The sequence below is a fragment of the Agromyces sp. NPDC058064 genome (assembly GCF_042885275.1).
GTDB lineage: Bacteria > Actinomycetota > Actinomycetes > Actinomycetales > Microbacteriaceae > Agromyces.
On the sequence record NZ_JBHVSE010000001.1, the window covers coordinates 1,098,296 to 1,261,505 of the forward strand.

General features: G+C 72.8%; 151 protein-coding genes (1 of these 151 only partly in view). 76 read left to right on the forward strand and 75 right to left on the reverse strand.

The genetic code is table 11. The features are described from left to right. The 5 genes from ACFVSL_RS05080 to ACFVSL_RS05100 form a co-directional block, all read left to right on the forward strand. Positions 1-44, forward strand: the 3' portion of a protein-coding gene (locus ACFVSL_RS05080; protein ID WP_386939040.1) for an extracellular solute-binding protein. The gene continues 1,276 nt to the left of window position 1, outside the view; the window shows 44 of its 1,320 coding nt (coding positions 1,277-1,320); its start codon lies off the left edge, out of view; the stop codon is at positions 42-44. Between the two features lie 75 nt (positions 45-119). Then, entirely contained in the window at positions 120-1,295 is a 1,176-nt protein-coding gene (locus ACFVSL_RS05085; protein ID WP_386939042.1) for a carbohydrate ABC transporter permease, read from the forward strand. Then, positions 1,292-2,203, forward strand: a complete 912-nt coding sequence (locus ACFVSL_RS05090; protein ID WP_386939043.1) for a carbohydrate ABC transporter permease — start codon at positions 1,292-1,294, stop codon at positions 2,201-2,203. Before ACFVSL_RS05085 ends, ACFVSL_RS05090 begins: the two co-directional genes overlap by 4 nt. 26 nt (positions 2,204-2,229) lie before the next feature. Beyond that, the gene (locus tag ACFVSL_RS05095) at positions 2,230-3,687 is read left to right on the forward strand and encodes a GH1 family beta-glucosidase (protein ID WP_386939045.1); all 1,458 of its coding nucleotides are present in this window, start codon (positions 2,230-2,232) and stop codon (positions 3,685-3,687) included. 21 nt (positions 3,688-3,708) lie between these two features. Further along, on the forward strand, positions 3,709-4,734 hold the full coding sequence (locus tag ACFVSL_RS05100; RefSeq protein WP_386939047.1) for a LacI family DNA-binding transcriptional regulator: 1,026 nt from the start codon (positions 3,709-3,711) through the stop codon (positions 4,732-4,734). Here ACFVSL_RS05100 and ACFVSL_RS05105 read toward each other — a convergent pair whose 3' ends face one another. From ACFVSL_RS05105 to ACFVSL_RS05115, 3 genes are all read right to left on the reverse strand, one after another. Next, positions 4,735-5,688, reverse strand: a complete 954-nt coding sequence (locus ACFVSL_RS05105; RefSeq protein ID WP_386939048.1) for a DNA-methyltransferase — start codon at positions 5,686-5,688, stop codon at positions 4,735-4,737. A 144-nt stretch (positions 5,689-5,832) separates the two neighbouring features. Further along, positions 5,833-7,566, reverse strand: coding sequence for an amidohydrolase (locus tag ACFVSL_RS05110; protein WP_386939050.1), 1,734 nt, complete (start codon positions 7,564-7,566; stop codon positions 5,833-5,835). Positions 7,567-7,844: 278 nt separating this feature from the next. Continuing rightward, positions 7,845-9,287, reverse strand: coding sequence for an APC family permease (locus ACFVSL_RS05115; protein WP_386939052.1), 1,443 nt, complete (start codon positions 9,285-9,287; stop codon positions 7,845-7,847). Positions 9,288-9,399: 112 nt separating this feature from the next. Between ACFVSL_RS05115 and ACFVSL_RS05120 the strand changes: the two genes are divergently transcribed. Then, complete coding sequence (locus tag ACFVSL_RS05120; protein ID WP_386939054.1) at positions 9,400-10,005, forward strand: TetR/AcrR family transcriptional regulator; 606 nt, start codon at positions 9,400-9,402, stop codon at positions 10,003-10,005. 18 nt (positions 10,006-10,023) lie between these two features. Here the strand turns inward: ACFVSL_RS05120 and ACFVSL_RS05125 are convergent, their stop codons facing one another. Together ACFVSL_RS05125 and ACFVSL_RS05130 are read right to left on the reverse strand one after the other, a co-directional pair. Continuing rightward, positions 10,024-10,347: a hypothetical protein gene (locus ACFVSL_RS05125; RefSeq protein ID WP_386939055.1), complete on the reverse strand. Its 324-nt coding sequence runs from the start codon at positions 10,345-10,347 to the stop codon at positions 10,024-10,026. A 67-nt stretch (positions 10,348-10,414) separates the two neighbouring features. Continuing rightward, positions 10,415-11,464 (reverse strand): biotin/lipoate A/B protein ligase family protein, encoded by a 1,050-nt coding sequence (locus tag ACFVSL_RS05130; protein ID WP_386939057.1) that lies wholly within the window; start codon positions 11,462-11,464, stop codon positions 10,415-10,417. 140 nt (positions 11,465-11,604) lie between these two features. Between ACFVSL_RS05130 and ACFVSL_RS05135 the strand changes: the two genes are divergently transcribed. Continuing rightward, positions 11,605-12,249, forward strand: a complete 645-nt coding sequence (locus ACFVSL_RS05135) for a histidine phosphatase family protein (protein WP_386939059.1) — start codon at positions 11,605-11,607, stop codon at positions 12,247-12,249. A 142-nt stretch (positions 12,250-12,391) separates the two neighbouring features. Here ACFVSL_RS05135 and ACFVSL_RS05140 read toward each other — a convergent pair whose 3' ends face one another. Then, complete coding sequence (locus ACFVSL_RS05140; protein WP_386939060.1) at positions 12,392-14,122, reverse strand: beta-N-acetylhexosaminidase; 1,731 nt, start codon at positions 14,120-14,122, stop codon at positions 12,392-12,394. Between the two features lie 180 nt (positions 14,123-14,302). Between ACFVSL_RS05140 and ACFVSL_RS05145 the strand changes: the two genes are divergently transcribed. Further along, on the forward strand, positions 14,303-14,530 hold the full coding sequence (locus tag ACFVSL_RS05145; RefSeq protein WP_386939061.1) for a hypothetical protein: 228 nt from the start codon (positions 14,303-14,305) through the stop codon (positions 14,528-14,530). 48 nt (positions 14,531-14,578) lie between these two features. On the opposite strand, the gene ACFVSL_RS05150 is transcribed toward ACFVSL_RS05145, so the two are convergent. Continuing rightward, positions 14,579-15,424 carry an alpha/beta fold hydrolase gene (locus tag ACFVSL_RS05150; protein WP_386939063.1) on the reverse strand — a complete coding sequence of 282 codons (846 nt, stop codon included), beginning with the start codon at positions 15,422-15,424 and terminating at the stop codon, positions 14,579-14,581. Positions 15,425-15,556: 132 nt separating this feature from the next. On the opposite strand from ACFVSL_RS05150, the gene ACFVSL_RS05155 reads away from it, so the two are divergent. The 3 genes from ACFVSL_RS05155 (at position 15,557) to ACFVSL_RS05165 (ending at position 21,424) form a co-directional block, all read left to right on the forward strand. Further along, entirely contained in the window at positions 15,557-19,354 is a 3,798-nt protein-coding gene (locus ACFVSL_RS05155) for an NPCBM/NEW2 domain-containing protein (RefSeq protein ID WP_386939065.1), read from the forward strand. Between the two features lie 130 nt (positions 19,355-19,484). Beyond that, positions 19,485-19,967 (forward strand): MarR family winged helix-turn-helix transcriptional regulator, encoded by a 483-nt coding sequence (locus ACFVSL_RS05160; RefSeq protein WP_386939067.1) that lies wholly within the window; start codon positions 19,485-19,487, stop codon positions 19,965-19,967. Between the two features lie 5 nt (positions 19,968-19,972). After that, complete coding sequence (locus ACFVSL_RS05165; RefSeq protein ID WP_386939069.1) at positions 19,973-21,424, forward strand: MFS transporter; 1,452 nt, start codon at positions 19,973-19,975, stop codon at positions 21,422-21,424. On the opposite strand, the gene ACFVSL_RS05170 is transcribed toward ACFVSL_RS05165, so the two are convergent. Next, complete coding sequence (locus tag ACFVSL_RS05170) at positions 21,328-21,831, reverse strand: pyridoxamine 5'-phosphate oxidase family protein (RefSeq protein ID WP_386939070.1); 504 nt, start codon at positions 21,829-21,831, stop codon at positions 21,328-21,330. The genes ACFVSL_RS05165 and ACFVSL_RS05170 overlap by 97 nt on opposite strands. Positions 21,832-21,941: 110 nt before the next feature. On the opposite strand from ACFVSL_RS05170, the gene ACFVSL_RS05175 reads away from it, so the two are divergent. Together ACFVSL_RS05175 and ACFVSL_RS05180 are read left to right on the forward strand one after the other, a co-directional pair. Beyond that, a complete protein-coding gene (locus tag ACFVSL_RS05175; protein ID WP_386939071.1) occupies positions 21,942-22,541 on the forward strand; it encodes a TetR/AcrR family transcriptional regulator in 600 nt (199 codons plus the stop codon). A gap of 90 nt (positions 22,542-22,631) precedes the next feature. Next, complete coding sequence (locus ACFVSL_RS05180) at positions 22,632-23,606, forward strand: serine hydrolase domain-containing protein (RefSeq protein WP_386939072.1); 975 nt, start codon at positions 22,632-22,634, stop codon at positions 23,604-23,606. 24 nt (positions 23,607-23,630) lie between these two features. Here ACFVSL_RS05180 and ACFVSL_RS05185 read toward each other — a convergent pair whose 3' ends face one another. From ACFVSL_RS05185 to ACFVSL_RS05195, 3 genes are all read right to left on the reverse strand, one after another. Then, the gene (locus tag ACFVSL_RS05185; RefSeq protein ID WP_386939074.1) at positions 23,631-25,055 is read right to left on the reverse strand and encodes a GH1 family beta-glucosidase; all 1,425 of its coding nucleotides are present in this window, start codon (positions 25,053-25,055) and stop codon (positions 23,631-23,633) included. Between the two features lie 17 nt (positions 25,056-25,072). Continuing rightward, entirely contained in the window at positions 25,073-26,434 is a 1,362-nt protein-coding gene (gdhA, locus tag ACFVSL_RS05190) for an NADP-specific glutamate dehydrogenase (protein WP_386939076.1), read from the reverse strand. A gap of 107 nt (positions 26,435-26,541) precedes the next feature. Next, on the reverse strand, positions 26,542-27,117 hold the full coding sequence (locus ACFVSL_RS05195; RefSeq protein ID WP_386939078.1) for a hypothetical protein: 576 nt from the start codon (positions 27,115-27,117) through the stop codon (positions 26,542-26,544). A gap of 45 nt (positions 27,118-27,162) precedes the next feature. Between ACFVSL_RS05195 and ACFVSL_RS05200 the strand changes: the two genes are divergently transcribed. Next, positions 27,163-28,086 (forward strand): 2-hydroxyacid dehydrogenase, encoded by a 924-nt coding sequence (locus ACFVSL_RS05200; protein ID WP_386939080.1) that lies wholly within the window; start codon positions 27,163-27,165, stop codon positions 28,084-28,086. 21 nt (positions 28,087-28,107) lie between these two features. Here ACFVSL_RS05200 and ACFVSL_RS05205 read toward each other — a convergent pair whose 3' ends face one another. From ACFVSL_RS05205 to ACFVSL_RS05225, 5 genes are all read right to left on the reverse strand, one after another. Continuing rightward, positions 28,108-28,536, reverse strand: coding sequence for a hypothetical protein (locus ACFVSL_RS05205; RefSeq protein ID WP_386939082.1), 429 nt, complete (start codon positions 28,534-28,536; stop codon positions 28,108-28,110). 71 nt (positions 28,537-28,607) lie between these two features. Continuing rightward, entirely contained in the window at positions 28,608-30,200 is a 1,593-nt protein-coding gene (locus ACFVSL_RS05210; protein ID WP_386939084.1) for a serine hydrolase, read from the reverse strand. A gap of 127 nt (positions 30,201-30,327) precedes the next feature. Beyond that, positions 30,328-31,965, reverse strand: a complete 1,638-nt coding sequence (locus ACFVSL_RS05215; protein WP_386939086.1) for an alpha/beta hydrolase — start codon at positions 31,963-31,965, stop codon at positions 30,328-30,330. A gap of 117 nt (positions 31,966-32,082) precedes the next feature. Then, a complete protein-coding gene (locus ACFVSL_RS05220; protein ID WP_386939088.1) occupies positions 32,083-33,051 on the reverse strand; it encodes an aldo/keto reductase in 969 nt (322 codons plus the stop codon). 165 nt (positions 33,052-33,216) lie between these two features. Next, positions 33,217-33,993 (reverse strand): IclR family transcriptional regulator, encoded by a 777-nt coding sequence (locus ACFVSL_RS05225; RefSeq protein ID WP_386939089.1) that lies wholly within the window; start codon positions 33,991-33,993, stop codon positions 33,217-33,219. 224 nt (positions 33,994-34,217) lie between these two features. Here ACFVSL_RS05225 and ACFVSL_RS05230 point away from each other — a divergent pair, with 224 nt between their 5' ends. The 5 genes from ACFVSL_RS05230 (at position 34,218) to ACFVSL_RS05250 (ending at position 39,329) form a co-directional block, all read left to right on the forward strand. Then, on the forward strand, positions 34,218-34,808 hold the full coding sequence (locus ACFVSL_RS05230) for a DJ-1/PfpI family protein (protein ID WP_386939090.1): 591 nt from the start codon (positions 34,218-34,220) through the stop codon (positions 34,806-34,808). A gap of 115 nt (positions 34,809-34,923) precedes the next feature. After that, a complete protein-coding gene (locus ACFVSL_RS05235; protein WP_386939092.1) occupies positions 34,924-35,982 on the forward strand; it encodes an NYN domain-containing protein in 1,059 nt (352 codons plus the stop codon). A 41-nt stretch (positions 35,983-36,023) separates the two neighbouring features. Then, complete coding sequence (locus ACFVSL_RS05240; RefSeq protein ID WP_386939094.1) at positions 36,024-37,058, forward strand: NAD(P)-dependent alcohol dehydrogenase; 1,035 nt, start codon at positions 36,024-36,026, stop codon at positions 37,056-37,058. A 142-nt stretch (positions 37,059-37,200) separates the two neighbouring features. After that, entirely contained in the window at positions 37,201-37,920 is a 720-nt protein-coding gene (locus tag ACFVSL_RS05245; RefSeq protein WP_386939096.1) for a FadR/GntR family transcriptional regulator, read from the forward strand. 29 nt (positions 37,921-37,949) lie between these two features. Continuing rightward, on the forward strand, positions 37,950-39,329 hold the full coding sequence (locus tag ACFVSL_RS05250) for an alpha-hydroxy-acid oxidizing protein (RefSeq protein WP_386939099.1): 1,380 nt from the start codon (positions 37,950-37,952) through the stop codon (positions 39,327-39,329). A 20-nt stretch (positions 39,330-39,349) separates the two neighbouring features. On the opposite strand, the gene ACFVSL_RS05255 is transcribed toward ACFVSL_RS05250, so the two are convergent. From ACFVSL_RS05255 to ACFVSL_RS05265, 3 genes are all read right to left on the reverse strand, one after another. Continuing rightward, positions 39,350-39,874 (reverse strand): hypothetical protein, encoded by a 525-nt coding sequence (locus tag ACFVSL_RS05255; RefSeq protein WP_386939101.1) that lies wholly within the window; start codon positions 39,872-39,874, stop codon positions 39,350-39,352. An 87-nt stretch (positions 39,875-39,961) separates the two neighbouring features. Continuing rightward, entirely contained in the window at positions 39,962-40,309 is a 348-nt protein-coding gene (locus tag ACFVSL_RS05260; protein WP_386939102.1) for a hypothetical protein, read from the reverse strand. A gap of 86 nt (positions 40,310-40,395) precedes the next feature. Next, positions 40,396-40,968: a dihydrofolate reductase family protein gene (locus ACFVSL_RS05265; RefSeq protein WP_386939104.1), complete on the reverse strand. Its 573-nt coding sequence runs from the start codon at positions 40,966-40,968 to the stop codon at positions 40,396-40,398. A gap of 107 nt (positions 40,969-41,075) precedes the next feature. On the opposite strand from ACFVSL_RS05265, the gene ACFVSL_RS05270 reads away from it, so the two are divergent. Further along, complete coding sequence (locus ACFVSL_RS05270; protein WP_386939105.1) at positions 41,076-41,642, forward strand: TetR/AcrR family transcriptional regulator; 567 nt, start codon at positions 41,076-41,078, stop codon at positions 41,640-41,642. Between the two features lie 37 nt (positions 41,643-41,679). Beyond that, positions 41,680-43,494 (forward strand): SulP family inorganic anion transporter, encoded by a 1,815-nt coding sequence (locus ACFVSL_RS05275; RefSeq protein WP_386939106.1) that lies wholly within the window; start codon positions 41,680-41,682, stop codon positions 43,492-43,494. A gap of 432 nt (positions 43,495-43,926) precedes the next feature. Here the strand turns inward: ACFVSL_RS05275 and ACFVSL_RS05280 are convergent, their stop codons facing one another. The 3 genes from ACFVSL_RS05280 to ACFVSL_RS05290 are packed head-to-tail and all read right to left on the reverse strand — an operon-like array spanning position 43,927 to position 48,343. After that, positions 43,927-46,245, reverse strand: a complete 2,319-nt coding sequence (locus tag ACFVSL_RS05280) for a glycoside hydrolase family 3 C-terminal domain-containing protein (RefSeq protein ID WP_386939108.1) — start codon at positions 46,243-46,245, stop codon at positions 43,927-43,929. Then, positions 46,242-47,027, reverse strand: a complete 786-nt coding sequence (locus tag ACFVSL_RS05285) for a phosphatase PAP2 family protein (protein WP_386939110.1) — start codon at positions 47,025-47,027, stop codon at positions 46,242-46,244. The genes ACFVSL_RS05280 and ACFVSL_RS05285 overlap by 4 nt, the downstream gene beginning before the upstream one ends. Next, entirely contained in the window at positions 47,027-48,343 is a 1,317-nt protein-coding gene (locus tag ACFVSL_RS05290; protein WP_386939111.1) for an MFS transporter, read from the reverse strand. The genes ACFVSL_RS05285 and ACFVSL_RS05290 overlap by 1 nt, the downstream gene beginning before the upstream one ends. A 95-nt stretch (positions 48,344-48,438) precedes the next feature. Between ACFVSL_RS05290 and ACFVSL_RS05295 the strand changes: the two genes are divergently transcribed. From ACFVSL_RS05295 to ACFVSL_RS05315, 5 genes are all read left to right on the forward strand, one after another. After that, complete coding sequence (locus ACFVSL_RS05295; RefSeq protein WP_386939113.1) at positions 48,439-49,035, forward strand: TetR/AcrR family transcriptional regulator; 597 nt, start codon at positions 48,439-48,441, stop codon at positions 49,033-49,035. After that, complete coding sequence (locus tag ACFVSL_RS05300) at positions 49,032-50,237, forward strand: ROK family protein (protein WP_386939115.1); 1,206 nt, start codon at positions 49,032-49,034, stop codon at positions 50,235-50,237. The genes ACFVSL_RS05295 and ACFVSL_RS05300 overlap by 4 nt, the downstream gene beginning before the upstream one ends. A gap of 203 nt (positions 50,238-50,440) precedes the next feature. Beyond that, positions 50,441-51,751, forward strand: a complete 1,311-nt coding sequence (locus tag ACFVSL_RS05305; protein WP_386939116.1) for an MFS transporter — start codon at positions 50,441-50,443, stop codon at positions 51,749-51,751. 9 nt (positions 51,752-51,760) lie between these two features. Continuing rightward, positions 51,761-53,335, forward strand: coding sequence for a carboxylesterase/lipase family protein (locus ACFVSL_RS05310; RefSeq protein WP_386939118.1), 1,575 nt, complete (start codon positions 51,761-51,763; stop codon positions 53,333-53,335). Positions 53,336-53,499: 164 nt separating this feature from the next. Next, on the forward strand, positions 53,500-54,741 hold the full coding sequence (locus tag ACFVSL_RS05315; RefSeq protein WP_386939120.1) for an ROK family protein: 1,242 nt from the start codon (positions 53,500-53,502) through the stop codon (positions 54,739-54,741). On the opposite strand, the gene ACFVSL_RS05320 is transcribed toward ACFVSL_RS05315, so the two are convergent. Together ACFVSL_RS05320 and ACFVSL_RS05325 are read right to left on the reverse strand one after the other, a co-directional pair. Then, a complete protein-coding gene (locus ACFVSL_RS05320; protein WP_386939121.1) occupies positions 54,693-55,496 on the reverse strand; it encodes a polyprenol monophosphomannose synthase in 804 nt (267 codons plus the stop codon). The two genes, ACFVSL_RS05315 and ACFVSL_RS05320, sit on opposite strands and share 49 nt — an antisense overlap. A gap of 46 nt (positions 55,497-55,542) precedes the next feature. Next, positions 55,543-57,063 carry a peptide MFS transporter gene (locus ACFVSL_RS05325; RefSeq protein ID WP_386939122.1) on the reverse strand — a complete coding sequence of 507 codons (1,521 nt, stop codon included), beginning with the start codon at positions 57,061-57,063 and terminating at the stop codon, positions 55,543-55,545. A gap of 134 nt (positions 57,064-57,197) precedes the next feature. On the opposite strand from ACFVSL_RS05325, the gene ACFVSL_RS05330 reads away from it, so the two are divergent. Both ACFVSL_RS05330 and ACFVSL_RS05335 read left to right on the forward strand, forming a co-directional pair. Next, complete coding sequence (locus ACFVSL_RS05330; RefSeq protein WP_386939123.1) at positions 57,198-57,938, forward strand: DUF4097 domain-containing protein; 741 nt, start codon at positions 57,198-57,200, stop codon at positions 57,936-57,938. Positions 57,939-58,053: 115 nt separating this feature from the next. Next, the gene (locus tag ACFVSL_RS05335) at positions 58,054-58,842 is read left to right on the forward strand and encodes a hypothetical protein (protein WP_386939124.1); all 789 of its coding nucleotides are present in this window, start codon (positions 58,054-58,056) and stop codon (positions 58,840-58,842) included. A gap of 43 nt (positions 58,843-58,885) precedes the next feature. Here the strand turns inward: ACFVSL_RS05335 and ACFVSL_RS05340 are convergent, their stop codons facing one another. The 3 genes from ACFVSL_RS05340 to ACFVSL_RS05350 all read right to left on the reverse strand — a co-directional run bounded on the left by ACFVSL_RS05340 (position 58,886) and on the right by ACFVSL_RS05350 (position 62,828). Beyond that, a complete protein-coding gene (locus ACFVSL_RS05340; RefSeq protein ID WP_386939125.1) occupies positions 58,886-59,689 on the reverse strand; it encodes an LLM class F420-dependent oxidoreductase in 804 nt (267 codons plus the stop codon). Between the two features lie 74 nt (positions 59,690-59,763). Then, the gene (locus ACFVSL_RS05345) at positions 59,764-61,143 is read right to left on the reverse strand and encodes an APC family permease (RefSeq protein ID WP_386939127.1); all 1,380 of its coding nucleotides are present in this window, start codon (positions 61,141-61,143) and stop codon (positions 59,764-59,766) included. Between the two features lie 29 nt (positions 61,144-61,172). Further along, complete coding sequence (locus ACFVSL_RS05350) at positions 61,173-62,828, reverse strand: amidohydrolase (protein ID WP_386939128.1); 1,656 nt, start codon at positions 62,826-62,828, stop codon at positions 61,173-61,175. A 119-nt stretch (positions 62,829-62,947) separates the two neighbouring features. Here ACFVSL_RS05350 and ACFVSL_RS05355 point away from each other — a divergent pair, with 119 nt between their 5' ends. From ACFVSL_RS05355 to ACFVSL_RS05375, 5 genes are all read left to right on the forward strand, one after another. Next, positions 62,948-63,568, forward strand: coding sequence for a TetR/AcrR family transcriptional regulator C-terminal domain-containing protein (locus ACFVSL_RS05355; RefSeq protein WP_386939129.1), 621 nt, complete (start codon positions 62,948-62,950; stop codon positions 63,566-63,568). A gap of 71 nt (positions 63,569-63,639) precedes the next feature. Further along, entirely contained in the window at positions 63,640-64,077 is a 438-nt protein-coding gene (locus ACFVSL_RS05360; protein WP_022889580.1) for an Lrp/AsnC family transcriptional regulator, read from the forward strand. A 16-nt stretch (positions 64,078-64,093) separates the two neighbouring features. Further along, positions 64,094-64,468 carry a GntR family transcriptional regulator gene (locus ACFVSL_RS05365; protein WP_386939131.1) on the forward strand — a complete coding sequence of 125 codons (375 nt, stop codon included), beginning with the start codon at positions 64,094-64,096 and terminating at the stop codon, positions 64,466-64,468. A 212-nt stretch (positions 64,469-64,680) separates the two neighbouring features. Continuing rightward, complete coding sequence (locus tag ACFVSL_RS05370) at positions 64,681-65,286, forward strand: TetR/AcrR family transcriptional regulator (protein WP_386939133.1); 606 nt, start codon at positions 64,681-64,683, stop codon at positions 65,284-65,286. Continuing rightward, positions 65,283-65,762 carry an SRPBCC family protein gene (locus ACFVSL_RS05375; protein ID WP_386939134.1) on the forward strand — a complete coding sequence of 160 codons (480 nt, stop codon included), beginning with the start codon at positions 65,283-65,285 and terminating at the stop codon, positions 65,760-65,762. Before ACFVSL_RS05370 ends, ACFVSL_RS05375 begins: the two co-directional genes overlap by 4 nt. Before the next feature lie 2 nt (positions 65,763-65,764). Here the strand turns inward: ACFVSL_RS05375 and ACFVSL_RS05380 are convergent, their stop codons facing one another. Beyond that, positions 65,765-66,955, reverse strand: a complete 1,191-nt coding sequence (locus ACFVSL_RS05380) for a RimK family alpha-L-glutamate ligase (protein WP_386939135.1) — start codon at positions 66,953-66,955, stop codon at positions 65,765-65,767. 26 nt (positions 66,956-66,981) lie between these two features. Between ACFVSL_RS05380 and ACFVSL_RS05385 the strand changes: the two genes are divergently transcribed. From ACFVSL_RS05385 to ACFVSL_RS05395, 3 genes are all read left to right on the forward strand, one after another. Then, positions 66,982-67,488 (forward strand): ATP-dependent zinc protease, encoded by a 507-nt coding sequence (locus tag ACFVSL_RS05385; protein WP_386939137.1) that lies wholly within the window; start codon positions 66,982-66,984, stop codon positions 67,486-67,488. A 108-nt stretch (positions 67,489-67,596) separates the two neighbouring features. Beyond that, on the forward strand, positions 67,597-67,842 hold the full coding sequence (locus ACFVSL_RS05390) for a hypothetical protein (RefSeq protein ID WP_386939139.1): 246 nt from the start codon (positions 67,597-67,599) through the stop codon (positions 67,840-67,842). 4 nt (positions 67,843-67,846) lie between these two features. Then, positions 67,847-68,899, forward strand: a complete 1,053-nt coding sequence (locus tag ACFVSL_RS05395; protein WP_386939141.1) for a hypothetical protein — start codon at positions 67,847-67,849, stop codon at positions 68,897-68,899. Positions 68,900-68,992: 93 nt separating this feature from the next. Here ACFVSL_RS05395 and ACFVSL_RS05400 read toward each other — a convergent pair whose 3' ends face one another. Further along, complete coding sequence (locus ACFVSL_RS05400; RefSeq protein WP_386939142.1) at positions 68,993-72,670, reverse strand: proline dehydrogenase family protein; 3,678 nt, start codon at positions 72,668-72,670, stop codon at positions 68,993-68,995. 157 nt (positions 72,671-72,827) lie between these two features. On the opposite strand from ACFVSL_RS05400, the gene ACFVSL_RS05405 reads away from it, so the two are divergent. The 3 genes from ACFVSL_RS05405 to ACFVSL_RS05415 are packed head-to-tail and all read left to right on the forward strand — an operon-like array spanning position 72,828 to position 74,729. Beyond that, positions 72,828-73,763 (forward strand): LysR family transcriptional regulator, encoded by a 936-nt coding sequence (locus ACFVSL_RS05405; RefSeq protein WP_386939144.1) that lies wholly within the window; start codon positions 72,828-72,830, stop codon positions 73,761-73,763. A gap of 59 nt (positions 73,764-73,822) precedes the next feature. Continuing rightward, on the forward strand, positions 73,823-74,254 hold the full coding sequence (locus tag ACFVSL_RS05410) for an META domain-containing protein (protein ID WP_386939145.1): 432 nt from the start codon (positions 73,823-73,825) through the stop codon (positions 74,252-74,254). A 22-nt stretch (positions 74,255-74,276) separates the two neighbouring features. Next, the gene (locus ACFVSL_RS05415; RefSeq protein ID WP_386939147.1) at positions 74,277-74,729 is read left to right on the forward strand and encodes an META domain-containing protein; all 453 of its coding nucleotides are present in this window, start codon (positions 74,277-74,279) and stop codon (positions 74,727-74,729) included. A 49-nt stretch (positions 74,730-74,778) separates the two neighbouring features. Here the strand turns inward: ACFVSL_RS05415 and ACFVSL_RS05420 are convergent, their stop codons facing one another. Continuing rightward, complete coding sequence (locus ACFVSL_RS05420) at positions 74,779-75,585, reverse strand: alpha/beta fold hydrolase (RefSeq protein ID WP_386939149.1); 807 nt, start codon at positions 75,583-75,585, stop codon at positions 74,779-74,781. Then, complete coding sequence (locus tag ACFVSL_RS05425; protein WP_386939151.1) at positions 75,582-75,860, reverse strand: DUF1905 domain-containing protein; 279 nt, start codon at positions 75,858-75,860, stop codon at positions 75,582-75,584. The genes ACFVSL_RS05420 and ACFVSL_RS05425 overlap by 4 nt, the downstream gene beginning before the upstream one ends. 76 nt (positions 75,861-75,936) lie before the next feature. On the opposite strand from ACFVSL_RS05425, the gene ACFVSL_RS05430 reads away from it, so the two are divergent. Further along, positions 75,937-76,557, forward strand: coding sequence for a TetR/AcrR family transcriptional regulator (locus tag ACFVSL_RS05430; protein ID WP_386939153.1), 621 nt, complete (start codon positions 75,937-75,939; stop codon positions 76,555-76,557). Between the two features lie 15 nt (positions 76,558-76,572). Here the strand turns inward: ACFVSL_RS05430 and ACFVSL_RS05435 are convergent, their stop codons facing one another. Then, the gene (locus tag ACFVSL_RS05435; protein ID WP_386939154.1) at positions 76,573-77,571 is read right to left on the reverse strand and encodes a helix-turn-helix transcriptional regulator; all 999 of its coding nucleotides are present in this window, start codon (positions 77,569-77,571) and stop codon (positions 76,573-76,575) included. Positions 77,572-77,631: 60 nt separating this feature from the next. Here ACFVSL_RS05435 and ACFVSL_RS05440 point away from each other — a divergent pair, with 60 nt between their 5' ends. The 4 genes from ACFVSL_RS05440 to ACFVSL_RS05455 all read left to right on the forward strand — a co-directional run bounded on the left by ACFVSL_RS05440 (position 77,632) and on the right by ACFVSL_RS05455 (position 82,060). Beyond that, positions 77,632-78,648 carry an ATP-binding cassette domain-containing protein gene (locus ACFVSL_RS05440; protein ID WP_386939156.1) on the forward strand — a complete coding sequence of 339 codons (1,017 nt, stop codon included), beginning with the start codon at positions 77,632-77,634 and terminating at the stop codon, positions 78,646-78,648. 27 nt (positions 78,649-78,675) lie between these two features. Further along, entirely contained in the window at positions 78,676-79,470 is a 795-nt protein-coding gene (locus tag ACFVSL_RS05445; RefSeq protein WP_386939157.1) for an ABC transporter permease, read from the forward strand. A gap of 252 nt (positions 79,471-79,722) precedes the next feature. Next, a complete protein-coding gene (locus ACFVSL_RS05450; RefSeq protein ID WP_386939159.1) occupies positions 79,723-81,435 on the forward strand; it encodes a phytoene desaturase family protein in 1,713 nt (570 codons plus the stop codon). A gap of 43 nt (positions 81,436-81,478) precedes the next feature. Further along, entirely contained in the window at positions 81,479-82,060 is a 582-nt protein-coding gene (locus ACFVSL_RS05455; RefSeq protein WP_386939161.1) for a TetR/AcrR family transcriptional regulator, read from the forward strand. Positions 82,061-82,068: 8 nt separating this feature from the next. Here the strand turns inward: ACFVSL_RS05455 and ACFVSL_RS05460 are convergent, their stop codons facing one another. Together ACFVSL_RS05460 and ACFVSL_RS05465 are read right to left on the reverse strand one after the other, a co-directional pair. Further along, positions 82,069-82,431: a DoxX family protein gene (locus ACFVSL_RS05460; RefSeq protein ID WP_386939163.1), complete on the reverse strand. Its 363-nt coding sequence runs from the start codon at positions 82,429-82,431 to the stop codon at positions 82,069-82,071. A 90-nt stretch (positions 82,432-82,521) separates the two neighbouring features. Beyond that, positions 82,522-82,890 (reverse strand): hypothetical protein, encoded by a 369-nt coding sequence (locus ACFVSL_RS05465; RefSeq protein WP_386939165.1) that lies wholly within the window; start codon positions 82,888-82,890, stop codon positions 82,522-82,524. Positions 82,891-82,956: 66 nt separating this feature from the next. Between ACFVSL_RS05465 and ACFVSL_RS05470 the strand changes: the two genes are divergently transcribed. Together ACFVSL_RS05470 and ACFVSL_RS05475 are read left to right on the forward strand one after the other, a co-directional pair. Beyond that, positions 82,957-83,463 (forward strand): SRPBCC family protein, encoded by a 507-nt coding sequence (locus ACFVSL_RS05470; protein ID WP_386939167.1) that lies wholly within the window; start codon positions 82,957-82,959, stop codon positions 83,461-83,463. Positions 83,464-83,472: 9 nt separating this feature from the next. After that, a complete protein-coding gene (locus tag ACFVSL_RS05475; RefSeq protein ID WP_386939169.1) occupies positions 83,473-84,573 on the forward strand; it encodes an AI-2E family transporter in 1,101 nt (366 codons plus the stop codon). Between the two features lie 18 nt (positions 84,574-84,591). On the opposite strand, the gene ACFVSL_RS05480 is transcribed toward ACFVSL_RS05475, so the two are convergent. Beyond that, positions 84,592-85,155: a thioesterase family protein gene (locus tag ACFVSL_RS05480; protein WP_386939171.1), complete on the reverse strand. Its 564-nt coding sequence runs from the start codon at positions 85,153-85,155 to the stop codon at positions 84,592-84,594. 124 nt (positions 85,156-85,279) lie between these two features. Between ACFVSL_RS05480 and ACFVSL_RS05485 the strand changes: the two genes are divergently transcribed. Then, the gene (locus tag ACFVSL_RS05485) at positions 85,280-86,419 is read left to right on the forward strand and encodes a M24 family metallopeptidase (protein WP_386939173.1); all 1,140 of its coding nucleotides are present in this window, start codon (positions 85,280-85,282) and stop codon (positions 86,417-86,419) included. Positions 86,420-86,474: 55 nt separating this feature from the next. On the opposite strand, the gene ACFVSL_RS05490 is transcribed toward ACFVSL_RS05485, so the two are convergent. Genes ACFVSL_RS05490 through ACFVSL_RS05505 form a run of 4 tightly spaced genes read right to left on the reverse strand, consistent with a single transcriptional unit; the run spans position 86,475 to position 90,803 of the window. Beyond that, positions 86,475-87,608 (reverse strand): bifunctional 2-methylcitrate synthase/citrate synthase, encoded by a 1,134-nt coding sequence (locus tag ACFVSL_RS05490; RefSeq protein WP_386939175.1) that lies wholly within the window; start codon positions 87,606-87,608, stop codon positions 86,475-86,477. A gap of 49 nt (positions 87,609-87,657) precedes the next feature. Continuing rightward, the gene (gene prpB, locus ACFVSL_RS05495) at positions 87,658-88,572 is read right to left on the reverse strand and encodes a methylisocitrate lyase (protein ID WP_386939177.1); all 915 of its coding nucleotides are present in this window, start codon (positions 88,570-88,572) and stop codon (positions 87,658-87,660) included. Further along, the gene (locus ACFVSL_RS05500; RefSeq protein WP_386939330.1) at positions 88,572-90,107 is read right to left on the reverse strand and encodes an MmgE/PrpD family protein; all 1,536 of its coding nucleotides are present in this window, start codon (positions 90,105-90,107) and stop codon (positions 88,572-88,574) included. The genes prpB and ACFVSL_RS05500 overlap by 1 nt, the downstream gene beginning before the upstream one ends. Before the next feature lie 30 nt (positions 90,108-90,137). Next, positions 90,138-90,803 carry a GntR family transcriptional regulator gene (locus tag ACFVSL_RS05505; protein ID WP_386939179.1) on the reverse strand — a complete coding sequence of 222 codons (666 nt, stop codon included), beginning with the start codon at positions 90,801-90,803 and terminating at the stop codon, positions 90,138-90,140. Positions 90,804-90,982: 179 nt separating this feature from the next. Between ACFVSL_RS05505 and ACFVSL_RS05510 the strand changes: the two genes are divergently transcribed. Continuing rightward, entirely contained in the window at positions 90,983-92,332 is a 1,350-nt protein-coding gene (locus ACFVSL_RS05510) for an aminotransferase class V-fold PLP-dependent enzyme (protein WP_386939181.1), read from the forward strand. 55 nt (positions 92,333-92,387) lie between these two features. Beyond that, entirely contained in the window at positions 92,388-92,840 is a 453-nt protein-coding gene (sufU, locus tag ACFVSL_RS05515; protein ID WP_386939183.1) for a Fe-S cluster assembly sulfur transfer protein SufU, read from the forward strand. Between the two features lie 13 nt (positions 92,841-92,853). Here the strand turns inward: sufU and ACFVSL_RS05520 are convergent, their stop codons facing one another. Next, on the reverse strand, positions 92,854-93,960 hold the full coding sequence (locus tag ACFVSL_RS05520; RefSeq protein ID WP_386939185.1) for an enoyl-CoA hydratase/isomerase family protein: 1,107 nt from the start codon (positions 93,958-93,960) through the stop codon (positions 92,854-92,856). 48 nt (positions 93,961-94,008) lie between these two features. Between ACFVSL_RS05520 and ACFVSL_RS05525 the strand changes: the two genes are divergently transcribed. Then, a complete protein-coding gene (locus ACFVSL_RS05525; RefSeq protein WP_386939186.1) occupies positions 94,009-94,647 on the forward strand; it encodes a LysE family translocator in 639 nt (212 codons plus the stop codon). 118 nt (positions 94,648-94,765) lie between these two features. After that, the gene (locus ACFVSL_RS05530) at positions 94,766-95,224 is read left to right on the forward strand and encodes an ArsR/SmtB family transcription factor (RefSeq protein ID WP_386939187.1); all 459 of its coding nucleotides are present in this window, start codon (positions 94,766-94,768) and stop codon (positions 95,222-95,224) included. Positions 95,225-95,522: 298 nt separating this feature from the next. Here the strand turns inward: ACFVSL_RS05530 and ACFVSL_RS05535 are convergent, their stop codons facing one another. Continuing rightward, positions 95,523-96,068: a YbhB/YbcL family Raf kinase inhibitor-like protein gene (locus ACFVSL_RS05535; protein WP_386939189.1), complete on the reverse strand. Its 546-nt coding sequence runs from the start codon at positions 96,066-96,068 to the stop codon at positions 95,523-95,525. Between the two features lie 81 nt (positions 96,069-96,149). On the opposite strand from ACFVSL_RS05535, the gene ACFVSL_RS05540 reads away from it, so the two are divergent. Continuing rightward, positions 96,150-97,052, forward strand: coding sequence for a rhodanese-related sulfurtransferase (locus ACFVSL_RS05540; protein WP_386939191.1), 903 nt, complete (start codon positions 96,150-96,152; stop codon positions 97,050-97,052). Here the strand turns inward: ACFVSL_RS05540 and ACFVSL_RS05545 are convergent. Next, positions 97,041-97,622, reverse strand: coding sequence for a TetR/AcrR family transcriptional regulator (locus ACFVSL_RS05545; RefSeq protein ID WP_386939193.1), 582 nt, complete (start codon positions 97,620-97,622; stop codon positions 97,041-97,043). The genes ACFVSL_RS05540 and ACFVSL_RS05545 overlap by 12 nt on opposite strands. Positions 97,623-97,729: 107 nt before the next feature. Here ACFVSL_RS05545 and ACFVSL_RS05550 point away from each other — a divergent pair, with 107 nt between their 5' ends. After that, positions 97,730-98,983 (forward strand): FAD-dependent monooxygenase, encoded by a 1,254-nt coding sequence (locus tag ACFVSL_RS05550; RefSeq protein ID WP_386939195.1) that lies wholly within the window; start codon positions 97,730-97,732, stop codon positions 98,981-98,983. 1 nt (position 98,984) lies between these two features. Here ACFVSL_RS05550 and ACFVSL_RS05555 read toward each other — a convergent pair whose 3' ends face one another. Further along, on the reverse strand, positions 98,985-99,494 hold the full coding sequence (locus ACFVSL_RS05555) for a hypothetical protein (protein ID WP_386939198.1): 510 nt from the start codon (positions 99,492-99,494) through the stop codon (positions 98,985-98,987). Beyond that, positions 99,491-100,366 (reverse strand): LssY C-terminal domain-containing protein, encoded by an 876-nt coding sequence (locus ACFVSL_RS05560; RefSeq protein ID WP_386939200.1) that lies wholly within the window; start codon positions 100,364-100,366, stop codon positions 99,491-99,493. The genes ACFVSL_RS05555 and ACFVSL_RS05560 overlap by 4 nt, the downstream gene beginning before the upstream one ends. A gap of 144 nt (positions 100,367-100,510) precedes the next feature. On the opposite strand from ACFVSL_RS05560, the gene ACFVSL_RS05565 reads away from it, so the two are divergent. The 5 genes from ACFVSL_RS05565 to ACFVSL_RS05585 are packed head-to-tail and all read left to right on the forward strand — an operon-like array spanning position 100,511 to position 105,175. Further along, positions 100,511-101,500: a siderophore ABC transporter substrate-binding protein gene (locus ACFVSL_RS05565; RefSeq protein WP_386939202.1), complete on the forward strand. Its 990-nt coding sequence runs from the start codon at positions 100,511-100,513 to the stop codon at positions 101,498-101,500. A 7-nt stretch (positions 101,501-101,507) separates the two neighbouring features. Next, on the forward strand, positions 101,508-102,518 hold the full coding sequence (locus ACFVSL_RS05570) for an ABC transporter permease (protein ID WP_386939204.1): 1,011 nt from the start codon (positions 101,508-101,510) through the stop codon (positions 102,516-102,518). A 22-nt stretch (positions 102,519-102,540) separates the two neighbouring features. Continuing rightward, on the forward strand, positions 102,541-103,527 hold the full coding sequence (locus ACFVSL_RS05575) for an iron chelate uptake ABC transporter family permease subunit (RefSeq protein WP_386939206.1): 987 nt from the start codon (positions 102,541-102,543) through the stop codon (positions 103,525-103,527). A gap of 11 nt (positions 103,528-103,538) precedes the next feature. Then, positions 103,539-104,399: an ABC transporter ATP-binding protein gene (locus tag ACFVSL_RS05580; protein ID WP_386939332.1), complete on the forward strand. Its 861-nt coding sequence runs from the start codon at positions 103,539-103,541 to the stop codon at positions 104,397-104,399. After that, the gene (locus ACFVSL_RS05585) at positions 104,396-105,175 is read left to right on the forward strand and encodes a siderophore-interacting protein (RefSeq protein WP_386939207.1); all 780 of its coding nucleotides are present in this window, start codon (positions 104,396-104,398) and stop codon (positions 105,173-105,175) included. The genes ACFVSL_RS05580 and ACFVSL_RS05585 overlap by 4 nt, the downstream gene beginning before the upstream one ends. Before the next feature lie 42 nt (positions 105,176-105,217). Here ACFVSL_RS05585 and ACFVSL_RS05590 read toward each other — a convergent pair whose 3' ends face one another. Continuing rightward, complete coding sequence (locus tag ACFVSL_RS05590) at positions 105,218-105,343, reverse strand: hypothetical protein (RefSeq protein WP_386939209.1); 126 nt, start codon at positions 105,341-105,343, stop codon at positions 105,218-105,220. Positions 105,344-105,493: 150 nt separating this feature from the next. Between ACFVSL_RS05590 and ACFVSL_RS05595 the strand changes: the two genes are divergently transcribed. From ACFVSL_RS05595 to ACFVSL_RS05615, 5 genes are all read left to right on the forward strand, one after another. After that, the gene (locus tag ACFVSL_RS05595) at positions 105,494-106,723 is read left to right on the forward strand and encodes a cysteine desulfurase-like protein (protein WP_386939210.1); all 1,230 of its coding nucleotides are present in this window, start codon (positions 105,494-105,496) and stop codon (positions 106,721-106,723) included. 70 nt (positions 106,724-106,793) lie between these two features. Continuing rightward, positions 106,794-107,564 (forward strand): isocitrate lyase/phosphoenolpyruvate mutase family protein, encoded by a 771-nt coding sequence (locus ACFVSL_RS05600; RefSeq protein WP_386939212.1) that lies wholly within the window; start codon positions 106,794-106,796, stop codon positions 107,562-107,564. Between the two features lie 168 nt (positions 107,565-107,732). After that, positions 107,733-108,782 (forward strand): ATP-binding cassette domain-containing protein, encoded by a 1,050-nt coding sequence (locus ACFVSL_RS05605; protein ID WP_386939214.1) that lies wholly within the window; start codon positions 107,733-107,735, stop codon positions 108,780-108,782. Beyond that, a complete protein-coding gene (locus ACFVSL_RS05610; RefSeq protein ID WP_386939216.1) occupies positions 108,779-109,606 on the forward strand; it encodes an ABC transporter permease in 828 nt (275 codons plus the stop codon). Before ACFVSL_RS05605 ends, ACFVSL_RS05610 begins: the two co-directional genes overlap by 4 nt. Beyond that, positions 109,607-110,794, forward strand: coding sequence for a winged helix DNA-binding domain-containing protein (locus ACFVSL_RS05615; RefSeq protein ID WP_386939218.1), 1,188 nt, complete (start codon positions 109,607-109,609; stop codon positions 110,792-110,794). Positions 110,795-110,800: 6 nt separating this feature from the next. Here ACFVSL_RS05615 and ACFVSL_RS05620 read toward each other — a convergent pair whose 3' ends face one another. The 15 genes from ACFVSL_RS05620 to hemQ form a co-directional block, all read right to left on the reverse strand. After that, the gene (locus tag ACFVSL_RS05620; protein ID WP_386939219.1) at positions 110,801-111,403 is read right to left on the reverse strand and encodes a hypothetical protein; all 603 of its coding nucleotides are present in this window, start codon (positions 111,401-111,403) and stop codon (positions 110,801-110,803) included. Then, complete coding sequence (locus ACFVSL_RS05625) at positions 111,400-112,242, reverse strand: PP2C family protein-serine/threonine phosphatase (protein ID WP_386939221.1); 843 nt, start codon at positions 112,240-112,242, stop codon at positions 111,400-111,402. The genes ACFVSL_RS05620 and ACFVSL_RS05625 overlap by 4 nt, the downstream gene beginning before the upstream one ends. Continuing rightward, positions 112,242-113,687 (reverse strand): DUF5684 domain-containing protein, encoded by a 1,446-nt coding sequence (locus tag ACFVSL_RS05630; RefSeq protein ID WP_386939222.1) that lies wholly within the window; start codon positions 113,685-113,687, stop codon positions 112,242-112,244. The genes ACFVSL_RS05625 and ACFVSL_RS05630 overlap by 1 nt, the downstream gene beginning before the upstream one ends. After that, positions 113,684-116,209, reverse strand: a complete 2,526-nt coding sequence (locus ACFVSL_RS05635) for a transglutaminase domain-containing protein (protein ID WP_386939224.1) — start codon at positions 116,207-116,209, stop codon at positions 113,684-113,686. Before ACFVSL_RS05635 ends, ACFVSL_RS05630 begins: the two co-directional genes overlap by 4 nt. After that, positions 116,206-117,594, reverse strand: a complete 1,389-nt coding sequence (locus tag ACFVSL_RS05640; protein ID WP_386939226.1) for a DUF58 domain-containing protein — start codon at positions 117,592-117,594, stop codon at positions 116,206-116,208. The genes ACFVSL_RS05635 and ACFVSL_RS05640 overlap by 4 nt, the downstream gene beginning before the upstream one ends. Beyond that, entirely contained in the window at positions 117,591-118,556 is a 966-nt protein-coding gene (locus ACFVSL_RS05645; protein ID WP_386939227.1) for an AAA family ATPase, read from the reverse strand. Before ACFVSL_RS05645 ends, ACFVSL_RS05640 begins: the two co-directional genes overlap by 4 nt. A 53-nt stretch (positions 118,557-118,609) precedes the next feature. Beyond that, positions 118,610-124,591, reverse strand: coding sequence for an Ig-like domain-containing protein (locus ACFVSL_RS05650; RefSeq protein WP_386939229.1), 5,982 nt, complete (start codon positions 124,589-124,591; stop codon positions 118,610-118,612). Continuing rightward, entirely contained in the window at positions 124,591-125,730 is a 1,140-nt protein-coding gene (locus tag ACFVSL_RS05655; protein ID WP_386939231.1) for a serine/threonine-protein kinase, read from the reverse strand. The genes ACFVSL_RS05650 and ACFVSL_RS05655 overlap by 1 nt, the downstream gene beginning before the upstream one ends. A gap of 191 nt (positions 125,731-125,921) precedes the next feature. Then, on the reverse strand, positions 125,922-126,302 hold the full coding sequence (locus tag ACFVSL_RS05660) for a hypothetical protein (RefSeq protein WP_386939233.1): 381 nt from the start codon (positions 126,300-126,302) through the stop codon (positions 125,922-125,924). A gap of 40 nt (positions 126,303-126,342) precedes the next feature. Continuing rightward, positions 126,343-127,668, reverse strand: a complete 1,326-nt coding sequence (gene hemL / locus ACFVSL_RS05665; RefSeq protein ID WP_386939234.1) for a glutamate-1-semialdehyde 2,1-aminomutase — start codon at positions 127,666-127,668, stop codon at positions 126,343-126,345. Next, positions 127,665-128,663, reverse strand: coding sequence for a porphobilinogen synthase (gene hemB, locus ACFVSL_RS05670; protein ID WP_386939236.1), 999 nt, complete (start codon positions 128,661-128,663; stop codon positions 127,665-127,667). Before hemB ends, hemL begins: the two co-directional genes overlap by 4 nt. A 183-nt stretch (positions 128,664-128,846) precedes the next feature. Continuing rightward, complete coding sequence (locus ACFVSL_RS05675; RefSeq protein WP_386939334.1) at positions 128,847-129,647, reverse strand: uroporphyrinogen-III synthase; 801 nt, start codon at positions 129,645-129,647, stop codon at positions 128,847-128,849. A 14-nt stretch (positions 129,648-129,661) separates the two neighbouring features. Then, positions 129,662-130,612: a hydroxymethylbilane synthase gene (hemC, locus tag ACFVSL_RS05680; RefSeq protein ID WP_386939237.1), complete on the reverse strand. Its 951-nt coding sequence runs from the start codon at positions 130,610-130,612 to the stop codon at positions 129,662-129,664. Next, positions 130,609-131,859, reverse strand: coding sequence for a ferrochelatase (locus tag ACFVSL_RS05685; protein ID WP_386939239.1), 1,251 nt, complete (start codon positions 131,857-131,859; stop codon positions 130,609-130,611). Before ACFVSL_RS05685 ends, hemC begins: the two co-directional genes overlap by 4 nt. Further along, entirely contained in the window at positions 131,859-132,611 is a 753-nt protein-coding gene (hemQ, locus tag ACFVSL_RS05690; protein ID WP_386939241.1) for a hydrogen peroxide-dependent heme synthase, read from the reverse strand. The genes ACFVSL_RS05685 and hemQ overlap by 1 nt, the downstream gene beginning before the upstream one ends. Before the next feature lie 105 nt (positions 132,612-132,716). Here hemQ and ACFVSL_RS05695 point away from each other — a divergent pair, with 105 nt between their 5' ends. Beyond that, the gene (locus ACFVSL_RS05695; protein WP_386939243.1) at positions 132,717-133,160 is read left to right on the forward strand and encodes a pyrimidine dimer DNA glycosylase/endonuclease V; all 444 of its coding nucleotides are present in this window, start codon (positions 132,717-132,719) and stop codon (positions 133,158-133,160) included. Between the two features lie 9 nt (positions 133,161-133,169). Here ACFVSL_RS05695 and ACFVSL_RS05700 read toward each other — a convergent pair whose 3' ends face one another. After that, positions 133,170-133,736 (reverse strand): MarR family winged helix-turn-helix transcriptional regulator, encoded by a 567-nt coding sequence (locus tag ACFVSL_RS05700; RefSeq protein WP_386939245.1) that lies wholly within the window; start codon positions 133,734-133,736, stop codon positions 133,170-133,172. 99 nt (positions 133,737-133,835) lie between these two features. Here ACFVSL_RS05700 and idi point away from each other — a divergent pair, with 99 nt between their 5' ends. The 7 genes from idi to ACFVSL_RS05735 are packed head-to-tail and all read left to right on the forward strand — an operon-like array spanning position 133,836 to position 139,507. Beyond that, complete coding sequence (gene idi / locus ACFVSL_RS05705; RefSeq protein WP_386939247.1) at positions 133,836-134,396, forward strand: isopentenyl-diphosphate Delta-isomerase; 561 nt, start codon at positions 133,836-133,838, stop codon at positions 134,394-134,396. Continuing rightward, positions 134,393-135,454, forward strand: a complete 1,062-nt coding sequence (locus ACFVSL_RS05710; protein ID WP_386939248.1) for a polyprenyl synthetase family protein — start codon at positions 134,393-134,395, stop codon at positions 135,452-135,454. The genes idi and ACFVSL_RS05710 overlap by 4 nt, the downstream gene beginning before the upstream one ends. Then, the gene (locus ACFVSL_RS05715; protein WP_386939249.1) at positions 135,451-136,362 is read left to right on the forward strand and encodes a phytoene/squalene synthase family protein; all 912 of its coding nucleotides are present in this window, start codon (positions 135,451-135,453) and stop codon (positions 136,360-136,362) included. The genes ACFVSL_RS05710 and ACFVSL_RS05715 overlap by 4 nt, the downstream gene beginning before the upstream one ends. Further along, positions 136,359-137,924: a phytoene desaturase family protein gene (gene crtI / locus ACFVSL_RS05720; protein ID WP_386939251.1), complete on the forward strand. Its 1,566-nt coding sequence runs from the start codon at positions 136,359-136,361 to the stop codon at positions 137,922-137,924. Before ACFVSL_RS05715 ends, crtI begins: the two co-directional genes overlap by 4 nt. Further along, on the forward strand, positions 137,921-138,325 hold the full coding sequence (locus tag ACFVSL_RS05725) for a lycopene cyclase domain-containing protein (protein WP_386939253.1): 405 nt from the start codon (positions 137,921-137,923) through the stop codon (positions 138,323-138,325). Before crtI ends, ACFVSL_RS05725 begins: the two co-directional genes overlap by 4 nt. Then, a complete protein-coding gene (locus ACFVSL_RS05730; protein ID WP_386939254.1) occupies positions 138,322-138,633 on the forward strand; it encodes a lycopene cyclase domain-containing protein in 312 nt (103 codons plus the stop codon). The genes ACFVSL_RS05725 and ACFVSL_RS05730 overlap by 4 nt, the downstream gene beginning before the upstream one ends. Further along, positions 138,623-139,507: a prenyltransferase gene (locus ACFVSL_RS05735; protein WP_386939255.1), complete on the forward strand. Its 885-nt coding sequence runs from the start codon at positions 138,623-138,625 to the stop codon at positions 139,505-139,507. The genes ACFVSL_RS05730 and ACFVSL_RS05735 overlap by 11 nt, the downstream gene beginning before the upstream one ends. An 8-nt stretch (positions 139,508-139,515) precedes the next feature. Here the strand turns inward: ACFVSL_RS05735 and ACFVSL_RS05740 are convergent, their stop codons facing one another. The 6 genes from ACFVSL_RS05740 to hemE form a co-directional block, all read right to left on the reverse strand. Continuing rightward, on the reverse strand, positions 139,516-140,274 hold the full coding sequence (locus tag ACFVSL_RS05740; RefSeq protein ID WP_386939257.1) for a GntR family transcriptional regulator: 759 nt from the start codon (positions 140,272-140,274) through the stop codon (positions 139,516-139,518). Positions 140,275-140,300: 26 nt separating this feature from the next. Continuing rightward, complete coding sequence (locus ACFVSL_RS05745; RefSeq protein WP_386939259.1) at positions 140,301-140,609, reverse strand: DUF3618 domain-containing protein; 309 nt, start codon at positions 140,607-140,609, stop codon at positions 140,301-140,303. Beyond that, positions 140,593-141,000, reverse strand: a complete 408-nt coding sequence (locus ACFVSL_RS05750) for a phage holin family protein (RefSeq protein WP_386939260.1) — start codon at positions 140,998-141,000, stop codon at positions 140,593-140,595. The genes ACFVSL_RS05745 and ACFVSL_RS05750 overlap by 17 nt, the downstream gene beginning before the upstream one ends. Positions 141,001-141,039: 39 nt before the next feature. Further along, complete coding sequence (locus ACFVSL_RS05755) at positions 141,040-141,489, reverse strand: hypothetical protein (protein WP_386939262.1); 450 nt, start codon at positions 141,487-141,489, stop codon at positions 141,040-141,042. Between the two features lie 103 nt (positions 141,490-141,592). After that, a complete protein-coding gene (gene hemG, locus ACFVSL_RS05760; RefSeq protein WP_386939264.1) occupies positions 141,593-143,080 on the reverse strand; it encodes a protoporphyrinogen oxidase in 1,488 nt (495 codons plus the stop codon). Beyond that, the gene (gene hemE / locus ACFVSL_RS05765) at positions 143,077-144,231 is read right to left on the reverse strand and encodes a uroporphyrinogen decarboxylase (RefSeq protein WP_386939265.1); all 1,155 of its coding nucleotides are present in this window, start codon (positions 144,229-144,231) and stop codon (positions 143,077-143,079) included. The genes hemG and hemE overlap by 4 nt, the downstream gene beginning before the upstream one ends. A 326-nt stretch (positions 144,232-144,557) precedes the next feature. On the opposite strand from hemE, the gene ACFVSL_RS05770 reads away from it, so the two are divergent. Together ACFVSL_RS05770 and ACFVSL_RS05775 are read left to right on the forward strand one after the other, a co-directional pair. Further along, positions 144,558-145,265 carry a hypothetical protein gene (locus ACFVSL_RS05770; protein WP_386939267.1) on the forward strand — a complete coding sequence of 236 codons (708 nt, stop codon included), beginning with the start codon at positions 144,558-144,560 and terminating at the stop codon, positions 145,263-145,265. A 102-nt stretch (positions 145,266-145,367) separates the two neighbouring features. Then, positions 145,368-146,720 carry a glutamyl-tRNA reductase gene (locus ACFVSL_RS05775; RefSeq protein WP_386939269.1) on the forward strand — a complete coding sequence of 451 codons (1,353 nt, stop codon included), beginning with the start codon at positions 145,368-145,370 and terminating at the stop codon, positions 146,718-146,720. A 49-nt stretch (positions 146,721-146,769) separates the two neighbouring features. Here the strand turns inward: ACFVSL_RS05775 and ACFVSL_RS05780 are convergent, their stop codons facing one another. Next, complete coding sequence (locus ACFVSL_RS05780) at positions 146,770-147,636, reverse strand: hypothetical protein (protein ID WP_386939271.1); 867 nt, start codon at positions 147,634-147,636, stop codon at positions 146,770-146,772. Further along, complete coding sequence (locus ACFVSL_RS05785) at positions 147,633-148,484, reverse strand: phytanoyl-CoA dioxygenase family protein (RefSeq protein ID WP_386939272.1); 852 nt, start codon at positions 148,482-148,484, stop codon at positions 147,633-147,635. Before ACFVSL_RS05785 ends, ACFVSL_RS05780 begins: the two co-directional genes overlap by 4 nt. A 66-nt stretch (positions 148,485-148,550) precedes the next feature. On the opposite strand from ACFVSL_RS05785, the gene ACFVSL_RS05790 reads away from it, so the two are divergent. Continuing rightward, entirely contained in the window at positions 148,551-149,363 is an 813-nt protein-coding gene (locus ACFVSL_RS05790; RefSeq protein ID WP_386939274.1) for a helix-turn-helix domain-containing protein, read from the forward strand. Between the two features lie 96 nt (positions 149,364-149,459). Here the strand turns inward: ACFVSL_RS05790 and ACFVSL_RS05795 are convergent, their stop codons facing one another. The 5 genes from ACFVSL_RS05795 to ACFVSL_RS05815 all read right to left on the reverse strand — a co-directional run bounded on the left by ACFVSL_RS05795 (position 149,460) and on the right by ACFVSL_RS05815 (position 159,065). Then, positions 149,460-153,839: an endo-alpha-N-acetylgalactosaminidase family protein gene (locus ACFVSL_RS05795; RefSeq protein WP_386939275.1), complete on the reverse strand. Its 4,380-nt coding sequence runs from the start codon at positions 153,837-153,839 to the stop codon at positions 149,460-149,462. A 61-nt stretch (positions 153,840-153,900) separates the two neighbouring features. Next, entirely contained in the window at positions 153,901-155,760 is a 1,860-nt protein-coding gene (locus tag ACFVSL_RS05800; protein WP_386939276.1) for a glycoside hydrolase family 35 protein, read from the reverse strand. Further along, positions 155,757-156,671: a carbohydrate ABC transporter permease gene (locus ACFVSL_RS05805; protein ID WP_386939277.1), complete on the reverse strand. Its 915-nt coding sequence runs from the start codon at positions 156,669-156,671 to the stop codon at positions 155,757-155,759. The genes ACFVSL_RS05800 and ACFVSL_RS05805 overlap by 4 nt, the downstream gene beginning before the upstream one ends. Beyond that, the gene (locus ACFVSL_RS05810) at positions 156,668-157,657 is read right to left on the reverse strand and encodes a carbohydrate ABC transporter permease (protein WP_386939279.1); all 990 of its coding nucleotides are present in this window, start codon (positions 157,655-157,657) and stop codon (positions 156,668-156,670) included. The genes ACFVSL_RS05805 and ACFVSL_RS05810 overlap by 4 nt, the downstream gene beginning before the upstream one ends. Before the next feature lie 121 nt (positions 157,658-157,778). After that, positions 157,779-159,065, reverse strand: coding sequence for an ABC transporter substrate-binding protein (locus ACFVSL_RS05815; protein ID WP_386939281.1), 1,287 nt, complete (start codon positions 159,063-159,065; stop codon positions 157,779-157,781). A 207-nt stretch (positions 159,066-159,272) separates the two neighbouring features. On the opposite strand from ACFVSL_RS05815, the gene ACFVSL_RS05820 reads away from it, so the two are divergent. Both ACFVSL_RS05820 and ACFVSL_RS05825 read left to right on the forward strand, forming a co-directional pair. Further along, complete coding sequence (locus ACFVSL_RS05820; protein WP_386939282.1) at positions 159,273-160,310, forward strand: LacI family DNA-binding transcriptional regulator; 1,038 nt, start codon at positions 159,273-159,275, stop codon at positions 160,308-160,310. Between the two features lie 63 nt (positions 160,311-160,373). Next, positions 160,374-161,057, forward strand: a complete 684-nt coding sequence (locus ACFVSL_RS05825; protein WP_386939284.1) for a GNAT family N-acetyltransferase — start codon at positions 160,374-160,376, stop codon at positions 161,055-161,057. Between the two features lie 64 nt (positions 161,058-161,121). Here the strand turns inward: ACFVSL_RS05825 and ACFVSL_RS05830 are convergent, their stop codons facing one another. After that, positions 161,122-163,056 (reverse strand): thioredoxin domain-containing protein, encoded by a 1,935-nt coding sequence (locus tag ACFVSL_RS05830; protein ID WP_386939285.1) that lies wholly within the window; start codon positions 163,054-163,056, stop codon positions 161,122-161,124. Positions 163,057-163,210: the final 154 nt, after the last annotated feature.

A 163,210-nucleotide genomic window follows, 5' to 3' on the forward strand; every position in this document is an offset into this window, starting at 1 on the left:
GGCAGCACGCGCTCGACCTCCTCGACGAGCTCGTCGAGCAGTAGTCGACCGAATCCGGTGATCGCGGGCCCTTCGGAGCGATCAGCTCCGAAGGGCCCGTCTCACGAGAGGAACCCCGAATGACTTCGACCATCACGCCGCCGGCGGAGGCGGCCTCGACCGAGCCCGCGGGCCGCCGCCCGAACAAGGCCGGCCGCAGCACGGGCCGCACCGCGGCACGCGGCGACCTCACCCCCCGCCAGCGCCTGAACCGCTGGGACGTGAAGTACTCCCCCTACCTCTACGTCGCGCCCTTCTTCGTGCTGTTCGGGCTCATCGGCCTGTTCCCGCTCGTCTACACCTTCGTCGTCTCGCTCAACGACTGGAACCTGCTCACGGGCCCCGGCGAGTGGGTCGGCCTCCAGAACTTCACCGATGAGCTCCAGTCGCCCCTCTTCTGGAACTCGCTGTTCAACACCTTCAGCATCTTCCTGCTCTCGGCGGTGCCGCAGCTCATCGCCGCCATCGTGATCGCGGCGGTGCTCGACCAGAACATCCGCGCCAAGACCTTCTGGCGTCTCTCCGTGATCCTCCCGTACGTCGTGACGCCGGTCGCGGTGACCCTCATCTTCAGCAACATCTTCGGTGAGAAGTACGGCCTCATCAACAACCTGCTCACGACCTTCGGCGCCGACCCCGTGATGTGGAAGACCGAGACCCTGCCGAGCCACCTCGCGATCGCGACGATGGTCAACTGGCGGTGGACCGGCTACAACGCGCTCATCCTCCTCGCGGCGATGCAGGCAGTGCCCCGCGACGTGCACGAGGCGGCCGCGATCGACGGCGCCGGCGCCGTGCGGCGCTTCTTCTCGGTGACCATCCCGAGCATCCGCCCGACCATCATCTTCGTCATCATCACGGCGACGATCGGCGGCCTGCAGATCTTCACCGAGCCCAAGCTCTTCAACGCGACGAGCTCGATCCCCGGCGGGCCGCAACGGCAGTACCAGACGACCGTGCTCTACCTCTGGGACCTCGCCTTCAACCGGCAGGACTTCGGCAAGGCCGCCGCGGTCGCCTGGATGCTGTTCATCATCGTGGTCGCCATCGGCCTCATCAACTTCTGGCTCTCGCGGCGCATCGCGGGCGTCGAGGCGCGCACCTCGAAGCGCCGCACCCGCCGCAGGCTCGACGCCCATGCGGCGAGCCGGCTCGCAGCCGGCACGCCCGCCGAGGCGCCGGCCACGAGCCCGCCCGACGCCGACGCCGAGGCGCGCACCGAGGCATCCGCACCCACACCGGAGGAACGCGCATGACCGCCACCAAGGCCATCGTCACGAGCGGAGCCGGAAACCGCGCAGCCGGGCGCGACCGCGCCGGTGCGCGCGGACGCCGCGGCGGCCACGGCATCGAGCGCCGCCCCGGCTGGCTCACCTACACCCTGCTCGGCGTGTTCTTCGTCGCCGGCGCGTACCCCCTCTACTGGTCGTTCGTCATCGGCTCGAGCGACAACTCGGCGCTCGCGAGCACCTGGCCGCCGCTGCTGCCGGGCGGGCAGTTCTGGCAGAACGTCGGCGAGGTGTTCGACACCGTGCCGTTCTGGCTCGCGCTCGGCAACTCGATCATCGTCGCGACCGTCATCACCGCGTCGGTCGTCATCTTCTCGACGCTCGCGGGCTACGCCTTCGCGAAGCTCCGCTTCCGCGGCCGCGAGGGGCTCATGGTCTTCGTGATCGCGACGCTCGCGGTGCCGACCCAGCTCGGCATCATCCCGCTGTTCATGCTCATGAAGCAGTTCGGCTGGACGGGCACGCTCGGCGCGGTGATCGTGCCGACCCTCGTCACCGCCTTCGGCGTCTTCTTCATGCGCCAGTACCTCGTCGACGTCATCCCCGACGAGCTCATCGAGGCGGCACGCGTCGACGGCGCGTCGATGATCAGCACCTTCTGGCACGTCGGGGTGCCGGCCGCGCGTCCCGCGATGGCCATCCTCGGCCTCTTCACCTTCATGACCGCGTGGACGGACTACCTGTGGCCGCTGCTCGTGGCACCGCAGAACCCGACCCTCCAGGTCGCGCTCAGCCAGCTGCAGTCGGCCCGCTACGTCGACTACTCGGTGGTGCTCGCGGGCGCCGTGCTCGCCACGCTTCCGCTGCTGATTCTGTTCGTCATCGCCGGAAAGCAGCTGATCTCGGGAATCATGGCAGGAGCAGTGAAGGGATGACCGTCGAACTTCGAGAGGAACGCCAGATGACCGCCACGACGGATGCCACGGGCCGCCGCTTCCCCGACGGGTTCCTGTTCGGCGCGGCCACGGCCGCGTACCAGATCGAGGGCGCCGCCTTCGAGGACGGCCGCCGGGCCTCCATCTGGGATGCCTTCACCCGGGTCCCGGGTGCGGTGCACGGCGCCGACAACGGCGACGTCGCCTGCGACCACTACCACCGGATGCCGCAGGACGTCGCCCTGATGCGCGAGCTCGGGCTCCAGACCTACCGCTTCTCGACCTCGTGGGCGCGGGTGCGCCCCGACGGCGGCGCGGTGAACCCCGCAGGCGTCGACTTCTACTCGCGCCTCGTCGACGAACTGCTCGGCGCCGGCATCAAGCCGTGGCTGACGCTCTACCACTGGGACCTGCCGCAGGCGCTCGAGGAGCTCGGCGGCTGGACCGCCCGCGAGACGAGCGACCGCTTCACCGAGTACGCGCTCTCGCTGCACGACGCGCTCGGCGACCGGGTCACCACCTGGACGACGCTCAACGAGCCGTGGTGCGCGTCGTTCCTCTCGTACACGGGCGGCGAGCACGCGCCGGGCCACCAGAGCGTCGCCGAGGGCCTGCTCGCCTCGCACCACCTGCTGCTCGGCCACGGCCAGGTCGTGCGCGAGCTGCGGGCGCGCGACGCCTCGCTCGACCTCGGGCTCACCCTGAACCACACCGTCGCCGACCCGGCCGACCCGCAGGACCCCGCCGACGTCGACGCCGCACGGCGCCTCGACGGGCAGTTCAACCGCTGGTTCCTCGACCCGGTCTTCCGGGGCTCGTACCCGGCCGACGTCGTCGAGGACATCAGGGCCGTCGACGCCGCCGCGGTCGAGCGCTTCGAGGCGGCCGTGCACGACGGCGACCTCGACGTCATCTCGACGCCGATCGACACGCTCGGCGTGAACTACTACCACGGCGACCTCGTCTCGGCGGAGCCGCCCGCGACGCCGCCGGTCTCGGGCGCGCCCGCCAACGCGCGCCCGACGCGCAGCCCCTACCCCGCACCCGTCGGCCTCCACTCGGTCGAGCGCGGGCTGCCGCGCACGGCGCAGAACTGGGAGGTGCAGCCCGAGGGGCTCACCCGGCTGCTGCAGCGCATCTGGGACGACTACGCGGAGTCGGCCGGGGTCGTGCTCGCCGTCACCGAGAACGGTGCCGCCTACGGCGACGCCGTCACGGTCGACGAGGGCACCGGAGGCATCCGCATCGACGACGCCGACCGCGCCGAGTTCCTGCGCCTGCACCTCGCCGCGACGCTCGACGCCGCGGACGCCGGGGTCGACGTGCGGGGGTTCTTCTACTGGTCGCTGCTCGACAACTTCGAGTGGGCGTGGGGCTACGACAAGCGCTTCGGCATCGTGCACGTCGACTACGACACCCAGGTGCGCACGGTGAAGCTCAGCGGACGCGAGTACGCGCGGATCATTCGCGAACGCGCGCTCTGAACGCAGACCTAGACTGACGACATGGCGAAGGATGCCGCGGGGTCGCCCCCGACCCTCGAGATGGTGGCCCGCGTGGCCGGGGTGTCGCGCGCGACGGTGAGTCGCGTGGTCAACGGCTCGCCGAAGGTCAGCCCCGACATCGTCGAGGCCGTGAACGCCGCGGTCGCCGAGCTGCGCTACGTGCCGAACCGCGCGGCGCGCTCGCTCGCGCGCCGCTCGTCGAACGCGATCGCGCTCGTGGTGCCCGAAGACGTGACGTGGTTCTTCAGCGACCCCTATTTCGCGACGATCGTGAAGGGCATCACGAGCCGGGTCGACGACAGCGAGTTCGTGCTGAACCTGCTGGTCGCCTCGACCGACCCGCACCAGAAGACCCTGCGGTACCTGAACTCGGGCGTGGTCGACGGCGCGATCGTCATCTCGCACCACGTGGGCGACGCGATCCTCGCCGACACCCGCCCGGCCGTCCCGCTCGTCTTCGGCGGCCGGCCCGCGCTCGACGCCGGACAGGACGACTACTTCGTCGACGTCGACAACCGCGCCGCGGCCGCGGCGGGCACCCGGTACCTCATCGAGCGGGGCCACCGTCGCATCGGCTCGATCACGGGGCCGGTCGACATGCCGGCCGGCATCGACCGCCTCGACGGCTACCTCGACGCCGTGCGCGGCGCCGGGCTCTCCGACGAGCTGTTCGAGACGGCCGACTTCACGGCGGCCGGGGCGACGCTCGCCGCACGCCGACTGCTCGACCGCGTCGGCGACGACGGGCTCGACGCGCTGTTCGTCGCGAGCGACCTGATGGCGACCGGCGTCATCGGCGAGCTGCGCGAGCGAGGCCTGCGGGTGCCCGACGACGTCGCCGTGGTCGGCTTCGACGACAGCCCGGCCGCGCTCTCCGGGCCGGTGCCGCTCACGACCGTCGCGCAGCCCTCAGAGGCGGCGGGCGCGGCGATGGCCGACGTGCTGCTGCGGCTGATCACGGGCGAGGCCGAGGTGCCGCACGCGACGATCCTGCCGACCGAGCTCGTCGTGCGCGAGTCGGCGTAGCTAGGCGCCGGCAGCCCCCGCAGGCCCAGCGGACCCCGACGGCCCCGCGGGCCCCGACGAGAACTCGACGCCCGCGACCTCGGCGAAGCGCGCCTGCATGACCGCGATCGCGTCGGGGTGCTCGTCGACCAGCACGAAGCGGCGCCCGAGCGTCGCGGCGACGGCGCCGGTCGTGCCGGATCCGGCGAAGAAGTCGAGCACCCAGTCGCCCTCGCGGGTCGAGGCCTGCACGATGCGCCGCAGGATGCCCTCGGGCTTCTGCGTCGGGTAGCCGGTCTTCTCCTTGCCGGTCGGCGAGACGATCGTGTGCCACCACACGTCGGTGGGCAGCTTGCCGAGCTCGGCCTTCTCGGGCGTCACGAGCCCCGGGGCCATGTACGGCTCGCGGTCGACCGCGGTCGAGTCGAACCAGTACGCGTCGGGGTTCTTCACGTACACGAGGATCGTGTCGTGCTTCGTCGGCCAGCGGCGCTTCGACTTCGCACCGTAGTCGTACGCCCAGATCAGCTCGTTGAGGAAGCACTCGCGCCCGAACAGCGCGTCGAGCAGCACCTTGGCGTAGTGCGCCTCGCGGTAGTCGAGGTGCAGGTAGAGGGTGCCGTCGTCGGCGAGCAGGCGCCACGCCTCGACGAGACGCGGCTCGAGGAACGCCCAGTAGTCGTCGAACCGGTCGTCGTACCGCAGCAGGTCGCCGCGGATGCGCTCGTACTGCCTCCCGGCGAAGCCGGTGATGGTGTTCGCGGTGCTCGTGTCGCCGGTGCTCGCCGCCTCGGGCGCGGTCGCCGAGTCGGCCTTCGCGCCCTGCCGCACGTGCCGGGTGGCCTGCCGCGCCTGCGCGCGCCCCGTGTTGAACGGCGGGTCGAGGTAGATGAGCGTGAAGCCGCCCTCGGGCAGCGTGGGCAGGACGGCGAGGTTGTCCGCATGGATGATGCGGTTCGGTTCGTCGGGGGCCACGCGCTCCAGTCTGCCCCACTCCGGTGGTCGAGTAGCGAGCGACGACGGAGCACGCGTATCGAGACCTCGTTCCCCGGTCTCGATACGCTCCTTCGTCGCTACTCGACCACCGGGGGTGCGTCGATCTCGACCACCGGGGCTCCGTCAGTGCCCGTGCTCGTGCGCGTGGGCGTCGGCGACCTCGCGGCCTGCGGCCGGGTCGGATGCCGCGGCCGAACCCACGACCTCGGAGACCGCGCCGCGCGAGTGCACGACGCGCCCGCCGACCATCGTGACCTCGGCGTGCTCACCGAGCAGACCCGCGGGGTCGTGCTCGTGGGCGTAGAGATCGCCCGACCAGACGACGAGGTCGGCGTCCATGCCGGGCGCCAGTCGGCCGCGCGAGCCCTCGAGGTGCCAGGCGCGCGCGCCGTGCACCGTGTAGGCCTCGAGCGAGCGGTCGAGTCCGACGCGCTCCCCCGCCGTCCACGCGTCGGTGCCGTCGAGCGCCGACCGGGTCGCGGCCGAGAAGACGCCGACGAGCGGGTCCATCTCGCCAACCTGCCAGTCGCTCGAGAAGGCGACAGTCGCGCCCGAGTCGAGCAGGCTCCGGAACCGCCAGGCCCGGCTCCAGCGCTCCTCGCCGACGTTCTCCATCCACGTGCCGGCGACGAGGTCGGGCGAGCAGTGCCGAGGCTGCATCGCCGCCGTCACCCCGAGCTCGGCGAAGCGCGGCAGGTCGTCGGGGTGCAGGCACTCGACGTGCACGACGCCGTGGCGACGGTCGACCGTGCCGTTCGCCCCCTGCGCGTGCTCGATCGCATCGAGCGCGAGGCGGATGCCCGCGTCGCCCGTCGCGTGCGTGTGCGTCTGGAGGCCGAGCCGGTCGAGCTCCGTGACCACGTCGACGAGCTCGCGCCCGCCGTTGCCCGCATAGCTCGGGCGGCCGCGCCGCCCGGGCCGGTTCGCGTAGTCGTCGAGCATGAGCGCGGTGTGCGGCTCGATCACGTCGTCGGAGTAGAGCTTGATGGGCCCGAGCCGCAGCAGCCCCGCGGCATCCGCATGCTCGGCGGCGTTCGCGATCGTGTCGCGCAGGGTGCGCCGGAACTCGCCGTCCGCCCCGACCGGGTGGAAGAGCGCGGCGATCACCCGCGAGCTCAGCACGCCCTCGGCGAGCGCGCGCTCGAAGAGCGGCAGCTCGGCGAGCGGCACCTGCGGCTCGACCACGGTCGTGATGCCGAGGGCGGTCGCCATCCGCATGCTCGCCTGCAGCTTGCGGTAGCGGCGTTCGGGCGAGTACATCGGGATGTCCCGCTGCAGCGCCGCGAGCCCCGCCACCGTCATCGCGCTCGTGTAGAAGTCGGTGACCCATCCGGTCGCCGCGCCGTCGGCGTCGCGCTCGGCGCGACCCCAGGCGATCTCGCCGCCCTCCGAGATGCCGAGCACGTCGAGGGCACGGCGGTCGAGCCAGACCGAGTGCTGGTCGTAGGTCGTCACGAAGATCGGCCGCCCATGCGGGTCGAGGCCGGCGAGGTCGCGCGCGTTCGGTCGGCGGTTCTCGACGATCGCGTAGACGGCGTTCTCGGCGCAGATCCACGGGAGCTCGGGGCGTGCGGCGGCGAAGTCGGCGATGCGCCGGCGCACCTCGTCGAGGGTGTGGGCGCCCTCGAGCGAGACCGCGTCCTCGTCGAACCCGAGCAGCAGGTGGTTGTGGCTGTCGATCACCCCGGGGGTCACGAGCCGCCCGTTCGCCTCGATCGTGCGGCGCGCCGCCGGGGCATCCACTGCGTCGCCGACGTAGGCGATGCGGTCGCCCGAGACGCCGATCGACTCGGCCCACGGCTGCGCCGGGTCGAAGGTGCGCACGCGGGCGCCGGTGATGAGGAGGTCAAGGGTCATGGTTCTGGCTTTCCGGTGGGGCGGTCGTGCGGTGGAGTCGCGGTGGGGCGGTCGAGCAGCGGCATGTCCTGCAGCGGGCGGTGCGGCGGCGTCCGGCGGCAGACCCGTGGGGTTCCTTCGACGGACCGTGTGGTCATGTGGTCATGTGGTCGCTCACCGCGTGGTCGTGTGGTCGTGTGGTCGTGTGGTCGCGTTCCATGGGCCGAGGCTCCGATCGCGCCGAGCTCGCGCGACCGGGGTGGGGCCGGTCGCGCGAGTCGGGTGCGGCGACGGGTGCGTCAGGCGAGGTCGTCGTCCTCGTCGGCGTCGGGCAGGTGCACGGCACCGGGATGCGTGCGCAGGTAGAGGGCGTAGTAGGCGAACCCGGCGGCGATGATGCCCGCCGCGATCCCGAGGCTCAGCCACTGCGCCGGGTCGAGGATGCCGATGACGAAGATCGTCGCGATCGCGGCGAGGGCGACGAACGGCGCGAGCGGCCAGAACGGCATGCGGAAGTACGCCGAGGTCGAGGCGCCCGCCGCGGTCTCGCGGTTCGTCTGGCGCCGCACGACGAGGGCGGCGAGCGCGATGAAGCCGTAGCTGAAGGCGAGCGTCGAGCCCGTGGCGTTGAGCAGTACGTCGAACGGCACGAAGCAGGCGGCGAGCGCGAGCGCCCCCATGACCACCGTCGCGACGACCGGCATCTTCGTCGACGGCGAGACCGTGGCCAGCGGCCGCGCGAGCCGGGCCGGCATCGCCTGGTCGCGTGCGGCGGCGAAGAGCAGGCGCCCCGACTGCAGCGCGATCGCGATGATGGCGTTCACGATCGCGAGCGCGATCGCGACGAGCACGACGATCGTGACGGCGTCGCCGGCGCGCTCGGCGAGGAAGGTCTCGACCGGCAGCGACGCACCGAAGAGGCCCTCGAGCGAGTCGGCCCCGAGCAGGATCGCGGTGAGCGGGATGAGCTCGGCGAGCACCGTGATGAGGGCGCTCCAGAGCACCGCACGGGCGATCGTGCGGCGGGCGTTGCGGGTCTCCTCGGCGAAGTAGATCGCGCCGCCGTAGCCGTTGTACGAGAAGATGCCCTGCGTGATCGCGAGCACGAGGCCCGCGATGCCGAGCGGGGCGAGGCCGCCGCTCGCAGGGTCGAGCACCTGCGGGTCGAACAGCGCCGTCACCGGTCGTTCGACGTGGATGAGCCCGAGCACGGCGAGGAGCACGAGCGCGGCCATCTCGACGAAGAGGAAGGCGCCCGTGACCCACGCGTTCGTCCGGATGTTGAAGCACGCGGTCACGGTCGCGAGCACGATGACGATGAGCGCCGTCCACAGCGGGTCGAGCCCCGCGATGGCGACGCCGAGGTAATCGGCGACGCCGAGCGCGAATATCGCCACGATGAGCGGCAGCGTGACGAGGTTGATGAAGAACACGGCGGCGCCCGAGGCCGGGCCGAGCACGCGGCTCACGAGCGAGTAGTCGCCGCCCGCGATGGGATGCCGCGAGCCGAGCTCGGCGTAGCAGAGGGCGACGAGCAGGCTGATGAGGCCGGCCAGGGCGAAGCCCCAGAAGACGCCGGTGCCGTACGTCGCGAGCGCGGCGCCGCCGAGGATGAAGACGCTCGACGCGGGCGAGATGCCCGAGAGCGTGATGAGCACGTTGCCGCCCACGCCGAGCGAGCGCGAAAGCTGCCCGCCGTGCGTCGTCGTCGCGGCGGTGTCGAGGGAGGGAGGGGTGGACATGTCGGTCTCTCTTCGTCGGGGGATCCGAGTGGTGCGTCGTGGGGACGAATAATTTGACTCAAGTGTCAAAGAACGCACCGAGCATGACAGGGCGATCGGTTAGTGTCAAGGCATGGCCCGACCCCGCGACCAGCGCGCGCGACGCGAATCGCTCATCGAGGCGACGTATGCCGCCGGGCGCATGCACGGCCTCCGTTCACTGTCGCTGACCGACGTCGCGGCGCAGGCCGGGCTCACCCGGGGCGCGATCCTCTACTACTACGAAGACCTCGACGCGTTGCTCGTCGAGGCGCACTCGGCCGGCGTCGAGCGCTTCTGCGACCAGCGCGACGCCACGGTCGCGACCCTCGACGACCCGCGCGAGCAGCTCGCCGCAGCGATCGAGGGCGGTCTCCCGAGCGGCCCCGACGACGCGCTCATGAGCCTGCTCTACGAGTTCGACGTGCTCAGCGGCAACTCCGAGCTCCACGACGAGCTCGTGCAGAAGCTCTACCTGCGCCAGCTCGAGACGTACCGCCGCATCCTCGCCGCGGGCCGGGCCGCCGGGCTCTTCACGCCGCGGCTCGACGACGAGCAGCTCGCGATGACGTTCGTCGCCCTCGAAGACGCCTACGGCCTGCACATCGTCGGCGGCAACGCGCTCATGACGGTCGCGACGGCGTCGGCGGCGATGCGTGCAGTGGCAGCCGAGCTCGGTTGCCCGACCTCGGTCGCGTAGGCGTCAGACCTCGAGTCGTCAGACGTCGAGCCGGATCGAGCCCTTGAACCGCTCGGCGCGCGCGGCGGGCGCCCCCGTGTCGTCCTGCTCGTCGGCGAAGGCGATGCCCTTGTCGCCGTCGGGCGTCGGCGCCGGCGTCGGAAGCCGCTTCTGCCGGTCGAGCTCGACCTGGGCCTCGTACTTGCGCGGCGCGAAGACCTCGTCGCCGATCATCATGACGGCGCTGCCGCTCGGGCGGCCCTTCTTCGTCTTGTCGGAGAGGTCGATCCAACCGCGCTTGACCGCGACGCCGAGCACGACGACGGCGAGCAGCGCGCACAGGAGCCAGATCCACCAATCCACCCGGCGAGTCTAGCGGGGCGACCCTGAGACTTCCTCGCGGGGGTCGCCGCGCTGTGGACAGCGAGGTTCAGGGCACCCGGTAGAGCCACTCGCGGGTGGCGAACTTCGTCTCGACGAGCGCCTCGGCCTCGGCGAGCTCGTCGGCGGACACGGTGCCGGCCGTCGCGCCGGTGAGCGAGGCGAAGGTCTGCTTCAGGCTCTCGATGATCGCCGCTCGGCTGAGCCCGGTCTGCGAGCGCAGCGGGTCGACCCGCTTCGCCGCCGAGGCGATGCCCTTGTCGCTGATCTTCTCGCGGCCGATGCGCAGCACCTCGAGCATCTTCTCGTTGTCGAGGTCGTACGCCATGGTGACGTGGTGCAGCACCCCGCCCGAGCCGAGCCGCTTCTGGGCCGCACCGCCGATCTTGCCGAGCGGGCTCGCGATGTCGTTGAGCGGCTGGTAGGTCGCCTCGATGCCGAGCGCGCGAAGGCCCTGGAGCACCCAGTCGTCGAGGAACGCGTAGGAATCGGCGAAGCTCATGCCCTGCACGAGCTCGGCGGGCACGTAGAGCGAGTAGGTGACGACGTTGCCGCGCTCCATCATCATGGCGCCGCCGCCCGAGATGCGCCGCACGACCTCGAAGCCGTACTTCTCGGCGCCCTCGGGGTCGACCTCGTTCTTCACCGACTGGAATGAGCCGATGACGACCGCCGACTCGTCCCACTCCCAGAAGCGCAGGGTGGGCTTGCGACGCCCCTCCCCCACGCGCGAGGCGAGCACCTCGTCGAGCGCGAGGTGCGTGCGCGGCGGCACGGCGTCGTCGTGCACGATCTCCCACTCGTAGTCGGCCCAGCTCGTCGCCTCGGTGAGGGCGCGCCGCACGGCGACCGCGACCGCCTCGGCCGAGAAGCCGAGCATCACGGCGTCGCCGCGGAGGCCGGCGGTGATCGCCGCCGCGATCTGCTTCGCATCGGATGCCGCGGGGAGCCCCTCGAGCGCCGCGTTGATGTCGTCGAGGGCCTCGTCGGGCTCGAGGAAGAAGTCGCCCGCGACGCGGACGTTCCAGAGCGCACCGCCCTCGACGTCGAAGTCGACGATCACGAGCTTGCCGCCGGGCACCTTGTATTCACCGTGCATGCGGTACAGCCTACGGATCACGCGGTGGACGCGGGGCGGGTCGCAGGATCATCGGCGATCGGCACCGACGGTTCACGGCGTTTCCTCCGATTCATCCTGCGACTCGTTCCCGTTCGTCGACCCCCGCGTACGCTGGCGGCATGACGACGTTCTTCCTGGCACGCCACGGCGAGACCGTCTGGCACGCCGAGCACCGCTACGCGGGCAACTCCGACGTGGCGCTCACGAGGCACGGCCTCGGCCAGGCCGCGGCGCTCGGCGCCTGGGCGGTCGGCGCGCAGCTCGACGCGATCGTGGCCTCGCCGCTCAGCCGCGCCCAGCGGTCGGCGGCGCCCTCCGCCGAGACGACCGGGCTGCCGGTGCGCAGCGAGCCGCGGCTCGTCGAGATCGACTTCGGCGACGCGGAGGGGCTCACGCCCGACGAGATCGCCGAGCGCTACCCCGAGGCGTGGGCGGCGTTCTGCGAGGCGCCCGCGAGCTCGCCGTTCCCCGGCGGCGAGAGCGGCCGGGCGGGCATCGCCCGGGCCATCCCGGTGTTCGACGAGCTCGTGCGCGAGTTCCCCGACGGCCGGGTGCTCGTGGTGGCCCACGCGACGCTCATCCGCCTGCTCTTCTGCGAGCTGGCCGGCATGGACCCCGACGGCTACCGCGACCTGTTGCCGGTGCTCGGCAACTGCAACGTCACCACCATCGTCTACCCGTGGGCGAGCGAGTCGCGAGCGGCGCACCACCCGCGCATCCGCCTGCTCGGCTACGACGTGCCGCCGTGGCACGCGGGCGTCTAGCCGCCGCCATCACCGCCCGACCGGGCCGGGCTTGCCCGACCGGAACCGGGCGCGCGCGACCGGGCCCACGCCAGGAACGCGACGAGGCGCCCCCGGCAGTGCCGGGGGCGCCTCGTCGACCGTGACTCCTGACTACTCCTGACTACTCCTGCCAGGGCACGTCGGGCGCCTTGTAGTAGCCGATGCCCATCTCGTCCCAGCGGTCGGCGTGGGCCACGATGCGACGCTCGAAGTCGTCGAACGAGCGCACCTCGGGCGCCGACCAGCCGACCTCGGCGATCGCGGGCATGCGCGGGAAGCTCACGAAGTCGGCGTACTGCGAGACCGGGATGAACTGGTCGAGCGAGGTCGGCAGCTTCGTCGAGCCGTAATACGCCCGGTCGGCCCAGAGTGCCGCCTCGACGCCCTCGATCTGCTCCTCGGTCGCGAGCGAGACGCTGCCGTCGGTGCTCGAGGTCACCGAGATCGGGTCCCAGTCGTACGAGCGCTCGAGGTCGACGAGCCCGGCCCAGCTGAGCCCGTAAGGCACGGTCGAGTCGTACTTCATGTCGAGGTACGAGCGGTCGGCGGGCGACGCGACGACGGTCGCACCCTGCGCGAGCGCGTTGCGGAGCTCACGCACGTCGGGGCGTTCGTTCGGGGTGCCGATCGACGCCTGGTCGCCCGCGTCGGCCCACCACTGCATGATCGCGCCCTCGGGAAGCGGCGAGGCGCCGATCTGGTGCCAGCCCATGATGCGCTTGCCCTGCTCGGTGAGGATCTCGGAGGAGGTCTCGACGTACCAGTCCATCTGCTCCTGCGTGGTCGACGGCACCTCGTCGCCGCCGATGTGCACGATGTCGGAGGAGCTCGGCTGCGCGGCCTCGGTGAACACGTCCTGCAGGTAGGCCCGCACCTCGGCGCGCTTCTCGGGCGTGAGGCAGATGGTCGGCAGGCCGACGTCGAAGCCCGAGTACGGGGCTGTGGCCTTGCCGTCGCAGTTGATCTCGGGGATCGAGGCCTTCGCCGCCATCGCGTGGCTCGGCCCGTCGATCTCGGGAACGACCTCGATGAAGTGCTCGGCGGCGTAGTCGACGATCTCGCGGAAGTCGGCCTTCGTGTAGAACCAGGGCCCGCCCGTGCCGGGCTTCCAGCCGCTCTGGGTCGACGCGCCGACCTGCGTGAGCTCGGGGCGCGCGTCGACCGTCAGGCGCCAGCCCTGGTCGTCGGTCAGGTGCATGTGGAGTGCGTTGTACTTGTAGAGCGCCATCTGGTCGATGAACCGCTTGACGTCCTCGACGGGGTAGAAGCGGCGGCCGACGTCGAGCATCGCGCCGCGGTAGTCGTAGCGCGGTGCATCGCTGACCGCGACGGCGGGGATCGCCCACGCGACGTCGGACGCCTGGGCCGACTCGACCTGTGCCGGCAGGAGCTGACGCAGCGTGGTCACGCCGCGGAAGAGCCCCTCGGCGCTGTGCGCCTCGATCGACACGTGCGTGCCCGCCGCCTCGAGGCGATAGCCCTCGTCGCCGAGGGCGGCGTCGCCGCGGGTCGACAGCTCGATGGTCGCGCCCTGGGATGCCCCCGCCGCGCGCTGCCCGACGGGCACGGCGTAGCCCGTGGCATCCCGGAGCAGCTCGGCGAGGCCCTCGCCGACCTCGGCAGCGCCGTCATCGCGGGGGTGGACCTTGATGACGCTGCCCGGTCCGAGGTCGACGGGGGTGCCGTCGCCTTCGATCAGCTCGGTCGGCGCGGGGATGAGTGCGACCCCGGCGGGCTCGTCACCGGCGCCGGTGACGTCGGCGGCATTGGCGGGAATCGGTGCGGCGATGAGCGCGAGCGCTCCTACGGCGACGGTTGCGGCGAGCGCGGTGGCGCGGGGCCGTCTGGACATCGGTGTCCTCCTCGAGCATCGGCGGTCAGGTGGTCCCGGGTTTTCCTCGAAGCTAACGAGCGATGAGCGAGTATGTCAATACTCGGCCCGAGTCGATCAGATACGCGCACTGAGAGTGATCATTCGCTCAGCTCCACCGATGCTGCTCAGCCTGATCGGGCCTCGCCGTAGACTGCGCGCATGGACGAGGACGACCGGAAGCCGAACCCGAACGCACCGGCGGCTCCCCCGGCTGCCGCCCCGAAGGACCCGCCGTACCAGGCCGTCGCGCCGAACCTCGACCGGCTCTCGCGCGATTCGCTGAAGCCGGGCACGGTCAGCCGCCGGCGCATCGGGCGCGCGGCGATCGGCCTCGTCGTCGTGCTGGCCGCCGTCGCGGCGATCATCGTCTGGACGCTCGTCGCCTGATCCCCGACCACCCGATGCCACCCCGCGTGGCCGGGCGTCGAACCCGGCTCAGTCGACCGCGAACCGCTCGTCGAGCCAGCGCACGAGGTCGGCCCGCACCTCGTCGCGGTTGGTCTCGTTGAACGGCTCGTGCCGGGCGCCCTCGTAGACGATGAGCTCGACGTCGCGCAGGCCCGACCGGCGCACGTAGGCCTCGGCCAGGCGACGCACGCTGCGTTCCCCGCCGACGGCGCACTCGGTGCCGCTCATGATGAGCAGGGGCAACTCGGGCGGCAGGTCGCGCGCCGGCCGGCCCATCATCCGGAGCGTGTCGGGCAGGCCGAAGAGCTTCGGCAGCGGCACCTCGGTCGTGTACGGGTCGGCCATGAACGCCGCGGCGACCTCGGGGTCGCGGCTCAGCCACTCCATCGGCGTCGGCCCGGTGTGGCCGAAGCGCTTGTTGCTCGGCGAGTGCAGGTCGAACGGCGTGCGGTACGCGGTGCCCGTCAGCACGAACCCGTCGTAGCGCTCGGGATGCCGGTTCATGATGATCTGCCCGAGGAACGAGCCCCACGACTGGCCGAGGTAGACGAGCGGCACGTCGGGGCCCTCCTCGGCGCGGATGACCTCGGTGAACCGCTCGACGGCGTCGACCGCCGCTCGCAGCCCGCCCGGCCCGAGCCGGCCCATCCGGGTGAGGTCGCCGCCGTGCTGTTCGAAGCCCGTGCGGCCGTGGCCGCGGTGGTCGTCGGCCCAGACCGAGTACCCCGCGGCGTTCAGCGCCTCGACGAGTTCGCCGTATCGCCCGATGTGCTCGCCGACGCCGTGGGCGAGCTGGATCACCGCACTCGGCTCGGCGACGCGCCACGACTCGTAGTGGACTCGGACCCCGTGCGCGTCGGTGAAGGTCGGCATGTGGTCATTGTGGCAGGCCGTTCGTCCTGAACTGCGACGGCCTCTTGACGGCAGTGATTTCAGGGTGATCTTATTTGAACGTTTAGCACGTCAAAACGTCATAAACCATCACTTCCGAGAATGCGAGCAACGATGCAGCTACCTGGAACACGCGCCGCGGGCCGACCGCGGCGCACCACCGCCCTCGGCCTCGCGGCGCTCGTCGCGATGACGGGCTTCAGCGCCGTCGCCTTCACGGTCGGCCAGACCGAGCCGGCCGCCGCCGCCTCGTCGGAGCCCACGCCGATCACGCCGAAGAAGGTCAACCCCGAGGTGCCCGTCGATGACGCGGGCACGACGCTCGGGGCCGTGACCGACGTCACGGAGGCCGGCGCGAGCGTCACGCTCGAGGCCGAGCACGGCGCCATCCGCGCCACGTTCCTCGACGAGCGCACGCTGCGCCTCGAGGCCACCCCGACCGGCGAGTTCACCGACCCGGCGAACACCCCGCAGAACGACCCGGCGCGCACGGCGAACATCGTCGTCGGCGCCGACGACTTCGACGAGGCATCCGTCGACGTCGTCGAGGGCGACACCATCACCATCGCGACCGAGCAGGTCTCGCTCGGGATCGACCGCGCGACCGGCGCGGCGACGCTGAAGCGCGCCGACGGCTCGCTCGTCTGGGCCGAGTCCGAGCCCCTGACCTTCGGCACGGGCTCGGCGACCCAGCACCTGGCTGCGGTCGACGGCGAGCAGTTCCTCGGCGGCGGCATGCAGAACGGCCGGTCGATCCACACGGGTGCGACGATCAACGTCGCCCGCAGCTACGACTGGGACGACGACGGCTACCCGAACGCGGTGCCGTACTACATGTCGTCCAACGGCTACGGCGTGCTCCGCAACACCTTCGCCGCGGGCAGCTACGACTTCGCCGGCGGCACGACGACCCACGCCGAGCAGCGCTTCGACGCCTACTACTTCGTCGGCGACTACACCGACGCGCTCGACGGCTACACGAAGCTCACCGGCCGGCCGGCGATGCCCCCGGTGTACGCCCTCGAGTACGGCGACGCCGACTGCTACAACCGTTCGAGCCCGACCTACTCCGGCTCGAAGGACCCGGCGAAGCTCACGACGCCGCAGGCGCTCGAGATCGCGAAGGACTTCGTCGAGCACGACATGCCCGCCGGCTGGATGCTGGTGAACGACGGCTACGGCTGCGAGTACCAGCAGCTGCCAGAGACCGTCGACGCGATCGAGGCGGAGACGGCGCTCAAGACCGGCCTCTGGACGCAGCGCTCGCTGACCGAGCAGGAGTACGAGGTCGGCGAGGCCGGCGTCCGGCTCCGCAAGCTCGACGTCGCCTGGGTCGGCGCCGGCTACCGGCTCGCGCTCACCGGCTGCGAGGCCGCCCACGGCGGCATCGAGCAGTACTCCGACGCGCGCGGCACCTCGCTCATGGTCGAGGGCTGGGCGGGCTCGCAGCGCTGCGGCATGCAGTGGACCGGCGACCACTCGGGCAACCTCGACGCGGTGCGCTGGCAGGTCTCCGCACTCACCGGCGCGGGCAACTCGGGCCTGCCCTTCACGACGGGCGACGTCGACGGCATCTTCGGCGGCTCCGCCGAGAGCTACGTGCGCGACCTGCAGTGGAAGGCCTTCGCCCCCGCGCTCTACTCGATGAGCGGCTGGGCCTCGGTCGACAAGCGCCCGTGGCTCTACGGCGAGCAGGCGACCGCGATCAACCGCTCGTACCTGCAGCTGCGCCAGCAGCTCATGCCGTACATCTACTCGCTCGCGGCCGAGTCGCACGCGAGCGGCCTGCCGATGATGCGCTCGCTCGCGCTCGAGTACCCGAAGGACGCGGGTTCGTACAGCGTCGAGGCGAACAACGAGTTCCTGCTCGGCAGCGACTACCTCGTCGCTCCCGTCTTCACGAAGACGACCGTGCGCAACGGCATCTACCTGCCCGAGGGCGAGCAGTGGGTCGACTACTGGACGGGCAAGCTCTACGAGGGAGGCCAGGTGCTGAACGGGCACCCGGCTCCGCTCGACGAGCTGCCGATCTTCGTGCGCGCCGGCGCGCTCGTGCCGCAGGGCATCGTCGCCCGCAACGCCTCGCTCGTGCCCGAGGACTCGCCCATCACCCTGTCGGTCTACCCGCAGGGCGAGAGCGAGTTCGCGCTCTACGAGGACGACGAGGTGACGCGCGGCTACGCCGACGGCGAGTCGAGCACCCAGCGCTTCGCGGTCGACGCCCCCAAGGCCGGCAAGAAGGGCACCGTGCGCATCGAGATCGGCGAGCGCGAGGGCGACTACGACGGCAAGGCCGAGTCGCGGCCCTACCGCGTCGAGGCGCACACCGGTTCGGAGCCCAAGACGGTCAAGCTCGGCAGCGTCACGCTGCCGCGCGTCGACGACGTCGCCGAGCTCGACGAGGCGCCCGGGTGGGCGTTCCTCCCCGAGCAGGCGGGCGGGGTCGTCGTGATCTCGACCGGCGCGATCGACTCGAACGACTCGGCGCGGCTGACCCTCACCGACACGAGCGGCGTCGGCGGCCAGGACGCCGACCTCGCCGCGGCATCCGTCGCCGTCGACCTCGTCGACCGCGTCTTCCAGGGCGACGAGACCACCGTCTCGGCGACCTTCACCAACACCGGCACCAAGGCGAAGGACGACGTCGTGCTGACGCCCGTCGCGCCCGAGGGCTGGACGCTGGTCTCGTCGGACGGCGCGGAGGCGGGCACGGTGAAGAAGGGCGGCACCGCGAGCGCCGAGTTCGTCTTCGAGGTCACGGATGCCGCGGCCGCCGACCTGCAGACGGTCGCCGTCGAGGCGTCGTACACCTCGAAGGGCCGGCAGCACACGGTGACGGGCGCGAACCAGCTCTACGTCGCGTACGGCTCGCTCGCCGGCGCCTACAACGCCGACGCGATCAGCGAGATCGCGACCGCCAAGGCCGCGAACTTCGACGGCGGCGGCGCGAGCTTCTCGGCCGAGGCGCTCGCCCGCGCGGGCGTCACGCCGGGCTCGACGGTCACCGTCGGTACGGGCGACGCCGCGATCGAGTACACGTGGCCCGCACCCGCGGGCGCCGCCGACTCGGTCTCGCCGGCCGGGCAGACGATCGCGCTCTCGGGCAAGGGCACCCACCTCGCGGTGCTCGCGTCGGCGGCGACGGGCGGCGGGGTGAATCCCGAGCTCGAGCTGCACTACGCCGACGGCAGCGTCGCGAAGCAGAGCGTGTACTTCCCGAACTGGCTGCTGCAGGCCTCGGGCCTGCAGGGGTCGTCGGTCGCGATCACTTCGCTCGGGCGCAACAGCGCGACGAACCCGAACGTGTACGAGTACCCGACGGGCAAGTACCAGGTGTACTCGAACGTGCTGCGGCTGAACCCGGCGAAGGAGCTCGCCTACGTCGTGCTGCCGACCGAGTCGCGGATGAAGATCTTCGACTGGAAGGTCGTCGACCAGCCGCTGCCGACGCCGCCGTCGGGCACGGTCTTCGCCTCCGAGCTGCAGTGGCTGAACGCCACGAACGGCTGGGGCGTGATCGGCAAGGACGTCGCGAACAAGGACGCGGCGAACTCGCCCGACGTGCCGCTCGCGATCAACTACGTCGACCCGGCGACCGGGGCGAACCCGACGTACGAGAAGGGTCTCGGGGTGCACGCGCTCTCGAAGATCACGTACTACGTCGGCGGGGCGTGCTCGGCCTTCACGGCCGACGTGGGCCTCGAGGCGAACTTCGCCGGCAACGTCATCTTCAAGGTCGACGCCGACGGCGAGAACCGCTACCAGTCGCGCACGTTCACGCCCGGGTTCGCGCCCGAGTCGGTGAACGTCGACCTGAGCGGCGTGCAGTACGTCGACCTGGTCGTCGAGGCGCCCGGCAGCATCAACGGCGCCCACGGCGTGTGGGGCGACGCGAAGTTCACCTGCGACTGAGGCATCCCCGCCTCCGAGGGGCCCGCGCGATCATCGCGCGGGCCCTTCGTCGTGCGCGGCGCCGATGCCGGCGCCCGCCGACCGTCGGCCGCGAAATACTTAGCCACACTAATTTGTTAGACTAAGCATCATGACGGATGCCACGAACACTGCCGCGATCGCGCGACCCAACCCCGCGGCATCCCCTCGACGCCTCACACTGGCCGAGCAGTCGACCGAGCTCCGCATCGCGGTGATGCGCCTCTCGCGGCGCCTGCGCCAGCAGCGCAGCGACACCGAGATCAGCGCCTCGCAGTTCTCGACGCTCGGGTGGATCCACAGCGAGGGGCCGCTCACGATCGGCCGCCTCGCCGAGCTCGAGCGGGTGACCGCACCGAGCATGAACCGCACGGTCAACTGCCTCGTCGACGCCGGCTACGTCACGCGCCGCAGCGACGACGACGACCGGCGCAAGGTGCTCGTCGAGGTGACCGAAGCGGGCGACGTCGTCGTCCGCGAGACCCGCAAGCGCCGTGACGCGTGGATCGCGAAGCGGTACGCCGCGCTCGACCCCGCCGACCGCGAGGTCCTCGCGCGCGCCACCACGATCCTCGGGAGGCTCCTCGACCAGTGAGTGCCATGTTCCGCTCCCTCAGCCACGTCAACTACCGCATCTGGTTCATCGGCGCCCTCGTCTCGAACGTCGGCGCCTGGATGCAGGCCACCGCCCAGAACTGGGTCGTGCTCACCGAGCTCAGCGACAACGACGCGTTCGCCGTGGGCATCACGATGGCCCTGCAGTTCGCCCCGCAGCTCCTGCTCGTGCCCGTCACGGGCCTCATCGCCGACCGCTTCGACCGGCGCAAGATCCTCATGTGCACCCAGACTGCGCTGATGCTGCTCGCGCTCGGCCTCGGCGTCCTGCTCATCGGCGGCCACGCCGAGCTCTGGCAGCTCTACGTCTTCGCGGGCCTGCTCGGCATCGTGAACGCCATCGACAACCCCGCGCGCCAGACCTTCGTCACCGACCTCGTCTCGAGCACCGACATGTCGAACGCGGTCGCCCTCAACTCGGCCTCGTTCAACACGGCCCGCCTCATCGGCCCGGCCGTCGCGGGCGTGCTCATCGTGCTCGTCGGCTCGGGCTGGGTCTTCATCATCAACGCGCTCACGTTCGTCGCGGTGCTCGGCGCCCTCGCGATGCTCAAGGGCAAGAAGCTGAAGCGGATGCCCCGGGCCAGCCGTGAGCGCGGCGCGTTCGTCGCGGGGTTCCGCTACGTGTGGAGCCGGCCCGACCTCGTCGTCGTCTTCGTCATCGTGTTCCTCACCGGGGCGTTCGGCATGAACTTCCCGATCTTCTCGTCGACGATGGCCGTCGAGTTCGGGCGGGGCGCCGGCGAGTACGGCCTGCTCAACTCGATCCTCGCGATCGGCTCGCTCGCGGGCGCCCTGCTGGCCGCCCGGCGCGAGCGCGCCCGCATGCGCGTCGTCATCATCGCCGCCGCGGGCTTCGGCGTCGCCGCGGCGATCTCGGCCGTGATGCCGACGTTCGTGCTCTTCGCCGCCTCGACGGTGCTCATCGGCTTCGCCGCGGTCACCATGCTCACGACGGCCAACGGCTACGTGCAGACGACGACCGACCCCGCGCTGCGCGGGCGGGTGCTCGCCCTGTACTTCGCGATCCTGTCGGGCGGCACGCCGATCGGTGCGCCGATCGTCGGCGCCGTCGCGAACAGCTGGGGTCCGCGCTGGGGGCTCGGCGTCGCCGCGATCGCGGCCGGCGTCGCAGCGCTCATCGGCGTGGTCTGGCTCGTCATGTCGCGCGGCATGCGGCTCGCGAGGCATCCCGAGCGTCGCTGGGCGCCCGCCGTGCGCTTCGACGCACCGCCGACCGCGGCGATCGCCGTCGTGCCGACCTCGGCCATCGCGGTGCCGACCGAGGCGCTGCAGGTGCCGACCGAGGCGACGCCGATCGCCTCGCCCGACCCGCGAGCTCAGGCGACGCCGACGGGGCTGCCGACCGTGGCCGCGGCTCGGCCGCGAGCGAACTCGGTGTCGCGCATCCCGAGGGTCGACACCCCGACGCCGTAGGTCACGAAGTCGCTCGTCGGCAGCACTCCGACCCCGATGAGGGCGCCGCGTTCGCCGTCGCTCAGCTCGAGCCCGTGCACGAGTGCGTCGTGGACGGCGGCGGGGAGCGCCGAGGCCGGCACGATCTCCGCACGACCCGCGAAGGTGACGGTCGCCGCCGGAACCTTGATCCACGGGACGAACGGAATGCGCTTCGGGATCGGCACGGTCACCGAGACGCCCGGGTTCGCGGCGAGGTGCCGCGCCTTCCACTCGCGTTCGTTCGTGGTGAACCAGAGCCGCCCGTCGTCGACGACGTGCATGACGCCCGCCGTGCGGGCTTCGCCCCTCGCTGAGACCATGCCGAGGACCATGAAGTTCGTCGCGCCGATCGCCTTCCAGGCGTCGGCCGTCGTGAGGTCGACCATCGTCAACTCCTTTACATTGTCAAGTCGTGCGTTTCACCCCGAAAGCTACGCACATTGCTTTACAATGTCAAGTACCCGCGGCGACCGACGTCCGGGCGTCAGGAGGGCACATGAGCACCGTCGCCACCGGCACCTCCCCCGGCAGAGCCGCGCTGCTCAGCGCGATGGAGGAACTCGCCCGCGAACACGGGGTCAACAACGTCGGCCTCCGCGAGGTCGCCCGCCGCGCCGGCCTCTCGCACGCGGCTCCGACCCATTACTTCGGCAGTCGCGAGGGCATGATCCGCGCGCTGGCGCTCGAAGGGCTGGCCCTGCTCGACACCGAGCTCTGCACCGCGCAGGAGCAGGCGGCGCACCTCCCCGGACGCGAGCGGCTCGTCGCCGACTCGCTCGAGTTCGTCGCCTTCGCCCAGCGTCACCCCGCCCATTACGACGCGATGTTCCGCACCCCGCGCCCCGCGCAGGGCGACGAGACCCTCGACGGAGCCCGCATCGCCGCCCTCGACGGACTGCGGGCGCTCGTCGCCGACGTGCGCGCCGCCGGCGAGATCACCGGCGACGTCGAGACCACCTTCCTCCAGCTCTGCGCGCTGAGCCACGGACTCGCCTCGCTCGCCGTCGACGGACTGCTGCACGGCATCGAAGGCCCGGCCTCCGCCGAGGACGTGGTCGAACGGACCATCAGGGCCCAGGTCGAGCAGCTGCCGTGACCCCGGCGGATCCTCTGCGAGGATGAGCAGCGGGCTCGGACGCCGACGTCTCGGACCGCGCCCGACGACTCGCCGCCCGAGAGGACTCCCATGCCGACGTTCGACGCCGCCTTCGACTGGACCCGCGCGCACGTCGCGTCGGGGGTGCTGCCCACTGCGGTGCTCGGCATCGCCGATGCGCAGGGCGTGGTGGCGCTCGAGGCGTTCGGCGACGCATCCGTCGACGATCACTACCCGCTCTTCTCGGTGACGAAGCCCATCACCGGCCTCGCCGCACTCAGCCTCGTCGAGGAGGGCCGGCTCACGCCGACGACGCCGCTCGCCCGGGCGCTGCCCGAGTTCGCCGCGCTTCGTCCCGACGAGGTGCAACTGCGCCACCTCGTGAGCCACACCTCCGGCATCCCCGAGCCCGCGATGGACGTGCCCGACCTCCGCGCGGCCCTGCTCGCCGGCGGCCGCGACTTCGCTGCGGGCACCGCCGCGCGCTACTCGACCATCGCCTTCGAGGGCGTCGCCGCACTCATCGCCCACGCGACGGGCGAGCCCTGGGAGCGGCGCTTCCACGAGATCGCACGCCGGGCGGATGCCACGGGCCTGACCTTCGACCGTGCCTCGTCGAAGCACGTACCGGTCGATGCGGCGCAGTGCGGGCTCGACTGGGACGTCTACGCCGAGCAGCGCAACCCCGGCGGCGGGGCCTTCGGCAGGGCCGGCGACCTGCTCGCGCTCGGCTCGGCACTGCTGCGCGACGACGGCGCCGTCGTGTCGCCCCTCACGATCGAGGCGATGCGCCGGTCGCTCACCGTCGACATGCCGCGGCTCGGCTCGTACACCGTCGAGCGCGGCCGCGACTTCGGCTTCGCATGGAACCTGCCGAACGCGGATCCCGGACTGCTCGCCCGCGACACGTACGGGCACGCGGGCTGGGCCGGCACCGAGTTCTGGATCACGCCGTCGCTCGGCGTGTGCTTCGTGCTGTTGACGAACCGCGCGGGGCTCGACCGCTTCGCGTACGACGACGCCGAGCTGCACAACCTCGTCGCGGCCGCGGCCTCGCGCGGCTGAGGCTGCCCCACCGCAGCGCCACGCTCAGCGCCGCGACGCGAGCAGCCCCGCGAGCCAGCGGCCGCTGTCCTTCACGAGCCGCTCCTGCGTCTCGTAGTCGACGCGCACGATGCCGAACCGCTTCGAGTAGCCGTAGCCCCACTCGAAGTTGTCGAGCAGCGACCAGACGAGGTAGCCGCGCAGGTCGACCCCGCGGTCCATCGCACGGCGGGCGGCGGCGAAGTGCCGCCGAAGGTAGTCGACGCGATCGACGTCGTGCACGCGAGCGCCGTCGGGCGTCGGCGTCACGACGTCGGGGAAGGCCGCCCCGTTCTCGGTGATCATGAGCGGCTGCCCCGGGAACTGCTCGCCGAGCGAGACGAGCAGCTCCTCGAGCCCGTCGGGGGCGATGTTCCAGCCCATGTCGGTGTAGGGACCCGCCTGCGGCAGGAACTCGACGTGCTCGCTGCCGGGCCACGGCGTGCCGCCGACGTCCTTGTGGCCGTCGTTGCGGCTGCGCTCGCTCACGCCGTCCCACATCGCGACGGTCACGGTCGAGTAGTAGTTGACGCCGAGCACGTCGATCGGCTGGTGCACGAGGGCGAGATCGCCGTCGCGCACGAACGACCAGTCGGTGACGGCCGCCGTGTCGGCGATGAGGTCGTCGTCGTAGCGCCCGAGCAGCATGGGGCTCGTGAAGGCGCGGTTGGCGAGCGCGTCGATGCGCCGGGTCGCCTCGGCGTCGCCGCCGCGGATGACGTGGAAGTTCAGCGTCGCCGAGACCTCGGGGGCGTTCGTCGCATGCCGCCGGATCTCGGGCACCGCGAGCCCGTGCGCGAGGTTGAGGTGGTGCACCGCGGCGAGCGCGGCGGCTCCGTCGGTGCGACCCGGGGCGTGGGCGCCCGAGCCGTAGCCGAGGTACGCCGAGCACCACGGCTCGTTGAGCGTCGTCCACGTGTGCACGCGGTCGCCGAGCGCATCGACGGCATGGCCCGCGTAGTCGGCGAACCGCAGGGCGGTGTCGCGGTTCGCCCAGCCGCCGGCGTCCTCGAGCTCCTGCGGCAGGTCCCAGTGGTAGAGCGTCGCGATGGGCCGGATGCCTCGGGCGAGCAGCCCATCGACGAGGCGCGAGTAGAAGTCGACCCCGGCGGGGTTCGGCCGGTCGCCCGCACCCGGCAGCAGCCGCGACCAGGAGAGCGAGAAGCGGTACGCCTCGAGCCCGAGCGACGCCATGAGATCGAGGTCGGATTCGAGCCGGTGGTAGTGGTCGCAGGCCACGTCGCCGGTGTCGCCGTTCCAGGTGCGGCCGGGCGTGCGGCTGAACGTGTCCCAGATGGACGGCGTACGGCCGCCTTCGTCGGCCGCACCCTCGATCTGGTAGGCGGCGGTCGCCGAACCGATCACGAACTCACGGGGGAAGGCGGGGGCCTGGACCGCCTCGACGGCCTCGCGGATCTCGGCACCGGTCACGATGTGCTCCTCGTCGTTCAGATGACGCCGAGCGCGAGCATCGCGTCGGCCGCGCGCACGAAGCCCGCGATGTTGGCCCCGACGACGTAGTCGCCCGGTGCGCCGTACTCGTCGGCGGTCGTCGCGCAGCGCTCGTGGATCGACTCCATGATCTCGGCGAGCCGCTGCTCGGTGTGCTCGAAGCTCCACGAGTCGCGCGAGGCGTTCTGCTGCATCTCGAGCGCGCTCGTCGCGACGCCGCCGGCGTTCGCCGCCTTGCCCGGGCCGAACAGCACGCCGGCGTCGCGCAGCACGGTGATCGCCTCGGGGGTGGTCGGCATGTTCGCGCCTTCGGCGACGGCGATGACTCCGGCGGCGACGAGCGCCCGGGCGTGCGTCTCGCCGAGCTCGTTCTGCGTCGCGCACGGCAGTGCCACCTGCACGGGCCCGCGGTCGGCGAGATCCCACACGGTGGCGCCGGCGACGAACTCGGCACGGCCGCCGCGCTCGGCGACGTACTGCTCGATGCGGTCGCGGCGCACCTCCTTCACCTCGCGGAGCAGCGCCACGTCGATGCCGTCGGGGTCGTAGACCGCGCCCGAGGAGTCGGATGCGCCGATCACGACGCCGCCGAGCTCGTGCACCTTCTCGATCGCGTAGATCGCGACGTTGCCCGACCCCGAGACGAGCACGCGCGCGCCGTCGAACGAGCGCCCGCGGGTCTCGAGCATGTGCTGGGTGAAGTACACGGCGCCGTAGCCGGTCGCCTCGGTGCGCACGAGCGAGCCGCCCCACGTGAGGCCCTTGCCGGTGAGCACGCCCGACTCGTACTGGTTCGTGATGCGCTTGTACTGGCCGAAGAGGTAGCCGATCTCGCGCGCACCGACGCCGATGTCGCCCGCCGGGACATCCGTGTACTCGCCGAGGTGCCGGTACGCCTCGGTCATGAACGACTGGCAGAAGCGCATGACCTCGGCGTCGCTCTTGCCCTTGGGGTCGAAGTCGCTGCCGCCCTTGCCTCCGCCGATCGGCATGCCGGTGAGCGAGTTCTTGAAGATCTGCTCGAAGCCGAGGAACTTCACGGTGCCGAGCAGCACGCTCGGGTGGAACCGCAGCCCGCCCTTGTACGGGCCGAGCGCCGAGTTGAACTGCACGCGGAAGCCGCGGTTGATCTGCACGCGGCCGGCGTCGTCGACCCACGGCACCCGGAAGATGATCTGGCGCTCGGGCTCGCAGATGCGCTCGAGGATCGACGCCTGCACGTAGTGCGGGTTGCGTTCGAGCACCCGGTCGAGCGACCCGAAGACCTCGCGCACCGCCTGGTGGAACTCGAACTCACCCGGGTTGCGAGCGAGGATCTGGGCGTAGACGTCGTCGATGGCAGTGCGAGATGCGGTCACGCGCGCTCCTTGATGGTTCGAACGGATGCCACGTGGTGCAGTCGCGCGCGGCGTCCCTCCAACATACCCAGTCCTGAGGAAGCCTCCGACAGTGTGACGGCCGCGGCTCAGTGGCCGTGGGCGAGCTGCTGCAGCGCGACGACCCCGAGCGCGAGCGCGAGCAGGAACCCGATCGCGACGAGCTGCTTCCACCAGGCGACGCGGGTGCGGCGCACGGCGACGAAGCCGATGAGCCCGAGCGTGGCGACGTAGACGATCGAGGCCGCGCGCAGCGCACCCTCCAGCTCGAGTCGCCCGAGCGCCGCGAGGCCGAGGAGCAGGAACGGCACCGCCGCCGACGCGAGCGCCGACCCCGAGGTGCGGAGCATCCGCCCGGCCTCGGCTCGGTCGGGGAACGCGGCGTGCACGGCCAGGTGCGCGATGACGTCGGCGACGAAGCCGGCCGCCGTGATCGCGACGATGCCGACGAGGAGGGTGACGGCCGCACGCGCCGGCTGCACGTGCTCGACGTTCGCGAGCTGCACGAGCACGATCGCGAGGCCGGTGAACGTGGCGTAGACCCGCTCCTTCAGCGCCTCGACGCGCTCGTCGTCGGGCCGGTCGTGGCGGCTCCGACGCCCGTGACCGCGTTCGCCACCGCCCTCACCGGGGTGATCGCCGGGGCGATCGGCCGCGTCATCCATGCGCGCAACGGTAGCAGCGGCGGCGACGTCTGCGAGGATCGGAGCATGGCTGCCCCGCTTCTCGTCTCCGTTCCCGGTGCCACCCTCCGCGATGCCCTCGGCACGCCGCCCGAGGGGGTCGAGGTCGTCACCTGGGCGCTCGACTCGCCGCCCCCGGCCGCCCACCTCGACATCGTCGTGCCGCCGTACATGGGGGCCGCCGACCGGCTCGGAGCCCTCGCCGACGTCACCACCCGGCTCGTGCAGTCGCAGTCGATCGGCTACGACGACATCCCCGCCGCCCTGCCCCCGGGCCACGTCTTCGCGAACGCCGCGAGCGTGCACGAGACCTCGACGGCCGAGCTGACCCTCGCCCTCGTGCTGGCCTCCCAGCGCGGCATCCCCGACTTCGTGCGCGCCGCGGGCGAGGGTCACTGGGCGCCCGCCCGGCACGCGAGCCTCGCCGACCGGCGGGTGCTCATCGTCGGCTACGGCGGCGTCGGCCGCGCGATCGAAGACCGTCTCGTGCCCTTCGAGGTCGAGATCACGCGCGTCGCCGGGCATGCCCGCGACGACGAGCGCGGGCGCATCCACGGCGTCGACGAGCTGCCGGCGCTGCTGCCCGAGGCCGAGATCGTCATCGTGGGGGTGCCGCTCAGCGACGCGACGACGGGGCTCGTCGACGCCGGGTTCCTCGCCGCCCTCCCCGACGGCGCCCTCGTGGTGAACATCGCCCGCGGCAAGGTGGCCGACACCGAGGCGATCCTCGCCGAGGCGCGCTCGGGCCGTCTGCGCTTCGCGCTGGACGTCACCGACCCCGAGCCGCTGCCCGACGGCCACCCGCTCTTCGCGCTGCCGAACGTGCTCGTCTCGCCGCACGTCGGCGGCGCGTCGACCGCGATGATCCCGCGGATGGCCCGCCTGCTCCGCGAGCAGATCGAGCGGATGCTCCGGGGCGACGAACCCGTCAACGTCGTGCTGCGCAGCTGAGCCCGGGTCTCGCCGCGGGCCTCAGCTCGCCTGTCGGGTGTGCTCGGCCTCCCTGCCCGCGGCTCGCCGATCCACCGGCTCGCGCAGCGTCAGCAGGAACGCCGTCCCGCCCAGCAGCTCGACCGCCATCGACATGAGCATCCCGGGGCCGACGATGCCCGCGATGAGCAGGTACAGCCCGACGAGCAGGAACCCGTAGAGGCCCACAGCGGACCCGATCGCGATCGCGTTGCGCGCCCTCGAGGGCGGCTCGCGGCGCGCGAGGAACAGCATGACGCCCCACCCGAGCAGCATCCCGCCGATGCGCAGCCCGTTCGCGAGCCCGGCGCCGTCGTCGGCGGGCAATCCCGAGAAGGCCATCAGCTCCGTCGGGAGGAACACCCACGAGACGGTCACGGCCCAGAAGAAGACCGCGAAGAACGTCGCGACCCACACGAAGCGCACGTGCATGGCGAACCCCCAGTCACTGAGAATTGCTCACATGTTAGCGCGACCGGCCGCCCGGCGGCGCGATCGACGGCTCAGCGCGTCCAGGTGCCGAGGCCGTTGCCGTCGAAGAACTGCAGCGTCATCGTCGACGCACCCGCCTCCCCGAGCACGAACGCGGCCGAGGAGCGCGAGCCGTCGGGCGCGTTCTCGCCGTCGGGAGTGAACGCGAAGACGTCGCCCTCCCACGGTTCGAGCGGCACCTCGTAGCCGCCGTCGGGGCCGAGGCGCACGACGAGCGCGTCGCCGTCGACCGCGACCTCCGCCGGGCCGAAGTAGTCGTTCGACCAGGTGCCCGCGAACGACTCGAGCGGCGCCGACGGGGACGCGGGCGACGCCGGCGGGGTCTCCTCGACGAGGTCGCCGGCCGGCTCCCGATAGTGGGCGAGGGCCGCGCCGTACGCCTCCACCCAGTCGCGCGTCGACTCGCCGTACTGCACCAGGTCGAGGAACTCGCTCACGATCGCCTCCGCGGCACCGACCGGCGCCCCGTTCGTGAGCGCGACGACGCCGAGCCCGAGCGAGGGCACCAGCTGGAAGTTCGTGCCTGCCCCGAGCACGAAGGCGCCCGAGTGCGAGGCGGTCGCGCGGCCGCTCGTCTGGGTGCCGACGTTGAACCCGAAGCCGTACGACCCCGACCGCATTCCGGGGGTGTTCGAGGGCGAGGACGTGACCTGCGGGCGCATCGCGGCGGCGAGGTCGGCGGTGTCGACGAGCGTCTCGCCGTCGACGACGCCGTCGGCGAGCACGAACGCCATCCACTTCGCCACGTCGACCGCATTCGAGCTCACACCGCCCGCCGGCGACTGCGCGTCGGGGTCGCGCTCGTAGAGCGGCTGGAACTCGCCGTCGACGAGCGCGTGCAGCGCGGCGCGGTCGTCGCGTGCGACGAAGTCGTCGTGGCGGGAGCTCGTGGCGGTCATGCCGAGCGGTTCGTAGAGCTCGCGCTCCGAGAGCGTCTCCCAGTCGACGCCGGCGGCGTTCGCGACGGCCTCGGCGCCCGTCGTCATGCCGAAGTTCGCGTACCCGTAGCTCACCCGGAACGGATTCAACGGCTGGTAGCGGAGGTGGTCGATCACGTACTCCCGGTCATAGCCGAGGTCCTCGAGGTCGTCTCCCGCGGCGAGCGGCAGTCCCGAGCGATGGGCGTAGAGGTCGCCGACGGTGAGGTGCTCGGTCACCCACGGGTCGGCGAGCGCGAAGCCGGGCAGGAGCGGCGCGACCGGGGTGTCCCACCCGACGACGCCCTGGGTCACCTGCGTCGCGACGACGGTCGACCCGATCGGCTTCGACATCGACGCCACCTGGAACACCGTCTCCGCGTCGACGGGGTCGTCCTCGCCGACCTTCCTGACGCCGAAGCCCTCGGCGAACACCGTCTCGCCGTCGAGCACGACCGCGACGGCGGCCCCGGGCACGCCGGTCTCGTCGAGCACCCGCTCGACGAGGTCGGGCAGCGACTCGAGCGCGGGGTCGAGGGCGCCCTCGGCGAGCTCGACCGCGTCGGCGGGCGGCGCGTCGCCGAGCTCGATCCGCGGTGCGTACGGCTCGGCCGCCGCCGTGCACCCGGCGAGCGCCACGGCCATGATCACGACCGCCGGCACGGCGGCACCTCCGGCAACGCGCATGTCGTTCCTCCCCATCGCACCGGGCTCCCCGAGCCCCGCTCCCCCAAGCACCGACGAGCGCAGCCTAACCGGCGGGCGGTGCGGGCGCACGGACCACGACGCGATCGAGCCGGAGCGCGCGGCGCCGCTACTCGCTCACGCTGCCGACGGGCTGCACGGCCGCGTACCCCTCGAGCACCCCCTGGATCCGCGCGAGCGCCGCCGCGTCGAGCTCGCCGTCGCCAGTGACCGCCTGCCACCCGTCGAGCACGACGTCGCCGTAGTTGTGCCCGTGGCTCGCGGGCACGCTCTCACCCATGAACATGTCGATGACCACCTGCAGCGCCGTCACGGCAGGGATCCAGCGCATCGAGTCGCTGACCTCGTCGGCGCGCTCGCCCGGCTTCAGCCAGTCGGGCTCCTCCCAGATCAGCTCGAGGCCGAGCCAGGTCACCGGGTCGTTCGCGTGCTGCAGGTACGCGACACGGGGCGCCTGCCAGTCGGGCCCGAGCGCGTGGAAGTCCCCGGGGACCGAGAGCCAGCGGACCTCCCTGCCGCCGTCGACGACGGGCTGCCACTGCGGGCTGCCCTCGTCTCGACCTTCCGTGAGGGTGCGCCACATGGTCGAGCCGTTGGGGCTGCCGACGAGGAGGGCGCCCTCGGTACGGGCGCGCAGCTCGTCGAGTCCGTCGAACGCCTCCTGCGTGCCGTGCGCGCCGAGGCTCAGCCCGTAGACCACGAGCTGCGGGCGGGTCGCGTCGGGCAGGGTCTCCCACTTCGCGCGAACGGCGTCGAACAGGGCGACGGACGACGCGACCGGCGCATCGGGGTCGAACACGAACGACACCCAGCTCGGCGTGTAGGCGTACTGCATCGAGACGATCGCGGTGTCGCCCCCGTGCAGGTACTCGACGGCGTCGACGGCCTGCGGCTCGAGCCACCCCGAACCGGTCGTCGTCGCGACCACGAGCACGTCGCGATCGAACGCCCCCGTGCGCTCCAGCTCGCGGACGGCCATCGCCGCGCGTTCCTCGACCGTCGGCGCATTCGCCTGCCCGACGTAGACCCGCACCGGTTCGAGCGCGGGGCGCCCGGTGAGCTCCTCGATGTCGGCCGCGGTCGGGCCGCCGCCGAGGAAGGCGGTGCCGTGCCGGCCGACCACGTCCCATTCGACCTCGGAGTCGGGACCCGACGATCGGAATGCGCTCATCGGCTCGGTGACCCACGGCGCCGCGGGGCCGTTGTTGGCGAGGTAGAGCCGATCGAGGCCGAACATCACGACCGAGACCACGGCGACGGTCGCGCCGACGACGATCGCCGTCGTGGCCGTCGCACCCCACCCGCGGCCGAGCCGCGTCGAGAGCCGCGCGCCGAGTCGGCGCACCGCCCGCGCGAGGGCGATGCCGATGAGCACGACGGGCACGAAGCCGACGAGGAAGACCAGCCCGTCGAAGCCGTCGATCTCGGGCAGCTCGACGGTGCGGCGCACCTCGTTCTGCCAGCCGACCGAGGCGAGGCCGAGCACGATCGCGAGCAGCACGGCGACGCCGGCCCAGGCCCACCAGCCGATACGGCGCTGCGCGGGGGTGGGGCGCCAGGGCACGAACCGGCGCACGAGCCACCACAGGCCGACCCCGACGCCGTAGCCGATGAGGAACGCGAGCGCGGTGATCATCCCCTGGAACAGCGCCGGGCGCGGCAGCAGCGACGGGGTCATCGACAGCGCTGCGGCGAGCAGCCCGACGATGGCCCCTCCCGGGTCGAGCCGCCACCAGTGAGCCTTCACGCCCGCCCCTCCCCGGGTCGCCCGAGGTGGCGACGTCACCGCATCATGGCACGGCGCGCGCGCCGGACGGCGGCGACGCGGCCCGGAGCGGGCCGTGTCGCCGCCGTGCCGGAGGGATCAGGCCGAGGCGGCGGCGAGGGCGGCGAGCTCCTCGCCGCTCAGCTCGAGCGCGAGGGAGGCGAGCAGGTCGCCGAGCTGCTCGACATTGCGGGCGCTCGCGATGGGCGCGACGACGGTCGGCTGCTGACGGAGCCAGGCGAGCGACACCGAGGCGACGGATGCCCCGTGGGTCGCCGCGACCACGTCGAGCGCGCCGAGCACCCGCGCACCGCGCTCCCCGAGGTAGGGCGCGGCTCCGCCCGCGCGCACGCTCGCACCGTCGGCGGTGACATCCGCCTCTGAGCGGTACTTGCCGGCGAGGAACCCCTTCGCGAGCGAGAAGTACGGGAAGACCGCGAGCCCCTCGCGCTCGGCGCGCTCGCGCAGCCCGTTCGTCTCGAAGTCGCGCTCGACGAGGTTGTAGTGCGGCTGCAGCGCCACCGCACGGTGGAAGCCGTTCGCCTCGGTCACGCGGAACCACTCGTCGATGCGCTCGGGCGAGTAGTTCGAGATGCCGATGGCGCGCACCTTGCCGGCGTCGACGAGCGCCGAGAGCGCGCCGACCGTCTCCTCGAGCGGCACCTCGGCGTCGTCGAAGTGGGCGTAGTAGAGGTCGATCACGTCGGTGCCGAGGCGCTGGAGCGAGGCGTCCGCCGCCGCGCGGACGTTGGCGGCGGCGAGCCCCTGGTACTCGGGGTGCGTGCTCACCTTCGTCGCGATGACGACGTCGTCGCGCGAGCCGCGCGACGCGATCCACTCGCCGATCAGCCGCTCGCTGTCGCCGCCCGTGTTGCCGGGCACCCAGTGCGAGTAGCCGTCGGCGGTGTCGAGGAAGTCGCCGCCGCCGGCGGTGAACGCGTCGAGCACGGCGAAGGTCGCGTCGCGGTCGGCGGTCCAGCCGAAGACGTTCGTGCCGAGCGAGAGCGGGGCGATCTCGAGGTCGGACGCCCCGATGCGGGCGCGTGCGGCGGTTGCGGTCTCGGTCATCGGGGCTCCAGTCGGGTCGGCAGTCAGGGTCGGCGCCGGTGAGGCGTCCCCCGGCAGTGACCACAACGACGTGTCGAGGCCGGTATTCCCGTGTTTCATCGCGTGACGACGCAACGCAGGAGGGCCTGGTGCGGGAGACGCCGGCGACGCCGCGGCCGGGCCGCCTCAGCCGGCGAGGCGCGCCGACACCTGCCACGCGCCCCGGCGCACTGCGCGCTCGAGCTGCGCCGAGCGCGCCGCGAAGTCCTTGGCCTGCACCGACACCGACACGGCGCCGACGGTGCGTCCGGCGGCGGAGCGCACGGGGGCCGCGATGCAGGCGAGCTTCGGCAGGTACTCCTCGACCTCGACGGCGAGCTGCTGCGCACGGACCTCGTCGAGCTGCTCGTTCAGCACCGCGGCATCCGTGATGCTCGAGGCCGTGAGCCGCCCGGGCGAGTGCCGCTCGAGGAACCGCGCGACCCCGGCGTCGTCGCGCGAGGCGAGCATGAGCTTGCCGAACGCCGTCGTGTGCGAGGCCTCCGAGAACCCGACGTGCAGCTGGCCGATGCGCGGGTGCTCCGGCGAGTCCTCGATGTGCGCGACCGCGATGTCGTCGCCGCGGAACACCGTGAGGTAGGCGGGCGCGCCGACCGCGAGGTGCATCGCACGCAGCGCCTGCCGCACGGGATCGGTCGCGACGAGCTGGTACTGCAGGGCGCGACCGAGCTGGTCGACCGTGCGGCCGAGGATGTACCGGTGCTCGCCCGACTGCCTCGCGAGGTAGTCCTGCCGATGCAGCGTCGCGAGCAGGCGGTACGTGGTCGACTGCCCGAGCCCGAGGCGCTGCGCGATCTCGGCGGCGGTGAGGCCGGTCGGCGCTGCGCCGACGAGCTCGAGGATGCGCAGGACGCGCTCGGCCGACTGGATGCCCGCGCCGCCGTGGCGCTCCACTGCGCTCATGCCCCGATGCTACGCCGCACCGCACGGCGCGATCGCCGTCGCCGCCGTCGATCGTCCTGCGTTTCGCACATAGTGCGAACGACGATCGACATGGATGCCCCGCGGCCGCAGAGTAGGCCGCGTCGCCGCCGACCGCGGCGGCGAGCCCGGGTCGCCGACCCGCGGCATCCGTCCCGCGCAGTGCGCACGGTCGCGAAAGCGACCCGGTATCCGGAGGCACCACCATGACCAAGATCCTCATCATCACCGGCGACGCGGCCGAGACCCTGGAGGTGCTCTACCCGTACGAGCGCCTGAAGGAGGAGGGCTTCGAGGTGCACATCGGCGCCCCCGAGGCGCGCAAGCTGCAGTTCGTCGTGCACGACTTCGTCGACGGCTTCGACACCTACACCGAGAAGCTCGGACACACCTGGCCCGCGGACATCGCCCTCGCCGACGTCGACCCGGCCGACTACGCCGCGATCGTGATCCCCGGCGGCCGCGCGCCCGAGTACCTGCGCAACAACGAGGACGCGAAGCGCATCGTGCGGCACTTCTTCGCCGCGGACGCCCCCGTCGCCGCCACGTGCCACGGCCCGCTGCTCCTCGCGGCCGCCGGGGTGCTCGGCGGTCGCACCTCGTCGATCTACCCCGAGCTCGCGATCGACGTCGAACTCGTCGGCGGCGTCTTCGAGAACGGCGGCGGCGTGGTCGACGGCAACCTCGTCACCTCGCGCGCCTGGCCCGACAACGGCACGTGGATGAAGGCCTTCCTCGGCGTGCTCGCCGAGGCCGGGGTGCGCGCCGACGGCGAGCTCGTCCCGGCCTCCGCCTGATCCGGCGTCGGCTCCGCCGTCGTGCGGCGGGGCCGACGAGCCGGGGCCGCCCGTTCCGGGGCGCGTTCAGCTCGGCGGCGTAGCATCGGAGGAACACCCTCGATGGAAGGTCTCCATGCCCGTCTCGGCTGAACCCCGCGTGGCCCTGTACTTCGACTTCGACAACATCGTCATCTCGCGATACGACCAACTGCACGGCGACTTCGCCTACCGCAAGGACACCTCGCGCTCGAAGGCGCCGTCCGCCGGCACGAAGACCGCCGAGAAGCTGCGGGAGGCGACGGTCGACATCGACGCCGTGCTCGACTTCGCGGCGACGTTCGGCACGATCGCGATCGCCCGCGCCTACGCCGACTGGTCGACGCCGGTGAACGCGAGCTACCGCGGCCAGCTCATCGACCGGGCGGTCGACCTCGTGCAGCTGTTCCCGCTCTCCGCGACGAAGAACGGCGCCGACATCCGGCTCGCGGTCGACGCGGTGGAGGACATGTTCCGCATCGACGACCTCTCGCACATCGTGATCGTCGCGGGCGACTCCGACTACGTCGCGCTCGCGCAGAAGGCGAAGCGCCTCGGCCGCTACGTCGTGGGCATCGGCGTGGCGGGCGGCACGAGCCGGGCGCTGACGGCGGCGGTCGACGAGTTCGCCGACTACGACGCGCTGCTCGCGACCGACGCCGAGGTCGACGACGATGCCGACGAGGCGGCCGCCGCCCCCGCCGAGCCCGCCCCCAACCGTCGCCGCAGGGCGTCGACGAAGACCGTGGAGGCCGCGAGCGAGGACGCGCCCGAGGCATCCGGCGGCCGTTCGCGAGGCCGGGCGAAGAGCGAGCCGAAGGCCGCGGAACCCGACGAGCCGGTCGAGCGCCCCTCGGCGCGGGTGCTGCAGTTCATGGCGCCGACCGACCCGGTGCCCGCCGAGGACGGCAGCGGCAGCCCGCGCAACCCCGGACGACTGCTGCAGAAGGCGATCGAGCTGCTGCACGCGAAGAACGACGAGGAGTGGCAGTCGTCGAGCGCGGTGAAGAACCAGATGCTGCGCATGGACCCGTCGTTCCAGGAGCGGCGGCTCGGCTTCGCGTCGTTCACCGAGTTCCTGAAGTCGCGCGGCGGCGTCGTGGAGCTCGACGAGACCGGCCGGGGGCGGGTGCGCATCCGGCCGAAGAAGGACTGAGTCCGGCGATCGCCGGGCCGCCATCACGAAAGGGGATCGAGATGAAGGCTCTGCAGTACCGAACGATCGGCCGGCCGCCCGAGGTGGTCGAGATCGACACGCCCGAGCCGGGCCCGGGCGAGGTGCGCATCAAGGTGACCGCGGCGGGCGCGTGCCACTCGGACAGCTTCATCATGGGGCTGAACGAGGAGCAGTACGTCTACGGCCTCCCGTTGACGCTCGGGCACGAGGGTGCAGGCGTCGTCGACAAGCTCGGCGACGGCGTCACGGGCGTCGAGCTCGGCGAGGCCGTGGCGGTCTACGGGCCGTGGGGCTGCGGGCGCTGCGCCCAGTGCGCGCAGGGCAAGGAGAACTACTGCGAACGGGCGGCCGAGCTGGAGATCCGTCCGCCGGGGCTCGGCGCGCCGGGCGCGATGGCCGAATACCTCGTGGTGCCCGACGCCCGGTTCCTGCTGCCGCTCGGCGACCTCGACCCCGTCGAGCACGTCGCGCTCACCGACGCGGGGCTCACGCCGTACCACGCGATCAAGATGTCGCTGCCGAAGCTCGTGCCGGGTTCGACCGCCGTGGTGATCGGCGCTGGCGGGCTCGGCCACGTCGCGATCCAGATCCTCCGCGCGCTCACGCCCGCGACCGTGATCGCCCTCGACGTCAGCCAGGACAAGCTGCGGCTCGCGACCGAGGTGGGCGCGCACCACGTGTTCCCCTCCGACGCCGAGTCGGCGACCCGGGTGAAGGAGCTCACCGGCGGCCGGGGCGCGGCGGCGGTGTTCGACTTCGTCGCGATCCAGCCGACGCTCGACGCCGGGCACGCGATGCTCGCGGTCGAGGGCGACCAGGTGCTCGTCGGGGTGGGTGCGGGCGCGCTGCCCGTCGGCATGTTGACGACCCCGTACGACGCGACGGTGCGCTCGCCCTACTGGGGCTCGCGCGCCGAGCTGTTCGAGGTCTTCGACCTCGCCCGTTCGGGGCTCGTGAAGATCGAGACCGAGCGCTTCACGCTCGACGAGGCGCCCGAGGCGTACCGGCGCCTGCACGACGGCACCCTGCGCGGGCGCGCGGTCGTCGTGCCCTGACTCGCGACGCGCACTGCTCCATCGGATGCCCCGGGGTCGCCCCGGGGCATCCGTCATGTGGTCTGACCACACGTGCTACCCTGTGGTCTGACCACACACCGCGATCGCGGTGTGCCCCGGCGGACGGCGAAGGAGCGAGCGCATGAGCGAGACGCGTGCATGGCGCACCGTGCTCGAGCACATCGAGACGCAGCTGCTCGACGGTGCCCTCCGCCCCGGCGACCGGCTCCCCGGCGAGCGCGCGCTCTCGGCCGAGCTCGGCGTCGGCCGGTCGAGCGTGCGCGAGGCCCTGCGGGTGCTCGAGGTGCTCGGCCTCATCCGCACCCAGGCCGGCTCGGGCCCGAGCGCGGGCGCGGTCATCATCGCGACCCCCGGCGGGGGCATGAGCGCGCTCATGCGGCTCCAGGTCGCGGCGAGCGGGTTCCCGGTCGCCGACATCGTGCGCACCCGGCTCATCCTCGAGAGCGCGGTCGCCGGCGAGCTCGCCGAGCGGCTCGGGCGCGGGGCATCCGACCCGATCGAGCTCGGCGCAGCCGATCGCCTGCTCGACGCGATGGACTCCCCCGCACTCACCGCCGCCGAGTTCCTCGCGCTCGACGCCGAGTTCCACCTCGCGCTGGCCGAGGCCTCGGGCAACCAGGTGATCACCGCGACGATGGCGGGGCTCCGCAGCGGCATCGAGGGGTACGCCCTCGAGGGCCTCGCGCACCTCGACGACTGGCACGCGACCTCGCAGCGCCTGCGCGGCGAGCATCGCGGCATCGTCGAGGCGATCAGGGCGGCGGATGCCCCGTCGGCACGCGCTCGCACCCACGACCACATCTCGGGCTACTACGCCGAGACCTCGATCCACCACCACTGACCCCCACCAGCACGAAAGGCAGCACCACGATGGTCAAGCGCCAGTTCCCGAACCCGAAGGAGCTCGCCGAGCTCATGCGCTTCAAGAAGCCGACGCTCGACGCGAAGCGGCGCCGGCTCGACGCCGCGCTGACGATCGCCGACCTCCGCACGATCGCAAAGCGCCGCACGCCGAAGGCGCCGTTCGACTACACCGACGGCGCCGCCGAGGGCGAGCTGTCGCTGGCCCGCGCCCGCCAGGCCTTCGAGGACATCGAGTTCCACCCCGGCATCCTCCGCAACGTGCCCGAGGTCGACACGAGCCGCGAGGTGCTCGGCGGTCCGACCGCGCTGCCCTTCGGCATCGCGCCGACCGGCTTCACGCGCATGATGCAGACCGAGGGCGAGATCGCCGGCGCCGGCGCCGCGGGCGCCGCAGGCATCCCCTTCACCCTGTCGACCATGGGCACCACCTCGATCGAGGACGTGAAGGCCGCGAACCCGAACGGCCGCAACTGGTTCCAGCTCTACGTCATGCGCGACCGCGAGCGCTCGTACGAGCTCGTGCACCGTGCGGCGGCGGCCGGGTTCGACACCCTCTTCTTCACGGTCGACACGCCCGTCGCGGGCGCGCGCCTGCGCGACACCCGCAACGGCTTCTCGATCCCGCCGCAGCTCACCCCCGGCACCGTCATCAACGCGCTCCCCCGACCCGCCTGGTGGGTCGACTTCCTGACGACGCCGAAGCTCGAGTTCGCGTCGCTGCAGTCGACCGGCGGCACCGTCGGCGAGCTCATCGACGGCATGTTCGACCCCACCATCGGGTGGAACGACCTCGACACGATCCGCGCCATGTGGCCGGGCAAGATCGTCGTGAAGGGCGTGCAGACGCTCGCCGACGCGAAGGAGCTCGCGACCCGCGGCGTCGACGGCATCGTGCTGTCGAACCACGGCGGCCGACAGCTCGACCGGGCGCCGATCCCCTTCCACCTGCTGCCCGAGGTGGCGCGCGAGGTCGGCGGCGACCTCGAGGTGCACCTCGACACCGGCATCATGTCGGGTGCCGACATCGTGGCCTCGGTGGCGCTCGGCGCCCGCTTCACCCTCATCGGCCGCGCCTACCTCTACGGCCTCATGGCCGGCGGGCGCGAAGGCGTCGACAAGACCATCGAGATCCTGTCGAAGCAGGTCGTGCGCACGATGAAGCTGCTCGAGGTGCAGACCCTCGACGAGCTCGGCCCGCAGCACGTGACCCAGCTCGCCCGGCTCACGCCGATCGCGCGCCCGGTGCAGGATGCCGCGGCGCAGGCCTCGTCGGCGGCGCCGAAGACGGTGCGTTCGCCGCGCGCGAGCAAGCCGGCCGCGACGGCCGCGACGAAGCCGGCCGCCGCGAAGCCGGCCTCGAAGCCGCGCAGCTCAGCGAAGAGCTGAGTCCGGGGCGCGGCCGCGGGTCATCCGGTCGTGGGTCCGGGGCCTCCCGATCGACGCCCGACCCCCGTGCCGCGCCCGGCCCCGCCCGCCGCGGCGTCATCCGCCGCGTTCCGGTCGTTCGGCACGACGATCGCCTGGCCGATCGTGAGCGCTGCGACCTTCTTCGCCATCTTCCGCGCCTGCTCGGCCTGCTTGCGCCGGCGCTTCAGCAGTTCGGCGCGCGCCTTCGACCGCGCCGCGGCATCCCCGCCGACGACGCGCTTCCGGTCGCGTCGGCTCGCCGCCCCTGCTCTCGGCCCGAACCGGCTCGCCGCTCGATCGAGTCGCGCGGCGGCGCGCTCGGCGCGCCTCGCCGCGAGCACGGGCGAGTCGCGACGCCCGGCTCGTGCCAGCGTCATCTCGGCCTCCGCGAAGCGCACCGCCGACTCGAGGCGCGAACGCGCCCGCGACCCCTTCGGTGATCGCTTCGCCATGCGCCGCACCTCCGCCTCGGCCGCGCGGGCGGCGTCGATCGCCTGCTTCGCCTCCTTGCGCTCACGCCTCATGCTGCCGCTCCCTCCGTACTCGACGACCCCTCCGGTCTACGTCACGCGAGTGCGCGCGACAAGGGGTTGCGGGAGCGGCGATCGGGCTCACTCCTCGTCGATCAGCGCGAGCAGTCGCTTCGCCGCGTCGCGGATGTCGTCGTGATCGAACTGCCCGGCCCGGCTCTCGAGCGAGATCACGCCGCAGCGGTGGACCTTGCGGAAGTCGCCGTAGGGAAACGAGTACGCCTGCTTCGTCTCCTCGTCGGCCTCGTCGTCGATGCCGAGGTGCCAGTGCCTGAACTCGGTCCAGCCCTTCTTCTCGACGAACGCGTTCTCCTCGTCGGTCGACGGAGCGTGCTCGCTCCAGTCGTCGCGCTCATCGCGCTCGACCTTGCCGTCGCGCACGAGCGAGCGCGCGTGGCGGAGCGCCGTCTCGTTCAGCCTGATCGCCATGTCGTTCCTCCTTCGCTCCCGACCCTGTCTACGTCGCAGTTCGCGACATCGACAAGGGGGTTGCGGGCGGGGAGCCGAGCGCGCGGCTACCGCGTGCGCTCGTACTCCGAGAACACGACGCCGTTGCCGAAGACCTGCGTGGCGACCTCGGTGAAGCCGGCCGGCGCATACGGGCGCGGGCCGAACAGCGGGATGCCGCCGCCGAAGAGGATGGGGTACCGCTTCAGCACGAGACGGTCGATCTCGTCGGCGAGCTGCGCCGCGAGCGCGCCGCCGCCGCACAGCCAGATGCCCGAGCCGTGCTCGGCCTTCAGCTCGCGCACGAGCTCGACCGGGTCGCGCCGCACCGTCTCGACGCCGGACCCCGTCGCCTCGTGCTCGCGGCTGAAGACGAGCTGCCGCAGGTGGCGGTAGGGGCTGTCGACGCCGAACGGCAGGCCGACGGCGTAGGTGTTCCAGCCCATCAGCACGGTGTCGAAGGTGCGCCGATCCTGCGCGAGCCCGATCGCCTCGGCCGCGTCGGTCGGGACGGTGTCGGCGAAGCGTTCGTTGATCGCCGCCATGTGCTCCCCTTCGACCGGGAACGCGTCGAACTCGCCGTTCGGGCCCGCGATGAACCCGTCGAGGGTGACGGCGACGTAGTAGCTGAGTTCTCGCATCAGTTCTCCATTCACAACATCTGTCGTGATCGCAGACTACAACAGATGTTGTTGTTAGATCCACTCAACCGCTACATCTGTCGTGATCCCGGGCTAGACTCCAGGGCATGGCCCGCAACGACGAACGTCGACGCCTCCTCGCCGACGCCGCGATCACCGTGCTCGCCGACGAGGGAGCGCGCGGCCTCACCCACCGCGCCGTCGATCGTCAGGCCGGGGTGCCGGTGGGCACCGCCTCGAACTACTTCGCGAGCCGCGACGCCCTCATCGCCGGGCTCATGGCACGCATCGGCGAGCGGATCAGCCCCACCGCTGAAGACCTGGACACCCGGGCGGCGCAGCCCGCCGGCCCGGCGCTCTTCGCCGACTACCTCCGCGACATCGTCCGGCGGCTCAGCGACGAGCGCGAGGTCACGATCGCGCTGTTCGAACTGCGGCTCGAGAGCACGCGCCGCCCCGAGGTCGCCGCAGTGCTGCGCGAGTGGCAGCAGGCGGGCTTCGCGGGCGACGTCGCCTTCAACCGCCAGGCCGGCCTGCCGGGCGGCCCCCGCGAGATCGCCCTCTTCCACTACGCGATCGACGGCCTCCTGCTCGACCGGCTCACCTCGCCGATCGACCCCGAGACCTCGACCGACGAGGTGATCGACGCACTGGTCGACGGGCTGCTGCGCTGAACCCCGCGCGCCTACGATGAGGCGGGGGGAGGTTCGCATGTCGAAGGCCACGGAGGCGACCGGATCGGACGAGCCCGCCGCCGAGCCTGCGGGGCCCGAATCTCCCGTCGGCCAGGAGTCGTCCTCGGCCCGCAGCACGCCCGGCCCCGCTCCTGCCGCGCTGCGCCGCTATCTCCGGCGCTTCGGAACACGCCGCACCGCCCTCGCCGACGCCCGTGCCGGCATCGTGCTCGGCGTCGAGAGCATCCCCGACGGACTCGCGGCGGGTGTACTGGCCGGCGTGAATCCCGTCTTCGGGCTCTACGGGTATCTCTTCGGCACGCTCGGCGGGGCGCTGTCGACCGGCTCGGTGTTCATGTCGGTGCAGGCGACGGGAGCGATGTCGGTCATGATCGCCGATGTGCCGACGGTGACCGGCGCCGCCGACCAGGGCGCCGCCGTCGCCACGCTCGCCGTGCTCGCCGGCGTCGTCATGCTCGGTCTCGGGCTCGCCCGCCTCGGCTCGCTCGTTCGCTTCATCCCGACCGCCGTGCTCGTGGGCTTCATCAACGCGGTCGCGGTGAACATCGTGCTCGGGCAGCTCGCGAACCTCACCGGGTACGCGGGCGAGGGCGAGAACCGCATCGCCCGCACCATCGACACCTTCCTCCATGCGTCATCCATGCACCTGCCGAGCCTCGTGATCGGCGCGATCACGGTCGCGCTCATCCTCCTGCTCGAGCGCACTCCCCTCGGAGCGCTCTCCATGGTCGTCGCCGTCGTCGCCGGATCGGCACTGGCCCTGGTGCCGTGGTTCGGCGAGGCCCCGGTCGTCGGCGACCTCACCGCGGTTCCGGGTTCGCTGCCGTCGCCGGTACTGCCTGATCTGACACTCGCCCTCGAGCTCGCGGTGCCGGCCGTCTCACTCGCCCTCGTCGGACTCGTGCAGGGAGCCGCCATCTCGAGTGCGATCCCGAACCCCGACGGCCGCTACCCCGATGCCTCGGCCGACTTCAGGGGGCAGGGCATCGCGAACCTGGCGAGCGGGGTGTTCCAGGGCATGCCGGTCGGCGGCTCGATGTCGGCGACGTCGATCGTCCGCGCAGCCGGCGCCCGGAGCGCCCTCGCCAACCTGATCGCCGGTGTCGTCATGATCCTCGGCATCCTGACGCTCGGCGGACTCATCGCCGAGGTGGCGATGCCCGCCCTCGCGGGTCTGCTCATCCTCGTCGGCGTGCGCACCTTCAAGCCGCGCGATCTCGTCATGGTGTGGCGGACCGGTCCCATCCAGGCGAGCGTCGTCGCCGTCACCTTCGTGCTGACCCTCATCGTGCCGCTGCAGTACGCGGTGCTCGTGGGGGTCGGCCTCGCGGTGGTGCTGCACGTGGCGAGGCAGTCGAATCGTGTCGTGATCAAGCGCTGGGAGTACGACGGCGCGAGCCCGCACCCCGTCGAGACGACTCCGCCGAGGGTGTTGACGCCCGGCGAGATCGTCGTGCTCGTGCCCTACGGCAGCCTGTTCTTCGCGGCCGCGCCGGTGTTCGCCGGGCAGCTGCCCGAGATCCCCGACCGCTGCGAGGGCGCCGTGGTGGTGCTGCGCATGCGCGGCACCGACGAACTCGGTTCGACCTTCATCCGCGTCGTCACCGACTACGCCGAGCGCCTGCGGCGCGCGGGCGGCGCGCTCATCCTCGTGGGCCTCGGCGAGCGGGTGCTGAACCAGCTCGACGCGACGCGTGCGGCCGACGCGATCGGGCGCGACCGGCTGTTCGCCGCCACACCGCGAATCGGGGACTCGATCGACGCCGGGCTCGCTGCGGCGCGCGCGCTCACTGAGCGCGGCGCGCGGGCCGAGCCCGACGACGCGCGGTAGCGCACGAACCAGACGAGCATCAGCGCGGAGCTCACGAGGTAGAACGCGTGCAGGAACCAGATCGGCCCGAACGGCATGCTCAGCACATAGACGGTGTACAGCGCGTTGCCGAGATTCGTGATGACGAGGTTGCCGACGCTGTACGACGACAGGTCCTTCGAGCGCACGGCCTTCACCAGCATGGGCAGGTAGCTCATGGCGAAGAGGCCGGTGGAGATCGCGCCGGCGACGACGGCGACGTTCATGCGCTGAACGCTACGAGCACGACGGATGCCCCGCACCGGGGCCGCCCCGCGCGCTCGCACGCCGCGCGGAGCCGCCCGGCTCGGTGGCGCCCCCGATCCCTCCGGTTCCCGGGCTTCTGCAGGAGATTCGTCCTCATCCCCCGCTGTGAGCGGGTGTCAGGGCAACTCTCCTGCAGAAGCCGATGAGTCAGGCCTGAGAGGCCTGCGCCGTGCCCGCGTTCGCCGCGGCGATGAGCTGCTCGATCTGCTCGTACGACACCGGGATGCCCGGGAACCCGACGAGCCGCCCGATCGGGAACGACGCCATCATCTTGGCCATCCCCTCGTCGGTGAACACGTCGGTGTCGGCCATGCCGCCCGCCAGCGAGGCGAGCGCCGCCGCGGCCGCCGGGCCGGCGATCGGGTCAGCCATGACGTCGGCGATCGACGACTCCATCGAGAGCGGCAGGCGCACATCGTCGCCGTCGATCGCGACGCCGCCGGTGAGGCGGATGTCCCGGCTGGACGCCCCGACCTCGACCGCGAGCTCGCCGCCCTCGACGACCCAGCGGTCGACGCGCACGTCCCAGTACGCGAGGTCCTCGCGGCGCACCCGCACCTCGACCTCGCGGGACTCGCCCGCGGCGAGCCCCACCGAGGCGAATCCGGCGAGCGAGCGCGGGGCGCGCTGCACGGCCGACCCGGCGAGGCCGGTGTAGACCTGCACGACCTCGCGGCCGTCGCGCGCGCCCGTGTTCTCGACGGTCACGCGCACGGTGAGACCCGCAGCATCCTGCTCGACCGAGAGCCCCGAGTACCCGAACGTCGTGTACGAGAGGCCGTGGCCGAAGGGGTAGCGCACGGCCGCATCGCGGGCGTCGTACCAGCGGTAGCCGACGAAGAGGCCCTCGCCGTAGCGCACGTGCCCGAACTCGCCCGGGAAGTCGAGGAACGCGGGGGTGTCCTCGAGGCGCAGCGGAATGGTCTCGGCAAGCCGGCCCGAGGGGTTCACGACGCCGTAGAGCACGTCGGCGATGCCGCTGCCGCCGGCCTGGCCGCCGAGCCAGCCCTCGAGGATCGCGGGCACGTCGCCCGCGAACGGCAGCTCGACGACACCGCCGTTCGCGAGCACGACGACCGTGTTCGGGTTGGCGGCTCGCACGGCCTCGACGAGCGCGAGCTGGCTCGCGGGCAGCTGCAGGTGCTCGCGGTCGAAGCCCTCCGACTCGGCGGCGGCCGGCAGGCCGAGGAACAGCACGGCGACGTCCTTCGTCGCGGCGAGCGCGACGGCGTCGGCGGCGAGCGCGGCGTCGGCCGCGGCATCCCCGTCGATCGTGAAGCCCGCCGCGTACGCGACGTTCGCCTCGCCCGCGGCCTCGGTGATCGCGCCGAGCGCGGTGTCGAGACGGGTCGGGTTGATGAGCGACGAGCCCGCCCCCTGGTAGCGAGGGGTCTCGGCGAAGGCGCCGATCACGGCGACCGACTTCGACGCGTCGAGCGGCAGCAGCCCGCCCTCGTTGCGCAGCAGCACGGCGCCGCGGGCGGCGGCCTCGCGGGCGAGGGCGTGGTGCGCGTCGACGTCGTACGCGGCGTCGGCGTCGGCACCCGCGACGGCCTTCTGCGCGAGCTCGACGGCGCGCGTCGCCGCGAGGTCGAGCGCCGACTCGGCGAGGCGGCCGTCGCGCACGGCGGCGACGAGCTGGGCGTCGGTGCGGCCGTCGGAGGCGGGCATCTCGAGGTCGAGGCCTGCGGGCAGACCCGCGACGCGGTCGTTCACGGCGCCCCAGTCGCTGACGACGAGGCCCTCGAAGCCCCACTCGTCGCGCAGCACGCTCGTGAGCAGCCAGGGGTCCTCGCTCGCGTAGACGCCGTTGATGCGGTTGTACGAGCACATGACCGTCCACGGCTGGGCGTCCTCGACCACGCGCTGGAAGCCGCGCAGGTAGATCTCGCGCAGCGGCCGCGGGTCGACGTCGCTCGACGCGCGCATGCGGTCGTGCTCCTGGTTGTTGGCGGCGAAGTGCTTGAGCGACGCGCCGACGCCCTGCGACTGCAGTCCGGTGACGAGGGCCGAGCCGAGCACGCCCGAGACGAGCGGGTCCTCCGAGAGGTACTCGAAGTTGCGGCCGCAGAGCGGCGAGCGCTTGATGTTGATGCCCGGGCCGAGCAGCACGCCGACGCCCTCGGCGCGCGCCTCCTCGCCGAGGGCGCGTCCGACGCGCTCGAGCAGCTCGGGGTCGAAGGTCGAGCCGAGCGCCACCGCGGGCGGGAAGCACGTCGCCGGCACGCTGTCGCCGATGCCGAGGTGGTCGGCGCTGCCGCGCTGGAGACGCACGCCGTGCGGCCCGTCGGTGAGCACGATCGAAGGCACGCCGGCCCGCTCGACGGCCTTCGTCGTCCAGAAGCTCGCGCCGCTCGTGAGCGACGCCTTCTCCTCCAGGGTGAGCTCGGCGACGATCTCGGCGGCGTCGCGCGCGGCGAAGCCCGCGGCGTCGTCGACTGTGGTCGGTTCGAGGGTGTCGGTCATGATGCTCCTTCGTTCGCCGGCGCGACGGTGCTGCGCCGGAAGAGTGGTCTGCCGTAGTCCTTCGCGAGCAGGTTCGCGAAGAGCCACCAGATGATGAGGGTCGCGCTCGCACCCCCGACGACGCCGACGACGGCGTCGGAGAACCAGTGCGCGTTGATGAGCGTGCGCTGCCAGATCATGCCGACCGCGATGAGCGCGCCCGCGATCCACCACCAGCGGCGCTTCGCCGCCGGCAGGATCGCCGCCACCGCGACGAGCAGGATGCCCGCGCTCACGGCGTGCCCCGAGGGGAAGGAACCGTGGTCGACCGAGAAGAGCGGGCCGTACAGGCCGGCGGCGAGGTCGTCGGCCGGGCGCGGCCGGTCGACGAGGTTCTTCACGAGCTGGGAGACGAGCAGGGTGCCGCCGAACTCCGCGGCGAGGAGGAACAGCGCCGAGCGCCAGCGACGGATCACGAACAGCCAGATCGGGATGAGGAGGATCGTGAGCACCGCACCCGGGATCTCGCCGAGGTACTGGAAGAACATCGGCAGCGCCCACGCCTCGCCCCCGGTGCCCGGTGCGAGGCCGACGAGCACGCGCCAGGCGTCGTCGAACGGCTGGGTGAACGGCGCATCGACGTTCTGCACGACGGCGAACGCGAAGGCGACGAAGAGGGCGAGCCCCGCGAGGCCGACGACGAGCAGCGCGCGCGGCCGCTTCGGCCGAGCGGATGCCTCGCCGGCATCGGCCCCGTGCGGCGCCCGCGTCGACGCCGAGGTCGTGCCCGTGGCATCCGCCATCACTTCACCGCCTTGATCGGCCAGACCGCGAAGGCGCCGAGCACCGAGAGGACGATGCCCACCGGGAACAGCCCGGCGTAGCCGAACGTCAGCACGATCGCGCCGGCGACGGCCGGAGCCAGGGTCTGCGGCAGGGTCGCCGCGATGTTCACGACGCCGAGGTCCTTCGCGAACGACTTCGCCGAGGGCAGCACCTCGCTCATGAGGGCGGTGTCGACGGCCTGGAACATGCCGAAGCCGAGACCCGCGATGAAGGTCATGATCATCCACGCGGTGAGGTCGGGCCAGACCCACGGCACGACGAGCGCGAGCCCGGTGACGAGCGAGGAGGCGAAGACGAACGGCTTGCGACGCCCGAACCGGTCGGAGAGCGGACCGGAGGCGACCGTCGCGACGAGGATGCCGGCGAGGCTGACGAGGCCGAGCACCGGGATGACCTCGCCCGGGTTCTCGATGCCGAAGTAGTCGGTGAGCAGGAAGAACTGGTACCCGGTCACCGCGAAGTAGCCGGTGTAGAGCAGCAGTCGGCCGGTGAACGCCCAGAAGAAGTCGGGGTGCCTGACCGGGTTCACCCAGAAGGTGCGCAGGAAGTCGGCGAGCTTGAACGGCTCGGGCTCGAGGTCGTTCGAGGGGTGGTCGGGGTTGAACACGATGAAGAGCGTCAGGATGACGAGCGAGAACACCGCGAACGTCACGTAGCCCGCGGCGATCGAGCCGAGGAACAGCGAGCCGACGATCTGGCCGCCGAGTGCGCCGACCATCAGGCCGATGCCGGAGAGCGCGGCGAAGGTGCCGCGACGGTTGAGCGGCACGCGGTCGGGCATGATCGCGCTGAGCGGGCCCTGCGCGAAGTTGTAGGTGATCTGCACGAGGGTCCAGGCGATCACGACGCCGACGAGGGAGTCCGCGAACGCGAGGCCGACGAGCGCGAGGCCGCCCGCGAGCGAGCCGATGAAGATCCACGGCGCGCGGCGGCCGAAGCGCGAGCGGGTCCGGTCGGAGATCTGGCCGGCGATCGGCTGCGCGAGCATCGAGAAGAACGAGCCGATGGTGGTCACGATCAGGAGGTTCGTGACCTTGTCGGCCTCGCCGAACTGCGACGTGATCTGGGCCGGCAGCAGGATGCCCGGCACGGCGCCCCAGATCATGAAGATGCCGAGGTTCGCCGGGATGATCCAGCCGAGGAGTCGCCGGACGCCGGTGATCGGGGCGGGCGGGTCTTCGTTGCCCGCGGCGTCCTCGAAGAAGGCGAGCGCGTCGTCGGGCTCGTCGAGGCGCTGGTCGGTGGCGGGTTCTGGGGTGGACGCCGTTGTCATCTGGGGGAATCCTTCTCGAGCGGCCTCGCCGATGAGACCGAGTTCGAAAACCATACGTCACTCGGTTTTAGTTGGCAAGCGACTAGCATGCAGGTATGGCACGACGGGGTTCGTACGCGAAGGGCATCGCCAAGCGGGAGGAGATCCTCACCGCGGCGCTCGAGGTGATCGCGCGCAACGGCTACGGTCGCGCCTCGGTGCGCGAGCTCGCCGACGCCGTCGGCCTCAGCCAGGCGGGCCTGCTGCACTACTTCTCCTCGAAGGAGGAGCTGTTCGCCGAGATCCTCCGCAAGCGCGACGAGGTCGACCGCGAGACGATCGCCGCGGCCGACGCCGACCACGAGCTGAGCATGCTCGACGGCTTCGTGCAGGTGATCCGCCACAACGTCGACGTGCCCGGGCTCGTGCAGCTCTACGCGCGCCTCTCGACCGAGGCGACCGAGCCCGGGCACGCCGCCCGCCCGTTCTTCGACGAGCGCTTCAAGGCGTTCCGCGAGCTGGCCGCCGAGGGCATCCGCGAGAGCCAGCGCGAGGGCGGGCTCCCCGCCGACCTCGACCCCGACCGGGTGGCGACGATGCTGCTGGCCCTCGCCGACGGCCTGCAGACCCAGTGGCTCATGGACCCGTCGATCGACATGGCGGCCCACATCGAGGACTTCATCGGCATCCTCAGCCGGCCGACCACGACATGAGCTCGCTCGCGAGCGCCGACGTCCGCCGGCACAACCTCGCGCTCGTCGCGACCCGGCTCGCCGAGGCCGGCCCGGCCTCCCGCAGCGACCTGGCGGATGCCACGGGGCTCGCCCGCGGCTCGGTGACGGCGCTCGTGCGTCAGCTCGAGGGCGACGGGCTCGTGCGCGAGACCGAGCTCGTCGCGGCGGTCGGGAAGGGCCGTCCGCGAACCCTGCTCGAGCTCTCGGGCGACCACCTGGCGATCGTCACCCTGCTCATCGACGCCGACCACGCGAGCGCCGTCGCCTCGACCCTCGGCGGGCTGCGCCTCGCCCGCGTCGACCGCCGGCACGGCCGGCCGATGGGCGCGCCCGAGCGGGTGCTCGACGTCGCCGTCGAGGCCTTCGACGCGCTGCTCGAGACCCTCGGCGACCGCGTGATCGCCGAGGCCACGGTCGTGGTCTGGGCACCGGTCGGCGGCGAACCCCCCGTCGTCATCGCCGACACCGACCTCGGCTGGGGCACCGTCGACCTCATCGCGATGCTGCGCGATCGCTCCCCCCGCCTCGCGGGGCTCGGCGACGCCGGGCACCTGCACCTCGTCGCCGACACCGCCGTCGCCGCGATCGCCGAGCACGCCGCGGCGGGGCGCCCTCCCGAGCTCGTCTACCTCAAGAGCGACTCGGGCATCGGCGGTGCGATCGTCGTCGACGGCGCACCGCTCGACGGACTCCACCACCTCGCGGGTGCGCTCGGGCACCTCCCGGTCGTGCCCGAGGGCGCGCCCTGCGAGTGCGGCCAGCGCGGATGCCTCGTCACCGTCGCCGGCCCCGACGTGCTGCTCGAACGCGCCGGACTCTCGGAGCTCGCACGCGAGGCGGGCCTGACGGCGGCGCTCGACGAGTTCGTGCGGCGCATCGCCGACGGCGAGCCGCGCGCGACGACGGCATGGGGGGCGGGCGCGGCCGAACTGGCCCGCACCCTCCAGATCGTCTCGCTCACCGTCGATCCGTCGCTCATCGTGGTGGGCGGCTACCTCGCCGACCTCGCCGACGACCTCGGCGCACGACTCGCGGCGATCCAGCCCGGCATCGGGGGCACCTTCCTCGAGGCCCCGCGGATCATCGCCAGCCGCCTGGGCCGCGACGCCGCGCTGGTCGGCGCCGAGCGGGCCGCCGTCGCACGGCTGCTCGCCGATCCGGCGGCCATCGCCCGCGGCTGAGCGCACCGCCCCGCGGCTGAGCGCCGGCCGCCCGCGGCCGCACCGCCGCGCCGGGCGCCGCCGGCGCACCGCCGCACCGCCGGCTGCATTTAGTTCATGACTTGAACTTTACGACTCCTCGCGTCACACTTATCCCGAATGCCACTCGGTATTGACTGACGCACCGCACCCGACCCGGCCGTCTCGACGAAGAGGAGCCCAGATTGTCCGTCCAGCCCCCCAGCGACCCCGCCATCGACGTCGCGCCGACCGGCGTGATCTCCGCGACCGAACCCGTGCCGGGCGAACCGCCCGCGAGCCCTCCCCCGACGAAGCGCACCCTGCCCGGCATCCTGCTTGTCGCCTTCGCCCTCTTCGCCAGCTACGCGGGCCTCATCGCGATCCTCCTGCCGATGCAGGTCGCCGTGATCGACGAGGAGAACAAGATCGCGAACCTCGGCATCATCATGACGATCTCGTTCGTGTTCACCCTCTTCGCACAGCCGATCGTCGGCGCGATCAGCGACCGCACCCGCTCGCGCTTCGGCCGTCGCGCGCCGTGGATGGTCGGCGGCGCCCTCATCGGCGGCGTGCTCCTGATCGGCATGGGCTTCCTCGACTCGATCCTCTGGCTCGCGATCTTCTGGGTGCTCATCCAGGTGTCGCTCAACGCCCTGCAGGGCCCGTTGTCGGCCATCACGCCCGACCGGTTCCCGCGCGACAAGCGCGGCGTCGCGAGCGCGATGTTCGGGCTCGGCATGCAGATCGGCGCGACGCTCGGCATCATGCTCGCCGGGCAGTTCGGCACCAACTTCGGCATCGGCTACGCGGTGTTCGGCGTCATCGTCATCGTGGTCACCGTCGCCTACGTGATCGTCGACCGCGACTGGTCCTCGAAGGAGGCGGCGGTCGCCCCGTGGAGCTGGAAGGCGTTCTTCGCGGGCTTCTGGGTGAACCCGAAGCGCCACCCCGACTTCGCGTGGGCGTTCACCGCGCGGTTCCTCTTCATGCTCGGCTACTTCGTCGTCTCGGCGTACGGGCTCTACATCCTCACCGACTACATCGGCATGTCGCTCGCCGAGGCGGCCGGCGCCCAGGCGCTGCTCGCAGCGGCGGGCCTCGTGCCGACCCTCGTCGCCGTCGCGGTCTCGGGCTGGTGGAGCGACAGGATCGGCCGCCGCAAGGTGTTCATCTACGCCTCGTCGGCGATCATGGTCGCGAGCCTCGCGTTCCCGTTGATCATGCCGAACATGACCGGCATGCTGATCATGAACGTGATCATCGGCTTCGGGTTCGGCTTCTACATGTCGGTCGACACGGCCCTCATGACCGAGGTGCTGCCCGGCGGCGGCAAGGACGCCGGAAAGGACCTCGGCATCCTGAACATCGCCACCAACATCCCCCAGGCCATGAGCGCGGCCGTCGCCGGCATCATCATCAGCAGCCTCGGCGGCTACCCGATGCTGTTCGTCTTCGCCATGATCTTCGTCGTCATCGCGGCGATCGCCGTGGCACCGATCAAGAGCGTGCGTTAGGAGCACCACATGTCGCACACCCCCCTCCCGCAGCCCTCGGCGGGCATCGAGCCGGATGCCTCGGCGCCGACCCCGTTCGTCGAGGTCGACACGCTCGCCGGCCGCGTCCGCGGCCAGTGGCGCCCGACCGTCCGCCCGGCCGGCGACGCCACGGGCGGAGCCGGCGCCGAGCGGTCGGCCGCCTTCCTCGGCATCCCGTTCGCCGAGGCGCCGACCGGCGAGCGCCGCTTCGCGGCGCCCGTGCCGAAGGCCCCGTGGGAGGGGGTGCGCGACGCCCTCGAGTTCGCGCCGACCGCGCAGCGCGGCGACCCCGGCGTCACGCTCATCCCCGAGCCGAGCGTGCCCGGCGACTCGACCCTCAACGTGAACGTGTTCACGCCCTCACCGACGCGACCCGCCGACGGTGCGACCGGGCTCCCGGTGCTCGTGTGGATCCACGGCGGCGGCTACTTCGCCGGCTCGCCCGCGAGCCCCTGGTACGACGGCCGCAACTTCAACCGCGACGGCGTCGTGACCGTGACCATCTCGTACCGGCTCGGCTTCGACGGCTTCGGCTGGATCGACGGCGCCCCCTCGAACCGCGGCGTCCGCGACTGGCTGCTCGCCCTCGAGTGGGTGCAGCAGAACATCGCCGCCTTCGGCGGCGACCCGTCGCGCGTGACGATCGCGGGGCAGTCGGCCGGTGGCGGCGCGGTGCTCACGCTGCTCGGCATGGAGGCGGCGCAGCACCTCTTCCACGGCGTCTACGCGATCTCGGGGGCGACGGCCGACGTCACCCCCGAGCGCGCCGAGGCGCTCGGCCGCACGGTCGCCGGGCAGCTCGGCGTCGAACCCGACCTCACGGGATTCCGCTCGGTCGACGAGGAGCGCCTGCTCGAGGTGCAGAAGGCGGCGACCGCGCTCGAGGGCCCCGACGCGATGAACGACCTGCTCGAGCTCGGGCTGCAGCTCGGCCCGACGATCGACGGCGAGCTGCTCGTCCGCTCGACCGCCGACTCGCTCGCCGCGGGCGTCGGTGCCGACAAGCCGCTCGTGCTCGGCGCGACCGACGACGAGTTCGCCATGGCCCTGCTCGACGCGCCGAAGCTGCTGCGCTTCGTGCCGAAGTCGATGCTGCTGAAGAAGTCGGGGCTCGCGAAGCCCGTCGCGCGCGAGTACCTCGCCGCCAACCGCGAGGTCGCGAAGCTCGGCAACGCCCGGCTGCTCGGCCGCCTCGTCACCGATCGCATGTTCAAGGCGCCGATGCTGCGCGCCGTGGCGGCACGGGCGGCGGCCGGCTCGGCCGGCACCTGGCTCTACCGCTTCTCGTGGCCGTCCGGCACCTTCGGCTTCGCCGAGCACTGCCTCGACGTGCCGTTCTTCTTCGACTGCCTCGACGGCCCCGCCATGGTGCCGCTCGCCGGCCCGAACCCGCCGCAGGCGCTCGCCGACGAGCTGCACGCCGCCGCGGTCGCGTTCATCGTGAACGGCGACCCCGGCGGGGCCTGGCCGCGCTGGTCGGATGCCTCGCGCGCCACCCGCGTGTACGACACCCCGTCGACCGTGGTCGACGACGGCTACGCGAGCGTGCGCCCACTGCTCTGACCCGACACCGCTCGCGCTGCTGCTTCTGCAGGAGAATGGGCCCTCTCCCCCGCTCACAGCGGAGGATGGGGCCCATTCTCCTGCGCGAGCCGGTATGCCGGGGTTCGGAATCACCCCCGAACGGGGTACGTGACCGCGCGGCGCGGGCCGAGCATGCTTGCGACATGACCGCGGCCGGCGAACCACCCGTACCCACCACCACCGGACCGCTCGACGAGGTCCACCGGGCGCAGTCGGCCCGGCTGCTCGACCACCTCGTCGTGCACGGGCCGGCCACCCGCTCCGAGCTCGCCTCGGCGACGGGGCTGGGGCGCGGCACCATCGCGGGGCTCACCTCGCGCCTGCTCGACGCCGGCGTGCTGCGCCCCGGCGACACCGCGGCCTCCGGCGACGGCCGCGCTGCGCCGCTCGCCCTCGCGGCGGCCGACCGGGTGCTCGTCACCGCGATGCTCGCTCCCGACGAGGCGATCGCCACCGTCGCCGCGCTCGGCGGCCACGAGCTCGCCCGGTTCGTCGAACCGCTGGTCGATGACGACCGCGGCCCCGCCGACCCGCTCGAGGCCCTCGCGATCGTCCTGACCCGCGCCGTCGCGAGGGCGCAGCGCGGGGCCCAGCGCGTCGCCGACCTCACCGTGCTCGTCGACGGCGCCGTCGTCGGGCGACCCGCCGTGGTCATCACCGACGCCCGCATCGGCAGCGAACCCGTCGACGTGCTCGCGGCCCTGCGGAGCCTCGCTCCCGCCGTCGCCGAACTCGAGCCCGGGCTGTCACTGCCGATCACGCTGCAGCCGGCGGCGATGGCCGCAGCCCTCGCCGAGCACGCCGAGCTCCCCGGCATCGACGAGATGCTCTACATCGCCGGCGACGACGCGGTGACGGCCGCGGCGATCTCGGGCGGGCGACCGCTGACGGGAGCCCACGGCCTCGCCAGCACCTTCGCGCACCTCCCGGTCGTGCCGGGCGGTGCGCGCTGCACCTGCGGCCAGCAGGGCTGCCTCGCCACGGTCGCGGCCCCCGAGCTCGTGCTCGAGCGCGCGGGCCTCACCGACTTCGCCGCCGCGCAGGGCCGCGCCGCGGCCCTCGTCGAGCTCGTCGAACGGGTGGCGGCCGCCGAGGACCGGGCTCGCTGGTCGTGGCTCGACGCCGCCCACTGGATCGGCCGGGCGCTCCAGCTCGTCGTGCCCACCCTCGACCCGTCCGCCGTCATCGTCGGCGGCTACTGGGGCGTCCTCCTCGGCGACGTCGACGCGGCGTTCCGCGCGAACCGGCCGACGATCGGCGGAGGTGCGCTCGAGGCGATCCCGACGCTCGCGCCCGCCCGTCTCGGTCCGGGGGCGGTGTTCGCCGGCGCGCGGCGTCAGGCGCGCGAGCGCCTCGTCGCCGAACCGTCGCTGCTCGCCGGCTGAGCGCCCCGCCCCGCGCGGCCGGTGCGCCGGAAGCGGCTCGCGATGCCCCACCCGGTGACGCGCAGCATCGCCTCGACGACGATGCCGAGGCTCATCTTCGAGCGGCCGCGCTCGCGCTCGACGAAGGTGACCGGCACCTCGGTGATCGTGAGCCCCGCGTCGCGGGCGTGCCACAGCATGTCGACCTGGAACCCGTAGCCGCGGGTGTGCACGTCCTCGAGCCCGATCCGCCGGAGGCCGGCGGCCCGGAACGCGCGGTACCCCGCGGTCGCGTCGCGCGTCGGGAGCCGCAGCACCCACCGGGCGTACGCGCTGCCGCCGCGCGACAGCAGCTGCCGACGCCTCGGCCAGTTCTCGATCGATCCGCCCGCGACCCAGCGCGAGCCGATCACGAGGTCGACGGGCTCGCCCGCAGGGTCGACCCCGGCGAGCGCGGCGAGCATCGAGGGGAGCTGCTCGGGCAGGTGCGAGCCGTCGGCGTCCATCTGCACGATCGGGTCGTACCCGTGGCCGAGCGCCCAGTCGAACGCCGCCAGGTACGCCGCACCCAGCCCCTCCTTCCCCGCGCGGTGCAGCACGTTCACGGCGCCGTCGGCCGCCGCGAGCTCGTCGGCGAGCACCCCGGTGCCGTCGGGCGAGGCGTCGTCGACGACGAGCACCGAGGCATCCGGAACCGCCGTGCGCACCCGGCCCACGATGGTGGCGAGGTTCTCACGTTCGTTGTACGTGGGGATCACCACGAGCGGTCGGGACATCCCTCGAATCGTAACCGCTCACGCAGGTCGCGGCGTGCGCAGCGGGTCAGCGCACTCCGGACATGAGCTTCAGCACGCCGCGGCTGCCGACGGCGAGCGCGAGGCCGAGCACGATCGCGATGCCGCCGAGCACCCCGAAGTAGACGACCTCGTTCTGGCTCGAGTAGAACTCGGCGAGCCGGCCCGAGATCGCGGTGCCGAGCGCCACCGAGAGGAAGAAGAGCGCGACCATCTGGGTGTGGAACACCTTGGGCGCGAGCTTCGTCGTGACCGACAGGCCGACCGGCGAGAGCAGCAGCTCGGCGACGGTGAACACGAACAGGATGCCGATGATCGCGAGCAGCGGCGTCGAGTTCGCCGCACCGCCCGCGAACGGGATGAACAGCAGGAACGCGACGCCCATGATCGCAGTGCCGAGCGCGAACTTGATCGGCGTCGACGGCTGCCGGTCGCCGAGCTTCGTCCAGATGGCGGCGAAGACGCCCGACAGGATGATGATGAAGATCGGGTTGATCGACTGCACCCACGAGACCGGCATCTCCCAGCCGAAGAGGTCGCGGTTGAGCTGTTCGTCCGAGTAGATCGTGAGCACCGTGAACTGCTGCTGGTACAGCGACCAGAAGGCGACGCTGGCGATGAAGAGCGGGATGAACCCGAGCACGCGGCGACGTTCGACGACCTCGATGCGACGGCTCACGAGGATCACCGCGAAGTAGGCGATCGCCGCGGCGATCGTGCCCATGATCACCCAGGTCACGAGGTTCGTCGCGGTGATCGCGCCGGTGAGCACGAGCACGGCGACGGCGACGACCGCGGCCGCCGCGATCGCGATCACGAGGCCGATGCGATCGCGGGGAAGCGGGTTCGGCACGGTCGACGCGACGGCCGGCAGCCGCTTGCGCCCGAAGGAGTACTGGACGAGCCCGATCGCCATTCCGACGGCCGCGAGCCCGAAGCCCCAGTGGAACCCGAGCGTCGAGGCGAGGAGCCCGGTGAGGATCGGCCCGAGGAAGGCGCCGAGGTTGATGCCGAGGTAGAAGATCGAGAAGCCGGCGTCTCGGCGCGGGTCGTGCTCGGAGTAGAGGGTGCCGACGACGCTCGTCGCGTTCGCCTTGAGGCCGCCCGAGCCGAAGGCGACGAGCACGAGCCCGACCCCGACGCCGACGAACCCGGGAAGCAGGGCGAGCGCGATGTGCCCGGCCATGATGACGATCGCACTGGAGAAGAGCACCCGCTCGCTGCCGAGCAGCCGATCGGCGAGCCACGCCCCGAGGATCGTCGAGAGGTAGACCCCGCCGCCGTACGCCCCGACGATGCCGGCCGCGGCGGTCTGGTCCATGCCGAGTCCGCCGTCGGCGGCCGAGTAGTAGAGGTAGATCAGCAGGATGCCCTGCATGCCGTAGAAGCTGAAACGCTCCCACATCTCCACCCCGAAGATGTTCGCGAGTGATCGGGGCTGTCCGAAGAAGCCCCGGTCGCCCCGGGTGTCGCGCTCGACCGGCGTGCTGCCGTCCGCGGGCTCAGGCGGCCCGGACTCCCCCGGGGCAGGTTCGGTCACGCTGCCCATGCGCACACCCTACTCCCCCGCCATCCCCCGGCCGGATCGGGGGGTGAGCCCCCGTTCGCACGACGGCACGGCTGGCTAGCATCGATCTCGGGCACGGAAGTGCCCGATCGCAAGGGGGAAACACCATGACTCGGATGACGCGCACGGGCCGGACGATCGCGATCGTCGCGGTCGCCGCGGCGCCCGCGACGGCGATGAGCGGATGCGCCTGGCTCGCCCCGCTCGAACGGTTCAGCGACGACGCCACCCTCGACGGCCCGGTGCGGTCGATCGAGATCGACCACCCCGAGGGCCGCGTGACGATCGAGGGCGTCGAGGGCGCCACGACGATCGAGGTGTCGCGCACCGTGTCGTACCGCGGCGACCGCGAGATCGGCGAGACCGCCGAGGTGCGCGGCGACGTGCTCGTGCTCGGCGGCTGCGGCAACAACTGCTCGGTCGACTACACGGTCGAGGTGCCCGTCGGTCTCGACGTCGCCGGCGCGACGTCGAACGGGGCGATCACCCTCACCGGGGTGAACGAGGTCGAGGTCGAGACGAGCAACGGGCGGATCGAGCTCGAGGACGTCACCGGCGGGGTCGAGGCGAAGACGAGCAACGGACGCATCGAGGGCCGCGGGCTGGCCGGCGACGGCGTGCGCGCGTCGACCTCGAACGGCGCGATCGAGCTCCGGCTGGAGACGCCGCAGGAGGTCGAGGCCCACACCTCGAACGGCGCCATCGACCTCGCCGTCCCGACCGATGGAGTGAGCTACCGGGTCGAGACCGACACCTCGAACGGCTCGGTCGACGTCGACATCGACGACATCGCCGACGGGGAGTTCCTGCTCGACCTCTCGACGTCGAACGGGTCGATCACCGTCACCGGCCGCTGAGCGGCTCGGGCGCCGGGCGGCTCAGGCGCTGAGCCCTCGGCTCGCCCTTGCCCCGGCGTCCGGTCTGCGGCATCCTGAGCTGACCCGGCCGAGGCCGGCCCGGCCGGGAGGGCGAGTGGACGGCACAGAGCACGAGGATCGACGGCGACGTCTGCAGCGCATCGTCTACGGGGCGGATGCCGCGCCCGACGAGCGTGCGGCGGCCGAGGCGGAGCTGCAGGAACTGACGGATGCCGCGGCGAGCGCGAGCGGCGTGAGCGCCGTGACTGCGGCAGTGCCACCGGGCGATGCCGCACCCCACGACCCCGGCCCCGCGAGTCAGCCCGGTGACGCCGACGGCCCGGATCGCCGAGCCGCCGCGACGACGGCGGTGCGCTGGGCGATCGGCGCCGGCGTCGCGGCGCTCGTGATCGGCATCGTGGTCGGCATCGGCGTCTCGGCGCTCACCGCTGCCCCGGAAGTCCCGGCATCGGCTGGAGCGCTCGGCGACGACGCACAGGCGGACTCGGCCATCGATCCGTCCGCGCTCACCGGACCGGGAACCCCCGTGGAGCTCACACCCGTCTACGAGGTGTTCGCTCGCGAGCAGCGGCCGTCCGACGCACTGCCCGACGACATGCTCATGGGAAGCGACCTCGATCCGACGAGCGCGCGGCTGCTCCTCATCCGATCCGACGGCGCGCAACTCTACGCCGCCAAGACGGACACGGGCATCGACATGTGCATCGTCGTCGTCGTGCCGGACATCGGCGGAGGCAGCGCCTGCACCGACGGCGGGATCCTGCCGCCGCCGGGCATCATCGTCAGCTTCGGCTTCGGCGAGCAGGGCTCTGAGGTCACCGCCAGCCTGCATCCCGACGGCACCGCCGGGCTCAGCGCGGCCGCGGAACCGGCCGCCGGGTGACCCGAGCGGGGCGACGGTGTCCGAAAGCGCCCCCTGCCCGAGTTCAGCCGTTGCGCGCGTCGCGCCAGGCGAGCCAGCGCTTCACCGGCTCGAGGTCGTAGTCGGGCCCGTCGACCCCGATCGTGAAGAGCCGCACCCCCGCGTCGTGGAGGGCATCGGCGTGCTCGACGTCGAGGCCGCGCCGGTCGAGCTCGTTCGAGACCGTGATCTCCGAGACATCCCGCCCGACCTCGTCGCCCCAGCGACGCAGCACGTCGAGCTTGTGCGCGAGCTCGTCGGGCGCGACGAACGAGTGCCAGATGTCGGCGTGCTTCGCGACGAGGCGCAGCGTCTTCTGCTCGCCCTTGCCGCCGATCATCACGGGGATGGGGCGGGTCGGCGCCGGATTGAGCTTCGCCCAGCGCGCCTCGATGCGCGGCAGCGCCGCGGCGAGGTCGTTGAGGCGCGAGCCGCGGGTGCCGAACTCGTAGCCGTACTCGTCGTAGTCGCGCTCGAACCAGCCAGCGCCCGTGCCGAACACGAAGCGGCCCACGCCCGTGCCCTTGGCCGAGATGTGGTCGAGCGTGCGGGCCATGTCGGCCTGCAGGTCGGCGTTGCGGTACGAGTTGCAGTTCACGAGCGTGCCGAACTCGATGCGCTCGGTCTGCTCGGCCCACGCGCCGAGCATCGTCCACGCCTCGAAGTGCAGGCCGTCGCGGTCGCCGTGGAGCGGGAAGAAGTGGTCCCAGTTGAAGACGAGGTCGGCGCCGAGGTCCTCGAGCCGCAGCACCGCGTCGCGGATCGACTCGTAGCGGGCGTGCTCGGGCTGCAGCTGCACGCCGAGGCGTACGCGATCGTCGTAGGGCATGCGCACAGCCTAGATCCCCGGCCGGGTACGTCGAGACGCCCGCCTCGACCTCGAGGCGGGCGTCTCGACGGGGCTCACTCCTTCAGATCGAGCATCGGCACGGGCCGACGGAATCCCTTCGTCGCGATCGCGAGGATGATCACGCCGAATGCGAGCCACGAGAGGCCGATGATGAAGGTGCGGCCCGAGAGGCTCGTCCAGAGCCACACCGTCAGCGCGAATCCGATGAGCGGCAGCACGAGGTTGTTCAGCACGGCGATGCCCGAGCGCTCGCGGCCGTCGATGAAGTAGTGCTTGATCACCGAGAGGTTCACGACCGAGAAGGCGATGAGGGCGCCGAAGCTGATCATCTCGCTGAGCAGCAGCAGGTCGAACACGAGCGCGAGCATCGAGATCGCCGAGACGACGAGCACCGCGATGACCGGGGTGCCGAAGCGCTTGCTCAGCCGCCCGAAGACCGCGCGCGGCAGCACGCCGTCGCGGCCCATCGCGAAGAGGATGCGGGCGACCGAGGCCTGCGAGGTGAGGGCCGAGCCGGTCGCCCCGGCGACGTAGCCCGCGATGAACAGCGTCGAGAGCCATTCGCCCCCGGCGGCGGCGACCACGTCGAGGCCGGCCGAGTCGACGTCGGTGAAGGCGTTCGACGGGAACACGAGCTGCGCGGCGTACGAGATCACGATGAAGATCGCGCCCGCGCCGATGGTCGTGATCATGATCGCGCGGGGCACCGAGCGCTTCGCGTCCTTCGCCTCCTCGGCGAGGGTCGACACCGAGTCGAAGCCGAGGAACGACAGGCAGAGGATCGCGGCGCCGGCGAACAGCGCCCCGAAGCCCTCGACGGTGCCGTCGCCCGTGAAGGGCAGCAGCGGGTCGACGCCGTTGCCGGCCGCCGTCGAGAAGGCGAGCGCGAGGAACACGACGATGAAGATCGTCTGCACCGCGATGATGACGAGGTTCGTGCGGTTCACCGAGACGATGCCGACCACGTTGAGCACGGTGACGAGGGCGATCGCGCCGACGACGAAGACCCAGGCGGGGATGCCGGGGAACGAGGCCGAGAGGTAGATGCCGAGCACGAGGTAGTTGATCATCGGCAGGAACAGGTAGTCGAGCAGCAGTGCCCAGCCCGAGAGGAAGCCGACGGCGCCGCCGAAGCTGCGTTGCGTGTAGACGTAGGCCGAGCCCGCGTACGGGTAGGCGACCGACATGCGCGCGTAGGAGCGGGCGGTGAACACCATCGCGATGAGGGTGATCAGGTAGGCGACGGGCACGCGCCCGCCGGTGAGCTGCGTGACGATGCCGTAGGTCGTGAACACGGTGAGCGGCACCATGTAGACGAGGCCGAAGAGCACCAGCGAGGGGGTGCCGAGCACCCGCTTGAAGCGGCCCTGGGTCACCTGCGCGGTGGCCTGGGTCGGCGAGATCAGCGGTTCGGGGGCCGGGGACTGGGACATGGACGGGGGATCCTTTCGTGGGTGCGCGGCTACGTTGCGGCGCGGTATCGGGGGCTTCCTGCGAGGTAGGTGGCGATGACGGGAACACCGGCGAGCTCGCCGGCGGGGACGTCGCGCGGGTCGCGCGCGAGGTGGACGAGGTCGGCGCTCGCACCGGGTTCGATGCGGCCCCAGGGAGTGGATGCCTCGTCGGCGAACGCCTGGTGGGCGACGGCGGTCGAATAGGCGTCGAGCGCGCGGTCGACGGGAAGGATCTCCTCGGGCGTCCAGCCGCCCTCGGGCACGCCGTCGCTCGTGCGCCGCGACACGGCGATCGCGAGGCCGTCGAGCGGGGCTCCCGAGCTGACGGGCCAGTCGGAGCCGAAGGAGAGCACGGCGCCCGACTCGTCGATCGTGCGCAGCCGGTACTGCCGGTCGGCGCGCTCCTGGCCGAGGCGAGGCACCGTGAGCACGGTCATCAGGGGGTCGAGCTGCGCCCAGAGCGGCTGCATGCAGGCGACCGCGCCGAGCTCGGCGAACCTGGCGAGGTCCGACTCGTCGACGAGCTGGGCGTGTGCGATCACCGGGCGGCGGTCGCGCGGCCCGTTGGCGTCGATCGCACGCTCGATCGCGTCGAGGGCCTGGCGCACGGCGGCGTCGCCGATCGCGTGGATGTGCACCTGGAACCCCGCGGCGTCGACGGCGAGCACCGCGTCCTGGAGCGAGTCGCCCTCCCAGACCGTCATGCCGAGCTTGCGTTCGCCGTGGTCGTGCAGCCCTGAGCAGTAGGGCTCGAGGAGCGCGCCCGTCTCGGACTCGATCACCCCGTCGGCGAAGAACTTCACGGTGTTCGCCGTGAGCATCGGCGAGCCGAGGGCCGCGACGCGGTCCCGCGACTCGCGCATCCGCGGCAGCTGCTCGGCGAAGCGGCGGGGGTCGGCGTAGAGCGCGAGATTGAATCGCACCGGCAGGATGTCGCGTTCCGCCGCCTCGAGGTAGCTGTCGACGTCGCCGGGCTCGACCCAGGCGTCCTGCACCCAGGTGACGCCGCGCTCGAGGTAGTACTCGCCGGCACGTCGCAGGGCGCGCATGCGCTCCTCGGCGGGCCGCACTCCGGCGGCATCGAGCACGAGGTCGACGGCGCCCCACTCGCGCAGGGTGCCGAGCGGGGTGCCGTCGGTCCGGCGCATGATCTCGCCGAGCACGGGGTCGGGGGTCTCGGCGTCGATGCCGGCGAGCTCGAGCGCCCGCGAGTTCACCCACACGGTGTGGTAGTCGTAGGCGCGCAGCACGACCGGGCGGTCGGCGACGGCCGCGTCGAGCCAGCGCGCGTCGAAGAGCCCCTCTGCGACGAGGCTCGGGTCGTAGGAGGCGCCGATGATCCACTCGAGGTCGGGGTTCGCGGCGGCGTACTCCGCGACCGCGGCGACGATCTCGTCGACGGTGGTGCAGTCGCGCACCACCGGCCCCTCGGCCTCCAGGCCGCCGAACAGCGGGTGGGCATGCCCGTCGCCGAACGAGGGCATGAGGAAGCCGCCGTCGAGGTCGACCGCCTCCACCTCGGTGGACTCGAGCGCCGCGTCGGCCGCGGCATCCGCCTCATCGTCGAAGGCGACGACCGCACCGTCGCGCACGAAGAGCGTGCGCGCCTCGGGCGCCCCCGCGCCGCGCCAGATGGTTCCGCCGGAGAAGTGGATCGTGGTCATGCACCGTTGCCTTCGTGAGCCGGGAGCGTCGTACGAACAGTGTTCATACGAACACTGTTCGTATCAGTGCTGAGAGGTTACACTCTGCGAAGGGCAGACGGAAGAGTCGAGGTGGATCGATGTCGACGGTGAATCGCGAGCAGCTCGTCGAGGCCGCCCTCGCACTCGTCGACGAGCACGGCAGCGACGCGCTCACCATGCGCAGCCTCGCGAAGCGCGTGAACCGGCAGGTGTCCTCGCTCTACAACCACGTCGGCAGCCGCGACGAGCTCATCGAGCTCGTGCGCGCCCGCATCGTCGAGGGCATCGACACCTCGCCCTTCGACGGGCAGCCGTGGGACGTCGGGCTCGAGGGCTGGGCGCGCTCGTACCTCACCGTCTTCGCGGCCCACCCGAACCTCATCCGCGTGCTCGCGACGACGCCGATCCGCGACGTGTCGACGTTCGTGATCTACGACACGGTCATCGGCGCGCTGATCGACGGCGGCTGGCCCCTGCAGGACGCGGTCGCCGTGATGCGCACGGTCGAGGCGCACGTGCTCGGCTCGGCGCTCGACATCGTGGCCCCGAGCGACATGCTCGACCAGGGCTCCGTGCCCGCCGAGCTCGAGCGGGCCCATGCCGCGCTCGACCCCCGCTACGGGGAGTCCACGAGCGCCATCGCGGCGTTCGAGCTGGGCATCGCCGCGCTCCTCGACGGCCTCCGCGCCCGGCGCGCGGCACTCGCCACCATCGACTGAACGGCGCACCTCCCGCACGAATCCCGCGCGAACGGGTGTCATGGCGCAAAGAACCCGCGTACACTCCCACCATGGACAACCTCGATCGCGCCATCCTCGACCTGCTCCGGCAGAATTCCCGGGCCGGGTACGGCGACATCGGGTCGTCGGTCGGCCTCAGCGCCTCGGCGGTCAAGCGCCGCGTCGACCGGCTCGTCGCCGACGGCGTGATCCGCTCGTTCACCATCCAGGTCGACCCCACCGTCGACGGCATGTCGACCGAGGCCTACGTCGAGCTCTTCTGCCGGGGCACCGTCGCGCCCGACGAGCTCAAGCGCATCCTCCAGGACGTGCCCGAGGTGGTCTACGCGGGCACGGTCACGGGCAGCGCCGACGCGATCGTGCAGATCCGCGCGCGCGACATCGCCTCGCTCGAAGACGCCCTCGAGCGGGTGCGGATCGCCCCGAACGTCGACCACACGCGCAGTGCGATCGTGCTCTCGCGCCTGGTGAACCGCAACCGCGACTGACGCCGCGACGACCGACATGGACGCCTCGAACCTCAGCCTCTCGATCGACCTCGCCGCGGCCGCAGCCCCCTACGAGCAGCTGCAGCGCGCCGTCGTCGCCGCGGTGGCGAACGGTCAGCTCGCACCGGGCTCGAAGCTCCCGACCGTGCGCGGCCTCGCCGAGCAGCTCGGGCTCGCGGTGAACACGGTCGCGAAGGCGTACAAGGCGCTCGAGGCCGACGGGGTCATCGAGGGGCGCGGGCGCAACGGCACCTTCGTTGCCGAGCACGGCGACCCGGGCGAGCGACGGCTGCAGCAGGCGGCCGCCGACTACGCCGCCCTCGCGCGCAGGCTCGGGGTCGAGGCATCCGATGCGAAGGCCATCGTGTCGGCCGCGCTCGACGCCGGCTGACCCGGCCCACCCACCCTCGCCTGCGCCGCGCGCACGGATCCGCGACACCTCCACTCCGACGCGTGCGCCGCCGATCGGACGAGTGGGCATGCAAGCCGTTCGTCCTGTTGGAGCTTGACACTAGTGCCACACTCTAGTGAACTTTTCTCATGTTCACTGAGGCGAGCGTTCCGATCTCGCGATCCGATCGCGCCGCGCTGACGCGGCGGCGCATGATCGATGCCGCCTTCGAGCTGTTCGCCGACCGCGGCTTCCAGCCGACGACCTTCTCCGCCGTCGCCGAGCTGGCGGAGGTCTCGGAGGCGTTCGTCTACTTCACGTTCCACAACAAGGCCGGACTCCTCGGCGCCGTCCTCGACGCGCGACGGGGATCCCCCGGTGAACCGCACGACGTCGAGCGGCGCGACTGGTACGGCGCCGCCCTCGCCGAACCAGACCCCGGCAAGGCGATCGAGCTCCTGGTGACCGGAGGAAGCGGCATCCTCGAACGCCTTGCCCCGCTCGCCGAGGCACTCGCCGCGGCAGTGCGCAGCGACCCGGGTGTCGCCGAGCTCCACCGCGGCAACATGGCCCGCAAGCGCGCGGCCGTCGAGGCGGTGTTCCGGCCGTTCGCCGAACGCAGCGCGCTGGTACTCCCGGCCGAGCGCGCGGCCGACGTGTTCGAGGTGATCCAGAGCCTCGAGACGTTCAACGGCCTCGTCCGCGACCGCGGGTGGACGCCGGAGGAATTCAGCGCCTGGAGCATCCGGACCCTCACCGGCACGCTCCTCCGGGCGAGCCACCGACCCGACGAGACCACGAAGGGAATGGGATCATGATCCACAACGAGACGAGCCGCGACATCGACCGCTCCGCTCACGAGGTGTTCGACTTCATCGCCGTCAACGTCTTCGAGAACCATCCGAAGTGGGAGCGCGAGGTCCTCGAGGTGCGACGCACGACGCCGGGGCCGGTGCGCGTCGGCAGCCGCGGCGTGATGGTCCGACAGGACGGTCGACGGCGCAGCGAGATCGAGTACGAGTGCACGGAGTTCGCGCCTGACGAGGCCGTAGCGTTCCGCCAGCTCGACGGCCCGTTCGACTTCGCGATCCGCGAGACGATCGAGCCGATCGATGCCCGTTCCTCCCGGCTGCACATCGACGTGCGCATGCAGCCGCACGGAATGCTCCGGCTGTTCGAGCCGCTCATGCGGCGCGACCGCCGCGGCGAGCGCATCGCCGACGACCTCGTCGTCGCCGTCGAAGCAGTCCCCCGACGCGCCGACGCCGAAACCGTCGCCGACGGCGGCGACTGAGCTCAGCTCTCCGGGATCGGCTGCTTCGGGAGCTTGCGCACCTTCGCGCGACGGCGGCGGCGCTCGGGGATCATCGAGCGCATCTCCTCGAGCTTGCCGAAGCAGAGCAGGCGGTCGTCGGCCTCGAGCACCACGCCCTTGCGCGGGTTGGGGATGACGGTGGTGCCGCGGTGCAGCGTCAGCACCGTGATGTCGCGCTCCCAGAGACCCGATTCGCCGAGCGTCTTGCCCACCAGGTCGGCGTTGCCGTGCACGAGCAGCTCGGCGACGCCATACCCGGTCGAGACTGTGAGCCGCTGGCGCACGTCGATCTCGGGGAACGCCACCTGGTTCGCCATGTAGTCGATGATCGCGCCCGCGACGTCGAGGTTCGTCGCCGTCTCGATGCCCTGGAGGCCCGGCGAGGAGTTGACCTCCATCACGAGAGGCCCGTCGTTGCCCTCGAGCATGTCGACGCCCGCGACCTTGAGGCCCATGATCTGCGCCGAGCGCACCGCCGCGAGCTCGTACTCGGGCGAGAGCTCGACCGCCTCGACGCTGCCGCCGCGGTGCACGTTCGAGCGGAACTCGTCGCCGTTCGCGACGCGGCGCATCGCGGCGACGACGCGGTCGCCGACGACGAGGGCGCGGATGTCACGACCGCGGCTCTCGGCGATGAACTTCTGGATGAGCACGTTCTGCTTCGTCGAGTGCAGCGTCTCGATGATCGCCTCGGCCACCTTGACCTGCGGCGCGAGGATGACGCCGATGCCCTGCGTGCCCTCGAGCAGCTTGATGACGACGGGGGCGCCGCCGACCTGCTCGATCGCGGGCCGCACGTCGGCGCGGTTGCGCACGAAGGCGGTGGGCGGCAGCGCGATGTTGTGGCGAGAGAGGATCTGGTTCGCGCGCAGCTTGTCGCGGGCGTTCGAGATGCCGTTCGCCGTGTTCGGCGTGTAGACGTCCATCTGCTCGAACTGCCGCACCACGGCGGTGCCGAAGTACGTGATCGAGTTGCCGATGCGCGGCAGGATCGCGTCGTAGTCGGAGAGCGGACGGCCGCGGAACTGGAGGTCGGGCTCGGGCCCCGAGAGGTCGATCGCGAAGCGCAGGGTGTTGAGCACCTTCACCTGGTGACCGCGCTGCTGCGCGGCGGCGCGCAGTCGCTGGGTCGAGTACGCCTGCGGCGCGCGCGAGAGGATCGCGAGTTTCATCGGGTGAGCCCTGCCAAGATGGTCGAGTGAACGAGGAATCCCATTCAAGCACCATCGCCGGGTGGCGCGAATGGGTGAGCCTGCCGAATGCCGGAGTGCCCTGGATCAAGGCGAAGCTCGACACGGGCGCCCGCTCGTCGTCGCTGCACGCGTTCGACGTCGAAGAGCTTCCGGGCGAGGCCGACGACGCGGAGGCCTCGGCGGGGCCGTCGCTCGGCCGCGTCCGCTTCGGCATCCGCCCCTGGCAGGAGAGCGAGGACGACGCGGTCGTCGTCGAGCTGCCCGTGCACGACCGGCGGCAGGTGCGCAGCTCCTCCGGCCACTCGGAAGAGCGCATCGTGGTGCTCCTCGACCTCGTGCTGCGCGAGCGCACCGTCACCGCCGAGGTGACCCTCACGAACCGCGACGAGATGGGCTTCCGCATGCTCATCGGGCGCGAGGCGCTGCGCCAGGGCTTCGTCGTCGACTCGGCCCGCTCGTTCGTCGGAGGGCGGGCACCCAGGGGCATCCGCCGCCGCAACCGCGGGCGGTGAGCCGTCGTGAACGAAGGTGCCCGCAGCGCTGCGTTGCGGCGCGAGATGATGCTCCGGATGAACCAGGGGTGGACTGCGCTGGAGGGTTCGCCTCCGTTCGAGCTGAGGATGGAGCACGACGTCTCGCCGCCCGCCTGGCGTCTGCTCGTCGAGCTCATCAACCCGTTGTACTGGCTCGGCGGCGCACCCACCTTTCCGATCGTCCGGCGAACGCTGCACGTCAGCGTCGACGAGCAGGGCGTGCTGCACTACCGCACGACGGGGAGGGTGCCCGCGCACTGGCCGCGCGGCGACTGGGAGATCGAGGACGGCCCCGCACTCGCAGCTGCTCCCGACCCGTCACGGACGGACTGACCGCATGACGGCGACGACGGTCGCGGAGCCGGCCGAGACTCCGGCCGTGCGGGCGGCGCTGTGGCGACGACTCGTCGGCAGCCCGCTCATCTGGGCCGCGGTGTGCCTCGCCCTGACCGTGCCGTGGTTCCTGGCTGGGCAGGGCATGGAGTTCGTGCCGTACCTGCTGATGCTCGTCGGCGGTTGGCTGTGCGGCTTCGCGTTCGTGAATGCGACGCTCAGCATGACCCCTGCGCGCACGGGCGCCGTCGTGCACGTGCTCGGTGCGGTGATCGCGGCGGCGTTCGTCTGGTTCGCCGTCGACGTGGCCCCCGCGCTGCTCGAGGCAGCGCCCGAGTGGGTCGCCGCCGGATTCGTCATCCTGCAATTCGCGGCGATCCCGGCCTCGGCATGGATCTGGCTCGGGCTCATCTCGCGCGCCACCGCCGCCATCGGCGCCCGCGACGCCCGGCGCGCGGCCGGCAGGCCGGCCCGCGTCACGCCCGAGTGGGAGCGCGCCACTCACGGCCGCGGCTCGGCGGTGCGATTCGCCGCGGTGCCGCTGCGCATGAGCACGCTCACCGGCATCATCATCGCGATCACCCTCGTCGGCGGCATCCTGTGCACCGTCGCGCTCATCGCGGTCGACGACGTCGTCATGAACCTCGGCCCCCGATTCGCGATCGTCTTCGTCGGCGTGTTCATCGCGCTGCCCGCCTACCTGCTGTTCCGGCGGCGGATGCGCGCGCGCACCGTCGACTCCGTCGTCGAGTTCGGCGACGACGAGCTGCGGCTCGTGATCGGCGCCGACGCCGCCGTTCAGCGCCTCCCCTACCGGGACCTCGAGCTCCTGGTCTGGCGCGCCCGCAGCGACTACGCCCGCCTCGAGGTGCGTGGCAGCGGCCTCGACGTGTCGCTCGTCGCCGGTGTCGCGGCGCCCCGAGACGGGTTCACCGCCGAGCTGCCGCCGCTCTCGCGACGCGTGATCGGGCGCCTGCAGGACCTCGGCCTCACCCTCGAGCGACGGCGCCGCGGCGAGGTGCTCGTCTTCCGCCCGGGCGGCGCTCACCGCCCCTGACAGGATGAGCGGGCCGGCACCCCGTGATGCGGGGCTGCCGACCGGCTCATCCTGCTCACGCGCAGGGTGCGGCCCGAAGCGGGCTCGGGTCGATCAGATCACCCCGTCCGAGAGCGTCGTCGGGTTGCCGAAGCGGTGGTTCGTGATCGAGATCGCCTGCTCGTGCAGGAACGGCAGCAGCTCGACCCGGCCGGAGGCCGTCACGGGGTGCGACCAGACGGCCACGTCGGGGGTGCCGCCGAGCGCCGAGGCCAGCGCCGAGGCATCCCCGCCGACGAGGCGGACCCGGCTCGCGCCGAGTGCCGCCGCCGCGTCCTTCGCCACGCGGCCGAGCCAGGCGGCATCGCCCTCGCGCACGATCCGGATGTCGCGCGCGCCGAGCAGCGTGCGCACGCCCTTCGGCAGCTCGACGGCCGACGAGACGGTGAACGCCGACTTGGCGAGCAGGCCTGCCGCGATGACGCGCAGGGCTTCGGCGAGCGAGGCGCGCTCGCCGATGCGCACCGCCACCGGCAGCGAGCGGTAGCGGAAGAGGTTGCGCTCGACGCCGACGCCCGAGACGTCCTTCACGGTGCCGTACTCCTCGGCCCACGCGACCTCGTCGGAGAGCGCCGAGCGGCGCAGCACCTCGAACGAGTCGTAGTCGAGGGCCGACTGCGAGGCCTCGATGAGCTCCGAGACGCGGCGCTCGAGTCCGCGCAGGTGCAGCGAGCTCGACGAGTGCCCGCTAGCGGGCACCCAGTCGCCGAGGCCGAACAGGTAGTTCGGACCGCCCGCCTTGGCGCCGGCGCCGACGGCCGAGCGCTTCCAGCCGCCGAACGGCTGCCGCTCGACGATCGCGCCCGTGATGCCGCGGTTGACGTAGAGGTTGCCGGCCTCGACCCTGTCGAGCCAGGTCGCGAGCTCGCCCGAGTCGAGCGAGTGGAGGCCCGCGGTGAGCCCGTAGTCGACGGCGTTCTGGATGCGGATCGCCTCGTCGAGGTCCTTCGCGTGCATGATGCCGAGCACCGGCCCGAAGAACTCGGTGAGGTGGAAGTACGAGCCGGGTGCGACGCCGGCGCGCACGCCGGGCGACCACAGCTTGCCGCTGTCGTCGAGCTGCTTCGGCTCGACGAGCCACTGCTCGCCGATGCCGAGCTGGGTGAGCGCGTGCAGCAGCTTGCCGTTCGCGGGCTCGATGATCGGGCCCATCTGGCTCTGCGCGTCGGCCGGGTAGCCGACGCGGAGCGAGGTGGCGGCGTCGACGAGCTGGCGGTGGAAGCGCTCGGACTTCGCCACCGAGCCGACGAGGATCACGAGCGAGGCGGCCGAGCACTTCTGGCCGGCGTGGCCGAAGGCGCTCTTCACGACGTCGGAGGCCGCGAGGTCGAGGTCCGCCGAGGGCGTGACGATGATCGCGTTCTTGCCGCTCGTCTCGGCGAGCAGCGGCAGGTCCTCGCGGAACGAGCGGAACAGCTGCGCCGTCTCGTACGCGCCCGTGAGGATGACCCGGTCGACGGCGGGGTGCGAGACGAGCTGCTTGCCGAGCTCGCGTTCGCCGATGTCGACGAGGGCGAGCAGGTCCTTGGGGATGCCGGCCTCCCACAGCGCCTCGACCATGACGGCGCCGGAGCGCTGCGCGAGCTTGGCGGGCTTGATGACGACGCCCGAGCCCGCGGCGAGCGCGGCGAGCACGCCGCCGGCGGGGATCGCGACGGGGAAGTTCCACGGCGGGGTCACGACGGTGAGCTTGGACGGCACGAAGGTCGCGCCCTGCACGTGGTCGAGCTCGCGGGCGCGCTCGGCGTAGTAGTGGGCGAAGTCGATCGCCTCGCTGATCTCGGGGTCGGCCTCGGCGATGGTCTTGCCGGTCTCGGCGGCCATGACCTCGATCAGGCGATCGCGGTTCGCCGCGAGGGCGAGGCCCGCGCGGTGCAGCACCGCGGCGCGCTCGGCGCCGGGCAGCTCGCCCCAGGCCTTGCCGCGGGCGGCGACGGTCGCGATGATCCGCTCGAGCTCGGCCTCGTCGTCGACGCGGGCGGCGGCGATTGTCGCGAGGCCGAGCGTGGTGTCGGGCACGCGGGCGAGGATGCGGCGGCCCCATTCGCGGTTCGGCGCGAGCGCCGGGTCGGTGTCGGGCTCGTTCGCGAAGCCGGGCGTCACGCCGGGCCCGCTCGGGACGGCGGCGGCCGGTGCGGCTCCGGCAGGAACCGCCGCGTCGTCGGCCGTCGCGAATCCGGATGCCACGGCGTCGGTCAGCTGGGTGCCGCCCGAGCCGCGCGTGATGCCGAGCACGACGCTCGTGAGCGAGGCGTCGTCGTCGTGCTCGGTGCCGGGCGCAGGGGCCTCGGGGCCGGCAATGGCGGCGGCGAGGGCGTCGCCGTCCCACTCGGTGCGGCGGTTCTGCGTGCGATTCGGGGCGGGCGCCGAGACCTCCGCCTCGAGCGCGGCGAGCGAACGCTCGTAGCGGGCGCGCTCGCGCTCGAAGAGGCCCTCGTTCGCGGCGAGCTCGAACACCGCCGACATGAAGTTGTCGTCGCTCGCGTTCTCTTCGAGGCGACGGATCAGGTAGGCGATCGCGACGTCGAACTCGGAGGGGTTCACGACGGGCGTGTAGAGCAGGAGGTTGCCGACGTCGCCGCGCACCGCCTCGGCCTGGCCCGTGGCCATGCCGAGCAGCATCTCGAACTCGACCCGGCTCTCGACCCCGCGCTCGCGCGCCGTGAGCCAGGCGTGGGCGACGTCGAAGAGGTTGTGGCCGGCGACGCCGAGCTTCACGGCGTGCGTGCGCTCGGGCGTCATCGACCAGTCGAGCACGCGCTTGTAGTTCGTGTCGGAGTCCTGCTTGGTGCCGTACGTCGCGACGGGCCAGCCGTGCACCGCGGCGTCGACGTGCTCCATGGCGAGGTTCGCGCCCTTGACGACGCGCACCTTGATCGGGGCGCCGCCGCCGGCGCGACGCGCGGTCGCCCAGGTCGTCAGCTCCTGCATGGCGCCGAGGGCGTCGGGGAGGTAGGTCTGCAGCACGATGCCCGCCTCGAGGCCGCGCAGCTGCGGCTGGTCGAGGAGGGTCGTGAACACCGCGATCGTGAGGTCGAGATCGCGGTACTCCTCCATGTCGAGGTTGATGAACTTCGACCTGCCGCGCGCCTCGCTCGCCGCAGCGAGCTCGTAGAGGGGCGTGAGCTTCGCGACGACCTTCGCGACCGCCTCGTCGAACGACCACATCGAGAGCTGGCTGACGACCGACGACACCTTGATCGAGACGTAGTCGACGTCGTCGCGGGCGAGGAACTCGAAGGTGCCGGTGAGCCGGCGGTCGGCCTCCTGCTCGCCGAGCACGGCCTCGCCGAGGAGGTTCAGGTTCAGGCGGTTGCCCGACTCGCGCAGCTTCGCGATCGCGGGGCCGAGCTTGTCGGGGGTCGCGTCGAGCACGAGGTGGCCGACCATGGCGCGCAGCACCCGGCGGGCGATCGGGATGACCGCCCACGGCAGCACGGGCGCGACGACGCCGCCGAGGCGGATCGCGGCCTTCAGGTACCAGGGCAGGAACTTCGGGGTGAGCTTCGCGACCTGCTCGAGGTTGCGGCCGGCGACGCCCAGGTCTTCGGGGCGCATGACGCCGTCGACGAAGCCGACGGTGAAGGCGAGTCCGTTCGGGTCCTTCAGCACGCCCGCGAGGCGCTGGGCGGCGGGCTCGACGGGGTGCTTCGCGCTCTCTTCGAGCCAGCGGCGCACGAGGGCGACGACGTGATCGGTATCCGGCCGGGCATCCGTGGCGGCGTTCGACATGGTCACGAGGGTAGTGTCCTTTTCTTCGGGCGCGCCGGGGGTACGCGCGCCTGTCGGATCAAGTGTGCGCCCGGGACATCCATTCGGTACAGCGAATGATTCTGATGAATACTGTTCGGAGGAACCGAAAGATCGATCGGATGCCACGGAGGCCCCCTTGCTCGATGTCCGCCGACTCCGGCTGCTCGTCGAACTGAGCCAGCGCGGCACGCTGACGGCGGTCGCCGACGCCCTCTCGTACAGCCCGTCCTCGGTGTCGCAGCAGCTCAGCCTGCTCGAGCGCGAGGCCGGCGTGCCGCTGCTCGTGCAGGTCGGGCGGCGGGTGCAGCTCACCCCGCAGGCGCTCGTGCTCGTCGAGCACGCCCGGGCGATCCTCGACCGGCTCGAGGAGGCCGAGTCCGAGGTCGCACGCTCGCTCACCGCCGTCGGCGGAACCGTGCGCATCGCGGTGTTCCAGTCGGCGGCGCACGCGGTCGTGCCCCAGGCGCTCACGCTGCTGCGCGCCGAGCACCCGGCCCTGCGCGTCGAGATCACCGAGCGCGAGCCCGACGTCGGCCTGTTCGAGGTGGCGGCGCGCGACTTCGACCTCGTCGTGGCCGAGCAGTACCCCGGCCACACCCGGGCGCATCGCGCCGAGCTCGACCGCGTGCACCTCGCCGCCGATGCCATCCGCCTCGCGCTGCCGCCGCATCCGGCGGGCCGATCGGCCGGCCTCGCCGCGGCGGCCGGGCTCGAGACGGCTGCGAACCTGCCGTGGGTGCTCGAGCCCGAGGGCACCGCCTCGCGCGAGTGGGCCGAGCAGCTCTGCCGCGAGGCGGGGTTCGAGCCCGACGTGCGCTTCGAGACGGCCGACCTCATGGCCCACATCCGGCTGATCCGCTCGGGCAACGCGGTCGGGCTGCTGCCCGACCTCGTGTGGGCGGGCGAGGCGCCGAGCGTGCGGCTCGTCGACCTGCCGGGGCATCCCGAGCGCGAGGTCTTCACCTCGACGCGGCACGCGGCGGCCGCCCGCCCCGCCGTCGTCGCCTCCCGCGACGCCCTCGCCCGCGCCGCACGGGCGACCGCGACGCCGTCGTCCGCAGCGGCCCCCTGAACGGTCGCCCCGACTTCGGGGCATGGCGGTTCGCGCCGCATCGCAGTAGTGTCGCGAGCATGACGACTCGGGGGAAGGTCGTACGGGGCACCGGTGCCGTCGCGAGTGCAGCGGTGCTGCTGCTCGCGCTGACGGGCTGCCTCGGCGAAGCAGGTTCGGTGCAGGGCGGTTCGATCGATCCGACCGGCACCTGGGGCGATGCCGACGACGCCGAGGCGCCGTCGCTCACACTGGAGGACGGCGGCAGCTTCAGCGGCACCGACGGCTGCAACCAGCTGACGGGCACCTGGACGGTCGACGAGTCCGACCACGTCCAGTTCGACGACGCGGCGTCGACGATGAAGGCCTGCGAGGGCGTCGACACCTGGCTCTCGGGGCTCGACCAGGCCACGATCGCCGACGACACGATGACGGTGTACGGCTCGGACGGCGCCGAGATCGGCACGCTCCATTCGAGCTCCGGCGAGGAGCAGACCGGCGAGGACGAGTGAGCCACGAAGCGACGGGCGGCGCATGAGCGGCTCGGGGCCGGGCCGGCGAGCCGCCAGCACGGCGTGCGCCGTCTCGCTCGCGGCCGCGACGCTCCTGCTGTTCGGCGCGTGCGCGAGCGCCGGCACCTCGAACACTCCCCCGGCGAGCGTCCCCGCGACGGCACCCTCGTCGCTGCCGGTCTCCGCGGGCGCGGTGGGCGCCTGGGGCGACACGGACGACGCCACCGCCCCGTCGCTCTCGCTCGCCGCCGACGGAACTCTCGCCGGTAGCGACGGCTGCAACCGCCTCACGGGCCGCTGGGAGGACGAGGGCGGCGGCCGGATCGAGTTCGACGACGTCGCCTCGACGCGCATGGCGTGCGAGGGCGTCGACACCTGGCTCTCGGCGCTCGACGACGCGACGATCGACGGCGACACGATGACCGTGCTCGGCGACGACGACGTCGTGATCGGCACGCTCGAGCGCACGGGCTGAGCGTTCTGCGGCCGAGCGGCTCAGCCAGTGCGGTTCGACCCCGAGCCGTTCAGCTCCCCGGTGCGTCGCCGCGGGCGTCGAGCATGACGGCGAGCCGGGCGGCCATCGCCACAGGGTCCCAGCTGTGCCAGGCCCCGGCCAGTTCCTCGCTGACGCCGTGCGGGGCCGATGCCGCGATCGACTCTGCCCCAGCTGCCATGCCGGGGAAGGTCTCGGTGCCCACGACCGCGAGCACCGGCACGTCGAGCGCGCCGACGGTCGCGGCCGGCCCGCTCGATTCGACCGCGGCGAGTGCCCGCCCGTCGGGGATCCAGCTGTGCACGAGCCCGGGGTAGTCGGGCGACCGCTTGAGCTCCTCGAGCCACTCGGGCGGCATGCCGACCATGTAGGCCGCGACGGCCCCCTCGAGCTCGCCGGCCTCGAGCAGTCGCTCGACCTCGGCCCACCACGCGGGAGCACCGTCGGCGAACTGGCCGAGGGGCGCCTCCCACAGCACGAGGCCCGCGAGGCGGTCGACTCGCGATGCCGCGAGCATGGCGATCGCGCACCCCGAGGAGTGCCCGACGAGCACGACCGGACCGGCTGCCGACTCGGCGAGCGCCGCGATCGCGTCGAGCTCGCGCTCGAGGGAGATCGGCCCGGCCGCTGCCGAGTCGCCCCGGCCCACGCGGTCGTACACGAGCGCCTGGAAGCCGCGCCCGGCGAGCAGCCGGGCCGTCTCCGACGTCACCGGGTCGCCGGCACGGGTCGGCCCGGCGCCCTGGATGAAGAGCCCGGCAGGTGCGCCGGCCTCGCCGTGGCGATCGAACACGACGCGGTCGCCCGCGGCGGTCTGCACCGCCTCGACGGCGCTCATGCCTCGGCCCGCTCGAGTCGCACGTGCACCCGGTCGCCGGCGGCCTTGCCGATCGCCTTGCGGGTCGCCGCCTTCACGGGCCCGAGGTGGATGCCCGTGCCGGAGGGCATGAGCGTGATCGCGACGGGATGCCCGTCGATCGTGCCGATCACCCGCACCGGGTTGCCGGTGCCGAAGGCGGCGCGCGAGCCGGGGACCTCGAAGACGGTCCACGAGGCCGCTTCGGGCGCGACCCGGAGCTCGGCGTCGAATTCGAGTGCTGGTCTGCGTGACATGGTCGCCTCGTTTCTGGACTGATGAGTCTCTTTTGAATATAGACTGATCAGTATGATGTTGCAAGGAGGTCTTCAGATGCGCCCGAGTTCACTGCAGAAGCGCGAGGCCGCCCTCCTCGCGGCCGAGCGGCAGTTCCTGTCGACGGGGTACGAGTCGGTGACGATGGACTCCATCGCGAAGGAGTGCGGCGTCGCCAAGCAGACCCTCTACAGCCACTTCGGCAGCAAGCGCGCACTCTTCCTCGAGCTCGTCACCGCGAAGACCGTCGCCGCGCGGCGCGCCGTGCCGACGCCGCCGGCGTTCGACCCCGCCGCCGACGCCCGCGCGACCCTCCGGGCGCTCCTCATCGCCCAGCTCACCGCGGTGATGGCTCCCGACGTGCTGAGCCTGCGCCGCCTGGTGATCGGCGAGCTCCAGCGCTCCCCCGAGCTCGCGGCCGCCCTCTACGAGCAGGGGCCGCGCCGCGCGATCACCAAGCTCGCCGCCCTCATCGCCGAGCTCGGCGAGGCCGGCGCACTGCGCGTCGACGACGCCGAGCGGGCGGCCGCGCAGCTCAACTGGCTGGTGATGGGCGAGCCGGTCAACCGGGCGATGCTGCTCGGCGATGCGGCGATCCCGACCGCGCCCCAGATCGAGGCCCAGGTCGACTCGGCCCTCGACGTGTTCTTCGCCGCCTTCGGCATACACGGCGGCTGACGAGCGCCGTCCGGCTCAGGCGGACGCCGATGCCTTCGCCGCAGCCGCGAACCGCTCCGCCTGCACGGCGAGGAACTCCCCCAGCTCGGGTGAGCCGTCGACGCGATAGCCGACCCCCGCGGGCAGCCACATGAGCGCCATGCCGAGCGCCTCGACCGTCTCGGCCTCGATCGGCCAGGCGCAGTGCGCGGCGTCGACCGCCTCGACCTCGCGACCGTACCAGCCGAGGTGCTCGACGAGCTCGGCCTGCGGCAGTTCGACGACGATGCGGGCGCGGATGCTCCGGCGCCGATGCCGCACTGCTCGCTCGACCCGCTCGCGCGCGGCCTCCTCGCTCACCTCCTCGGGCTCGAACCGCACGCGGGTCGAGAACACCTCGCTGATGCGGTCGAGCCGGAACGTGCGCCAGTCGAGGCGTTCGCGGTCCCACGCGAGCAGGTACCAGCGGCGGGCGACGGGCACGAGCCGGTACGGCTCGACGATGCGCGCCGAGGGCGCGCCCGCGGCATCCGTGTACCTGAATCGCAGCCGCTCGCTGTCGCGGCAGGCGAGCGCGAGGACGCCGAGCAGCTCGGTGTCGACCTCGGGCGTGGGCCGGCCCGACCGGTTCCACGCGCCGCCGGCGCCCACCGCCGTGTGCGACTGCAGCGCCTCGATGCGGCGACGCAGCGCGGGCGGGAGCACCTGCTCGATCTTCGCGAGCGCCGAGAGGGTCGTGTGCTCCGCGCCGCGGAGGCCGGCGGTCGCCTGCGACCGCAGCCCGAGCGCGATCGCGACGCCCTCGTCGTCGCTCAGCAGCAGCGGCGGCAGGCCGGTGCCGGCCTCGAGCCGGTAGCCGCCGGCGGTGCCGCGCAGCGACTCGATGCCGTAGCCGAGCTCGCGCAGACGCTCGACGTCGCGGCGCAGCGTGCGGTCGCTCACGCCGAGCCGCCCCGTGAGCTCGCGCGCCGACCAGTGCCGGTGGCTCTGCAGCAGTGAGAGGAGTTCGAGGGTTCTCGAGGTGGTCGCGCCCATGTTCCGATTCTCTCGTGAAACCGGACAGGAAGTGACCGGATGACTCGAGAAGCTGGGGTCATGACGAACCAGATGATCACCGCACAGGGCCTCACGAAGACGTTCCGCTCGAAGGGGCAGACCGTCGAGGCCGTCCGTTCGCTCGACCTCGCCGTCGGCGAGGGCGAGCTCGTCGCGTTCCTCGGCCCGAACGGCGCCGGCAAGTCGACGACCCTCCGCATGCTCACCACGCTGCTGCCCGCGACCAGCGGCGACGCGGTCGTGGCCGGATGCGACGTCCGCCGCGACCCGGCGGGCGTGCGCCGCCGCATCGGCTACGTCGGGCAGGGCAGCTCGGGCGGGCACACGCAGCGCGTGCGCGACGAGCTGCACGCCCAGGGCGCGTTCTACGGGCTCGGCCGGCGCGAGACGCGGGCGCGCGCCGCCGAGCTCATCGAGTCGCTCGAGCTCGGCCAGGTCGCGAACCGCACCGTGCAGTCGCTCTCGGGCGGGCAGAAGCGCCGCCTCGACATCGCGCTCGGGCTCATCCACCGTCCCGAGCTGCTCTTCCTCGACGAGCCGTCGACGGGCCTCGACCCGCACAGCCGGGCGAACCTGTGGCAGCACATCGTCGAGCTGCGCCGCGCGACGGGCACGACCATCTTCCTCACGACGCACTACCTCGACGAGGCCGACCGCCTCGCCGAGCGCGTCATGGTGATGGACCACGGATCGGTCATCGCCGACGACACCGCCTGGGCGCTCAAGGAGTCGCTCGGCGGCGACCGGGTCACCCTCGCGTTCGATCGCGCATCGGATGCCGCGACCGCCGCCGCCCGCTTCGGCGGCGACCTCGACGGGAGCGACGGCGACGCCCGCGTCGTGACCGTCACGGCACCCGGCGGCGACCGGGCGCTGCCCCGCTACATCCGCGAACTCGCCGATCTCGGCATCGACGTCGCCGCGGCCACGCATCGGCAGCCGACCCTCGACGACGTGTTCCTCGCGCTCACCGGCCGCAGCCTCCGCGAGGAGGCCGCACACGCCGAGCCCGGCGACTCCGCGACGGCCGACACCGCCTCGCCCGTCGCCGCCTGACCCGCTCCCTCTGAAAGGACTGTTCTCATGACCACCACCGCACCCACCGCCACCGCGGGCATCCGCCCGACCGGCTTCCTCCGCGACACCGGCGCGGTCTTCGTCCGGGAGTCGAAGCCGCTCGTGCGCGACCCGTTCAGCGTGATGTTCTCGCTCGTGCAGCCGCTCGTCTTCCTCGGCCTGTTCGGACCGCTGCTCATCGGGGCGGCGGGCGGCGACGTCGCCGGCACCCTCCAGTGGTTCGTGCCCGGCATCCTCGTGATGGTCGCCCTCTTCGGCACCGCCTCGACCGGCGCCAACCTGCTCTTCGAGATGCAGACGGGGTCGCACGAGCGCACGCTCGTCGCGCCGCTCTCGCGCAGCGCGCTGCTCGTCGGTCGCGCCCTCAAGGAGGTCGTGCCCCTCGTGGTGCAGGGCACGGTCGTCGTGCTCGTCGCGGTGCCGTTCGGCTTCGCGGTGGATGTCCCGGGGCTCGTCGTCGGCCTCGTGATCCTCGCCGTCTTCGGCATCGGCTTCGGCGCCCTGAGCTACACGCTCGCGCTCTCGTGCCGCAACCGCGACTGGATGTTCTGGATGGTGCACCAGACCCTGCTGTTCCCGCTGATGATCCTGTCGGGCATGCTCCTGCCCCTCGAGGACGGCCCCGGCTGGATGAAGGTCGCGGCCGCGGTGAACCCGCTGAGCTACCTCGTCGGCGCCGAGCGGGCCCTGCTCGCGGGCGACTTCGGCGACCCGGCCGTCGTCGGCGGCGCGATCGCCGCGATCGTGACGTGCGCGATCGGCGTGCTCGTCGGCGTGCGGGCGATGCGCCGGGCGAGCTGAGCCGGGCCCGGCCGAGCCTCACCGAGTGGCGCGGGGCGACCGCGCCACTCACGATGCCGGTCGCATGGGCCCGACGGGATCCGCCGAGTCGCCTCTGCCGGTTCCGCCTCACCGATGAGGCGGGACCGGCATACCCGAAAGGCGACTCCCTGATCGCTCCCGCGCCGGCCGCAGGGCACGCGCGGCGGGCGAGGACTGCTCGCCCGGGTCGCCGACAGTGAGTCGCCACCGGCCACCGCCTACGCTCGACTCATGCCCAGCACCGAGCACGCGGCAGCGCCCGCGCCCTCCGCCCACGACGTCGTGATCCTCGGCGGCGGCCACAACGGCCTCACCGCGGCCGCCTACCTCGCCCGGGCCGGGCTCGACGTGCTCCTCCTCGAGCGCGACGACCACCTCGGCGGCGCAGCCGTCTCGGCCGCGGCCTTCGACGGGGTCGACGCCCGACTGAGCCGCTACTCGTACCTCGTGAGCCTGCTGCCGCGGCGCATCATCGACGAGCTCAGCCTCGACGTCGAGCTCGTGCGCCGCCGCTTCTCCTCGTACACGCCCGATCCGACCGAGCCCGAGCGGGGGCTGCTCGTCGACAACGAGGCCGACGCCGAGGCATCCGCCGCCGCCTTCGCCCGCGTCGGCGCCGCCGACGACGCGGCCGCCTGGGAGGCGTTCTACGGCCAGACCGCGCATCTCGCCGAGCGGCTCTTCCCGACCCTCACCGAACCGCTGCCGACCCGGGCAGAGGTGCGAGCGCTCATCGGCGACGACGAGGCGTGGAACGCGTTCGTCGAACGCCCCCTCGGCGAGTCGATCGACGCGCGGTTCGCGAGCGACCTCGTGCGCGGCGTCGTCGCGACCGACGGGCTCATCGGCACCTTCACCGCGCTCGACGACCCCGCACTCGACGCGAACCGCTGCTTCCTCTACCACGTCATCGGCGGCGGCACCGGCGACTGGGACGTTCCCGTCGGCGGCATGGGCGCCGTGAGCGGCGAGCTCGCCCGCTCGGCGCGCGAGGCCGGCGCGACGCTCGTCACGGGAGCCGAGGTGCTGGGCGTCGACCCGGCCGGCCGCGTGCGATACCGGCTCGCGGGCGCGGAGCGCCTCGCCACCGCGGGCACCCTGCTCGCGAACGTCGCCCCCGCCGTGCTCGAGCGCCTCATCGAGGAGGGCGTACCGGGAGCACCGGCCGACGGCACCGGCGGCGCCGGCCTGGCCCCGCGCGACCAGGCTCCGTTCTCCGACGACGGACCGGTCGCGGTGCCGCCCGTCGTCCGCGAGCGCCTGCGCGTGCTGCACGCCCCCGAGGGCGCGCAGGTCAAGGTGAACCTGCTGCTCACCCGGCTCCCCCGCCTCCGCGACGCCGAGGTGGCGCCCGAGCAGGCGTTCGCGGGCACGTTCCACATCAACGAGCTCGCCACGCAGCTCGACGCGGCGTACGCGACGGCGGCACGCGGCGGCATCCCCTCGCCCCTGCCCTGCGAGATCTACTGCCACACGCTGAGCGACCCGTCGATCCTGTCGCCCGAGCTCGCGGCCTCGGGCGCGCACACGCTCACCGTCTTCGGCCTGCACGTGCCGCACCGCCTGCTCGAGCGCCACGGCAACGACGAGCTGCGCGCCCTGCTGCAGCAGGCGGTGCTCGACTCGCTCGATTCGGTGCTCGCCGAGCCCATCTCGTCGGTCATCATGACGGATGCCTCGGGCCGCCCCTGCATCGAGACGAAGACGACGCTCGACCTCGAGGCGGCGCTGCGCATGCCGGGCGGCAACATCTTCCACGGCCCGCTCTCGTGGCCGTGGGCCGAGCCCGGCGCGCCGCTCACGACCCCCGCCGAGCGCTGGGGCGTCGCCACGCGGCATCCCGCGATCCTGCTGTGCGGATCGGGGGCGGTGCGCGGCGGCGCCGTGAGCGGCATCGGCGGGCACAACGCGGCGATGGCCGTGCTGGAGCGCCTCGCGGGCTGAACCGTCGCGCGGCGCCGACCATACCTTCGGGTACGGTTGCTCCATGGCGACGACACGGGAACGCTGGCTCGACGAGGGGCTGGCCGTCCTCGCCGCCGAGGGCGCGCCGGCCCTGCGCATCGACCGCCTGGCCGCGCGGCTCGGCGTGACGAAGGGCTCGTTCCACCACCATTTCGACGGCGCCGGCGGGTACAAGCAGACGCTGCTCGCCTACTACGAGCAGCGCACGATCGCGGCGATCGACGGCGGGATCGCGGCGCGGGGCGCCGGCGGGACGCGGGCCACCCTCGAGTGGCTCAGCGAGCTCGCGCTCACGACGGGGCCGTCGATCCGCCCGACCGAGCTCGACGCCGCCGTGCGCGCCTGGGCCCGCACCGACGACGACGCCCGGGCGACGCAGGCCCGCATCGACGCGCGTGTCATCGGCGCACTCCAGGCGGTCTGGCGGCCGGCGACCTCATCGGATGCGGCCGCGCGCACCGCGGCGCTCGTGCCCTACCTGGTCTCGGTGGGCGCGGCGGCCACGGTGCCGCCGATCGGCACCGACGAGCTCCGTGCCGTCTACGAGCTGCTGCTCGAGATCGCCCCGCTCGCGGGCGGGCCGAGCGCCGACGACGCACGCTGAGTTCTCGATCAGAGCACGAAGCAGAACAGGCCGGTCGCGACGCAGATCACCAGCATGCCGGTCGCGTTGACGAAGAGGTTGCGCCCGAAGTCGCGCGCCCGCACGTGCATGCCGATCGCGACGAGGAAGTAGGCGACGAGCGCGGCGCAGGTGAGGGCGGCGAGGTACGGGATCCAGATGCCGAGGACGAGCCCCGCGGCAGCCGCGAACTTGATCGGCGGCATGACCCACCACCACCGCCGTGGGAAGCCGACGTCCTCGAAGCACTTCGCGATGAACGCGACGGGCTTGAGGCACAGCAGGGCGTCGCCGAAGCAGATGACGGCCAGAAGGACGACGGGCCAGACGGGGTCGGGAAACATGAAACCCATGGTCCGTACCATACCGTATGGTACGGAATCATGCCATGGGATGTCCGGCGAGGCACCACCCGCCCCGGACGGTGCCGTCGCCGCGGGGCCTCAGAAGATGAAGACCTGCCCGAGGATCATGATCGCGATGACGAAGAGCGCGATGATCGCACCGACGATCACCAGCGACTTCACCGAGAGCTTCGCGACGACGTAGCCGACCAGGAACGGCAGCGCGACGAGGAAGAGCGTCACGACCCACCAGAACGACTGGTAGGCGCTGTTGCCGACCTCTTCGAGGCGCCCCGAGAACAGCTGCTGCGTGTTCGGGTGCGTCGCGAAGGCGAACGACGCCGAGAGCGGCACCGCGATGACCGCGAGCACGATCAGTCCGGCGAGCCAACCCCACAGCCCGGACTTGCCCTCGGTGATGTCCATTGCTTCTTCGTGCGCCACGCGCTGCGACCCCTTGGAACTCATGACCCGACTCTAGTGCTTCGCACCCGCCCGGATTAGCCTGAAAGTCACGACGAGTGGGGGGCGATGATGACCGCGAAACCGACCGGACACTACGTGCTGAAGGCCGACGGCCTGTACCTGCAGTTCGACCGCCTGTTCCACGCCCCGATCGAGGACGTGTGGTTCAGCCTGACGAACCCCAACGCCATGAAGGGGTGGATCGGCACGTACACGGGCAGCCCGTCGACGGGCGGCGTCCGCTTCCAGATGAGCGAAGAGGGCGCCGAGTGGATGAACGTCACCATCCTCGAGTGCCGTGCGCCGCACAGCTTCACCGCCGACTCCGGCTCGGGCCCGACCGGGGTGCGCGTGTTCTGCCACCTCGTCGAGGGCGGCCGCATGACGACGCTCACGCTCGGGCAGCGCGTGAAGGACGCGGCCGACGCCGCGAGCATCGGCCCCGGCTGGGACTTCTACCTCGACCGGCTCGCGGCCTCTCGCTCAGGAGCGGCCCTCCCCGTCTGGGAGACGTACTACCCCGAGTTCTCGCCCCACTACCGCGACCTCACGGTGCCGAGCGCAGCCCGCCCCTAAACTGACGCCGTGAACACGGCAGAACGGCTACGTCGGCGCAACACCTCCCCGACCGAGGAGCGCGGCAGCCTCTTCGTGAACCACCCGCTGCGCTGGGGGTTCATCGTCACCCTCGGGGTGCTGCTCGCGCTCGGGCTCGCCGTCGCGGTGGTCAACCTCAACAGCGTCGTGCTGTCGGTGTTCATCGCCGCGTTCGTCGCGCTCGGTCTCGACCCGCTCATCCGCTGGTTCGAGCGCCGCGGCATGCGCAGGGGCGTCGCGATCGTCACCGTGATCCTGCTCTTCCTCGGCGTCATCGTCGGCATCGTCTGGCTCGTCGTGCCGCCCGTCATCGGGCAGGCCGTGTCCTTCACCAAGGCGCTCCCCGCCGAGATCAAGGACCTCTACTCCTCGGGGTGGTTCGACAAGGTCAACGAGGCCACGAACGGCTTCCTCGAGTCGGCCGTCTCGTGGGTCAGCGGCATCATCGCCGACCCCGACACCTGGGCCGCGATCGGCGGCGGCGCGCTGAAGTTCGGCGCCGCGCTGCTCGACGGCATCTCGACGAGCGTGTTCGTCGTGGTGCTCTCGATCTACTTCATCGCGACGCTCGACTCGACCAAGCGCGCCTGCTACACCCTCGTCGCGGCGAGCCACCGCACGCAGGTCGAGGGCTACGCCGAGCGCATCATGCAGTCGATCGGCCGCTACCTCAGCGGCATGGTCGTGCTCGCCTTCATGAACTCGGTGTTCTCGACCCTCCTGCTCATCGCCGTCGGCGTGCCCTACGCCCTCTTCATCGGTGCGATGGCGTTCTTCATCACCCTGATCCCGCTCATCGGTACCGTCATCACGACGGTGATCATGACGATCATCGCCCTGCTCGTCTCGCCCGTCGCCGGCATCGTGGTGCTCATCGCGATGCTCGTCTACATGCAGGTCGAGGCGTACATCTTCACCCCGAAGGTCATGGGCAAGGCGGTGCAGGTCCCCGGCACGATCGTGCTCATCTCGGCCCTCGCCGGCGGCACGCTGCTCGGCCTCCTCGGCGCGCTCGTCGCGATCCCGATCTCCGCAGGCATCCTGCTCATCATCCGCGAGGTCGTGGTCCCGAAGCAGGCGCACAGCTAGCGGCGACGCCGCGCGTCGCTAGTCGCTCCACACCGACGGAGCCGCGGCGCGCATCGGCGGCAGCGCGACGTCGTCGCCCCAGCGCTCGATCCACTCGGGGATCCCGTGGAACCCCTCGACGCCGAACGCCTCGACGAGCTCGGGCATCGGCACGGTGCCGCCCGACCGCCGCAGGAAGCGCGCCCGGATGTACCCGGTCGCGTAGATCTCAGGGATCCCTGACGCATCCGGCCGGACGAAGCGCTGCTCCATGTAGACGGCCTTGTCGTCGTGGCCGATGATGCGCGACTCGATCGTGAAGCGGTTCCAGGGGTTGAGCGACTTGCGGAAGGTGATCGTCTCGCTCGCGACCACCGGGTACCAGCCGCGGTCCCGCATGAGCTGCCAGACGCCGTTGCGCACGAGCATCTCGAACCGCGCGACATCCATGATCGAGAGGTAGACCCCGTTGTTCATGTGGTTGAGGATGTCGAGGTCGGTCGGCAGGGTGATGAAGTTCGTGCGGGCGACATCGCCGTGCCCGAGCCGCGAACGGAAGCGGGCGAGCACGAAATGCAGCATCGTGCGGAAGAACATGTGCATGGTCGATGACTGTATGCCTGATCCGTGGTCGATACCCCATCATCATCGGGTTGCGACAACGAGAGACGGATGCCTCGCGCCGATGTTGTGGCCAACGGGCAGGGCCCCTCGTAGACTCCGAGCCATGTCGAACGCCGCCTCCGCCGCCACGACCACCGACCGCCTCCGCCGACTCGCCGAGACCGCGCTCGACGCCGGCGTCGACGTCGTGCTCGTCGCCCCCGGGCCAGATCTCGCCTACCTCCTCGGTCACTCGGTGCCCTCGCACGAGCGGCTCACCCTGCTGGCCGTGCCGGCCGTCGCGCCCGGCGACGCGGTCATGATCCTGCCGGCACTCGAACGCGGGGGCTGGGAGGGCAGCGCGGCCGAGGCGGCAGGGGTGCGCTTCGTGACGTGGCTCGACGGCGAGGACCCGTACGCGGCGCTCCTCGGCGAGCTCGGCGCCGGGGCGGCCGAACCCGCCGACGCCGCCGTCGACGACCACCTGCCGTACCTGCACGCGTTCCGCCTGCAGGCCGCCCGGCCCGAGCTGCGGATGCGGCCCGCCGGCGAGCTCATCGCCGAGCTGCGCATGCGCAAGCAGCCGTTCGAGGTCGACGAGCTCGCATCGGTCGGCGCCGCGATCGACCGGGTGCACCTGCGCATCGGCGAGTGGCTGCGCGCCGGCCGCACCGAGAACGAGGTCGCCGCCGACATCGCCGCCGCCCTCGTCGAGGAGGGGCACCGCACGGCGGACTTCGTCATCGTCGCCTCGGGGCCGAACGGGGCCTCGCCGCACCACGAAGCCTCCGACCGCGTCATCGAGGCCGGCGACCCGGTCGTCGTCGACATCGGCGGGCCCAACCCGGCCGGGTACAACTCCGACAGCACCCGCACCTACCTCGTCGCGGGCGGCGAGCCCGACCCCGAGTTCGTGAAGGTGCACGAGCTCGTGCGCACCGCGCAGCGCGCCGCCGTCGCCGCCGTTCGGCCGGGCGCCTCCGCCGAGTCGATCGACCGCGCCGCGCGCGAGGTGCTCGAGCTGGCCGGCTACGGCGAGTACTTCATCACGCGCACGGGCCACGGCATCGGGCTCGAGGTGCACGAGCACCCGTACATCGTCGCGGGCAACACCCGCCCGCTCGAACCGGGCATGGCGTTCTCGATCGAGCCCGGCGTCTACCTGCCGGGTCGGTTCGGCGTGCGGATCGAGGACATCGTCGTCGTCGGCGACGATGGCGCGGTGCTCATGAACACCTCGCCGGCGGAGCTGATCGTCGTCTGACGAGAGCTTCGCCGAGACGGTCGCGCGACGCGTGCCACGCCCCGCGCGCCGTGCCTCAGCCCTTCGCGGGCACGTGCCGCTCGTCGACCCCGTTGTAGACCGACAGCGGGCGGATGAGCGCGTTCGACGCCGCCTGCTCCAGGATGTGCGCCGTCCATCCGGTGACCCGCGAGGCGACGAACAGCGGCGTGAACGTGAGCGTGTCGAATCCCATCAGGTGGTAGGTCGGGCCCGCCGGGTAGTCGAGGTTCGGCTTGATGCCCTTGCGCTCGCCCATGGCCTGCTCGAGCGCGACGTACAGCTCGAGGAGGTCGGGGCGGTCGTAGAACTCCACCATGCGCTCCATCGCGTCGCGCATCGTCGGCACCCGCGAGTCGCCGTTCTTGTACACGCGGTGCCCGAAGCCCATGATCTTGCGCTTCGAGGCGAGCGCGTCGTCGAGCCAGGCGACGGCCCGCTCGGCCCCGCCCTCGCCGGCGCCGATCTCGTCGAACGCGTGCATGACGGCCTCGTTCGCCCCGCCGTGCAGCGGGCCCTTGAGCGCGCCGATGGCCCCCGTCACCGCCGAGTAGAGGTCGGAGAGCGTCGAGGTGATGACCCGCGCCGTGAAGGTCGAGGCGTTGAACGAGTGCTCGGCGTAGAGGATCATCGACACGTCGAACGCGTTGACGACGGGCAGCTCGGGCACCTCGCCGAAGGTCTGCCACAGGAAGTTGGCCGAGTAGCCGAGGTCGTCGCGCGGCTCGACGAAGTCGAGCTCGTGCCGGCGCCGCTGGTCGTACGAGACGATCGAGGGCAGCTTCGCGAAGAGCCGGATCGCCTTGTCGAGGTCGGCCTCGGGCGAGGAGTCGGAGGTCGTGGGGTCGCTCGCGCCGATGACGCTCACGGCCGTGCGCACGACGTCCATCGGGTGGGCCGTGAGCGGCAGCTCGTCGATGATGCGCTTGACCTCGTGGTCGAGTCCGCGCAGCGACCGCTCACGATCCTCGAACGCGCCGAGCTGCTCGTCGTTCGGCAGCTCGCCGTACCAGAGCAGGTACGCGACCTCTTCGAACGTGCACGAGGCGGCGAGCTCCTGCACGGGGTACCCGCGGTAGAGCAGCGAGTTCGTATCGGGGTTGACCTTCGACACGGCGGTGTAGTCGACCGGCACGCCGGCCAGCCCCTTGTAGATCTCCTGCTCGGCCATTGATGCTCCCTTGCGTTGGCGTGAAGTGGGGTCTCGATCGCGCGTCGCGCTACTCGACCACCGGAGTGTCTGCGACGGTGAAGTTGAAGATCGAGGTGTCGAAGTGGTTGTAGCCCTCGTAGTCGACGAGGTCGTAGAGCTCCGAGCGGTGCTGCATCTCGCCGAGCTGCGCGGTCAGCGAACCGGATGCCTCGAGCTCGTCGAGCCCGCGCATCGCCGAACCCATCGCGAGCCGCAGCAGCGACACCGGCCAGATGACGATGTTCATGCCGACGTCGGCGAGCTGCTGCACCGTGAAGAGCTCGCTCTTGCCGAACTCGGTCATGTTGGCGAGCAGCGGCACGTCGACCGCGGCGCGGATCGCGGCGAACTCCTCGAGCGAGCGCATCGCCTCGGGGAAGATCGCGTCGGCCCCGGCGTCGACGAGGGCCTTCGCCCGGTCGATCGCGGCCTGCAGTCCGTCGACCGCGGCGATGTCGGTGCGCGCCATGACGAGGAAGTTCTCGTCGCGGCGCGCGTCGACGGCGGCGCGGATGCGGCGCAGGGCCGTCTCGTCGTCGACGACCTGCTTGCCGTCGAGGTGACCGCAGCGCTTCGGGTTGATCTGGTCCTCGATGTGGAGGCCCGCGAGGCCGGCGTCCTCCATCTCCTGCACCGTGCGCGCCACGTTCATCGGCTCGCCGAAACCGGTGTCGGCGTCGATGATGGCCGGCAGTTCGGTCATGCGGGCGATCTGCCTGCCGCGGCCCGCGACCTCGGCGAGGGTGGTGAGACCGATGTCGGGCAGACCGAGGTCGGCGCTGAGCACCGCGCCCGAGATGTAGACGCCCTCGAAGCCGCGTTCGCCGATGAGCTTCGCCGACAGCGGGTTGAACGCGCCGGGGAACCGCATGATCTCGCCCGTCGCGAGCCGCTCGCGGAACAGGCGCCGCTTCTCGTGCGCCGGGGTGGATGAGTACAGCATCAGAACAGCCCCTCGGGGATCTCCACGCCCGTGAGCGCGCCGGGGGCGACGGTGAAGGTGAGCCCGCCCAGCTCGTCGGGCGAGAGCTCGGGCAGGCGCTGCGCGAGGTCGAGGAACCGCTCGATCTCGTCGGGGGCCACGGCCCACTCGGCGAGCGTGCGGAACTTGTGCACGTACTGCTCGCGGGCGAACGGCCGCGCTCCGAGCGGGTGGGCGTCGGCCACGGCGATCTCGTCGACGATCTCGCCGCCGTCGGCGAGCTTGATGACGACCCGGCCGCCGAACGCCTTCTCGGCGATGTCGAGCGAGTGGTAGCGGCGCGTCCACTCGGCGTCCTCGACGGTCGAGACCTTCTTCCACAGCTCGACCGTGTCGGCGCGGTGCGCGCGCTCGGGCGAGTACGAGGTCTCGTGGTCCCATGCGCCGTCCTGCAGTGCGACGGTGAAGATGTACGGGATCGAGTGGTCGAGCGTCTCGCGCGAGGCGTCGGGGTCGTACTTCTGCGGGTCGTTCGCGCCCGAGCCGATCACGTAGTGCGTGTGGTGCGAGGTGTGCAGCGTGATCGACTCGATGTGCTCGGCGTCGAGGATGAGCGGGTACTCGTCGTGCAGCTTGCGGGCGAGGTCGATCCAGGCCTGGGCCTGGTACTCGGCCGAGTGCTCCTTCGTGTACGAGTCGAGGATGGCCCGCTTCGACTCGCCCTGGTCGGGCAGCGGCACGTCGTACGAGGCATCCGGACCGTCGAGGAGCCACGCGATCACGCCGTCCTCGCCCTCGTAGATGGGCACCGGGCTCGTCTCGCCGCGCATCGCGCGGTCGACGGCCTCGATCGCCATCTTTCCGGCGAAGGCGGGGGCGTGCGCCTTCCACGTCGAGATCTCGCCCTTGCGCGACTGGCGGGTCGCGGTGGTCGTGTGCAGCGCCTGGCCGATGGCCTGGAAGATCGTCTCCTGGTCGAGGCCGAGCAGGGTGCCGATGCCCGCGGCGGCAGACGGGCCGAGGTGCGCGACGTGGTCGATCTTGTGCTTGTGCAGCGAGATCGCCTTCACGAGGTCGATCTGGATCTCGTACCCCGTCGCGAGGCCGCGCACGACGTCGCGCCCGGTGAGGCCGCGGCCCTGCGCGAGGTGCTGGGCAACCGCGACGATCGGCGGGATGTTGTCGCCGGGGTGCGAGTACTCGGCGGCGAGGAAGGTGTCGTGGTAGTCGAGCTCGCGCACCGCGACCCCGTTCGCCCACGCGGCCCACTCGGGGCTCGTGCGGCGCGCCGCGTCGGCGCCGAACACCGTCGCGCCGTCGCCGCCGATCGAGACGGGGTGCGAGAGCGCCTGGCTGCGCGCCGAGACGACGGGGCGGCGGGCCACGGCGGCCGCCGCGACCGCGGCGTTGTCGATGACGCGGTTCACCACCATGTCGACGACGTCGTCGTCGAGCTCGACCGGGTCGGTCGCGACGCCCGCGAGCTTCCAGGCGAGCTGGCCCTCGCGGGCGAGGTTCTCGTCGCTGCGGTGGGTGCGAACGTGGTGGAGGTGCATGGGGCGGACCTTTCTGAAGTGTTCCATCGGTCAGGCTACGCGGTGGCCGTCGGGGTGACGAGCCTCGATCGAGGCGAGCGCGTGGCGGAGGCTCAGGTGCAGGTGCACGTGGGTGGCATGGGCAGCGAGGGCGGCATCGCCCGCGACGATCGCATCGACGATGAGCAGGTGCTCGGATGCCGCGGCGCGGAGCCGCTCGGGATGGTGGCGGGCGAGCCGGCGGACCCGGGCCGAGTGCAGGCGGACACTGCGGAGCGCCGCCCCGAGCATCGGGTTGGCGGCGGCCGACTCGATCTCGTCGTCGAGCGCGTCGACGGCGTCGTAGTAGGCGCGGATCCCCTCGTCGCCGGCGTCGAGCAACTCGGGCGCGCCGACGATCCGCTCGCGGAGCACGGTGAAGCGCGCGGGATCGCGCCGGGCCGCGGCGAGGCGGGCGGCCTGGCCCTCGAGGGCCTCGCGCAGCTCGTAGAGCGAGACGATGCTCGCGGCATCGAGCGCCGAGACCTGCAGCACGCGTGCGGAGGCGGCGGTGGCGAGGCCGTCGGCCTCGAGGCGTGCGAGCGCCTCGCGAACCGGGGTCCGGGAGACGCCGAGCCGGTTCGCCTGTTCGACCTCGGCGAGCGCGGCACCCGGCTGGAGGGTGCCGTCGAGGATCTCCTCGCGCAACGCGCGGTACGCCCGTTCACTCGCTCGCATCGCCCCTCCCTCCGCATCCATGTATACACTCCTGCGGATTCCCGCGCAATCGATCGTCGATTGACCGCCCGATGTATACATTTGTCGGCCAGTCGCCCGGAGGCCCTCGCCGGCCGGCCGCGGCTGTGCATCTCCCGTGACCGGCCTTCGGCGCCGCCCGCCGTGGGACGATGGAAGGGATGAGCACCAGCGATCTCGACACCATCGGGCAGCGCACGGTCACCGACCTCCGCCGCGACTTCCCCGCCTTCGCCGACGGCGCCGCCTACGGCGCCCCGACCGACGGCGGCGCGCCGGTCGCCTATCTCGACTCGGCGGCGACCGCGCAGCGCCCCGCGCGCGTGCTCGACGCCGAACGCGACTACCTCGAGCAGCACCTCGCCCCCGTGCACCGGGGCGCGAGCGCCGCCGTCGGCCTGTCGACGACCCTCTTCGAGGACGCCCGCGCCACGGTCGCCCGCTTCGTCGGCGCCGGCGAACGGGAGATCGTCTGGGCCGAGAACGCCACCGATGCGCTCAACATCGTCGCGCTCGGCATGGCGGATGCCTCGGCCGGACTCGGCGGGCCCGAGGCATCCCGGTTCGCCCTCGAGGCCGGCGACGAGATCGTCGTGACCGAGGCCGAGCACCACGCCAACCTGATCCCGTGGCAGCGCCTCGCCGCGCGCACCGGCGCGCGCCTGCGCGCCGTGCGCGTCGACGAGCGCGGCCTCTGGTCGGTCGACGCCCTCGCCGCGGAGCTCTCGGAGCGCACGCGGGTCGTCGCGATCGCCGAGGTGTCGAACGTGACGGGCTACCTCGCCCCCGTCGCCGACGTCGTCGCGCTCGTGCGCGAGCGCTCACCCCGCGCGTTCGTCGTGCTCGACGCCTGTCAGTCGGTGCCGCACCTGCCGAGCGACCTCGGGGCGCTCGGGGTCGACTTCGCCGCCCTCTCGGGGCACAAGATGCTCGGCCCGAACGGCATCGGCGTGCTCTACGGCCGCGCCGAACTGCTCGACGCCCTGCCTCCCGCCCGCACCGGAGGGTCGACGATCACGCGCGTGACGATCGACTCGGCCGAGTTCCTGCCGGCGCCGCACCGCTTCGAGGCCGGCACCCAGCCCGTGTCGCAGGTCGTCGCCCTCGCCGAGGCGGTGCGCTACCTCGAGTCGATCGGCATGGCCGCGGTCGCGGCGCACGAGCGCACGCTCGCCGAGCGCGTCGCGGTGCAGCTCGCCGAGGTGCCCGGAGTGCGCCTCATCGGCCCGCCCCCGGGCTCGCCGCGCGCCGGGCTCGTCTCGGTCGCCGTCGACGGGGTGCACGCGCACGACGTGGGGCAGTTCCTCGACGACGCCGGCGTGATCGTGCGGGTCGGCCACCACTGCGCGCAGCCGCTGCACCGCGCGCTCGGCATCACCGCGACGACCCGCGCGAGCGCGCACGTCTACACCTCGGCCGACGAGATGGACCGCTTCGTCGCGACCCTCGGCGACGTGCGGCGGTTCTTCGGCGTCGCCGGCGCCGACCAGACGGCGGCGGTGATCGCGTGAGCGGGCTCCTGCGCTGCCACCGCGGCGCACCCGGCCGGACGGCGGCGGTGATCGCGTGAGCGGGCTCGAAGGGCTGTACCAGCAGATCATCCTCGACCAGGCGAAGCGCCGCAACGGCGACGGGCCGCTCGAGGGCGCCGATGCCGAGCACCACGAATTCAATCCGACGTGCGGCGACGAGATCACCGTGCGCGTGAAGCTCGACGAGGGCGGCGAGCGCCTCGCCGAGCTCGCCTGGCAGGGCGACGGCTGCAGCATCTCGATGGCGTCGGCCTCGACCCTCGCCGAGCGCGCGACCGGTCGCCCCGTCGACGAGGTGCACGGGCTCATCGAGGGGTTCCGTGCGATGCTGCGCTCGCAGGGCGCCGGCGAGCCCGATGAGGAGCTGCTCGGTGACGCGATCGCGTTCCACGGCGTCTCGAAGTACGTCATGCGCGTGAAGTGCGCGATGCTCTCGTGGGTCGCGCTCGAGGCCGCGCTCGCGAAGGCGGCCCCGACGGGCGAGTAGCGGGCCTCGCCGGCTAGCCGAAGACCGGCTCGAAGCGCGCCTCGTCGAGCACGCGGGCGGCGAGCCCCGGCGGCACGTCGTCGAGCTCGGGCGGGTTCCAGCGGGGTGCACGGTCCTTGTCGATCACCTGCGCACGGATGCCCTCGCGGAGGTCGTGCTGCTCGATGAACCACGTCACCGCTCGGAACTCCTGCTCGAGTGCGGCTTCGAGGTTCGGGAGGGTGCGCGCCCGCCGCACCGACTCGAGGGTCACCGCGAGCGCGGTGGGCGAGAGCGCCTCGAGCTCGTCGGCGGCCGCGGCGGCGTAGGCCGTCGCACCCGGATCGAGGGGGTTCGTCGAGAACGCGCTCGACGAGGCATCCTGACGGCCGTCGGCGAAGGCGCGCAGTCTCGCGATGATCTCGGAGACGGTGGGGGCCGAGTAGCAGGCGTCGACCCAGTCGCGCGCGAGCGCGAGTGTCGAGGGGCCAGGGGTCTCGTCGAAGAGCATGACGATCTCGGCCGGGCTGCCGGGGTCGGCGCGCTCGGCGAGCGCCTGCAGCACGTGCGGGATGCGCTCGGACGGGACGAAGGCGTCGGCGAAGCCGGCGTGCAGGGCGTCGGCCGCGTCCATGGTGCGCGAGTTGAGGGCGAGGTGCACGCCGAGCTCGCCGGGCGCCTTCGCGAGCAGCCAGGAGCCGCCGACGTCGGGCGTGAAGCCGATGCGGGTCTCGGGCATCGCGATGCGCGAGCGCTCGGTGACGATGCGCACCGAGGCGTGGCCGGCGATCCCGATGCCGCCGCCCATGGTGATGCCGTCCATGATCGCGACCACGGGCTTCGGGTAGCGGGCGATCGCCGCGTCGAGCCGGTACTCGGCGCGGAAGAACTCGCGGGCTTCGGCGTGGTCGTCGTTCACGGCATAACGGTGCAGCTCGCGCACGTCGCCGCCGGCGCAGAACCCCCGCTCCCCCGCGCCGTCGAGCACGACGAGCGAGACCTCGGAGTCGTGCCGCCAGACCTCGAACACCTCGGCGAGGGCGCGGATCATCTCGTACGAGAGCGCGTTGAGGGCCTGCGGTCGGTCGAGCGTGACGTGGCCGACCCCGTCGGCGACGCTCGCGGAGATGTGCTCGCTCACGCCTGCCACCGTATCGCCCCGACCGCTCGACCGGGTTACGATGCCCGAATGGTCCCCGTCGAGAACCTCTGGACGTTCGTCCTCGCCTCGGTCGCGCTCATCCTCATCCCCGGCCCGAGCGTGCTCTTCGTCGTCGGTCGCTCGCTCGCGCTCGGGCGCCTGGGCGGGCTGCTCAGCGTGCTCGGCAACGCCCTCGGCATGGTGCCCCTCGTCACGGCCGTCGCCCTCGGCGTCGGGGCGCTCGTCGCGCAGTCGGTCGTGCTCTTCACGGTCATCAAGTTCGCGGGCGCCGCGTACCTCGTCTACCTCGGCGTCCAGGCGATCCGGCACCGCAAGGAGGCCTCGCGTGCCGCGAGCGACGACGCGCCGCCCCGCTCGCACTGGCGGCAGCTCGCCGAGGGCTTCGTCGTCGGGGTGACGAACCCGAAGACGATCGCCTTCTTCGTCGCCGTGCTGCCGCAGTTCGTGTCGTTTGAGGCGGGCGCGATCCCGCTGCAGCTCTTCGAGCTCGGGGTCGTGTTCATCGTGCTGGCGCTCGTCTTCGACTCGATCTGGGCGCTCGCCGCGAGCGCCGCCCGCGACTGGTTCGCCCGCACGCCGCGACGCATCGAGCACCTCTCGGCCGCCGGCGGCGTCATGATGATCGGCCTCGGCGGAGTGCTCGCGCTGAGCGGCAACAAGCACTGAGCCGACGTCGCCGGGCCCGCTTCGTCCTGTCCTCCCCATGAGGACGCCCGCTCATGACTGTCTCCCTGGGGGCCGTCCCGCCCGCGGCCGGGCGTCGGATCCGACGTAGCCTGCGGCGATGCATCCCTTCGAGGTCCTCGCCGAGCCCGTGCGTCGCCGCATCGTCGAGGTGCTCGCCGTCGGCTCGCACCCGGTCGGGATGCTGAACGACCTCATCTCGATGGAGTTCCGGGTGTCACGGTCCGCGGTGTCTCATCACCTCCGCATCCTGCGCGACCACGGGGTCGTGCGCGTGCTCCCGGCGTACACGGAGCGCCTCTACCTGCTCGAAGAGGACTTCATGCAACGACTCGATTCGGCCGTGGCCGAGCTGTTCGACCTCTGGGATCACCGCTACGGGTTCGGCACGAATCGCGCACCGGTTCCGCCCGAGCAGCCGTCGCGCGTGCCCCGGGCGTCACCGACGGCACGCACTGCACCGATGTCGGCGCCGGCGCCGGCGCGCCGCCTCCATCGCGCCGGGCGAAAGGGACGCCGTGGCTTCGAGCCCGGGAGCTGGCTCGACGACGGTGAGTAGAGCGCCGAACGGCCGGCCGCCCTCGCCGAGGGTTTCGCGTTTCGCCTATGCCAGTAGCGCCTCACTCACGGATGGCACTACCGCAGCGTCCACGCGGTGTCCCTTCCAGCGCGGTGTCCCCTCCCGGTCAACGGCGTGACGGCCCGCCGCCACTCGGACGCGCGTCTCCGCTCGTTTCGATGAGGCGGAACTGGCAGAGCTCGAACGCGAAAGCCCCCAGCATCGGCGTCACGAGTCGCACCGCCCGGCGCGGGGCGCACGGCCACGCGCGAGCGGCCGACGGCGCGGGGCCGCGCGACTACGCGTCGGCCGGGTTCACGGCCGTGCCCACGAGCACCGCGCGCCCGATGCCGTGGAAGAAGCACTGGATCGCGAGGTTCGCCGGCGTCGCCTCGGGGTCGATCGACAGGCGCGGCACGTCGAGCGCGTGCACGACGAACATGTAGCGGTGCACCCCCGTGCCGGGCGGCGGCGCCGAACCGGCGTAGCGGCGTTCGCCGTCCTCGTTCGGCAGCACGAGGGCTCCGGCGGGGAGCTTCAGCGCGCCCGGTTCGCCGGCATCGGCATCGAGGCTCGTGACGGCGGCCGGCAGGTTCGCGACGGCCCAGTGCCACCAGCCCGAACCGGTCGGCGCGTCGGGGTCGAGGCACGTCAGCGCGAAGCTCTGCGTCTCGGGCGGGAACCCCGACCAGGACAACTGCGGCGAACGGTCGCCAGCGCCCTGGCCCGCGGCGCGCAACGGCAGCGGCAGCTCGGCGCCGTCGACGAAGTCGACGCTCTCGAGCGTGAACTCGGCCATCGGCTTCAACGCCTGCAGCGCGGCGTACGGGTCGTGATCGAACATCGGCGTTCCTCTCGACGGATGCCACCAGCCTAGGCCGGGCGCACACGGCGAGCGCGGAGCATCCGCTCGTAGACTCTCGTGGTGCCGATCGCCAAGATCCTCCTCTACTACGCCTTCACGCCGCTCGCCGACCCCGACGCGGTGCGGCTCTGGCAGCGCGACCTCGCCGGCTCGCTCGGGCTGCGCGGGCGCATCCTCATCTCGAAGGACGGCCTGAACGGCACCCTCGGCGGCGAACTCCGCGCGCTCAAGCGATACGTGCGCGCGACCCGCGACTACCCCGCGTTCAAGCACATCGACTTCAAGTGGAGCGAGGGCACCGGCCTCGACGAGTCGGGCGCGAGCCTCGACTTCCCGAAGCTCAGCGTCAAGGTGCGCGACGAGATCGTCTCGTTCGGCGCGCCCGAGGAGCTCGCGGTCGACGGCGCGGGCGTCGTCGGCGGCGGCACGAAGCTCAGCCCAGAAGCGCTGCACGAGCTCGTCGCCGAGCGCGGCGACGAGGTCGCCTTCTTCGACGGGCGCAACGCGCTCGAGGCCGCGATCGGCCGCTTCGCCGGCGCCGTCGTGCCCGACGTCGAGACCACCCGCGACTTCGTCGCCGAACTGGATTCGGGGAAGTACGACGAGCTCAAGGGTCGCCCGGTCGTGACCTACTGCACCGGCGGCATCCGCTGCGAGGTGCTCTCGAGCCTCATGGTGAGCCGCGGCTTCGGCGAGGTGTACCAGCTCGAGGGCGGCATCGTGCGCTACGGCGAGCGCTTCGGCGACGACGGGCTCTGGAACGGCTCGCTCTACGTCTTCGACGGCCGCGGCTCGATCGACTTCAGCGACCACGCCGCCGTCATCGGCGAGTGCGCGCGCTGCGGCGGCGCGACCAACCGCACCGCCAACTGCACGGATGCCTCGTGCGACACCGAGTTCGTGCTGTGCGAGTCGTGCGGCTCGGCGCGGTGCCCCGCGCACGCGACGGCGTCAGCGGGCTGACGCGCCCCCGCCGGCGATCACCGTGACCGCGCGGGCGAGCTCGTCGCCGCTCGGCAGCCCGTCGGGGTGCATGAGCCAGAGGATGCCGAGGCTCTGCACGAGCACGAAGTCGAGCTTGGCGACCGAGTCGACCTCCGCGACGGAGAGCTCGGGGCGCGCGGCGCGGAGCTGCTCGGCGATGCCGCGGTAGCCCTCGCCCGCGGCCTGCGCCAGGTGCCGGCTCGCCTCGGGGTCGCGCAGCACCCGCACCGTGTTCTCGAGGCTGGCGAGCAGCGCCTCCCGGTTGGCGGCGAAGACGTCGGGCATGCGGTTCCAGAGCGCGGCGAACCCGTCGACGAGCGGCAGCTCCGCGGTCTCGCCCACGACGGCCTCCATGCCGTCGCCGATGCCGTCGCCGAGCGATTCCATGAGGGCCGCGGTGATGAGCTCCTCCTTCGACCCGAAGTGATAGCCGATCGCGGCGAGGCTCACGCCGGCCTCGGTCGCGATGTCACGAGCGGTCGCCTTGGCGACGCCGCGCTCGAGGATCACCTTCCGCGCCCCCGCGAGGAGGTCTTCACGATTGCCCATGCCGCCATCGTACCCAACGATTCAGACATTTGTATTAGACAATCGTCTGAATCGGGTGTAGAACATTCGTGTCAGACAAATGTCTCAATCGATGAAGGAGCACGACGATGACCACCACCTCCGCACCCCGCGTCCTGATCTCCGGCGCCGGCATCGCCGGCCTCGCCCTCGCCCTCCAGCTCGTGCGCGCAGGCATCCGCTCGACCGTCGTCGAGCGGGCCGAGTCGCCTCGGCCCGGCGGCCAGGCCGTCGACCTGCGCGGCGCGAGCCGCGAGGTCGCCGAGCGGATGGGCCTCATGCCGGGCATCGACGCGCGGCGCGTGCACGAGCTCGGGCTCGCCTACGTCGACGGTCGCGGCCGCGTGTTCGGCCGCATGTCGATGGAGGACTTCGACGGCGAGGGCGCCGTCGCCGAGATCGAGATCGCACGCGGCGACCTGGCCGCGGTGCTCCGCGAGGTGCTCGACGAGGCGGCCGCCACCGCTCCCGGGCTCCTCGAGCTGCGGTACGGCGACCGCCTCACCGCGGTCGAGCAGCACGCCGACCGCGTCGAGGTGCGCTTCGAGCACGCCGCGCCCGAGGCGTTCGACCTCGTCGTCGGCGCCGACGGCGTGCACTCGGCGACCCGGCGACTCGCCTTCGGCCCCGAGGAGCGGTTCGCGCACCCTCTCGGCGGCTACGCCGCCTTCTTCACCCTGCCGACGCCCACCGACCTCGAGTCGGGCTGGCTCACCATGCGATTCGTGCCCGGCGCGACCTTCGGCATCCGACCCGATCTCGATCCGTCGACGTCGAAGGCGCTCCTCACGCTGCGCACCGACCGCGATCCCGCGCTGCGCGGCGACCGCGCCGCGCAGGAGGCCCTCATCCGCAGGGCCCTCGACGGCGCCGGATGGCACGCCGAGACGATCCTCGCCGCGATGCCCGAGGCATCCGACTTCTACTTCGACGAGCTCGTGCGCATCGACCTCGACAGCCCGGTGAAGGGCCGGGTCGCGCTCCTCGGCGACGCGGCGTCGTGCGGCTCGCCGATGACGGGGATGGGCACCGCGACGGCGCTCATCGGCGCCTACCTGCTGGCCGGGCGGATCGCCGCCGACCCTGCCGGGCTGCCGGCCGCGCTCGAGCGCTACGCCGCCGACATCGCCCCCTTCGTCGAGCGGGGCAAGCAGATCCCCGGCGGCGGCATCGAGCGCATGGTGCCGGCGAGCCGCCTCGGTGCGCTCGTCTCGCGGGCGATGACCGGGGTGATGCTGTCGAAGCCGTTCCGACCGCTCGTGCGGCGGATGTTCGCCGCGGGCAGCCCCGAGCCGGCACTGCCCGCGCCGGCGGAGGTGCGGGTGCAGCGGGTCGAGGCGTGACTCAGCGGCGACGCCGGGCGTAGGCCCGCGCGTTGCGGCTCGACAGCGCGAGCAGCACGAGGATGTCGAGGGCGAGCGTCACGAGCGTGGTGCGCAACGTGATCTCGGCATCGCCGCCGAAGTAGTCGACGGCCGACCAGGTGATGCTGATCGTCGCGAAGACCATGACCGTGATGCGCGCCCAGTTGCTGCCGCGGTAGACGAGCACCGCGAAGACGAGCTCGACCGCGAGCACGATGCCGCCGCCGACGAGGATGACGGCGAGGCCGGCGTGCGACAGGGTCTGCGCGTCGACGTCGCCGTCGAGCTCGATGCCGAAGTCGCCCTCGAGCACCTGCCGCCACTGCACGGCGAGCGCGATCAGCCACACGACGCCGGCGATGACGCGCAGCACGACGAGCACGGCGCCGAACACGGTCGCGGCGGGTCGCCGCATCGAGGGTCGCGCGGGCTCGATCGGCCGGGCGAGGTCGCCGGGCGACTCGTAGGCCGGGCGCTTGCCGCTGCTCATGCGCCCCCCTCCTCTCGGGCCGGCTCGATCGCGGCGAGCGGGACCTCGCCGACGTCGAGCACCGGCAGGCCGCCGTCGGTGCTGATCGAGTCGCCGCCGCCGTTGCGCGAGTGGTAGCCGGTCGAGAAGTCGTCGAGCACGTCGAGCCGGGCGGCGGGGTTCGCGCCCAGCACGGTCGCGACGATGTGGTCGCGCTCGACGTCGATGTCGGCGTCGATCTTGTGCGTGACCTGGAGGGTGAACAGGGAGAAGCCGACGGCGCGGTCGAAGGTGCCGGCGGCGAGCCAGTCGACGCGCCGGCCGCCGGGCAGGAGCCAGTCGTCGGGGGTGCGCCAGAAGCGCACGTGGTGGCGTTTCGCGGGGTTGTCGTCCACCTCCTGCTGGTAGGCGAAGTCCTGCTGCCTGCCGAAGAGGAACAGCGGGCTGACCGGGGCCTCGTCGTAGCTGCGCCGGGTGATGGTCGAGGTGACGATGCGCCAGCTCGAGGCGGGCGTCACGTCGTCGGCCCTCGTCCATCCGGCGGCGCGCATGGCGGCGTGCACGTGCTCCTCCTCGCCGTCGAGTGCGAGGTTGACGGGGTCGCCGAGCAGGCCGTCGCTCGTGCGCGCGCGGCCGATGAAGTAGTCGGGCACGTAGATCGTCGTGAGGATGCGGTGCAGGCGCGGCAGCACGAGGTAGGCGAGCACGAGCCAGAACGCGACGAAGAACAGCAGCCCGAACCATCCCCAGTCGAAGCTCTGCTCGAGGATGAGCCAGGCGAGCCACACGGCCGCGATGCCCGCGTAGACGAAGAAGAACCCGTCGAGGAGGGCGTTCGCCGAGAACCGGCGCGGCCTGCGACCCGCCGCTGCCCCTTCGGACGTCTCCCCCATGCCGGAATGCTACCCGGGGACGGCCGAGGAAGACTCAGTTGGCCCTTCCGTCGATCTTAAGGTTAGCCTTACCTTGCTTAGGGTTACCTAAGTCGCCGCACGGCCGCGGCACCTCCTCCCCTCCACGGAAAGCGAGTGTTCACCATGCCCAGACGCCGTTCGGCGCTGACCGCCACCGCCGGTCTCCTCACGATCGCCGCCCTCGGACTCGCCGGCTGCGCGAGCGCCGCCGAGGCCGAACCCGAGGCCGCCGCGAGCGGCACCGTCACGATCGTCGACAACCACGGCGAGGTCGAGGTGCCGGTGAACCCCGAGCGAGTCGTCGCCCTCGACAACCACGTCTTCGAGACGCTCTCCGCATGGGACGTGCCGCTCGCGGCCGCCCCGAAGCAGATCATGGGCACCGACATCTGGCCCGAGTACACGGGCGACGACGCGGTGCTCGACGTGGGCGCCCACTTCGAGCCGAACCTCGAGTCGATCGTCGCGGCGCAGCCCGAGCTCATCATCGGCGGCTACCGCTTCGCCGAGTCGTACGACCAGATCGTGAAGCAGAACCCCGACGCCGCCGTCATCGAGATCGCCCCGCGCGAGGGCGAGGACCCGAACGCCGAGCTCACCCGCGAGATCGAGATCCTCGGCCAGATCTTCGACCGCGAGGACGAGGCCGCCGAGCTCATCGCCGCCTTCGACGAGGCGACCGCCGCGGCCGAGAGCGCCTACGACGGCACCTCGACCGTGGCGACCCTGCTCACCTCGGGCGGCGAGATCTCGTACATCGCCCCGGTGACCGGACGCAGCCTCGGCGTGCTCTACCCGACCGCGGGCCTCGCCCCGGCGATCGAGCAGGCCGCGGCGGACACCTCGCACGGCGACGACATCAGCGTCGAGGCGATCGCCGCGGCGAACCCCGACTGGATCATCGTGATGGACCGCGAGGGCGCCATGACCGACGCCGAGGGCTACGTGCCCGCGAAGGAGCTCATCGAGGGCTCCGAGGCGCTCGCGAACGTCACCGCCGTGAAGGAGGGGCAGATCGTCTACGTCGACCCCGCCTTCTACCTCACCGAGGACCTGCAGTCGTACACGGCGCTGTACGAGCAGCTCGCGACGGCCTTCGGCGCCGCCGCGTAGCCCTCGCGTGTCGCAGCAGTCCGTGGCATCCGCCACCGAACCCGAGGCGCGCACCCGACCGGGTGCGCGCCTCGGGCGCGCGCGCCGCGCCGCGCTCCCCCTGGCGATCCTCGCCACCCTCGGGCTCCTGGCCCTCTCCCTCTTCGTGGGCGTCTACGACGTCGTCGGCGGCGCGGACGGCGCCGAGATGTTCGCGATCACCCGCGTGCCCCGCACCATCGCGTTGATGCTCTCGGGCTGCGCGATCGCCGTCAGCGGCCTCGTCATGCAGATGCTCACCCAGAACCGCTTCGTGGATGCCACGACCGCGGGCACGACCGAATGGGCGGCACTGGGCCTCCTGCTCACGGTACTGCTCGTCCCGGGCGCCGGCCTCGAGGCGCAGATGATCGCCGCGAGCCTCGCCGCCTTCGCCGGCACCCTCGCCTTCCTCGCGATCCTCCGCCGGGTCGCCATCCGCACGACCCTCGTGGTGCCGCTCATCGGCATCATGCTCGGCGCGGTCGTGAGCGCGTTCACCACCTACCTCGCGGCGTCGACGAACTCGCTGCAGATGCTCGGCACCTGGTTCATGGGCAGCTTCACGAGCGTCGTGCGCGGCCGCTACGAGGTGCTCTGGGTGGTCGCCATCGTGACGTTCGTGATCTTCCTCGTCGCCGACCGCCTCACCGTCGCGGGGCTCGGCAAGGACGTCGCGACGACCGTCGGCGTGCGCTACGAGGCCGTGCTCGTCGTCGGCACCTCGCTCGTCGCGGTCGCGACCGGCGTCACCACGGTCGTCGTGGGCTTCCTGCCCTTCCTCGGGCTCGTCGTGCCGAACGTCGTGTCGATGATCCGCGGCGACGACCTGCGCGGCAACCTGCCGTGGGTCTGCGTCGGCGGCGTCGCCCTCGTCACCGTGTGCGACCTCATCGGCCGCACGATCCGCATGCCGTTCGAGATCCCCGTGTCGATGGTGCTCGGCGTCGTCGGCAGCGCCGTCTTCATCGCGCTGCTCCTGCGGAGGCCGCGTGGCTGAGCTCCTGAGCAGAACGGCGCGGATGCCACGCACCGAGGCCCGCACGAGGCATCCCCGCCATCTCGGGGCGATCATCGCAGGCGCCGCGGCGGTCGTCTTCGCCGTCGGCATCCTCGTCTGGGACAACCCGGTGCCGTACGGGCTGCCGGGATTCTGGCTCATCGTCGAGTCGCGGGCCGTCGCCGTCGCGACGATCGCGCTCGTCGCGGTCTGTCAGGCGATGGCGACGGTGCTGTTCCACACGGCGACCGGCAACCGCATCCTGACCCCGTCGATCCTCGGCTTCGACGCGCTCTACACGCTCATGCAGACCGCGCTCGTCTTCGCCTTCGGCATGGCCGCGACGCAGGTCGAGGGCCCCGCGAAGATCGTCGTGCAGAGCCTCGCGATGATGCTCTTCGCGACGCTGCTCTACGGCTGGCTCTTCTCGGGGCGGCGGCAGAACCTGCACGTGCTCCTCCTCGTCGGCGTCGTGCTCGGCGTCGGCTTCGGCTCGGTCTCGACGTTCCTGCAGCGCCTGCTCACGCCGAGCGAGTTCGACGTGCTCGCCTCGCGGCTGCACGGCTCGATCGGCAACGCGAACCCCGAGGTGCTGCCGTGGGCGGCCCTCGTCGTCGCGGCGATCGCGGCCCTGGTGTGGCGGCGGCGCCGCCGGCTCGACGTGCTCGCGCTCGGGCGCGATGCGGCGGTCAACCTCGGCATCGCGTACCGCCGCGAGGTCGTCGGGCTCCTGGTCGTCGTAGCGGCGCTCATCGCGATCTCGACGACGATGATCGGGCCGATGACCTTCTTCGGGTTCCTCGTGGCGACGCTGACCTACCAGTTCGTGCGCTCCGACCGGCACGGCGTGGTGCTGCCGCTGGCCGTGCTCATCGGGCTCGCCGCCCTCACCGGCGCCTACTTCGTGCTGCAGCACGTGTTCTACGCCGCCGGGCTCGTCACCGTCGTCATCGAGTTCGTCGGCGGCATCGCCTTCCTCGTCGTCATCCTGCGAAAGGGGCTCAGATGAGCACCGGGCCCATGATCACCCTCGACGCCGTCGCGAAGGGCTATGGGGGCACCCGCGCCCTCGGCCCGATCGACCTCGAGATCGCGCGCGGCGGCATCACCGCGCTCGTCGGCCCCAACGGCGCCGGCAAGTCGACGATGCTCACGATCATCGGGCGGCTGCTCGGCGCCGACGCGGGCGCCGTGCGCATCGGCGGGCTCGACGTCGCGACGGCGAAGCCGCGCGAGCTCGCGAAGGTCGTCTCGATCCTGAAGCAGGAGAACCACTTCGTCGCCAGGCTCACGGTGCGCCAGCTCGTCGCGTTCGGGCGCTTCCCCCACTCGCAGGGGCGGCTCGCGGCATCCGACCACGCGGCGGTCGACGAGGCGATCGCGTTCCTCGACCTCGCGCATCTCGAGCACCGATTCCTCGACGAGCTCTCGGGCGGGCAGCGCCAGCGCGCCTTCGTCGCGATGGTGCTCGCGCAGGACACCGAGGCGGTGCTGCTCGACGAACCGCTCTCGAACCTCGACATGCGCCACGCGGCCTCGATGATGCAGCAGCTGCGCGATGCGGCCGACGTGCTCGGCAAGACGATCGTGCTCGTCGTGCACGACGTCAACTTCGCCTCGGCGTACGCCGACCGCATCATCGCCCTCGCCGACGGGCGGATCGTCGCCTCGGGCATGCCCGACGAGATCATGCGCGGCGAGGTCCTGTCGCGCGTCTTCGACACCCCCGTCGACGTCGTGGAGCACTCGGGGCAGCGCCTCGCGGTGTACTACCGGCCCGCTCCGATGTCGGCCGATCCGATCCGAACCGATCTCGGCAGACCCGAACCGACCACCCCCGAACCGGCCAGACCGGTCCCGACCAGAAGTGAGACCCGATGACCGCCTTCGCCCTCGCCCGTCGCTCGAACGAGCTCGTCTTCCGCCCCGCCAGGCTCGCCTCGCGCCGCTTCCTCACCGCCGACTACGTGCGCGTGCGGCTCGAGGGCGAAGCCCTCGTCGGCTTCGACTCGCCGGGCTCCGACGACCACATCCGCGTGTTCTTCCCCGCCCGGGGCACCGAGGCCGCCGCGCTCTCCGTGGACGAGCTGCGAGCCGCACCGAGTCGCGAGTACACGCCGCTCGCCTGGGACGCCGCCGCCGGCACCCTCGAACTCGAGTTCCTCGTGCACGGCGACGAGGGCGTCGCGGGGCGCTGGGCGGCCGACGCCCCGATCGGCGCCTCCGTCGGCGTCGGCGGCCCGCGGGGGTCGCTCGTCATCGAAGGCGTGCCCGAGGGCTGGCTGCTCGCGGGCGACGAGACGTCGCTGCCCGCGATCCGCCGTCTCGCGGGCCGGATGCCACGTGGCGCGCGGGGGCTCGTCATCATCGAGGCGAGCGGGGCCGGCGACGACTACGCCCTCGAGACACCCGAGAGCGTGCGCGTCGAGTGGCTGCGACGCGCCGACGGCAGCCCGTCGGCCGCCCTCATCGACCGGCTCGACGCGCTCACGGCCGAGGACCGACCGTCGGGCGACGTCTTCGCCTTCGTCGCGGCCGAGCAGGCCGTCGTGAAGCCGGGGCGGGCGCTGCTCGAGCGCTGGGGCCTCGACGCCGAACGCGCGATCGTCAAGGGATACTGGCGCCGGGGCGACGCCGAGTACCACGCGCCTCACTGACCGAGGCGCACCCGACGCAGCCTCCCGAACCGGCGCCCGCGCCTACTCCACGATGCCGACCGTGACGGCCGCCCGCGTCGAGGTGGGCTCGACCGGCTCATCGGGGCCTGCGAACGCGAGTGCCGCGTATCCTGCGACGATCACGATCGCCACGATGACGCGATCCATGGCGCCTCCTTCCGCTCGCCTCCGAGCGTGCCGGATGGGGGTGGCCGTGGCATCCGGTGCCGACCCTCAGATTCGCCCGCCCCGCCCCTCAGAGGCGGGGCGGAATCGAATCGCGCGCGGTTCGTGCGAACCCCGCTCTAGGCTCGGCACATGGACTACGACGTCGCTCGCATCCGCTCCGCCTTCCCCTCCCTCGAGAGCGGGTGGGCCCAGTTCGACGGCCCCGGCGGCACCCAGACGCCGCGCGCAGTGGGCGAGGCGGTCGCATCCGTGCTCACCGGCCCGCTCTCGAACCGCGGCACCCTCGGTGAATCCGAGCAGCGCGCCGAGGAGGCCGTCCAGGGGTTCCGTCTCGCGATGGCCGACCTCGTGGGCGGCGACCCTCGGGGCATCGTGCACGGCCGCAGTGCGACGCAGCTCGCCTACGACGTCTCCCGCCTGCTCTCACGGGGGTGGGCCCACGGCGACGAGGTCGTCGTCACGCGCCTCGACCACGACTCGAACGTGCGCCCCTGGGTGCAGGCGGCCGAACGCGTGGGCGCCGCGGTGCGCTGGGTCGACTTCGATCCGGCGACCGGTGAGCTCGCGACCGAGGCGGTCGAGGCCGCCCTCTCCGATCGCACCCGCCTCGTCGCCGTGACCGCGGCCTCGAACCTCATCGGCACGATGCCCGACGTCGCCGCGATCGCCGCGTCGGTGCACGCCGTCGGTGCCCTCCTCTACGTCGACGGCGTGCACTTCACCGCGCACGAACTGCCCGACGTGGGCGCCCTCGGCGCCGACTTCTTCACCTGCTCGCCGTACAAGTTCCTCGGCCCGCACTGCGGGGTGCTCGCGGCCGACCCCGGCCTGCTCGAGACGCTCATGCCCGACAAGCTGCTGCCCGCGACGAACGCCGTGCCCGAGCGCTTCGAGTACGGCACGCTTCCCTACGAACTGCTCGCCGGCGTGACCGCGGCCGTCGACGTGCTCGCCGGGCTCGCGGAGTCGCCGGGCGAGCACGCCGGCGAATCGGATGCCCAGGCCACGCGCCGCGCACGGCTCACCGCCTCGTACGCCGCCCTCCACGAGCACGAGGAGCGCCTGCGCGCCCGCATCGAGGCCGGGCTCGCCGAACTGCCCGGCGCGACCCTCTGGTCGCGGGCGACTCGCCGCACGCCGACGCTGCTCGTGACGTTCGCCGGCCACGAGGCCTCCGAGGTCACGCGGCGACTCGCGGAACGCAAGGTGCTCGCACCCAGCGGCAACTTCTACGCGCTCGAGGCGTCGCGCCGTCTCGGGCTCGGCGACCTCGGCGGCCTGCGGGTGGGGCTCGCGCCCTACACCGACGCCGAGGACGTCGATCGGCTGCTCGACGGGTTGGCGGCGGCGCTCGGCTGACGCCCGCGGGTTCCGGACGTGAGCGCGCCCCGCCCTTCGCGGTGACGTCGCGGCGTCATACGCTGAGGGCATGACCCTCGCCGAGACCGCCGCCGAACTCCGCCGCCTGCACTCCGCCCCCGAGCTCCTCCAAGTCGTCAACGTGTGGGACGTGGTGAGCGCCCGAGCCGTCGCCGCCCTGCCCGAGACCCGCGCCATCGCGACGGCCGGGCACTCGATCGCCGCCTCGTTCGGCTTCCCCGACGGCGAGATCCCCGTCGACCTCATGCTCGACATGGCCGGTCGCATCGCCCGCGCGGTCGAGGTGCCGGTGAGCGCCGACCTCGACGACGGCTACGGCGCCCCGGGCGAGACCGTCCGCCGCGCGATCGGCGAGGGCATCGTCGGCGCGAACATCGAAGACCGCCTGCAGCCGCTCGCCGAGTCGGTCGCGGCGGTCGAGGCGGCCGTCGCCGCCGCCGTGGCCGAGGGCGTGCCGTTCGCCCTGAACGCCCGCACCGACGCCTGGCTCCGGGGCCACGACCGGCCCCGAGAGGTGTGGATCGCCGACGTGATCGAGCGCGGCCGCGCGTTCCTCGACGCCGGCGCGACGAGCGTGTTCGTGCCGGGCGTGTTCGGCGAGCCCGAGATCGAGGAGATCGTCGCCGGCATCGGCGAACAGAAGCTGTCGCTCATCGGGCTGCCGGGCATCCCCGCACCGGCCCGTCTCGAGGCGCTCGGCGTCGCCCGGCTCTCGTACGGGCCGACGACGCAGCGGGTCGCGCTCGGCGCCCTGCAGGATCTCGCGTCGAGCCTGTACGCCGGCGGCGTGCTGCCCGACGGCATCCGCCCGCTGAACTGAGCGGCTGCGGATTCCCCGCGCTGATCTGCGAATCCCCCACGAGACGGATGCCTCGCGCCCCCCGATCTCGCTAGGGTGAGCATGTCCGGGGCCTCGGCCGCGTACACGGGTCGTGCGGGGGCGCGGCCCACCTGCGGCTCACGACGGCCCCCGACGTGAGGAGCGCGCATGGCCGACGGCATCCCCATCGAGATCACGGGGCTCAGCAAGCACTTCGGCGCGGTCACCGCCGTCGACGACCTCAGCTTCACGGTCGAGCCGGGGAGGGTCACCGGGTTCCTCGGGCCGAACGGCGCGGGCAAGACGACGACGCTGCGGGTGCTGCTCGGGCTCGTCCGCGCGTCGAGCGGCACGGCGACCTTCGGCGGCACGCCGTATCGCGCACTGCCGCGCCCGCTCGAGACGGTCGGTGCGGCGCTCGACGCGAACTTCCACCCGGGGCGCACCGCGCGCAACCACCTGCGGGTGTACGCCACCGCCGCCGGCATCCCCTCGTCACGGGTGCCGGTGGTGCTCGAGCAGGTCGGCCTCGCCGAGTTCGCCGACCGGCGCGTCGGCGGCTACTCGCTCGGGATGCGCCAGCGCCTCGCCCTCGCGTACACGCTGCTCGGCGACCCGGGCGTCTTCGTGCTCGACGAGCCGATCAACGGCCTCGACCCCGAGGGCATCCGCTGGATCCGCGTGTTCCTGCAGACGCTCGCCCGCGAGGGCCGCACGGTGCTCGTCTCCTCGCACCTCCTCAGCGAGGTGCAGCAGTCCGTCGACGAGGTCGTCATCATCTCGCGCGGGCGACTCGTGAAGCGCGGCACGCTCGCGAGCCTCGAGCTCGACGCCGCCCCGCGCACGATCGTCGACTCGCCCGACCGGCAGGCGCTCGCGACGGCCCTCGACTCGGCCGGCCTCGAGTACGACGCGGGCCGCAGCGGGTTCATCGTCGATGAGCCCGACCCCGGGCGGGTGGGCCATGCGGCCTTCCTCGGCGGCGTCGAGCTCAGCGCGCTGCACCGGCTGAAGTCGGGGCTCGAAGAGTCGTTCCTCTCGCTCGTCGGCGACTCCCCCGAGGAGGAGGCGCTCGCGGACCAGGCGACGGGCGGGGCGGCGACCGACGCGACCGACGAGGCGCCCGCCGCGGACGAGGCGGCACCACCGCCCGACGAGCCTCCCGCCGGCGAGCCTCCCGCCGGGGAGTCCACCACGGGCGAGGAGGGCGCACGATGAGCTTCTTCCGCGCGCTCGGCGCCGAGTTCCAGAAACTCCTGACCACCCGCATGTGGTGGCTGCTCGCGATCCTCCTGGCCGCGTACGTCGCGTTCATGGCGGGCGGCCTCGGCGCCCTGTTCAGCTGGCTCGGCGCGAACCCCGAGGCCGCGGCGGAGTCCGGCGGCGCCCCGCTGCCCGCCGACGTCGAGCTCGCCCCGCTGCTCTACAGCTTCGCCTCGAGCATCGGCTACGTGTTCCCGCTGCTCCTCGGCGCGCTCGCGGTGACGAGCGAGTTCCGGCACAAGACCCTCACGCCGACCTTCCTCGCCGAGCCGCACCGCACCGTCGTGCTGTCGGCCAAGCTCGTCTCGCAGCTCGTCGCGGGCGCCGTGCTCGGCGTGATCGGCTACGCGGTGTCGGTCGGCTCGGCGGCGGCGGCCCTCGCGGGCTTCGGCCTCGAGACCGCGCTCGACTCGAGCGACACCTGGGCGCTCATCGGCCGGGGCGTGCTCGCGATGGCGCTCTGGGGCGGCATCGGCGTGGGGCTCGGCGTGCTCGTGACGAACCAGGTCGCCGCGGTCGTGATCGTCATCGCGTTCACCCAGTTCCTCGAGCCGATCCTGCGCTTCGCCGCGTCGCTCAACGACGTCACCGCGACCGTCGGCCGGTACCTGCCGGGCGCGGCGAGCGACGCGCTCGTGGGCGCCTCGTTCTACACGGTCGCCGCGTTCGGCGCCGCCGAGACGCTCGAGTGGTGGCAGGGCGGGCTCGTGCTGCTCGGGATCGCGCTCGTGACGACGGCGATCGGCGCGGCCACGACCTGGCGGAGGGACGTCTCGTAGGTGGACGCCGCAGAGCTCCGATCGCGCCGGCTGTTCGCGCAGGGGCTGCGCGGCCCGGTTCCGGGCGACGCGGCTCCGAACGCCCCGGATGCCGCGTGGGCGGTGCCGCCCGTCGCACCCGACGGCGTCGTGGCCCGAGCACTCGCGGTGCAGGCGCAGGAGTACCTGCCCGCCCAGTGGGGCCTCGCGCAGCGGCTGCCCGCGCCCGCCCGACCCGATGCCGCGACCGTCGCCGCCCGCATCGACGACGGCGCGATCCTCCGCACGCACGTGCTGCGGCCCACCTGGCACTTCGTGGTGCCCGCCGACGCCCGGTGGCTGCTCGAGCTCTCGGCCCCGCGCGTGCGGCAGCAGATGGCGGGGACGATCCGCAAGGCCGGATGGGACGGCGCGGCAGGGCGCCGCGCCGTCGACGTCGTCGCGCGCGAGCTCGCGGCGGGCCATCGCACCCGCGACCGGCTCGGCGCGGCGCTCGTCGACGCCGGCCTCCCGAAGGAGGGGCTGATGTTCGTGCTGCTCCTCGCCGAGCTCGAACTCGTCGCGATCTCGGGAGCGAGCGTCGGCAGGCAGCGCAGCTACGCGGCGTTCGACGAGCGGGTGCCCGCCGCCCCGCCGCGCCCGAGGGAGGAGGCGCTCGCCGAGCTCGTCGAGCGCGCGCTGCTCACGCGCGGCCCGGCGACGACGCGCGACCTCGCGACCTGGTCGGGGTTCACGCTGCGCGACGTCCGTGCCGCGCTCGTCGAGGCATCCGCGCGCACCGACGGCCGCGTCGAGCAGCTCGACGACCCCGACGAGGCCGAGCTCTGGCACGACGCGGCCGTCGGGGCCGCCTGGTCGTCGCGCGGCGACGAGCGCACGGCGGTCGACGACGACCCGGCGCGCGTCGACCTGCTGCAGGGCTACGACGAGTACGTGATGGGCTACGCGATGCCGCGCGCCTACCTGCAGCCGCCGGGCATCGCCGCGCCGATCATCCCCGAGTTCCCGCTGCACGCGATGCTCGTCGGCGGCACCATGGTCGGGCGCTGGGCCCCGGTCGTGCAGGGCTCGCGGGTCACGCTGCGGGTGGTGCCGTGGCGCGCGTTCTCGCGCGCCGAACGCCGCTCGCTCGACGAACGGCTCGCCGAGGTCGACGCGTTCCTCGGCCTCCCCTCGGAGGTCGTCGTCGAGCCCGTCGCCCCGATCTGAGCGGGGTCAGCCGAACAGGTCGCCGAGCACCGTCACGGCGAGCGCGACGAGCCCGACGACGCTGAGCAGGCACGCTCCGGCGAAGACGGCGATGGAGGCGACGGCCGTGCGCCGCGAACGACGCGCGACCGAGGGCAGGGTCGCGGTCGTGTCGCGGGTCGGCGGCGGCCCCGCGGCGAACCTCGGCGGTCGCGGCGGCGGGGATGCCTCGGGCGCGCGCGCCTCGTAGCGGTCGAGCACTCCGGGGCCGGCGCCGGGCTCGGCGGTCCGCAGCACCTCCTCGGAGACCGGTGCGGGCGCGGGCCGGCGACGATCGCGTCGGGTCGGCGCGTGCATGACGGGCGCGCCCCGGTGGGTGAGCCGGGGCTTCGACGAGTCGCCCCGGTCGACGACCACCGTCGCCTCGTCGGAGCCGGAGGTGCGCGGGACGACCACTGTCGCATCGGCCGAGTCCGCGGCCGCGGACTCGGCGCCGGCGTCGCCGCGGACGACCGTGCGCTCGACGACGACCGTCTCGTCGTCGACGCGGGAGACGACCACGGTCGCCTCGTCGTGGAGGTCGTCGTACTCGAGGTCGTCGAGCATCGAACCCGCGTGCTCGTCGCTCATGAACGCCTCCGCACCGGGATCGTCGTCTCGTCGTCGACCTCGGGCGAGCCGACGCCCTCGGGTGCCATGCGGGGAACGCCGGTCGTGGCATCCGCGTGCTCGTCGAGGCCGCCGGAGAGGACGTCGACGACGACGACCGTGATGTTGTCGTGCCCGCCCGCCTGACGGGCGCGCTGCACGAGCGCCGCCGCGGCGGACTCGGGCCGACCGCTCATCGTGAGCGTCGCCCGGATTCCCTCGTCGCTCACCTCGGAGGTCAGTCCGTCGCTGCAGATCAGCAGGCGTTCGCCGTTCACGACGGGCAGCAGCCAGCTGTCGGCCGTGCTGTCGGGCGCGCCGATCGCCCGCGTGATGACGTTGCGACGCTCGAACGTCGCGAGATCCTCGGCGCGCAGTGCACCGCCGTCGACGAGCTCCTGGCCGAGCGAGTGGTCGACCGTGAGCTGCTCGAGCTCGGTGCCGTGGTGCCGGTAGACGCGCGAGTCGCCGACGTTGAAGACGAGCCAGGCCGGTTCGCCCTCGTCGTCGACGAGCGCCACCCCGGCGACCGTGCTGCCCGCACCCCGATCGGTGCCGGCCGCCACGGCGGCGACCCGCGCGCTCGCGCCGGCGAGGGACTCGCGCACGCCGACGACGGTCGCCATCGGCCGTCCCACGACGTGCTCGCGGAACGCGTCGACGACGGCCGCGCTGGCCCGGTCGCCCGCCTCGTACCCGCCCATGCCGTCGGCGACGAGGTAGACCGGCCACTCGGCGAGCGCGGCGTCCTCGTTGGTGCGGCGGACGAGCCCGACGTCGCTTGCAGCGGCGGCGGCGAGCCTCACGCGGTGTTCGGGCATCAGCGCGGGGCCTCCTGCTGCCCGTCCCGTTCGAGCGCGACGGCGAGGGTGCCGAGCACGAGGCGGCCCGCCACCGGCGTGGGCACGCCCGGGTCGATCAGCCGGTCGACGCCGCCCGCGTCGGGCACCATGACGCCGTTCGTCGAGTCGAGGTCGGTGACGCTCCACTGCTCGCCGTCGAGGCGCAGCACCGCGTGCGTCTTCGAGAGCGTGCGGCTGAGGTCGGGCACGACGAGGCGCTGCTCGCCGGTGAGCGCGGCGCGCGGGTTGCGGCCGAGCACGACGACGGGGGCGTCGAGCTCGAGCGACGTGCCGTCCTCGAGGGCGAGCCGCCAGCGCACGAGCGGTCGGCGGGCGACCACGACGGTGCGGTCGAACGGGTCGTCGTCGCCCTCGCCGGTGACGATGGTCGGGGCGTCGGCCGGTTCGAACGGGTCGAACATCGTGGCGGCGGGCGCCGCCGGGGCAGCCGGCGCTGCGGGCGGCTGGGCGGCGAGCGGCGCAGCGAGGGCGGCGTAGGCCGCCGCCGCGCCGCTCGGCTGCGGCGGGACCGCGTCGGCAGCCGGCGCCGGGCTCGCGACGGGCGGTGCGGCTGCGGGCTCGGGTGCGGGGGCCTGCGGGATCGGCGGGAGCGGCTCGATCCGCCCGGGGACGCGGGGTGCCACGACGCCGTGCTCGGCGACCGGGGCCACCGGGGGCTGGGAGCTCGGCGGGGCGAAGAGGGAGGAGACGGAGTCGTCGGTGCCGACCTGCGGCACGATCGGGGCGGCGGTCGCACGTGCGGCCTCGGACGCGGGCGCATCGTTGAGCGGCGACGCCCACGCCTGCGCGGCCGCCGACATGTGCGCGGGGGCCGCGGGCGGAGCCGCCGCGACGATCGGCGCAGCGGCCGCGGTCGCCGTGGCCGGCGCGACCGGGGCAGCGGGGACGAACGGTGCGACGAGCGGCGCCGGCTGGGGAGCAGGCGCGAGCTGCGGCGCCGCGGCGAGCGGCCCCCCGGGCACCCCGGGCGCGATGGGCGGGATCTCCCCCGCGCCGGCGCCCCGCAGCGGCATGCGGCCGAGCTCGGGGTCGGGCGAGGGCCCCGTCGCGAGCACGGTCGCCCAGACGGGAGGAAGCAGCACGCCGAGCACCGTGGTGCCGACGCCCCGCCAGCTCTGGGTGCTGATCCGGTGCAGCGCGAACACCTTGAACACGAGGCCCACGACCTGCGCGAGCGGCACGTACATCAGCAGGGCGAGCCAGGGCTGCTGGCGGCCGATCTTGAAGAGCTGCATCTCGTTGTACACGGGCACCCACGCCGACCAGGCGGGCTGCCCGAAGCGCGCGAACACCTTCGCGAGCATCGCCGCGTACCAGACGTACAGGCCGATGCCGATCAGAAGCGAGAACCCGACCGCCATGAACGTGGCGGCGACGAGCTGCTGGGAGTCGACTGGGGTCATCGTGCTGGCTCCTCGAGTGATGCGCGAGCGGGGCGGAGGGGGCGGGTCAGGGAGGCGAACGAGAGCTTCGCCGCGAGTCGCGCGCGGGCACGCGCACGGGCGCGGAGCTCGGCGCGCTCGGCGTCGACGATCGCCCACGCCGCCTCGGCGTCGGCGTCGGACGGCGGGTCACCGGCGAACACGGCGCCGTCGACCCTCGCTGCGAGCTCGACGGCGGCGCGCCGACCGGTCGCCCGCGCGGCGGCCGCGCGGTCCGTGGTCGCCGCGATCGGCAGCCCGTGGTCCGCGTACAGGTCGACGAGTTCGTCCCATGCTCCGACGATACGCACTTCGGGCACCGGCTCGTGCCGACGTCGGCGCGACCGGGCGCCCTTCGCCGCGACGAGCACGATGAACGGCAGCAGGAGCAGGAGGACCGCGGCGCCGCCCAGCCCGACCCACCTGAGGATCGAGAGCAGCGAGGCGAGGCCGAGGTCGGTCTCCTCGGGCGACGCCGCCGCGGTCTCGCTCGACTCGCTCTGGGCGGCGGGCGGGTCGACCGTCGCGGTGTCGGTGCGATCGGGGGTGGTCGGGTGCTCGGGGAGCTGCTCGCCCTCCTTGATCAGGCTCGGGGCGACCTCGTGCTGCGGGGTCGCGTCGACGGGCGTCCAGGCGCCCCCCTCGGCGGCCACCTCGGCCCAGACCGCCAGCGCCCCGCCGGCGCACACCTCGGTGCACGCGGCCGCGCCCGGCACCTCCTCGGCGCCCGCCAGCCGGAACCCGAGCACGACGCGCGACTCGTAGCCGAGTGCCCGCGCGAGCAGCGCGATCGCGGTCGCGAACTGCTCGTCGTCGCCGACGGCCGCGACGAGCGCCGCATCGGAGGCGTCGGGACCGGCCAGCCGCTGCTGGTCGACGAGCTGGGTGAAGAGCGCCTCGATCCTCGCGGCGGAGTGCCCCGAGTAGCTCGGCAGGAACGTGTACCCGGCGTCGAGCCGGGAGATCCACTCGGCGGCGTCGGGGCCGTCGACGGCGGCGTGGCTGAGGTACCCGCGGCCGCGCAGGCGATCCACGAGCTCGGTGAAGCCCGCGGCGGTCGCGGGCTGCTCCTGCATCTCGACCCACTCGGCGAGCGCGGGGTACTCGTCGAGGTCGATCAGCGGGGTCGAGTCGGGCTCGCCGAGCGGGGCGGGCGCATCGGGAGCCGAGACGAGCGAGTACGCATCGCCCGGCAGCAGGCCGTGCCCGCCGCCCGAGGCCGGCGCCGAGGCATCCGGCACCGCGGCGATGTCGATGGAGGTCGCCCCGTCGGCGGCGCGGTGGAAGCCGTCGGCGAGCGCGGCCCGCCGCGGGCCCTCGAACTCGGGGGCGGCGCGCAGCCCGAGCGGGGCGGGGACCCAGACGCCGGCGTAGCCGTCGTCGACCGTGAGCCCGAAGGCGACGTCGCCCGGCATCCGCGTGTCGGCGCGCGGCAGCCGGCTGAATCGCGCCGCCGCGTCGTCGCGGGCGGCCGCGACGTGGAAGGTCTCGCCGTCGTAGCTGTCGAGCGTCGCGAGGCGGAGGCGCTCGACGCCGCCCGTGTCGCCCTCGATCACCAGCCAGGGCTCCTCGATCCGGTCGGCGCCGAACGCCGCCCGGTAGCTCGCGAGCGGGGTCGCGGTCTGCCTGAGCACGACGGCGGGTTCGATCCGGTCGCGCAGGGCCGAGCGGTCGGTCAGCTGCGCGGCGGCCGGGGTGACGACGGCTCCGACGACGAGCGCGACCGCGACGAGCACGGCGGCGAGCGCGCGTCGCCGCACCGCAGGCCACCCCGAGAGGCCCGCGCGCTGCACCGTGCCGGCGGTCGCCCGTCGCAGCGCGACCGCACGGATGGACCGCGAGCGCAGCAGCAGCCACACGAGCGCCGCGGCGAGCCCGCCGATGCCGACCGCGAGCTCGCGCGGTGCGGGCACGACGACGGGGCCGACGACGAGCGGCTCGCTCAGCGAGCTCGAGCCGAACGCGAGGCCGAAGCCCGACATGGCGAAGCCGACGACGACCGCGAGCGGCGACCTGCGCCGGTCGGGCATCACGAGGAGCCCGGCGACCAGCGGGCCGACGAGCATGACGAGGAGGAACGGCACGAGGACCGCCTGGTACTCCCCCAGGGGGAGCGAGAGGGTCAGCAGCTGCTTCCAGCCGACGATCACGCCGACGAAGCCGTCGCGGATGCCGCGCAACCACGTCGGGGCGTCGCCGACCGCGCCCGGAACGGCGACGGGCACCACGAGCAGGGCGTACACGACGGCGGTCGCGCCGACGGCGAACAGCGCCGCGAGCGGGCCGTGCAGGCGCAGCGACCGCGTCACGATCGCGAGCCCGAGGCCGGCGACGGTGCCGACGGCCGCGACCAGGAGCATGCGCGGGGCGGCGTACACGGGCCACGCCGCGACCGTCGCGAGCACCGCCGCGACGACGACGTAGCCGATGCCGAGCGCCGTGCGCAGCGGGTCGACGCCCGGGGCGGGCGCCTCGGCGCGGCGGCGGGCCGCCGGTGCGCTCATCGCAGGGCCCCTCTCGCGAGGAGCTGGCCGAGGTCGCCGAGCTCGCCGAGGGTGAGCACGGTGAGCTCCTTCGAACGGCGGGCGGCGGGCTCGGCGCCCGGCTCGCAGCGCACCGCGACGACCGCGATGCCGGGCGGCAGCGTGACGGCCGCACGACGGAGCCGCTGCAACGGAACCTGCGACCCGGTCACGAGGTAGGCGATCGAGAGGTCGCCGAAGGACTGCGCCACGAGGGCGGCCACCGACTCGAGCCGGATCACCCCGGCGCCCGCGCCGGCCGCCGAGGCGCCGGAGAGGCCCGACATCCCGTCGAGGAGCACCCGCGACGTCACCGTCGGCAGCGACCGCATCGACTGGACCGCACCGCGATCGGCGGTGTCGAGCTCGGCGCTCACGCCGACCAGCACGTCGCGTCCTTCGCGCACGCCCTGCACGCCGAGCGAGGCGGCGGCGCTCACCGCCTGCTCGAACTCGTCGTCGCTCGAGTAGCCGTCGAGGTCGAGGTCGAGGAGGACGGCGATGCGCGCGTGGCGCGACTCCTCGTACTGGCGCACCATCAGGCGGCCGGTGCGGGCGGTCGACTTCCAGTGCACGTGCCGCTGCGAGTCGCCCACGACGTACTCGCGCACCGCGTGGAACGAGAGGTCGGCGTCGACGAGCTGGTTCGAGGGCGCGCCCTCGAGGTCGCGGATCAGCCCCGCGCTCGACGGCGGCAGCGCCACCGTGACCGGGTGCACGTGCACCCGCTGCACCTCGGGCCAGCTCATCTCGCGACGCAGCACCCGCAGCGGGTCGCCGCGCGAGACCGTCATCGGCCCGACGTCGATGATGCCGCGGCGCTGCGCGGCGATGAGCAGCTCCTCGCGGTGGTGCCCGCCGCCGCGGAGCAGCGGGACGTGGGCCTCGACGAGTCCGTCGCCCACGGGGATGTCGACGACCCCGGGCAGCGCGGGCCGGGCGCCGTCGTTCACGAGGTCGAGGGTGCCCCTGATCTCGGACCCGGCGATCACCCGGTCGCGGTCGAGCTCGAGCCGCACGCGGTAGTCGTGGGCGCCGAGCAGGAAGGGCACGCACACGAGCAGGAGGGCGCCCGCCATGGCGGCGACGACCCACCCCTCGAACCAGCCGAACGCCGCCGCGGCGACGACGCCCGCGACCGCGAGGCCGATGAGGAGCATCCCCGCCGGAGAGACCGTCTCCCGCACCCAGGCGACCGCGCGCGCGGACGCGCCGCCCACGGCTCGCGCGCCCCGGCGCAGCCGGGCCGCACCCTCGGCCACCGGGCCGCGGCGCGTGCGAGCGAGCCGCGTGACCGTGGCGCCACGGGTCGAGGTGACCGTGTCGGTGGTCGCGGGCTTGCGGAGGAGATCGGTCGGCTGGGTCACGCCACCCCGTTCTCCCGGGGAGCGGGCACGTCGAGGAGGATCTGGTTGACGATCGCGACCGCCGTGACCCCGTCGAACTCGGCCTCGGGCTCGAGCACGAGGCGGTGGGCGAGCGCCGCGACGGCCAGCTCGCGCACGTCGTCGGGGGTCGCGTAGGTGCGCCCGGCAGCTGCGGCCCAGGTCATCGCGAGGCGCGACAGCGCGATCGCGCCGCGGACGCTCACGCCCAGGCGCACCTCGGTCGCCCTGCGGGTCGCGTCGACGAGCCGCATCACGTAGTCGGAGACGAGCGGGTTCACGTAGACGCCGCGCGACAGCTCGGTCATCGCCACGATCGTGTCGGTGCCGACGATGCCCTCGAGCGTCGGCTTCGGGGCGCCGACGGCCTGCAGGATGCGCATGGTCGAGGCCTCGTCGGGGTAGCCGATGGAGGTCTTCACGGTGAAGCGGTCGAGCTGCGCCTCGGGCAGGCGGTACGTGCCGCCCTGCTCGATGGGGTTCTGGGTCGCGATCACGAGGAACGGGTTGCCGACCGGGCGGGTGACGCCGTCGGTGGTGACGTTGCCCTCCTCCATGACCTCGAGCAGCGCCGACTGCGTCTTCGGGCTCGCCCGGTTGATCTCGTCGGCGAGCACGATGTTCGCGAAGACCGGCCCCGCGTGGAACTCGAACCGCCCGGCCTTCTGGTCGAAGACCGTGATGCCGGTGACGTCGCCCGGCAGCAGGTCGGGCGTGAACTGGATGCGCGAGCTCGTGCCGTGGATCGTCTGCGCGATGGCCCGGGCGAGCGCGGTCTTGCCCGTGCCGGGGGCGTCCTCGAGCAGGACGTGCCCGCCCGAGATCGCCGTCGCGAGCACGAGCTCGACGACGTGCCGCTTGCCGAGCACGGCCTGCTCGATGTTGTCGGCGATGAGCGAGAACGTCTCGGCGAACCAGGCGGACTGCTCCGGGGCGATCGTCACTGGGGTTCCTCTCGAAGGGGGGCTGGATGTCTCGGGCTGGGGTGCGGGCCGGGTCAGGGGCCGTTCCCGGGCGCGCAGGGCGGCCCGGTCCGGGTGATCGGCGTGAGCTTCGCGTACGCGCCGGTGAAGGAGACGGTGAACGAGACGTTCCCGGCGGTGTCGGGCGCGGTCACGTCGGAGAGCACGACGGAGCCGCTCGCGGCCGGCGAGACCACGACCCCGCGCTCGTCCTCGGGCTTCTTGGGCACGACGACGCAGCTGTCGGCGAAGTCGACGTCGACGATCGTGGGCGCACCGGTCGGGGTGATCGGGATGCCCTGCGAGCAGTACCACCCCTCCTCGTCGCTGCACTGGCGCGCCAGGATCGTCGACGGCGCCGACGACGAGGTGAAGCCCGAGGCGAACGCATCGGCCGCGACCGCGGTGCCGTCGAACACGTACTCGACGTGGAAGTTCGGCGAGGCGGTGAGCGACGGGCCCGCGGTCACCCGGTAGGAGAACGAGTTGCCGCCGCCGCTCGGCGCCGGGCCGACGGTGTACGTCGTCGAGCTCGCCTGCGGTTCGTCGAGCCAGGTCGACACCCGCACCTGGGCGACCCCCGAGGTCGCGACCCCGAAGCCGTTCGACGTGCACGCCATCACGTTGTAGCGGACCTGCTCGAGGCCGCTGATCGTCGGGCCCGTGCTCACGGTCGCGCCGCCGGCGTCGTACGCGAGGGCGCCCGAGCCGTCGGTCCAGCACTCGGGCGATCCCTCACGCGGGCGCCAGGCGAAGTAGACGGTCTCGGCGGCGCGTGCGCTGTGGTTCGCGCTCGGGGTGACGCCGGTCACGATGAGCGAGCTGTTCGACGTGGCGGTCGCCCCGATGTTGTTCGGGTCGAAGTACGGTGCGCCCGCGACGGTCACGGGCGTCGTCGCCGAGCCGCCCTCGTTGCCGCCGCGCCCCGTCGGCGGTTCGAAGATGCTGATCGGCACGAGCGTGATCGTCTGCGGTCCGGGCGTGAGGACGAGGTCGGTGCGGGTCTCCTGGCCCTGGCGGTCGATCACCTGGCCCGTCTCGACCACCCGGAAGGCGCGCGCGTCGGACTTCGCGGTGACGACGAGCTCGACGACGCCCGCCGAGGGCGAGGTGGTGCCCTGCCGGAAGACGGGGGTGAGCTTGACGCCCCCGATGCTCGGCGACTCGTACGACCACGTCGTCGCGCTGCTCGTCGGCGAGGAGCTGCCGACGCTGTTCACCACGCGGGCGGCGTAGTCGTGGCGTTCGCCGGGCACGAGCCCGCCGACGGTGCACCACCAGACGCCGGGCGCCCCCGGCGAGCACTCTGCCGGAACGGTGCGCCCGCCCTCGAGGATCTCGACGCCGGTCACGGCGGGGTGGGCCCGCAGGGCCTCGCCGAGCGAGACCTCGAGGGTCACGCTCGTCGCGGTGAAGTCGGCGGTCGAGATCGACGCGGGCGGCTGCGGGAGCCCGAGGAGGTCGACCGTCAGGCGACCCTCGCCCGGGCGGCCCTGCGCGTCGACCACGACGTACGGCACGACGCATTCGCCACCGAAGGCGTTCTGCCCGCTCGGCCAGGTGACGATGATCGAACGGTCGTCGGCGGCGCGCATCGTGGCGACCTGGCAGCTGTTCGCGCCCGCGCCGAGGCCCTCGAGCTTCAGCCCCGCCCCGGTCTTGCCGGCGAAGGGGTCGTACTCGCCCGGCACTCCGATGACGGTGACGGTGCACGAGGTGCCGCTGCCGACCGAGCACTGCTGGGTGAACACGGCGCCGCGCGGCGAATCGGCCGGAGCCTGCCCCACGACGAGGGTGATGGCCGAGGAGACCCCGCCGAACGCGCTCAGGCTGACCGTCGCGGTCTCGCGCGTGCCCGGGCGGGCGTCGGCGTGCGCCTCGAAGCTCACGCTGCCGCCCGACTGCACGACCGTGAACGCGGTGCCCGAGTACGCGACCGAGTAGTCGAGCTTCGAACGGTCGCCCTCGCGCCCGCCCTCCCAGGTGGTCATCTCGTCGTAGAGCGCGACCTTCTCTGTCGCCCCGGGGGCCACCGTGCGGCTCACCGCGGAGAGGATCGCCTGCGGGTCCTTCGGGATGATCGCGACGGGCACCCCGATCCACGACCAGGTCTTCTGTCCGTCGAGCCGCACGGGGATGAGGCAGCGGTCGCTCCACGGGGCATCCGCGCCGGCGGAGTACCGCGCACGGCCGCCCGAGACGGGCGTGCAGCTCGCCGCAGCGCGCTGCACCGTGTAGGCGCCGTCGGCGCCGACCTCGACGCGGTCGCCCTTCGGCAGGTCGAGGAGCTCGCGCACCTCGAACTCGAGCTGCGCCTCCTCCTTCACCTCGATCGGCTCGGCGTCGGCGCGCAGCTGCACCCGGAGGTCGTCGGCCGCGGGGACGACGAGGAACCCGAACGCCTCGGCCTCGCGGCCCGCGCGGTCCTCGCCGTGCAGCCGGAAGGGCACGAGCGCCCCGCCGTCGGGCAGCGGGCCAGTGATGCGGTGGCCCTCGACCCGGTAGTCGCCCGACTCGTCGCCCCAGAGCTCGAGATCGAGGTCGCCGAGCTCGCCCGAGGCCCACACCACGTGACCCGCGACCACGTCGATGCCGTCGGTCGGGAGGTCGGCCCGCGAGCGCGCCGTCACCACGGTGTCGGTCACGAGCGGCGCGTCGGTCGCCTCGCCCTCGATGACGTTCACGACGACGAGGCCCTCGGCGGTGCTCGAGCTGCGCAGCGACTTCACGGTGTAGCGGTACGAGTTCGCCCCGACCACGTCGCCGGGATGCAGCACCACGCGACCGTCGCCGAAGGAGGTCGCGTCGTCGACGAGCGCCTCGAGACGGCGGTACTCGGCGCTGCCCTCGGGGGCGTTCGGCACGAGCCTCACGAGCTCGAGCTCGCCCTGCGCGGGGTCGAGGTCGTTGCCGGCGGGCTCGACCGTCACCGGAGAGTCGGCGGACTGCTGCACGCGGACGTAGTCGCTGAACGTCACCGGCGCCGCGTCGGTGACGGCGGCCGCCAGCACCCCCACGCGGACCTGCGCCGTGCCCGCGGCGCCGGAGGCGTCGCGCACGGTGTACTCGAACGCCGGCTGCGCGTCGCCCGTGGCGCTCTCGGGGGCGGTGTAGACGATCGCATCGCCCTCGGCCGAGATGGTCGCGATGCCGAGTCCGGCCTTCGGCTGCGTGACGGAGGCGAGCACGGTCCGGTCGCCGTCGGGGTCCATGCCGGTCGCGGCCACGGGGATGCGCACGCTCTGCCCGCTCAGGACCCGGGCGACCAGCGGGTGCGGCTCGGGTGCGCGGTTCGCGCCCTCGGGCAGCACGGTGACGGTCACGGTCGAGTGGTCGAGCCGCTCGGGCGCCTGCTCGAGACCGACGGCGTAGCCGAGCTCGTAGGTGCCGGGCACGGCCGGTGCGAGGTAGCGCACCTCGTCGCCCGCGGCGAACGCGAGCTCGCCCTCGGCGCCCGAGGAGGTCACCTCGGGGTGCACCACGAGCCGTTCGGCCCGCGGGCTCACGTCGTTGGCCGTCACCGGGATCGAGATGAGCTCGCCCGCGCGCATGGTGACGGTGTCGGGCATCGCGATGGGGCTGAGGCCGGCCGAGGGCGCGACGAGGAAGACGTTGAGGTCGCCGACCGCGGTCGCCCCGGCCCCGTCGGCGATCGTCACCTTCGCGCGGCCGACGAGACCCGGCCGGCCGTCGCGCGTCGTTCCGGTCGCCCGCACCTGCGACTGCGCGACCACGCCGACGCCGAGCTCGGGCGCCATCGCCACCGCGTCGGTGACGACGAGCACGCGTCCGCTCGTGTTCTGCGCGGCGCCGAGCACGTCGACCATGGCGTCCTCGCCGACGCGCACGAAGGCCGTCATCGGGGCGAGGGCGAGCGGCGCGCCCGGAGCGGCGACGGTGACCCGGATCGTCGCCGTCTGCTCGGCACGCGTGACGACGTCCTGCACGGTGAAGGTCGCGAGGTAGGCGCCGGGCTCGGCGGCCGAGAGCTCGACCTCGCCCGCGGCCGCGTTCGGCGCGACGGAGAGGCCGCCGCTCGCGGCGGCCGCCGTCGGCACCGCGTCGAGCAGTCGCACCGATCCGGATCCGCCGCTGACGTGCTCGACGATCTCGACGATCGCCGTCTCGCCCGCGCCCGCGGTGACGGCGACCGGGGTCACGGCGAGCGAGGCGCTCGAGGTCACCCTGAGGTCGAGCGTCGCCTCGGCCTCGGCGCCGTGCACGTCGGCGACGGTGACGCGCACCTGCACCTTCTCGGCGGACGCGTTCGGGTCGGTGTGCCTGACGGCGACCCGGCCGTCGGCCATCGGCACGACGGTGACCGGCGCAGCCGGGTCGACCGGCTGCGCGTCGGCGAGCACGAAGGCGTCGCCCTCGGGGTCGACCCAGCCGGGGAGCACGGGAACGAGCGCGGTGCCGCCGGGCATGAGCTGCGGTTCGGGCCAGCGCTGCGCGCAGTCGGCAACGCCGCACCAGACGGGCGGGCCGTTGACCTCGTCGGGCACGACGGTGAGCGTGACGGTGACCGGCTGCGAGGTCGCGGCGCCGTCGGTGACGGCGTAGCTGAACGTCGTCGAGCCCGAGGCGGCCCGCACCCGGACCGCGGGGGTCTGGTCGTTGGAGGTGAGCGCCAGCTCGCCGAAGCCGGCGTCGGCGAGGCCGCCCGCGATCGACGCCGGGTCGACCGTGAGCACGTCCTTCGCGTTCGGGTCGTGGTCGTTCAGCAGCACGGGCAGCTCGACCTGCTGCCCCGCGCGCACGCCGAAGCTGTCGGCGACGGCCACGGGCGGCTCCTGGCGGGCGAGGTCCTCGACCTCCCGGGTGCCGACGCGGTCCTCGACCTCGTCGTCGAGCTCCCACTGCTCGATCGGCACCATGCGGCCGTCGGGCACCGTCCAGACGAGCCCCGAGGAGGTCTCGTTGAGCACCGCGCGGTCGCCGCTGCCGCGCAGCACGGGGGTGATCGCCTGCGGCCCCTCGGCCTCGCGCTGCCCGTCGGGCGTCTCGAGCGGAACTGTCTCGCCCGTGCCGCTCGACCAGGCGGTGCCCCCGTCGACGCCGAGCCAGGCGGCCACGAGCTCGCCGCCCGCGACGATCGGCGCGGCCGGGGTGCCGCTCGCGTCGACGACGCGTTCGGCGTCGCCGCCGTCGAGACGCAGCTCCACGAGCCCGGCGGAGTCGGCGATGCGCACCGACGCCGCAGCCCCCGCCCCCTGCTGGAGGCGCGCGTCGGCCGCGACGTCGACCGGCACGGAGGCGTCACGACCCGCGACCCACGCCCGGGCGTCGGCGGCGTCGAGCATGACCCAGCGTTCGCCGACGACGGTGAGCTCGAGCCGGGCGTCGGGCGCCGGCGGATCGGCGATCGCCTCCGCCCGCCCGACGAACTCCCCGGTCGCGACGTCGAAGGTCCGCACCGCCTCCTCGCGTGCCGAGTACAGGGCCATCAGCCCGTCGGGCGAGATCCCGACGGCGGCGGCCGCGTAGGTCTTCTCCTCGCCGTCCTCCGTGCGCTCCTCGGCGTACGGGTCGACGGGGAACGCGTCGTCGCCGTCGATGCGCCCCGCGTGCACCGTCCCGGTGTCGGTGCGGTAGGCGATCCAGTCGCCCGCGGTCGCGACGTCGCGGGTGCCGACGGGGGTCGGCATCGAACCGCCGCCGTCCTCGGCGACGAGGTCGACCGGATCGGCGGGATCGATGCGCCACCGCTGGCGGAAGCCCTGGCTGTAGAGCGAGACCTCGGAGCCCGACTGCACGACCCCGCTCGGGTCCTCGACGTCGCGCACGAGGTCGATCTCGGCGAGGTCGGTGTTGACCCGCGCGTACTGCCCGCTGTCACGCGTCACCCAGACGGCGGTCTCGAGCCGCGGCACCTCCTGCGCCTCGTAGCCGTTGGCCGTGACCGCGAGGGTGACGACCGTCGCGACGGCGGCGAGGCCCGCGACCGAGGCGATGATCGCCCCGCGCCGCCCCCCGCGGCGCCGGCCGCCCGCCCGTTCGGCGCGTCGCGCCGCCATCAGACGACTCCCGAGACCACGAGCCCGACCGCACCGGCGGCGAGCACCGCGACCGCCGAGCCGACGCCGATCAGCACGGGCTTCAGCCAGCCGCCGCGCGACCGGGCGGGTGCGAGCCCGCCGTCGTCGACGACGGGGCCCGACGGCCTCGCCGCGGCGACCGCCGCCGCACGGCCCGCCCGGCGCGAGTCGGCGTTGACGGTGGTCACGACCGGGCCCCTCGCCGAGGCGTCCGCGAAGCCGAGCGGCGCCGCAGCCGCCCACTCGGGCGACGCGACCTCGAGCCCGGTGGGCGCGATGCCGAGCTCGAACTGCGCCCAGCGCAGCGCCTCGCCGAACTCGGTCATCGAGGTGTAGCGACGGGAGGGATCGCGCTGCATCGCGGTCGAGAGCACGGTGTCGATGCGCGCGGGCACGCCGCGCGGGGCGAGCGGCGTGTACTTCGCGCCGAGCACGCGACGCGAGAGCTGATCGACGCTGTTCCGGCTGCGCTCGGCGAGCTCGAACGGGCTGTGGCCGGCGAGCAGCGTGTAGAGCGTCGCGCCGAGCCCCCACACCTCGGTGGCGACCGTGCCGGTCGTGCGTTCGCCGAGCACCTCCGGCGCACTCCACGGGATCGACATCGCGAAGGTGTCGCCCGCGCCGCCCTCGCCGATCGTGCCGGCGATGCCGAAGTCGGCGAGCACGGGCGCGCCGAGCGAGTTGACCAGCAGGTTCGAGGGCTTGATGTCACGGTGCAGCAGGCCCGAGCGGTGCGCCGTCTCGAGCGCGCCGGCCATGCGCACCCCGATGTCGAGCACCTCGCCGACCGGCACCGGCCCGCGCTTCGCGCGTGCGCCGAGCGACTCGGGGCAGTACTCCATGACGAGGTAGGGGCGCCCGTCGGCCGAGATCGAGGCCTGGTGGATCGTCACGATCGACGGGTGCGCGCTGAGGCGCGCCATCGCGTCGGCCTCCGCGGTGAACGCCCGTCGCGCCTCGGCGTCGACCACGTCGACCATCAGCACCTTCACGGCGGTGACCCGTCGCGGCAGATCCTGCTCGTAGAGGAACACGTCGGCGAAGCCGCCCGTGCCGAGCGGACGCACGTAGCTGTAGCCGGAGAGCACGGGCGGTGGGGAGGGCAGACGCTTCGCCACGAGCGGGGGCCTCCTGCCGGCTGGTCGGGTCACCGGCGCGCCGGGAGCTGTTCGGGTCGCGGATGCCTCGCCTGCGCCGTCGGGGGACGCAGGGCCCCCGGCGGCGGCGCGGCCGTGCCGCGACATCCGGGGGACATCCTAAACGAGGCGGATGTCGCCGCCGAATCCGCTGTGGAACACTCCGCCGCGCGCTACTCGCCCGCGGGGTCGGACGACTCGTCGAGCGGCGTCAGCCGCAGCCGGTCGATCAGCTCGGCGGCGTGGTTGGTGCTGAGGATGATGCGGGCGAACTCGCCGCCCGCGAGCTCGAGCACGACCGCCTGCCGCTTGCCCTTGACGATGACGAAGTCGCTGCCGCCGTGGTACTTCCAGACGCCGACGGCCACGACGAGCGGCACCTCGGTGCCGCGACGGCGGATGCCTCGGATCCAGATCCACGGGTCGTCGGTGATCGTCGCCGATCGGATGTCGTCGCGCTGCACCACGAGGTCGGCGCCGCGGAGCGCGAGCGACTTCTCGGCCGCGGTGAGGTGGACCTCGACCCGGTCGCTGTGCACTCGGAGCTTCGCCATGCCCTCAATACTGCCCCATCCGCCGCCCGGCCACCCGCCTTCAGGCGGGGGTCGCTGCGGCGGCGGCCTTCGCCGCGGCGGGCAGCGCGTCGACGATGCGCGCGATCGCGGCGTCGTCGTGCGCGGCCGTGACGAACCAGGCCTCGAACACCGACGGCGGCAGCGAGACGCCCCGGTCGAGCATCGCGTGGAAGAACGGCGCGTAGCGCCACGACTCCTGCCGCAGCACCGTCGCGTAGTCGCGCACCTCGGTACCCGCGAGCGCCTCGCCGAAGACGAAGCTGAACAGGTTGCCGGCGTGCTGCACCCGGTGGGCGACGCCCTCGGCGGCGAGCGCCTCCGACGTCGCCGCGCTGATCGTCGCGGCGGCGGCGTCGAGCCGCTCGTAGACCGCGGCATCCGCGGCGCGCAGGGTCGCGATGCCCGCGGCGACCGCGACCGGGTTCCCCGAGAGGGTGCCGGCCTGGTACACGGGCCCGAGCGGCGCGAGCCGCTGCATGATCTCGGCGCGGCCGCCGAGCGCGGCGACGGGCATGCCGCCGCCGATCACCTTGCCGAAGGTCATGAGGTCGGGGGTGTAGGCGGAGGCCTCGGCGCGGGCTTCGAGCCCCCACCAGCCCGCCTCCGACACGCGGAAGCCCGTGAGCACCTCGTCGCTGATGACGAGCGCGCCGTTGGCGTGGGCGAGCTCGACGAGCGCGCGGTTGAAGCCGGGCGCGGGCGGCACGACGCCCATGTTCGCGGCCGACGCCTCGACGATCACGGCCGCGATGCGGTCGCCGTGCTCGGCGAAGACGGCGCCGAGCGCGTCGAGGTCGTTGTAGGGCACGACGAGCGTGAGCGCGGCGATGTCGGCTGGCACGCCGGCCGAGCCGGGAAGGGCGAAGGTCGCGAGGCCGGAGCCGGCCTCGGCGAGCAGGCCGTCGGAGTGCCCGTGGTAGTGCCCGGCGAACTTCACGAGCAGGTCGCGACCGGTGAAGCCGCGCGCGAGCCGGATCGCGCTCATCGTCGCCTCGGTGCCCGTCGACACGAGCCGCAGCTGCTCGACGGGGGCGACGCGCCCCTCGACGAGCTCGGCCAGCTCGGTCTCGGCGGGCGTCGACGAGCCGAAGGAGAGACCCCTGGCCGCGGCATCCTGCACCGCCTCGACGACCCGCGGGTCGGCGTGCCCCAGGATCGCGGGCCCCCACCCGGCGACGAGGTCGACGTACTCGCGACCCTCGGCGTCGGTCAGGTAGGCGCCCTTCGCCGAGACGTAGAAGCGCGGCGTGCCCCCGACCGAGCGGAACGCGCGCACCGGCGAGTTCACCCCGCCCGAGATCGCGGCCTGCGCGCGGGCGAAGAGTTCGGCGTTCGTGGCGTTCATGCGGCTTCTCCGTTGCGGATCCATTCGGCCAGCTCGACGGCCCAGTAGGTGAGCACGACGTCGGCGCCGGCCCGCTTGATCGAGCGCACCGACTCGATGACGGCGCGCTTGCGGTCGATCCAGCCGTGCGCGGCGGCCGCCTCGACCATCGCGTACTCGCCTGAGACCTGGTAGGCCCAGACGGGCACCTCGCTCGCGGCGGCGACGTCGGCGAGCACGTCGAGGTAGCCGCCCGCGGGCTTCACCATGACGACGTCGGCACCCTCGTCGATGTCGATCATCGCCTCGCGGAGGCCCTCGCGACGGTTGCCGGGGTCGAGCTGGTAGCTGCGACGGTCGCCCTCGAGGGTCGACTCGACGGCGTCGCGGAACGGCCCGTAGAACGCGCTCGCGTACTTGGCCGAGTAGGCCAGGAGCGCGACGTCCTGGTGGCCGGCGTCGTCGAGCGCATCGCGCACGGCGGCGACCTGGCCGTCCATCATGCCGCTGAGACCGAGCAGCTCGGAGCCGGCGCGCGCCTGGGCGAGCGCCATCGCGGTGTACCGCTCGAGCGTCGCGTCGTTGTCGACGCGGCCGCGCTCGTCGAGCACGCCGCAGTGCCCGTGGTCGGTGAACTCGTCGAGGCAGAGGTCGGTCTGCACCACGAGACGGCCGGCGGATGCCTCGGTCGCGACCCGGGTCGCGACGTTCAGGATGCCGTCGGGGTCGGTCGCGCCCGAACCGCGGGCGTCGCGCACCGCGGGCACGCCGAAGAGCATCACGCCGCCGACGCCGGCCGCGGCGGCCTCCTCGATCGCCTGCGGGAGGCTCTCGAGCGAGTGCTGCACGACGCCGGGCATCGAGGCGATCGGCAGGGGCGCGACGGCGCCCTCGCGCACGAAGATCGGCAGCACGAGATCGGCGGGGTCGAGGCGGGTCTCGGAGACGAGGCGGCGCAGGGCCGGGGTCTCGCGAAGTCGGCGCGGGCGGACGCGGGGCGCAGGCGTGGAACTCACCGAACCAGCCTACGCGCGCGAGGCTGTGCGCCGCCTCCGCCGCTGCTTCTGCAGGAGAAGTGCACTGGCAGGGCGGGATTCGGGCCGCTCAGCGCAATTCTCCTGCACGCGCAGCGGGCAGCGGTGAGCGGCGGCGGGCAGCGGGCAGCGGGCGGCGGGCAGCGGGCAGCGGCAGCGAAGCGGCTACGCGAGCGCGGTCGCCGCGTCGACGACCGCGTCGATGAGCGACTCGGCCGAGCGCTCGCGCGCCACGACGTCGACGCGGAGGCCCACGGCGCCGGCGTCCTTCTTGGTCTGCGGGCCGATCGCGGCGACGAGCGTCGACTCGGGCAGGGGCCCGAGCTGGTTCTGCACCTGCTCGGCGACGCTGCCCGAGGTGACGAGCACGGCGTTGACGAGGCCCGCACGCACGTCGGCGGCGACCTTCTCGGCGACCGGCACGCCCACCGTGCGGTAGGCGACGACGGCCTCGACGTGATGGCCCATGCGCTCGAGGCCGATCGAGAGCACCTGCTTCGCGATCGCCGAGCGCAGCGCGAGCACGCGCAGGCCGGCCGCGCCGTCGGTCGCGGCCTCCCACTCCTCGAGCATGCCGCGCGCCGAGTTGTCCTCGGCCGGGACGATGTCGGCGTGGTACCCCGCGGCGACGAGCGCGGCAGCGGTGGTCTCGCCGACCGCTGCGACCTTCGTCGTCTCGGGGATGACGGCGCCGTACGAGGAGAGCACGTCGACCGTCGTCGCGCTCGTGACGGTGAGCCAGTCGAATCCGCCCGCGGCGAGCTTCGCGAGGGCGGCCTCGAGCGCCGGCTGGTCGTCGGCGGGGGCGAAGTTGATGAGGGGCGCGATGATCGGGGATGCTCCGCGCGAACGCAGCGCAGCGGCGACGCCGTCCCCCCAGGGCCCGCCACGGGGCACGAGCACGCGCCAGCCCGCGAGCGGCTTGGCGGCACCGGCCGATGCGGGCAGCCTGATGGCGCCCGTCATCGGTTCGAATTCAGTCACGGCTGCTCCTCAGGGGGAACGAGGTCTGCGGCGCCGTTGCCGAGGAGTTCGTCGACGGCGCGGTCTGCGACGTCGCGTGCCGCATCCGCCAGATCGGCGGCCGAGCGGCTTTCGGGGGTGGCCGCGTGCGAGCTGGTGAGTCGCCGCGTCCCGTCGGCACTGTACACGCTCGCCGTCAGGAACAGAAGTTCGTCCTCGAGGAAGGCGGTCGCACCGACCGGCGCGGCGCAGCCGGCCTCGAGCCCGGCGAGCACGAGGCGCTCGGCGAGCACGGTCGCCCGCGTGACGGGGTGGTCGATGGATTCGAGCGCCCGTTCGAGGTCGCGGTCGCCGCGCTCGCGCCGCACCTCGATCGCGAGGGCGCCCTGGCCCGGTGCGGTCGGCCAGTCGCTGAGCGAGAGGTGGTCGGTCGCGGCATCCAGCCGCCCGAGCCGGCCGAGGCCCGCGGCGGCGAGCAGCACCGCGTCGAGCTCGCCCGACTCGACCTTGCCGAGGCGCGTGTCGATGTTGCCGCGGAGGTCGACCGCGACGACGTCGGGGCGAGCGGCGCCGAGCTGCGCGATGCGCCGCGGCGAGCCGGTGCCGACGCGGGCGCCCTCGGGCAACGTCGCGAGGGTGAGCCCGTCGCGGGCGCAGAGCACGTCGCGGGCGTCGACCCGCTTCGGCACGGCGCCGAGGCGGAGGCCGGCGTGCTCGGCGGTCGGCAGGTCCTTCAGGGAGTGCACGACGAGGTCGCACTCCCCCGCGAGCAGCGCCTCGCGGAGCGCCGCGGCGAAGACGCCGGTGCCGCCGATCGAGGCGAGCGAGGCGCGCGAGGTGTCGCCCTGCGTCGTGATCGGCACGAGCTCGATCTCGGCCCCGGCGGCCTTCGCGATCCGCTCGGAGATCTGGCGCGTCTGCGCCATCGCGAGTGCGCTGCCGCGGGTGCCGACCCGGATGACGGTCACGGTGCGATCCCCGCGAGGGCCGGGCGGAAGCCGAGGCGCACGTTCTCGCAGCAGCCCGGGCGGCAGACGTCGTACCAGGGGCCGAGTTCGGTGACGGCGGGCCGTTCGGCGACCGGGGTGCCCTCGACGCGTTCGAGCACGAGGTCGACGAGGCCGGCGACGTACGCGGGGTGGGTGCCGGGGGTCGGCACGCGCACGGCGGCGAGCCCGTGCTCGCCGGCGGTCTCGAGCGCCTCGTTGTCGAGGTCCCAGAGCACCTCCATGTGGTCGCTCACGAAGCCGAGCGGCACGATCACGACGGCCGATCGGCCCGCGGCCGGGAGCTCGGCGATCGCGTCGTTGATGTCGGGCTCGAGCCACGGCATCGAAGGAGGGCCGGAGCGCGACTGGTAGACGAGCTGCCACGCCACGTCGTCGGCGCCGGCCTCGCGCATGACGACCTCGGCGACGGCGAGGTGCTGGGCCGCGTACGCGCCGCCCTCGCCGAAGCCCCGTTCGGCCGGGCCCGACTTCGCGGCGTCGGTCGAGGGGATCGAGTGGGTCGCGAACAGGACCTCGATGGCGGAGCGCTCGAGGCCGGGGTTCTGCTCCAGGAGGCGCGCGATGCCGTCGCGCACCCCTTCGACGAAGGGCTGCACGAAGCCGGGGTGGTCGAAGAACTGGCGAACCTTGTCGATCTGGATCACGTCGCCGAGCCCGGTGTCGGCGAGCGCGTCGGCGAAGTCCTCGCGGTACTGGCGGCAGCTCGAGTACGAGCTGTAGGCGCTCGTCGCGATGGCGATGAGCTTCGTGTGGCCCGCGGCCTTCGCCTCGGCGAGCGCGTCGTTGAGGTAGGGGTCCCAGTTGCGGTTGCCCCAGAGCACGGGCAGGTCGACGCCGCGGCTCGCGAGCTCGGCCTCGAGGGCCGCCTTCAGCTCGCGGTTGTGCTCGTTGATCGGGCTGACGCCGCCGAAGTGGCGGTAGTGGTGCGCGACCTCCTCGAGGCGCTCGTCGGGGATGCCGCGCCCGCTCGTCACGTTGCGGAGGAACGGGATGACGTCGTCCTGGCCCTCGGGGCCGCCGAATCCGGCGAGCAGGATCGCGTCGTAGGCGACCGACTCGGTGACGTGCTCGGCACCCTGCTGGGCCGCCGGGGTCGCCCCCGGGACGATCGCGCCCTGCGCGCACGGGGCGGAGGCCGCGGGGCCGGGCTTGCGGCCGCGAGCGGCGCCCTCCGCTCCGGTGGATCCGAGGTTGGTCGCGACCATTACTGCAGGACCTCCACGAGTTCGGCGGTCGTGATGCGACGACCGGTGTAGAACGGCACCTCTTCGCGCACGTGCATGCGTGCGTCGGTGGCACGGAGCTCGCGCATCATGTCGACGAGCTCGGTGAGCTCGTCGGACTCGATCGGCAGCAGCCACTCGTAGTCGCCGAGGGCGAAGGCGCTGACGGTGTTCGCGATGGCGCCGCGGAACGAGGCGCCCTTGCGGCCGTGCTCGGCGAGCATGCGGCTGCGCTCGGCGGGGTCGAGCAGGTACCAGTCGTAGCTGCGCACGAAGGGGTAGACGGTCATCCACGCCTTGGGCTCGAGCCCGCGGAGGAACCCGGGCACGTGCGCCTTGTTGAACTCGGCGTCGCGGTGCACGCCCATGGCGTTCCACGTCGGGAGCAGCGCCTTGAGCAGGCGGGCGCGGCGCAGCTCGCGCAGGGCCCACTGCAGGCCCTCGGCGGTCGGGCCGTGCAGCCACAGCATGACGTCGGCGTCGGCGCGCAGGCCGGAGACGTCGTAGATGCCGCGGAGGGTCACGCCCTCGTTCTCGACGAGCGAGATCACGCCATCGAGCTCCTCGACGACCCGGCGGACGTCGTGCCCGTCGAAGTCGTCGGGACGGGCGGGGTCGCGACGGAGCACCGCGAAGACCGTGTAGCCCTCGGGCGACTGCTGGCCGTCGGCCCCTGCAGCATCGGAATTGTTCTGGAACGCGTCGGCTGCCGCTTCGGCAGCGGGGGAAGACATGCCTCCAGTCTCCCCCTTTCTCTTCGAACGGCCAAAAGCGGGTGGATGCCTCGCGGCCGCGCCGCCCGCCCGGGCCGCCCGCCGGCTCGGCATAGGCTGCCTGCCATGCGGATCTGGTCGGTGCATCCCCGTTACCTCGACCGGCAGGGCCTCACCGCCTGCTGGCGCGAGACGCTGCTCGCGCAGGCGGTGCTCGAGGGGGCGACCCGCGGCTACACGAACCACCCGCAGCTCGAGCGGTTCCGCGAGGCGGCCGACCCGCTCGGGGCGATCGGCGACTACCTCGCGGCCGTCGCCGCCGAGGCGGGCGAACGCGGCTACCGCTTCGACGCGGCCAAGGTGCACCGGCGCAGCGCCCCGCCCGTCGCGATCGAGGTCTCGACCGGGCAGCTGGCACTCGAGTGGCGGCACCTGATGGCGAAGCTCGAGGCGCGAAGCCCCGAGCTCGCAGTGCGCTGGGCCGAGGTCGGCGCTCCCGAGGCCCACCCGCTCTTCGCGGTGGTCGACGGGCCCGTCGCGTCGTGGGAGCGGGCGCGCCCCGAGGAGTGAGCGCCGGTCTCAGCCGTCGTGCGGGTGCTCGAGGTCGAGCTCGGTCGCGCTGAGCGCGTCGAGGAACCGGATGACGACCTCGCGCTCCTCGGGCTCGAGCGCGGCGGCCGCCGCGAACCGCCGGGCGTGCAGGCGTCCGACGGACTCGCGGGCGACCGCCCGGGTCTCGTCGGTAACGGTGATGGCGAGCGCCCTGCGATCGGTCGGGTGGGGCGACCGGGTGATGTGGTCGCCGCGCTCGAGCCGGTCGAGGAGCTTCGTCGTCGAGGCGCTGGAGATGCCGAGGTACTCGCTGAGGGCGCCCGGGGTCGCGATCTCGCCCTGGTTGCGCGCGGCGATGAGGAAGCGCAGGGCCCGCATGTCGGTCTCGTTGAGCTTCATGTAGCGGCTCGAGACCTCGCTCATGCGCCGCGCGGCGTCGTGCCAGCCGCGCAGGCTCTGCATGACCCGCACGATCTGGTCGACCTCGGCGTCGTCGAGACCGGTGCGATCGACGAGTTCGCCCGCGCCGTCGAAGATGCGCGGGTCGTGCATGCCCGCCCGCACGTCGTGCCGCGGCTCCCCCTCTGCTGCCATGAGTTGATTCTAGCCAACTCGGCATTATTCTCGCTAAGCTGTTTACTAGCCAAGGCAGTAAAAGATCGCGGGGCCGCGATCCCGACGGATGGAGCGAGCATGGGAGCCGACGACATCGAAGAGGTCGTGCTGCTCGACGCGCACGATCGGCCCATCGGACGGGCGCCGAAGTCGAGCGTGCACGGCGCCGACACCGCCAGGCACCTCGCCTTCTCGTGCCACGTCTTCAACGACCGCGGCGAGCTGCTGGTCACGCGACGAGCCCTCGCGAAGCAGGCCTGGCCCGGCGTCTGGACGAACTCGTTCTGCGGCCACCCCGCGCCCGCCGAGACGCTCGTGCACGCGATCCGGCGCCGCGGCGAGTTCGAGCTCGGACTCGAGCTCGAGCGCATCGAGCCCGTGCTCCCGACGTTCCACTACCGCGCGACCGACGCCTCGGGCGTCGTCGAGAACGAGCTGTGCCCGGTCTACACCGCGACCACGACGTCGACGCCCGAGCCGCACCCCGGCGAGGTGATGGACCACCGCTGGGTCGAGCTCGAGCGACTCGCCCTCGCAATCGAGCACGCGCCGTGGGCGTTCAGCCCGTGGTTCGTCCTCCAGGCGCGACTGCTGCCGTTCCTCGGCGCCCACGCCGCACCCGAGGCGATCGCCTCATGATCGGCGCGACGCTCGACCGGCCGCTCGCCGACCGCGCCGCGGTCGACGAGTACCTCGACGGCTGGTTCGCGGAGCGCGTCGATCGCGCGACGAGCCACGGCCGCGACTACGTCCTCCTCTGGCAGGCGGCCCGGGACGGCGCGGCCGGCGGCAAGCGCATCCGGCCGGCGCTCGTGCTCGAGACCCACGGAGCCTTCGCGAGCCCGAACTCCGCCGAGGCGGTGCGGCTCGCCGCCGCCTTCGAGCTGCTGCACACCGCGTTCCTCATGCACGACGACGTCATCGACCACGACCTCGTGCGCCGCGGCGCCCCCAACGTCGCCGGCCGCTTCGCGATCGAGGGCCTCGCCCGGGGCCTCTCGAGCGCCCGGGCGAACGAACTCGGCGAGGCGTCGGCGATCCTCGCGGGCGACCTGCTGCTGAGCGGCGCGCACCGGATCGTCGCGGGCCTCGACGCCACGGTCGGCGTGCGCGAGCTGCTGCTCGCCATCCTCGACGAATGCGTCTTCCTCGCCGCCGCGGGCGAGCACGCCGACGTGCGCCAGTCGGGCGGCGCCCCCGGCGAGGGCGACATCCTCGCGATGATCGAGCACAAGACGGCCTCGTACTCGTTCAGCGCCCCGCTGCAGGCGGGCGCCGTGCTCGGCGGGGCGCCCGCCGAGACGGTGCTCGAGCTCGGCGAGATCGGCCGTCACCTCGGCGTCGCGTTCCAGCTGCGCGACGACGTGCTCGGCGTGTTCGGCGCGGCCGACGTCACCGGCAAGTCGGTGGTGGGCGACCTGCGCGAGGGCAAGGAGACGCTGCTGATCGCCTACGCGCGCGAGCACGCGTCGTGGCAGCAGGTCGCGGCCGACTTCGGCTGCGCCGAGCTCGACGAGTCGGGCGCACGACGCCTGCGCGAGGCGATCGAGTCGAGCGGCGCGCGCGAGCGCGTCGAGCGGCTCATCGACGAGCGATGCGACGACGCGGTCGCCGCCGTCGAGCGCGCGGGGCTGCCGCCCCGGCTGACCGCCTCGCTCACGGCGACGGCCCGGCACTGCGTGGAGCGTGCGCGATGAACGCCGGCGCGCCGACGGGCCTCGCGCTCTACGACCGCACCGCGCGGCAGAGCGCCGCGCAGGTGATCTCCCGCTACTCGACCTCCTTCGGCCTCGCGAGCCGGCTGTGCTCCCCCGCGATCCGCACGCACCTCGCCGACCTCTACGCCCTCGTGCGCATCGCCGACGAGATCGTCGACGGCCCCGCCGCCGAGGCCGGGCTCGACGCGACCGAGCGGCGCGAGCTGCTCGACGCGCTCGAGGTGGAGACCGAGCTGGCGATGGCCAGGGGCTACAGCTCGAACCTCGTCGTCCACGCGTTCGCCCAGTCGGCGCGCGCCACGGGCTTCGGCGCGGAGCTGACCCGCCCGTTCTTCGCCTCGATGCGCCGCGACCTGGATCCGGTGGCGTTCGACGAGACCGAGCTGCGCGAGTACGTCTACGGCTCGGCCGAGGTCGTCGGGCTGATGTGCCTGCGCGCGTTCAGCGACGGGCTTCCCGCCGACGACGAGCGCGATGCGCGCTGGCAGCGGGGCGCGCGCCACCTCGGCGCCGCCTTCCAGAAGATCAACTTCCTGCGCGACCTCGCCGACGACGTCGGGTCGCTCGACCGCCGCTACTTCCCCGGCGTCGACCCCCGCGACTTCGGCGAGTCCGACAAGCACCGCCTCCTCGACGACATCGATCGCGACCTCGCGATCGCCGGCGAGGTCGTCGGCGAGCTCCCCGGCGGATGCCGCCGGGCCGTCGCCGCGGCCCACGCGCTGTTCTCCGCCCTCGCCGTGCGCCTGCGGCGCACGCCGGCGGACGAGCTGCTCACGGTCCGGGTGAGCGTGCCCGCGGGCCGCAAGCTGCTGCTGCTCGCCCGTGCCGCGGCCTCGCGGCCGCATCCCGTCGCGACCACCGCGCCGGTGGGGGTCCCGGCATGACGCGCATCGCCGTGATCGGCGCGGGCATCGCCGGCCTCGCGACCGCGGCGCTCCTCGCCCGCGACGGGCACGAGGTCACGGTGTACGAGCAGGGCGGCACCATCGGCGGTCGCGCCGGCCGCTGGGACGCCTCGGGCTTCCGCTTCGACACCGGGCCCTCGTGGTACCTCATGCCCGAGGTGTTCGAGCACTTCTACCGGATGATGGGCACGACGACCGCCGCCGAGCTCGAGCTCGTGCGCCTCGACCCCGGGTACCGGGTCTTCTTCGAGGGGCGGCCGGGTCACCTCGACCTCGGCTCGGACCGCGCCCGCTCGGTCGCGGCCTTCGAGTCGATCGAGCCGGGGGCGGGGCAGGCGCTCGAGCGCCACCTCGACTCGGCCGGCGAGACCGCGCGCCTCGCGGTCGACCACTTCCTGTACACCGACTTCTCCTCGGCGGGCGCGCTCGTGTCTGCGCCGGTGCTCCGTCGGCTCGGCCGGCTCGCTCGGCTGCTGCTGCAGCCGCTCGACCGCTTCGTCGCGGCCCGCTTCCGCGACGAGCGGCTCCGCCGGGTGCTCGGCTACCCGGCCGTGTTCCTCGGCACCTCGCCGCAGGCCGCGCCGAGCATGTACCACCTGATGAGCCACTTCGACCTCGACGACGGCGTGCGGTACCCGCTCGGCGGGTTCCGCGAGCTCATCGACGGCATCGGCCGGCTCGCCCGTCGGGCGGGGGCGCGCATCGTCACGAAGGCTCGGGTGACCGGCATCGTCGTCGAGTCGGGTGCCGCACGGGGCATCCGGTACCTCGACGCCTCGGGTGCCGAGCGCACGGCCGAGGCCGACCTCGTCGTCTCGGCCGCCGACCTCCATCACACCGAGCAGGCCCTGCTGCCGCCCGAGCTGCGCAGCCGCTCCGACGCCTCGTGGCGCCGCGCCGATCCGGGGCCGGGCGCGGTGCTCGTGATGCTCGGCGTGCGCGGCCGCCTCCCCCGCCTGACGCATCACAACCTGCTGTTCACCGAAGACTGGGAGGGCAACTTCGCGAGCATCTTCGGCCGTTCGCCGTCCGTGCCCGACCCGGCGTCGCTCTACGTCTGCATGCCGAGCGCGAGCGACCCCTCCGTCGCGCCCGCCGGCGACGAGAACCTGTTCGTGCTCGTGCCCGTGCCCGCCGACCCGGGTCTCGGCCGAGGGGGTGTCGACGGGGCCGGCGACCCCGCCGTCGAGCGGGTCGCCGACGCCGCGATCGCGCAGATCGCCGCCTGGACGGGCGAGACCGGCCTGGCCGAGCGCGTGGTCGTGCGGCGCACCGTCGGCCCTGCCGACTTCGTCGACGACTTCAACTCGTGGCGCGGCTCGGTGCTCGGGCCCGCCCACGTCCTGCGGCAGAGCGCCTTCTTCCGCGGCCGCACCGCGTCGCCGACGGTCGAGGGCCTGTACTTCGCCGGCGCGACGACGGTGCCCGGCATCGGGCTGCCGATGTGCCTCATCAGCGCGGAGCTCGTGCTCAAGGCGATCCGCGGCGAGCGCGGCACCGGGCCGCTGCCCGAGCCGACGGTGCGGAGCGTGCCGGCATGAGCCTCGTGTACCTCGCGATCCTCGTGGGCGGCCTCGCCTGCATGGTGCTGCTCGACCTGCGCTTCCGGCTCGTGTTCGCCGCACCGGGTCGGGGCGGCCGCGCGGCGATCGTGCTCGGCCTGGGGCTCGCGTTCTTCCTCGCCTGGGATCTCGCGGGCATCGGCCTCGGCATCTTCCACCGGGGCGAGAACCCGGTGAGCACGGGGGTGCTGCTGGCCCCCGAGCTTCCGCTCGAGGAGCTCGTCTTCCTCGCCTTCCTCTGCTACCTGACGCTCGTGCTCTACACGGGAACGCTGCGCGTGCTCGCCGCGCGCGAGGCGCGGCGAGCATCCGGGGCGCCGGGTGCACCGGGTGCGCCGGGTGCACCGACGACGGCACGCGCAACGGACGCGCGACGATGACCTACGCCCTGCTCTCGCTCGTCTTCCTCCTCGTCGCGGGCGCGGTCGCCGCCGTCGGATGGCGGCGCGCGCCGCGCGGCCACCTCCGTGCGGTGCTCGTCACCGCTGCGGCCCTCGTGGTGCTGACCGCGGTGTTCGACACCGTCATGATCGCGACCGGGCTGTTCGGCTACAGCGATGCGCACATCTGGGGCGTGCGCATCGGCCTCGCGCCGATCGAGGACTTCGCCTACCCGATCGCGGGCGTGCTCCTGCTGAGTGGCCTCTGGAACCTCCTCGTCCCCCGGGAGCCCGACCGTGCGCACTGACATCCGCCGCGGCGTCGTCGCCGAGCTCGTCACCGCCTCGCGCCCGCTGAGCTGGGTGAACACGGCCTTCCCGTTCGCGACGGCGTACCTGCTGACGACGCGCGAGGTCGACGTCGCACTCGTCGTCGGCACGATCTTCTTCCTCGTGCCGTACAACCTCGCGATGTACGGCATCAACGACGTGTTCGACTACGCCTCCGACGCCGCGAACCCGCGCAAGGGCGGGGTCGAGGGCGCGCTGCTCGAGCCCGGCCGGCACCGCCTCACGATCGTCGCCGCCGTCGCGCTGTGCGCGCCGTTCGTCATCGCACTCGTGCTCCTCGGCGGTCCCGCCTCCTGGGCGGTGCTCGCCGTGAGCCTCTTCGCCGTCGCCGCGTACTCGGTGCCCGGGCTCCGCTTCAAGGAGGTGCCGTTCCTCGACTCGCTGACCTCGAGCGTGCACTTCGTGAGCCCGGCCGTCTACGGGCTCGTGCTCGCCGGTGCGACGTTCACGCCGCAACTGCTCGCGCTGCTCGCGGCGTTCCTCGCGTGGGGCATCGCGAGCCACGCCTTCGGCGCCGTGCAGGACATCGTGCCCGACCGCGAGGGCGGCATCGCCTCCATCGCGACCGTGCTCGGCGCCCGCCGCACGGTGCGCTTCGCGATCGCGGCGTGGACGATCGCCGGCCTGCTCATGCTCGCGACCGCGTGGCCCGGGCCGCTCGCGGCCCTCCTGGTCACGCCCTACCTCGCCGCCGCGGCACCGTTCGCCTCGGTGAGCGACGCCGAGTCGGGCCGTGCGAACGCGGGATGGCGGCACTTCCTCGCGATCAACTACGTCGTCGGCTTCCTCGTGACGATGCTGCTCATCTGGTACGCGGCGATCACCGCGTAGCGCCCTGCTCAGCTCTCGAGCAGCAGCTCGGTCGAGTGCGCGAGGTGCTCGCGCATGGCCTCGGCGCCGCGCTGCTGCACCGCCTCGAGCAGCTCGCGGTGCTCGGCGATGAGCCCCTCGAGCGTGTAGTGCGGCCGCACGTGCAGCAGGAACAGCAGCAGTTCGCTGCCGAGCGCATCGTGCGCCTCGATGATGCGCGGGCTCGACGAGGCCGCGACGATCGCGCGGTGGAGGTCGGCGTGCAGCCGCTCGACCTCGAGCCAGTCGATGCCGTCGTCGGCCTCGATGCCGTCGTCGGCGTCGATGCCGTCGTCGGCCTCGGTGCCGTCGTCGGCCTCGGTGCCCGAGACGGCCGGCGCCGAGACGGCGGTGGGCCGGGCCCCCGGCGCCGCCGCCGCGATCTCACCGAGGCGGTCGAGCACCGCGGCGGCCGGCGCGAGCACCTCCTCGGGCCACGCGGCCCCGAAGCGTTCGCCGGCGATCCGCACCGCCTCGCCCTCGAGCGCGGCCCGCAGCTGCTGCAGCGCGACGATCTCGTCGGGGTCGAAGCTCACGACCCGCACCCCGCGGTACGCCTCGGCCACGGCGAGCCGCTCGGCGACGAGCCGCTGGAACGCCGCGCGCACCGTGTGCCGCGACACCCCGAAGCGCTCGGCGGCCGCCTCCTCGCGCAGCGGCGAGCCGAGGGCGACCGCTCCGCTCAGGATCTCGGCGCGCAGCGCCTCGGCCACCCGTTCGACGACGGTGTCTGCGGTGTGCGGTGGCACCGACGCATCCTCTCGTCTCGTGCCGCTCAGTCGCCGAGCTTCGATCGCACGATGAGCCAGACGAGACCGCCGACCGCTGCGGCGACGCCGGCCGCGGCCGCGATCGCGACCCCGGGCTGCTCGTCGTAGAACGCCTTCAGCGACGCCTTCGCGCGGTCGACCCGGATGCCCACCTGCTTGGGCACGTTGAGCTTGTCCTCCAGGGCGTCGAGCGTGCCGGCGAACTCGGCGCGGGCGCGCGTCGAGGCGGCGCGGGCCTCGACCCGCGTGAGGTTGCGCGCGCGCTGCGCGCTCTCGCGCTTCGAGGGCCGCGGGGCGTCAGTAGCGGCGGTCATAGTCACCCGTTCCCTTCAGTGCGTCGAGGTCGGCCTTCAGGCTCTCGACCGATTCGAGGGGCTCGGAGCCCCGCTTGAAGTTCACGATGCCGATCCACACCAGCACGGCGATGATGATCAGCAGCACGCCCGAGACGACGAGCGCGGCCGCCCACGCCGGCATGACCAGCGCGAGCGCGAAGATCGCGGCGGCGAGCAGGGTGAAGATCAGGAACGGCAGCACGACCAGGGCGACGACGAAGAAGCCCGAGCCGATGCCGAAGTGCTTCACCTTGTAGGTGATCTCGGCCTTGATCTGGTCGATCTCGGCCCGCACGAGGTTCGAGATCGTGTCGGGCAGTTCGCCGATCAGCGTGAAGAGCGAGCGGTCGTCGTTCGTCGGTGCGGCCATCGCGCGGTCACCTCGGTTCTCTGGGTCGGATGCCGCGGGCTAGGCGCCGCGCGACGAGTTGCCCCGCTTCGGGGCGGCCTTGGTCGACTTGGCCGGCTTCGCGGCGCCCGCGGCCGTCGCGGCGGCCGAGTCGATCGCCTCGCTCAGCGTGTCGGCCACGTCGTCGACCGCCGACTTCGTCGCGTTCGCGCCCTTCGAGACGCCCTGCCTGGCCTTCGCGGCGACGTCGGAGACGTCCTGGCGGGTGGCGCCCGAACCTCGGGTCGCGTTGCCGATGAACGACTTCACGCCGTCGAGCACGCTGTCGGAGAGGTCGCCCACCTTGTCGGCGGCGAACCCCTTCACGGTGTCGACGCCCTGCTGCACGGCCGGGGTGTTCCAGACGCCCTCGGCGGCGCGCTTGATCTGCTCGTAGCGTTCGCGACCGGCCCGCGTGCCGAGCACGTACCCGACTCCGAGTCCGACGACGAAGAGGACCTTGCCCTTCATGTGCACCCCCGACTTTCCGCACTGCGGCGCATGCAGCGACCTCTCCAGCGTAGACCCCGCGACGAGCCGCGCAAGGGGGTTGCGACGAAATATTCCGTTTCGGCTATGCAGTGCCGTCGGGTGCGACCCTGCGGTGCCTGACGCGCGCCGCGGCCGCCTTCGCGTGCGGGACGACCGAGGCGAGCCCCGTGCCCGAGACCCACGAACCGGTCACCTCGATGCCGGGTTCGGCCGCGATCGTCTCCTCCAGGGAGCGCACGCGATCGAGCTGGCCGATCGCGGCGTGCGAGACGGCGTCGCGCCAGACGGTGCGGCCCGAGGCACGGAGCATCCCGCGGTCGAGGGGCACGCCGAGCACCGCGCTCGCGTCGGCGAGCGCGAGCTCCGCGACGTCCTCGTCGCCTCGCCCCTCGAGGGGGTTCGGCTGTCCGGCGCGGCCGTAGGAGAGGCGCACGACCTGACGCCCGCCGGCGGCCTCGGCGAGCCACGGCCACTTCGCGGTCGAGTGCGTGAGCGCCTTCGCGACGACCCCGGGCGCGTCGGCGGCGACGAGCACCCCGGTGCCGCGGGGCGCGGCGTCGAGCGCGGGCGCGTCGAGCACGAGCGTCACGAGCTCGATGGACGCGCCCTGCGGCCAGTCCGCCGTCGACTCCCAGCCCTCGACGGCGGCCTCGAGCAGGCCGAGCGAGGTGCGCCCCGCCGCGGCGAGCACGACGTCGGGCGCGGTGATCTCGAGCGGCGCGGCCGCGTCGGCGTCGTCGGCAGCGGATGCCACGGGCTCGCCCGTGACCGTCCACCCGTCGCCGGCGCGGGCGAGGCCGGTGACCTCGACCCCCGTCAGCACCGTGACGCCGAAGCGCTCGAGCTCACGGGCGAGCGCGTCGACGAGGGTGTGCATGCCGCCGCGGAGCCCCCGGACCGCCCCGCCGGCCTTGCGCTGCTCGACCAGTTGGCCGACGCCGCCCGAGAGCGAGCCGGTGCGGGTCATCGCCTCGTTGAGCCCGGGCGCGACGACGTCGAGGTCGAGCAGCTCGGGGTCGGCGGAGTACACCCCCGACGAGATCGGGGTCACGAGCCGGTCGAGCACGGCCTGGCCCATGCGCGAGCGCACGAGCTCGCCGAGGCTGTGCGCCCGGCCGATGCGGAGGATCGGCTTGATCCGGTCGAGGTAGGCGCGCGTCGCGCCGCTCCAGCCGATGATGCGGCGCACGTCGTCGCCGAGCGGGTTGGCGGGAATGCCGAGCACCCCGGTCTTCGGCAGCGGCGCGGCGTCGAGGCCGTCGCCCGTGCCCCACACCAGCCAGGCGCCCGCGCGGTTCGGATCGGCGATCTCGTCGTCGAGGCCGAGGGAGCCGAGGAGCTCGGCGACGCCGTCGCCGCGCGTCGCGAACGACTCGGCACCGGAGTCGAGGGTGAGCCCGTCGAGCTCGATGCGGCCGACGCAGCCGCCGAGCTCGTCGCGACGCTCGACGAGGGTCACGGCGAGGCCGATCTTCGCGCACTCGAGCGCGGCGACCATGCCCGCGACGCCCCCGCCGACCACGACGACGTCGGCCGTCAGCCGCTCCGCCGTCGGCCGTCCGTCGTTCACGCGGCGCCCGCCTCGTGCACGAGCTCGACGACGCGGGTGAGCACGGCCGGGTCGGTCTCGGGCGGCACGCCGTGGCCGAGGTTGAAGACGTGGGCCGGTGCGGCCCCGGCCTGCCGCAGCACCTCGCGCACGGCGGCCTCGAGCACGGGCCAGGGCGCCGCGAGCAGCGCGGGGTCGAGGTTACCCTGCAGCGGCACGCCGGCACCGATTCGTGCGGCGGCGACGTCGAGCGGCACGCGGTAGTCGACGCCGACGACGTCGACCCCGACCTCCTTCATGGCGCCGAGCAGCTCGCCGGTGCCGACGCCGAAGTGCACGACCGGCACCGGGCGGGCGGGCTGCGCCAGCCCCGCGACATCCGTGGTCGCGTACTCGAGGTCGTGCACGAAGCTGAGCGCGCGTGCCGAGGCGGGCGCGACATGGGTCTCGTAGTCGGCGAGCGAGAGCGCACCGGCCCACGAGTCGAAGAGCTGGGCGGCCGAGGCGCCGGCGACGATCTGCGTGCGCAGGAAGCGGCCGGTGAGCTCGGCCGTCCACTCCATGAGCGCCCGCCACGCACCGGGGTCGGCGTGCATGAGGGTGCGCGCGGCGAGATGGTCCTTCGAGGGGCCGCCCTCGGTGAGATACGCCGCGAGGGTGAAGGGGGCGCCCGCGAAGCCGATGAGCGGGGTCGCGGTGCCCGAGCCGTTGTCGGTCGTCGCGAGCTCGGCGATCGTCTGCGCGACCGCCTCGGCGATGGGGCCGGATGCCTCGTCGAGGCGCGCGGGGTCGATCGCCGTCAGCTCGGCGACGGCGGCGGCGTCCGCGTAGCCCTTGCCGAACACCGGGCCGCGACCCGGCTGGATCTCGACGTCGACGCCGACGAGCTTCAGCGGAACGACGATGTCGCTGAAGAAGATGCCGGCGTCGACCTTGTGACGGCGCACCGGCTGCAGCGTGATCTCGCTCGCCATCGCGGGGTCGAGGCAGGCGTCGAGCATGCGCGTGCCGACGCGCAGCTCGCGGTACTCGGGCAGTGACCGGCCGGCCTGCCGCATGAACCAGACGGGCGTCGTGTCGGCGCGCTCCCCGCGATAGGCGCGCACGAGGCGCGAGTCGCTGGTGAGGCCGGCGGAGAGCGGGTGCTGCGGGGAGAGGATCACGCCCGACATTGTCTCGCATCGCGCTGGGAGGAGGCCTCGACGGCGGCCGGACCGGGTCGGGAGCGGCCTGCGCCTCGCCACGCCGAATTGAAGAACCCTTACCTTCGCGCGCGCGTTCGCGCTAAAGTCGGTCCCGTCGTGCCGTCCCCCCGGGCGCGACGACGTGGCGACGTCGACGTCGCCGCGCCTCCGCCACCCACGGAGAGAAGCGACGTGTCCCGAATCGTCACCGTTCCCCTTGCGCCCATGCCCGCCTGCCTCTGCGGATGCGGGTGCCTCCCGCCCGGCGCCGCCCGGCCCACGAGCGGCCCCGACGCCTCGAGCGGCGCGCGCCGATGAACAGCGCCGAGCGACGCCTGCCCCCCACCGTCCTCGTCGCCGTGCTCACCGTGCTCGTCGTCGGCGCGCTCGTCGCCGGGGCGCCGCAGGTCGAGCAGCTCGTGCCGCGACTGCCCGAGGTCTCGGGCCGCACGGGAACGATCGGCTTCCTCGGCGCCGTCGCCGTGCTGGTGATCGTGGCGACCGCCGTCCGCCTCGTCGTGCTCGCACGATGCCGTGCCCGGCGCCGCGCGCTCGAGCGGAGCTTCGACGGCCGCGTCGAGTGCGGCCTGCGCCACCGCGAGCTCGACGCGATGCTCGCCGAGCTGCTGGGCCGCCGCCCCTCGCTCTCGCAGCGCTTCTCGATCGTCGCCGACGACCACGGCCTCTCGTTCTGGAGCGGCGGCCGCCGTCCGCGCCGTACGGCGCAGTTCGCGTGGCACGAGGTCCGCAACATCCGGGCCGACGAGCTGATCGCCGGCAGCCGGCCGGTGCCGATCGTCGTCGTGCGGGTGCGCCGCGACGGCGCGAGCATCGCCCTGCCGATCATCCTCGCGACCGAGCGTCCCGGCGCCTTCGCCGTCACCGACGCCCCGTTCTACGCGGTCGTCCGCTCGTGGAAGGCCCTGCACCGGGCCGCCCTCGAGCGGGAGGGACTCGAGCTGCCGCCGCTCACGGCGCCCATCCCCGTGATCACGCGGGAGATGCTGGCGGCGGCGCGCTAGTTCCGCCCCGACACGGGTGCGCGCGCTCGGCCGCACCCGGCTCATCCGCGCGGCATGACCGCATGAGTCATCCTCGCCTTCGACGGCGGGTAGAATCTTCGAGTGCTCATCTGCCTGACCGCGAGCCACAAGAACGCCGGGTTCGACACACTCGAGCGTCTGTCGGCGCACGCGGAGTCCGCCGCGCCGCGCATCCTCGACCGTCATGACACGCTCCAGGGCGCGATCGTCGTCGCCACCTGCAACCGCTTCGAGGCCTACCTCGACCTCGACACCCCCGAGGGCGACTCACCCGTCCCCGCGGTCCACGAGGCCATCCGCGCCGTGAGCGACGTCGCGGGCGTGGAGCCCGACGAACTGCGTGCGACCTTCGGGTTCGTGCACGGCAACGCGGTCGCGGGCCACCTCTTCTCGGTGGCCTCGGGCCTCGAGTCGGTCGTCGTCGGCGAGGGCGAGATCGCCGGCCAGGTGCGCCGCTCGCTCGAGCGGGCCCGCGCCGAGGGCACCACGACCCCCGAGCTCGAGCGGCTGTTCCAGCGCGCCTCGCAGACCTCCCGCCGCGTGAAGAACCAGACCGGGGTCGGCGGCGCGGGCCGCTCGCTCGTGCGCCTCGCCCTCGAGCTCGCGTCGAGCCGCGTCAGCGACTGGTCGGCGGCGCGCGTGCTGCTCGTCGGCACCGGCCAGTACGCGGGGGCGACGCTCGCCGCGCTCCGCGACCGCGGCGCGAACGACGTCCGCGTCTACTCCCCGTCCGGCCGTGCCGCGAAGTTCGCCGGCAGTCACGGCATCACCGCGGTGTCCCACGCGGGCTACGCGGTCGCCGCGGCGGCGGCCGACGTCATCATCACCTGCACGACCGCCGACCACCACGTCGTCGACGGGGTGCTGCTCGAAGGCGGCCGTGCGACGCTCGCCGCCTCGCACACGCAGCCCGATGCCTCGTCGTCGGCCGTGCTCGCCGAGTTCCGCGCCTGGTGCCCGGTGCCCGAGGCCGCGCACGATGCGCGTCAGCTCGTCATCGACCTCGGCATGCCGCGCAACGTCGCGACCGACGTCGTCGAGGTCGACGGCGTCGAGCTCCTCGACCTCGAGACGATCCGCCGCCACGCCCCGCTCGAAGAGCTCGGCGCGACCGACGACGCCCGCGTCATCGTCGACCGCGCGGCCCGCAACTTCGGCGCGGTCGGCGAAGAGCTCGACCTCGCTCCCTCGGTCGTCGCGCTCCGCTCGCACGTGCAGGGCGTGCTCGACGCCGAGATCGCCCGCGCGCGTTCGCGCAGCACCGGCGACGCCGCGACCGACGAGCGCGTCGAGGCGGCGCTCCGGCACATGGCCGGCGTGCTGCTGCACACCCCGATGGTGCGCTCGCGCGAGTACGCCAGGGCGGGCGACCAGCGCGCCTGGATCGACGGCCTCGAGGCCGTCTTCGGCGTGCGGGCCGACGAGCTGCGCTGACCGGCGCACTCGCCGTCACCGGCGTCACCGCCGCCGCGGCCGCCGTTCGTCAGAAACTCCGGCGGATCTCCTGCATCATCCAGCGGTTCGAGACCACCGGGTCGACGACGGCCCGTCCGTCGCGCCGCGCCGGCGCGTACGGCACCGGCCCGAACTCCGCGAGCAGGCTGGGCCGCCGCCCCTCGTTCCTGATCCGGGTGACGATCCGCTCCCACCACGCGAAGTGGCGCTCGACGATCGCCCCGTCGGCCGTCTCGGGCGAGGTCACCTGCGGCCCCTGCGGGTGACCGATGCGCGCGTGGATGTGGTCCGCCCGCTCGATCGCCAGCTCGACGGCGGCCGCCTGGTCGTCGAGCATCGACTCGGCGACCACGATCCAGTGCGAGACGTCGAACGTGACGCGGAGCTCGGGGTGCTCGGCGAGGAGGGCGAGCGAGTGGTGCGCCGAGTGCAGCATCCGTCCGCGATGCAGTTCGACGAGGATGCCGTTGCCGAGGCGCCGTCGCCAGTCGACGACCCGGCCGGCGAGCTCGTGATGCACGTCGAGCCCCCAGTGGTCGCGTCCGAGGTGGAGCGTGACGTGATCGACGGCGAGCCCCGATCGCCCGATCTCGACGAGCTGCGCCTCGATCTCGTCGGCGTGCGCGTGCGGGTCGCCGGCCGGGCTCGTGACGAGCAATGCGAGGGCGCCGCCGGCCGTCGCCGCGGCATCCGCCAGCTCGGCCTGCTCCCGGCGGCCGTCCGGCCACCAGAGCTCGACCCCGTCGTAGCCGTTCGCCGCGGCGGCGGTCGGGAGCTCCCGCGGCTCGAGCCCGCTCCCCCAGTCCGACATGAGCACGAGCGGCGGCGGGGGCGTCTCGTCGCGCGCTCCCGACTGCACCGGCGCGGCGCCCGGGCCGGGGCCCGGCCCGGTCACAGCCCGTCGTCCAGGTGCCAGTGGTTCTGCCAGCGCCAGTCGATCGGCTCCGACATCCGCTGGTACCGGATGTCGGTCGACAGGCGCATGCGCCCCTCGGTGTCGACGTTGTCGAGGCCGGCGTGCACGATGTGGGCGGAATGCACCATGACGTCGCCGGCGGCGTAGCCGGCCACGAGCCAGCGGGCGTCGTGCTCGTCGGCGAGCGCGGGCAGGTCGGCGGTGATCGATGCGGCCGGGTGACGGAGCTCGCCCGCCGCCTCCTGCGCCATGACCCGCCGGTGGCTGCCCTCCAGGTAGGCGAGCCCGCCGCGCTCGAGGGGGATGTCGCCGAGCGGGATCCACATCGAGAGCACCCGGTCGCTGCCCTCACGGAGGTACACGAGGTCGTAGTGGGCCTGCGTGGCGGTGCCGATGCCGCGCTCCCCCGGCTTCGTGTGGCGGATGATCTTGCGCCGGTGCAGGTGCACGTCGTCGCCGAGGAGCCACGCGAACCACTCCGCGATCCGCGGCGAGCGGCAGAGCGCCTCGTACTGGGCGCCGGGCACGATCTCGTCGAAGAGGATGCGCCGGTACGAGGCGCGGTCGACGTCGTCCGGGGCGGCGATGCCGTCGACCGGGTCGGTCCCCTCGGCGATGAGCCCGGCCCGGTCGAGCGCCTCGAAGTAGTAGCGGCGGAACTCGAGGACCTCCTCGGGATCGAGGTGCGCCGTGAGGTAGAGGTAGCCGTCGCGCCGCAGGCGGGCCCAGAGCGCCTCGCGGTCGCCACGCTCCCCCATCGGCACGGGCTCGAGTACACCGAGGCGCGATGGAGTTTCTTCGAGCACGTACCCGTTCGACGTCAGCATGAACCCATCATCAGATCAGGCGACTCCGAGCGGAATAGACTCCTCGTGACACAGACTTGGACTTTCATGACCGATTGGGCGATCTACTCGCAGTCGCACCCGCTGTTGGCGGAGCACGGTCTGGCCTGCCTCGGCGCCGGGCGCCACACGGGCCCGTCGCCCGGGTTCGGCGGCGGCCGCCGCCGGCTCGGCGATTACGCCATCGTGTTCGTCTCGAGCGGCTCGGGCGTCTACCGCGACCCCTTCGTCGGGCCGATCGAGGTCGAGGCCCCCGCGACGATCCAGGTGTTCCCGCAGCGCCCGCACGACTACGCCTCGCCGAACGGCTGGACCGAGCACTGGGTGCTCTACTCCGGCGCGACGGTCGCCGCGTTCGAGGGCATGGGCGTGCTCGACCGGCGCCGGCCCGTGCAGCTGGGTGCGCGCCTGCCCGACGACCTGCTCGGCCGGTTCAGGGCGCTCCACGATGCGCTCGGCCGCCCCGGCTGGCGAGCGGCCGTGGACGCGTCGATGCTCACCCAGGAGCTCCTCGCCGACTCCGTCGCGGGGCGCGCGGCGTCGACGGCGGGCGAGGCGACGGTCGCAGCCGTGCAGGCCGATGCTGCGCTGCAGCTGGATGTCGCGGCCAGGGCCTCGCTCGTGGGCGTCAGCGTGAGCACGCTCCGCGACCACGTCAGGGAGGTCACCGGTGGCACCCCCAACGAGCTCGTCATCGGCACGCGGATCGACCGGGCGTGCGGGCTGCTCGCGTCGACGACGCTGTCGGTGCAGGCCGTGGCCGCCAGCGTCGGCTACGACGACCCCGCCTACTTCTCGCGCCTCTTCACGCAGCGCGTCGGGGTCGGCCCTGCGGAGTTCCGCAAGCGGCACCGCCGATAGCCGGCCCCGAGACGCACGAACGCCCCCGCGGTGAGGATCGCGGGGGCGTTCGTGCCGTGATGCCGGGCGACCCGAATCAGCCCGGCACCACGGGTCTCACTCGACGCCGAAGAACTCCAGCTCGGCGATCGAGGCCCACGGCTGCCCGTTGTGCGAGCTCGTGGCGACGACCTTGACGAAGCCGGCCGTGGCCGGAGCGTCGAACATCACGGGCTGCGGCGCCGTGCCGGTGCCGAGCTCGCCCGTCGCGACGGGCGAACCCCAGTCGGTGCCGTCGGCGCTCACGTACACCTCGTAGCCCTTGATGCGCCCGTTGGGCTCGGAGCCCGGACGCTGCTGGATCGAGATGCCGCGCAGCTCCTGGGAGCCGCCGAGGTCGATCGACACGTGATGCGGGTAGGCCGGCGAGTCGTTCAGCCACTCGCTGTGCCAGCAGCTGGCCGAGTCGCCGTCGATCACGTTCGCGGCGTGGCCGTCCTCGCCCTCGATCTCCTGCGAGTCGAAGTCGACGACCGTCATCGCGTCCTTCGGCAGGGGCGTGGGCGCAGCCGCACGGGTGCCCCAGACGTTGAGCTCGTTCGCGCCGGCGAAGGCCGCCCCGTTGATCGCGTTGAGGCCGACGAGCTTGACGAACCGCGCGTCCTTCGCCTCGAACGACAGGTGCTGCACCTCGGCGGTCGAGGCGAACTCGCCGGTCTTCACCGGGGTGCCCCAGTTCGTGCCGTCGGCGCTGAGGTACAGCTCGTAGGCCTTGATCGAGCCGTTGCCGCGCCGCACCTGGTAGTCGAACCCGTCGACGGCGTAGCTGTCGCCGAGGTCGAGCGCGATCCAGTGCGGGTAGGGCGTGTCGGGGTTCACCTGCGACCACGCGGAGTGCCACATGGTGGCCGCGTTGCCGTCGATGGCGGCGCGGGCGCTGCCGTCGCCGGTGCCCGGCTCGGCGTCGCTCACGCCCGCGATCGCGAGTCGCGACTGCGGGATCAGCCCCGGCGGGAGGGTCGGCACCGAGACGGATGCCTCGACGGTGCGCTCTCCGCCCGCGACCGTGTAGCCGGTCGCGGCCGAGATCTCGTAGCTGCCCTGCTCGATGTCGGCAGGCGCCGACACCCGCCACGTCGTCTTCACGGTGGCGCCGGGGGCGACGGAGGCGAACTCCGCTGCGCCGACCGCGGCGACCTTCCACCCCTCGGGCGCCGCGAGCGTGGTCGCGACCTGCGTCGCCGCCTCGGACTCGTGGTTCGTGAAGCTCGTGGTGAAGGTGTTCGCCTCTCCCGGGACGAGCCCGCTCACCGGCGCCGCGAGGGTGAGACGGGCGCAGGCGCCCGTGGTCTCGCTCTCGCCGAGGTCGACGATCCGCAGGTCGTCGAGGATGAGGTCCGACCCGGTGCCGCCGACCGCATTGCGCCGGAGGCCGATGAACGGGTCGCCGCACGCGGGCGCGTCGAACTCGTGCACGAACTCGGTCGTCTCGTGGACGGCGCCGAACTCGGTCGAGGTGAGGTCGACGGCCTTCGATGCGCCGCCGGCGATCTGGTCGACGCCGGTGACGAAGGAGTAGGCCCCCGCGACGCCGCTCTGGTAGTCGAACGAGACCCGGTAGCGGTGCCCGGCCTCGAACGGCGCGGTGTACTCGCTGGTGCGGTACACGAGCCCGCGATTCTCCTCGTGCGCCATCAGCGAGTAGTCGCCGCCGAGCACCATGTCGAACGCGCGCCCGTTCCAGCCCTGCTGGGTGAAGGGCTCGTTGCGCTTCGCGATGTGCGTGCGCGGGTCGGTCGAGCCGCCGGCGTCGCCCTTGAAGAACGGCCCCCAGCCCTGGTCGACCTGCTCGAAGTCCTCGTCGACGAGAACGCGTTCGCCATCGCCGGCGTCGCCCGTGGCCGGGTCGTCGGTCGCGACGACGCGCACGTTGTCGATGCGCACCGGGGCGTCGCCCTCGGCCGCGGCGATCGTGAGCGTCGGCCGCGTCTCCTCGGTCACCGTGACATAGGTCCGCAGGCGCTGCATGGTCGTGTCGCGCCACTCGTCGGCCGCCATGAGGTTCACGGCGCCCGAGCTGTCGACGCTCGTCGCGGCGTCGTCGCCGGCGTCGCCGCGCACGTCGACCGAGAGGGTCGTCGCACGGGTCTGTCCGGCCGCGATGCCGAGGTCGGCCGACACCGCGTAGGTGCCGGGCTCGAGCTCGCCGAGTCGCTGGCTGATCGACGACTCGCCCGCGCCGAGCACCGCGGCACGGCGTCCGCGGTCGTCGCGCTCGATGCCGGCAGACCCGACGGGGTTCCACGCGTCGAGGTCCTGCCCGTTGAAGCCGGGGTCCACGACCTGCGTACCCTGGCCGAACGAGACCTTCTTCGGCAGCGTCGACGCGCCAGTGGCCTTCTTGCCCGCGACGAGCACATACGGCTGCCCCGCCTCGGCGTCGATCGTCACGGCGCCGTCGACGACCGCGAGGTCGGCGACCTTGGTGCGGCCGGCGTCGCCGAGCGCGAACAGCTGCAGCGACGAGGCATCCGCGAAGTCGCCGGTGAGCTGCCAGGTGCTCTGCCCGCCCGCCGGGCTGTAGTGGTAGAGCTTGTCGGCGTCCTTGCCCGGCTTCGACGACCACGGCAGCAGGTAGGTGCCGCCGCGAAGCACCTCGGCGCCGTCGACCGTGATCGACCGGTCCGCGGCGCTCGTGCCGGTCACGCTGACGCCGTCCTCGAGGTCGATGCGGTCCGCCGTCCAGCGCGTGATCTCGTGGTGCTGGAGGAACTTGGCGGGCACGTTCGCCGTCCACACGTTGCCGAGGAACGCGTCGAAGTCGTTCTGCCCGGTCCAGCCCTCGAACTCGACGATGTGGCTCGTGCCGAGCAGGGGGTGCGGGTTCCAGACGTCGGCCTCGGTGTTGTTCACGAAGCGGAGGATCTGCGAGTTGACGCCCTTGTTGGACGAGCCGCCGTAGTTCTCGTCGTTCGCCCAGTGCGACCACGTGTTGTTCTCGGCGAGCTTGTCGGCCCACTCCGAGCCGACGCGGAACCCGTGCTTCACGAGCGAGTCCTGCAGCGACTGCGCGAGCCATCCGTGTTCGTAGTACACGTCGATGTACGCGAAGTCGAGGTTGTCGTCGGTCGCCTCGGCGAGCTCGCCGATGCGCTTGTCGAGCTCGCCCGAGGCGCGGTCGTAGCGCTGGTCGATGTAGTACGACTGGTCGAGCCAGTTCCAGCCCTTGGCGTTCTCGTTCGCGATCTCGTCGCTGAACGAGTTCGCCTCGGGGTAGATCTCGGTGGCGTTCATGTGCACGCCGAAGCTGGCGTTCCACTTCGCGCCGACCTTGACGGCGGCGTTGAGCTCGGCGAGTCCGCCGGCACGCTCGTTGAAGTTGTCGCCGTAGTCGGTGTTCGCCGAGTCGTGCCCCTCGCTCGTGTAGCCCTTGAGCATGGCGACCTGGCCGAGTCCGTCGGTGTTCAGCGCGATGCGCTTCACGTCGTCGAGCGTGCGCAGGAACGGGTGGGTCGCCTGCGAGGCGAAGTTGAAGGGGATGTGGGTGATGACGTTCTCGGGCGTCTGCTCGCCCTTGTGGGGGGCGATGCGGATGTCGCGCATCGCGATCGCACCGTCCTGCCAGTCGACCACGTCGTCGCCGTTGGCGTCGGGCGTGATGGCGACCTTGACCCAGGGCAGCTCCTCGGTGCCGTCCTGGCCCTGCGCGCGATAGAGCCACGGCCCGCTCGCGATGCCGACCTCGACCCCGCCGTCCGCGGCGACGGCCTGGCGCCAGAAGTTGCCCGAGTCCTTCGAGCTCGGGCCCGACGAGCTGTCGTACAGCGCGTTCGTCGCGAAGGCCGCGGCCAGCTCGCCGGTGTTGGCGATGATCGTGTTCGATCCCTTGGGCGCCGCGTCGACGGGCGTCGACGCGGTGACGGGCAGGAACACGTCGCCCGACGCACCGCGATCGACCGAGAGGTTCGCTGCGGCGACCGCGGCGCCGGCCTCGGCCGACGAGACCGTGACGAGCCGGTGGTCGGGGATCTGGAGGGTCTTCACGACGCCGTCGGGATCGACGATCTTCGTCACCTCGATCGTGACGACGTTGCCCTTGACCGAGAGTCGCGCCTCGATCGAGACGCCGGCGAGCGCCGTGGGAGTGAGCACGTAGTCGACCGCGCTGCGGCCGTCGGCCTGCGAGACGACCTCGACCGGCTGCGCCGTGCCGTTGATGGTCACCGCGGCGATCGTGACGTCGTTGCCGTGCATGACGGCCCCCGAGTCGCGGTCGGTGTACGCGACCACCTGGGGGAACGCGGCGTCGGCGGTGACGGCGAGGTCGCTCGTCCGCAGCCCGAACGACGCGCCGGGCGCCGGGGCGGTGAACCCGTCCGGCGCCGCGGTCTCCGCCGCGACGGCGGGCGTCGCCATGAGCGGAACGAGCATTCCGCTCGCGACCGCGCACGCGAGTCCGAGGCGCCAGAGGCGGCCCGGTGGGCGTGATGAAGGCATCTTCGTCTCCATTCCCGCGTCGAGTCGACGCGTCCATATCGACCCGCGCCGACGGCGCAGTTCAGTCGAAGGTCTCGATGTACTCCTGTTCGGGTCCGAGCTCTGCCTGCGGGCGCAGCTCGACGGTGCCGCCGAGGTGCTCGAGCTCGAGCACGGTGATGGTGTTCTCGCCCGCGCGCAGCAGCGGCGCGGGCACGTAGTAGGTCAGCTGCGGGCCGATCTGCCAGTAGCGGCCGAGCAGGAACCCGTTCACCCAGACGAAGCCCTTGCCCGAGCCGGGCAACGCGAGGAAGGCGTCGGCCGGCTCCTCCACCTCGAGCACGGCGGTGGCCAGCCCGTCCCGATGATCCACCGGTTCAGGAGAAGGCCCGCTCGTCAGGACGGAATCGGCGGAATCGTCCTGATTCGCGGCCCATTTCCTGAAACCGAGCTCGTGCTCGCCCCACTCGTCGAGCGGCAGCGCCCGCGTCGACCAGCGCTGCACGAGCCGGCGGTCGAGCTGCACGCCGCCGAGGATGCCCTTGCCCTCGCCGAGCAGCGGGCCGTAGTTGATGCGGCCCTGGTTCTCGACGAGGAGCTCGAGCACGACGGCCCGGCCCTCCCCCGCGATCCGCACCCCGGCGGCCGCCTGGTCGGCGTCGAGCACGGCGACGCGCACGCCGTCGACGAAGACGACGGCGCGGTCGCGGAGACCGCGCACGGTCAGCAGGGCTCCGCCGCGCGGCACGATCGGCTCGGCACGGTAGAGCGCGAGCCCGGCGTCGAGGCCGAGCTCCTCGAAGCTCGGCGGCATCGCGCTGCGGACCTCATGTCCCGCGCGGCGCACGGTCTCGAGGAGGCCGGCGATCGGCCGCAGCGGCAGGGTCGCGGCCGGCAGCACGGCCGGGGTCGGGGATGCCTCGCCCGGCGCCCGCCCCGTGGCATCCACCAGCACCTCGCGGATGAGCCGGAACTTCTCGGTGATCGCGCCGTTCTCGGCGACGGGAGCGTGCGAGTCGTAGCTCGTCTGCGTCGGCTGCAGGCGCGCCCCGTCGTGGTTCGCGCCCGACCAGAGGCCGAAGTTCGTGCCGCCGTGCGCCATGTAGAGGCTCAGCGAGCCGCCCTCGGCGAGGATGTCGGCGACGACGCCCGCAGCGCCCGCCGGGGTGCGCACGTGGTGCGGGTCGCCCCAGTGGTCGAACCAGCCGTTCCAGAGCTCGGCGCAGACGAACGGCTCTCCGTCGCGACGCTCGCGCAGCATCGACGCCGCCTGTGCGGCACGCGAGCCGAACGTCGCGGTCGCCAGCACGCCGGGCACGCTGCCGCCGTCCTGCATGAGCTCGGTCGGGCCGTCGGCCGTGTAGATCAGCTCGGTGATGCCGCCCGCGACGAGGCGGTCGTGCAGCCAGGCGAGGTAGTCGGCGTCGTCGGCGTAGCTGCCGTACTCGTTCTCGAGCTGCACGGCGACGATCGGCCCGCCGTGCGACGCCTGCAGCGGCGCGAGACGCGGCAGCAGTTCGCCGAACCAGGCGTCGACCGCGTCGAGATAGGCCGGATGGCTCGACCGCAACCGCATGCCGGGCGCGCCCGAGAGCCAGGCGGGGAACCCGCCGTTGTCCCACTCGGCGCAGATGTACGGGCCGGGGCGCACGATCACGTCGAGGCCGAGCTCTCCCGCGAGCGCGACGAAGCCCTCGAGGTCGCGCCAGCCGCTCCAGTCGGGCTCGCCGCGGCGGCGCTCGTGGAAGTTCCAGGCGACGTAGGTGTCGACGGTGTTGAGGCCGAGCGCGACGAGGCGCTCGAGGCGGTCGCGCCACTGCGCCGGGTGCACGCGGAAGTAGTGCATCGAGCCCGAGAGGATGCGGTGGGGGCGGCCGTCGCGGACGAACTCGCCGTCGACGATCGAGAGCGCGCTCGTGCCGACGGTGGTGCCCGCGCTCACTTCACCGCTCCCGCGGTCAGGCCGGCCCGCCAGAAGCGCTGCAGGCCGAGGAACGCGATGATGAGCGGCACGACCGAGAGCAGCGCCGCGACCACGACGGTGCCGGCCGGCACCTGCCCGTTGCTGCCCGCCCAGCCGACGAGGCCGACCGTGACCGGCTGCAGCGAGCTGTCGTTCAGCACCATCAGCGGCAGCAGGAAGTTGTTCCAGACCTCGACGAACTGGAACAGGAAGATCGTGACGAGGGCGGGCGACATGATGCGCACGCCGATCGAGAAGAAGATGCGGAACTCCCCCGCGCCGTCGATGCGACCGGCCTCGATGAGCTCGTCGGGCACCGACTGCGCGGCGAACACCCGCGCGAGGTACACGCCGAACGGGCTCACCACGCTCGGCAGCAGCACCGCGAGCGGGTTGTTGAGCAGGCCCACCTGGTTGAAGAGCAGGAAGAGCGGGAGGGTGAACATCACCTTGGGGATGAGCACGGCGGCGAGGATGACCCCGAAGACGACGCCGCGGCCGCGGAACTCGTACTTCGCCAGCGCGTAGCCGGCCATCGCCGAGAGCAGCGTGCCGACGACGGCCGAGACGCCCGCGTAGAAGACGCTGTTGAGCATCCACTGCCCGAAGATGCCGTCGGACTCGGCGAACACGAGCGCGATGTTGTCGAAGAGTCCGAACCCGTCGAACCAGAGGCCGGGCTCCGAGAACTGGTGCCCCGCGGGCTTCGTCGACGCGACGACGAGCCACCAGATGGGCATGATGAAGTAGAACGCCGAGAGGCCGAGCAGGGCGAAGACGCCGAGGCGGCTCGCGAGGCTCGCTTCGCGGTTCGAGCGGCGGGGGCGCGAGGCATCCGGCCGGTCGTTGCGCGGGGTGCGCGTCGCCGAGGCGAGCGTGGGGGCGGTCATCGTTCGCCTCGATTCGTGAGCTTGAAGAAGGTGAACGAGAGCACGCCGACGAGGAGGGCCAGCACGACCGACTGCGCGGCGGCGTAGGGGTAGTTCTGCGCGGTGACCTGCGCCTGCGCCGCCATGAGCGGCGTGAAGGTGTTGCTGATCGCACCGCCGGAGATGGTCTGCAGCACCTTCGGCTCGTTGTAGAGCTGGGCCGAGCCGATGATCGAGAAGACGGTGGTGAGCACGAGTGCGGGGCGGACCATCGGGATCTTGATGCTCCACGCGATCCGGGCGGGGCCAGCGCCGTCGAGTCGGGCGGCCTCGATCGTCTCGGCGGGGATCGTCTGCAGCGAGGAGTAGATGATGAGCATGTTGTAGCCCGTCCACCCCCAGGTCACGATGTTCGCGACCGCCCACAGCACGATCTCGGGGGCGAAGAAGGGGATGCCGGTGCCGACGGCCCGCTCGAGGAAGGTGTTGATCGGGCTCGTCACGGGCGAGTAGAGGAACGACCACATGACCGCGGCGATGACGCCCGGCACGGCGTAGGGCAGGAACGCGGCGAGGCGGAAGAACCCCTTGCCGCGCGCCGACTTCGAGTCGAGCAGCAGCGCGAGGAGCAGCGCGAGGCCGAGCATGACGGGCACCTGCACGAGCCCGAAGAGCGCGACGCGGCCGAGCGAGGCGAGGAACTCGGTGTCGCCGAGGAGGCGCTCGTAGTTCGCGAGCGGGGCGAACTCGAGGGTCGGGGCCTCGAGGCCGAGGCCCGAGCGCTGCAGGGTGAAGAGGCTCTGCACGAACGCGAACACGATCGGCACGAGGTACATCGCGATGAACAGCACGCCGAAGGGCAGCAGGAACAGCAGCGGGGTGCGCCAGCGGCCGCCCGAGCGGGCGCGAGCGGTGCCGCCCGGTGCCGGGGCACCGGCGGCAGCGCGGCCGATGCCGCGGCGCCCGGTGTCGGCGGCGGTGACCGCCCGAGTCGATGAGGTGTCCATGTCGTCCTGCGTCAGTGCGATGGGTGGGTCGGCCGTGTTCCGGCCGAGGTGGTTCGAGTGGGATGTCCCGGGGTGGGGCCGGGGCGGCGGCGTGCGCCGCCCCGGTCCGCGGGTGCCGGGGCTACTCCGAGACGGAGAGGCCCTGCGCCTCGAGGGCGTCGAGGGTCTGCTGCTGGGTGTTCGCCAGCGCGTCGGCGAAGGTGCCCTGGCCCGACCAGGCCTTGCCGAGCCCGTCGTCGAGGAAGCCGACGGTCTCGGGCATGTTCGGACCCCAGGTCCAACCGGTGGTCACGTTCGGCGAGGCCTCGGCGAAGACGTCGAAGATGACCTGGTCGCCGAAGTAGGGGTCGGGCTCGGTGAGCGCCGGCAGGTCGAGCAGCTCGGTTGCGGCGGGGTAGAGCGCGGCCGCCTCGATGAGGCCCGTGTAGATGTCGGGGTCGGTGCTCATGGCGTGCGCGAACGCCCACGCGGCCTCGGGGTTCTCGCAGCCCTTGAGCACGGCCGTGGCCGAGCCGCCGACGTTGCCGACCTTGTCGTCGCCGGCCTCCCACTGCGGCATGGGCGCGACGGCCCACTTGCCGGCGCCGTCGGGGGCGCTGCCCTTCAGGATGCCCGCGATCCAGACCGCACCGACGTGCGTCGCGATCGATCCGTCGCCGAGGCCGGTGTACCAGGACTGGTCCCACATGGGGGCCTGGCTGATGAGGCCGGCGTCGGTGAGGCCCTGCCAGTAGTCGGCGACCTTCTGCCCCTCGGGCGAGTCGATCGACACGTTCCAGCTGTCGCCGTCGACCGAGAACCACGGGGCCTCGGCCTGCCAGTCGAAGCCGGCGTAGTCGTAGTTGAGGTAGCTCGCCGAGAGCGACTTGCCTGCGGCCTTGAGCTTCTCGCCCGCGGCCTGGTACTCGGCCCAGGTGGTCGGCACGGCGATGCCGAGCGAGTCGAAGACCTCCTTGTTGTAGAACAGCGCCATCGGGCCCTGGTCGACCGGGGCGCCGTAGACGGCGTCGCCGATCGACACGGCCGACCAGGTCGCGGGCGTGAACTCGCCCTCGTTCTCGTTCGCGAACTCGGAGACGTCCTCGAGGGCGCCCTGCGCAGCGAAGCTCGTGAGGGTCTCGTAGCCGACCTGCGCGAGGCACGGCGCGTTGCCGGCCGTCACCGCGTTGAGCATCTTGTCGTACCCGCCCTTGGCGCCGGGCGCGACCTCTTCGTACTTGACGACCACATCGTCCTGCGAGGCGTTGAACGCGTCGACGGCGTCGGCGTAGCCCGGGGCCCAGCCCCAGAACGTGACCTCGCTGGGGCCCGACGCGGCGGGCTCGGCGGCTCCGGAGCATCCGGCGAGCGCCAGGCCGAGGCCCAACGCGCCGGTGATGCCTACCGTGCGCATGACTGTCTTCTTCACTGCTGCCTCTCCTTTGAATGAGCTCGGAATGCGTCGTGCAACGATCCAGGCCGCCACGGTCTCGGGGGACGGTTCCGCGGGGGCGTGTTCCGATGGTGCCACATGTTGTTACCGATAACAAGCCTGAATTCGATGGTCAGGGTTACTGCTTTATCTTCGCCGATCGCGATAGCATGTTTCCGCTACCACCGTTGGAGGGCCACCCAGATGACCAACACCAGGCGGCTCGACGCGAGCGGCCGCACGCGTTCGCCGAGCATGGCCGACGTCGCGAACCACGCCGGCGTCTCGGCGCAGACCGTCTCCCGCGTGCTCAGCGGCCACCCCAACGTGCAGGCCGCGACCCGCGAACGCGTGCTGAGCTCGGTCGACGCGCTCGGCTACCGCATGAACAGCGCCGCGCGTGCCTTGTCGTCGGGCCGCACGCGCACGATCGGCGTCGTGGTGCTGCCCACGGTCGACTACTCCGGCTCCGCCGTCACGCACGGCGTCGAGACCGCCGCCCGTCGCGCGGGCTACGCCGTCAACATCTCGACGGCGAGCTCGCTCGACCCCGCCGCCATCGCCTCCGCGATGAGCCGGCTCGACGAGCAGTCGGTCGAGGGCATCGTGCTCGTCGTGCCCGTCCCGACCGGCACCGACGCCGTCGAGGCGATCGCCCGGCGCATCCCGACCGTCACGATCGACGGCTCCCGCACGCTCTCGAGCGAAGTCGTCGCGATCGACCAGTTCGAGGTCGGCCGCCTCGCGACCGAGCACCTGCTCGAGCTCGGCCACCCCACGGTCTGGCACGTCGCCGGCCCCGACGAGTGGCTCGACTCGACCGGTCGCTCGGCGGGCTGGCGCGCCGCGCTCGAGGCGGCGGGCCGAGAGGTCCCGCCGCTGCTCCACGGCGACTGGTCGCCCGAGTCGGGCTACCAGGCCGGCCTGCTGCTCGGCCGCATCCCCGAGGCGTCCGCCGTGTTCGTCGCGAGCGACGAGATGGCCTTCGGTGCGATCCGCGCGCTCCACGAGCTCGGTCGGCGCGTGCCCGAGGACGTCTCGGTCGTCGGCGTCGACGACATCGCCCTGGCGGCGTACTGCAGCCCGGCCCTCACGACGGTCGCGCAGCCGTTCGGCGTGATCGCGGCCCTCGCGGTCGAGCACCTGCTGCGGCGCATCGACGACCCCAGCGCGCCGCCCACGTCGACCGACGTCGACGCCGCGCTCGTCATCCGGGCGAGCACTGCGCCGTTCGCCGGCTGACCCCGACCCGATCCGCCCGGGCTCGGCCGAGCGCCCTGCGCCGCCAGCCGCTAGCGTCGGAGCATGACCGACGAACTCGCCTCCGACGCCGACGCGGTCGACGTCCGGCGGGCGCCCGCCATGGCGCTCCCCTTCGACGCCGACTCGCTCACCGCCCCGCTCCGCACCGAGCGGATGACGCTGCGCCCGATCGAGCCCGACGACAGCGACGACATCTGGGAGTACCAGCGCCTGCCCGAGGTGCTGCGCTACATCCCGTGGCCGCCGCGCAGTCGCGAGGAGGCGCACGTCCACACGCTGAAGCGAGCCGGGATGCGACGGCTCGCCGAGAACGGCGACGCATTCCACTTCGCCATGGTGCTGCGGGGCGAGCGATCGACGGCCCCCGTCGTCGGCGACCGCCACCGTGATCGCGTCGTCGGCGACGTCATGCTCCGCATCTCGAGCACGCAGCACGCGCAGCTCGAGCTCGGCTGGGTGCTCCACCCGGCCTTCCAGGGCCGCGGGCTCGCCGTGGAGGCGACGCGCGAGGCGGTGCGGTTCGCGTTCGAGGTGATCGCGCCGCATCGGCTGGAGGCGCACGTCGACGTGCGCAACGTCGCGTCGGCCGCGCTCTGCCGTCGGCTCGGGATGCGTCTCGAGGGCGCCCTCGTCGAGGACGTCTGGTACGACGGCTGGCAGGACAGCGAGATCTACGGCCTGCTCCGCCGCGAATGGGAGGCGGAGCGCGCGCCGACGCCCGCCTGAGTTGTCCACAGGCTTCTCCACACCTGTTCGAACTCGCATTCGAATGTAACCGGACATGGCGAGGTCACGGCACGAGCCCCTCGAGCGCCGCCCGGTCGGTGACCGGCAACGCGCACACGAACTCGCGGCAGCGGTACGCCGCCGTGCGCCCGTCGATCAGCCGGCGGCCCGCGAAGAGGTCGAAGCCCGCGTCGGCGAACGCCGCCGCCTCGCGTTCGGTGACGATCACGACGAGGGATGCCTCCGCAGCACGCGCCGCACGGAGGAGCTCGTCGTCGCCGCGCGGCCGGCCCGACCCGTCGCGCTCGGGCACCACGACGACCAGCTGCACCACCGGTGCCGCGAGCCGCGTCATGAGCTCGAGTGCCGCGCCGAACGCGATCGGCCGCTCGAGCGCGGCGCCCGCGAGCTGGCGCATCGCCCGCTCGGCCGCCTCGCGATAGCGATCGCCGGCGCCGAGCAGCCAGAGCCGCCAGGCCGCCGTCGCGCACGCGGTGATCCCCGAGGGCGCCACCCCCTCCGCAGGATCGGTGGGCAGGGCGAGCCCCCGCTCTGCGAGCACCGGGTCGGCTCCGCCGGGCACCGCGAACACGGCCGATGGCTCGGCCGCCGTGACGTCGTCGTCGGCCGTCGCGTCCGGCGCGGCATCGAGCGCCGCGTCGATGAGCGTCCGCGCGACCGTCGCGTGATCGACGTCACCGGTCGCGAGCGCCAGGCCGATGAGCCCGCCGGCCAGCATCCCGACGTCCTCGAGGGCCGCGCGCGCCGACGAGACGACGCCGTCACGGGAGGCCCTCCGCACGACGCCGTCGGGCGAGACGTGCTCGGCGAGCAGGTAGCCGGCGGAGCGGCGGGCCGCGACGAGCGCGTCGGGTACGCCGAGCACCGGGGCCGCCCGGGCCAGGGCGCCGATCGCGAGTCCGTTCCACCCGGTCAGCACCTTCTCGTCGAGCGGCGGCGGCTCGAGGGTCCGTCGCCGCTCGGCGTCGGCCGTGGCGTAGCCGCCTTCGGTGCGGACGCCGTCGACCAGGCTCTCGGAGTCCTGCGCCGAGGCGAAGCCGCCGTCGGGCAGCTGCAGCGTCGTGGTGAGGTAGTCGACGATCCCCCGGCCGACCGCGGCGACGGCATCGCCGTCGTCCTCATCGGCGTCGCCGGCCTCGGCGCCCCGCGCGAGCTCGACCGAGACGTCGAGCAGCAGGGCGTTGTCGGTGAGCATCCGTTCGTAATGCGGTTCGCTCCAGTCGCTGCGGGTCGCATACCGGAAGAAGCCGCCGTCGATGCCGTCGCGAAGCGGCGAGCCCGCCATCGCGAGCAGTGTGCGGCGGGCGAGCTCACGTCCCTCGCCGGCGTTCTGGGCCAGGAAGCCGAGCACCGGAGCGATCGGGAACTTCGGCGCGCCGCCGAAGCCCCCGTGCACGCGGTCCTCGTCGGCGGCGAGCTCGGCCACCGCAGCGCCGAGCTCCTGCTCCCCCGGCAGCGCGCCGCCCGTCGGCGCGAGCGAGGCTGCGGCCAGGGCGGTCGCGACCGCTGCGGCGGTCTCCTCGAGCTGGCCTCGGCGGTCGCGCCACGCCTCGCCGACGGCACCCAGCACCTGCCGGAACGACGGCATTCCGCGCTGCGGCAGCGGTGGGAAGTAGGTGCCGGCGTAGAACGCACGGCCGTCGGGCGTCGCGAAGACCGTCAGCGGCCACCCGAGCTCCCGCGTGAACGCCGAGGCCGCGGCGAGGTAGCTCGCGTCGACGTCGGGATGCTCCTCGCGATCGACCTTGACCGCGACGAAGTGCGCGTTGAGCTCGTGCGCCGTCAGCGCATCGCCGAAGCTCTCCCTGGCCATCACATGGCACCAGTGGCAGGTGGCGTAGCCGATCGAGATGAGCAGCGGCACGTCCCGCCGGCGAGCCTCCGCGAAGGCGTCGTCTCCCCACGGGAACCAGTCGACAGGGTTCCCCGCATGAGCCCGCAGGTAGGGGCTCACGGCGTCGGCGAGTCGAGCACCCATGCCTTCAGGGTACGTGGTCACGCAGAAAAGCCGCCCAGCTGGCCCATGAAGGGTGCTGTGCGGCTTGGGTTGGTGTGTGGTTGTTAAAGTCGAAGAGCCGCCCACGTGGTGGGCGGCTCTTCGTAATGTTTGTCCGGCGGTGTCCTACTCTCCC

Bases quoted from the DNA above. Each gene is read 5' to 3' on its own strand.
- ACFVSL_RS05085 (WP_386939042.1), top strand. From the start codon at position 120: ATGACTTCGACCATCACGCCGCCGGCGGAGGCGGCCTCGACCGAGCCC.
- ACFVSL_RS05090 (WP_386939043.1), top strand. From the start codon at position 1,292: ATGACCGCCACCAAGGCCATCGTCACGAGCGGAGCCGGAAACCGCGCA.
- ACFVSL_RS05095 (WP_386939045.1), top strand. From the start codon at position 2,230: ATGACCGCCACGACGGATGCCACGGGCCGCCGCTTCCCCGACGGGTTC.
- ACFVSL_RS05100 (WP_386939047.1), top strand. From the start codon at position 3,709: ATGGCGAAGGATGCCGCGGGGTCGCCCCCGACCCTCGAGATGGTGGCC.
- ACFVSL_RS05110 (WP_386939050.1), bottom strand. From the start codon at position 7,566: ATGACCCTTGACCTCCTCATCACCGGCGCCCGCGTGCGCACCTTCGAC.
- ACFVSL_RS05115 (WP_386939052.1), bottom strand. From the start codon at position 9,287: ATGTCCACCCCTCCCTCCCTCGACACCGCCGCGACGACGACGCACGGC.
- ACFVSL_RS05120 (WP_386939054.1), top strand. From the start codon at position 9,400: ATGGCCCGACCCCGCGACCAGCGCGCGCGACGCGAATCGCTCATCGAG.
- ACFVSL_RS05130 (WP_386939057.1), bottom strand. From the start codon at position 11,464: ATGCACGGTGAATACAAGGTGCCCGGCGGCAAGCTCGTGATCGTCGAC.
- ACFVSL_RS05135 (WP_386939059.1), top strand. From the start codon at position 11,605: ATGACGACGTTCTTCCTGGCACGCCACGGCGAGACCGTCTGGCACGCC.
- ACFVSL_RS05140 (WP_386939060.1), bottom strand. From the start codon at position 14,122: ATGTCCAGACGGCCCCGCGCCACCGCGCTCGCCGCAACCGTCGCCGTA.
- ACFVSL_RS05145 (WP_386939061.1), top strand. From the start codon at position 14,303: ATGGACGAGGACGACCGGAAGCCGAACCCGAACGCACCGGCGGCTCCC.
- ACFVSL_RS05150 (WP_386939063.1), bottom strand. From the start codon at position 15,424: ATGCCGACCTTCACCGACGCGCACGGGGTCCGAGTCCACTACGAGTCG.
- ACFVSL_RS05155 (WP_386939065.1), top strand. From the start codon at position 15,557: ATGCAGCTACCTGGAACACGCGCCGCGGGCCGACCGCGGCGCACCACC.
- ACFVSL_RS05160 (WP_386939067.1), top strand. From the start codon at position 19,485: ATGACGGATGCCACGAACACTGCCGCGATCGCGCGACCCAACCCCGCG.
- ACFVSL_RS05165 (WP_386939069.1), top strand. From the start codon at position 19,973: ATGTTCCGCTCCCTCAGCCACGTCAACTACCGCATCTGGTTCATCGGC.
- ACFVSL_RS05170 (WP_386939070.1), bottom strand. From the start codon at position 21,831: ATGGTCGACCTCACGACGGCCGACGCCTGGAAGGCGATCGGCGCGACG.
- ACFVSL_RS05175 (WP_386939071.1), top strand. From the start codon at position 21,942: ATGAGCACCGTCGCCACCGGCACCTCCCCCGGCAGAGCCGCGCTGCTC.
- ACFVSL_RS05180 (WP_386939072.1), top strand. From the start codon at position 22,632: ATGCCGACGTTCGACGCCGCCTTCGACTGGACCCGCGCGCACGTCGCG.
- ACFVSL_RS05195 (WP_386939078.1), bottom strand. From the start codon at position 27,117: ATGGATGACGCGGCCGATCGCCCCGGCGATCACCCCGGTGAGGGCGGT.
- ACFVSL_RS05200 (WP_386939080.1), top strand. From the start codon at position 27,163: ATGGCTGCCCCGCTTCTCGTCTCCGTTCCCGGTGCCACCCTCCGCGAT.
- ACFVSL_RS05205 (WP_386939082.1), bottom strand. From the start codon at position 28,536: ATGCACGTGCGCTTCGTGTGGGTCGCGACGTTCTTCGCGGTCTTCTTC.
- ACFVSL_RS05210 (WP_386939084.1), bottom strand. From the start codon at position 30,200: ATGCGCGTTGCCGGAGGTGCCGCCGTGCCGGCGGTCGTGATCATGGCC.
- ACFVSL_RS05220 (WP_386939088.1), bottom strand. From the start codon at position 33,051: ATGACCGAGACCGCAACCGCCGCACGCGCCCGCATCGGGGCGTCCGAC.
- ACFVSL_RS05225 (WP_386939089.1), bottom strand. From the start codon at position 33,993: ATGAGCGCAGTGGAGCGCCACGGCGGCGCGGGCATCCAGTCGGCCGAG.
- ACFVSL_RS05230 (WP_386939090.1), top strand. From the start codon at position 34,218: ATGACCAAGATCCTCATCATCACCGGCGACGCGGCCGAGACCCTGGAG.
- ACFVSL_RS05235 (WP_386939092.1), top strand. From the start codon at position 34,924: ATGCCCGTCTCGGCTGAACCCCGCGTGGCCCTGTACTTCGACTTCGAC.
- ACFVSL_RS05240 (WP_386939094.1), top strand. From the start codon at position 36,024: ATGAAGGCTCTGCAGTACCGAACGATCGGCCGGCCGCCCGAGGTGGTC.
- ACFVSL_RS05245 (WP_386939096.1), top strand. From the start codon at position 37,201: ATGAGCGAGACGCGTGCATGGCGCACCGTGCTCGAGCACATCGAGACG.
- ACFVSL_RS05250 (WP_386939099.1), top strand. From the start codon at position 37,950: ATGGTCAAGCGCCAGTTCCCGAACCCGAAGGAGCTCGCCGAGCTCATG.
- ACFVSL_RS05255 (WP_386939101.1), bottom strand. From the start codon at position 39,874: ATGAGGCGTGAGCGCAAGGAGGCGAAGCAGGCGATCGACGCCGCCCGC.
- ACFVSL_RS05260 (WP_386939102.1), bottom strand. From the start codon at position 40,309: ATGGCGATCAGGCTGAACGAGACGGCGCTCCGCCACGCGCGCTCGCTC.
- ACFVSL_RS05265 (WP_386939104.1), bottom strand. From the start codon at position 40,968: ATGCGAGAACTCAGCTACTACGTCGCCGTCACCCTCGACGGGTTCATC.
- ACFVSL_RS05270 (WP_386939105.1), top strand. From the start codon at position 41,076: ATGGCCCGCAACGACGAACGTCGACGCCTCCTCGCCGACGCCGCGATC.
- ACFVSL_RS05275 (WP_386939106.1), top strand. From the start codon at position 41,680: ATGTCGAAGGCCACGGAGGCGACCGGATCGGACGAGCCCGCCGCCGAG.
- ACFVSL_RS05280 (WP_386939108.1), bottom strand. From the start codon at position 46,245: ATGACCGACACCCTCGAACCGACCACAGTCGACGACGCCGCGGGCTTC.
- ACFVSL_RS05285 (WP_386939110.1), bottom strand. From the start codon at position 47,027: ATGGCGGATGCCACGGGCACGACCTCGGCGTCGACGCGGGCGCCGCAC.
- ACFVSL_RS05290 (WP_386939111.1), bottom strand. From the start codon at position 48,343: ATGACAACGGCGTCCACCCCAGAACCCGCCACCGACCAGCGCCTCGAC.
- ACFVSL_RS05295 (WP_386939113.1), top strand. From the start codon at position 48,439: ATGGCACGACGGGGTTCGTACGCGAAGGGCATCGCCAAGCGGGAGGAG.
- ACFVSL_RS05300 (WP_386939115.1), top strand. From the start codon at position 49,032: ATGAGCTCGCTCGCGAGCGCCGACGTCCGCCGGCACAACCTCGCGCTC.
- ACFVSL_RS05310 (WP_386939118.1), top strand. From the start codon at position 51,761: ATGTCGCACACCCCCCTCCCGCAGCCCTCGGCGGGCATCGAGCCGGAT.
- ACFVSL_RS05315 (WP_386939120.1), top strand. From the start codon at position 53,500: ATGACCGCGGCCGGCGAACCACCCGTACCCACCACCACCGGACCGCTC.
- ACFVSL_RS05320 (WP_386939121.1), bottom strand. From the start codon at position 55,496: ATGTCCCGACCGCTCGTGGTGATCCCCACGTACAACGAACGTGAGAAC.
- ACFVSL_RS05325 (WP_386939122.1), bottom strand. From the start codon at position 57,063: ATGGGCAGCGTGACCGAACCTGCCCCGGGGGAGTCCGGGCCGCCTGAG.
- ACFVSL_RS05330 (WP_386939123.1), top strand. From the start codon at position 57,198: ATGACGCGCACGGGCCGGACGATCGCGATCGTCGCGGTCGCCGCGGCG.
- ACFVSL_RS05340 (WP_386939125.1), bottom strand. From the start codon at position 59,689: ATGCCCTACGACGATCGCGTACGCCTCGGCGTGCAGCTGCAGCCCGAG.
- ACFVSL_RS05345 (WP_386939127.1), bottom strand. From the start codon at position 61,143: ATGTCCCAGTCCCCGGCCCCCGAACCGCTGATCTCGCCGACCCAGGCC.
- ACFVSL_RS05350 (WP_386939128.1), bottom strand. From the start codon at position 62,828: ATGACCACGATCCACTTCTCCGGCGGAACCATCTGGCGCGGCGCGGGG.
- ACFVSL_RS05355 (WP_386939129.1), top strand. From the start codon at position 62,948: ATGTCGACGGTGAATCGCGAGCAGCTCGTCGAGGCCGCCCTCGCACTC.
- ACFVSL_RS05360 (WP_022889580.1), top strand. From the start codon at position 63,640: ATGGACAACCTCGATCGCGCCATCCTCGACCTGCTCCGGCAGAATTCC.
- ACFVSL_RS05365 (WP_386939131.1), top strand. From the start codon at position 64,094: ATGGACGCCTCGAACCTCAGCCTCTCGATCGACCTCGCCGCGGCCGCA.
- ACFVSL_RS05370 (WP_386939133.1), top strand. From the start codon at position 64,681: ATGATCGATGCCGCCTTCGAGCTGTTCGCCGACCGCGGCTTCCAGCCG.
- ACFVSL_RS05375 (WP_386939134.1), top strand. From the start codon at position 65,283: ATGATCCACAACGAGACGAGCCGCGACATCGACCGCTCCGCTCACGAG.
- ACFVSL_RS05380 (WP_386939135.1), bottom strand. From the start codon at position 66,955: ATGAAACTCGCGATCCTCTCGCGCGCGCCGCAGGCGTACTCGACCCAG.
- ACFVSL_RS05390 (WP_386939139.1), top strand. From the start codon at position 67,597: ATGGAGCACGACGTCTCGCCGCCCGCCTGGCGTCTGCTCGTCGAGCTC.
- ACFVSL_RS05395 (WP_386939141.1), top strand. From the start codon at position 67,847: ATGACGGCGACGACGGTCGCGGAGCCGGCCGAGACTCCGGCCGTGCGG.
- ACFVSL_RS05400 (WP_386939142.1), bottom strand. From the start codon at position 72,670: ATGTCGAACGCCGCCACGGATGCCCGGCCGGATACCGATCACGTCGTC.
- ACFVSL_RS05410 (WP_386939145.1), top strand. From the start codon at position 73,823: ATGACGACTCGGGGGAAGGTCGTACGGGGCACCGGTGCCGTCGCGAGT.
- ACFVSL_RS05415 (WP_386939147.1), top strand. From the start codon at position 74,277: ATGAGCGGCTCGGGGCCGGGCCGGCGAGCCGCCAGCACGGCGTGCGCC.
- ACFVSL_RS05420 (WP_386939149.1), bottom strand. From the start codon at position 75,585: ATGAGCGCCGTCGAGGCGGTGCAGACCGCCGCGGGCGACCGCGTCGTG.
- ACFVSL_RS05425 (WP_386939151.1), bottom strand. From the start codon at position 75,860: ATGTCACGCAGACCAGCACTCGAATTCGACGCCGAGCTCCGGGTCGCG.
- ACFVSL_RS05430 (WP_386939153.1), top strand. From the start codon at position 75,937: ATGCGCCCGAGTTCACTGCAGAAGCGCGAGGCCGCCCTCCTCGCGGCC.
- ACFVSL_RS05435 (WP_386939154.1), bottom strand. From the start codon at position 77,571: ATGGGCGCGACCACCTCGAGAACCCTCGAACTCCTCTCACTGCTGCAG.
- ACFVSL_RS05440 (WP_386939156.1), top strand. From the start codon at position 77,632: ATGACGAACCAGATGATCACCGCACAGGGCCTCACGAAGACGTTCCGC.
- ACFVSL_RS05445 (WP_386939157.1), top strand. From the start codon at position 78,676: ATGACCACCACCGCACCCACCGCCACCGCGGGCATCCGCCCGACCGGC.
- ACFVSL_RS05450 (WP_386939159.1), top strand. From the start codon at position 79,723: ATGCCCAGCACCGAGCACGCGGCAGCGCCCGCGCCCTCCGCCCACGAC.
- ACFVSL_RS05455 (WP_386939161.1), top strand. From the start codon at position 81,479: ATGGCGACGACACGGGAACGCTGGCTCGACGAGGGGCTGGCCGTCCTC.
- ACFVSL_RS05460 (WP_386939163.1), bottom strand. From the start codon at position 82,431: ATGGGTTTCATGTTTCCCGACCCCGTCTGGCCCGTCGTCCTTCTGGCC.
- ACFVSL_RS05465 (WP_386939165.1), bottom strand. From the start codon at position 82,890: ATGAGTTCCAAGGGGTCGCAGCGCGTGGCGCACGAAGAAGCAATGGAC.
- ACFVSL_RS05470 (WP_386939167.1), top strand. From the start codon at position 82,957: ATGACCGCGAAACCGACCGGACACTACGTGCTGAAGGCCGACGGCCTG.
- ACFVSL_RS05480 (WP_386939171.1), bottom strand. From the start codon at position 85,155: ATGCACATGTTCTTCCGCACGATGCTGCATTTCGTGCTCGCCCGCTTC.
- ACFVSL_RS05485 (WP_386939173.1), top strand. From the start codon at position 85,280: ATGTCGAACGCCGCCTCCGCCGCCACGACCACCGACCGCCTCCGCCGA.
- ACFVSL_RS05490 (WP_386939175.1), bottom strand. From the start codon at position 87,608: ATGGCCGAGCAGGAGATCTACAAGGGGCTGGCCGGCGTGCCGGTCGAC.
- prpB (WP_386939177.1), bottom strand. From the start codon at position 88,572: ATGCTGTACTCATCCACCCCGGCGCACGAGAAGCGGCGCCTGTTCCGC.
- ACFVSL_RS05500 (WP_386939330.1), bottom strand. From the start codon at position 90,107: ATGCACCTCCACCACGTTCGCACCCACCGCAGCGACGAGAACCTCGCC.
- ACFVSL_RS05505 (WP_386939179.1), bottom strand. From the start codon at position 90,803: ATGCGAGCGAGTGAACGGGCGTACCGCGCGTTGCGCGAGGAGATCCTC.
- ACFVSL_RS05510 (WP_386939181.1), top strand. From the start codon at position 90,983: ATGAGCACCAGCGATCTCGACACCATCGGGCAGCGCACGGTCACCGAC.
- ACFVSL_RS05525 (WP_386939186.1), top strand. From the start codon at position 94,009: ATGGTCCCCGTCGAGAACCTCTGGACGTTCGTCCTCGCCTCGGTCGCG.
- ACFVSL_RS05530 (WP_386939187.1), top strand. From the start codon at position 94,766: ATGCATCCCTTCGAGGTCCTCGCCGAGCCCGTGCGTCGCCGCATCGTC.
- ACFVSL_RS05535 (WP_386939189.1), bottom strand. From the start codon at position 96,068: ATGTTCGATCACGACCCGTACGCCGCGCTGCAGGCGTTGAAGCCGATG.
- ACFVSL_RS05545 (WP_386939193.1), bottom strand. From the start codon at position 97,622: ATGGGCAATCGTGAAGACCTCCTCGCGGGGGCGCGGAAGGTGATCCTC.
- ACFVSL_RS05550 (WP_386939195.1), top strand. From the start codon at position 97,730: ATGACCACCACCTCCGCACCCCGCGTCCTGATCTCCGGCGCCGGCATC.
- ACFVSL_RS05555 (WP_386939198.1), bottom strand. From the start codon at position 99,494: ATGAGCAGCGGCAAGCGCCCGGCCTACGAGTCGCCCGGCGACCTCGCC.
- ACFVSL_RS05560 (WP_386939200.1), bottom strand. From the start codon at position 100,366: ATGGGGGAGACGTCCGAAGGGGCAGCGGCGGGTCGCAGGCCGCGCCGG.
- ACFVSL_RS05565 (WP_386939202.1), top strand. From the start codon at position 100,511: ATGCCCAGACGCCGTTCGGCGCTGACCGCCACCGCCGGTCTCCTCACG.
- ACFVSL_RS05575 (WP_386939206.1), top strand. From the start codon at position 102,541: ATGCCACGCACCGAGGCCCGCACGAGGCATCCCCGCCATCTCGGGGCG.
- ACFVSL_RS05580 (WP_386939332.1), top strand. From the start codon at position 103,539: ATGATCACCCTCGACGCCGTCGCGAAGGGCTATGGGGGCACCCGCGCC.
- ACFVSL_RS05585 (WP_386939207.1), top strand. From the start codon at position 104,396: ATGACCGCCTTCGCCCTCGCCCGTCGCTCGAACGAGCTCGTCTTCCGC.
- ACFVSL_RS05590 (WP_386939209.1), bottom strand. From the start codon at position 105,343: ATGGATCGCGTCATCGTGGCGATCGTGATCGTCGCAGGATACGCGGCA.
- ACFVSL_RS05595 (WP_386939210.1), top strand. From the start codon at position 105,494: ATGGACTACGACGTCGCTCGCATCCGCTCCGCCTTCCCCTCCCTCGAG.
- ACFVSL_RS05600 (WP_386939212.1), top strand. From the start codon at position 106,794: ATGACCCTCGCCGAGACCGCCGCCGAACTCCGCCGCCTGCACTCCGCC.
- ACFVSL_RS05605 (WP_386939214.1), top strand. From the start codon at position 107,733: ATGGCCGACGGCATCCCCATCGAGATCACGGGGCTCAGCAAGCACTTC.
- ACFVSL_RS05610 (WP_386939216.1), top strand. From the start codon at position 108,779: ATGAGCTTCTTCCGCGCGCTCGGCGCCGAGTTCCAGAAACTCCTGACC.
- ACFVSL_RS05620 (WP_386939219.1), bottom strand. From the start codon at position 111,403: ATGAGCGACGAGCACGCGGGTTCGATGCTCGACGACCTCGAGTACGAC.
- ACFVSL_RS05625 (WP_386939221.1), bottom strand. From the start codon at position 112,242: ATGCCCGAACACCGCGTGAGGCTCGCCGCCGCCGCTGCAAGCGACGTC.
- ACFVSL_RS05630 (WP_386939222.1), bottom strand. From the start codon at position 113,687: ATGACCCCAGTCGACTCCCAGCAGCTCGTCGCCGCCACGTTCATGGCG.
- ACFVSL_RS05635 (WP_386939224.1), bottom strand. From the start codon at position 116,209: ATGAGCGCACCGGCGGCCCGCCGCCGCGCCGAGGCGCCCGCCCCGGGC.
- ACFVSL_RS05650 (WP_386939229.1), bottom strand. From the start codon at position 124,591: ATGGCGGCGCGACGCGCCGAACGGGCGGGCGGCCGGCGCCGCGGGGGG.
- ACFVSL_RS05660 (WP_386939233.1), bottom strand. From the start codon at position 126,302: ATGGCGAAGCTCCGAGTGCACAGCGACCGGGTCGAGGTCCACCTCACC.
- hemL (WP_386939234.1), bottom strand. From the start codon at position 127,668: ATGAACGCCACGAACGCCGAACTCTTCGCCCGCGCGCAGGCCGCGATC.
- ACFVSL_RS05675 (WP_386939334.1), bottom strand. From the start codon at position 129,647: ATGACGGGCGCCATCAGGCTGCCCGCATCGGCCGGTGCCGCCAAGCCG.
- ACFVSL_RS05685 (WP_386939239.1), bottom strand. From the start codon at position 131,859: ATGGTCGCGACCAACCTCGGATCCACCGGAGCGGAGGGCGCCGCTCGC.
- hemQ (WP_386939241.1), bottom strand. From the start codon at position 132,611: ATGTCTTCCCCCGCTGCCGAAGCGGCAGCCGACGCGTTCCAGAACAAT.
- ACFVSL_RS05695 (WP_386939243.1), top strand. From the start codon at position 132,717: ATGCGGATCTGGTCGGTGCATCCCCGTTACCTCGACCGGCAGGGCCTC.
- ACFVSL_RS05700 (WP_386939245.1), bottom strand. From the start codon at position 133,736: ATGGCAGCAGAGGGGGAGCCGCGGCACGACGTGCGGGCGGGCATGCAC.
- idi (WP_386939247.1), top strand. From the start codon at position 133,836: ATGGGAGCCGACGACATCGAAGAGGTCGTGCTGCTCGACGCGCACGAT.
- ACFVSL_RS05710 (WP_386939248.1), top strand. From the start codon at position 134,393: ATGATCGGCGCGACGCTCGACCGGCCGCTCGCCGACCGCGCCGCGGTC.
- ACFVSL_RS05715 (WP_386939249.1), top strand. From the start codon at position 135,451: ATGAACGCCGGCGCGCCGACGGGCCTCGCGCTCTACGACCGCACCGCG.
- crtI (WP_386939251.1), top strand. From the start codon at position 136,359: ATGACGCGCATCGCCGTGATCGGCGCGGGCATCGCCGGCCTCGCGACC.
- ACFVSL_RS05725 (WP_386939253.1), top strand. From the start codon at position 137,921: ATGAGCCTCGTGTACCTCGCGATCCTCGTGGGCGGCCTCGCCTGCATG.
- ACFVSL_RS05730 (WP_386939254.1), top strand. From the start codon at position 138,322: ATGACCTACGCCCTGCTCTCGCTCGTCTTCCTCCTCGTCGCGGGCGCG.
- ACFVSL_RS05745 (WP_386939259.1), bottom strand. From the start codon at position 140,609: ATGACCGCCGCTACTGACGCCCCGCGGCCCTCGAAGCGCGAGAGCGCG.
- ACFVSL_RS05750 (WP_386939260.1), bottom strand. From the start codon at position 141,000: ATGGCCGCACCGACGAACGACGACCGCTCGCTCTTCACGCTGATCGGC.
- ACFVSL_RS05755 (WP_386939262.1), bottom strand. From the start codon at position 141,489: ATGAAGGGCAAGGTCCTCTTCGTCGTCGGACTCGGAGTCGGGTACGTG.
- hemE (WP_386939265.1), bottom strand. From the start codon at position 144,231: ATGTCGGGCGTGATCCTCTCCCCGCAGCACCCGCTCTCCGCCGGCCTC.
- ACFVSL_RS05770 (WP_386939267.1), top strand. From the start codon at position 144,558: ATGAACAGCGCCGAGCGACGCCTGCCCCCCACCGTCCTCGTCGCCGTG.
- ACFVSL_RS05785 (WP_386939272.1), bottom strand. From the start codon at position 148,484: ATGCTGACGTCGAACGGGTACGTGCTCGAAGAAACTCCATCGCGCCTC.
- ACFVSL_RS05790 (WP_386939274.1), top strand. From the start codon at position 148,551: ATGACCGATTGGGCGATCTACTCGCAGTCGCACCCGCTGTTGGCGGAG.
- ACFVSL_RS05795 (WP_386939275.1), bottom strand. From the start codon at position 153,839: ATGCCTTCATCACGCCCACCGGGCCGCCTCTGGCGCCTCGGACTCGCG.
- ACFVSL_RS05805 (WP_386939277.1), bottom strand. From the start codon at position 156,671: ATGACCGCCCCCACGCTCGCCTCGGCGACGCGCACCCCGCGCAACGAC.
- ACFVSL_RS05810 (WP_386939279.1), bottom strand. From the start codon at position 157,657: ATGGACACCTCATCGACTCGGGCGGTCACCGCCGCCGACACCGGGCGC.
- ACFVSL_RS05820 (WP_386939282.1), top strand. From the start codon at position 159,273: ATGACCAACACCAGGCGGCTCGACGCGAGCGGCCGCACGCGTTCGCCG.
- ACFVSL_RS05825 (WP_386939284.1), top strand. From the start codon at position 160,374: ATGACCGACGAACTCGCCTCCGACGCCGACGCGGTCGACGTCCGGCGG.
- ACFVSL_RS05830 (WP_386939285.1), bottom strand. From the start codon at position 163,056: ATGGGTGCTCGACTCGCCGACGCCGTGAGCCCCTACCTGCGGGCTCAT.